Consider the following 227,999-nt stretch of genomic DNA (forward strand, 5'->3'; position numbering starts at 1 on the left):
CCGTCGCCGTTGCTTCCGCCGGCGGTGCGGCCGGTGAGTCCAGCAACGATTATGTCGGCGTCGTGGCGGATGAGCTCCAGATAGGTCGGGACCGGGCCGTCGGCGGTGGAGAGGGAGTCGACGTACAGGGTGCCGCCGAACGCGGCATCCGTCGCTTCGACGACCTGCCGCATGGCCCGGTCGGAGACGGTCGACTCGCAGAACACCGCCGGCACGTCATTGTCCTTCACAAACTCGATCACCGCGGCGATCTGCCGCGGCGTCGCCTGCTGCTCGGCGTTGACCGGCCAGATGTAGGCCTCGGTGAGTCCGGCATCCTGCGCGAGGTACGAGAACGCGCCCTCGCAGGTGACCAACGCCCGTTCATTCTGCGGAAGCTCGGCGAGCTCTGCGGCGAGATCGTCCTGCACCTGCTGCAGCTCGGACTTGTAGGTCTCGGCGTTCGCGGCGAAATCATCGGTGTGTGCGGGGGAGAGTTCACTGAACGCCTCGGCCATGTTGTCGACGTACAGCTGCACGTTTGACGGGCTCATCCAGGCGTGCGGGTTCGGGGCATCGGAAGAGTCGATCCCGATGACTTCCACCCCTTCGGAGACCACGATGTGGTCAACATCGACCGATTCGACGAACTGCTCGAACCACGCTTCGAGGTTGAGCCCGTTGTCGAGGATGAGGTCGGCCTCGGCTGCCTTGCGCACATCCCCGGGCGTGGGCTCATAGGCGTGGATTTCGGCGCCCGGTTTCGTGATCGATTCCACGCGCAGATGCTCGCCGGCAACATTCTGCGCGATATCTGCCAGGACGGTGAAGGTGGTCAGTACGACCGGACGGTCATCGTCATCGAGAGCGCCCGGCCCGGAGCATCCGACCAGTGCAGATCCGGCGGTGAACACCGCGAGAAAACTCGCCGCGATGCGTACATTTTTAGGCACACCGAAAACGTACCTTTTAGGTGCACCGAAAACAAGCTCTGTCCGCCCCGCGGGGCGGACAGATGGATGCACGGATGCACGGATGCAGGGCTGCACGGATGCAGGGATGCACGGATGCAGGGCGATCGAACGGATGCAGGGCGAAACGCCGGCGAATGGCCCGACATCCGTTCGATGGCCCTGCAAGTGTCCCGACACCTCTGCCCACAGCAGAGCCGCTCAGGGCGGATTCGGGCCCTGGCGATTGTCGCTCGTCGCACGCTGGAGGCATGAGCGAAGAAAACCCGACCCCACAGTTCAGCCCAGATGCCCGACGCGCGCTGTTTCATGAACGCATCCTGGTGCTCGACGGCGCCCTGGATGACGACAACGGCACGCTGCTAATGACGCAGTTGCTGAACCTGTCTGCGGAAGACCCCGTCGCCGACATCGCGCTGTGGATCCACTCACCCGGCGGCTCGGTGCCGTCGATGCTCGCGATCCGCGACATCATGAAGCTGATCCCCAACGACGTCGCGACGCTGGCGCTCGGCATGGCGGCCAGCGCGGGGCAGTTCCTGCTCTCCGGCGGCACGAAGGGCAAACGTCGCGCACTGCCGCACGCCAGGATCCTCATGCATCAGGGATCTGCCGGAATCGGCGGTTCCGCCGGGGAACTCGAAACGCAGGCAGACGACCTCCGGCACATGCGCGACACCGTACTCGGGCTCATCTCCGACGACACCGGCCAGTCACCCGAGCGCATCTTCGATGACTCGCTGCATGACCGCTGGTACACCGCAGCACAGGCGCAGGAGTACGGGTTCATCGACGAGATCGTCGACTCGATAGGGCAGGTATTGCCCCGCCGCAGAGCGCGAGTCGGGTTGGGAACGGATGCCGCGGTATCCGCCCCGGAAGGAGTGAAGTCATGACCAGTTACACGATCCCGAACGTCATCGCGCAGCATCCGCGGGGTGAGCGCGTCATGGACGTCTACTCGCACCTACTCGCCGAACGCGTCATCTACCTCGGCACGGGAATCGACGCGGGTGTCGCGAACGCACTGATCGCACAGCTCCTGCACCTCGATGCAGATAGTCCTGACGCCGGCGTCCAGCTCTACATCAACAGCGAGGGCGGCGACCCGGGAGCTGCCCTCGCGATCTACGACACGATGCAGCACATCCGTCCGGCTGTTGCGACGACGGTCGTCGGTCAGGCAATCGGTCCCGCGGCACTTCTCGCTGCTGCCGGTGCGCCGGGCCAGCGTGCGGCGCTCGAGCATGCGCGGATCGTGCTGCATCAGCCGGCCGGGCAGTCCCGCGGGGCGATCCCCGACCTGATCCTCGCCGCCGACGAGGTGGTGCGGGTGCGCGCCGACATGGAAGCGGTGCTCGCCAAGCACACCGGGCGCACCGTCGAGACGCTGCGCGCCGATACCGACCGGGATCGGGTGTTCACGGCATCCGCTGCTCTGGAATATGGACTGATCGACACAGTGCTGGGGGAGCGCTCGGCGGGGTGATGGCGGTGTTACAGGTGGCGGCCGGTGATACGGATCGCGGATGCTGTCACGTCTGTCGGACGAATTCGTCGAATCCCTCCGACATCTGCAACATGGTCCGACATCCGTAACACGGCGGATGACAGGCGCCACAGGCGGATGCCGGGAGGTCAGCCGGGCGCACCAGGCGGATGCCGGGAGCCGATCAAGCGGCGAGGCTGAATGCGCCGCGACCGGTCGACGCCAGAGCGGGTGCCGGAACCGCGGCCATGCGCAGCTCATCGGCCACAGCGCTGGTCAAGTCGATGAGATTCGTCTCCAGAGCCCCGGAGATCGCGGCGATCATCTCGCTGGACGGCTCCTTCAGCCCGCGTTCGACCTCGGAGAGGTACTGCGGTGAGACTCCGGCCCGATCGGCAGTCTCGGTGAGCGTCTCTTCGCGCTCGTGTCGTCGACGCCGCAGTTGGTCACCGAGCATCTGGCGCCAGAGCGGTTCCGGGTCGTTGTGATGACGACGCGGCGGGCGGGGAAAGGGGACGATCTCGGCCATGGTTCACGCTAACGCCGAAATCGGTCGCGGTGGCAGTTTTTCTGCTCAGGGCAGAACCCGCCCCCTCCGAAACCCCGAACACGAACCAAACGTCACCCGGCGAGCTGCTCGGCGAGGAACGCGGCCTGTTTCTCCCAGTGCAGGCCCTGTCCGCCTTCGTGCTCGTTGAAGGGGTAGTCGACGATCTCGCGGGAGCCGCCCCAGTGGTTGTAGGCGGCGAAGACTGTCGACGGCGGGCAAATGGGATCCAGCAGCGCCACAGAGAACAGGGTCGGAGAAGTCGCGCGCTTGGCGAAATTGACGCCGTCGAAGTACGACAGCGTTTCGAAGGCCGTGGCGGATGCTTCGCGCTGCACAGCCAGGTAGCGGACGATCTCCTCGTAGGGATCGCGTCCGGTCATGCCGACGGCCCGTTCGAAGTGGCACAGGAACGGCACCTCGGGCATCGCAGCGACCAGCCCGGTGGAAAGGCCAGCTGCGGCGATCGCGATGCCGCCGCCCTGGCTGATGCCGCTGATCGCGACGCGGGACGCGTCAACACGGTCGAGTGAGCGGATGGCGTCGATGGCGAGCACGGCATCGGTGAAGACCCGGCGGTAATAGTAGCTGTGCGGAGATTCGATTCCGCGCGTCAGATATCCGGGCACCGCGGGGCCCGAGCCGTGTGGGTCTGCCGTGACGCCACCGGTTCCCCAGTTGCTGCCCTGGCCGCGGGTGTCCATCAGGAAGTAGGCGTAACCGGATGCTGCCCACCCGAGCCGCTCGTGCGGCAGGCCCCGTCCACCGCCGTAGCCGACGTACTCGATCACGGCGGGGAGTGGTTCGTCACTGTCTGCTGGCAACAGCAACCAGCCGCCGACCGGGTCTCCGCCGAAGCCGCTGAATGTGACGTCATAAACTTCGACGGACTGCAGCGGAGAGTCGATTCGCCGGAGCTGAATCGGCTCAGCGAGGGCGCGGGACTCCGCAAGAGTCTGCTCCCAGAAGTCGTCGAAGTCAGCGGGCTCGGCGACGGCGGGGCGATAGGAGCGCAGCTCCTCGAGGGGCAGGTCAAAACGCGGCATTGCGGAATCCTTCAATCGGGGGTCGCACGGCAGTTTATCGGTGGGATGCCCTGTGAGATGCCTCGCGCGATCGCCGGAGAACAGGGCTGGTCGCCGATCCCCGGGCAAGTTAGTCTTATAAATGGAGTCTTGTGCTCCACTCTTCCCCCCACGCAGCGACCGCTCGTGCTTGCTTCGACGCCTCGGTGTTCGGTGTTCGGTGCTTGAGCGGTGCGCCCCGCCAGAAAGGTGTTCCTTCGTGAACGACTCCGCCGACAACAGCAACGACGAGCAGGGAGCCGATTTCTTCGATCAGCTCACGCAGGGACAGGCGCGCGAGCAGGGCACCTTCACGATCGGATTCCGCGGATATGACCGCGGCGAGGTGGATGCTGCGATCGCCGGCCTGCGGATGCAGGTGCAGCGTGCGGATGCTGAACTGGCCCAGGCGCGTTCGGGTGTGAGCCGCGACGTTGCGTCGGTGCGCTCCGAGGTGGAGGCCGCACGGATCGAGAGCGAAACGCGCATGGCGGAGCTCGAGGCTCAAGCGGCAGAGCGCACCACAGCGCTTGAGGCCGAACTGGCCGCAGCTCGTGCCCAGGCGGATGACGCTGAGCAGCAGGTCGTGACGCTCACCAGCGAGCTCGTCGACGCCCCGAAGAGCGAAGCCGACGCCGAGGGGTCGCGGTTGCAGTTCGAGGCAGTGCTGCGCGTCGCCGAGGAGCAGGCGTCGGTCCTGATTCAGAATGCTGCCGTGCAGGCCGAACGCCTGCTTGAGGCAACCCGCGCCGAAGCCGACACGCGCCGCGCCGAGCTCGACGTCGAGGTACAGCGGGTCACCAAGCAGGCGCAGAACGACGCCGATCAGGTCCGGTTGCGTATCGACACCGAGTACACCGCCCATGAGGCACGCATTCAGCGCGAAGCATCCCATGCCGCTGAGAAGGTCGTCCAGGCCGAGCAGGAGGCGGCAACCGTTCGCACCGAGGCCGAGAAGGGCTCGGCGGCGCTGCGTTCGATGGTTGCCCGCGAGACCAGCCAGCAGCGTGCGGATGCTGAGCGCGAGGTGCGCGAGATGAACGCGCGCGTGCTGGAGTTCGAAGAGACCCTGACCCGCCGGCAGGACGAGGCGCAGCAGGAGTTCCTGCTCCTGCACAACCAGGCGGTCGCTCATGCCGAGCGCATCACCAACGACGCGAACGAGCAGGTGGAGTCGGCGCTGGAGCACTCCAAGCGCATTTCAGCGAAGGCCGACGACTATGAGCGTCTGATGCGTTCGCAGGCGGGCGCCATCGAGGCTGACGCCCAGATGCGTGCTCGCGAGACGCTCGATCGGGCACGAGTGAAGGCGCAGAAGATCGTCAGCACCGTCATCGGGCACACCACGGATGTGCTGCGTGACTCTGAAGATCGCACGCGCCAGCTGCGCTGGCAGCAGCAGCAGCTGAACAGCTTCATGGCTGAGGTTCGTGAACTCATCCGTCCGGATGGTGTCTTCAATTCGGATTCTTCGGCTGAGGATGAATCAGACGAGGACGAGATCGAGGATGCTGAGACCGAGCTCGACGAGACCGAGGATGCTGACCGGGTCGAGGAGAAGGACAACGCCAAGGCCTGAGTGAATTCGGATTCTTCGGAGGGCGCCGCAGCAGATCAGCTGCGGCGCCCTTTCGTGTTTCGTCCCTCCGGCCCGGGAGCGCCGTAACCTGGGGGTATGTCACAGATGGTGAGCATGGCTGAGTTGGCCGAGCTGATGAGTTCCGACGTGCGCATTCTCGACGTGCGCTGGAGTATGGGTCAGCCGGATCGTAGAGCGGATTATCTCGAGGGACACATCCCCGGTGCGGTGTACGTCGACCTGGAATCTGAGTTGTCCCGGCCGGGCCGGCCCGACGAGGGACGACACCCGCTGCCGTCGACCGAGCAGGTTCAGGATGCTGCGCGGAGCTGGGGCATCAACGCCGGCGACGTCGTCGTCGCCTATGACGATGCGGGCGGTTTGCCGGCGGCTCGCGCCTGGTGGCTGCTGCGTCAGGGCGGCGTCGATGTGCGAGTGCTCGATGGTGGCTGGGCCGCCTGGTTGGCGGCCGGTGGTGATGTCGAGACAGGATCTGCCGAGTACACCCGCGGTTCGGTGACGTTACAGGATGTCGCAGGGCGCAGCCTCACGATCGATGAGGCGGCACAGTTCCCGGCATCCGGCGTGCTGCTCGATGTGCGTACGCCGGAGCGCTACCGGGGCGAGGTCGAACCGATGGACCCCATCGCCGGACACATCCCGGGTGCGGTGAATCTCCCCACCACGACGCACCTCGCTGAGGATGGAACGCTGCGTGACCTCGATGAGCTGCGCCGGAACTTCGCCGCTGTCGGTGTGCTCGATGGCACGCCCGTGGCCGCGTACTGCGGTTCGGGCATCACGGCCGCTCACACAGCGCTGGTGCTCGCTGAGGCCGGGATAGACGCGAAGCTCTTCCACGGCTCCTGGAGTCAGTGGTCGAACACGCCGGGGCGCCCGATCGCAACGGGAGAGTAGCCGCCGCTTTCCCCAGACCTGCAGATCTCACTCCCGCGCGTCGTACCCCCAGCGCAGGATGAGCATCCCGGGGCCCCACCCCTGGCGTACTTGATGGATCGCCGTTGCCCCATCGAGGCAGAGTGGCGTCACGGTCGTATCGTCTGGCGTCTCCTGGACCTCTTCCAGCCACGTCGGTAGCGCGTCAGGATGGAATTTTGTCCACAGCATCAGGTCGCGGCACCGCCTGGCCACGCCGTGACCGGTCTCGCTGGTGCCTGGGTAGCCGGGCGGGTACTCCAGCTTCCATTCGATCATCGCGGTCTGCGCCGGCCCCAGCGGACGCTCGAGTTCCATCATTGCTCCGTGTACCTCACCGCTCGGGTGCGAGTAGCGGCGCGAGATGCGTCCGCCCCCGAGCATGCTGAACAGCGGCGCGGGAGTGGGGGCCCCCGGGGTCATATCGATATAGGGCACGTCGGTGATGGTTCCGGAGGTTGACTGCAGCAGCGTGCGGGTGGTGCGGGATATCACGAAGCCGTCTGCTCCGACCTCGGTGACAGCAGTGGTGGAAACGTCGCGTGCGGGGTCGAGCACAGCTGCCCCCAGTCCGGTGAACGTTTCAGCCGTGAGCTGTTCCAGGCGATCGTGCGCCAGCGGGTACTGCACGCGTCCTATGGGCCCGACCCGGTGCGTGGGTCCGATCAACGACACCAGGGCGCCGCGTTCCAGCGCGAGCAGCGACTCGATCTCTTCGACTGCTGCGATCGACCGTGACCCTTCTGGCCGACGTGCGCCCGAGCGCCAATAGCTGAGCGTGGCCGCCGCGATCGGATTCCCCCCGTCTGCCAGACGCTCGCGAAGCCAGGTCATCGTGACCCCGCGCTCCACGATGGCCGCACGGAAAAGCGTGGCGAACTCCGGCCGGTGAACGCCGGTAACAACTTCTTCTTCGAACTTCACAGACGACCCCAGGTGTGTGAACGAGCAATCGGTATCTTTGAGCCTAAGACCAAGCGCAGACATCGGGGCCCGGTGTCAGGGGCGAGGTCATCGGCAGAACCCCCCTGCATATGGTGCGTGGTTCGGCGCTGCTCTGGGGGCAGCGCCGAACCCGCATGCTGCCGCTCGCGTCCGGCAGCCCGGTTGGAGTGCGTACTCTTTCGCGCGCGTAGACTGGACATATCATCCCGGAGAACCGAGGAATCGTCATGTCTGCCCCAGTTCGCACATTCACCGTGCGTCACGTTCAGTTGTTGCGCGCATTTTTCGCCGCCGTATCTGCCCTCATGATCACGTTCTCCTCCGACCACTCCGCTGTGGTCGGCTTCTCCGTCTTTGGCGGCTTCGTCGCAGCGAGCGGAATCGTTCTCGTTCTCGGCGCCTGGCTGGCCGTGCCCGCCGGGGCGCGTGGGTCGCTGATCCTGCTAGCCGTGATCAACCTGGCCGCCGCGGCCGTCAGCAGCGTGCCGGCCCTGCGGGTGGATGCGGCCTTCTTCATCGTCGTGATTGTGTGGGCCGCGGCATCCGGTCTGGTCGAACTTATCGCGGGCCTTCGCGCGCGTCGCACGGATGCGACGGCGAAAGATGCCATCACGGTCGGCGCGCTCGGGCTTCTGCTCGCGATCATCCTGCTCGTCATTCCGGTGGGTTATTCGCTGCAGTACAGCGTCGAGGGCGCCGGTGAGCTGACGTTGACGGGGATCATTCTCGCTGTGGGCATGCTCGGCGGGTACACCGCGATCGTCGCGGTCTTCCTCGCGATCGCCGGATTCTCGCCACTCCGTGCGGAAGAGACGCCCCGGGGCGAGACGACGAAGGATGCCGATTCCGCTGCCGCCGCAGGCGAGCGGATCGAGAGTGGAGGAGCCGCGTGAGCGAGAACAAGCCCAACCGCCGAGAGCTGCTGCGCCCGCTGCACCTGCTCGGAATCGCCCTCGTGTGCGGTGTCTTCGCAGCCGTGGTCACGCTGGTGTCGGCCGGTGCCTTCACTGATCGGGTGAACACGTTGATCGCCAGTGGCAACTACGACGGGCTGACCCCGGTCGTTCTGGGCCTGGTCGTCGGTGGTGGCGCGTTCATCGTCACCCTGCTGGTCATGTCGATGCTGATTCTTGCCGTGGACCCGCGTGAGTACGAAGGAAAGACGCTCGACCGGCCCGTCCTCTACGACGAAGAGCCTGACGACCAGCCGAGCACCGACTCGACCGGAACTGACTCCACGAAGTCCTAGCTCCGGGGGCTGCCCGCGTCTCGCGCCCGCGTCACACAAGTGGCGGGTTCGGCGCGGTTGCACCCGCCCTTTGTATGACGCGCGGCCGTTCCGTGTCACACAAGCGGTGACCTTGGCAGATCGCGACCCGCATCTTCTGTAACACGGCCCGCCCGCGGGCAACACGGGCCCACCCGCGGGCAGCACAAGCCCGCCCGCGGGCAGCACAAGCCCACCCGCGGGCAGCGCGCGAACTACTTGGCGAGGCGCTCCGCGATGCCGGTGTATCCCGCGGGAGTCAGCGCGAGCAGACGCTGCTTGGCAGCATCGCCGATCTCGAGACCCTCGACGAAGGATGCCAGCTCCGCCGCCCCCACACGGTGACCGCGGGTGAGCTCCTTCAGCAGTGCATATGGGTCCTGGATGCTTGAGCGTCCGGCGACGACCTCGGCACGGATGACGGTCTGGATCGCTTCAGCGAGAACTTCCCAGTTCACGTCGAGGTCGGCCAGCAGTACCTCGCGCGCCAGGGAGATCTCGTTCAGGCCGCGGCGCAGGTTGTCCAGCGCCAGCAGCGAGTGCCCGAAAGCGACGCCGATATTGCGCTGGGTCGTGGAATCGGTGAGGTCCCGCTGCATGCGCGAGGTCACCAGAGTCTGCGAAAGCGAGCCGAGCAGGGCCGCCGAAAGCTCGAGGTTCGCCTCGGCGTTCTCGAAGCGGATCGGATTGATCTTGTGCGGCATCGTCGACGAGCCGGTCGCGCCGGCAACCGGAATCTGCGTGAAATAGCCGATCGAGATGTAGGTCCAGATGTCGGTGGCGAGGTTGTGCAGGATGCCGCCGGCATGACGCATCCGGTCATAGAGCTCGACCTGCCAGTCGTGCGACTCGATCTGGGTGGTGAGGATGTTGAATCCGAGGCCGAGTCCCTCGACGTAGGAACGCGCAACCTGCGGCCAGTCGACGGAAGGATCGGCGGCGAGGTGTGCAGACCAGGTTCCGGTCGCCCCGGAGAACTTCGCCAGGTAATCGGATGCCGCGATCTGAGCGCGCACGCGCTCCAGACGCCACGCGAAGACAGCGAGCTCCTTGCCCATGGTTGAGGGCGTTGCGGGCTGCCCGTGCGTGCGGGAGAGCATCGCGGCATCCGCGTGTTCAATCGCCAGTTCGCGCAGCTTCGCGATCACGCCATCCAAAGCCGGCAGCCAGACGTTCTCGACCGCGCGCTTGACGGTCAGTGCGTACGAGACGGAGTTGATGTCCTCGCTGGTGCAGGCGAAGTGGGTGAGCTCGGCGATCGAGTCCAGCTCGAGCGTCGACAGCCGGTCGCGCACGAGGTACTCGATGGCCTTCACGTCGTGGCGGGTGACGGCTTCCTTCTCGGCGAGCCAGTCGATCTCAGCCTGGCCGAAGTCGCGGTACAAGCCGCGCAGGCGGTCCTTGTCAGCATCCGACAGCGGAGACGTCTCGAACAGCGAACGATCAGTGAGGGCGATCAGCCACTCGACTTCCACCTCGACCCGCGCACGGTTCAATCCCGCCTCGGAGAGGTAGTCGCCGAGGGCAGCGACAGCCGGACGGTAGCGTCCGTCGAGGGGGCTCAGTGGCTGGACAGGGAGAGCATTCGGGGAAGTCAGGGCAATCCTCCTGATCGGGCCCCACTCAGTTCTGGGGCGTGGTGCGGGGCGTCGTGCGGCTGGGACGCAGGGCGGGTTCGAGCTGACGAAACAAGCCGCGGGTCGCGGTCTCAATCATAGCCAGCACCGCATCGAACATCGCCGTGTCGGCGTAGTACGGATCGGGCACGTCCATGCCGTCGGCGTCGCGGTCGAAGGAGAGCAGCAGAATGACTTTGCCGACCTGGTCCTCGTCGCGCGCCCACTCGCGAAGAATGCGCTCGTGCGTGCGGTCGAGTGCGACGACGAGGTCGTTGTCGGCGAAGGATGCTGCGGTGAACTGCTTCGCGCGATGCTGCGAGCCGTCGTATCCGCGGCGCTGAAGCGTCTCGATCGTGCGATGATCGGCGCGCTCGCCGACATGCCACTCGCCGGTGCCAGCACTGCTCGACACGATTCGCGAGCCCAGCCCCTGGTGTTCAGCGAGGTCGCGAAACACCACCTCCGCCATGGGCGATCGGCAAATATTGCCCGTACACACGAAGATGACGCGGAAGCGGTCCGGCGATGTCACGGGATCCATTCTGCCGGTCGTGGCACCCCCTGCACAGCGATGACGTCCTATTTCACACAATCCGGCGTTGCAGCGGGCTGTGCACAGTTGCTGGGTTCTGCCCTCCGCGCCGCGGGTTGAACCAGGCAGGGTTGGCACATGTTCACCTACGACATGGCGGTAGCACCCGCCACGGGGACACTCTTGGAGTGGATCTCGGCAATCAGAGCAGTACAGAAGGCGATCAGTGCGCTCGAAGACGTCGGAGCGTCGCTGATCCCGCTCCTGTACGAGAGCGAGTGGCAGGCCGACGGTGTGCGCCGCCTGCATGAGCTGATCGTGCAGCTGAAGGCGGGCACGGCCGCGGAAGCGGGGGACTTGGGCATCCGCCTCTGGGAGATCCAGTCGAGGCCGACACCATGAGCGGCTCGGTCACCATCACGCACGGCGGCGCCATCGCGGTTGATCCGGAGGCGCTGCGGTCGGTGTCGCGCAGACTGCTCGCCATTGTCCCCACTCTCATCGAGGCGAGCTCCGCGGCGCGCACCGCTTACGGACATGTGCTGAACATGCCGGGTGTCAGGCCGCGAGTAAACATGGATGCCCTCTGGGCCAGTGCTGACCGTGCCGAGGCCATGAGTCAGCAGTGTCAGATGGCGGCCGAGAACACGCTGCTGATGGCTGACGTCTACGAACTGGTCGAGTTGAAGGCGGAGCTGGCAGCCCTCGAGATTCGAGAGGGTGCAGAAGCCGAGGCGATCATGGCGCGCATTGCCGAACTCGAAAGATCCGATCCGCGAGTCCCCGACATGGAGGCCTGGCTTCTCAAGGGATGGGACGAGGGGCGGTATGAGGGGCTACTCGAACAGCAGACCGGTCTTCCGTTTCTCGACGCCTCTCTGCTTTTCCTGCTCGCCTCGCGTATCGGCTCGAGCCGGATGGGTGTGCTTCGACCGGGCGCGACGCTTTCAGGCGATGCTGCGCCGGTAACGGTGACACCGGTCAACACCAGCTCTCCGATCGCGCCACCGACGAGTCTGGCGGAAGCATTCCGCCGCTTTCCCGAGACGAAAGAGGCGCAGTTCAAGGTCGAGAAGTACACGATGGTCGACGGCGAAGAGCGGTTCGTGCTGTACGCAGAGGGCACATCGGCCCTGATGGGCGGCAATCCGCTCGACATGAAATCGAACGTTGAGCTGTACTTCGGTAACGAGTCCGCGTCGCACCAGGCGAGTCTCGACGTGCTCGCCGCGGCCGGTGCGAAGGCAGGCGACCGTGTCGACGTGTACGCCCACTCGCAGGGTGCGATCAACGCCGCCTATCTGGCGACGCAGAGCGAATTCGATGTGCGGGTTCAGGTGACAGCGGGCAGTCCGGTGCATCCGGCGCTTGAGGAGAATCAGCTGCTGATCGAGCTGCGCCATACCGATGACCTCGTCAGTGCGCTGGCTGGCGGGGGCGGGCCGGGAGGGACAGGTTCCCCGGACAGCTTCGTCGCGAGCCGCATCGGCGACCCGGCCTATCACCCGCATGACCTGCTGATGAAGACGCACTACCTCGACACGTACATCGAGACGGCAGAGATGGTGGATGCCTCGGGAGACGTGCGACTCGACGCGATCAGGGAGAACTGGCGCGAACTCAACCAGGCCGTGTCGATTGAATCAACGGAGTACGTGACCAGCCGATAGCCGGCGTCAGCTCAGCGGCGCTTCTTCTTCTGCGGACGCAGGATTGCTCCGAAGACGGCGTTGATGACCGAGATGATGATCGCAGCCAGTACGCCCCACCAGAAGTCCCCGACCGTGAGGCCCCACCCGAAGCCCGAGGTGATGGCCGCGGTCAGCCACAGCAGGAACCCGTTGACGATGAAGGAGATCAGCCCGAACGTGAGCAGATAGAGCGGGAACGCGACGATCTTGATGACCGTGCCGATGATCGTGTTCACCAGGGCGAAGATCGCCGCCACTGCCAGCAGCGTGAGCACGAGCTGCAGTGTCTCACCAGGGGCGAACGCTCTGATCGACACCTGCAGGGCGGGGATCAGAGTCACCACCCAGAGGGCGAAGGCGTTGATGACGACTCGAATGATGAAGCGCATGGTGGAATCAGTCTCGCATGGTGATCGACTGTGCGCGCGGAGATTTGCGGGCCAACGCTCGTAGACTCAGAGCGTGACTGAGCCGATTCTTCCCCGCATCCGTCCTGAAATCGCGGCACTGGCGCCGTATAAGCAGGGCCGTCAGGCGGGTCCCGATGCGTTCAAACTGTCCAGCAATGAGAACCCCTTCGACCCGCTGCCATCGGTCGTGGCGGCACTGCAGAGCGCCACTCCGATCAACCGCTATCCGGATGCCGCAGCGACCCGCCTGCGCGAACGTCTGGCCAGCCGCTACGGCGTCGGCAGCGATCAGGTGCACGTCGCCAGCGGCAGCGTCGCGATCCTCTACCAGCTCGTGCAGGCCGTGGCATCCGTGGACGATGAGGTTATCTATGCCTGGCGCTCCTTCGAGGCCTACCCCGGCCTGCCGCTGGTCGCCGGTGCGACCGGCATCCCGGTCCCGCTGACCGAGGACTCCCGCCACGATCTGGACGCCATGGCGGATGCGGTCACCGAACGCACCCGCGCGATTCTCGTGTGCACCCCGAACAACCCCACCGGTCCGATCGTCACGAGCGCGGAGTTCGAGGCCTTCGTCGCCCGGGTCCCCGCCGATGTGCTGATCATTCTCGATGAGGCATATGCCGAGTTCGTCACCGCGGAAGACGCTGTCGATGGCCTCGCCGAGCGCGTCTACGAGCAGCATCCGAACGTCGTCGTGCTGCGCACCTTCTCCAAGGCATACGGCCTGGCTGGCCTGCGCGTCGGCTACGCGATCGGCCACACCGCGGTGCTCAATGCGGCGCGCGCGACCGGCATTCCGCTCTCGGTGACTGCGGCCGCCGAAACCGCGGCGCTGGCCAGCCTCGACGCGGAAGCAGAACTCCTCCAGCGCGTCGCCGTGCTCGTCGAGCGCCGCACAACGGTGATCGCGGCGCTGCGCGCACAGGGCTGGGATGTGCCCGACAGTCAGGCGAACTTCGTCTGGCTGCCCACGGGAGAGCGCACGGACGAGGTCGCCGCGGTCTTCCTCGACGCCGACATCGTGGTGCGGCCGTTCTCGGGCGACGGCATCCGTATATCCGTCGGAGAGCATGAATCCGTGGAGAAGGTCCTACAGGCTGCGCAATCCGTTGTGGAGCGCCGACAGTGATCCGTGCATCTGCTCGGCTAGCGTAGAACGGTGACCTCCTCAGAGACCGATATCGTCCGCGTCCTGGAGGCGGACGGCCGTTTTTCGCCCAGCCCTGCCGCCGAGAAGTACCTGCCGTTGATCGAGGCGATCAGCGACTCGGACCTCGAGCAGTTCTATCGAGACATGGTCGTCATCCGCGCGATCGATGACCAGGCGACCAACCTGCAGCGGCAGGGACAGCTGGCGCTGTGGCCGCCGAGCCGCGGTCAGGAAGCCGCCCAGGTCGGCTCCGCTCGCGCCGCGCGCACCCAGGACACCCTGTTCCCCTCCTACCGTGAGCACGCGGTCACCCGCATCCGCGGCGTCGACACCCTCGGCATCATCAAACTGATGCGCGGCGTCTCGCACGGCGGCTGGAACCCGATGGATCCGGTAAACGGGAACACCCGGCTGTACACGCTCGTGCTCGGCTCGCAGACACTGCACGCCACCGGCTACGCCATGGGCCTCACCTTCGACGGAAAGACCGGCACCGGAGACGTCGACCGTGACGAAGCCGTCATCGTCTACTACGGCGACGGCGCCTCCAGCCAGGGTGACGTGCACGAGGCGATGGTGTTCGCCGCCAGCTACCAGGCGCCGACCGTCTTCTTCCTGCAGAACAACCAGTGGGCGATCTCCGTGCCCGTCGCGACGCAGACACGGGTGCCGTTCACGCAGCGCAGCTCCGGCTACGGCATCGAAAGCATCCACGTCGATGGCAACGATGTTCTCGCCAGCTTCGCGGTCTCTCGGGTCGCGCTGGACGAAGCACGCGCAGGCAAGGGCCCCCGCGCGATCGAAGCCGAGACATACCGTCTCGGCGCGCACACGACCAGCGATGACCCGACGAAATACCGCGAAAGCTCCGAGGAGCAAGCCTGGGCTAAGCGGGACCCGATCACGCGCATGCGTGCCTTCCTCGAGGGCAAGGGCGCGGCCGCTTCGTTCTTCGAAGAGGTGGATGCCGAGGCATCCGCTGCCGCCGACGATCTGCGCGTTCGCACCCTGGAGCTCGGCACGCCCCCGGCGAATCTGATCTTCGACCACGTCTACAGTGAGCCGCACCCGCTGATGGATGAGCAGCAAGCGTGGCGTGAAAACTACGAAGCGTCGTTCGGCACCGAAGGAGGTCAGGCATGACGCTTGAGACGATGCCGTTCAGCAAGGCACTCAACGCAGGCCTTCGCAAGGCGATGGAAGACGACCCGAAGGTCCTGCTCATGGGCGAGGACATCGGAAAGCTCGGCGGGGTCTTCCGTATCACCGAGCACCTGCAGCGCGACTTCGGCGACAGGCGCGTGCTGGACACCCCGCTTGCGGAGTCAGCCATCGTCGGCACGGCGATCGGACTGGCGATGGGCGGCTTCCGTCCGGTGTGCGAGATCCAGTTCGACGGGTTCGTATTCCCCGCATTCGACCAGATCACGTCGCAGCTCGCGAAGATGACCAATCGGCACGAGGGCGCCCTGTCGATGCCGATCGTGATCCGCATTCCCTACGGGGGGCACATCGGCGCGGTCGAGCACCACCAGGAGAGCCCCGAGGCCTACTTCTCGCACACTCCGGGGCTGCGGGTGGTCTCGCCCTCGACGCCGAACGATGCGTACTGGATGATCCAGGAAGCCATCCACTCGAATGACCCGGTCGTCTTCCTCGAACCGAAGAGCCGCTACTGGCACAAGGGCGAGGTCGATGTTGCACAGTCAGCGGCGGGGCTGCACGCCTCGCGCGTGGTGCGCTCGGGCAGCGACGTGACCCTGGTCGGCCACGGTGCGATGGTCACGACGCTGTTGCAGGCGGCTGCGCTCGCCGAAGGCGAGGGAACCAGCTGTGAGGTAGTCGATGTGCGTTCGCTGTCGCCCGTCGACTACGGCCCGATCCTCGACTCTGCTCGCAAGACCGGGCGCATGATCTACGCCCAGGAAGCCCCGGGCTTCACCAGCGTCGGCAGTGAGATCGCAGCGACCGTGATGGAGCGCGCGTTCTACGCTCTGGAGGCACCCGTGCTGCGGGTGTCCGGGTACGACGCGCCGTTCCCGCCAGCGAAACTCGAGGGTACCTTCCTGCCCGATGCCGACCGCATCCTCGAGGCCGTCGACAGGTCGATGGCCTACTGATGTCGTTCACAACTCCTGAAGAATCGGCCCTGCGGCCGACCGGTGACGCCGTTTTTCCCGATTCCCGCGTATTTTTCAGGAGTTGTGAACGCGGCGGACGAGAGGACCAAGCATGAGCACCCAGAACTTCAACCTTCCAGACGTCGGCGAGGGCCTGACCGAAGCCGAGATCGTCAGCTGGAAGGTGGCCCCCGGAGACACGGTGGCGATCAACGACGTGATCGTCGAGATCGAAACGGCGAAGTCGCTGGTCGAGTTGCCTTCGCCGCATGCCGGCACCGTGGGGGAGCTGCTCGTCGAGGAGGGCAAGACCGTCGAGGTCGGATCTCCCATCATCACCTTCGTTTCGGATGCTGCGACACCTGCCGGCGCTGCCCCCGCCGCTCCTGCGGCTGAAGAGGCCGGCGGCTCGGTTCTGGTCGGATATGGCACCGGTGCGGGCGCGACCTCGCGCCGCACTCGCCCCGCCGTGCGCCCGGTGCGCTCGTCCGTCGGCGTGATCGCCAAGCCGCCGATCCGCAAGCTCGCCCGTGACCTCGACGTCGATCTGTCGTCGGTGACGGCGACCGGAGCCGACGGCGAAGTCACCCGGGATGACGTCATGAAGCACGCCTCGCAGGCCAGTGTCTTCCGCAATATCGAGACTCCGGAGTGGAGCACCGTGCGCGAAGAGACCGTTCCGGCACCCCAGAACGCCTCGGTGGGTCTGGCTCGCGGCATCGCCCCTGCGGGCCGGACCGAGTCGATTCCGGTCAAAGGCGTCCGCAAGGTCAGTGCTTCGGCGATGGTGCAGAGCGCGTACACCGCGCCGCACGTCACGGTGTGGAAAGAGGTCGATGCGACCCGCACCATGGAGCTCGTCAAGCGGCTCAAGGCCTCGCCGGACTACGCCGACATCAAGGTCTCACCGCTGCTGATCGTCGCTCGCGCCGTGATCTGGGCGGTCCGTCGCAACCCGATGGTCAACGCCGCATGGGTCGAGACCGAGGACGGCGCCGAGATCTCGGTGCGCCACTACGTCAATCTCGGCATCGCCGCGGCGACGCCGCGTGGGCTGCTGGTGCCGAACATCAAGGACGCGCAGGATCTCAGCATGAAGGATCTCGCCCGCGCGCTCAACCGACTCACGCTGACCGCGCGCGATGGCAAGACCCCGCCGGCCGATCAGCAGGGCGGCACGATCACGATCACCAACATCGGCGTGTTCGGGATGGATGCCGGAACCCCGATCATCAACCCGGGCGAGGCCGGGATCGTGGCGATGGGCACCATCAGCCAGAAGCCATGGGTCGTCGACGGTGAGGTGCGGCCGCGGTTCGTCACGACTGTCGCCGGCTCCTTCGATCACCGCGTCATCGATGGGGACAGCATGAGCCGTTTCATCGCCGATGTCGCCAGCATCCTGGAAGAGCCCGCCCTGCTCGTGGACTGACGGGCAAGCGCCCCGGCCGGGCATTCACAGCGCTCAGCTGGGGACCGCGGGATTCGCGATGCTCGGCAGGAGATCTGCGGCTATTCGGATCGCTTCCTGGCGGGTGGAACAGCCGAGCTTGCGGTAGAGCGAGCGCAATTGCGACTTGATCGTGTTCGGTGAGACATGGAGAGCTCGAGCGATCGCCGCCGTTGTTCCATGTGTCGTGATCGCTTCGAGAACACGTTTCTCACGGCCGGTCAGCTGCGGGCGCGATCGGAGCAGGACATGCTGCAGGTCAGAGATGTTTGCTGTCATGCTTTCGGACGACTGCGCAGGCACGCGCGCGGTGACGCGTTCGATCAATACGCTGGGAACCGATGCGAAGAGCCGGCGATGGTCAGGGTTGGCTCCCCACCGAGCCACTTTCGCCGCGGTGTACTCATCGAGGTCTCCGGCGCGAGCACACTGCAGCCAGGCTGCCAGCAGAGCGCACTCCACGCGTTGCCCTAAGCCCAGCGTCGGGTCGTTGCTCAGAATGCGAATCCCGTTTGCGGCGGAGCCGAAGTCATCCGTATGCAGCGCCAATCTCACCGCAGTGAGCTGGGTGAACAGCCCCTGATGGGCACCAGCTTGAGCCAAGATCTTACGCGCGGCTCCGAACTCCTCGGCTGCGGTAAGCGCGTCGACGGCAGCAGACGTCATGACATCGGAAGCGAAGGACCCGGGGCGTGCCGCATGCGTTTGGCTTGCGAGCTGCAAAGCCTCGAGAGCTTCGTGCGGGTGCTCGTGTGCCAGTAGAGCGCGCGTTCGTGCGAGGAGCGCAAACGGCCAGGTCACTTCGATGCTGTCGTAGGGCTCGAGCGCAGATATCTTCTCGTCGAGGTCGGCTGTCATTCGGTCGGCGCTGATGAGCGCGCTTGCAGCGACCAGGGTGGCGGTGCTGGATCTCACATGTGCCGGCGACGGAGGTGCCTGCATGAAGGCATCGGCCAGCGCGCTGTCGGCATTGTCCAGGGAACCGCGGACGGCGTGCGCGAGCGCGGTGCGGCTGAGCGTCAACCGGACGGCGTCATCCTGGATCGACAGCCGTGCCAGTTGCGTCGCACTCGAGAGCTCCAGGAGCGCACGGGCAGTGTCTCCCGCGCTCAGAAAAGTAGATCCGATCTGCAGGTGGTAGAACCAGAGCGGGCCATCGGTTCGGTCGCGCGAACAAGCACGGGTCTCGATGATTCGATGGGCGAACTGTCGGGCGTAATCCAGTGCTTGGGACTCATTGCCCTTCATACGATGCGCGATCATATGCCCGAGGATCAGGAGATCGAGCTGGTCGGGGCTCAGCGCACGCGCTGTATCGGGATGAATCGCCGGCAACGACCACGTGGCAATGCGCGACGACGTGTATGACATCGGGTCAGTGATCAGAAGAACGGGGTGTTCTTCAATGACATCTCGAGGCAGGGCGCTCACCGCGGCGCGCATGAGATCCCAATCGGTGTTGAACAACGGCCAGCAGTGGAACAGGATGCTGCGGGCGATGAGTTCGTGGTTGCCGGTGCTGAGCGCGCGCTCAACCTCGACCTTCGCGGCGATAGCGTCGTTGGGGTTCACCTGAGTGGCCCTCTTCTCGTCAAGAGTGCGGTGTCATCACCGGCCCGTCGGCAGCGCTCGGGGGAGACTGCCGACGAAAAAGATCCGGTTCGCGTCCACCATCCCATAAATACTGTCTGGCGTGTCTCACGGGGTAAAAGGAGACGGCCGCCCGGCGCCGGGCGGAAACGTGCTACTTCCGTCGTGGTCGGAACCAGGGGAAGAGCGAACCGATGACGACGCCGGCGAGCAGAACCGCGAGGAACCATCCCCAGGCGGGCATGGTGAACTGAAGAAAGAGAAAGCGCAATGTAGCGGGGCCGACATTCGAGAAAACAAACGAAAGCGCGGCAATTCCCAGAAGAATGGCGATGATCGCCTTAGTGCTGTTCACTGCGCGATCTTTGCCGGTTGCGCCCGACTCTGGCTGCTGGTTCGTCATGCGTACTCTTTCTTCACTCTGTCGGTGGAAAATGAGCGATTCCCGCGAAGGGGCCTCTCAGAACGGACATTACCCACATTTGCCGCGCACCCGCGAGAGGGTGAAGCGCGGGTGATGCTCTGATGAATTGAGGGGTGATGAAATTTCGGCATGGGGACGGCAGTAATGCCCCGATGAGGACAGAGATGTGGGTGGTTCCGTCCGGGGTCCCGGTGAGCGGTATGCTCACACCTGTGGCCGATGTTCCCTTTTCCCAGCGTGGGGAGTCCTGATGGCGAGCACTGTGGAAAATGACGAAAGTGTGAGCCGGTCGCAGACGACTCCGGCGAAACACCTGCCTGCCTTCTGGCGTCAGCATTGGAGGCTTTCGGACAGCGAATCCTTCGCCCTCATTCTGGCGGTTGGTGCTTTCGTCGTGAGCGGGCTGATCGCTGTTTCGGTTTTCTGGGGACGAGAACTCCCGATTTCTGGTCGTCAATCAGTGGGCGAATTCGCTGCGATCAGCGCTGCGATTGCGGCAGTGCTCTCTTTCGCCGGGTCGCGGTTGGCGGTGCGCTATCGATTGCGGTCGCGATCTGACCGGGCCACGCGGCTGCGTTTTCAATGGTTCGATCTGGTGGCTTTGTCGCTCGCTCATGGCGTGATCGCGCTCTTGGGCTCCCTCGGCCTCGCCACTGTTATGCAGCAGAGTTTTCTGGGAGCTACGCTCTACGCTAATCCTGCCGCGGCAATCGTCGCCGCGTTGACGGCGCTGAGCGCCTTCTGCGCCTACCTCAGCGGGACGGCCATGTCCCCTCGGCACCTGTCGCTGGTGCTCGCGGTATTCCTTGCGGTGGGAATGATCACGGCGATGTTGAGTTCCAGCGACCCGCGGTGGTGGCAGCTGAACCTCTCCGCACTCGGGATCACACACGATATCTCGTCGCTCACTTTCAACCTGACGCTGATCGTGTCGGGTGTCATCATCACCACGATCGCTCGCTTCGCAACAGCCGGCCTGCCGTCTTCCACCTCATCTGAGCTTCGTCGTCGCCGCATCGTTTGGGCGCTCTTCGTGCTCCTGGGCGTAATGCTGTCTTGCGTCGGACTGTTCCCGGTCAACCGATTCCTCGTCATGCACAACACGGTGGCAACAGGGATGACAGTCGCCTTCGCGGTACTGACGATCGCGCTTCCGTGGCTCGTTCCCAGCATGCCCCGGATCTTCCTCCTGCTGGGCTTCGTCTACGTCGCCATCATCATCGGGCTGGTGGTGCTGTTCGTGACGGGCGTCTACAACCTCACCGCCGTCGAACTTGTATCGTCCGTGCTCATCTTCAGCTGGATCATCCTCTTCCTGCGCAACGTCGAGCCGAGCGGACAGCACGTACCTGACGTCAGCGGACACGCGCGGGACCCCGAGGAGCGACGATGACCGACCCCGACGACGGCGCGACCCTCGCCCGCCGAGTGCGAGAGCTGGAAGCCGAGAACACCAGACTCAAGGGTGAGAGAGGCTCGTCGAGTCCCATCGCGGGCGGCCGCTGGCGCGCCGTGGTCTCGGCTGTGTGCATCGTGGTGGCGTCGGTCCTTGTTCCGGCATCGATTATCGGCGGATGGGCTCGGATGCAGCTGGTCAGCGAGGATGCGTTCGTCGAGACGCTCGCACCGCTCATCGATGATGACGCTGTACAGGACCTCATCATGGAGGAGACGATGTCAGCAGTGCGCGCACAGGTGGACTTCCACGCGCTGACAGACGAGGTCTTCGATGCGATCGCCGATCTGGGCGTGCCGTCCAGCGCAGCAACTGCCCTCGATATCCTTCGCCAACCAGCGGCGGAAGGTATGGCTGGGATCGTGGAATCGACTCTGGCGACCGCGGTGGCATCCGACGTCTTCTCTGACGTGTGGGCGACCAGTCTGCGGGGCGCGCATCGAGCATTCACTCTGGCATCCACGTCTGACGGCGGCGGCATTATCGTCCTGTCACACGACCGTGTGGGAATCGCCACGGGACCTCTCATCGCGGAGCTCAAAGAGATGCTCGTCGATCGCGGTGTCGGCGTCGCTGCGATCATCCCCGAGACTGATCGCATGATCGTGCTGGGCGACGGCGAGACGCTTCGTGCCATTCGTTCCACCCATGCGCTGATTGAGGCGATAGGGCAGTGGCTGCCGCTCGTGACGATCGGGCTCTTCGGCCTGGGGGTCGGGCTTGCTCGCCGCCGGAGCACGGCAGTCCTTGGCGCAGGGGTCGGTGCGACGATCGGAAGTGGGGCGCTCGGGGTGGTACTCCTGATCGGTTCCGCCGGCGTCCCCCTCGTCGCAGCGGAACTCGGTTTCGTGTCGCCCGGAGTCGAAGCGATCTACGGGCACCTCACTGATGGCATCGTGCGCGGCGTGTGGCTGATCGTGGTCATCGGCATCATCACCGCTATCGGTGGATGGTTCTTCGGGCGCTCCTCGAGCGCGCTGAGTTCCCGGAGCGCTGTCGCAGCCGCGACCACATCGATACGACAGAGACTGGAGGCGCGGCACTGATGCTTTCTCTGCTCGGAGACATCCTGACGCTCGGCATCGGCGTCGCGATCAGCCCCCTCGCAATCGTTGCGGTCATCCTCATGGCAACCTCGGGTAAAGGTCGCACAAACGGCACGGCTTTCGTGCTGGGCTGTTACACGCTTGCCGTGCTGTTGGTCGGCGCGCTCGTCCTCATCGGACGTGCATCTGGCTCAGATGAGGCAGACTCCGGCGCTAACATCACCGTGGATGTTCTCGAGATCCTGCTCGGCGTGGGCCTGCTCGCCCTGGCCGTGCATCAGTGGAGCAAACGTTCAGAAGTCGAGCCGCCGAAATGGCTCATGGGGCTCGATCAGCTGACCATCGGGAAGGCTTTCCTGCTTGGCGTACTGCTCTCCGGTCCGCTCTCACCGAAGGACGTGCCACTGCTGATTGCGGCGAGCGGAAGAATCTCGCAGGCACATCTTCCCGCTCAGGAAGTCATCCCGGTGATTCTCCTTTTCGGTCTCATCGGGATCAGCGCGGTTGCGGTTCCGTGGTTGATCAGCGTTGTCGCGCCGGGGTCGGTAGAGCGTCGCCTGACCGGTGCGCGGTCGTGGCTACTGGCGAACCATTCCGTGGTGATGACGGTGCTCTTCGTGATCCTCGGTTTCAAGTTGATCGGCTCAGGAATAGCCGACCTTGCGGGCTGACCGATGGAGTCCGCAGGAGAGCGCGATGCGCGCGTGAATAGTGGGTCAGGTATGACGAATCTGCGGCCTCAGTACGATGGCGGGGAGAGTGCACGGTGTCTGTAGAACTTTTGGTCGTCATTCTTGCCGGCGTGCTGGTGATCGTACTGGCGCATGTGCTCTCGAGTCGGATCGGTGTCGCTGGACCGTTGATCTTGGTGGCGATCGGTCTCGCCGTCGGCCAACTGCCGTGGGTTTCTGCCATCTCTGTGGCGCCGGAGCTGATCCTTGTCGGGGTGCTTCCTCCGCTGCTTTACTCGGCGGCGGTCTCGGCCCCGGCGATCGAGTTTCGTCGCGATCTGAGCACCATCAGCGGTCTCTCTGTGCTGCTTGTGATCATCAGCTCACTCGTCTTGGGGCTCTTCTTCTTCTTGATCATTCCGGAGATCGGCTTTCCGCTCGCCGTTGCGCTGGGAGCAATCCTGAGTCCAACGGATGCTGTTGCGACGTCAGTCGTTCGCAAACTCGGTGTGCCGAGGAGAGTCGTCACGGTACTCGAAGGCGAGAGTCTTCTCAATGACGCGACCGCTCTCGTCCTGCTGCGCACCGCGATCGTCGCGGTGGCATCGAGTTTCTCGCTGTTGGCGGCAGTCGGATCATTCATCTGGGCAGTTTTCGCGGCGCTCGTGGTCGGGGCATTCGTGGGGTTGCTGGCGCTGAGACTGCGCGCGTGGACCACCAGCGCGACCGCCAATACCGCGATCGGGCTCACTGTCCCCTACCTCGCCTATCTGCCCACCGAAGCTCTCGGAGGGTCCGGTTTGGTCGCGGCCGTGATCGCCGGAGTTGTCTGCGGACAGGGGGCGTTGAGGTGGCTGACCCCGGAGCAGCGCACATCGGACAAACTCAACTGGCGCACACTCGAGTTCTTGCTCGAGGGTGCGATCTTCCTCATCATGGGGTTGGAGCTGTACGGAATCGTTGAGGACAATCGTGCGGCCGGCGAGAGTCTGCTCCCCGGCCTCGGCATAGCGGCGCTGGCCTTTGTCATTCTGATGCTGGTGCGAACGCTCTACGTCATCCCGGTGCTGAGCCTGCATACCGCACGGGTGAGACGTGCAGTCCAGGGCCGCATAGATGCGAGCACAACCATCCCGCAGGACGACGACGAAGAAGGTCACTCCTCCCGCTGGCAGAAAGTCATCGGATCGCGTGCAGCACGCAATCCGAAGCACCTCGGAAAGCTGCGCGCAGATGTCAGCTATTTCGAATCGTCCCCGCTGACCTGGAAGCACAACACGATCATCGTGTGGGCGGGAATGCGCGGTGCGGTGACTCTTGCTGCCGCACAGACACTGCCCGAGAACACGCCGAAGCGTGACCTGATCATCTTCATCGCCTTCGTGGTTGCGGCAGGCAGCCTTCTGCTGCAGGGCCTTACTCTGCCGTATCTCGTTCGCATGCTCGGTCTGCTTCGGCCCACTGGCGGCGGCCCGCCCCGCGCCGAGATTCGCGAGATCAATCGGGAGCTGAGGAAGGCAGCCAGCACAGCTCGGGAGAATCACACGCTCGTCCGTGCGGATGAGACAGAGTTCCCCGATGGTGTTTTCGCTCTTCCCGGTTCCTGGTTCGTAACCGCGCGCGACCCCGCAGCGCAGCCCGACAGGGCGGAGGAGCTGGCCTTCGAACTCGCGCTCCTCGCAGTGATGCGGGTGCGTCTTCACGAGCTGGGGCGGTCGGGGCGGCACACGACGAGCGCGCTGCGATATGCCCTTGACGAGCTCGACGCCTACGAGATCAGCGTCAAGCTTCAGCTCGGAAGCGAGGAATAGCAGTGGAAACGCGCCAGGTCGGCATTGACTGCTGAGGCACGGCACAGCCCGTGGGTCCGTGCGCTGGTGCGCGTCACTCCGGCGCGGATCCAGTGGGAGCGCGTTGGGCTCGCGGCTGTCGGTGTCACCGTGCCCGTCGGACTCAGCCTGCTGATCGATCCGCGGGATGCGACAGTCATCGGGGCCGGAGCTTTAGCGTCCATGGGCGCGCTGGTGGGATCGGTGATGGATACCGGCGCCGCCGGCGCCGAACGAGTACGACGAATCACGCTGGTGACGGCCGCGGCATCCATCGGCTTCGCACTCGGTGTCCTGGTTTACGGTCATTCCGTCTTTACCCTCGTGGCAGTGATCCTTGCCACGCTCATCTCCGCACTGTCTGGAGCAATCGGCCCGGTAGCCTCCAAAGCGGGACTGTACTTTCTGGTCTATGCGGTCACCGCCGCCAACGCAGATTTCGGCCTTGATCCCGCGTGGCAGGCGCCGTTGATCTTCCTCGCAGGCGGGCTGTGGCGGCTGTGTCTGACGGCAGTGTCGGCCGCGCTTATCGGAGTGAGGCTTTCTCCTGAGCGACGAGCCATTGCGCAGGTGTACACGGCACTGGCCGCCCAGCTGGCGGCACAGTCGGAGGCGGCAGCCAGCACGGCAGGGCTGAAGCTGACGAACGCCCTCGACGATGCATACGACACGCTGGTTGCATCGCGAACGAACATCACCGAACGAGACATCCGCTGGCAGGAACTGGTCACCATCCTCAACGCCTCGGCTCCCGCGGTCGATGCGGCGATCGCCGTGGCAGCGAAACAGGTGGTCGCGCCGAAGGAGACGATTACCTATCTGCGCGGGGTCGCCGCGTGGATCGCTGATGCACGCCACCCACTTCCGGAGCTTCCAGTGGCGCGCTCGGCGGGTGCCGAGGTCGTCGCCCTCCGCACGGCCCTCGAACGCGTGGACCGAGCCGTCGCTCAATTCTCTGCCGCCGGATCGGGACGTACAGAGCAGCTCGTCGCCCCTGATCTTCCTGCGAGGCAGACATTCGCTGATCTGCTGCACCGGGTGGAAAGGCCGCTGTCAGCCGGAGCGGAGACGTGGCGCTTCGCTGGTCGGCTCGTTCTGTGCATGGCGATTGCGCAGGGAGTGTCCATCGCGCTGCATCTGGATCGCCCCTATCTGGTCATGCTCGCGGTCGCGCAGGCGATGAAACCAGACTTCGGGTCGATCTTCGCACGGGCAGTCCAGCGTGGGTTCGGCACGATGATCGGTGTTGCCATCGCCGCGCTGACGATTTCTCTGGTTCCGCACGGAGGCTGGCAGATCCTCGTGATTCTGCCGCTGGCAGCGCTGATTCCGATCGCGATGCCGCGAAACTTCGGACTGTTCTCTGCGATCATGACGTCGCTGGCAGTGCTGCTGGTGGAGCTTCATGCCGGAGCAAGTGCGGGGCTTGTCAGTTCACGACTGATGGACACGGTGCTGGGGTGTGCGATTGTCTTGCTGATCGGGTATCTGCCGTGGCCGGCGACGTGGCGGGCGCCCCGCAACCTGGCGAAGAACGTCGCCGGGCTGGCTCGATCCATCGCGCAGTATGCGGGAATCGCACTGGAGGATCAGGTGACTGACAGCGATGCGCAGCGTGTGGCCGCAGCTCGCCGCGCGCTCTACCGCCAGATCGCGGACATGCGCACGTTGGTGGCTCGATCCCTGTCCGAACCCAGAATTGCCGATGCGGCGTCCGCGTGGATGCTGGAGATCGCCGCTTTGGAGCGGGTCACGGATGCGATCACCGCGGCAGCGACGACGCAGATCGCTTCCTCGACCACCGTCGATCGGCAAGCCACGGAACGTGCTCAGGCTGCGCTGCGGGAACTGGCGGATGCGATCGAGGCCGGTCGCGCGCCGCAAACGGTAGAGCCTTCCGGCTCGGGGCCGCTCGCGCTGATGGATGACGAGATCTCATCAGCGCGAGCGGCGGCTTCTGCGTGGTCAACGCGCAATGCGAGATCACGCAAACCGGTTCACCTACGCCGCGAAGCGGGCACGGAGCAGTGAAAGCTCGTCGGCAGTGAGGCCGGCCGAGCGGAGATATCCAGCAGCATCGCCATGGTGATCATCCACCCAGGCGAGAGCCTGTTCGATCGCTTGCGGCGGGGTGCCGGTGATCAGCAAGCGAAGAGCGGGAGTGATTTCAACGCCGTAGCTCGAGACTGCGTGGATCATTCCATCGGCCCAGGCCCCCGCGAGGTTGTTCTGGGAAGCGGCATAATCATCGATCACTGCCGCGCGCTCGACGCCTCCGGCCTCGAGCATGAGGGCAGTCGAGAGACCGGTGCGGTCTTTGCCTGCTGTGCAATGCACCAGCACAGCGCTCGCAGATGACCCCTTCTCTGCGGCAATCAGGCGAGCGATCTGCACGAATGCGTCCGCGCTGCCGGCAAGCATCTGCGTATAGAGATCCCCCAGGGTGGGAACGTCAAAATGCGCTGGCGGCGTCTTCGCTGAGGAAGAGCCGTCGCCCAGCTGCATCGCCATATCTGCCATCGCACCCTGGAGAATCGGCAGCTCCACGACAGTGATCGGGCGCGAGTCGGGGATGCGGTCGGGGGCGACAGTGCGCTCTGCCTGCGTACGAAGATCGACGATCACGCCGACGGTGGTCGCAGCGAGAGCCTCCAGCCCCTTCGGCGTCAGTGACGCGAGAGCATCCGAGCGCAACAGCACGCCAGGGGGCGTTGCGCCACCGCCTCGGAGAGGCAGACCGGCGGTGTCACGGAAGTTGTACAGGCCCTCGATCGGGGATTCGGTCATGGTTCAGCCCTGCTTCCCGAATGTGAATGCACGCACGATGTTCATGATTCCCAGGACACAGAGCGAGATGCCGAGGATCCACCACAGCACGGCTGCGCCCCACATCGGGGAGAACATCAGCATGATTCCGGCGAGGATGCTGATGATTGCGAAGACGATCGACCACGCCTTGGAAGCGGAGCCGCCGAGTGCGGACAGCGCGACGACGCCCTCCACGATCCACATGACGCCGACCATCACTCCGAGCAAGACGGCCAGTGCAACGGTCGTCTGCGAAAGATTCGCGAAGGCCACGATGCCCGCTATGACGAACACCACGCCCAGGACGATATGGCCGACCCTCGACCACGCGCCCAGGCCCTTGCTGAACACGCCGAGGCATGCGTACACCAGGCCGGCAACAAGTGCGTAGATCGCGATGATCGCGGCGACGACGATCGCCGTCCTGCCGGGCCAGACCAGGATCAGAACGCCAACGATGAGGGCGAGGACGCCGCCCACACCCAGTGCCGTACGGATGCCAGTGAATGCGGGCTTGGGGGTAACAGCTTCTTTAGTCATTCCAGTTGCTCTCTCGTTGCATTTTCAACGACGATTCGAGGAATCGTTGGGCGATCATCTGCTCGCATAGTCAGCATTGCGAGCAATCCCGTAAGTTGCCATGACCGCTAGGAAAGTTCATCCCTGTGCTCACCCGATTCTTCACCCGTGCTCGCCCAGCGACCATGGTGAGAATGGTTATCATTAGCGTGTACAGTGGACGAATGCACAAGCCCTACCTCGCCACCGCATTCCTGGCAGCATCCGCCCTCGTCTTGGCTGGATGTTCGTCCGCTCCCGCCGCAGAGAGCGCGGATGACTCCGTTGTCCGCGTCGTCGCCACGACCAATGTCTACGGCGCACTGGCCGAGCAGATCGGCGGTGAGCGGGTCGAGGTGTCCTCGCTCATCACCTCCGCTGCGCAGGATCCGCACTCCTATGAGGCCTCCGCTCGCGATCGCCTCACTGTGCAGGATGCTGACCTCGTCATCGAGAACGGTGGCGGCTATGACTCCTTCATCGATGCGTTGATCGGCGATTCCGACGTGCATGTGCTCATGGCGGTCGGGTCCGCACACGGCTACCCGGGTAATGAGGGCCATGAGGACCACGCGGACGAAGAACACGGCCACGAGGGCGAAGAGCACGCGGACGAAGATGAACACGACGACCACGGCGATCATGACGACCACGCGGGCCACGGCCACATCGAGGGTTTCAATGAGCATGTCTGGTTCGATCCGCACACCATGATCCACGTGGTGGAAGCCATCGCCGTGGAGCTGAGCGAGCTCGACCCCGACGGCGCTGCCGAGTTCACGGCCGCGTCTGACGCGATCATCGAGGAGCTGGAGGGATTCGAAGCAGAACTCGAGACGCTCGGTGCCGAGTTCACTGGAGCGTCCGTCTTCATCACCGAACCGCTGCCCGGCTACATCGCCGCCGCTGCTGGGCTCACGAATGTGACTCCGGAGGGCTTCGCCGAGGCGGTGGAAGAGGGCAACGACGTGGCCCCTGCGGCACTGCTCGCCGCGCTCGACGTGATCGACAGCGGGGATGTGCACGTCGTCCTGACGAACGCGCAGACCGGAGGCAGCGAGACCCAGCGTGTCGAAGACGCGGCCGAGGCTGCCGGCATCCCCGTGGTGGCTTTCACGGAGCTCCTCGAGGATGGATCGTCGTACGCTGAGTGGATGCAAGATGCGATCCAGAACCTCGCCGACGCATTGCGGTCGTGAGTACGGGCGACACTGAGCGAGCTCCGATACTCGAGATCCGCGGCGCCGCCCTTCATCGCGGCAACCGCGAGCTGTGGTCCGGTCTCGACCTGAGCGTGGCGCCGGGGGAGTTCATCGCCGTGCTCGGACCCTCCGGCTCCGGCAAGACGACCCTCCTGCGGGCGATCCTCGGGCTGCAGTCGCTCAGCGAAGGCAACATCACGGTAGCGGGCGCTCCCGTGCGACGAGGCAACCCGCGCATCGGATATATCCCGCAGCAGCGGCCGCTGCCACCGGACACCAGCATGCGTGCCCGCGACGTGGTCGCACTCGGTGTCAGCGGAACGCGGTTCGGTCTTCCGGTTCCGCGCCGCGGCGATCGAGAGCGCGTGGATGCCCTGCTCGCAGGCGTCGGCGCCGCGCACTACGCCGAGCGTCCGGTCGGCTTGCTCTCCGGTGGAGAGCAGCAACGGCTGCGAGTCGCCCAGGCCCTCGCCGATGAACCCGCTCTCCTCCTGTGCGACGAGCCCCTGTCGAATCTTGATCTCGCGAACCAGCTCGGCGTCACGGAGATCATCGACCGGCACCGGCACGATCGCGCAGCCGCCGTGCTGTTCGTCACGCACGACGTCAACCCGATCCTGGGCCGCGTCGACCGCATCCTCTACATCGCGGGCGGACGCTTCGTGCTCGGCACGCCCGACGAGGTGCTGCAGAGCAGGGTGCTGACCGATCTGTACGGCACCCCGGTCTTCGTGCTCCGCGCTGGCGACCGTCTTGTCGTTGTCGGAGTCCCGGATGCCGAGCCGCATCACGATCACGGCGACATCGACGCTGGAGAGAACGCATGATCACCGCGCCCCTGCTCGACTGGAGCGATGTCTTCTCCTTCCAGGATTACGGCGCGCTCGTCGCGCTGCTGTCCAACTCGATCATCGCCGGTGCGGTGCTCGGCATCGTGGGCGGGTTGATCGGCGTCTTCGTCATGCAGCGCGACCTCGCGTTCGCGGTGCACGGCGTGAGCGAGCTGTCGTTCGCAGGTGCCGCCGGTGCCCTGCTGTTCGGCGGTAGCGTCGTGGCCGGTTCCCTCGGCGGTGCCCTCGTGGCGGCGATCCTGATCGGCATCCTCGGCGCCAGAGCCCGTGATCGCAACTCGATCGTCGGAGTGCTCATGCCGTTCGGCTTGGGCCTGGGCATCCTGTTCCTCTCGCTCTACGACGGACGCAGCGCCAACCGATTCGGCCTGCTCACCGGGCAGATCGTGTCGGTGTCGAGCCCCGATCTCGGCTGGCTGATCGGCATCAGCGCGTTCGTCCTGGTGAGCCTGCTGTTGATGTGGAACCCACTGCGGTTCGACTCGCTGGACGGTGTCGCCGCCGCCGCGCGGGGCATCCCGACCCGGGCGCTGAGCCTGGCGTTCATGGTGCTGCTCGGGCTCATCGTCGCCGTCGCCGTGCACATCATCGGTGCGCTGCTGGTGATGGCGCTGTTGGTCACCCCCGCCGCTGCGGCGATGCGCATCAGCGTCGGTCCTCTGGCGGTGCCGCTGCTGGCCGCGCTGTTCGGGTTCATCTCGGCCGTCGGCGGAATTCTTCTCGCCTTGGCCGGCACGCTGCCGGTGAGCCCGTACATCACCACCGTTTCGTTCCTGATCTACGCGGTGTGCTGGGTCGTGCATCGCCAGCGCGAGCGCGTGCGGAGGCATGCTCATGCGTAGTTCCGCTCTCAGCCGCACGCCATAAACCGCGGCCTAGACTCGAGACATGGCTCAGCGAAACACCTGGCAGCGTGAACGAGTGCGCGAAGCACTCGCGGATGCGCGCGGTTTTGTGAGCGCGCAGAGCCTGTTCGCCACGCTTCGCGGAGAGAACACCGGCATCGGTCTGGCCACCGTTTACCGTGCTCTGTCTGGGCTTGCGGCATCCGGAGACGCCGACTCGCTGCAGAGCCCTGAGGGCGAAGCTCTCTACCGTGCCTGCTCGACCGAAGGGCACCACCACCACCTGATCTGCCGGTCGTGCGGGTTGACGGTCGAGATCGAAGCGAAGGACGTCGAGGCCTGGGCCAAGCGCACGGCATCCCTGCACGGCTTCAGCGAAGCCGAGCACGTCGTCGACATCTTCGGGTTGTGCACCCCCTGCACCAAGCAGCGCGCGGCGGGGGCTGCGTGAGCACGCTCGCCGGAAAGCGCCCTTCGCCAGGCTCAGGGAGCGGAAAACCAGGCTCAGGGAGCGGAGCGACCGGGTTGCCGCGGCGGCGGACACCGCGCTCGCCATGGATGGGTGTCGGCATCGGCGCCATCATCATCGCCGCGCTGTTCCTGATCGACCGCTTCGCCCCGGCCCTGTTCCAGGATTCCCTGCCCACACGTGCCCAGGACGGACTCACGCTGGCGTTGAGCGTCCTCATCGAGGCGCTGCCGTTCATCGTGCTCGGCGTCGTCCTCTCGATCGTCGTGCAGGTGTGGCTGCCGCCCGATGCCATTCAGCGCTGGCTGCCTCGCCAGGGCTGGGCACGGCGTGCGGTGCTCTCGCTGCTCGGGATGCTGATCCCGGTGTGCGAGTGCGGAAACGTGCCCTTCGCCCGTGGCCTGATGATGCGCGGACTCGCGCCTGCCGAAGCGATGACCTTCCTGATCGCGGCGCCCATCGTCAACCCGATCGTCATCATCACCACGCACGCCGCGTTCGGTTGGGACGGCGGCATCCTCGTCGCGCGCCTCGTCGGCGGCTACCTCATCGCCAACCTCATCGGCTGGATCTACAGCCGCCACCCCTCGCCGGATGCCCTGCTCACGCAGCAGTTCACCGCCACCTGCGAGCGCGTCTCGCATGAGCACGGCACGCCCACCAAGCGCAGTCTCACGCAGTTCCTCGTCGAACTGCGTGCGGTCATGCCCGCGCTGGTGATCGGCTCGGCGCTCGCCGGAGCGGTGCAGGTGCTGATTCCGCGAGATGTTCTGCTGTCGATCGGATCGAACCCGGTGCTGTCGATCCTCGCGATGATGGCATTGGCGATGACGGTTGCGATCTGCTCGAACGTCGATGCCTTCTTCGCGCTGTCGTTCGCCTCGACGTTCTCGTCTGGCGCGCTGATCGCGTTCCTGCTGGTCGGACCGCTCGTCGACGTGAAGATGCTGGCGCTGTTGCGCACCACTTTCACCGCCCGGACGCTCGCCGGAGTCGTCGCGGTGGTGCTTGCCTGTTCCTTCGCGATCGGAATCGGGGTGAACGTCTTTGGCTGATTCACCTGCGCCGTCGCGATGGCGCGCCATCGGCTCGCGCTGGCTCGGTCTCGGCCTTGCCGTGGTCATCTCTATCGTGACCCTGGGTCTCGGTATTGCGGGCCAGCTCACGCTTTACATCAGCCCCGAGTCGATCTGGTTCGCCTGCGCCGGTGCCGTGGTGGTGCTCGCCGGCGCCGTGTGGTCCTGCGCGCTGCCGCTCGGTATGGAAACCGATCACGGTCACGATCATGGCGAGATGGATGCCGCGGATCCAGACGTACCCGCGACTTCACGACGCCGCTCGCTCAGCATCGTGGGCGCGGTGACCGGCGGGGTCGTGGCCTCCGGTGTCGTCATCGCAGCGCTCGTCCTTCCGCCGGCATCCCTGTCGGTGGAGCTTGCCATGTCGCGCTCGGATGCGGGCGGCGCGCTGTTCGCGGGTGCGGACACGCCGACACTCGGAGTCGCCGACACCACGGCCTTCGGGATCGGCGAGTGGTCGAGCGTGTTCGCCACCGCATCGCGCCCCGAGTCCTATGACGGCTCGACGGTCACGCTTACCGGCTTCGTCACGCCGAGCCAAGACGCGGATGCTGTCAACCTGACGCGCATGGTGATCACCCACTGCGTGATCGACGCTCAGCCGGCCGCGGTTCCGGTCAGTGTCGATGCGGCTGAGTACGGAACCGGGCAGTGGATCGAGGTCACCGGCACCGTCAAGGCCGCCGAGGACGGCTCGTTGCGCGTCATCCCGACCTCGGTCACCGAGATCGACGAGCCCGGGGATCCCTATGAGTACTGAGGATCATTCGCCGCAGTCATCCTCGCCGCCCCAGACTCGAGCTGAAGCACGCGCTGCGCGCGAGGCAGCTCAGCGTGCGGAGATCCCGCCGGTTCCGGTTGCTGAGGTTCCGGTCGTGGAGAGCGTCGGCGTGCCCGCGGAGGCTCTGCCGGTGCCGGATTCCCCTCCGCCGTCTCCGTCGTCTCCGCCGTCTCCGCCGTCGAGCGAACGGAGCGAGACCACGCGGCCCGACACGCGCCGCTTCCGCCTGGCGCTGTTCGGCGTCGTCGGCGTCCTCGCTGTCATCGTCGCCGGCCTGAGTGCGCTCAGCCTCGCCCAGGGGCCACGGCTCACCGAAGTGCAGGTCGAACCCGCCGAGGCGATCGAGCTCTCCGGCAGTCGGGTCGTGCTCACCGCCAACCAGGCGCTGGAGCCAATCGACGCCTCGCAGGTCACGGTTGATCCTGCCGTGCCGTTCACGGTGGATGCCGCCGGCCGGAGCATCGGGATCCGATTCACCGTTCCCCTCGACGACGCGACCGACTACACCGTCCGCGTCGCCGATGTCGTGGGAACCGGCGGTGGCCCGGCATCTGAGCTGACAGAGAGCTTCACGACGCCGGCATCCGAGATCTTCCTGCTCAACCGCACCGACGAGGACGACACGATCTTCCGCACCGACCTCACCGGCGAGAAGGCGATCCCGGTGTTCTCCCACCCGCGAATCAACGACTATCGGGCCACATCGACCGGCCTGGTCGTCGCGGTCGAGGACGACGGCGGTTCGCGCATCCTGATCATGAACCGCCAGGCCAAGAACGTGCGCGAGCTGACGCTGCCCGGAGACGGCTATGTCAGTTCGGTGCAGGTATCTGATCGGGGCGGGCTGGTCGGCTACATCTATTCGGACCGCACGATCAGCGAGGACAGCGGCCGCGCGAGCGTTCTGGTGACCCAGTCTCTCAGCGAAGACAGTGAACCGCAGATCGTGACGGTCGGCGACGACGAGGCCAGTATCGCGGAGTGGCAGTTCGTGCCGGATTCCGCTGCGGTGCTCTTCATCGACTTTGCCGGGACGCTCTCGCTGGATGATCGCTCGGGGGATGCCGGTGCGCAGAACCTGGGCATCGTAATGCGACTGCTCGGAGTCTCCCGCGGCACCTACACCGCCATCGTCGAGAAGATCGACGGCAGCACGGTCGAACTGAACCTGGCCGATGGCTCGGAGACGCCGCTGGCAGCATCCGATCCCGACTATGGCGCAGCCACCACGATCACTCCGTTCCCCGGTGGCACGCTGCGGCACATCGTGGCGCGCGACGAGACGGGGCTCCCGACCGGGCAGGCGATCATCCGCGTCGACGAGGCCGGTGCCGCCACACCGCTTCTCGAGGTGGCATCCGGCAGTGCGATCCTGCAGGCGTGCGCATCGCCCAGCGGGCAGTATGCGGCGGTGACCGTTGCGCCGAACCTGATCGACAACGCGTACGACGACATGGGTGTCGCGCTGCCGAAGGCGCTGGAAACCCACTTGATGGATCTGCGCTCGGGCGAGGAGCTGGTTGTTCTGACCGGCTTCGACGTCTCCTGGTGCCAGATGGCGCCGGCATTCTGAGGTCATGACGCTGCGCCTGGCGACACGAGCCGATCTCGAGGGCCTCCCGCTCGATATCGCGCCGAGACTGCTGGGCGCGCAGCTGCAGACCGTGGTCGATGGTGCCGAGGTTCACCTGCGTATCACCGAGGTCGAGGCCTATCACGGGCAGGGCACCGGCCCCACACCCGATCCCGGTTCCCATGCGCGCATGGGCCGCACGGCCCGTAACGACACGATGTGGGGCGAGCCCGGACACCTCTACGTTTACCTCAGCCACGGCATCCATTCGTGCGTCAACGTGGTGTGCGGACCCGACGGCCTCGCCGGCGGAGTGCTGCTGCGCGCCGGGTCAGTCATTGCAGGGGCGGATGCCGCGGCATCCCGATCCGGCAGAACCGGACGCGACCTCGCTCGCGGACCCGGACGGCTCGGGCAGGTCTCCGGACTCCGGCACGCTCTGCACGACGGCATCGACGCGATCACCGGCGCGACGCTCAATGGTGCTCGCGCGCAGTTGTGGCTAGGGGATCCGGTCACCGAGATTGCTGCCGGACCGCGCGTCGGCGTCGCGGGCATCGCGGGGACGAGCGCGTTCCCCTGGCGGTTCTGGATCGACGGTGACCCGTCGGTCTCGCCGTTCCGCTGGGGACGCGGCGCGGCGGATGCTCAGGCCATGCTAAACTGACTCTTTGTCTGCGCACACTCCTGTGTGCAGTTCGCGTGTCCTTCGTTCGCCGAGCTTTTGCAGAAGCGTCGGGGGCATGCAGACAAGGGATCTTGGGTGAGGCCGTCCGGCCTCACGGTAATGAAGGAGTAATTCACATGGCAGCAGTGTGCCAGGTGACAGGAGCTGTTCCCGGCTTCGGTCACAACATCTCGCACTCGCACCGCCGGACGAAGCGTCGCTTCGACCCGAACGTGCAGAAGAAGACCTATTTCGTGGCCTCGCTCGGCCGTAAGATCACCCTGAACGTGTCCGCCAAGGGTATCAAGGTGATCGACGTGCGTGGCATCGAGAACGTCGTCAAGGACCTCCAGGCGAAGGGTGTCAAGCTCTAATGGCTAAGAAGTCTCAGGACGTTCGTCCGATCATCAAGCTGCGTTCGACGGCAGGCACTGGTTACACCTACGTGACCAAGAAGAACCGTCGTAACACCCCCGACCGCCTCGTGCTGAAGAAGTACGACCCGGTCGTCCGCAAGCACGTCGATTTCCGCGAGGAGCGCTAAACATGGCGAAGAAGAGCAAGATCGCTCGTAACGAGCAGCGCAAGGTCATTGTCGAGCGTTACGCAGAGCGTCGCCTCGAGCTGAAGAAGACCCTGGTCGACCCGAATGCAACCGACGAGGCCCGCGAGGCCGCACGTATCGGTCTGCAGAAGCTTCCGCGCAACGCTTCGCCGGTGCGCGTGCGTTCGCGTGACGCCATCGACGGACGCCCCCGCGGAATGCTGACGAAGTTCGGCATCTCGCGTGTGCGCTTCCGCGACATGGCACACCGTGGCGAGCTGCCCGGTATCACCAAGTCGAGCTGGTAAGCATCGCTTTCTAGGGGCGAGGTTCTTCGGAACCTCGCCCCTTTTGCGTGCCCGGGGCGTACTTGGGTCCGCAGCGTGCCGGGGGTGTGCTTGGGCCCTTTGTGTGCCCGGGGCGTACTTGGGCCCGCAGCGTTGGGCGGAGTGGAGTTGGGCCCGCAGCGTTGGGCGGAGTTCGCAGCGTTGGGCGGAGAATCCGCGGCTGGGGCTCCGCCCAACGCTGCGTTCTCCTCCCGAGCGTGCGGATGCTGATGGCGATGATGATGGCATCGCTGTCGCAAGTCCTTCTGCACACTTCCGCGGCCGACGTGTTTCTCCACCGAACGTGCGATCTCCGGATGTGCTGGGGTGTTGGCAGCGTCATGATCGAGCGATGGATCCGATCCTCGAGCTTCAAGACCGCGGTGGCGTGGCGCGCGTGGACACCCTGCGCCGAGCCGGCGTCAGCACATATGCACTGCGCAGAGCGCGCGAACAGGGCTGGATACTTTCGGTGTGCCGGGGCTGGGTGGCGTTGGCCTCGGCCGACCCGATGCTGGTGACTGCTGCGCGACGAGGTGTGGTGCTCAGCTGCGTCACGCTCGCCGCGAGAAGAGGGCTGTGGGTGCTCGATGCCTCTGACCCGCACGTTGCGGCGCCGGCGAACTCGGGTCATGCGAAGGTGGAGCGCGGCGTCATCCACTGGAACGAGCCGTTGTTCCCGCGGGATCCCGACTCGTGCGAAGACTCGATCGAGAATGCGCTCGTCCTCGTGGCGCGATGCCAACCGCATGAGTCGGCGCTGTCGGTATGGGAGTCGGCGCTGAAGAAGGGCAAGCTCGACCATGCCCTTCTCAATCGCACCCCGCTGCCTCCGGTCGCGCGCCGTCTGCTCGCCGAGGCACGGCCCTTCGCGGATGCGGGGACCGAGACCATCTTCTTCACACGGTTGCGTTGGCTGAAGCTGCAGATCGTGCCGCAAGCCTGGCTGCTCGGGCATCCGGTAGATTTCCTCATCGGTGACAGGCTCGTGGTGCAGATCGACGGCGGTCACCATGTCGGCGCGCAGCGCACCAGCGACATCGCGCATGACGCACTCCTGAAGCTGCACGGGTATCACGTGATCAGGGTGAGCTACGCGCAACTCATGGATCACTGGCCGCGGGTTCAGGCACTGATCATGGCGGCCGTTGCCCAGCGTCTCCATCTGGCCCGCTGACCTGAGCATCAGCATCCCGATGCTCTTGCGCCTTCGGCCAGAGCGGAACGCGGCCACACGCATAGGCGGAGAACGCACGCATGGGCGGAGAATTTGCGGCTGAAGCTCCGCCCAACGCTGCGTTTTCCTCCCAACGCGGCGGGGCAACACCCCGGCGCGGCGGGTGCAGCATGGTGGTGCGGCGGTGCAGCATCCCGGCGCAGCGGTGGCGCAGCAGGCCCTCCGCGGCACCCAACAATGCGCCCGCAGCCACCCCAGACACCCGCAATTCTGTGACTGAAGTGGCAAAAGTGACGCGACACGCGCACAAAAACCCCAAAACCCGCGAAATGACGCGGAAATGTCGATGGTGGTTGATACATTCGAGGCGGTCACTCGACCAGGAGCATCCGCTCCGATAACCCAATCAATGCGACACTTCGTCGCTGGAGGATGACATGGCTGACAAGTCCATCACCAAGACCGAGCTCGTCGCGAGCATCGCTTCCGCCACTGGCCAGAGCCAGGCCACCGTCTCGGGCGTCCTCGACTCGCTCTTCGCCACGGTTTCTGACGCTGTTGCCAAGGGCAGCAAGGTCTCGATCCCGGGCTGGATCGCTTTCGAGCGTGTCGAGACCGCAGCTCGCACGGGCCGCAACCCCCAGACCGGCGCCGAGATCAAGATCCCCGCTGGCCAGCGCGTCAAGGTGACCGCTGGTTCCAAGCTGAAGGCAGCCGTCAAGTAAGACTGCTCCGCTCGTAAGGCCGTCCCTCCGGGGGCGGCCTTCGTGCATTCTCCGGGCCGAGCGAGCTTAGGCTGGAGGGGTGACTTCCCTCGGCTCCCGCACCGCGCAGTCCTCGGTGTACCGTGCGGGCGGCATCCTCATTCTTGCGATCGCCTCCGTTGTCGCCCTCATTGCCGGTCTCGCCTTCGGTGGCGGTGCCGCAGAGCAGCTGCTGCAGGACCCCGGTGCGCTCGTGCGCTGGGGGCTGCCGGTCGCTCGCACCGTGAATAATCTCAGCGCTGCGGTGATGATCGGCTCGATCGTTCTCGCACTGTTCGCCCTCAAGGCGGGGGACAAGCCCTTTGAAACCGCGATGGATGCCGCATCCATCGGCGCCGCCATCTTCACCGTTTCAGCGGGAGCGACCGGGTTCCTGACCTTCCGCAGCGCTTTCTCCGGCATCCAATTCAGCCTTGACGATCAGTTCGGCGAGCAGCTCGGGCGTTTCTTCTTCGAGCTGCCCCTCGGTCAGGCCTGGCTGATCACGATGCTCATGGGCGCGGTCGTCACGATCCTGCTGTTCGCTTGGCGCACCTGGACTTTCGTGCTGATCACCGCTGTCATCGCCGTGGGATCCCTGCTGCCGATGGCCACCCAGGGGCATTCGGGCGAGCTGTCCGGACACGTGCTCGCCGTCAACTCGATTCTGCTGCACACGATCGGCGCCGCGGTATGGCTGGGCGGTCTGATCCTGCTGGTCATCCTGCGTGGTGCGCCGGGTGTCAAACCCGTCGCGCTGGTGAGCCGGTACTCGAGCCTGGCGATCGCTGCGTTCTTCGTCGTCGCGGTCTCCGGCATCGTCCGCTCGATCGTCGGAGTCGGCGACTGGGCGGGGCTGTGGACGCCGTACGGCCTCATCATCGTCGCCAAGGTGGTGCTGCTGGGCGCCATGGGCCTTCTCGGCGCCTGGTACCGCGCGCGCCTGATTCCGCGGCTGGACGGCGAGCGGGCATCGCGCTGGTTCTGGATGCTGGTGCTGTGCGAAGTCGCACTCATGGGCCTGGCATCCGGTGCTGCCGCGGCGCTGGCGCGCACACCTCCGCCGACCGGCGATGTCGCCGCTATCCGCAAGACGCCGGCCGAAATCCTGAGCCGCGCGCCGCTGCCGCCGGAGTTCACCATCGACATGTGGTTCACCGGGTGGGACTTCGACATCCTCTGGGTCGTCGCCACAGCACTCGGGCTCTTCTTCTACCTGGCCGGAGTCTGGCGGATGCGCCGGCGCGGCGATCGCTGGCCGATCCACCGCACCGTGTTCTGGGTGCTGGGCCTGATCCTGCTGTTCTGGGTCACCAATGGTCCGCTGAACCTGTACCAGGAATACCTGTTCAGCGTGCACATGCTCGGGCACATGGTGCTGTCCATGGCGATCCCGCTGCTGCTCGTCTCGGGGGCGCCCATCACGCTGGCGCTGCGCAGCATCCACAAACGGGATGACGGCACCCGCGGCGCACGCGAATGGATCATGTGGGCGGTGCACTCACCGTTCTCGCGCATCATCACGCACCCGTTCGTTGCGGCCGGTATCTTCATGGGCTCGCTGTGGGCCTTTTACTTCACCGACCTCGTGCGCTGGGCGATGTACGAGCATCTGGGCCACGAGTGGATGATCATCCACTTCCTGATCTCGGGCTACCTGTTCGTGATGTCGCTGGTCGGCATCGACCCGGTCCCGTACCGCTTGCCGTACCCGGGCAGGCTCATCACCCTGATCGCCATCATGGCAATGCACGCCTTCTTCGGCGTCGCCATCATGATGCAGGAGGGGCTGATGGTCGCGGAATGGTTCGGATCGATGGGGCGCACCTGGGGCCCGACACCGATGGAAGACCAGTACATCGGTGGCGGCATCGCCTGGTCGGTCGGTGAGATTCCGACGTTGATCCTGGCGATCACAGTGGCGATCCAGTGGAGCCGGGATGACGTGAAGATCCAGCGCCGCAGTGATCGTCACGCCGACCGCACCGGTGAGGCCGAGCTCGAGGAGTACAACGCCCAGCTGGCGCAGCTCGCCGATCGTGATCAGCTCCGCGCGGAGCGCGAGAGCGGCTGAGTCCGGTACGCGGCTGGCTCGAGTCCGGCCGAATCCGGCCGAGTCCGGTGCCCTACTCGCCCGGCGAGCCGACCCGAATGGATGCTGAGCCGTCCGGCAGTATCACGATCGTGCCGTCCACCTGGAACGGCACATCTTCGGACACATGCTGGATCGAGCCATCGAAGAGCGAGCGGATGTCGACCTCGATGTGCGCGACGGCTTCTGCCGCGGGAATCCTCCAGTGCGCGCCGTCCGGTTCGACGGTCACGGTCGGCTGAGAGCTGATCGACCACTCCGGAAGGCTCGCGAGTCGGTTCTGCACCTCGAGCCCGAAGGGGCAAGCCGTGGGCAGCAGCACCTGTTGCGTCGTGCACTGGGTGAGGAACTCTTCCACACGCGTCTGCACGACCTCGAGGAAACCCTCGGTGGGGGTCGTCTGCAGATCGACCGGGGTCTGCATCAGTGGAGAGTCGGCGAGGATGCTGACGCCGCGCGATGCGGATATCGCGGTGTCCACGGTCACGGAGTACACACCAGGAGTGAACACCAGCAGCGAGAGGGGATCGAGAGGGTCAGCATCCGCGCCCGCCGGAGAGATCTGATGCCGATCGATCTGGAAGCCGTTGACCGCGAACTGGTCGGCACCCAGGACGCTCAGCGATATTGCGGCCAGCGGCGTGCGGGTGAAGCGCCAGTTCGGAGTGACGCCGACCCAGCCATCCTGCTCCACCTCGAAGGTGCTCGTTCCGGGGTGGGTGCCGGCGACATAAGACACCGTGACCGAGGTAACGCCGTCCGCAGCCTCTTGAGACACGACGGTGATGTCGCTGAGCGGAGCGAGCGCAGCACGGCGTAGCAGCGCCTCCGAGGAGACTGGATCGATGCCGGCCTCCTCGACGGTGAGGCGATCGATGGCGACGCCAGGAACAAGCAGTGCATCGGCGGCGCGGCCCTCGGAGAGCAGATCGAGGTACCGCGTGACAAAGGCCGCCGGACCGTAGAACTGGGTGTACAGCGCCAGCCCGCCGGCGCCGAAAGCAGCGAGAAGCAGGATGCCCACGAGGGTCAGAATCGTGAGGTCGGTACCCAGGCGGCGCACACGCGGCGTCCTCGTCCCGGGCTGATCCATGGCGCCAGTCTAGAAGCAGCCCGCTGTGACAGTGCCGAGCGCCGCCGGATGGCGACGTACGATTAGTGTCGTGTCCTTTCCCGCACTGTCCGATGAGCAGCAGGAGCTGTATCGACTGATCGAAGACACCAGGGAGCACGTTTTCATCACCGGACGGGCCGGCACCGGAAAATCGACGCTGCTGCAGTACTTCGCCTGGAACACCGAGAAGCAGATCGCCATTTGCGCCCCGACCGGTGTTGCGGCCCTCAATGTCGAGGGCCAGACGATCCACTCGCTGTTCCGCCTACCGATCGGGCTGATCGCCGAGAGCGAGATCGAGCAGAACGACGCCACCCGTCGCATCCTGAACGCCATCGATACCCTCGTGATCGACGAGATCTCGATGGTCAACGCGGATCTGATGGATGGCATGGATCGAGCTCTGCGCCAGGCGCGCGGACGTCGTGCCGAGCCGTTCGGTGGCGTGCAGGTCGTCATGTTCGGGGATCCGTACCAGCTCGCACCAGTGCCGCCGCGCGGCGACGAGTTGCGCTATGTGCAGGATCACTACCGCTCATTCTGGTTCTTCGACGCCAAGGTGTGGGCGGGGGCGACGATGGGCGAGGCGGATGGGCTCATCGACCTCGGCCGGTACGGCGCGCAGCTGCACGTGCGCGAACTCGTACAGATCCATCGACAGTCCGACGATGGCTTCAAATCGATGCTGAATGCGGTGCGCTACGGGCGAGTCACCGCCGAGATCGCCGAGGTGCTCAACACCCAGGGCACGCGCACGCCACCCGACCCGGAGCCGGGGGAGGTGCCGATGATCACGCTCGCCACCCGAAACGACATCGTCAACAACATCAATCGTCGTCACCTGGCAGCCCTCGCTGGTAAGGAGCAGACCGCCCGGGCTGAGATCAATGGAGATTTCGGGCGAGGGGATGCCTCGTACCCGGCGGATGCCGAGTTGAAGCTCAAGATCGGCGCGCAGGTGATGTTCCTGCGCAACGACGTGTCGATGACCGGCGAGCCGCCGCGCTGGGTGAACGGCACCATCGGCACGGTCAAGCGCATCCTCGGCGGCGCGGTACGAGTGGAGATCGACGGCGAGGACGTCGATGTCGAGCCGGCCGTCTGGGAGAGGTTCCGCTACTCCTACGATCCGAGCGCCAAGACCCTCAGCCGCGACGTGATCGCCGAGTTCATGCAGTTCCCGCTGCGATTGGCGTGGGCGGTGACGATCCACAAGTCGCAGGGCAAGACCTACGACCGGGCGATCATCGATCTCGGTGGCGGCGCATTCGCTCCGGGACAGACCTACGTGGCGCTGTCGCGGCTCACATCACTCGACGGGCTGTACCTGTCGCGACCGCTGCGTCCCAGCGACATCAAGGTCGATGAGGACGTGCGCCGTTTCATGCGCGAAGCGTGGGAGAAGGCATCCACTCCCGAGGTCGACGGCTCCTGACGCTCAGGCGGCCGCGCGCGCCCGATCGAGGTCTTCGAAAAGCTCGGTGTTGAAGCGGTACGCCAGCAGCACCTCGTCGATGACGCGTTCGCGTTCCGCATCATCCCATGGCGCAGCATCCAACTGCTCGCGGTAGACGTCCTTGAAAGACTTCGGGTCGGCGATGTCGTCGAACAGGTAGAAGCCGATCCCGTTCGTTTCGAACCCGAACCGGCGCTGCATGACCCGGCCGATGAACACGCCGCCGGACAGATCGCCGAGGTAGCGAGTGTAGTGGTGCGCGACGAACCCGCCAGGCCAGGTGGCACCGACCTCGCGGATGCGCTGCACGTAGCGCCGGGTGGTCGGCAGCGGTGTGATCTGCTCGCGCCAATCGGCGCCGACGAGGAACTCCAGGTCGGATTCCAGGGCAGGCAACCGGGTCAGCTTGTCGGTGATGAAGACGGCCGCCACCGGGTCGTTCTTCATCTGCTGACCCATCGACTCCAGCGCGTCGTAGATGAAGTAGTGCTGCGAGACCAGGGCGATGTAGTCCTCGCGGGAGCCCTCGCCCTTCAGTAGGTCGGACATGAAGCCCGCGTGCTCGCTTTGCGAGTGCGATGTCGAGGAGCGTTCGCGCAGGGCCGCTGAGAAGGAGATGAGTTCCGCCATGCGCTCAGTGTAAGGGTCGCCTAACTGAAACAGAAGGGTCGCGCTCGATCAGTCATGCGGACGCGGGGCCACGCCGAGTCGCGCGCACGCTTGGTCGTACAGTGCGACGATCTCGCGGCGCACGTCTGCGCGCTCCGTGATCGAGCCACCGAGCCACGGGATATCCAGCTGCTCCGGGATTCCGGCGCGCACGATCTGCCAGATGCCGCCGGTGCCGGTGAAGTCGATCATCTCGGCGCTCGTGATCTTCAGATCGGATGCCGCGGCGTTGGCCTGTGAGATGAGGAGGTTGTCTGCGGCATGGTCGTTATTCATGTGGTGGAGAACGGCTGAGACAACGTCGTCTTCGAAAATATGGGGCACCTGTTTACTGTACGTCTCCCCGAAGTGGACCGCTTCGGTGACGAGTTTGCAGGTGAGCGCTTTAGACTCGGGGCAGAAACCATCCCGGGAGCCATCTTCATGCACCTTCTTCCGTCGCGCCGCTGGCGTGCCGCCACCGCGGTTGCCGCAGCGCTCGCTCTTGTCCTGACTGGCTGTTCGGCGCCCGCGGAGAACTTCTCCTACACGCCCCCCGAGCAGGTTGACCAGGCATTGCCGGAGGGCACCGTCGCCCAGATGCAGGCGGCGGTCGAGAATGCGATTTCCGCAACAGGGTCAACCGGCGCGATCGTCGGCGTGTGGGTGCCATGGAGTGGCACCTGGGTCACGGCCCTGGGGACGCAGTCGGTTGAAGACCAGACCGAAGTCACCACGGATATGACGTTCCGCATCGCGGATACCACCCGGATGATGACCTGCGACGTCCTGTACGGCCTCGCCGATGACGGTGTTGTCGAGCTCGACGGGATCGTGCCGGACTATGTCTCCGGTGTTGCGCACCTCGAAGATGTCACCCTGCTTGACCTGTGCAACAGCACCAGCGGAGTGGGGTCGTCTGAGGCCGCCGTTTCCGGCATGTGGCTGAACACCCCGGAGCGGGTGTGGGCGCCGTTGGAGCTGGCATCCTTCGGTCTCGGGCAAGACCCGGCCACACCGCACACGACGTACCGCGATTCGGATGCCGGATACCTGCTGCTCGGGCTCGCCCTCGAGCGGGCATCCGGTAAGAGCGCTGCGCGGCTGATCTCTGAGTACGTCACCTCGCCGCTGGGCCTGGCAGGCACAGCGTTGCCCGCAGCGACCGCAGCCAAGCCCGGGAGTAACTCGCTGAGCGGAAACTACCTGCCGCCGATCGAGGGCGGCTACAACTGTGCGGCGCCGGTCGATATCACCACAGCGTCGTCGAGCATGGGATACACCGACTCGGGCGTCGTCTCCACGATCGACGACCTCGGAAGCTACGTTCAGGCCGCAGCGCGCCAGGCGTTGCGCCCGGAGGATGCCGAACCCGACCGGTTCGCGAACCCGCTTCCCACAGCTCCCGGGGCTCCATCCTGGTATCAGGTCACCGGTGGCGCGTACCTGGTTGGGTCGATGATCGGCCAGCACGGGTGGACACCGGGATACGCGAGCTCGGCATACTCCGACCCGACGACGGGCTTCACCGTGGCCGTGGTGCTCAACAACTCCAGCGCCGGATCCGCGCCTGCTGCCTACCTTGCATGGGAGCTTGCGGCGATCGCGTCGAAGGCTCCGGCCGCCAGCGGACAGACCGCGCCGGAGTTCGGTCTTCCGTTCACGGCCGAGCAGTACCACGACACCATCGCGAACCTCACGACCTGCGCCACGCCGCCGGCCGCGGAGTAGGAGCGGGCGGATCCCTTTACGCTGGGGGCATGAACCAGACGCAGCAGTCTGATCGCGCTCGCCGCATTGTCGTCGCCCTGGCGGTTGTCGGTGCTGTGGTCGCCGCGCTATTCGGGTCCGGGGTGTTCGGAGGCGTCAGCATTGCGGATGCTGCGGGCGGTGCGTTCGCTGCGGATGCCACGGTGCTCGCACCTGCCGGCTTCGCGTTCGTGATCTGGTCTGTGATCTATCTGGGACTCCTCGGATACGCGCTGTGGCAGTTGTTGCCGGGGCAGGCGGCGAAGCCGCTGCATCGCACGGTCGGGTACGGGGTTGCGGCATCCGCCGTGCTGAACGCCGCGTGGATCGCGTGCGTGCAGGCCTGGCGTATCGCCGAATCGTTCGTGCTCATCGTGATTCTGCTCGGCGTGCTGCTGGTGACGTTCGTGCGCGTATGCCGTCGGTCTCGACGGGGCACCCTGGCCGAACTGGTGCTCGTGGACGGGATGATCGGACTGTACCTCGGCTGGGTGACGGTGGCGTCCGCGGCGAATCTGGCGGCATGGTTGGCAGACATCGGACTGGGCGCGTGGGCCGGAGAGTCGAGCGTGCCCGGGGTGATCACGCTGATCGTTGTGGGACTCATCGCCGTGTTCGCGGCATGGCGTGGTGGCCGGTTGGCGCCGGCGATCGCGACCGGGTGGGGGCTGGTCTGGATCGCTGTCGGACGCTGGTCGGGGGAGCCAGAGGCGCCGGTGGTGGCGACAGTGGCGGTCTCGCTGGCGGTCGTCGTGCTCGCTGTTGCGGTGTCGCGATTGCGCGCACGCGTGACAGAGTCGCCGGGGCGAGAGCGTTTGTCAAGCCCGTCTGTCGGATGAGCTGAGCGCAATACGGTCGCCTCAGGAGGTCAACATGGCTACGAACAAGACACCCGCAAAGACCAACGCCCGAGGAGGCTCGGGGTCCAAGCGTACGAAGCGTCAGAATGCCGAGAAGGGATTCGTCGCGTCCAAGGAGCTCAGCGCGCACTTGCAGGCCGTGCTCGTCGATCTGATCGAGCTGTCGTCGCAGGGCAAACAGGCGCATTGGAATGTTGTCGGGCGCAATTTCCGTGACACGCATCGCCAACTGGACGAGATCATCGAGGCCGCGCGCATGTTCAGCGACACCGTAGCTGAGCGCATGCGAGCGATGCATGCGGTTCCGGATGGACGCAGCGATGTCGTTGCATCCACCACCACGCTTCCGGAGTATCCGCAGGGCGAGGTCGACACGGCAGAGACCGTCGACCTCATCACGGTGCGTCTTGAGGCCACCGTGGGCACCATGCGTGAGGTGCACGACGGTGTCGACTCCGAAGACCCCACGAGTGCCGACATCCTGCACGCCATCATCGAGAAGCTCGAGCAGTTCGCGTGGATGGTCAGCGCCGAGAACCGTAAGCCTGCGGCTGGCAGCTGACCACCACCGGGGAACTCAGCCCAGCGGCCAACCGGTGTATGCCTCGGCGAGGTAGGTGCGACCGGCTTCGGAATCGACGAGCGAGCGCAGCTCACCGATCTGGCGACGCTGGTCGAACTCGTTGTGCTCGGGCAGGCTGTGCAGCATGCTTGTCATCCACCACGAGAAGTTCTGCGCTTTCCAGATGCGGCGAAGGGCTGCCTCGGCGTAGCCGTCGATCAGCCGGGTGTCATTCTCGGTCAGGAGCGCGTTCAGCGCGTCGGCGAGGATGACGACGTCGGCGATCGCGAGGTTCATGCCCTTGGCGCCCGTCGGTGGCACCGTGTGTGCGGCATCGCCGACGAGGGCTGCGCGGCCGTGGCGCAGTTCTCGGGCAACGAAGCTGCGGAAGCGCAGGACGTCGCGCTGGAAGATTGTGCCCTCCTTCAGTGTCGTGCCCGGTACTCGCGACTGCAGCGTCTCCCAGATCTGCGCTTCACTCAGGGAGTTTGGATCGGCGTCGGGGTCGCATTGGAAATACATCCGCTGCACCTCGTGGCTGCGCTGGCTGATGAGGGCGAAGCCGTTCTCGGAGTTGCTGTAGATGAGCTCATCCGCGCTGGCCGGTGCTTCGCAGAGGATTCCGAACCACGCGAACGGGTACTCGCGGAAGTAGCCGTCCCGGGAGGTGCCGGCGATGGCAGGGCGGACCGCGGAGCGCGACCCGTCGGCCCCGACCACGAAGTCCGCCTCGATGACGAGTTCTGCGCCGTCAGCATCCGTTGCGATGACCCGGGGGTGATCGGTGGCAATGTCTTCGACGCGGGATGCCGTGACGCCGAAGCGCAGGTCCTGGCCTGCTTCCAGACGCAACGCCAGCATGTCCTTCAGCACCTCATGCTGCGGGTAGAGCCAGACGCTGCGTCCGACGAGTCCGGGGAAGTCGATGCGGTGGCCCTCGCCCTGGAAGCGCAACTCGATGCCGTCATGGCGATGACCGACGGTGTGCACGCGGGTGTTCGGGTCGATCCGCGTGAGCAGGTCGACGGTGCCCTGCTCGAGGATGCCGGCGCGGATGGTCTGCTCGATCTCTGCGCGGGAGCGCTGGTCGATGATGACGGATTCGATGCCGGCTTCGGCCAAGAGGTGCGAGAGGATCAGGCCCGCGGGGCCAGCCCCGACGATCGCGACTCGGGTGCGGATGCTGGTGCTCACGGTGTCTCCTTCGACGGTGCCTAATGGATGCTACGCACCAGTGTGCCGCGAAGCATCGAGTCACCTCGGCACAATCCCATTGAATGAAAGTCAGCGCGGCTGGCGCAGGTCCTGTTCGATTGCCCGGGCGGCGCCGATCAGCGCGTTGATCGCCGGCGTCGGTGCGGTGTCGCGGGGGAGGATAACTGACAGGGCGGCGATGACCTCGCCGTGATCGCGTACCGGCACGGCGACGCCGGTCGAGACGGCCTCGACGGAGCCGGGGGCAACGACGTAACCCCGCCGCCGGATCGAGGTGAGCTGCGCGCTGAGCGTCTCAGCATCCGTCACCGTCTCGGGCGAGACGGCGCGAAGGGGGCCGCTCAGCACGTGCATACGCACCTCGGGGTCGGCGTGCGCGAGCAGGACGAGGCCGGATGAGGAGGCATGCAGGGGCAGGCGCCCGGCGACGCGGGTGATGTTGGCGCCGGCATCCGGGTGGGAGAGGCGCTCGAGGAACAGCGCTTCCTCGTGCTCGAGCACGGCCAGTTGGGTGTGCTCGCGGATCAGGGCCTGCACCCGTTCCATGTGCGGGAGTGCAGCCTGGCGCAGACGAAGTGCGGTCGAGCCGCGCAGGGCGAGTTCCCACAGGCGCATTCCGAGGCGGATGCGCATCTCTTCGTCGCGCTCGAGCAGGCCTGCGGTGACGAGGTCTCCGACGATCCGGTGCGCGGTGGATGCGGGGAGGCCTGCGCGTTCGGCGATCTCGGTGGCGGTCTGTATGGTCCGCTCGGTGGTGAATGTGTCGAGGACGCGCACGATGCGCTCGGTCATCGAGTCGCCGGAGCGGGAGTTCGCCATGGGGCTAGCTTCGCACGCACGGCGCGTGTATAATCGTTGGCACCCCAACTATCCCGAATCCTCGGAAACTTTCTCCGGCCGGCCCGGAGTGATCAAAGGAGATCTGATGCAGTTCTACCGCGACGGCTACCGCCCCGGAGACCCCGACATCCAGCCCGCAGCTGCCCAGGTCGCGGCTCGCGGCGCCGGGTTCCCCGAGCGGGTCGACGTGCTCATCGTGGGCACCGGGCCCGCCGGCACGGTGCTTGCAGCCCAGCTGGCTGAGTTCCCCGACATCACCACGCGCATCGTCGAGCGCCGCGAACAACCGCTGCAGGTCGGGCATGCCGATGGTGTGGCGTGCCGCACGGTCGAGATGTTCCAGGCCTTCGGACTTGCCGACGCGCTCGTGCGCGAGGCGTACTGGGTGAACGAGGTGCGCTTCTGGGGGCCGTCCGAGCAGGATCGCTCGAAGATCGTCCGCACGGGCTGGGTGGAGGACACCCCCGAGGGGCTCAGCGAATTCCCGCACGTGATCGTCAACCAGGCGCGCATGCAGGAGTACCTGCTTGAGCACGCCGCGAACTCGGCGAGCAAGCTCGAAGCTGACTACGGCATCGAGTTCACGGGTTTTGAGATGAACGACTCCGAGTATCCGGTCACCGCCCGGCTGCGTCGGGCCGATGGCGACGAGTTCGTCGTGCAGGCGAAGTACGTGATCGGATGCGACGGAGCGCGCAGCAACGTGCGCCGCGCGCTCGGAATCGAGCTCCAGGGCGACGCCGCAAACCACGCCTGGGGCGTCATGGATGTTCTGGCAACCACCGATTTCCCGGACTGGCGCACCAAGAACGTCGTGCAGTCGGCCGGCAAGGGAAGCCTGCTCATGATCCCGCGCGAGGGCGGCAACATGGTGCGGTGCTACGTCGATCTCGGTGAGGTTGCCGCTGGTGACAGCGACATCCGCAACAAGACGGCCGAGGAGCTGCGCGAGGTCGCGAATGCGATCCTGCATCCGTACACGATCGACGTGCAGCAGGTCGCATGGTCCAGCGTTTACGAGGTCGGCCAGCGTCTCGCCGATCGCTTCGACAATCTGACAGCGGATGCTCCGGCCGATGCCGTTCCGCACCTCTTCGTCGCAGGCGACGCCTGCCACACGCACAGCGCGAAGGCTGGTCAGGGGATGAACGTCTCGATGCAGGACGCCTTCAACCTCGGGTGGAAGCTCGCCGCCGTCCTGCAGGGGCGAGCGGATGCCACGCTGCTGCGCACATACTCCGAGGAGCGCCAGACGATCGCCGCCGATCTCATCGCGTTCGACAAGTACTGGTCGACCTTCATCGCGCAGCCGGCGCTGGATCCCGAGCATCCGGAGCGCGGCGGTGTCTCGCCCGCCGACATGCAGGCGGAGTTCGCTCGCCAGGGCCGATACACCGCAGGACTCGCGACGAAGTACACGCCGTCGACACTCACCGGGGCATCCGACCATCAGCAGCTTGCGACCGGATTCGAAATCGGCACACGCTTCCACTCGGCACCCGCGCGGCGGGTCGCAGATGCGCGCCGGATGGAGCTCGGTCACTCGCACCGTGCCGATGGTCGCTGGCGCATCTACGCCTTCGGAGACTCCTCTGGGGCGGCACTGCGAGAGTTCGCCACGTGGCTGAGTGACGGAGCGGACTCGCCGGTGCGCGCGTTCACGGCAGCGGATGCCGATATCGACAGCGTCATCGACGTGCACGCCGTCTTCCGCGGCTCGCACCACGACATCGACGTCACGGCTCTGCCCGAGCTGCTGCTTCCGAAGTCCGGGCCGCTCGGCCTGCAGGACTGGGAGAAGGCGTGGGCCACCGACGCCAAGGACGACATCTTCGCCGCTCGCGGGATTGTGGCGGAGGGTGCGATCGTCGTGGTCCGTCCGGATCAGTACGTAGCCCACGTGCTTCCGCTGTCGGCGCGCGAGGAGCTGACCGAGTTCTTCGCGGGGTTCCTGCTGCCAGCGTGAAGCTGCGTCGCTGATCGAGATTGGTTGAGAGGATGGATGTCGTGATGACCATGGCCGACCTCCCCGAACCGCAGCGCCACGTCGGAAACCTCATCCGGCGCGCGCAGCAGCTGCACCTGGCGACCTGGGCGCGCGTGGCTTCGAGCGAGATCACGAGCGCGCAGTACAGCATCCTCGCGGTGCTGGACCGTCTCGGCGAGGCGAGCCAGCGTGAGCTGTGCGACGAGGTCGACCTCGACCGATCGACGATCGCCGACCTTGTGCGGCGTATGGAGAAGGCCGGGCTCATCGCGCGCCGCCGCGCCGAGGGGGATGCGCGCCGGAACGTCGTCACGCTCACCGAGCTCGGGGAAGCGGAGCGTGCGCGCCTCGTGCCCCTGGTGATCGAGGTGCAGCGCGAGCTCACCGCGAACCTGGGATCCAGTGAGGTCGACGGGCTCTTCCGCGGGCTCTGGCAGATGTTGGAGACCGCGCCGCGCTCGTGACTGCTCGGCATGGTTGCTGAGGTTCGAGCGGTAGCCTTCAAACATGCCATTCTCCGTGCTCGCCGCCGCAACTCCGTGGGTGCCGCTGACGCCGGAGCGCGCCGCCGCCCTGCTCGCGGGTAGCGAGGTGCGCTGGTGGCTGTCTGGTGGAGTCGCGCTGGATCGCTGGCTCGGCCAGCCGGTCCGCGAGCGTTCCAACATCGACGTGAGTGTCGTCGCATCCGACCTCGCGGCGCTCATCGCAAGCCTGCCTGCCGGATTCAGTGCCTGGGCGCCGGCCGAGGGCGAAGATGAGTACATTCCGTTCGCGGATGCCCCGACGGATGCTGACCTTCAGCCGGTGCTCGTGCGTGATGACGAGCGGGATGCTTGGGTGCTGCAGATCAACGCCGAGGACGGCGCTCCGCGCGCCTGGACGTACAAGCGTGACCCGCGACTAACCCTTCCGTGGGATCGTGCGGTGCTCGACATCGACGGCATCCCCACCGGTGCGCCTGAGGTGCAGCTGGTCTGGAAGGCGCTGCGCCCGCGCCCGGAAGACACGATCGACAAGGATGCGGTGCTGCCCAGTCTCTCGCCGGAGGCGGTCACGTTCTACGAGACGGCCCTGCTGCGCATCCACCCGCACTCGACGTGGGCGATCCACGTGCGCAGCCCCTTCGCGCCGGCGAAGGCAAGTTGGAACAAGAAGAAGCCGTAGCCTGCCCCGCGAGAAACGCCTTTCTGCATGAGAAAGGTGCTGCTGGCCCATGTCTCATGCTGAAAGCCATTTCTCGCGGACGGCTGGGCGACTTTGCGTGAATTGAAGCGACTCGTCAGTTGAATTCACGGTAAGTTGACACGTCGCTCGCGTCTAGGCCGGCGCGCGTCGATCGTCACAAGAAGAACCGCCCCGGAAACCGGGGATCACTGGATGACGCTCAGCTCCGAAACCGGCGTCTCGAGAACGGATCCCTTCGCCCCGACGGAGGTGAGATCGGTGCGCGGGGAAGCCTGAGCGGCGTGGCGTCCGGCGATCCGACCAGAGACCATCGCCCAGCCGATATGCAGACCGTGGTTCAGCAACTGCAGTCCGCCCTGCCCCGTGGAGCCGGCAGCGTACAGCCCGGGAATCGGAGCGCCCTCCGGCGTCGTGACCTTCAGCGTCGTGTCGACGGCGAGTCCGCCGTCGGCAAGAGTGATGTAAGACTGCATCGGACCGAGCGCGTAGTACGGGCCCTCGCTGATACCCGCGCCGAACGAGGTGCGTCCGAACTCCGGGTCCTCTCCTGCCGCCCCATACTCGCGAACCTTCTGGATCGTCGTGCGGAGCCGGGCCGGGTTGATCCCGGCCTTCGATGCGAGCTCCTCGATCGTGTCGGCCTTGTGGAACATGTCAGGACGGTAGCGTGCGTAGTCTCCGACGTAGGCGTAGGCGACACCGGGGAACGTCGAAACCGGGTTCGGCCACGCTGAGAACCGCTTTGAGAGCGCTTCGTCGAACACCATGTATCCCCGGTTGCTATCTGCCGCGACTCCGCGAGCAAGTAGCTTGTCGGAGTCTTCATTCGCGACGCGCTGTCCCTGCTCGTTGACGAGGATGGCGCCGGCGGCATACATGGTGTTGTTCGGCCCGACCCAGCTCGTGAGCGCTCCGCGCAGGAGCACTGCGAGGAGGCGCTTGGGTAGTCGCTCGGCGACCAGGCGCACCAGGCGCGAGACTGACGGATGCGACGGCAGCAGCTTGATCGGATCAGGGAAGCGCCCTGGCGGGAAGCGCAGCCCCTCATAGAGGCGGTCCATCTGCAGCATCACGCCGCCGACGTCGCTGCCCAGACGGAACCCGTCTCCCGTGTTGCTCTTGTTCACGGCGGGCACGCGCGCGGCGTCCTCGCCGACATACGCTGCCTTGAGATCGGTCGCGGCAGAGTAGTCGCCTGTCGCGAGCACGACAGCACGACGGCCGAAGTACTCCACGCCGTTCGCGCTCGCGCCGATGACCTCGCCATCGGCGTTGCGCAGCAGCCGGTCTACGCGGACGTTCGTGACGACCTGCACACCACGCTTGCGCGCCTCGCGCAGCAGTGCCGTCACATACGCGCCCGCGTTAGGCAGCACGTTGTGCATGCGGGGCTTCTCGTATGGAGGCTCGGGAGTCGGGCCGAGGAACTGCACGCCGATACTGGAGAGCCATTCGAGTGTTGCCCCGGCGTTCTCGGCCAGCACGCGCCTCAGTGCGACGTTCTCGCGCGCCTCGTCCTTGCCGTTGGCGACCTTCATGTCTTCGATGAACAGATCGATCGAATCGTTAACGCCGGCGCGGTATTGGTACGCGGTGTTCGCCGCGGTGAAGCTGCCCACCGACATTCCGGTGCTGCCACCGGGGCGGGCGCATTTCTCGAGGACGATGCTCTTCGCACCGCTGGTCGCGGCGGAGATCGCGGCCGTGAGACCAGATCCGCCGCCGCCGATGACCAATACGTCTGTCGTCACACTCATGCGTGCGTCCTTTCCAAGAGGGCGGCGTCAGCGGCACTGCTGCCAGCCCACCGTCCGGTGATGTAAGCGGGGGCCAATCCGCCCGCGTATCCGACGTTCGACAGTCCGCCGATATCTGCCCCTGCCGCATAGAGCCCGGGGATCGGTGCACCGTCCGGATCGAGCGCCTCCCCGCGCGTCGAGATCGACACACCCCCGAAGGTGAAAGTGATCGACGGCTGCACCATGAGCGCATGGAATGGTCCGGTCTGCGGAGCTCGGGCGCTCGCTGAGACGGGGACGCCCGATGCCCACCCAGCACCGGTATCGGCCGCGGAGCGATACGCATCAAGAGTGGAAGCGAGGGTCGTGGCATCCACACCCCAGGAGGCGATCTGCGCGATAAGACCATCGAGCGTGTCGGCGCTCGCCCACAGTCCGCCGGCCGCCTTCGCCGTCTCGAACCTGTCGGTGGCGCCGAGGCCGGGGAACGGTTCCTGCCGCGCTTCGGTGAGGTGCACGTGCTCGTCGAAGATCAGTACTCCGCGACTTTCCGGCTGGCCGAGCACGATCTGATTGATGATCTCGTCACCGAGCGTCTCGTCGACGAAGCGCTCGCCGCGGAGATTCACGAACAGGGTGGACCCTGAGTAGTACTGCGAGTACGGCAGGTAGTGCTCTGGTTCGAAGGTCTCCAGCGGCCAGGGAACGAGGTGGCCGTAGTACGACGCCATGGATCGGCTGCCGCCGGCGCCCGCCGCGCGGGCCATGCGCAGGCCGTCTCCCACATTCCCGACGTGCGAGCGCATCAGCAAGTTGTCGGCCTGCGGGCCGATGTAGCGGGTCAGCATCTCCGGGTCACGACCGAACCCGCCGGTCGCGAGTATGACACTCGCCGCGCGGTACTCGACCGGGCCGTCGGCGGTTGACGCGACGACACCCGTCACGCGGCCGCCGTCGATGAGGAGTTCCCGCACCGGAGCGTCGGCCACGATCACGCCGCCGGCAGTGGTGACGGCATCCCGGCACGCTGCGAGAATCGCGTGGATGTCGGTGGAGTACCCGATCCCGAAGGTCATGATGTCGCTCGTCGGCTCGTCGGCCACTCGTGCACCTGTTGCACGAACCTCTGCGATCGCATCCGGGAAGTCCGTCACCACGCGCTCGCCGAGAATCGCATCGCCCTGGGGGATACGGCGCTGATACGAATCCAGGTCCGGCGCTGTCCATAGCATCCCCGCCGACAGTGCCGCCGATCCACCGAACGTCGCTGACTTCTCCAGCACTGCGACTCGCGCGCCTGCGCGTGCGGCCGCTGCCGCGGCGGACGAACCGCCGATGCCCGAGCCGACCACGATGACGTCGAAGGAGTTCACGCCGCAGCTCCCGCGTCGGATGTCCCGGACCGCTCCGCAGCCTGACAGGCAACGTGCAGTCCGAAGATCGCGCCCTTCCCGAGCGAAGTGCCGGTCATGTACGCCGCACCGTGGAAGCCGCCGACGACTTCACCGATCGCGTAGAGCCCCGGGATGACCTCACCCTCGACATCGACGACCTCGGCATCCGGTGTGACCTTCACCCCGCAGTACGTCGTCGTCATGAGTGACTTCGCCGGGTAGGCGTAGAACGGCGCCTTCGTGATCGTGCGCAACTCGCCGATTCCGTTGCAGAGGCTCTCCCGGCCGAGTTCATCCGCTGTGCCATCGGTCACCGCGCGGTTGTAGCGCGCGACCGTCTGAACCAGCTGATTGCCATCGATGCCGACGATCTCCGCGAGCTCTTCGAGAGTGTCGGCGTGGTGCAGGTGACCGAGCGACTCGATCGCCTCCATATCTTTCAGCGGGATGCCGGGGTGCGACTTCGCGCGGACGTCGGCGTCGAAGATCTGCACTCCGAGACCGTCTTCCTCGTCGAGGACCGCGCGGCCCAGAGTCTTGTACGACTGCGACTCGTCGGTGAAGCGCTCGCCCGCCCGGTTCACGATGATCGCGCCCATGTAATAGGCGGTGAGCAGTTCATGCACATGGCCCGTCTCGGGGTGCGAGCCGTACGTTCCGCTCACGAAGGACATATCGGCCATGTCTGCGCCGAGCTTCCACGCCATCCGCAGGCCATCTCCGGTGTTGCCTTTGCCGCCGAAGGGGATCGCTGCAAGTTGCTCGGGTGCGAAGATTTCCATCAGTTCGTTGCCGCGGGTGAACCCACCGGTCGCGATGACCACGCCCTGGCGGGCGATCACGTCGATCTCGCCATCGGATGACGCAAGGGTCGCGCCCGTGACGCGGCCGGATGTGTCTGTGATCAGACGAACCGCGCGATGTTCGCGCAGCGTCGTGCCCCCGGCCGTGTCGAATTGCTCGTGCAGTCCTGCCATCACCTCGGTGATCGCCGTGTTGTGGCTCCGCTTCGCCGACTGGCCTGAGCTGATCTCGATCTCGCGGAACTGCACGCCGTGCTCCTTGAGCCAGTGATACGCCGCATCCTGACGATCCAGATACGCGTGCAGGAGGGCGGGGTCGTTGCGGAACTCACCGACCTCCTGCATGTCCTTGAGGAACAGCTCGGTGGAGTCCTCTTCACCCTCTTCGCGTTGCTCTTCGGTGTCACTGAAGGCGAACCAGCCGCCGCTCATCACGGTCGACCCGCCGAGGTCAGCGGTCTTTTCAGCGAGGATGACGTCAAGGCCGGCTTCTGCCGCGGCAGTGGCAGCGGTCTGCCCGGCGATGCCGCTGCCGAGGACGAGAAGATCTGCGGTGCGCGAGGTCATCGGTTCGTCCGTGCCGTTCGCTGGGGGGCGCGTGCCGTGTTCTGCGCAACGCCCAGCTCGTCGAGCGGCGTCTTGTAGGTCTCGCGGCCCGAAGCGATCGCGATCGCCGAGATCACACACGCGATGCTCGTGAACACGGCGGCCGGCCACCAGGCATCGCTGTTCGCGGTGGAGATGGCCTGGATGATGACGGGCGAGAATCCGGTCAGCACGAGTCCCAGCTGCAGACCGACGGCCATACCGGTCACGCGGTAGCGCACGTTGAACAGCTCGCTGAAGTACGCCGGGTACACCGAGTTCGTCGCCGCGAAGCCGATTGAGACGCACAGCAGCACGCCGACGAAGATCATCGGGATGTTCGCCTCGCCGACTGCCCAGAAGAACAGCCAGACAGCCGCGGCGCCGAAGAGGTTGCCGCCGATCAGTACGGGCTTGCGACCGATCTTGTCGCTGAGGCTGGCGAACAGGGGCTGCGTGACGAGCGCGACGACATAGCCGACGATCACGACCCACAGCATGGTGCCAGCTTCGATCCCGGCGATGTTGGTCGCGTACGTCAGTCCGTAAACCGGAACGGTGGTGCTGATCACGACGAGGAAAGCGGCGAAGATGACGCGGACCACGTCGGCAGGCTGATGGCGGAGCACCTCGCCGAGCGGGATCTTGGCGGTGGTTCCCATCTCCTTCTCGACGGTGAACGCTTCGGTGTCGCGCACCGTGCGACGGATGATGAGGCCGACGACAAGGATGAGTGCGCTCAGCCAGAACGGTACGCGCCAGCCCCACGAGAGCAGCTGGTCTTCGGGGAGGGCCGCGACGCCGATGAATGCGAGCGTGGCGAGGATGTAACCCACCCAGATGCCATTGATCGCCCATGAGGTGTAGAGCGCTCGGCGGTCCGCCGGAGCGTGCTCGAGGGTCAACGAGGATGCGCCGGAGAGCTCACCGCCCACGGACAGGCCCTGGCACAGGCGCAGCACGATGAGCAGCGTGGGGGCGAGGATGCCGACGCTGTCGTACGAGGGCAGGCAGCCGATGAGGAACGTCGCGATACCCATGACGAGCAGCGTCAGGATCATGATGTTCCGTCGGCCGAAGCGGTCGCCCAGGTGGCCTGCGAGGAAACCGCCGACCGGGCGCGCGATGTACGCCACGCCATACAGTCCGAGGGCGTAGAGCAGGCCCGTGGCGCCGGCATCCGGGAAGAAGACGCGTGCGAAGACGAGCGCCGACGCGGATGCGTAGATGTACATGTCGTAGTACTCGAGCGCGGAGCCGATGAAGCCCGCGAGCGAGGAGCGCTTGCTCTGGTTTCCCGGAGCGCGCATGCTCGCCGTTTCGGTGAGGATTTTTGTCTTCGTTGACATCGGGAGGTTCCTGATTCTGTGGTTGTTCGGTGGATGGGGAAGCGGGTCGCTCAGCAGGTGAGCATGCCGCCGTTGACGTCGAGGCTCGCGCCCGTGATGTACGAGGCGTTGTCGCTGATGAGGAACTCGATCGCGTCCGCGATCTCACTCGGCTGGGCGAAGCGTGCCATCGGAACCTGCCCGATCATCTGCTGCGCCTCGGCCGATGGCACCCCGCCAGTCATCTGCGTCTGTACGAATCCGGGCGCGACGCCGTTGACGCGGATGTGGAAGCTCGAGAGCTCACGCGACAGTGAGGCGGTCACGTTCTGCAGAGCGCCCTTCGAGGCGGCGTATGCGATGGATGACGGAAGGAAGGGGGGGAATGTGTCGCTCGGGAGACCGCCGGTGCCGAGGCGCGACGCGATCGAGAGGATATTGACGATGGATGCCGATCCGTCTGTTGGCATGTGCCGGAAGGCTTCTTGCACTAACAGCAGCGGCGCCTTCACATTGACGGCCATCACGAGATCCCATTCGTCGGGAGAGACGTCGTAGAACGGACGCTTGCGCCCTTCGTCCTTGGGAGAGATTCCGACCCCGTTGACGAGAACGCTCAGCGTCCCGAGTTCGCGGGCGGCTTCGACGGCGGCGCGGTTCGTTTCGGGGCTGGTGAGATCTCCGGTGACCACTCGGTGGCCACCGTTCGGTGTGGGAAGGGATGCTCCGACGGCTTCGGCCGAATCGGCGGAGGCGTCGGCGATGACGACCCGGTAACCGACCGAGGCGAGTCGCTCGGAGACGATGCGGCCAATGCCGCCGCCTCCGCCCGTGACGATCGCGCTGCGCGTGGTGGTGTTCATAAGTGCTCCTAGTACGTGGCCCGGCCACCGGAGGCGTCGAAGACGAAGCCCGTAGTGAACGAGGAATCGGGAGAGGCGATGTAGGCGACAAGGCCGGCGATCTCTTCGGCCGTGCCGAACCTGCCCATCGGAATGAGCGACTTCTGCACCTCGCGACGCTCTGCCGTCATCCCCTGGATAAGGGGGGTGTCGATGGATGCCGGGGCGATGGCGTTGACGGTCACGCCGCTTGCCGCGTACTCGCGGCCGATCGCCTTGACCATGCCGATGACTCCCGCCTTTGATGCGGAGTAGGCGGCCATCTGCGGGTTGCCCTCCTTGCCGGCGATCGAGGCGATGTGGATGATCCGGCCAAAGCCCTGTGGCACGAGGTGCGCAAGTGCGGCCCGCGTGACGGCGAACGCACCGCCGAGGTTCAGTCCGACGATCCGGGAGAAGGTTGCTTGATCGGTCTCGAGGGTGGGGGCGACCGGGCCGAGGATGCCGGCGCAGTTTACGACGATGTCGAGGTGCGCGAGGTGTGCGGATGCTTCGGCGATGGCACGCGCGACGCCTTCGGGGTCAGTGACGTCTATCGAGCTGGTGGTCGCACCGAGGTCAGCGGGCCATTGTGCGGTGGCGAGATCAAGGGCGACGACCTCGATGCCGTCTGCGACGAGTCGGCGCACGATGGCCGCGCCCATTCCGCTCGATGCGCCGACGACGATAGCGCCGCGGTCTGCGTCTGTTCTGATCGGCATTGAATCCTCAAACTTCATCGTTCGTTGGGGTACGGAGTTTTTCCCGGACGTTGCGATGATAGAGGGATATTGCGCGCTAAGCAATGCAAGGTAGTCTGTTTTGCGTGATACGCAAAGATGCTCCGCGAGTTGAGTCCGTCCACCGGGCGCTTGTCCTGCTGAAACTCCTGATCGAAGAAGGAAATCTGGGGGTGACGGAAGCGGCAGCGGCGCTCGATGTCAATGCCTCGACTGCGCAGCGTCTGCTCGCGACGCTCGTGCAGGACGGCTTTGCCGCGCAGGGGCGCGATCGTCGGTACTCGGTCGGGCCTGCTCTGCATAACCCCGGCCTTTCGACACGGATTCCGCAGCTGACCGATCGACTGCGTCCGGCGCTGGAAGGCCTCTTCGAGCGCACGGGGGAGACTGTGCATGTCGCCGCGCTCGTCGGCACGCGCATTCTGCACTTGGATGGTATTGAGGCGCGCACGCACATTCTGCGCTTCGGGCTGCGCGTAGGAGTGTGGCTCCCAGCGCACGTCACGTCCGGTGGAAAGGTTCTGCTGGCGGATCTGACCGACGAAGAGGTCGACGCGCGTTACAAAGTCGCCCTGGCGAGCCCAAGAGCGCAGCACGTCGGTGTCGACCTGGATTCGCTTCGGGAGCAGCTCGATGATGTGCGCCGATCGCGGATCGCATGGAACTTCGAAGAGAGCGAGCCGGGCGTCGCCGCGCTGTCGATCTCGGTCGGGGAATTCGGAGGTCAGCGCGTGGCCTTCAGTATTGCGCTGCCGATCGCCCGCTTCACCCGCGAACTCGGCGAGAGGTGGACGCAGGATCTCATCGAGGTGGCGGACGCCGTCGCCGGGCGGCGTTCCTAAGAAGAATCCGTCACGCGGGCCTGCGCCGGTACTCGCCGGCGGCGACGGCGTCGAGCACAATGTGACGGAACCACTTCTGGGCCGGTGACAGGCTTGCCTCGCGCCGGGTGTACAGCGAGACCGGCGTCGACTGCGCGGGCCACGGAAGATCGGTGATCCGCAGCCCTTGGAACCATCCGCTGAACACCTCGGCGACGTGCCTCGGCAGCAGTACGACGAGGTCGGTGGCCTGCAGCACGGCGGGCACGGTCGCGTACTCCTCGACCGTGAGCGCGACCTGCGACATGAGTGCGTGCTCGGTCAGCACCTGCAGCGGGAACACGTGCCCCCCGCGCGCTGAGACGCGCACGAAATGACGTCCGGCGAACATGTCCGCCCCGGTCAGGGGTAACGGATGTGCGACTGAGGTCAGCGCCACGTATTCGACGGCCCGCACGTGCGTGCGCCACAGCCGCGGACTGCCGATCATCGAAACGGTCATCGCCAGGTCGATCGTGCCGCGGATCAGTCCGTCCTCGACCTGATCAGAATCCAATCGCTGCACCTGCAGGTGCGGACTCGCCGCTTCCCGGGCGAGTGCCGCCATGATTGGCGGCAGGAACGTCTGCTCGCCGATCGAGGTGAGCCCGAGCGCCAGTTCGCCGCTGAAACCGGCAGGCTCGAACGCATCCGGATCGCTGACCGTTTCGTCGATCTGCGCGAGGGCTTCGTGCAGCGGGGCGAACAGTGCAGTGGCTTTCGCCGTCGGCACCATGTCCCGCCCCTCACGGCGGAACAGCTCATCGCCGAACTTCTCGCGCAGGCGCCGCAGGGTGTAGCTGACGGTCGGCTGCGTCACGTGCAGGCGTTCGGCAGCGGCTGTCACGCTGCGCAACTCGTAGAGCACGACGAAGGTGCGCAGCTGGTTGAGATCCGCCATGACCATGTATAGAGCATATCTATAGTTTGGGTGCAAAACATCTATTGGACTGTATGGAAACGGCGACCTAGAGTCGTGAGCAACAGCATCCGAGTGACAGCATCCGAGTGACAAGGACGACACACGTTGATCATTGACATCCACGGCCATTACACGACGGCTCCCGCGCAGGTCGGCGCTTGGCGTGAACAGCAGATCGCCTTCACGAAGGGCGAGGGCGACGCTCCTGACCCCGCCGCGCTCGAGGTCAGCGACGACGACATCCGCGAGAGCATCGAGAAGAATCAGCTCCGCCTGATGAACGAACGCGGCAGCGACCTCACCGTCTTCAGCCCGCGTGCATCGTTCATGGCGCACCACATCGGCGACCGTGAAGTCAGCGCGACCTGGGCACGCATGTGCAACGACCTCGTCGCACGCGTCAGCTCGCTGTTCCCCGACCGGTTCATGATGGGCGCTATGCTCCCGCAGTCCCCGGGCGAGGACCCGAAGACCACCGTCGCGGAGATCACTCGCGCCGTCGAGGAACTCGGGGCTGTCACGGTCAACATCAACCCCGACCCGTCGGCCGGCCGCTGGACGTCCCCGGCGATCACCGACCGGTCCTGGTACCCGATCTACGAGAAGCTCGTCGAGTACGAGCTCCCGGCCATGATCCACGTGAGCTCCACGTGCATGCCGGACGTGATGCACACCACCGGTGACCACTACCTCAACGCCGACACGACGGCCTTCATGCAGCTGATCCGCGGCGGCGACACCCTCTTCAAGGACTTCCCCGACCTGAAGCTCGTCATCCCGCACGGCGGCGGGGCGATCCCTTACCACTGGGGCCGCTTCCGCGGACTCGCGATGGCGCTCGGCAAGCCCGAGCTCGAGGAATACCTGCTCGACAACGTCTACGTCGACACCTGCGTCTATCACCAGCCCGGTATCGACCTGCTGACCGACGTCATCCCCACCGACAACATCCTGTTCGCGAGCGAGATGATCGGCGCGGTCCGCGACATTGACCCGCGCACCGGTCACTACTTCGACGACACCAAGAAGTACGTCGACGCCACCGCGAACCTCACCGACGCCCAGCGGGCCCAGGTCTTCGAGGGCAACGCCCGCCGCGTCTACCCGCGCCTTGACCGCGCCCTGACCGCTCGCGGTCTCTGAGAACGAGAGAAGAAAATGCGACTGAATAACCTCGGCATCGTCCACACGAACATCCAGCGCCCCGACCCCGATGACGTCGCGCGCCTGTCGAAGTTCGGCGTTGCGACCATCCACGAGGCGATGGGCCGCGTCGGCCTCATGCGCCCCTACATTCGTCCCGTCTACAAGGGTGCGGCGATGTGCGGTCCCGCCGTCACCGTTCTGCTGCAGCCCGGCGACAACTGGATGTTCCATGTCGCTGCCGAGCAGGTGCAGGAGGGCGACGTGATCGTCGCCGGCTGCACCACCGAGAGCGAAGACGGATTCTTCGGAGACCTGCTCGCCACCTCCCTCACCGCTCGTGGCTGCAAGGGCCTCGTAATCGACGGCGGCGTTCGCGATGTCGAGGACCTCGAGAAGATGGGCTTCCCGGTCTTCTCCCGCGCGATCAACTCCAAGGGCACGGTCAAGGCCACGCTCGGTTCCGTCAACGTGCCGGTCGTCGCAGCCAACGCCCTGGTCAACCCGGGAGACGTGATCGTCGCCGATGTCGACGGCGTCGTCGTGGTTCCGCGCGAGCTCGCAGGTTTGGTGGCGGATGCCAGCCAGAAGCGCGAAGACAACGAAGAGGAAAAGCGCCAGAAGTTCCGCGACGGTGTCCTCGGACTCGACCTGTACGGCATGCGCGAGCCGCTCGCCAAAGCCGGCCTGGAATATGTGGAGGACTGAGCATGGCTCACGGTGACACGACGGGTGACTTCACGAAGTCAGAAGGCTGGCTGGACTGGTACGACGGTCCCACGAAGCCGACGTTCACCCTGCCCGCAGGAGCCGTCGACGCGCACTGCCATGTCTTCGGCCCTGGCGCGGAATTCCCCTACGCCCCCGAGCGCAAGTACACCCCGTGCGATGCTTCGGCTGAGCAGCTGTTCGCACTGCGCGACCACCTCGGTTTCGACCGCAACGTCATAGTGCAGGCCACCTGCCACGGCGCAGACAACTCCGCACTCGTCGACGCGCTGAACCGCAGCGAGGGCCGTGCCCGTGGCGTCGCCACTGTCCGCCGCGACGTGACCGACGAGCAGCTCGCCGAGTTGCATCAGGCGGGCGTTCGCGGTGTGCGCTTCAACTTCGTCAAGCGTCTCGTCGACCGGGTCCCCACCGACTCGCTTGACGACATCGTTCAGAAGATCACGCCTCTCGGATGGCATGTGGTCATCTACTTCGAGGCAGAGGATCTTCCCGAGCTCTACGACTTCTTCTCCAGCATCCCGACGCCCGTCGTCGTCGACCACATGGGCAGGCCCGACGTCACGAAGGACGTCGACGGCGAAGAATTCGGACTGTTCTTGCGCTTCATGCGGGAGAACGACAACGTGTGGACCAAGGTGTCGTGCCCGGAGCGGCTGAGCGTCGCCGGTCCCCGCGCCCTTAATGGTGAGCAGCAGGCGTACAGTGACGTCGTGCCGTTCGCCCGTCGCGTGGTTGAGGAGTTCCCCGACCGCGTGCTGTGGGGCACCGATTGGCCCCACCCCAACCTGAAAGACCACATGCCTGACGACGGGCTGCTGGTCGATTACATCCCCCAGATCGCGACGACGCCCGAGCTGCAGAAGAAGCTGCTCGTGGACAATCCGCGCCGCCTCTATTGGCAAGAAGGAGAATGACCATGGCACTCGACAAGCCGTACAAGGACATTCCTGGCACCACGATTTATGATGCCGACCAGGCCCGCAAGGGCTACCACCTCAACCAGTTCTCGATGTCGCTGATGAAGCCCGAGAACCGTGCGCGCTTCCTCGCCGACCAGGAGGCCTACCTCGACGAGTGGCCGCTGAACCCGGTGCAGCGTCAGGCCGTGCTCGACATGGATATGAACACCATGATCGCTGAGGGCGGGAACATCTACTTCCTCAGCAAGATCGGCGCCACCCACGGGTTGAGCTTCCAGCAGATGGCCGGCTCCATGACCGGCATGAGCGAGGCCGCGTACCGCGACATGATGGTCGGCGGTGGGCGGCGCCCCGAGGGCAACCGTCTGAAGGATCTGGACGGCTGGACGCCTCCTGCGCCCGGCGAGAAGGCCGAGACCTTCCGCCCGAATGCGCCAGCGAAGTACACCTCCGCGTTATTCACCTCGCACGTGCCGGCTATCGGTGCCGCGATGGACCTCGGCAAGACCGAAGAGCCGTACTGGAAGAAGGTTTTCGACGGCTACCAGTGGACGCGCTCGTGGGTGAAGGACGAGAAGCCCGACGTCGTCATCCTGGTTTACAACGACCACGCCACCGCCTTCGACGCGTCGATCATTCCGACCTTCGTGCTCGGTACGGGCGCCGAGTATCCGGTTGCTGATGAGGGCTACGGCCCGCGTCCGGTTCCGGACGTCAAGGGTTACCCGGAGCTTGCTGCGCACATCGCCCAGTCGGTCATCCAGGATGACTTCGACCTCACCCTCGTCAACGAGATGGTCGTCGATCACGGCCTGACCGTTCCGCTGTCGCTCGTGTTCGGTGAGCTCAGCCCCGAGGAGCAGTGGCCCGTGCGGGTCATCCCGCTGGCGGTGAACGTCGTGCAGTACCCGGTGCCGTCCGGACGTCGTTGCTACGAGCTGGGCAAGGCACTGCGCCGAGCGCTGGACAAATGGGACGGCGAAGAGCTCAACGTGCAGATCTGGGGCACCGGCGGCATGAGCCACCAGCTGCAGGGCCCGCGCGCCGGCCTCATCAATGAGGAGTGGGACAACGCGTTCCTGGACCACCTCATCGAGGACCCGCTGGGGCTGACCGAATGGCAGCACATGGAGTACGTTGACGAGGCGGGCTCTGAGGGCATCGAACTCGTGGACTGGCTCATCGCCCGCGGTGCGATGGATGACCAGTTCGGTGGGGATGCTCCTGAGCTGAATCACCGGTTCTACCATGTGCCCGCGTCGAATACGGCGGTCGGACACCTGGTGCTAACCAACCCGTCCGCCCAGAAGGAGTAATGCATGACTGACAAGATTCGCGTTGCCGTCGTCGGCGCTAACGGGGCCTTCGGCATGAAGCATCTCGACGGCCTGAAGAATATCGAGGACGCCGAGGTGACTGTCGTCAGCGCCACCTCGCAGGAGAAGGCGGATGCCGTCGCCGCGCAGTACGGCGTCGCGAACGCCGTCGTCGGTCTCGAGGCCGTTCTCGAGCGCGACGACGTGGATGCTGTCATCCTCGCGACACCGACCGGGATGCACGCGGAGCAGACGCAGGCCGCGCTCGCCGCGGGTAAGCACGTGCAGGTCGAGATTCCGCTGGCCGATTCGTTGGCGGATGCCGAGGCTACTCTCGCTGCGGCCGAAGCGGCAGAAGCATCCGAGCTGGTCGCGATGGTCGGCCACACGCGCCGCTTCAACCCCTCGCATCAGCTCGTGCACAACCGGATCGACGCAGGTGAATTCGCCGTGCAGCAGATGGACGTGCAGACGTACTTCTTCCGCCGCACCAACACGAACGCCAAGGGCGAGGCGCGGTCGTGGACCGACCACCTGCTGTGGCATCACGCAGCGCACACGGTCGACCTGTTCGCGTACCAGGCGGGCAAGATCGTCGAGGCTCACGCTGTCCAGGGGCCGATTCACCCGGACCTCGGTATCGCCATGGACATGGGAATTCTGCTCAAGAGCGAGACCGGGGCGATCTGCACGCTGTCGCTGTCGTTCAACAACGATGGACCTTTCGGCACGTTCTTCCGCTATATCGGCGACACCGACACCTACATCGCCCGCTACGACGACCTCTTCAACGGCAAGGAAGAACAGATCGACGTGTCGAACGTCGCCGTCAGCATGAACGGCATTGAGCTGCAGGATCGCGAATTCATCTCGGCGATCCGTGAGGGACGTGAGCCCAACTCCTCGCTTCGTCAGGTCATCGACTGCTACCGGGTGCTCGGCCAGCTGGAGAAGCAGCTCGCGTGACTGTGCTTGAGGGTGGCGCGCGGGCGCTTCCGCGGATGGGGCTGGGCTGCATGAACCTGAGTCACGCGTATGGCGTGCCCCCATCCGAGGAAGAGGGGCTCGCGCTGCTGCGTGCTGCTCTCGATGACGGCGTGACGCACCTTGACACGGCCACGCTCTACGGCGCCGGTCGTAACGAGGAGCTCGTCGGTCGCGCTCTGCGTGGGCGCCGCCACGAGGTCGTGCTGGCCAGCAAGGGCGGCATGGCGATGGTGGATGGCGTCAAGGTCATCGATGGGCGGCCTTCGACCTTGGGTGCGCAGGTGGATGCTTCGCTCTCACGCTTGGGCGTGGACCACATCGACCTGTACTACCTGCACCGGTGGGACAAGACCGTACCGATCGGCGAGAGCGTCGGCGCCCTTTCCTCTCTCGTGGATGCCGGAAAGATCGGCGCGATCGGGCTTTCGGAGGTGTCTGTTGAGCGGCTGCGCGAAGCGCAGGCGGTCGCTCCCATCGCCGCCGTGCAGAACGAGTACTCGCTGTGGAGTCGGAACCCGGAACTCGGGATGCTCTCCGCGACGCATGATGCCGGGATCGCGCTGGTCGCGTTCTCCCCGGTCGCACGCGGGTTCCTCAGTGATTCGGTTGCTGATCCAGGTGAGTTGGCGGAGAAGGACATCCGTCGGGCGATGCCGCGGTTTTCTTCGGGCAACTGGCCCGCGAACGAAGCGCTGCTGCCCAGATGGCGTGCGCTCGCCGCAGAGGCTGCGTGCACGCCCGCGCAGCTTGCGCTCGCCTGGTTGCTGTCGCGGGGAGAGCATGTCGTGCCGATTCCGGGCACCACGAGCGTCGACCACATGCGCGAGGACTTCGCTGCCCTGTCGCTTTCGGTGGATGCCGCGCTGCTGGCGCGCGCCGGTGAGCTGATCTCCACTTCCACCGTTTCGGGTCCGCGCTATGCGCCCGGTCCGGCCGCCGAGGTGGATGCGGAAACTTTCGAGGACGCATCGTGAAGGCGATTTCCTCGATGGCGACCCGGCGGGTGTTGGCGGATCTGACAGCCGTCACAGCTGCGACCGGGCTCGCCCGTGTCGACATCGAGTCGGTCGGGGGAGTGGATGCTGCGGACCGTGTGGCGGCGGGCGAGGCCTTCGACCTCGTCTTCCTCGCGCAACCGGCGCTGTCTCGTCTGGCCGACGAAGGGCACGTGGATGCCGCCACCGTGGTGCCGCTTGTGCTCTCTCAGGTGGCGGTGGCCGTTCCTGCGGTGGGCGCGGGGCCCGCGGGGCTACCGGCGGGGGCGGCATTCGACTCTGCCGAGGGTGTGCGCGAGGCGCTGCGCGGCGCGAACCGCATCGGCTATTCGACGGGCCCCAGCGGCGCAGCGCTCGTGTCGATGATCGAGGAGTGGGGGCTTTCTTCGGAACTGGAGGGGCGTCTCGTGCAGGCGCGTCCGGGGATTCCTGTGGCCACTGCGCTGGCTGCGGGCGAGGCCGATCTCGGGTTCCAGCAGCTCAGTGAGCTCGTCGGACAGCGCGGCATCCGCATCCTCGGCGTCATGCCCTCCGATTGTGCAATCGACACCGTCTTCGCGGGTGCGGTGGCAACGGCATCCGTCGACCAGGAGCGCGCCGGTCGGGTGCTGAAATTCTTCGCGTCGCCGGCGGCTGCGCCGATCAAGGTGCAGAACGCGTTCGGGGTGCCGGGGCGCTGACGTCGCCCTCCCGTTCGGCCGGCACGCGTGTCGGTCGGCGCCCCTGTTTGCCCGGCACACGGTGGCGCGGCCCAGAGCCTCGCGCGTACACTTCCACTCACCGGAAGCGGTTCGTCACGAGGAGGTGGCCGATGGCTGGACGTACATCCGAGCCAGGGCAGAGCGTCGCAGGGCGAGTGCTCACGATTCTGGCGCTCTTCGAGAGGTCGCTCTCACCGCGAAGCCTGACCGAGATCAGCACCGAGACCGGACTGCCGTTGAGCACGACCCACCGCCTGGTCGCTGAACTGGAAGCTTGGGGCGCGCTGCAGCGGGACGACAACGGCCGCTACCAGATCGGGCTGCGGCTGTGGGAACTCGGCCAGCACGCGGGACGTCAGGTGCGCGAGATCGCCCGCCCGCTGCTGCAGGACCTCTTCACCCTCACTCAGGAGACGGTGCACATCGCAGTCAGGGAGAATGCCGAGGCGCTGTACATCGACCGTGTATACGGCACTAGGCGTGTACCGCAGGCTTCGCGCGTCGGTGGCCGACTGCCGTTGCATGCCACCGCAGTCGGCAAAGTGCTGCTCGCATTCGAGGAGCCATGGGTGCGCGAGGCGATTATCACGCAACCGCTCGAAAGACGCACAGCGCTGACGCACGTCGACCCGGATGCGCTGCGCGCTGAGCTCGCAACCGTGCGGTCGCAGAGCTTCGCCACGACCGTCGACGAAACCAGGCTCGGGGCAACATCGATCGCCGTACCGGTGTTCCAGCTGGGGGTGGTCGGCGCTGCCCTGGGGTTGGTCACCACGACAGATGCCGCGTCATCGATTGAGCGTCATCTTCCGGCGATGAGGGGGATCGCGCGACGCCTCGAAGCGAGTGTTGGCGGCTTCCCGTTGCAGACACTTCAACAAGCCGCTTCCACTGGGCGGAAGTCGACCACCCGGAAGCCTGATCCGAAGCGTTAGATGAACAGTAGTTCCGGCGGCCCACCTTTACTTCACGGAAGGTCGTCGGAATCCCAATGCATCAGGTGCTGACACGAAGGAGTCGTCATGGCGCTCTCGCCAACCGAAGCCCGAGCCGCAGCTGCAGCCGGCTGCCCCATTGATCACAGTGCAGCCGCTCAGGCTGAGGCCGCCCACGATCGTCACGGCTATGAGCCGTTCGATATGAAGAACCCGTTCCCGTCCTACGCCGAACTGCGTCGCAACGAGCCAGTCATGTACGACGAGCGCATCGACTGCTGGGTCGTCACCCGCTACGCCGATGTGAAGTCGACGTTCGAGAACTGGGAGACGTTCTCCAGTGAGAACGCGCAGGCACCGGTCCGTGAGCGCGGCCCGCAGGCCACGCAGATCATGAAGGACGGCGGCTTCACCGCCTACTCCGGACTCTCCGCTCGCATGCCTCCCGAGCACACCCGCATTCGAGCCATCGCACAGCGGGCGTTCACCCCACGCCGTTTCAAGGCACTCGAGCCCACGATCCGCGAGAACACCCGTGCCGCGCTCCAGGAGATGCTCGCGAACCCCGACCGCACCGGCGATTTCTTCGCCCAGGTCGCCTATGACATCCCCACGATCACGATTCTCACGCTGCTCGGCGTCGACCCTTCGCTCGTTCCCACCTACAAGCGCTGGTCGGATTCCCGGGCCGCGATGACCTGGGGAAACCTCGACGACGAGGATCAGATCCCGCACGCGCACAACCTCGTCGAGTACTGGCAAGAGTGCATTGCGCTAGTGACGGCCGCACACGCAGATGGCGGCGACAGTCTGATCGCCGACCTCGTCACGGCGCAGGACGGTGGAGCGGAGATCACCGATCACGAGATCGCCTCACTCTGCTACAGCCTGCTGTTCGCAGGGCACGAGACCACCACGACCCTGATCGCGAACTGCATTCGCGTGCTGCTGTCGCATCGCGATCAGTGGGAGCACCTCGTCGACGACCCCAGCCGCATCCCCAGTGCGGTCGACGAGGTGCTCCGCTTTAGTGGCTCGATTGTCGCCTGGCGCCGCCGTGCGCTGGCCGACACCGAGATCGGCGGCGTGGCGATCCCGAAGGGCGCGAACGTCCTGCTGGTCATGGGCTCCGCCAACCGCGACGCCGAGGTCTTTGAAAACCCCGACGCTTTCGACATTGACCGCAGCGACGCCCGCAACCACCTGTCCTTCGGCTTCGGCATCCACTACTGCCTCGGCAACATGCTCGCCAAACTCCAAGCGAAGATCGCCCTGGAGGAGACCATCGCCGCGGTCCCTGGCCTGCAACTGGCCGAGGATGCCGACATCGACTTCCGTGAGAACCTCTCGTTCCGCGTGCCGCTCTCCGTACCTGTCACCTGGGAGGCTTGACATGAACGACTACCTCTTCATCCGCTTCTTTGACGAGGCAGGTGCGACGACAATCGAAAATCTCGGTGGCAAGTGTGCATCGCTGGTGAATCTCACATCGGCGGGGATGCCGGTTCCTCCCGGCTTCGCCGTGACCACTGCTGCATATACGTCCTTCGTGGAACTCACCGGCCTCGCCGATGAGATCGATCATCTGCTCGAGGGCCTCAACGCCGACGACGTGTCCGAGGTCGACGCCGTGTCGGAGAAGATTCGCGCCGAATTCTCCACCCGTGAGATTCCGGATGCTATCGTCACCGAGTTCGATCGCGCCTACGCCGCACTGCAGCAACGCTTCAGTGAAGAGCAGCCAGTGGCGGTGCGCTCGTCGGCGACGGCTGAAGACCTGCCGGATGCGAGTTTCGCCGGACAGCAGGACACCTACCTGTGGCTACGCGGTCGGGATGCTGTCGCTGAGCATGTGCGCCAGTGCTGGGCCTCGCTCTACACCTCGCGTGCCATCGTCTACCGTCTGCGCAATGAGATCCCGGACGAGGGCCTATCTATGGCGGTCGCGGTGCAGAAGATGGTCGACGCGAAAGCGGCCGGAGTCGCCATGACCATCGACCCCTCCAACGGTGACCGCTCCACCATCGTCATCGATGCGGCCTGGGGCCTGGGCGAATCCGTGGTCTCCGGCACTGTCACTCCCGACAATCTGCACATCGACAAGGTCCTCCTGACGATCTCCGAGGAGCAGATCGGCGAGAAGCACATGGAGATGGTTCCGGATGCTGCATCCCGCGGCGTCGTCGAGCGCGAGGTGGAGGCAGAGCGCCGCAGCATCCGCTGTCTCACTGACGAAGAGGTCACCGCTGTTGCGGCGATCGCGAAGCGCGCGGAGAAGCACTTTGGCTCACCCCAAGACATCGAGTGGGCGATCGATCGCACACTGCCCGCCGGTGAGAACCTGCTGCTGCTGCAGTCCCGCCCCGAAACGGTGTGGTCGACGAAACAGCCAGATCGCGCGCCGACGAGTTCCGGTTTCGGAATCGCCAGTATCACCCAGTCTTTGATGACCCAGATCGGCCGCTGAGCCGCTTACCCGAAGTTTCCGAAGATCCCGCAGTCCCCGAAAGGACGCAGTCATGTCAGAGTCGACCGCTGTAGACACCACCACCACCGCACGCAACTCCTTCCCCAGCCCCTATGAGCAGGAGCCGCCTGCCGGCGCCGAGGGGTGGAAGGACCTCTACGCCTATAACCTCGTATTCCAAGACAACCTCCGCGAAGTGGAGGAGAACAAGTTCTGGTTCTGTGACAGCCAGCACTGGCCCACGGTGACCAAGCCCTTCGAGACGATCGGCTTCGAATTCGCCGTCGGCTGCCTCGGCCAGTACAACGCTCGTCAGCTACTCATTCCCACCGCGAACGGCATCGAATATCGCATCCACAACGGCTACGTCTTTATGTCGCCGGTTGCGGTTGATCCGCAGCACATCGAGGCGCGGGTTCCGGAATTCATGAAGCGTGCCGGGCACTATTTCGAGAATTGGGACAGCCTGCTCGAAAACTGGCACAAGAAGCTCCGTTCTACGATCGATGAAATCGAAGCACTCGACTTCACCGGACTGCCGGATGTCATCCCGATCGAGGACGTGCTGGCAGGCAAGGGTACGAGCCCCGCCACGGAGTTCCTGGAGAACTACGACCGCCTCATTTCCTTGGCCTACCGTGCCTGGCAGTACCACTTCGAGTTCCTGAACCTCGGCTACGTCGCCTACCTCGACCTGTTCATGTTCTGCAAGGAGCTGTTCCCGCGGATCCCCGACCTCGCCATCGCGACGATGGTGCAGGGCGTCGACATGGAGCTGTTCCGCCCGGACGACGAGCTGAAGAAGCTCGCCAAGATCGCCGTGCGTGACGGATTGAGCGATCTCTTCTCGGATGCCCCGGATGCCGAGGCGACACTGGCGGCGGTCGCCGCACATGCTTCCGGTTCAGCGTGGATGCAGGCGTGGAATGACGCACAGGACCCATGGTTCAACTTCACAACAGGCAACGGCTTCTACGCACACGACCAGTACTGGCGTGATGTGCCGGCGATCCCACTGGCGTTCATCAAGGGCTATATTGATCGACTGCAGGCCGGTGCGGACATCGACCGAAACGTGGATGCGCTCGTCGCAGAGCGCGACCGCATCACTGACGAGTACGCCGAGATGCTCTCGGGTGATCAGCTGGCGGCTTTCCAGGGCAAGCTGGGCCTGGCTCGGGTGGTTTATCCCTACGTCGAGAACCACAACTTCTACATCGAGCACTGGACCATGGGCGTCTTCTGGCGAAAGGCCCGCCAGCTCTCGAACGTGCTGCATGAGGCGGGTTTCTGGGCCGAGGCGAACGACATGTTCTACCTGCGCCGCGACGAGGTGCGCGAGGTGCTGTTTGACTATGTGAACGGGTGGATGGTCGGCGCTCCCGCGATCGGCCCCTCACGCTGGCCCGCAGAGATCGAGCGTCGCCGCGGCATCGTGGACGCACTCTCGACCGCACGACCGCAGCCTGCCCTGAACACGCCGCCGGCGGTCATCACCGAACCTTTCACTCTCATGCTCTGGGGAATCACCGATGACCAGATCCAGAACTGGCTGGGCAAGAGTGACGTCCCCGAGGGAACGCTGAAGGGCATGGCAGCCTCTCCCGGCATCGCCGAGGGCCCCGCGCGCGTCATCGGCTCCGCGGATCAACTCTCCGAGGTGCAGGACGGCGAGATCCTCGTTGCTCCCGTAACCGCTCCCAGCTGGGGGCCGATCTTTGGCAAGATCCGCGCCACCGTAACCGACATCGGCGGCATGATGAGTCACGCTGCGATCGTCTGCCGTGAGTACGGGATGCCCGCAGTCACCGGCACCGGTACCGCATCCGTGAAGATCAAGACCGGCCAGCGGCTGCGTGTGGACGGAAGCTCCGGCACCGTCACGCTGCTGGATGACTGAACGGCCCAGGAGCTGACATGACCGGTACATCGAATGCCCGCACCGTCGTCGTCACCGGCGCCGGTGGAGGCCTCGGAGCTCAGTTCGCTCGAGCCTTCGCCGAGTCAGGCGATCGAGTGATCCTCGCCGACATTGACGCGGATGCGGCCGCCAGAACCGCTACTGAGATTTCGCGCACAGCCGCCGTTCCTGCCGTCGCGGTGCACGTGGATGTCACCGACCGTGCGTCGACGGATGCCCTAGCCGCCGCGGCGATAGCCGTTGGGGGATCCGTCGACGTACTTATCAACAACGCAGCCATCTACGGGACGGTCACGCGCTCGCCGTTCGAGGACATCGACGAGGGCGAGTGGGATCGGGTGATGGCGGTGAATCTCAAAGGTCCGTGGCAGGTGGCCAGGGCCCTGTCGCCGCACCTCGTCAATGGCGGCCGGGTGATCAACATCTCATCGGCCACCGTCTTCAGTGGATCCGCGCAGTGGGCACACTACGTCGCATCCAAGGCCGGTGTTATCGGCCTCACCCGCGTGCTCGCCAAAGAGCTCGGCGTGCGTGACATCACCGTCAATACCGTCGCGCCCGGGTTCACTCTCACCGAGGCCAGCAACGCGCTGATCGAGAACGCCGCCGAGTACGGTGTCGACCGCGGGGCGATCCGCAGGCCGATCTCGCCCGAGGACATCGTCGGGACCGTGATGTACCTCGCTTCACCCGCCGGCGCATTCGTCACCGGGCAGACCATCGTCGTCGACGGTGGACGCCAGTTCATCTGAGCACCGATATCTGATCGAAGGAGACCAATCATGAGCACCGTCATCTACACCGCCGACAATGGCATCGTCACAGCGATTGACGGCCGCCCAGGGGATTCGATCATGGAAACCGCGGTCCGTAACGGCGTGCCGGGCATCGTCGGGGAATGCGGGGGGAGTCTCTCCTGCGCCACCTGTCATGTCTTCGTGGCCGCGGATACTCGCGATCTTGTCGGAGCACCGGGCGACCTCGAGGACGAGATGCTCGACGGCACCGCCGTCGATCGCCGAGAAGAGTCTCGTCTGTCCTGCCAGATCAAGCTGCAGGACGGCTGCGAATACCACGTCACCACACCGAGCGACCAGATCTGATTCGGAGCACACCATGAACGCGACACTCATCGTCGGGGCCTGTCAGGCCGGCGTGCAGATCGCATCGGTCATGCGCGACCGCGGCGACACCTCCCCGATCATCCTCGTTGGTGAAGAGGCACACCGTCCCTACCAGCGCCCGCCTCTGTCGAAGGGGTGGATCAAAGGCGAGCTGCAGCCAGACGACGTGATCCTGCGCACCCGGGAATGGTTCGCCGAGCGCGATATCGAACTCGTGACCGGCGACCGGGTCGTCACGGTGCACCGCACCGCCGACGGTACGGGCACCGCGGTGACCGAAGGTGGTCGCCGCATCGCCTTCGATCGCCTGGCGCTCACGACCGGAGCATCCGCTCGTCGTCTGCCCCTAGAAGGCACTGATTATCACGGCGTGCACTACCTGCGCGATGCGGATCATGCGATCAGCCTGCAGCCCGCGCTCGCCGACGCGTCGGCAAAGAATGTCGTCGTGATCGGTGGCGGCTTCATCGGCCTGGAGACTGCGGCTGTCGCCCGAGGGCTCGGCAAGAGCGTCACGGTGCTCGAAGCCGCACCTCGCCTCGTCGGACGCGTCGTCGCGGAGGAGACTAGCGCCTTCTATCTAGGCGCGCATCGGCGCCGCGGAGTGCAGGTCGTCCTGGACGCGCGCATCTCGCGCATCATCGGCGGAGATGCCCGCGTGGCCGGTGCCCAGGGATCCGTAACCGGAGTCGAGTTAGAGGACGGCACCGTCATCCCCGCCGACCTCGTTCTGATTGGCGTCGGCGTGATCCCGCGCACGGAGCTTGCCGAGCAACTGGGCCTGGACGTTGAGGGTGGCATCGTCGTGGATGCGGCGGCCAGGGCATCCGATGGTCTGACGGTTTCGGCAGGCGACTGCACCATGATGCCCAATCCCTACCCGCTCGGTATGGGCGGCAGCATCCGGCTGGAGAGCGTCAATAACGCGCTTGAGCAGGCAAAGATCGCGGCCGCTTCCCTTCTCGGTGAACCTGCGGAGTACCGCTCGGTGCCGTGGTTCTGGTCGGATCAGGGCGATCTGAAACTGCAGATCGCGGGCCTGTCGACCGGCTATGAGAGCGTCGTCGTGCGCGGCGATCCCGATACCGAGAAGTTCGCGGTGCTGTACTACCGCGAAGGGCGATTGATCGCCGCCGACGTCGTGAACCACCCGGCGGAGTTCCTGGCGATCAAGTCGGCCCTCATCAAGGGCGGGACGATCTCACCCGCCGCCGCGGCCGACGTCAGCACATCCCTGAAATCCGCCATCGTCCTGCCTGACGCAGTGAACGCCTGAAATCGGAGTCATCATGACCCTTCCCGATACTGTCCCCGTAGACATCAGCCCTATCGCCGCCGCGGCTGCGAACGACGACCTCGACCCGCTGTGGCGCGCCATTGTTGCTGAGTCGCGCTCGCGGCAGAACGACATCCATCTGCCCATCTCATTCGCTTTCGCCGAGCGCTTGTGCGCATCGCACCCCGAGGCAGACGCCCTGGTCGTCAGAGTCGCCATTGTGCTGCATGACACGGGTTGGTCGCGCGTTGACCAGGACCGCATCATCTCCGAGGGATTCTCCGGTGACTGGCGTCGGGCGGATGTTCGATACGAACATGAGCGGCACGGCTGCGACATCGCCCGCGAGGTGCTGCCGCCGCTGGGGTACGACGAGGCCTTTATCGAACGCGTGACTGCGATCATCGATGGTCACGACACCCGCCAGGTGTCGCACTCGATCGAGGACAGTCTCGTGCGCGACGCCGATCGACTCTGGCGGTTCACGCCCACCGGAATCGCGCTCGCTTCGTCGTGGTTTGGCATCACGCCCGCCGCGTACTGTGCACGACTGCGCGTAGAGATCGTGCCTGAGCTACTCACCGACGCCGCAGCGCGCATGGCCGAGGCCGAGCTCGGCCGCGCCGAAGTGCTTCTGAAGATCGAGCAATTGTCATGACGATGCTCGATGACGATTTCGTGGTGGCGATGCGTCATCGGCACCACGAAGCTGCCGCCGGATTGCCCTACACCCACGTCTCTGGACACCGCATCGGCGGAGCCGAGACGAACGGGTCCGGCGGTGGCGTCTCCCCGGTTGTGGACCCAGCCACGGGGGAGCGTTGGGGGTCTGTTCCGGATGCTGATGCGTCCGACATAGACGCGGCAGTTGCCGCAGCTCGCGCTGCCTATCCCCAGTGGGCGGCGCGGGCTCCCTCCGATCGTGCCGAGCTGTTGCGCCGCATGGCGGATGCGATCGAGAACAGGGCCGATGTGCTCAGCCTCACCAACACTCTGGAAAACGGATCACCGGTGGCCGAGACTGCCGGTGCCGCGGCAAATGCGGCATCCATCTTGCGAGTGTTCGCAAGCCTGGCCGGGCAACTCGAAGCGGGCGACGTGCGCGCCTTTCCGGATCGACGCAACGAGACCGTCGTCGCGCAGGACCCCATCGGCGTGTGTGCGCTCATCGCGCCCTGGAACTTTCCGATCAACCTCGTCGTGATCAAGCTCGCCCCTGCGCTCGTTGCCGGATGCACTGTCGTGATCAAACCCGCGGGGCCCACTCCGCTGTCCATACGGTTCCTCCTCGACGCCGCCGAAGAGGCCGGGATTCCGGCGGGGGTCATCAACCTCGTGACCGGTGACGGTGCGACGGGCGAGCTGCTCGTGCGCCATCCGGGCATCGACAAAGTGGCTTTCACGGGGTCGACCCCGGTCGGGCGTCGCATCGCTGCTGCGTGCGGCGAGCTGCTGCGTCCGGTGACCCTCGAACTCGGCGGTAAGTCGACGGCGATCGTGCTGCCGGATGCTGATTTGGATGCCATGTCGGCGGTGCTTCTGCGCAGCAGCATGCGCAATACCGGCCAGACCTGCTACATATCGACCCGCCTGGTCACCACTCCCGATCGGTATGACGAACTGGTCGACATGGTCACCGCGACGGTTGCGGCAGCGCCCGTCGGAGACCCGCTGGATCCTGCGACCGTGTTCGGCCCGGTCGCCACGTTCGCGCAGCGTGATCGGGTGCTCGGGTATATCCGCGCGGGTGTGGCAGAGGGCGCCAGGGCGACGGTCGGCGGAGACGTGCCCGAACCGCTGCGGGGTGGCGCGTTCGTCGCCCCGACCGTGTTCGCCGACGTCACGCCCGACATGACCATCGCCCGCGAGGAGATCTTCGGACCCGTCATCACGCTGCTCCGCGCGCCGTCGGTGGACGCGGCGGTCGAGATCGCCAACAACACGTCGTTCGGCCTCGGTGGGATCGTCTTCGGCGGAGATGAGGATGCCGCGTTCCGTGTGGCGCGACGCATGGACACGGGCTCCGTCGGCGTGAACATGTTCGCCTCGAACCACTACGCGCCCTTCGGCGGGCGACATGATTCCGGGCTCGGGGTCGAGTACGGGCTGGAGGGGCTCAAGGCGTATCTCACGCCGCAGTCTGTGCATCGACGCGTGCGCTGACTGTAGGCGCCGCTGCGTCGGGCTTCGTCGTCCGGTACACCTGTCGGTCGGAATCTACGGATGCATGTCCAGAACGGGCGGATGCCCCGGCATCCGTGGATCTCGACCGACATCCGTACCCGGAGACGGCGGACTACTGGTCGATGACACTACAAGGGCGTAGGCTCGTATCGCCAGGCGAACTCACGTTCGCACAGCGAACGCCATGGGAGAGTGCAGTGACCACTTACATCTACGACGCCGTGCGCACACCGTTCGGGCGTGCGGGCGGTGCGCTCGCTAGCATCCGTCCCGATGATCTGGCCGCCATTGTCATGCGGGCAAGCGCCGAGCGCACGGGACTTGACCCAGCACGCATCGACGACGTTATCTTCGGCGACGCGAACCAGGCCGGTGAGGACAACCGCAACGTCGCGCGCATAGGCGCGCTGCTGGCGGGCTTTCCGACTTCGGTGACCGGGGCGACGGTGAATCGGCTGTGCGCATCGAGCGTGGAAGCGGTGATCCAGGGGGCGCGGGCGATCGAATCCGGGGATGCCGAGATCATTCTCGCCGGCGGCGTCGAGTCGATGAGTCGGGCGCCGTACGTCGTGGAGAAGTCAGCGAAGCCGTACCCGGCGACCGGCAACCAGATGATGTGGAACACCGCGATCGGGTGGCGGATGACGAACAAGGCCCTTCCGACGCCCTGGACGATCTCCAACGGCGAAGCAGCGGAGAAGGCTGCGCGGGTGGCCGGCATCACTCGTGAGGAGCAGGATGCTTTCGCCGTCCGCTCGCACGAACTCGCCGCCCAGGCGTGGGCGGACGGTATCTATGGCGGTGAGATCGTGCAGGTTCCCGGTGCGGAGCTGGTGCGTGACGAGGGCATCCGCGACGGCTCGACGGTGGAAAAGCTCGCGGGGCTGCGACCGCTGTTCGCCGAGGATGGCACCGTGACCGCGGGCAACTCCTCGTCGATCAACGATGGGGCATCCGCCGTGCTGCTGGGCGCGGAGGGCGCTTTGCCGGACGAACCGCTCGCGCGCATCACCGGCCGCGCCGCGCACGGTGTCGATCCCGATGACTTTCCGATCGCGCCGATCGAAGCAGCGAACAAGGCGCTCGCCCGAGCAGGCCGCACCTGGGCGGACGTCGATTTCGTCGAGCTCAACGAAGCCTTCGCATCGCAGTCGCTCGCGTGCCTGCGCGGTTGGCCGGAGCTGGAGCCCGAGAAGCTGAATATTCACGGCGGGGCGCTGGCCATCGGGCATCCGCTCGGCGCATCCGGCGGCCGCATCATCGGCCACGCCGCCCATGAACTGCGCCGCCGCGGTCGTGGTGTCGCGGTTGTCGCGATCTGCATCGGTGTCGGGCAGGGCCTCGCCGTGGTCCTCGAACGGTAGGGCGGTTTTAGAGTGCTCCGGTGTGCTGCGGGATGCGATGACGGCACCGTGTTGGGCGGAGTTCGCACGGTTGGGCGGAGGTTCGATCCGCATTCCTCCGCCCCACGCTGCGTTCTCCGCCCCACACCGCGGCCTGATGCGGCCCGATGCGGCCCGATCAGTGCCCGTGTGCGTGAACGATAGGGTTTCGATGTGACTGAATCGGATGCCGCGCCCAGTGCAGATTTCGTGCAGTCGCTGGCTCGGGGGCTCGCTGTCATCCGCGCCTTCGATGGGGAACCGGCCGAGCTGTCGCTCGCCGAGGTCGCCCGTCGCGCAGACATTCCTCGGGCCGCGGCCCGCCGGTTCCTGCGCACTCTCGAGCAGCTCGGCTATGCGATCGCGACGTCGGATGCCCGATTCCGGCTGACCCCACGGGTGCTCGAGCTCGGCTACGGGTATCTCTCATCGCTGTCGCTGCCCGAGATCGTGCAGCCGCATCTGGATGCGCTCTCGCACCGAATCGGCGAGTCGGTCTCGGTGTCGGTACTCGACGGCGCAGACATCGTTTACGTTGCACGCGCGGCTGCACGGCGCATCATGAGTGTTCGCATCACCGTCGGCACCCGTTTCCCGGCGTTCGTGACGAGCATGGGGCGCGTGCTGATCGCGGGGGAAGCATCCGACAGGGCCGCTGAACTGCTGGCATCCGCGCCTCTCCTCTCCTACACCCCGATGACCACCGTGGACCCCGCTGCGATCCACCAGATTCTCGACGTCGTGTGCGATCAGGGCTGGGCGATGGTCGACGGCGAGCTCGAAGAAGGATTGCGTTCGATCGCCGTTCCGCTGCGCGGGCGCGACGGTGCAGTCGTCGCCGCACTGAACGTCTCGACAAGCACGGCCCGGGGATCGGCGGATCAGGTGCGGGCGGAGATGCTTCCGCCGTTGCTCGAGACTGCGGCCCGCATCGAAGGCGAATTGGGTGCAACCAACCGTTGAATGCAAAAGTAGGGGTATGAGCGAGAGAATTCGGATCGGTATCGCCGGCTACGGCAACCTGGGGCGCGGAGTGGAGGCCGCGATCGGCAAGAACCCGGACATGACGCTGGTGGGTGTCTTCACTCGTCGCGACCCGGCGCAGCTTACGCCGCTGAACCCCTCGACAGATGTCTTCAGCATGGATGATCTGTCCGCGAAGCGCGACGACATCGACGTGCTCATCCTCTGCGGCGGCTCCAAGGATGACCTGCCGGTTCAGGGACCCGAACTGGCCGCGCACTTCACCACCGTCGACAGTTTCGACACGCATGCGCGCATTCCGGAATACTTCGCGGCGATGGATGCTCCGGCTCAGGCCAGCGGCACGACGGCGTTGATCTCGGTCGGGTGGGATCCCGGACTCTTCTCCATCAATCGGCTCTACGGCGAAGCGCTCATTCCCGAGGGCGACACCTACACGTTCTGGGGTCGTGGACTCAGTCAGGGGCATTCGGATGCCGTTCGACGCGTCGACGGCGTCGCCGCCGGAGTGCAGTACACACTGCCCGCCGAAGCAGCGATCGACGCCGTGCGCAGCGGTACGCGCCCGCAGCTGAGCACGCGTGAGAAGCACACCAGGGAGTGCTTCGTCGTGCTGGAAGAGGGTGCGGATGCAGCATCCGTCGAGCAGGCGATCGTGACGATGCCGCACTACTTCGCCGATTACGACACGACCGTGCACTTCATCTCGGCCGAGGAGCTCGCCCGAGACCACCAGGCGATGCCGCACGGCGGATTCGTGATCCGGAGCGGCAACACCAGCGCTACGGCAGCGCAGGTCATCGAGTACCGCCTCGCTCTCGACAGCAACCCCGAGTTCACCGCCAGTGTTCTCGTGACCTACGCTCGTGCTGCTTTCCGGCTGAACAAGCTCGGCCAGCACGGCGCGGTAACGGTGCTGGATGTTCCGCCCGCGATGCTGTCACCCAAGAGCGGAGCAGAACTGCGCGCCGAGCTGCTCTGACATTTCGGGAGCATCCGAGGGCAGTGCTCCCGCGTTACGCGTGGGGGAACGTAGGATTTGAGCATGCAGCTGAATGAGACGCGCGCCTGGAACCGGTTCTACGCGCCCGGGACGCCCATCGACATCGAGCCGGTCACCGGGTCGCTGAGCGATCTGCTCGGCGATCGCGTCGCCCAGTGGTCAGACCGACCGGCGATCGCGTTCTTCGACCGGACGGTCAGCTACCGCGAACTCGGCGATCGCGTTTCCCGCGTCGCGAACGCGCTGCGCGAGATGGGCGTCACCGCCGGTGACCGCGTTGCGTTGATCATGCCGAATGCTCCTCAGCACGTCATCGCCTTCTACGCGGTGCTGCGCCTGGGCGCTGTCGTCGTCGAACACAATCCGCTGTACACCCGCGATGAGCTCGAGGTGCAGTTCCGCGACCACGGCGCGACCGTCGTCATCACCTGGGACAAGCTTGTGCCCACTCTGCGCGCACTGCCCGCCGAGCTCGGCATCCGTGACATCATCTCCGTCGACGTCACCCGCGCCATGCCGTTCGCGATGCGCCTCGCGCTGAAGCTGCCGATCGCGAAGGCCCGCGAATCGCGCGACAAGCTGACCGCGCCGGCTCCGGGCACCATTCCCTTCGCGAAGCTCGAGAAGAGCGCGCCGCTTTCTGCGTCGCATCCGCGCCCCGCGGCATCCGATCTGGCGTCTCTGCAGTACACCTCCGGCACCACCGGCACGCCCAAGGGGGCGATGATCACGCACGCGAACCTGTGGGCGAATGCCCGCCAGGGGGCAGCGTGGATGCCGGACTTCACGCGCGGCGACGGTCGCATTTACGGCCTGCTGCCGATGTTCCACTCTTTCGGGGTGCTGCTCTCGGTCATCTACTCCGTTGAGACCGGGTCGTGCGCTGTGCTCTTCCCAACGTTCGACCCGGCCCTGGTCGAGAAGGCGGCGAAGAAGTTCCCGCCGACGTTCGTGCCGGCCGTTCCGCCGATGTTCGACCGTCTCGCTCGTGTCGCGAAGGAGGGCAAGCTCGATCTCTCCGGTGTCGTCTACGCGATTTCGGGTGCCATGACGCTGACCCCGGCGATCGTGAAGCGCTGGGAGGACCAGGCCGGCAGCATGCTCAACGAGGGCTACGGGCTCACCGAGACCAGCCCGGTCGCGCTGGCGAACCCGTTCACGGATGCTCGTCGCATCGGCGCCATCGGCATCCCGTTCCCATCCACCGACATCAAGGTCGTCGACCCCGCCGACCCGACCCGCGAGGTCGAACTCGGCGAGGCGGGGGAGCTGCTGATTCATGGTCCGCAGGTCTTCCAGGGTTACTGGAACCGGCCGGAGGAGACGGCGGCCACACTGCTCGAGGGCGGCTGGCTGCGCACCGGTGACCTCGTTGTGCAGGACGACGACGGCTTCGTCACGGTCGTCGACCGCAAGAAAGAACTCATCATCACGGGCGGCTTCAACGTCTCACCCAGCGAGGTCGAGCAGGTGATCGTGACGGTTCCGGGTGTTGCGGCATCCGCTGTCGTGGGAATTCCGCGCGGAAGCGGTGCGGAGATCGTCACCGCCGTCGTCGTGCTGGAAGACGGCGCGACATTCGATGAGGATGCTGCGCGCGAAGCGGCTCGTGAGCGTCTGGCCGAGTACAAGCGCCCGAGCGCCTACGTCGTGTGGGAAGAGCTGCCGACGTCATTGATCGGCAAGGTGCTGCGCCGCAAGGTGCGCGACACGCTCATCGCTGACCGCAAGGCGACGCGCGCCGCGGAGGACTGATTCTTCCTCCGCTGCGGTCCATCCCATCTCCGCTCCGGTCGCACTTCGTGCTGCTAAAACGCGCGAATAGCAGCACGAAGTGCGACGGGAGCAGGGACGTAACCCGGCGCGGAGCGCGCCGCGCGGAGCGCGCCGCGTGGAACCTAGCGCGGGTCGAGCACGAACCGGTCGCGCGCGGCGAAGATGCCGAACAGTCCCTGCAGCGACATGGTCACCAGCAGGATGATCAGCGGAACGGTCCAGCTGCCGGTCAGAGCTTGTATGCCGCCGAACAGTGCGGGTCCGACAGCAGCAATCGCATAGCCGACCGACTGCGACATGCCTGACAGTGCGGACGAGGTGCTGTGGTCGCGGGCCCGATCTGCCATGAGCGTCAGCGAGACTCCGAGCGAGATGCCGGAGAACACTCCGAGCGGCACGACCCAGACGCCGATGGCATCCGGCCAGATCATGAGGCCGATGATGCTGAGAATGCCGAGTGCCGGGAGCGCCGCCGGAGTGATCCGTGCGCCGCGCCCACGCATGACGAACACGACGGTGAGTGAGCCGACCAGGGAGAAGATCTGGTAAACCATCACGTCGACACCGGCGAGGACGGCACCGCGGCCGGTGTCGACGGACATCGTCGCGAGCCACGTCACCAGTACGTAGAACGTCGTTGACTGCACACCCATGTATCCGGCCACTTGCCAGGCCACCGGGTCACGCCAGATACCCAGGCGAGTCGCCGGCACCGCGGACGCCGCGCGCATCGCGCGCATCTCGCGGCGACTGACCTGCCACCACATGACCAGGGCAAGCGGTGCGATGACCGCGCCGGTGATCAGTAGTGAGGTCCGCCACCCGGCGCCGGCATCGTCGCCGGTGAGGCCGGCGATCGGAACCGCCAGTCCGGATGCCACGGCGCCAGCACCGCCCAGAAGCGCTGAGTACACGCCCATCATGAGGGGCACCCGCAGCGGGAAGTCGCGTTTGATGACGGCCGGCAGCAGCACGTTTCCGATCGCCAGAGCGAGGCCGATCAATGCGGTTCCGATCCAAAGCCAGGCGGTGGATCCCGGCAAGGAACGCACGATCGCTCCGACCGCGAGCAGCCCCATCGCGGCCAGCACGGCGCCGCCGAGGCCGAGCCGGCGGCCGAAACCATGGGCGAATGGGGACACGATCGCCCACGTGATCAGCACGACAGTTGACAGCGAACCGAGTAATGCGAGCGGGATGCCGGTGTCTCCGGAGATCCGGTCGATGAGCGGCCCGACCGCCGACACGGCCGGACGCATCAGCGTCGCGACCAGGCACAGCGCGATGATCGCGAGGACCACGTGCTTTCGTCCGCGTTGTGTCATCTGTTCGGTCCTTTCACACACAGTTCAGGTCGCAGTTGCTGCTGCTAAAACACACGTTTAGCGGCAGCAACTGCGACCTGAACAGAGGGGTGGGGCGTGGATCAGGCGCTGGTCGCCTGCTCCTCGCCGCCGGCGTTGTTCTTGGCTCGTTGGATCTCACCGTAGATGTGATGACGCAGTTCCACGAACCGCGGGTCCGAGCGTGTCGTCAGCTGGTCACGCTCATCGGGCAGGTCGATCACGATGTCATCCTGCACGACCGTCGGCCGGTTCGACAGCACGATGACGCGCTGACCGAGATACACCGACTCATCGATGTCGTGCGTGACGAACAGCACGGTGACGCCGAGCTCCTTCCAGATCTTGCGGACGAGATCCTCAAGGTCGGCCCGAGTCTGCGCGTCGACGGCCGCGAACGGCTCGTCCATGAGCAGAACCTGCGGCCGGTAGGCCACCGCGCGGGCGATGGCGACGCGCTGCTGCATGCCTCCGGAAAGCTGCCACGGGTACTTGTCTGCCGCATCGGCGAGTCCGACCGCTGCAAGCGCTTCGCTCGTGCGCTGCTGGCGCTCAGCCTTGGCGATGCCGGCACTCTTCAGCGGCAGCTCGACGTTCGCCTGCACGCTCATCCAGGGGTAGAGACTGCGCCCATACTCCTGGAAGACGACCGCCATGGTCTTGGGTGGCCCGGTGATGGCCTTGCCCTCAAGTTCGAGGCGTCCGGCGGTGGGCGGCAGAAGACCGGCGATGCACTTGAGCAGCGTGGTTTTGCCGGCTCCAGACGGGCCGACGATGCAGACCAGCTGTCCCTGAGGGATGCTGAATGTCAGATCACGGATCGCTTCGACAGCCTCGCCACCGGGAGTCGGTGACGGATAGATCTTGCGCAGACCGTCGACGAGGAGGACAGGGGTGTTGGTGTCTTCAAGATTCACGTTGGACTTCTCTCAATCCGTGGTACCAGCGGAGGATGTAGCGCTCCGTGTAGCGGAACAGCACAGCAAGTCCGAGACCGATCAGGCCCAGCACGAGGATGCCGCTCCACATTTCCGGTATCGCAAAGTTGCGCTGGAATTGGACGATGGTGAAACCGAGACCGGCGGAGGTGTACCAGAGCTCGGAAATCACCATGAGGATCAGGGCGATCGACAGGCACTGGCGCACTCCGGCCAGAATCTGTGGCGCCGCTGCGGGAAGGATCAGATAGCGCAGGCGCGCCATCCGGCCCAGGCCATAGCTGCGGGCGGTGTCACGCTGAACTTCATCGGTGGCGCGAACGCCCTCAACGGTGTTCAGCAGCACGGGCCAGAGCGACCCGAAGATGATCACGAAGACCTGCATCCGCCAGTTGACGCCGATGATGATCATCAGCAGCGGAAGCAGCACGGGCGGCGGGATCGCCCGGAAGAACTCCAGCAGCGGTTCGAGCAGTTGGCGAAGCGGCTTGAATGAGCCGATCAGCAGGCCGAGACCCACGCCGATGATGATCGAGCCGGCGATCCCGAGGAACAGGCGGCCAATGCTCGGCAGCACATCCTCCGCGAGGCGTTCGCCGAACCAGGTGTCGAAGAACGTCGTGACCAGCTCGCCCGGCGTCGGCACGAAGAAGCTGGGATTGACGATCGTGGAGATCCACCACAGCAGCACCAGGACGATCGGCAGGGCGAGTAGGAAGAAGACAGACTTGAGGAGTTTCATCCGGCCACATCCATTCGCACTGAGGTGTGCCAGGCGAGCACGCGACGCTCGACGAACCGGGCCACCAGGTTGATCGCGACGCCGATGAGTCCGGTCGCGAGGATCAGGGCGTACATGCTCGTGATCGCTCCGCCCTCTCGCGTCTCGGCGATCTGCTTGCCGAGGCCAGGAGTTCCGATGATGAGTTCGGCGGTGATCGCGAGGATTAGTGCGACGGCGGCGGCCAAGCGGATGCCGGTCATCAGATACGGCAGCGCGGTCGGCCACATCACGTGCCGGACCCGCTGGAACCGGGTGAGGCCGTAGCTTCGTGCCGTGGCATCCGCGACCGGATCCACGTCCTTTGCCCCATAGATGACCTGCAGCAGAACCTGCCAGAACGCGGCGTAGACGATGAGCAGGAGCCCCGCTTGGATCTTGGTGCCGAACAGGAGCACAGCCAGCGGGATGAGCGCAACAGACGGAACAGGACGGAGGAACTCGATCGTCGAATGCGTCAGACGCTCGAGGAACCGGCTCGATCCGATGAGGAAACCGATCACGGTCGCCGCGACTACGGCGATGATCAGACCCAGCGACCAGCTGAGCATGGTGGAGCCGACATCGCGCCAGAAGGCCTTGTCGACGACGTACTCGCCGAAGCGGATGAGTACCTCGCTGGCCGGGGGAACGAATCGGGAATCGACCAGGTTCAGTCGCGAGACCGCTTCCCAGATAGCCAGGAATGCGATCACACCGACTGCGCCCAGCCAGGGACCGGCCCCAGGCGAGGGGCGACGGCGTAGCCGCCGCACCTCGCTCAGGGTGTTGATGACAGCTGTCACGGCAGCAGGTTATCGAAGTCCGGCTCGGCCTTCAGGACGCCATAGTTCTGGGCGGCAGCGGCGAGCTTCTCAACCGAGGCACGATCCATCTCCGTCGGGAACCTCGGCAGCGTGATCTCTGCGAGAACCTCCGGCGGAGTCTTCGTGTAGGTGCCCATGACCTCGCGCACGACATCCGGGTTGGAGTCAGCGAACTCCAGCGACTTGGTCATCGCGGACTGGAACTTCTCAAGCAGTTCCGGGTCGATGTCGCTGAGAGCGAAGTATGCGGCGATGTCGAGCTTGGGGTCGAAGTCAGCGTAGGCGTAGGTGACGACGTTCAAGCCAGCTTCCAGCGCAGAGGTGACGAACGGTTCCACGACGAATGCTGCGTCGACCTGGTCGTTCTCTACGGCCGCGATGGCGTCAGGGAACGGCACCTCGACGAAGTCGATCGTGGAGGAGTCGGCGCCGGCTTCATCGACGACCGAGCGAACGACGGTGTCGTTGATGTTTCCGACGCTGTTGCTCGACACGGTCTTTCCGGCGAGGTCGGCCGGACTGACGATGCCGGAGTCGGCCTTGGAGACGACCGCGCCCATGTCCTGGGTGGTGTCGCCAGTGCTGGAGACAGCAGCACTGACCATCGTGATGTTGAGGCCCTGATCGGCTGCGACCATCAGTGACAGCTGGTTGCTGAAGCCGAATTCGTAGTCGCCGGAGACGACGGCCGGAACGATCGCTGCCCCACCGGTAGCGGTCTCGATGGTGAGGTCCAGGCCCTCGTCTTCGAAGAAGCCCTGGGCATCGCCGACGTAGAGCGGTGCCGTGTCGGCGATCGGAATCACGCCGACCGTGATCGGAGTCAGGTCAGCAGCAGAGCTACTGGTGTCGGCACCGTCGGTGCCTCCTGCGGGGGCATCGGAGTCGGTGCAACCGCTCAAAACCAGAGCGGTGATCGCCGCGAGGGCGAAAAAGCCTGCCTTTTTCATGTCACTCCATTGTGTGAAAGGGGTATGGATTTCGGGTGGCTGCTGTGCCACTCGATTCGACGACCGTACCCGCGCTTTGACAGCGTTGTCAATTCTGTTTACGAGATTGATAACAATCCGCGTTCGACCTTCAGTGGACGGGTGTCGCCTCGGCGAACTGCGTCAGGGTGGCGATGACGCTGCCGACATGGGTCTCCATCGCGGCGCGGGCGCGGTGCGGGTCGCGCGTGCACACGCCCTCAATGATGTCGAGGTGCTCGGGAAATGAGGTGTTCGGTCGACCGGGCACCAGGAAAAGCTGGAACTGGTGGCGCACCATTTGGCCGTTGAGTTGCTCAAGTACCCGGTTTGCGGCGGCATGCTCGGCGATGTTGCGGATGGTGCCGTGCAACAGGGAGTTGAGTTCCGAATACCGCATCAGCTCATGGTTCTCGATGGCCTCGCGCATGTCCTCGCCGACCTGGCGGAGAAAGATGATCTGCTCCTCGGTGACTCGTTCGGCCGCTCGGGCGGCGACTAGGCCCTCGACCGACTGGCGGATCTCGGTGATCTCGACCGCTTCCGCCGGCGTGATCTCGCGGACGCGCGCGCCGCGGTTCGGTGTCAGTTCGACGAGCCCCTCCGCTTCGAGTTGGATCAGCGCATTGCGGAGGACAAAGCGGCTTGCACCGTACTCCTCAGCGAGGTCGGCTTCGATGAGGCGCTGGCGTGGTGCATAAGCTCCGCGCAGGATGGCGGAACGCAATTTGCTGCGGACATCGGGATTCTCGGGCACCGGACGTGCTCCTCTCAGGTCTGCAAGATTGTTGACAATCTAGCGCATGGCGACCCGCGGTGATCACGTTTGTGCTCACCGAGTCAGGATGCCGGCGTGCGAGGTTTCCGTTTCAGCCCATCGATCACGCGTCCGACCGCAGAACTGCGGCGTGACGTTTTGTCCCACTGCGACAGGGCGACCGCGAGCAAGAGCGACAGGCCGTAGAACAGGTCGTTCACCCAGCGCGGCGACCCGGCCAACTGCAGTCCCTTGATGCCGACGGCCAGCACGTACATCGCCACGATCGTGCCGAGTACGTTGAATCGTCCGCCCTTGAACTGCGTCGACCCGAGGAACACCGCGGTCAGTGCCGGCAGTAAGAAGCTCGGACCCACGGTGGGGTCGCCGGCGTTCAGGCGACTGGTGAGCAGTGCTCCGGCGAGAGCGGCCAGTGCTCCGCCGGCCACGAGGCTGCCGATCTGCAGACGCTCGACGCCGATTCCTGCGAGCCGCGCGGACTCCGAGTTGAAACCAACTGCGTACAGGCGCCTGCCCGCCGGCGTGCGCTCAAGCACATACCAACTGACGATGGCGACGGCGAGCAACACCCACACCGGAACGGTGATGCCGAGGAACTGTGCGGCCGCTATTTCACGGTAGGCCGGGTCAAGACCCAGGATCTGCTGGCTGTTCGATATCCACGCCATGCCGGCGAGCAGAATCGAGCTCATGCCGAGAGTCGCGATGATCGGCTCCACCTTGAGCCGCGTGATAATGACAGCCGTGATCAGCCCGATCAGCCCGCCCACGACGATGACGGCGGGCAGCTGCAGGGCGATCGGCATGTGAATCTTGCCCAGCAGGAATGCCGACAATATGGCGCAGAACCCGACCTGTGCGCCGATGGCGAGGTTCAGCGCGCCGGCAGTCAGAGGGATGAGCGCAGCGAGCGCGGCGATGCCGGTCAGCGCCTCCGCATCCAGGAGTGAGCGCCAGACCCCCGGCTGCAAAAACTTCTCGGGGATCCACAGCGAGAACACGATGAAGAGAATCGCGAAGATATAGAGAGCGCTGATATTTCGGAATGACAGCGCGTGAGTGATGTCGGCTCGGGTGATCGACACGAGAGCTCCTTTGGGTCTGGCAGACGTCGGGTGGGTGGTCGCCCCTTCGACAGGCTCAGGGGTCGGTCGAAGGGGAGGGGCTCAGGGCAGCCCGTAGGCCTCGGCGACGAGGCGTCGCTCGGTGAGGTCGTCGCCGCTGAGTTCGGCTCCGATGAGCCCGTTTCGCATGACGAGTACGCGGTCGCAGAGCGCTGCGAGCTCTTTGGCGTCGGAGGAGCTGACCAGCACCGCTGTTCCCGCGGCCGCGCCCCGTTCGATCGCGGCATAGATGGCGGCTTTGGCGCCGACATCGACGCCCTGCGTGGGCTCATCGAGCAGCAGCACCTTCGGGTGATGGTGCAACACTTTCGCCATCACGATCTTCTGCTGGTTGCCTCCGCTGAACAGCGAGATCCGCTGCTCCGTTCGGGGTGGACGCACGTCGTAGTCGACAAATGCCGCCGCCGCCTCGACGCGCTCACCGGCGACCTGGATCGGAGCGAACGCACGTGTCGTGCGGTCCAGGTGCGGCAGCGTGAAGTTTTCCCGGCCGCTCATGTCGCGAATGATCGCGAGGCGGCCGCGGTCCGCGGGCGCGAATGTCATACCCCGCTTCAGGCTCTGGGCGGGGGAGCGCTGGTCGTGGCGGGCGCCGGCGAGCGTGAACTCGGATGCCTCGGCATCCACAGCCCCGTAAAGCAGCGCGGGTACTGCTTCGCGACCCGATCCGAGAGTGCCGGCTACGCCGACGATCTCGCCTGCGTGAAGCGTGAGGTCGAATGACTCGACAGAGCCACCGCGTAGCTCGCGGACCTGCAGGGCAGGTGCTCCGTATTTACGATGCACGCGCTCGACAGCATCCGTCTTCTCCACACCGGTGACGATCTCGATGAGCTGCGACTCATCGATCTCCGAGACCGGGCGGTCAGCGACCTTCACGCCATCGCGTAGCCCCACGATGCGGTGTGCCAGCGAACGCACCTCGTCGAGGCGGTGCGAGACGAAGACGATTCCCGCACCTTCAGCGGCGAGTCGTCGCACCGCCTCGAACAGCACTTCGACCTCGTCTCGATGGAGCGACTCGGTCGGCTCATCCAGAAAGAGCACATTGCGTGAGTGCGACCAGCCGTCCATGGCTCGGCTGATTGCGACGACCGCCCGCTGGGCAGGAGCGAGTCGACTCAGCGCACACGTTACGTCGAAGACCGGGCCGAAGCGTGAGATCAGCTCGAGCGCACGCTCCCGTGTCTCGCGGGCCCCGTACGGTGCGAGGGATGCTGCCCCTACGCCGCGGTGCAGCGCAAGATTCTCGGCTGCGGACAACTGTTCGATGAGCGCGAGATCCTGGTGGATGAAATGTAGCTCCGTGCCCGGTGCGGTCTCGAATGTGCCGTCATCCGCGGTGTACACGCCAGCAAGGATCTTCATCAGCGTCGACTTACCAGACCCATTGTGTCCGACGATCGCGACGATCTCGCCGGGATGAACGTCCAGGTCGAGCCGATCAAGCGCGACCAGACCAGGAAATGACTTCAGCAGACCGGCGACGTGCAGAAGAGGTGCCGTCATGGGGAGAGCCTTTCGGATGGGGAGAGCCTTTCGGATGGGGCAGAGCCGAGGTGGGGGAGAGCACCTCCCCCACCGTGATCAGTCGACGAGCCAGTTGGCTGCGAAGCGGTCCTGATAGTCGTCGATTCCCACGTAGCCGAGTACGGGGTCCTCGGGAGCGTTCGACTGCTCGGTGATGCGCGTCAGCGTGGACGCGCGGGTGAGGGCGTCAGGCCACTCGTACGCCTGTCCGTTCATCTCACGCAGCAGCTGGTCAAGCACCGTCCACATCATCAGGTTGAGATCCACTGCAAGCGTGGCGTCCTGGTCGCCAGCGGCGATCTGTTCGTAGTTCGGTGGTGCTGGCCACATGGCGATGCCGTCGACGTCAAGGCCTGCGAGCGACAGCTTCTGCGGCAGGCCGATCTGCACCTCATCGACTGCCGCGATGAAATACTCCGTCTGCGGGTTCGCTTGCAGATCGCTGACAACACGATCGGATGCCGTCGACCCTAGCTCGGCGATCGGAATGTCGACCACACGCAGCGTGCACTCGGGGCAGAGCTCGGCGATGCGGCTCTTCGCCCCATCGAGCTCGTACGACGAGAACGGGAACTCAGGGACGTTGTAGAACACGAAATCGCTTGCGCCGCCGGAGCGTGAGATCGCTGCGGCGCCCAGAACCTCGCCGTTCAGGATCATCCAGTCCGGCCCGTTGAACGCCTCAGGCAGGCCGAACTCGACAGTATTCATCACCGACCCACTGGCCATCGGAATGCCGAGCTCCGCAAGCTGATCGATCTGGCCCTCGAAGAAGATCGGATCGAGCGTGATGTTGATCACGCCGTCGGGTGCGAGCTCGACGACGGTGTTCATCGCCGCGTTGATGCTCTGAGCGTCGCGGCCGGTTTCGACACGTTCGAGCTCGATGCCGAGAAGCTCTGCCGGTGCTTGCAGGTTGTTCCACATCACCGCGCTGACCGGAGTGCCGACATCCAGGTACACGATGTGCGTGCCTGGCGCGATCGCCGCGCTCAGCGGCTCATCGATCAACAGATCTTTCGCTGTGCCGCCCAGCCAGGGCTCGAGAAACTCGCCTGCGGCATCGACGGCCGCGCTGGTATCAGCGCCAGCGGCGGTGTCGGGAGCATCTGGTTCGGTGTCGTCGAGCGTGCTCGAGCAGGACGTCAGGAGCAATAATCCTGCGGTGGCTGCAGCCGCGGAGCGCAGGATCGTTCGGGTTGGACGGTGCATCTTCGCACTTCCTCTCATTAGTGGTGCTGTGATCGGGATCAGAACGGGTAGGGCTGGATGTGGGACTGCATGGTCACCCACTGGGTGTCGGTGAAGGCCTCGATGTTTGCGGCGTGCCCGCCGAAGCGTGCTCCGGTTCCGGAGTTTCGAGTGCCTCCGAACGGCGCTTGTGCCTCGTCATCGACGGTCTGGTCGTTGATGTGCAGGATGCCGGCGTCGATGCGATCCGCTAGTTCGTAGGCGAGCAGCGCATCACCGGCGAGGATCGCGACGGACAGGCCGTACTCGCTGGCATTCACCAGATCGATGGCTTCATCCAGGTCTTCAAAACGCAGCAGCGGAGCCACCGGTCCGAACACTTCGTCGGTGTAGGCAGCATGATCGGTCTGCACCTCGGAGAGCACCGTGGGCTGGTAGAACAGGTCGGTGTACTCGCCGCCGGCCAGCACCGTGGCGCCGGCATCCACTGTCTTCGTAACCAGCGAATGGATGCGATCGCGCTGCCCTGCATCGATGATCGGGCCCAATGGTGCGCCGGTCAGCGGGTCCGCGGCGGTGAGCGCACGCGCTTTCTCAGCGAGTCGCTCGGCATACTCGTCGTAGACATCGGCGTGCACGAGGTGGCGGCCGGTCGTCATGCAGATCTGGCCCTGATGCAGGAACGATCCCCAGGCTCCGGCCGAGGCCGCCGCTGCCAGATCCACATCGGGCATCACGATCATGGCGTTGTTGCCGCCGAGTTCCAGGTGTGCGCGTTTGAGGTTGCGTCCGGCGCGCTCGCCGATTGCGCGTCCGGCCTGCGTCGATCCGGTGAACGAGATCACCGGGACTGCGGGGTGATCGATCAGAGCGGATGCTGTGTCCACACCGCCCGGAATGACGGCGAAAACTCCGGCCGGGAGTCCTGCCTCTTCGAGGAGAGCTGCCAGGAACAGGCCGCCGCAGACCGCGGTGCGGGGATCGGGTTTGAGCACAACAGCGTTGCCGAGGGCGAGCGCCGGGAACACCGAGCGTGCGGCGAGGATCGCCGGGAAGTTGAACGGTGAGATGACGCCGACGGTGCCCACAGGCCGCCGACGCGCCAGACTCAGGCGCGGAAGCGAGGAGGTGAGCAGTTCGCCGTACGGCATCATGGCGGTGGCGGCGGCGAGATGAAGTTCGGCGGTGACGAGGCCCACCTCGAATGCGGCCTTGCCCTGGGCGGAGCCTGCTTCAGCGATCAGCCAGTCCGCGAGGATGCTACCGTGCTTCTCGAGCAGGGTAGCCGCGCGACGCATCACGTCAGCACGACGCTCGGCTGTGAGGGCGCCCCAATCGCGTTGCGCAGCATCCGCTCGCTCGATCGCCTCGGTCATCTCTGCCGGATTGCCGCTGCCGACCTCGGCGAGGACCTCGCCGGTGGATGGTGACGTGACCGTCGTCGTTTGGTCGAACTGGACCCAGCCGCCTAGATAGCCGCGGCCCTGCCAAGTGTCCTGTGTGAAGAACGACATCTTTCTCCCGTCGCCGTTGGTGATGCTCCCAACACTGGCTGCGGGACAGGGAGAATCTCCGGCGTTGTGCGCACCTCGGTAGGCGTTGTGTGCACTCTTCGAATCGGCGTTTTGTGCAGCGTGGAAGGTATGCCTCGCTCCTGCGGTCAGGCCGGGGTATGCTCCAAGTCCTGGGAGGCGAACGTGGTTGTTCTCGAAGTGGAGAGCGCCGACGAATGGGAAACCATCGTCAGCGGATGCTTTGTGCCATTGCAATGTGAGGGATTCGAATCCCAGTTCCAAGGGCGTATGGAACACACGGGGCTGGACGAGCGTGTTTCCGTCGCGCTCGTCACGACGAGCGGGACGAGCGCCGATCGCACCGAGAGCCTCGCTCATCGTGCCTACAGTGATGATCTGCATCTGTCGCTGCAGCGATCGTCATCAGGCACGGTGGTCGCCGGCGGCGGGTCGTCCGCCGTGCGTCCGGGGTCCGTGACGATCTATGCCACCGACCGTCCGTATTACCTGGACTACTCACCGCCCGAACAGCAGCAGCTGATCGTGCAGGTGTCGCGCAGTTCACTGGCGCTACCGAGGACGATGGTGGAGGATGCCATGCGGCGGCTCGCGCTGCCCGGTGGATGGCGGGGGCCCGCAGCGCGCAACCTGTTCTCCTACGTTGACGCGTTACCGGATGGAGTGACCGAAGAAGTCGGCAACACTGTTCGGGATCTGGCGGCCGTCATGATCCGTTCGTCGTTTGGCGAGGGCAGCAGTGTTCCCCGCACGTCGCGAGGACTCCGTCACGCCGTCCAGGAGTATTTGCGTGCGAATGCGACCGTGCGCGGACTCGACATGGATGCTGTCGCCCGAGATCACTTCGTCTCACGGCGTCGGCTGTACCAGGTATTCGAGATGGTGGGGCTGTCGCCAGCGTCTGTGTTGCGTTCTGAGCGCCTCGGGATTGCTGAGCGGCTGCTGCAGGATGTTCCCGATCGCACGATCGAATGGGTCGCGTACGAGTCGGGCTTCAGCGATCTGACGACTTTCACGCGGGCATTCCGACGTGCCAACGGGATGACTCCGCGGGAGTGGCGCAGTCGCGCACCGTACGCGCGGCGCGCCGCCTGAACGTACTCCTACGGTCCTCGGACCGCTCCATCGCTGTTCCGGTCGCACTTGACGTTGCTAAACCGTGGGGATAGCAGCACAAAGTGCGACCGGAACAGGCGCAGCTGAGCGACCGACTGCGCCCGGCGCTCGACGCGCTGTTCGACCGCGTCGGGGAGACCGTGCACCTTTCGACGCTCGTCGGTACTCGCATCCTCCATCTCGATGGGATCGAGGCGCGGGCGCATTCGATCCGATTCGGCCTTCGCGTCGGCGTGTGGTTGCCAGCGCACATCACCTCCGGCGGCAGAGCGCTGCTCGCCGACCTGTCCGAGGACGAGGTGGAGTCGCGTTACAGCGACATGGTCACCGCTTCGCGCGGACAGTCGGACGCCATCGACATGGCGTCGCTGCGGACACAGCTCGCCGACGTGCGTGCCTCACGGATCGCATGGAACCTCGAGGAGAGCGAGCCGGGCATCGCGGCGATGTCCATCTCGATCGGTGAGTTCGGAAGTCAGCGGATCGCGATGAGTATCGCGCTGCCAATCTCGCGATTCACCGCCGAACGCGGTGAAAAATGGTCACACGATCTCATCGACATCGCCGATGCGATCGCCCAGGGGCGCAGTTGACGGGGCCCTACGCTCCGCCAGCGCCGAGGCGATCCGCTTGATCGCCTCGGCCATCAGCGGCCGCGGCATCGCGAACACGAAGCGGGTGAAGCCGACGGCGGCTTCACCGCATGCGGCCCCATCGGTCATCGCGACCCCGGCGTGCTCCCGGAACCAGGCGCCGAGATCACCGGTGAGGCCGGTGTTCCGGAAATCGAGCAACGCGATATAGGTGCCCTCTGGCATTGTCACGCGCACATCGGGCAGGTGCTCGGCGACGAGTGCGGTGAGCGTGCGCCGGTTCCCGTCCAGATACTCGACGACCTCGGCCAGCCACCCCTCGCCCTGGGTGTACGCCGCGACGTTCGCCACCGCGCCGATGGTCGATGTACCGTGGCCGGCCCAGCCGCCGGCGCGCTCCCAGAGCGCAGCATCCGCCTCGTTGGAAATGATGATCTGCGCGCACTTGAGGCCAGCGAGATTCCAGGCCTTCGACGCGGATGCTGCGGTAATTGCGTGATTTGCGGCAACGTCGGAGATTGAGGCATACGGGATGTGCTCGGCAGGTGCGTAAACGAGCGGCGCGTGGATCTCGTCCGAGAACACGCGTCCGCCGGCGGCTGCCACTGTTTCGGCGACCTGCTCCAGCTCTGCACGCGTGGCCACCGTGCCGAGCGGATTGTGCGGATTGCACAGCACGAACAGCTCGCCGCCATCGGCGAAGGCTGCGGCGACGGCGGTGTGATCGATGTGCCAGCGGCCGTCGACCTCGATGCTCGGGACCTCGATGATCCGGCGCCCGTGCATCTGCGGAACCATCAAGAACGGCATGTACGCCGGAGTCGGAACGATGACCGCGGCCCCGGGCTGCGTGAAGTGCTCGATCGCGAACTCGAAGGCGGCGATGACGTCGGGGAGCGCGTGCACCTGCGCTGGATCGATCTGCCATCCGTGCGCACGGGCATAGCGATCCGCCGTCGCCTCGGCGAGCGCATCCGAGAGGTGGGTGGGGAGGTAACCGGTGAGCCCGCGTTCCATCGCTGCACTGACGGCCTGCGTGACCGCTGGGGCCTGCCCGAAGTCCATCTCTGCGACGAAAGCCCCGATCATGCCGGGAAAGGCCGTCCACTTCATGCTGCCCGCATCACGCAGGTCATCTTCGGTGAGCGCGTCGAATTCCTGGGACATGATCGCTTCCTCTCGCAGGTCGCGGAGAACTCCGGGTGAGAGTCCTCCGTGACGAGCGTAACCACGATCTGCGTCGAGGAGGCGCGCAGTAGCCGACTACGCGCAGCAGCCGACTATGGCTGCGGCAGTGCCGCCGACCGCTCGACGCGACGCGCCTTGCGAGTGATGCCGAGCCCGCGCGCGCCGATCTGGCTGAGCTGCTCCTCGCGGAAGCGGTTCGCCCACTCCACCTCGTAGTCCTCCTTCGGGAAGTCCGCCGGGCTCTCGCCGCGACGGAACCGATCGGCGACGTCCTGGGCGTAGGCGGCGTTCTTCGCGCACATGGGGGCGGCGGGAATGTAGATGACGTTGCCCCAGCCCTCCTGCTGCTCAACCGAGGCGACGCCGTGAATCACATCGGAATGCCACCACACCGAGTCGCCGGGCTGCACGGTGGGGATGCCGGCGCGGGCGCGCATGAGCAGTGGATGCCACTCCTCGCTGATGCCGAGTGCCATGCCCTGCGCCGCGCCGCAGAGGGAGTCCTCCGGCACGTCGTCGAGCAATGGGCGGATGAGGATGTACGCCATCGCCTCGGGGATCGGGACGGTCCAGAGCACACCCTGGCCATCCTGCATCTCGCTCATCGCAAGCCACCCCTGGAAGCTGCGGAACACGCTGCACATCGTGGATGACGGGTACTCGTCGACCTCGGTGCGGAAGGCGCCGTCCCACGGGTCGTACGATTCGATGTCGCCGTGGAAGATCGACTCGAACACCTGCTGATAGGCCGGCGTGAACCAGCGCTCGATCGATCCGGAGTCGGTGTGCGCACCCAGGCCCTTCGACGTCGTCCCCGGTGGGCGGCGACGGATGCGATCGGGGTACATCGAGTCCTGATCCGGGTCGAACCAGGTCACCCCGCGCGATTCGCTCTTCCACAGTCGGTTGAGGAAACTCTGCGTCTTCGCAGTGTGCTCGTGCTGGCGCGCCTCCATCTGCGACGGTGACCAGTAGATCGGATAGATCTCCGGCTTCGAAGCATCCAGCGTCCCGAAGAAGTTGTCCGCAGGGCCGCGGTACTGCGTCATGAAATCGTTGCTGTCGACGTAGTTCACCAGGGACTGATCCCACTCGGTCGCCTGGTCGGGGGAGACCTGACCGCGTACGACGGCGCAGCCGCGACGGTGGATGAGGTCGATGGTCTCCTGCGGGACTGTGCCGGCCTCGATATCGGCGTACTGCACGATCGGCCAGACGTTCTCGCCGCGGGCGTGCGCGGCTTCGATCTCGAGAACCTTCGGCTCGATGAGCGCTTCGATTCGTTTGAAGTAGGCGTCCACGTCGCCGATCTGCTCACGCAGCATCCGTTTGATGGTCCGTACCGCGGCCGGGAAGTCTTCGGGCGGGGATGTCCAGCTCGTCTGCTCTGACATGATGTCTCCTGATGATTCGGTATTCAGTAAGGTATCATTACTGAATGCGTTGGACCCACCATAGGAGATGCGGATGACGACGTCAACAGGCCCGGGTGTCGACCGCACCGTGCCGCGGCCGGAGCTTTTGGCATCCATTACTGACGCCAGCGTCCTTGCGGCGATCCGCAACGCCGACGAGCCGGCATCGCGTGCGGAGATCGCGCAGGCGACCGGACTCTCCAAGCCGGCCGTCTCCACAGCGGTCGCTCGCCTGGCAGCGCGCGGAGTGCTGCAGGAAGTTGGTATCCGACAAGGGCGCCGCGGCGGAGTCGCCACCCTGTTCCGCATCGATCCGGACCACGGCCGCTCGCTCGCGATCGTCATTCAGAATGATCAGATCAGCGTCGTCTCGCGCGATCTCGCCGCCGTTGTGCGCGCCGAGCATCGCGCCGTGGTCGCCCCCGACAGTGATCCGGCCCGCATCGTCGCGCAGACCAACGCTCTGATCGCGGATGCTGCGCGTGAACACGCCGCCCGGGTGCTCGCCGTGACCGTGTCGATCGCCGACCCGGTGGATGCCCGCACCGACAAGCCGGCCGTGCTGGAGCGCTCGGTCTTCCCCGCGGCGCTCATCGACCCGCGCCGGGATCTACAACTGCCGGGCGGTGCCGATGTGGTCATCGACAACGACGTGAACTGGGCGGCTCTCGGCGAACTGCGCGAGGGCGCGCTGCGGGAGTGCGCGAACTTTCTCTACGTGTACGCGGGGGAGGGGCTCGGCGCCGGTCTCGTGCTGGATGGGCGCCTGTTCCGCGGCAGTTCCGGACTCGCCGGTGAAATCGGATACCTGCGCGCCAACGAGACCCAGGACATCACCCAGCACCTCGCCCGTCTGGGGCTGGGGACTGCCGAGCGCTACGGCCTGGACCCGTCTCGGTTCCCCGGACTCGATGACGAGAGCCTCACCGCGGTTGTGGATGCCCTCGCCCGAGCGGTCGCGAACGCGGTCATCATCGTTAACCCCGAGGCTGTCGCGCTGGGTGGGCCGCTCAGCCGGATCCCCGATTTCGCCGAACGCCTCGGCGACGGCATCCGTTCGCTGAGCATCGATCCGCCACGGGTCATCGTCAGCGAATCGACGCCACTGCGCGGTGCCGCGATCGAGGCGCATCGGCTTGCGCTCGCGCAGATCGGACTTCCGAAGGAGATGACGGCATGAGCGCCCTGCGCCCCGCGTGGTTGCGCGAATTCGACCTGTCGCTGCCGATCACCGCGCAGTACCTCGTCACCGGAAATGTGCACGATCTGCATCTCGATGGGGATGACGGGCACTTCCTCACGACCGTCGATGCGCTGCTGCGCTGCCTCGTGGAGAACGCGTACGACCTCGTCTACCGCTTCGATCCACTCGAGGGCATTCTGCTCGATCATGCGGGAGCCGGCGTCGTCAGCAACGACTTCTTCCCCGATGCCCATCTGGGCCGCGCAACCGTTGGTGCCATTGCGAAGGTCGCCGATCTCGCGCTGCAGGCGACGGCCGTTTCGCATCTTCGCGTCGCGCTGATCATCGACGGGGCGTCGGCTCTCTGGGCCGACGACATCAGCGTTGAAGTCTCCCGTCTGATGCTCGTGGCTCGCCGGCTTGCCGCGCGGGATTTCGTGGTGGATGCGGTGGATCCTCTTGCTGTGCGTGTCGCAACCAGCGGCAGCGGGCGGGGCGTTTCGCCGCGAAATGCCGTCATCTGGGTCGGTGATGCCGAGGCGGATGCACCCGGATGGCTCCGTGAAGCCGACAGTACTCGTGCGCTGCGGGTGCCGCTGCCGACTCTCGGTGCGAGGCGTCAGGCTGCGATGGAGCTTCTTCCCGCGCTGGACGGCTTTGCCGATTCGGATGCTGATGTGCGCGGTGCCGCGATCGATCTGCTCGCGGCGACCACGCAGGGGGTGACGTTCCGAGGCATCCGAAACATCGTCGCGCTTGCGCGCGATCAGGGAACAGCGCCGGGGAACATCGACGAAGCCGTCCGCAGCCATCTGCTTGGTGTGGTCGACAGTCCGTGGCATGATCCGCATCTGCTGGCGCGCGTGCAGGGGGCTCGCGAAAGCGTGCAGCAGCGCGTTCTCGGACAGGCGCGCGCCGTCGAGCGGTCGTTGGATGTGCTGTTGCGGTCTGCGCTCGGGCTTACCGGTGCCCACCAGGGGCGTCGACGTGGCGGTCCGCAGGGGATCCTGTTCTTCGCCGGCCCGACCGGGGTTGGCAAGACCGAGCTTGCGAAGGCGCTCGCCGAGGTGCTGTTCGGTGCCGAAGACGCCTACATCCGCTTCGATATGAGTGAGTTCTCCGCCGAGCACAGCGAGGCACGTCTGATCGGCGCTCCTCCCGGGTATATCGGGCACTCAGCGGGAGGAGAGCTGACAAATGCCGTGCGCGAGCGGCCGTTCTCCGTGCTGCTGTTCGACGAGATCGAGAAGGCGCATCCGCGGATCCTCGACAAGTTCCTGCAGATTCTCGACGAGGGTCGTCTCACCGACGGCAGCGGCAGCACCGTGCACTTCAGCGAATCGCTGATCGTGTTCACCTCGAACCTGGGTGCGGTGGATGCTTTTGTCGAGTCCGATCGAGATGCGCGTCAGCGTCGCATCCTGAACGAGATTCACCGTCACTTCACCACCGAGCTCCAGCGCCCGGAGCTGCTCAGCCGCATCGGCGACAACATCGTCGTGTTCGACGCGATCTCTGCCGCGACGGGAGCGCAGCTGGCCGAGCGTTATCTGGATGCCGTGATCGACACCGTGCGGTTGCGGCGCGGTGTCGCGTTGCAGCTTCAGCCTCAGGTGCGCGCCGATCTGGTCGCGGCAGCACTGGAGCGGCTGGAGTTCGGCGGGCGCGGCGTTGCGAGTGTGATCGAAGCGGCACTGGTCAATCCGCTGGCGAGAGTGCTGGCGGAATCGGGCGATGTTCGTGAGATTTCGGTGACGGGCGCCGAGCGAGTGCAGGATGCGTGGGTGTTGAGCGTGGCGTAGCCCGGGGCACTCCGATGGAAGTGCTTGGCAGAAGATTACTGTGGAGGGACTGACGGGAATCGAACCCGCGCTATCTGCTTGGGAAGCAGAAGTTCTACCATTGAACTACAGTCCCACGGCCTTTCGGCGTTCGGCCAGCATAACAAATGTGGCGACTGTCACGCGCTCACCGCAGCGGATCGAATGCCGCGATAGCCGGATCCACCCGACCGGTCGTGATCTGCTCGGCGAGCAGTTTGCCTGTGGCGGGCCCCAGCACGATGCCCCACATCCCGTGGCCGCCGGCGACGTACACACCGGGCGCTCGTGTTGCCCCGACCAGCGGCAGCCCGTCCGGAGTCACCGGCCTCGAGCCGACCCACTCGTCCTGGCGGTCATCCAGGTCGACGCCCCGCAGCAGCACCCGCGACTGGTTGACGATCGCCTGCACGCGGCGCGCCTGAAACGGCTCGTCAGGCCCGCGGAACTCCATCGTTCCGGCCACGCGCAGCCGGCCCTGATACGGAGTGCAGGCGATCCGCTGGAACGGCAGGTAGATCGGATGCTCCGCCGGCTGCTCGGTCGCCACCGTGAAGGAGTATCCGCGACCGGCCTGTACCCGCGTCTTCACTCCGAGCTCGCGCGCGAGCCGCGGCATCCACGCGCCCGTCGCCACGACTACCGAGTCGGCATCCAATCGCTCGCCGGATGCCAGCACCACCGCAGGTCGCGCGCCACCAGTGACAACCGCGGTCACCTCTGCGTCGGTACGCACAGCGCCGCCCCGAGCGACGACCGCGCCTGCCAGCGCCTCGACGAACGGTGCCGGCTCGAGAAACCGCTGCCCCTCCAGCCTGTATGCGACCTTCACCGCATCCGACAGCATCGGAGCAAGTGATCGCGGATCGTCCAGCGGTTCGAATGGCACATCCTGCCCGTGCCGGATCACTCCGGCGATCTCCTTGAGGAAGCCCTTCGAATGCGACCGATCAGCGAAGCCGATGACGAACGGGCCCTCGCGCGTCCACGAGTCGACCCCGCCGTCGGTCAACTCGTCGAAGCATTCCAATGCGATGCGGTCTATCGGCGTGAGTGCCGCCATCGTGCGATCCCACGCTCTGCTGGTGCCGTGCGAGGCGAAGCGTGCGAGAAAGCTCCACAGCGCGGCATCGACGCGGAACGGGACGTGCAACGCAGCATCCCGATCGAGCAGAGCCCGGGGACCGTACGTCCACAGACTCGGGTCCGCCAGCGGAATCGCCTTGCCCGGCGTCAGCCAGCCCGCATTGCCCCACGAAGCACCGGCCGCGATGCCGGTGCGATCGAGCACCGTGACTTCGACGCCGCGTTCCTGTAGATGCCACGCGGTCGCCAACCCGACCATTCCCGCCCCGATGATGATCGAGCGCGCCATTGCAACCTCCCGAGTACGACAGTCCTGCCCAGGATGTCAGAGTCCCGCGGCTACGGCACCTGGTGCAAGCCCATTAGGCTGATCCCGTGCTTCTCAGTGACCGCGATATCAGAGCAGAACTCGCCGCCGGCCGCATCGGGCTGTCGCCGCACGAGCCGGAGATGATTCAGCCTTCCAGCATCGACGTGCGGCTGGATCGGTATTTCCGGCTCTTCGATAACCACAAGTACCCGTATATCGATCCCGCCGAGGACCAGCCGGAGCTCACCCGGCTCATCGAGGTCAAACCCGACGAGCCGTTCATTCTGCACCCCGGCGAGTTCGCCCTCGGCGCCACATTCGAGCAGGTCACGCTGTCGGATGACATCGCTGCGCGGCTGGAGGGCAAGAGCTCGCTCGGACGCCTCGGTCTCATCACCCACTCCACGGCCGGTTTTATCGACCCGGGCTTCACAGGCCACGTCACCCTCGAACTCGCGAACGTTGCGACCCTGCCGATCAAGCTCTGGCCAGGCATGAAGATCGGCCAGCTCTGCTTCTTCCGCCTGACCTCGCCCGCGGAGAACCCGTACGGCTCAGGCCCGTACGGCAACCGCTATCAGGGGCAGCGCGGACCGACCGCATCCCGTTCGTTCCAGAACTTCCACCGCACGGATGTCAGTAACACCGATCTGGGGTCACTCGGCGGCTGACCGGGCGCGTATCGCCGCACCCACACGTAGTATCGAGAGCGTGAGCGGCGAAAACACGGAAAACCCGCAAGATCCCGGCGCGGATGCCACGACTGATGTGCCCGTGCCCGGTGGTGAGCCGCCGGCATCCCCCGTTGCTCCGAGCGTGGAAGCCTTCGACGTCCCGCCGCCGGAGACGGTCGCCACTCCCGATGCTGAAGCGGCTATCGAAGGTTTCGAGGTGCCGCCGCCGCCCACATTCGGTGCAGCGCCGCCACCTCCCAGCGCGGAGCCGGTCATCCCGCCGGCGCCATCGGAGAATGGCGGAGCTGCCGCAGCGGATGCTCCGGCGCTCCGCAAGCGCAGCACGTGGGCGCCCAACGACACGTGGACGTCGGCATCCGCTCACAAGCAGGAGGCGGTGCCGCCGACCGCTGCGCAGAAGGCCGAATCTCGCGCGGCCGCGTCACGTGCCGCGACGGCGCGCGATGAAGCGACGCGGAACTACGTCAGCCCGGCCGCAGGCGGAACGGACGGTCAGAGCTACCGCGGCTGGACGATCGTGATCTACACAGGTCTCACCGTGCTGCTCTTCGGCGCCGTCGGGCTCATGCTGTTCCTGGGGGCACAGGGCTGACATCCGCGGCGTCGGCCTCCGTGTCGATAGAAAAGGAAAGCGCCGGGCATGAGTGTTCATGACCGACGCGTGCCATCCATCCTGCGTGACGCAGGTCAGCGGTCGTTGCGACCGCGGCTGAAGCCGGAGTCGAAGCCCCGCTCGTAGGCGCCCTGCGCGAAGTGGGCGAAGTGCGCGCAGCGGTGGCCGTGGCCGCGCTGTCCGTATCCGTGCCCTTCCGCGAAGTCGTGCCCGTGCCCGTGCCCGTGTCCGAAGTCGTGCCCATGGCGGTGTCCGAAGCGGCGGTGCCGTCCGTGTCCGCGGGGGAGTGGTGTCTCTTCGTCCCAGCCGAATGCGCGAGCAAGCTGTTCGAGCGTGGCCAGGGTGGTCGCAAGATCTTCGGCGGGCACCGCGTCAGTGACCTTCGCGCGGATTCCGTCGACGATGCTGCCGAGGCGATCCTTGGCCGTGCGCCCTTCTTCGGTCAGGGCCCAGCTGCCGTCGGCATCCGTCACCCAACCGCGGTCGATGAGTAGGCCGAGTTTGTGTTCGGGCAACGGGCGCTCGCTCTTGCGGCGACCGACCGGAACCGTGCCGTCGACGATGTTCAGCAGTCGCCATTCACGACGCGTGATGCCCTCTGACTCGAAGGCTCTGGCGAACTCGGCTGCCACGAGGCGATCGACGGCCTTGAGCCAGAACCCGAATGGGCGGGAGTTTTCATCAGTGTTCATGGTGTCCATGAGTAAATCCTTTTGTTTGTAATATGACATGTGTATGTATTGTGACATGCAGTGGGGATGCATGTCAAGTGGCATGTAAGGTCGAGGTGTGAGCAACCAGGATCCCGACCCCGCCGAAGCTATCGCCCAGGCGCTGTCTCGCTTGCGAGGGCGACGTGCGCACGGCAAAGCGCCGCATGGCATGCGCGATCACGGCGGCCCCCACGACCAGCGCACGCACGACGAGCATGCCGAGCATGCCGGGCACGGGCACGGACATCGCGGTGGCCGTGGATTCGGCCCGCCGCCGTGGGCGGGTGGTCACGGACCGCGCTTCGGTGGCCCCGCACTCGTGCGAATGCTGGATGCGCTCTCCGCAGCATCCGCGCCGCTCAGTGTCAGCGCGCTGGGCGAGGCGATCGGCGTCGACCAGCCGCGTGCATCCCGGCTCGTCCAACAGGGTGTGCAACGCGGACTCGTGCTGCGCGAGGCCGATCCCGATGACGCGAGACGCACACGGATCGCGCTCACCGATGAAGGGCGACGCATCGCGCGTGGCGTGCGGGGCGAGAGGCGTGAGGCGCTGGGTCGTGCCCTGGAGACCTTTTCCGACGAGGAGAGCCGACAACTCGCGCGTCTGCTCAACAAGCTCGCCGACAACTGGTCGGTATGAAGGAGGCGGCCCGATGACTACACCCCAGACGCGCCCGCATCGTCCCCAGCGTCCGCAGATCGTGCTCGAGGTGATCGAGCGGATCCAGCTCACCCCGCATATGGTCCGTATCGTCGCGGGCGGGCCCGGGATCGCTGTGGTGGAGGATGCTGGATACACCGACGCCTACTCGAAGATGCTCTTCGCCCACCCGGAGACCGACCTCACGCCGCCCTACGACCTTGCGGCGCTGCGCGCCGAGCTGCCGATCGAGCGGATGCCTTCGCAGCGCACGTACACGATCCGCCGGTTCGACCTGACTGGCGGCCGGCTCTGGATCGACTTCGTCGTGCACGGCGCTGACGGTGTGGCCGGGCCATGGGCTGATGCGGCACAGCCGGGCGATGTGGTTGTTCTCGGCGGGATCGGTGGCGGATATGCCCCCGACCCCGATGCTGACTGGCACCTGCTGGCCGGTGATGACGCTGCGCTGCCGGCGATCGCTGCCGCGCTGGAAGCCATGCCTGCGCAAGCCGAGGGCGTCGTGCTACTGGAGGTAGACAGCGCTGCCGATCAACTCGAACTCACCGCACCCGCCGGCTTTGAAATCGTGTGGTTGCACCGCGAAGGGCAGCAGGCCGGAACGACCACGCTGCTCGCCGACGCGGTGCGCGAAGTGGAGTGGCGCAGCGGACGCGTGCAGGTGTTCGCACACGGAGAACGCGGCGCCATGGAATCGCTGCGGCCCTATCTGACCGACGAGCGCGGACTCGACCGCACCCAGCTGTCACTCTCGGCCTACTGGGCATATGGGCGCCAGGAGGAAGCCTTCCAAGCGGAGAAGCGCGAGGCCGTCGGGCAGATCTGAACCGTTTGGACCTCAGCTGACCCGGCTCGCCTTGACCGGAAGCAGCAGCAGGAACCCGGCCAGCAGCACGAGCATGATGCCGAGGATTCCGAACGCGGTCGACCCGGTCAGCACGATCAGCAGTGCCCACGCTCCCGACGCCATCCAGCTAGCTGCGCGCCCGGTCGTGGCGTAGAGGCCGAAGATCTCTCCTTCGCGTCCGGCCGGAGTCACACGCGCCAGGAACGACCGCGACGCAGCCTGGGCGGGGCCGACGAACGCGCAGAGGATGAGTCCGCCGATCCAGAAAACGATGGTGCCAGCATCCACCAGGAAGAACACTGCCAGACCAGCGACGATCATCGACGCGAGCGCGAACAGGATGATGCGCTTTGGGCCGTACCGGTCATCGAGGCGGCCGGCGAGGATCGTCGAAATCCCGGCGATGAGATTCGCGGCGATGCCGAAGATCACGAGTTCAAGGAACTCGAAGCCGAACACCAGGTTGGCGATCACCGCGCCGAAGGCGAAGACGCCGCCCAATCCGTCGCGGAACACGGCGCTGGAGAGCAGGAACCAGAACGTGGTCCGCGTCTCCGTGTTGCGGTACAGGCCGATGACGTCTTTCACCAGCAGCACGTACGACTGGAAGAATCCGACCTTGCGCTCCGGGCGTCCGAGTGACGGCTCCGGCACGTTCAGGAAGATCGGGATGCTGAAGATGATCGCCCAGATGGCGCAGCCTACGGCGATCAGACGGAACGGCAGACCGTTCTCGGTAGCGAGGCCGAACCAGTCCGCCATGAAGAACACCACGACGAGCACGAGCGCGATGATTCCGCCGATGTACCCGAATCCCCAGCCGAGACCCGAGACCTTGCCGACCGTCTTCGGGTTAGCGATCCCGATCAGCATTGCGTTGGAGTTCACCGCGGCGATCTCGCCGAACACCGACCCGGCCGAGATCAGTGCGACGCCCAGCCAGAACAGTGTCGGGGTCGGTTCGACGAACCACAGTCCGAACATGCAGAGGATGAGGGCGCCCGTGCCGATTCCGAGCCACAGCTTCTGGCGGCCCGCAGCATCCGCTCGCTGTCCGAGAACGGGTGCGACCAGGAGGATGGCGAGGCCGGCGATGGTCGAACCGAGCCCGAGGCCGGAGGCGAGGCCTGCTTCGGCGGCGGTGCGGATCGGGTCGCCCGTGTCGAGGGCTGCGATGTCCGCCGGCAGGAAGGCGTCGGTGGTCAGATAGAGCGCCGTGAAGATGAACGTCAGGATTACGGTGTTGAACGGCTGCGTCGCCCAATCCCACAGCGCCCACGAGTAGACCTGTTTCTTCGGGGCGGGCGTGTCGCCGCGCAGGTTCAGACCGATCACGGCGACAGCGCCCGTATTGGCGGTCGCCTCGGGGGTGGCGACGTCGTCATTGTCAGAAGCACTCATGATCGCAGTCTGGCCAATGCCGGTGAACGGAGGGTAGCGGCGCGCCGTAGCGGCGCCGCGTCAGCGCTCGTCGTCATCGCGTACGGGGATGTCGTTGTCCTCCGCATCCTTCAGTCGACCCGCCGTGTAGTGATCTCCCTCGCGGAGTGCCGCCAGCAGTGACTGCGGGATCTCGCGGAACGCCGGAACGGAGACCGCGTCGCCGGATGCTTTCCGCTTCAGAACATGGTGGAAGAGGATGTTCAGTGCCAGAGCGGCGATCGTCGTCGAACTGATCGCCGAGTTGAAGATCACCGTGAACCAATCCGGGAAGCCGGAGTAGATATCGGGCTTCACCAGCGGCAGCAGGCCGAAGCCCAGCGCGACAGCAACGATGATGAGGTTCAGGCTGTCGCGGTAGTCGACCTTCGCGAGCGTCGCGATACCGCTGGCCGCCACCGAACCGAACAGGACGATGCCGACGCCGCCCAGCACGGGTGTCGGGATGGCGGCGACGACGCGGCCGAGCACGGGCAACAGGCCGAGGATGACCAGGATCACACCGCCCGCGGCGACCACGAACCGGCTCTTGACCTTCGTGATCGCGACCAGGCCGATGTTCTGCGCGAATGCGGTCTGCGTGAACGAGTTGAAAATCGGCGAGACGGCGCTTGCGAGCATGTCGGCCCGCAGCCCCGCCGCGATGCGCTTCGAGTTGACCTTCGTGCCGACGACCTCACTGACCGCCAGCAGGTCCGCGGTCGTCTCCGTGAACGTCACCAGCACGACGATGAGCATCGAGATGATGGCGGCGATATCGAACGTCGGCATCCCGAATGCGAATGGCGTCGGCAGGGCAACGATCGGTCCCTCCGCGACGGTCGAGAAATCGGCGACGCCGATCACAGTGGCAAAGATGGTGCCGAGTACGAGGGCGATCAGGATGCTCAGACGCGAGATCGTCGCCGAACCGAACTTCGACAGCACAATGACCAGCAGCAGGGTGAGAGCGGCGAGCCCGATGTTTCCCACCGAGCCGTAGTCGGCCGCGGTGTCATCGCCGCCCATCGCCCACCCTGCCGCGACCGGCAGCAGCGACAGGCCCACAGCGGCGATGACGGACCCGGTGACCACGGGCGGGAAGAACCGCACGATCATCGCGAACGCCGGAGCCAGCACCAGTCCGATCACGGAGGAGACGAGCACAGCGCCCATAACCGCCGGCATCCCGCCCTCGCCCATGATCGCGATCATCGTCGCGACGCCCGAGAATGACACGCCCTGCACGAGCGGCAGCTTCGAACCGAAGAACGGCACGCCCAGCGTCTGCAGCAGCGTCGCGAGTCCGCCGATGAACAGGGCGCAGGCGACCAGCATCCCGATCTCAGCCTGATTCATGCCGCCGGCCTGCCCCATCACGAGCGGCGGTGCGATGATTCCGCCGTACATGGTCAGCACATGCTGCAACCCGTAGGCGAAGCTCGGGCCGATGCCCAGCTTCTCGTCTTCGGGGCGGGTGGCGGTGGTCTTCGAGCTGTTCTTCGAACTGGTCATCGGGGGGAGAGCGCCTTCGGAAGGGGACGGATCGACATCTGAGAGTATCGCGAGCGCGGGAGCGGCCACGTGCCGGGTCATCCGAATGATGCCGCCATTAGTTCGGCGAACAGGTATTCGGCGTCGCACTCCACCCGATGCCGGGCGAACCAGTCGCAGATGTTCACGCAGTCCCGGTGCAGCAGATCGAGTCCCTGTGGGTTTGCGATGACGTCGACGATCTGCGGCACATCGATCGCCCAGACCCTGCCGTCGTGAACGAGCAGGTTGTAGGCGGACAGGTCGCCGTGCGCGAACCCGGCCCTGGCGAACAGGTGCATGATCTCGACGATCTGGTTGAAGTAGTCCGTCAGAGCGCGCCGGTCGCCGCGCACCTGGGCCAGTCTGGGCGCTGCGGTGGCGCCGGATCCGATGAACTCCATCAGCACCTCGGTGCCGTTCACCTGCACGGGATACGGAACCGGAGCACCGAGCTGCCACATGCGGCTCAGCGCGCTGAACTCGGCGAACGACCATTGCGCCGCGGCGATTTCCCGGCCGAAGGTCGATTTCTTCGCCATCGCACGCGAATCGCGTGAGCTCTGCACGCGTCGCCCCTCGGTGTAGACGGTCGATCGGTGGAAGGAGCGATGCTCCTCGCCGCGGTAGCGCTTCGCGACCAACAGGGTGCGCTGCGACAGGTCACCGGGGACGGCGCGCTCCAACAGATACGCGTCGGCCTCCTTGCCGGTCTTGAGGATGCCGAGTTCCGTGTCGAGCGCGCCCGCGCTCGTCACGACCCATGCGGGCCTCGGGTCGGGTCCGCGTTCGGATGGGGTGACAGCCGGCCAGGTCGACCAGCGCTGGTTCTCACCGGGTTCGACATCGGCGAAGGCGAGATTCTGGGAAAAGGGGGATACGTCGAATGACGCGGAGGGATCAGTCACGGTGGTTGCTCCGGGAAAGGAGGCCACGCGCGGATCAGGAGCGGGTGGCCTCGAAGGGAAGAGTATCGGCGAGAAGCGCGACAGAGACAGTGGACATCTCGTGCTCCTTCCGCTCGGCTCTTCCGGGGCGTTCCCGGTGTGATGAAAAAACACTAGCAGTGTCATGCGCTCCTGTTGAACACCTCTGTCGCGGCTACGCCGGACGATCGGTCGGATGCTGCGGACGCGTGGTCGGGTGAGGCATCCGCGTTGCTGACAACGTTGAATCATGACCGTCACCGCTCCTGTCCCCATCCCCGCCGCCGAGCGCATCAGATACGGTGCGCTCATCGTGGTGATGCTGCTGAGCTTCCTGCTGGTCACGGCCGAGTTCCTGCCCAGCGGCATGCTCATAGAGATTGCGGACGGGCTCGGCATCACGCCAGGGCAAGCCGGACAGATGGTCACCATCACGGCACTCGTCGGTCTCTTCGTGGCACCCACCGTCGGGATGGTGTTTCCCCGGGTGGATCGACGCACACTTCTGGTCTGGATGGCGCTCGCCGCGGCCGCATCCAATCTCATCGTCGCCGTATCGCCGAACCTGCTCATCATCCTTCTCGCACGCTTCCTGCTCGGCGCAGCCCTGAGCACGTTCTGGTCGATGTCGATCACGGTCGCCGTGCGCATCGCCGGGCCGGAACGGCTGGGACGCGCGGTGATGTTCACCTCTGCGGGCACGTCGCTGGCGACTGTTGCTGGTGTGCCCGTCGGCGTCATGCTGGGCGAGATGATGGACTGGCGCGCAGTGTTCGCGCTCACCGGAATCGTCACGGGTCTGCTCGCGATCGCGCTCGGCACAATGCTTCCGCCGGTTCCTCCCGCGCAGGTGTCAAGCTTCGGGCTGCTTCTGGACACGATCCGTCGCCCGGGCGTGGCTCTGGGGCTGACCGGACACATCTTCGTCGTGCTGGGGCATTTTCTCGCCTACACCTACATCCGTCTTGCTCTGGAGCGGGTACCGGAGGCCGACGGCGGAACGATCGTGATGTTGCTCGCCGTCTTCGGTATCGGCGGCCTGATCGGCAACGTCGCCATCGGCGTGATCATCGACCGGACATTCCGAACGCTCGCGGTGGTGGCGCCAGCTGTGATCGCGGTGGCGGTCGGCGCGACCATCGTGCTGTCGGACTCCGTGCTCGGCGTCGGGATCGCTGTGTTCATCTGGGGCTTCTTCCTCGCCTCCTGGCTGCTCGTGGTCAACACCTGGGTCGGGCATCGGATGCCGGATCGCCTAGAAGCGGGCGGAAGCCTCGTCGTCGTTGGATTCCAGGCGGCGATCATGGTCGCGGCCGGGGTCGGCGGGATCCTCGTCGACAGTGTCGGTGTGGAGCCGTCGTATGCGCTGGGCGTTATAGCCCTGGTGATTGGTGCGGTGCTGTTCGGGCTCTCGAACCGCGCGCGTGGGTGATGTGTGGGAGCGCTACGGGTCAGTTGCGGTTCAGCCGCGGCTCACAACTCCTGAAGAACTGCGCGCTGCGCGTCGGATTCGGCCCGTTTCGGGAGACCTGGGCCGATTCTTCAGGAGTTGTGCGCGCCGGACCCGGCCCGGTGGGCTCCGAACATTCCCCGGGCTAGGGAAGGCTACGCCGAAACCAGATCGCGGCTGACGCGCCAGGCGGACGGGGTCATCCCCGTCGCACGCCGGAACGCGCGGCTGAATCCTTCGTCCGAACCGTAACCGAGGCTCCGTGATGTCTCCGAAACGGAGTGGCCAGCCTCCAGCATCCGCTTCGCCGACTGCATGCGCACCTCGGTGACATAGCTCACCGGCGAGCGGCCGAGCGCTGTGTGAAAGCGTTCGGCGAAGACCGACCGTGACATCGCGCCGATGCCGGCTAGGGCCTCGACCGTCCACTCGCGTCCTGGCTGGTCATGGATGGCGTCGATCACGCGGTCGAGGAACGGATCGTTCGAGCGGGACGGCCAGCCCGTGGGGGCGCAGCCGTTTTCGGCCCAGGCGCGGATGACCGACAGGAGCACCGTCGTTGTCATCAGGCGGCAGATGACGGGGTCGCCCGAGCGCAGCGGGCAATCGTCCGACTCGGCGGGACCGAGATTTCGCGCGAGCGCTGCCGCAGCCGGTTCGAGGCCGGCGAAGTCGGTGACGGTGACGAACTCGGGCAGTACGGTGCTCAGTGTGCTTGCTGTTTCGGACAACTGCAGCTCCGCAATCATCAGGGACGCGCCGTGCTCGGACTGCAGGGCAACCGATCGGCGTCCCAGGGTGAGGAAGGCGTCGCCTTCTCCGAGTACCTCGCGCTCGCGACCGGGTGAGAGCGCGACGGCTGATGATGCGCGGTCGACATCGAATGAGCATGCCTGCGCCAGCGGCGGTTGCCCGGAGACACTGCCTGCGGACACGAACACGAGCCAGATCGCTCCGGATGCCAGCGGCGCGATGCCTCCTGCATCCAACTGCACCCGTCGTGCCGCGCCCAGGCGCACGTCAATCGACGAGAGCACCCTCTCAAGAGCATCCGCGTCGATTGTCGTCATACTCAGAGGCAACCGTGCGGTGTTGGCGGCTATTCCTCACTGTTCGGAGGAACGAGGTTCACAGCCGGCACCATCCGCTGTGCTTGGTGGCAGCTGCAGGAATGTAGCGTGGAGGGACACCCCAACATAAGGAGCGCGATGTTCCGCACGCCTGCCAGTCTTTACCGCGTCCTCGCGATCGCCGAGGCGATCACCTGGACCATTCTCATCTCGGCGTTGATCGCCCGTGCCGTCGGGGCTCCGGGCATCGTGGTCACGATCGGTGGGGGCATCCACGGTTTCGTATTCCTCGCCTACGGTGCGACGGCGATTCTCGTGGCCTTCAACCAGCGGTGGTCGATCGGCCTCGGTGTGCTCGCCGTCGTCAGTGCCGTCGTGCCCTACGCGACGATCCCGATGGAGATCTGGCTGCACCGCAAGGGTCGGTTGCAGGGGGATTGGCGTCTTGAGGCGAGCGACCACCCGCAGGACCGCACCTGGTACGACCGGACGATGCGCTGGTTCCTGCGCCACGCGTGGGTGCTCGTGGCGCTCATCGCCGTCGCTGTAGTTGCGCTGTACGTGATCCTGCTGACGATCGGTCCTCCCGGCGGGAAGTAAGCGCCTGAAGCGGACTTGAGTCGCCTCGTATCAACTTCGCTTTGACAGTATCCGCCGTCGGGAGTACAGTTGAGCCATCGCGACTCAGGTTTGCTGATTCGCTCACAGAACTTCACTAACGAACTTCAACTCAGAAGGAGAAAACACATGGCACGTGCTGTTGGAATCGACCTCGGAACGACGAACTCCGTCGTCAGCGTCCTCGAGGGTGGCGAGCCGAAGGTCATCGCCAACGCCGAGGGTTTCCGCACCACCCCGTCGGTGGTCGCGTACACGAAGGACGGCGAGATTCTCGTCGGCGAGACCGCGAAGCGTCAGGCTGTCACGAACGTTGACCGCACCGTTGCATCCGTCAAGCGTCACATGGGCACCGACTGGGGCTTCGACGTCGACGGCAAGAAGTGGACGCCGCAGGAGATCTCCGCTCGCATCCTCATGAAGCTCAAGCGCGACGCCGAGTCCTACCTCGGCGACACAGTGACGGATGCTGTGGTCACTGTTCCCGCGTACTTCAACGACGCCGAGCGTCAGGCTACGAAGGAAGCCGGCGAGATCGCCGGACTCAACGTCCTGCGCATCATCAACGAGCCCACCGCTGCGGCCCTCGCCTACGGCCTCGACCGTGGCAAGGAGGACGAGCTCATCCTCGTCTTCGACCTCGGTGGCGGAACCTTCGACGTCTCGCTGCTCGAAGTGGGCAAGGACGACGACTTCTCCACCATTCAGGTGCGCTCCACCTCCGGTGACAATCGCCTCGGCGGTGACGACTGGGACCAGCGCCTGGTCGACCACCTCATCAAGCAGTTCAAGGACACCAGCGGTGTCGACGTATCGGGTGACAAGATCGCGCTGCAGCGTCTGAAGGAAGCAGCCGAGCAGGCCAAGAAGGAGCTGTCGAGCTCGACCAGCACCTCCATCAACTTGCCGTACCTGTCGCTGACTGACTCCGGCCCCGTGTCGCTGTCCGAGACGATCACGCGCGCTAAGTTCGAGGACCTCACCAAGGACCTCCTCGACCGCACGAAGAAGCCGTTCGAAGACGTCATCCGCGAGGCGAACATCAAGGTCAGCGAGATCGACCACATTGTGCTCGTCGGTGGATCGACCCGTATGCCTGCTGTTGCTGAGCTCGTCAAGCGCGAAACCGGCAAGGAAGCGAACAAGGGCGTGAACCCGGATGAGGTCGTCGCCGTCGGCGCCGCGCTCCAGGCCGGTGTCCTCAAGGGCGAGCGCAAGGACGTTCTCCTCATCGACGTCACCCCGCTGAGCCTCGGCATCGAGACCAAGGGCGGACGCATGACCAAGCTCATCGACCGCAACACCGCGATCCCGACCAAGCGCAGCGAGACCTTCACCACGGCAGATGACAACCAGCCGTCTGTGGCGATCCAGGTCTTCCAGGGCGAGCGCGAGTTCACCCGCGACAACAAGCCGCTCGGCACGTTCGAACTCACCGGAATCGCTCCGGCTCCGCGGGGCATCCCGCAGGTCGAGGTCACGTTCGACATCGACGCCAACGGCATCGTGCACGTGTCCGCGAAGGACAAGGGCACCGGCAAGGAGCAGTCGATGACGATCACCGGCGGCTCGTCGCTGTCGAAGGAAGACATCGAGCGCATGGTCCGCGAGGCCGAGGAGAACGCCGCCGAGGACAAGAAGCGCGCGGAAGCTCTCGAGCAGCGCAACCAGGCCGAGACGCTCTCGTACTCGATCGAGAAGCTCATCAAGGAGAACGAGGACAAGCTTCCCGCCGATGTTAAGGACGAAGTCCAGGCCGACGTCGACGCTCTGAAGACGGCTTTGGCCGGCGAAGACGATGACGCCGTCAAGGTGGCCTTCGACAAGCTGAACGAGTCGCAGGGCAAGCTCGGCGAAGCGATCTACGCGCAGTCGCAGGCGGATGCCGCGGCCGGCGAGTCCGCTGACGGCGAGGCCGGTGAGTCTGACGCCTCCGCCGAGGAGGATGTCGTCGACGCCGAGGTCATCGACGACGAGGACGAGGAAAAGAAGTAACCATGAAGGATAAGAACTTCGACGAGAACGGCGAGGTTCGTCCTGAGGACGAGGGGTCGGATGCTGCGGCATCCGGCCCCGCGTCGCAGGAGAACCCGGACTCCGCTGACGCGGCTGCCGCTGAGGGTTCGGATGATTCGATCATCGACTCGGACGACGAACTGACGGTCGACGACATCCTCGGTGCCGATCAGACCGGCGAGGCTGCTGCGGAAGACGCGGTTCTGGCAGATCTGGAAACAACTCTGCTGAACGACCTCAAGCGGCTGCAGGCTGAGTACGCCAACTATCGTCGGCGTACGGAAGAGCAGCGTCAGGTCGAGATCGAGCGCGCGAAGGGGGAGGCCGCCAAGGGTCTGCTCCCGGTGCTCGACGATTTCGATCGCGCAGCGCAGCACGGTGATCTGGTGGAGGGCACCCCCTTTGCTGTGATCGGCGAGAAGATTCGCGCGGTCGTCGAGCGGCTGGGCGTGGTTGCCTACGGTGCGAAGGGCGAGGAGTTCGACCCCCAGCACCACGAGGCGATCTTCCAGCAGCCGACTCCGGGTGCCGAGTCATCTACGATCCTCGAGGTCGTCGAGGTGGGCTACCGCCTCGGTGATGTCGAGTTGCGCCCGGCGAAGGTCGTCGTCGCCGTCCCCGCGGAGTAGGAGACCTATGGCCAGCCAGGATTGGTTCGATAAGGACTTCTATAAGACGCTCGGCGTCGCCAAAGACGTCAGCGATGCGGAACTGAAGAAGACGTATCGCAAGCTCGCGCGCAAGCATCACCCGGACTCCAATCAGGGTGATGCCAAAGCCGAGGCGAAGTTCAAGGAGGTCAGCGAGGCGTACTCGGTGCTCTCCGACGCGGAGCAGCGCAAGGAGTACGACGAGATCCGGGCGATGGGCTCGGGCGCCCGTTTCACTTCAGGCGGCGCGGGCGCCGGCGGCGGCTTCGAGGACGTGTTCAGCCGATTCGGCCAGGGCGGCCGCGGTCAGAGCAACGCTGACTTTGAGGACATCTTCGCGATGTTCAATCAGGGTCAGCCGCAGGGCGGATCGTTCGGAAACGGACGCTTCGGCCAGACCAGTGGCGGGTTCCGCGGCTTCGGGGGGCCTCAGAAGGGTTCCGATGTCACGGCGCGCACGACGCTCGACTTCGCCACCGCTGTGCAGGGTGAGACCATCTCGCTGCAGGGCGAGGACGGCAAGCCGTTCAAGGTGAAGATCCCTGCCGGTGTCGCTGACGGACAGAAGATTCGTCTGCGCGGTCGGGGTCGACCCTCGCCGGACGGCGGGGAAACCGGTGACATCGTCGTGACGATCAAGGTGCGCTCGCATCCGGTCTTCACGCGTGACGGCCTAAACCTGCGAGTGACTGTCCCGGTGACCTTCACCGAGGCGACGCTTGGGGCGACGATCGAGGTGCCTACTCTGGGCGGCGACATCGTCAAGCTCCGGGTGGCACCGGGCACGCCGTCCGGTCGTGTGTTGCGTGTCAAGGGACGCGGAGTCAAGACCTCGAAAGGCACCGGTGACCTGCTCGCCGAGCTGCAGGTCGCCGTCCCGACCCACCTCGACGACGCAGCCAAGGAAGCGCTGCTCGCCTTCCAAGCGGCGGAGCCGAAAGAGAACCCGCGCGCGGAGATGATGGCAAAGGCCCAGGCCTGATGATGACGAGTTCGAACTGCGGAGGTGATCATGATGGTCGAGGATGAAGACGCCCCGATCTTCGCGATCGCCGTCGCAGCCGAACTCGCCGCGATGCATCCGCAGACGTTGCGCCAGTACGACCGCATCGGACTGGTCATTCCCGGGCGCACCCGTGGCGGCTCGCGTCGTTATTCTGCACGCAACATCCAGCAGCTGCGTGAGGTTGCGCGCCTCAGTGCCGAGGGCATGAGCCTTCCGGCGATCGCACGCCTGCTCGATCTCGAGGATGAGGTGCGGATGCTGCGCAGCCGAGTCGTCGAGCTCGAGACGTCGCTGCGGGCGGAACGCGAGAACCGTCCGGGTGTGCGAGTCTTCGCTGCGGGGGCCGGCGGTGTCATTCCGGTTCTCAGCGGTCGCCGCATCCGCCGGTCCACCGATGTGGTGCTGTGGCGCCCCGGCGGGCGCACCGAGAGCTGAGGCTGCGGGGGCGTCGGCGCGCCACCCGTTTCCTGTTCAACAAGCGCAAATGGCTGCATTCTCCTCTGAGATGCAGCCATTTGCGCTTGTCGGAGCGCGCGAGGACGCGGGCGACGTGCCTTTTCCCATACGCAGGGCATAGTGCGGTAGCCTGATCGCGACAATGTTAACTGTAGACATTCATGTCGACGGGGCGGGAGCAGCATGGCCACCAGACTTCAACCGGTGAAGGTCGTCCGTGAAGCGCTCGGCACCCAGGTCGCTAATCATATTCGTGACGCGATCGTCCGAGGAGACCTGGGCGCTGGCGAGCGTCTGGTCGAAACGGAGTTCGCTGACTCCCTGAACGTCAGCCGTGGCCCGGTGCGTGATGGTTTCCGTATCCTCGAGTCGGAGGGCCTGATCGCCAAACAGGGTCAGGGTTATCTCGTCCAGAGCCTCGATGAGCGTGACATTCGCGAGCTTTATTCTCTGCGCGGGGCGCTGGAGTCCTTAGCGACGTCGATGACCATGGCGTTGGAGAAGACTCCCGATCTGGACGCCATGCGTGCCGTTGTCGAGGCGATGGGCAGGGCCGCGGATGATCGCGATTCGGACGAGTTCGCCCGGGTCGATGTCATCTTCCACAGCATGCTGTGCGATCTCTCCGGGCACCGCAGGCTTGCCGCCGTGTGGCGCCAGTACGAACCGATCACCATGGCGCTGCTTCGCGTAACCGTGCTCGTGGACGATGACCTGCACGTCACGACTGCGCGCCATGCGCTGCTGATTGATCTGATCGAGGCCGGCGACAGCGCCGCCGTGCTGGCCGAGTTGGAAGATCACCTCGACGGTTCACGCGAGCGCATGCTCGAGGCATGGCGGACCTCTGCCGCGCGGAGGTCGCCGGCGTGACCGTTCTCGATGTCACCGGGCCAAGCGTCCGCAGATTCCGAGAGCGGCTCAGCGAACGAAGCCCGATGAGTGGTGCCTGGGTGTTCCTCGATGACGCCGTTACTGCCCAAGTGATGGCGCGTGCAGGGTTCGACTTCATCACGATCGATCTTCAGCACAGCTATTCGACGATGAGCTCTGCGGATGCCCTGGTCGAGGCAGTGCGGCAGGGGGGAGCGCCAGCGATTGTGCGCGTCCCCTGGAACACCCCCGACCTGATCATGCGGTCACTCGACCTCGGTGCCGATGGAGTGATTGTGCCAATGGTCAACAGCGCGGCCGAGGCCGAAGCTGCCGCCAGCGCGTGTCACTATGCGCCGCGTGGCACGCGTAGCTGGGGTCCGCTGTGGCAGGGAGTGCACGAGAGCTTCCCCGATCACGAAGAAGGCGACCGCACGGCAGCCTGCATTGTCATGATTGAGACCGCCGCGGCGTACGCCGACATCGATGCGATCGCCGCAGTGCCGGATGTCGACGCCGTGTATATCGGGCAGAACGATCTCTCGCTTAGTGCCGGACTCGGCCGACAGACATATGCGGAGTCTCCGCAGATGCACGCGATGATCGAGCACATCATCGAGCGCAGTCATGCTGCAGGGACCGCAGTGGGTCTGGACTGCAGCGGCGCCGACGCGGCCCGCTACTGGCGTGAGCGCGGGGTCGACTTCGTCATCGCGGCGAACGATGTCGCGTTGCTGGGGCAAGCAGCGGCGGCGGCCGCCGCAGATCTCCACCGGGGCTGAGTCCCCCCGCATCCGCATCCGCATCCGTCTTCGCATCCGCATCCGCGTGTGCGTCTCCAGCGTGCGGCGACGTCTCCGTTCACTGTTGACTGTCAACAGTGAACACTGCTACGCTCGGCCCCGTCAGTCCTATCTGCACTCACGACAACTCGCACTCAAAGAGGAGCAAAGATGCCTATCAAGCGCATGAACCGCGTGCTGGCAGCCGCCGCGGTCTTCACATCAGCAGCACTGGTTATGTCCGGATGTACGAAGGTCGACGAGGGAGGCGACGCCGCATCGTCCTTCCCCGAGAAGGACATCCGCCTGATTATCCAGGCCAACCCCGGGGGTGGCTCTGACCTGTCGTCCCGCGCGCTCGCCACCCAGCTCGAGGGTATTCTCGACGTCAGCGTGATCCCGGAGAACATGCCTGGCGCTGCCGGCGCGCTTGCGATGGAGTACGTCGCGGAGCAGGATCCCGACGGCTATGTCATCGGCTTCGGTCCCGTCGAGATTGCGATGCTCAACACCACGCAGGACGCGAACGTCCTTCCGGAGAACTACGACCTGCTCGGGCAGATCATGCTCGCGCCGGGCGTCATCACCGTCTCCGCCGCCAGCGATGTGCAGACACTGGAAGACCTCGTCGCCAAGGCGAAGGCCACTCCCATTACCATCGCCAACTCCGGCGCCGGCTCGATCTGGGAAGCCGCCAGCATCGCCTTCGGCACCGAGACCGGCGGCCAGGTCACCCCTGTTCCGTACGATGGCGGCGCGCCCGCAGTCGCTGCAGCGGCATCCGGAGAAGCGGATGCAGCAGTCTCCGGGCTTGGCGAAGCGCTTTCACAGGGAGATGCCGTCCGCATCCTCGCCGTGCTGAACGATGAGCGCCACCCCGACGCGCCTGACGTCGAGACTGCAGAGGAGGCCATCGGCGCCGATCTCGTCTTCGGTGGCTGGGGTGGAATCTACGCGCCCGCCGGTCTCCCGGAAGACGTGCACGCCACGCTCGAGGCAGCGATCAAGGAAGCTGTCGAGTCCGACGCCTACACGAAGTTCCAGGAAGACGCCGGAAACCTCGTCGTCTACCGTGACTCGGCCGAGTTCACCGAGTTCGTCGACGACCAGTTCACTCTGTTCCAGGACCTGCTGGGTTGACACCATTGACGGAGGCCGGGAGAAAATTCCCGGCCTCCGTCCCCCGTCCTCGTCGAAGGAAGCACATGTCATCTTCTGAAGTCGCAGACAGCGACGAGTATCAAAGCGCGCGGCCATCGCGGGCGCTTGAGATTGCGTTCGCCGTCGCCGCGGTCGCCTTCACCGCCGGGTATCTCGCCTTGTCGACGCAGATCCACCTGCGTCGTGAAGTGGCGGCCGGGCAGATCGACGCCCGCTTCTGGCCCATGCTGCTCGGCGTGACGGGCGTCGTCATCGCCATTGTCATTCTGGTTTTCGCGATCACTCGACCGGCTCCGGGCCGTGACGACGTCGAACGCATTCAGCCCGGTGGCGTGACCCGCGTGATCTTGACGCTGGTGATCTCGACCGTCTTCGTGGCGCTGTGGTCACTCGGCTCGATCATCGTGTTCGGCTACCGCATCGAAGTGTTCCCGATCGCTGCCTCACTGCTCATGGCCGCGCTGATGCTCGTCTACGGGCACCGGCGCTGGCTGAGCCTCATCATCTACACCGCTTCTCTCACCGCGTTCATCTACGTCGTGTTCGGAATGCTCTTGAGGATCCCGCTATGACCCCGTTCCTGGAGGGGCTCGACTCGCTCCTCGACATCTCGATCCTGCTCTACATGCTCGTGGGCCTGCTGCTCGGCTTCATGGTTGGCGCCTTCCCCGGAATCACGGCCACGATGGCGGTCGCGCTCGCTGCAGGCTTCACGATGACGCTCGAGCCGGTGCAGGGCCTGGCCGTTCTGCTCACGATCTATGTCGCCGCGAACTTCGGAGACCGGGTCCCGTCGATTCTCATCAATACGCCGGGGACACCGGCATCAATCGCGACGACACTCGATGGCTACCCGATGGCCAAACAGGGCAGGGCAGGCCTCGCGCTGACGATGTCCGCACTGGTGTCGGCAGTCGGTATCCTCGCCTCGCTCGTGCTGTTCGCCGTCGCGGCCGTGCCGATCGCGAGCTTCGCTCGTGACTACTTCAAATCACCTGAGCTGTTCGCCCTTGTGATCTTCGGCATCGCGATCATGATCGGTATCTCGTCGAAGTCGATGCTCAAGGGCATCCTCGCCGGGCTGTTCGGTCTCATGCTCGGCACGGTAGGCACATATGCCGCTACCGCGGACAAACGCTTCACGTTCGGCTCGCTGGATCTCGTCGAAGGCCTGAACTTCATCGCGGTCATCATCGGCCTGTTCGGCATCGCTGAGCTGTTTGATCAGCTGCTCACCTATCGCAAGAACAATGTGCGTCCGATCTCGAGCCTGGGTCGCTGGTGGCCGAACAAAGCGGAGTTCAAACAGAGCGGTCGCGCCACTGCGGTCGCCGGAACAGTCGGCCTCGGCGTCGGTCTCATCCCGGCAGCAGGCGGAGACATCGCCGGACTCATCGGTTGGGACCGTGCGCGCAAAGTGTCGAAGCATCCAGAGGAGTTCGGCAAGGGATCGATCGAGGGTGTCGCGGCATCCGACACGGCTTCCAGCGCGACGCTCGGCGGATCGCTCACGACCACGATGGCGCTGGGAATCCCTGGCGACTCGGTGATGGCGGTGATGATCGGCTCGATGATCATCTGGGGGATCACACCCGGCCCGTCGCTTTTCACCGAGCGACCGGATCTGGTTGTCTCGATCGTCGGCATCATGCTGATCGCCACCCTGCTCTCGCTGGGGCTGAGCCTCGTGCGTATGAAGGGCATGGTGAAGCTCCTCGATGTGCCGCAGCCATACCTGTGGAGTGGCATCCTGATCTTCTGCATCATCGGCACCTACGCCACCTCGAACAGCCTCGCCACGGTCGTCACGATGCTCGTGTTCGGTGTCGTCGGCGTGCTGCTCAAGCGGATGCAGGTGCCCGCCGGGCCCGTGGTGCTGGGCCTGCTGCTCGGTCCGCTCGCCGAGGAGAACCTTGCCCGCACGCTTGCGATCCTTCCGACGAAGCCGTTCTTCGAGGTGGTCAGTCCGATCGCGATCGTGTTGCTGGCGCTCGCCGTGCTCTCGATCGTGATGCCCGCCATCCGGGCCGCGCGCAAGCCGCGTGCCGAGCGTGCTTCGTTCGCCGACTCGGTTCTGGACACCGAGAGCCTGACGCAGATCGCGAAGGCACATGACGAACTTGCCGCTGATCCCGACCTGCTCACGTCGACGGTGCGCACCCCCGATTCATCCACGCGGCGCGGCTTGCGCCGAAAGTCTAAGGAGAACAAGAAGTGACCCGCTATGACATCCTGACCGCCGTCCCCACTGCGTTTCACCGCGATGGGACTCTTGACCTCGACGGCTCGCGGGCCATCTTCGAGTTCGTCGGGAAGTCCGGCAACGAGGGCGCGTTCATCCTCGGCACCACGGGGGAGTTCCCTGCAGTAGATGCCGCGGAGTTCAGCTCGCTGGTCGAGGCGGCGCTCGAAGAGCTCGCAGACAAGATGCGCGTGGTCGTGCACGTCGGCCAGCCCAGCGCGTTCGAGGCAGTGCGCCTCACGCGCGTTGCCCGGGAGCTCGGTGCGACGGAGTTCGCGGCCCTCACCCCCTACTACCTGCGTTCGACCGACGACTCGATCTTCGACTATTACCAGGCAGTTTCGGATGCTGTCGGCGACGGTCGTCTGTACGTCTACATTTACCCGGCGCGCAGCGGAAACCCCGTCTCGCCCGAGCTGCTGGTACGACTTTCGGCGCTGCCGAATGTGGTCGGTGCGAAGATCAGCGAGCTGTCACTGGATGAGATTGCTGCCTACCGCGCGGCCGTTCCCGCTGACTTCGACCTGTACACCGGAGCCGATCGCGACCTGATCGCTGCCGTCGCGGTGGGGGCGCAAGGTGTGGTGTCCGGCGTTTCGTCGGTAACTCCGAAGCCGTTCCGTGCGCTGGCGGACGCCGGACGCTCCGGCGATGCTTCGGCGATCGCCGAGGCCCAGAACTCCGTCGACGATGTTGTCTCGCTCATCGGCGGCGACATGGCTCGTATGAAGGAGGGCTACCGCGTGCTCGGCGTGACCGACACGCACTGCCGTATGGCCATCGCCGAGCCGACGGACGCCGAGCGCACCGATGTGCGCCGGGTTGTTGAGTTGTATCGCTGACGCATCACGTCGAGAACCCGAAAACCGTCCTTCCCCAGCCACGGGAAGGACGGTTTGTGCGTTCTGGAATCAGACGAACCGGACCCAGTTCGCGCCGCGGCCGGTCTCAGCCTGCTGGAGAAGTTCGAGGTCATCGCCGTGGACGGCGTAGAGCGAGACGGTGGTGGATTGCTCGCCGGTGGCCACGAGATACCTGCCATCGGGGCTGCCAGCGAATCCGCGCGGCTGGGGCTCGGTCACAGTGAAGCGCTCCGGAGCTGAAACGGATCCATCGTCGGACACCGTCACCGCGCCCAGCGTGCTTTCCGTGCGCTCCGTCGCCCACAGGTGGCTGTCGCCGGCAAAGTGGATGTCGGCGCCCCAGATGTAGTGGTTCGCCACCGGGTCGGCGCCGAACACGCTGTGCCCGAGCTCCTTCGTCGTGTCGTAGGCGGTGCTCGCGCCGTGAAGCTCGAGTCGGCCGGTCTCGATGTCACGCGTGAAGTGGAGCACCTCGCCGGAGAATTCGGTGAGCACGTACACGGCATCTTGCGCGTCGTTCAGCACGAGATGCCGCGGTCCGCTGCCGTCCGGAGCCGCCACCGTCTCCGGCGTGAGAGGTGCAAGCCGGGCATCGTCGGCCACCGCGTACTGCGCGACGACATCTGCGCCCAGCGACACGAAGTACGCGAAGCGGCCGTCTGCGCTCGGCAGCACCGAATGCAGATTCGGGAACTCCACCTTCGATACCGGATCGCCCACGACGCCATCCGCGATCGAGCAGCTGATGCCGTAGCCACCGCCGTAAGACGCGCCGAGCAGGCCGGTGCCGTTGCGCGTGAGCGCAAGGTAGTTCATGCCTCCGTTGGGGAGGTCGAGCCGCGACTGCGGTGTGAGCTGTCCGCTCGCACGGTCGAGGGACAGCGTCAGGATGCCAGCGGGTTCACCTTTCACCCCGGCATAGACGAGGTCGCGGGCAGCGTCGACCGCGAAGGTCGAGCATCCGATGATCCCCTCGGTGACGGCCAGGCGTTCGAGTCGTTCGTCAGCGAGCTGGAAGGTGCTGATGGAGTTGTCGCCCGCATTGGCGACCAGGACGAGCGCGGAGTCGGTCATACCTTGATCGTAGGGCGCGTCGGCCTCAGCGGGTGCAGAATGACGGGGCAGCAATCGGTTTCAAGAATGACGCTCAGCGCGCGTTGCCAGGCGATACTGTTCACACACGAAGAGTGAGGGAACACCTTGGGAGGTGCTCGTGTCCACGATCTACGACGTCGCGAAGCTCGCGCAGGTCTCGCCGGCGACGGTGTCGCGCGTGTTCAACGGCACGAGCGTCTCGGCCCAGAAGGTCGAGGCGGTGCGTGCCGCCGCGAAGCAGCTGAAGTTCACGCCGAATCGCACAGCGCGTTCCCTGCGCCGACAGAGCTCCGAAGTGATCGGCTTGGTAATTCCGGACATCGAGAACCCGTACTTCACCGAGATGGCGCGCGGAGTCGAAGATGTCGCCTCCGAGGCGGGATACTCCGTCGTGCTCTGCAACTCCGACTCGGTGCTCGAGAAGGAAGCGACCTACCTCGGCATCGCGATCGCAGAACACATGTCGGGAGTGATCATCGCGACAGCATCCGATGAATCAAGCCTCGACACGATTTTGGCCACCGGGCGACCTGTTGTCGCCGTCGACCGCGACACCGGGTACGAGATCGACAGTGTCGTGATGGCCAACCGGGCAGCAGGAGCAAGCGCCACGCAGGACCTCATCGATGCGGGTTACGAACGCATCGCCTACATCGGCGGCCCGCAAGAGATCGATACCGCCGCAGAGCGCGCCGACGGATGGCGCGATGCCCGGACCAAGGCGGGGCGCCGGGCTGACGATGACCTCATGCGGTTCGCAACCTTCCGCGTCGATGGTGGACGGGCTGCGATGGAAGAACTGCTCGCGCTTCCCGAACCGCCCGATGCCGTCGTCGCGGGCAACAACCTCATCGGAGTCGGCGCGATTCAGGTGCTCACCGAGCACGGACTCACACCGCCGAAAGTCGGCGTCGCTGTCATCGGATCGCTGCCGTTCACCACGCTCTCGCCAACCGCGGTCACGGTGGTGCGCCTCCCCGCGCGGCACATGGGCGTGACTGCCGCCCGGATGCTGCTGGAGCGGATCTCCGGCGACACGCAGCCCGCGCGCACCGTTGTGCTGCGCAATGAACTCCAGGCCGCCAGCGCGACGCGCTAGCCCGGCGCGCCGGCACCCCGCCCGCACCCGTATCGCACACCGCACCCGGCCCCCGCATCCCAACTGCTCCGGTCGCATTTGGTGCTGCTCTGAATGCGGAATAGCGACATCAAATGCGACCGGAGCAAGGGGCAGCGAAACCATTGCGAGCTGAAATCGATTTCAGGTAGACTCGCCACACGCGCGATCAAGCACACACGATCAAACGCGCGATCAAGCACACGATCGAACACGCGATCAAGCACCGCGATCAAGGAGGACCCATGCGCTGCACGCTCGGCGTCGACGTCGGCACGTCCAGCACCAAGGGCGTGCTCGCAGCCGAAGACGGCGCGATCCTTGCAACGGTCACCCGCGCACACGATGTGAGTCGTCCACACACCGGTTGGGTCGAGATGGACGCGCACATCTGGTGGGACGAGTTCGTCGGCATTGCCGGTGAACTGATCACGACCCTTCGGCAGGCCCAGAGTCCGGAAGCCGTCGAGATCACCGCGGTCGGAGTCAGCGGAATGGGGCCCTGCGTGCTGCTCACCGATGAGGCCGATGAGCCGGTGCGCCCCGCGATCCTGTACGGCGTCGACACGCGCTCCGGCGCCCAGATCACGCGCATGACCGAGGAACTTGGCATCGACGAGATCACCCGCATCGGCGGCTCGACGCTCACCTCCCAGGCGGGCGGAGCGAAGATCGCCTGGGTCGCCGACGAGGAACCGGATGCCTTCGCCAGGGCGGCTCGCCTGTTCATGCCGGCATCGTTCCTCGCTCGAAAACTCACCGGCGCCTATGTGCTCGATCACCAGTCCGCGAGCCAGACCTCACCGCTCTACGACATCGAGAACGAGACCTGGTACGAGCCGTGGTGGCAGCAGTACGCCAGTACGATCGAGCCGCCTCAGCTCACCTGGGCGGGTGAGATCGCCGGCACTGTCGCCAGCGAAGCGGCTGAAGCAACCGGCATCCCGGCCGGCACTCCCGTCATCACGGGCACCATCGACGCGTGGACAGAAGCGGTCAGCGTCGGCGCACACGGGGTCGGCGACCTCATGCTGATGTACGGCACGACGATGTTCCTCGTGGCGACCGGCGAGCAGACGCTGCGTACCCCCTCGATGTGGACGACCGCCGGGGCCTTCCCGGGCACCCGTAATCTCGCCGGCGGCATGTCGACGTCGGGCGCCCTGACCGCCTGGCTGAAGGACCTCACGGGTTCCGACTACCCGGAGCTGCTTGCCGAGGCGGAGGCATCCGGTCCCGGCGCCAACGGCCTGCTCATGTTGCCGTACTTTGCGGGTGAGCGCACGCCGATTCAAGATCCGGATGCCCGCGGCATCATCGCAGGCCTCACACTGCAGCACAACCGTGGCGACCTGTACCGCGCAGCTCTCGAGGCGACAGCCCTGGGAGTTCGCCACAACGTCGAGACCATGCGCGCGGCCGGTGCGGATATCCGCCGAATCGTCGCCGTCGGCGGAGGAACGCAGGGCCAACTCTGGCTGCAGGTCGTCTCCGACGTCACCGGGCTGGTGCAAGAGGTCCCCGCCACCACGATCGGCGCAAGCTACGGGGCGGCGTTCCTGGCAGCATCCGCCATCGCCGGCGAAAACCACGCGGACAAACCGGTCATCACCGACTGGAACCCGGTCACGCAGACAATCACACCGAATCCCGACCTTCGCGACTTCTACGACACCCTGTTCGACCGTTATGTGCGGCTGTACGAGGGCTCGAAGGACGTCATCCACGAACTGGCCGTCGACCAACGCGACGCCTGAACCGCCACCACCAATGGAGAGCAGCATGAGCTACACCCTTCCCGCGCCGGCTACGCGTCCGGCATCCGTCCCGAAGACCGCGTACCTGATCACCTCTGGCGATCTGCGCGAGGCCGCCAACGTCGGTGGCTGGCCGACCCAGGTTGCGCTCGAAGCCGGCGTCACCGGCGTCTTCAACGAGCTCGGCTGGAACGTCATCCGCGCCTTCGATGTCGACCCCGCCACCGGCCACGGTTTCATCTCCAGCCAGCGCATGGGCCTTGAGGTCTTCAAGAACATCCCGGCGGATGCCCCGCTGATCGTCGCCATCGCCAACTGGCAGTACTCGCACCACGTGCTCGCGGGCCTCCGCACCCACGAGGGTCCGATCCTCACCGTCGCGAACTTTGCCGGCGACTGGCCCGGACTCGTCGGCCTGCTCGGCCTGAACGCGGGCCTGACGAAGATGGACAAGCCGTACTCGTCGACCTGGTCAGTCGACTTCACCGACGACTGGTTCACGGCCACCCTCAGGGAGTGGACCGAGACCGGAACGATCACGCACGACTACTCGCACGTCCGCGCTCTTCCCGCGCTGCCGGACAGCCCGGAGAAGGAGCTCGGCCAGGCGCTTGCCGCGCAGCTGCGCGACGAGAAGGCCATCATCGGCGTCTTCGACGAGGGCTGCATGGGCATGTACAACGCCATCTTCGATGACGAGATGCTCAACCACACCGGCATCTACAAGGAGCGCCTGTCGCAGTCGGCCCTGTACGCCGAGATGCTCAACGTCGCTGAGGAAGAGGCGGATGCCGCCTTCGACTGGCTCGTCGAACGGGGGATGACGTTCCACTTCGGTGAGGATGGTGCCACCGAGCTCACCCGCGAGCAGGTGCAGTGGCAGATGAAGATGTACATCGCTGCTCTGCGCATCTCCGATGACTTCGGATTGGATGCTGTCGGCATCCAGTACCAGCAGGGGTTGAAGGACCTCGTTCCGGCATCCGACCTTGCCGAGGGCATCCTGAACTCCACTGAGCGCCCGCCGGTCACCTCGCGTGATGGCAAGCGTGTGCTGCACGAGGGTCGCGCGTTCCCGCACTTCAACGAGGCGGATGAGGGTGTCGCGGTCGACGCTCTGGTCACCGACCGTGTCTGGCGCGCGATGGGTCTCGTGCCCGACAACACGCTGCACGACGTGCGCTGGGGCGAGGACTACAACGGCGAGTTCGTCTGGGCGTACGAGATCTCCGGTTCCGTGCCGGCATCGCACCTCGGCGGCTGGGACAAGGCCGAGGGCTGGCGCCAGGGCCATGTCTTCTTCCCCGCCGGCGGTGCCACGCTCAACGGCGTCTCCAAGCCCGGCGAGATCGTGCTGTCACGCGTGTTCATCGCTGACGGCATTCTGCAGGCGGACATCTTCCGTGCATCCGTCGTCGAATTGCCGGAAGAGGAGACTCAGCGCCGCAAGGCCGCGACGAACGAGGAATGGCCGCTCGCGAACGTCGTGCTGCACGGCGTCTCGCGCGACCAGTTCATGGCCCGCCACAAGGCAAACCACGCGCAGCTCGTCTATGCACCGGATGCTGACACCGCTGACCGTGCCCTGATCGCGAAGGCAGCGATGTTCGACGGCATGGGCATCAAGGTCAACCTGATCGGCGACGTCAAGATCTGACCGGCTGCTGGGAGGACTCCCGCGCGAGAATTGCTTTCCCGCATGAGACAGGGCGTAGTACGGCCTGTCTCATGCGGGAAACTGTTTTTCGTGGATGCTGCGCCCAGGCTGCGCAGTGCGAGCAGGTAGTCTTGCGACCGATGAGAGTCACGCGTCGCGAGCTGCTGATTGGCGCCGGAGCCGGCGCCCTCAGTGTGCTGCTTGCATCCTGCACCCCGACGCCGTCGCCCACCCCGACGCCGACGCGTTCGCCGATTCCGCTGCCGACCACGAGCGTTCCCGCTCCCGCGGCGCTGATCCGCAGCCGCTGGGGAACCGATCCGTTCTCGCGCGGCGCCGCCAGCTTCACCCGCATCGGCGTGCAGCAGGCGACGCGTGACACATTGGCGGCGCCCGTGGACGGGCGGCTGTTCTTTGCCGGCGAGGCGACGGACACCCAAAACCCCGGCACGCTCCTGGGGGCGATCCACTCCGGTGAAAGTGCCGCCATGCGCGTCCGCGCGACAGCTGCACCGGGCGAGCGGATCGCGGTAATCGGTGCGGGACTTGCCGGTGCCGCCGTCGCCGCGAAACTCGCCGATGCTGACATCGAGGTCACCGTTTTCGAAGCACGCGACCGTGTCGGGGGACGGGCGCACTCAGACCTCCACGATGACTGGCCGCTTCCGGTTCAGCTCGGCGGCTGGCTGCTGCCCGCCCCGCCCGCCACCGCAGACGGCACAGACACAGACAACGGTGACGGCGAAGACCGCGCCGACGCGATCGGCAACGCCGCAGCCACGACCTTCGCGGATCTGAAAACAGTGGATCTGGCATCCTCGCTCTGGCGCTCGCCGGATCAGGACACCGAGCACATCGGAAACGCCGCACTGGAGACGGCGATCGCTGCCGCGCAGTCGCTGCCAGCAGATGTCTCGCTCACCGAGGCGCTCGCAGAAACCGGCGCCGACCCTGATCAGCCGGAACTCGCGGCGCTGTTGGCATACCTCACCACGACCTCGGGTGCGGATGCCGATACGGTGTCCAGCTGGTTCCCTCCGGCTCTTCCGGCCCCGGCACGAACCGGCATTCTCGGAGACCTCGGAGAGTACGTCAAACAGCAGCTGGAGGGGACGCAGCTGACACTCGCCTCCCCGGTGACCCGTATCGCCTACGACGATGCGGGCGTCAGCCTGCGACTCGGCACCGGCGAATCCACCTCGTTCGATCGCGTCGTGATCACCGTGCCGCTGGGCGTGCTGCAACGCGAGGGTATCGAGTTCGCACCGGCACTGCCGTTCCCGCATCGCGGCGCAATCAATGCCCTCGGCATGGGGCACATTGAAACCGTGTGGCTGCGTTACGACGAGCCGTTCTGGGACACCCAGGCGACGCTCTGGCACGCGGTCGACTCAGACCAGCTCGTGCGCACCTGGATCAACCTGCTCCCGGCTACCGGGGAGAACGTGCTGGTCGGAATCCTCGGCGGCACGGCAGCCGAGAAATTCGCTGAGCTGGAAGATGAACCCGCAGTCCTTGCGGTGCTCACATCGCTCGAGCTCTTTGCACCTTCCGCCGCGCCGGAGTGATTCTGCTGATCACGGCCAGGATCATCGCGATGAGCGCGAAGATCGCCAATGCGATGCCACTGGTGATCAGGAACTCGTCGATGCCGCTGACCTGGCGCAGGTCCAGGAAGTAGTACGGGTACCAGCCGATCCTGGGGCCGCGCCACATCGTCACGCCGCCCCAGACCAGGGGAAATGCCAGGCTGCCCGGAATGATCCACCATGGCACGGAACGGTGACCGGGAGTCAGCGTCCACGCGATCGCGGTAAACGCGGGCAACCAGAAATGAAGTACCTGATCTGACCAGGGAACGTCCACCCGGATGCCACGGAGCCCTGCCTGCCAGACGATCAGGGCGAAGGCAAGACCCGCAGTGATCGTCCAGGTCAGTACCAGCGAGAGCGCGATGCTGAACCAGCGCGGATCCTCGTCGCGTCGGAACGCCAGGACGCCGCCGACCACGAGCAGCGCAACCAGCGCGCAGTTCGACTCAACGGTGAGGTAGGCGAAGAAGTTGCGACCGGCGATGGTCTGCGAGCTCAGCCCCCAGAACAGTCGGTGCACGAGCGCGATCAGGCACACGGCTGCTGTGACAAAACGAAGCACGCCGAACGTGAATCGTGCCCTCACTGTCGCCAGCCTCCACATCGACGCGATCGTACGCCGTCCGGCGATTCTACTTAAATGCCCAGGATGGCACGGGCGATGACGAAGTAGATCACCAGTCCCGTGGCATCCACGAAGGTCGTGATGAACGGGTTCGAGAACACCGCGGGGTCGACGCGGATCATTCGCGCGACCAGGGGCATAACCCCGCCGATCGTCGCCGCCACGGTGCACACGGCGAGCAGTGTGCAGCCGATCACGAGGCCGATATGCCAGTCGTAGACCAGCGCCGTGATCGCGAATCCCAGCAAGCCCAGCAGAATTCCGAGCGATACTCCGACGCGCAGCTCACGGGTCAGCACGCGCAGCAGATCGCGCGGTCGCACCTCGCCCAGAGCGAGAGCTCGAGTCACGGTGGTCGCTGCTTGGTTCCCGGTGTTGCCGCCGGTGCCGATCAGCAGTGGCACGAACAGCGCCAGCACCGTCATCTGCTCCAGTGTCGCCTCGAACACCGACAGCACCTGCACGGTGAGCGTGGCCCCGATGGCGAGCACGAACAGCCACACGATGCGTGAGCGCACGATCTTGCGGATCGGCGTCGACAGGTACGGACGGCCGAGCGGCTCGACGCCACCCTGACGCGCAGCATCCTCATTCTCTTCACGCTTGAGAATGCGAACGGCATCATCGATCGTGAGGATGCCGACCAACCGGTTCTCGCTGTCCACGACGGGAACCGCCAGCAGCCCGAGGTCCGTGCACTCGCGGGCGGCGATCTCGGCGTCTGTTTCGGCCAGCGTGGTGCGAGCGTCGCGCATCAGAGCGTCGATCGTCGCGTCATCATTCGCCGCGAGCAGATCGCGCAGGCTCACCACACCGATGACCCGTCGGGCGTGGTCGGTGACGGGGAGCGTATAGATGGTCTCGGCATCATCGAGTCGCGCGCGCAGCCGTGCCATCGTCTCGCCGACGGTCAGATCTGGGTGCGTCGTGACGTACTCGGGGCTCATCCGACGGCCGATCGAGTTCTGCGGATAGCCAAGAACAGCAGCCGTGAGTTCGCGCTCGCGGACGGGCAGTCCACGTAGCAGTCGGGGCGCGACGGATGCCGGAAGCTCCTCCAGCAGCCAGACGCGGTCGTCCGGGTCCATCTCGGCGAACAGTGTCGCGACCTCGGCATCCTGCAGGCCGTGCACGAGCTCGCCCTGCAGTTCGGGCTCCAGCGCCTCGAAGACCTCGAGCGCCCGCTGCTTCGACAGCAGCCGGTAGACAATGGCGCACTGGCGCGGGTTCAGCCGATCGAGGATCTGCACCAGCTGATAGATGGAAGCCGGCGTGAGGGCAGCGGATGCTGCGGCGAGATCGCGTTGGGAAAGCGTCTGTTCGATTGTGTCGATCAGGTCGGTGATCTCGACGGCGGGGACGGGGATGCGCTCCGTGTTCATATGCGTGCTTCCTGGGCAGGCCGACGAGCGCGAACGAATACGCGAACGATCGATCATCGGCTCGGATGGACAGGTCGAAGCCGGGCGCCGCAGGAGGAGTCTGAGTTGTATGGGGCGACGCGACTAGGCGGGGTCCGGATGGTGAGGGCGACTATCACCGCTCATGGCGTCACCACCCCGCTTTCCGTCTCTCAGCGATCCTGCGCGAACTGTCGCGCAACGCACCCGTCAATCTAGCTCATGTCACGTGGGCGGGGTCTGAATGCAAAGCGCCCTGCCGGGGCAGCTCAGGCCGGATCGATCCGCAGCACGTCGGGTGTCTCGCCGCGGGCCAGATCGTCAGCGATGCGGATGCTTCGGGCCAGATCGTCGAGCGCGGGAATCAGGGTGCCGAAGCGTTCGCGATCACTGCAGATCGCGTTCAGAGTCACGAGATGTGTGCCGGTGTCCCAGCTGTAGCTCGCGAAAGGAGAACCGGCCGGGTCTGACGGAGTGGCGATGACCAGTTTCTCGCCGACACCCAGCGGTGTGGCAAACGACTCGGTGTCGTCGTACTCGATCGGCCGGGTCGCACGGGCGATGCGCACCTGTGGGGTGAGCTCCTGCACCGTGGCCAGTGCGACGACGAGATCGGGCTCCGCCTTCCACGTCCACGCGAGGACGCGGCCGTCGAAGCGGCGCATCATCATTGGGGCCGCCTGGCTCATCATCCACGCACCGACACGCGAGCCCTGCTTCTCGCCGCGACCGAGCGCCTGGTTAGCCTGGCCCAGCAGCATCCGCAACGCCGCCTTGCGGTGACGACGGCCACGAAAGCCGAGCGAATCGGTCACGGGGATCCAACGACTCAGGTCTGCGGAAGCTGTCAGGCGCATCCTGTCACGGTACCGGGGTCAACTGCAGGAGTGCCGGGAGCACCGGGGCTGCTGGGAGCGCCGGGAGCGCCTGGGGCGCCGGGAGGGCGGCCTGCCGGGAGTGCGGCTGGCCTGATCAGTGCGCGCGGGCCCCTCCGGTAGAGTTGCCTGCGCCCCGATCCGGGCCTCCCACACTGTAAGGCTCCCATCCGTGACCTCCTCCGACACTCCGCTGAAGATCCTTATCGGTGGCGATACCTTCTCGCCCGACATCAACGGTGCTGCCCGCTTTGCCGAACGCCTGGCCGCCGGGCTCGTGCAGCGCGGTCATGACGTGCATGTTGTCGCGCCGAACCGGAAGTACCGTCGCGCTGCCCCCGCTACCGAGGTCATCGAGGGCGAGCCGATGACCCTGCACCGGCTGCCGTCGGTGCGCTGGGCCCCGCATGACTGGCTGCGGTTTGTGTGGCCGTGGCGCTCCAAGCACTATGCCCGCAAGGTGCTCGACGCAGTTCAGCCGGATATCGTGCACATCCAGTCGCACATCATCATCGGACGCGGTTTGGCACGCGTCGCCGCCGAGCGTGGCATCCCCGTCATCGCCACAAATCACGTGATGGCCGAAAACATCCTCGATCACAGCACGTTCCCGAAGTTCATCGACGAGATCGTGTTGAAGTTCGCCTGGGCTGATGCCAAGCGCACTTTCGACCTCACGCGCGCCATCACCACGCCGACCCGTCGTGCGGCCGACTTCCTGGAGCGAACCGTCGGGGTCGAGGGCGTCATCCCGGTCAGCTGCGGAATCGATCGCACTCAGTACACCCCGGTCATCGCCCCGCGCGAGAAGAATCGCATCATCTTCGTCGGGCGACTGACGGCTGAGAAGCAGGTCGAGGTCATCCTCGAGGCGATGACGAAGCTCGACCCGGCACTGGGAACAACATTCGACATCGTCGGCGGCGGTGACCAGCGCAAGAACCTTGAGCGGCTTACCGCCGAGCTCGGGCTCTCTGACCGCGTCATCTTCCATGGGCGCACGACCGATGAGCAGCTGCGCGCGCTCCTGTCGCGGGCGAGTCTGTTCGTGATCGCATCCATCGCCGAATTGCAGTCGATCGCAACCATGGAAGCGATGGCGTCGGCGTTGCCGATCGTCGCGGCGGATGCTGTGGCGCTGCCGCACCTGGTCGACAACGGCGGCAACGGCTACCTGTTCGAGCCGGGCAACGCCGACGAGCTTGCCGCGCGTCTGACCGATGTGCTCACCGCCGAACCGGAGGAGTACGCGCGGATGCAGCAGGCATCACTCGACGGTGTGCTCGTGCACGACATCAACCGCACCCTCGACACCTTCGAGGCGCTCTACCGCGACGAACCGCTCCCGGAGTAAGCGATGCACATCGCGCTGTTCGCGGATCAGCACCTGGCATCTCTCGGCGGAGCGCAGGTGTCGATGAGGTTGCAGAAGCAGTACCTCGAGCGCGCAGGACACACCGTCACGGCGGTCGCACCGAAGATGCACGCGGCCAGCTACTTCGGCGGCGATGACGCGCTGATCGATCTGCCCTCTCTGCCGATCACGCTGGACCGCGAATACTCCATGTCGTGGCCGGGCCGGCGCACCGACCGCTTTATCGACCGTGCTTTCACCCGGCGCCCTCCGGTCGACGTTGTACACGTGCAAGCAGACTTCTGGGGCGCGTTCATAGGCCACCGCTTCGCACATCGCCACGGCATCCCGGTCGTGCACACGATGCATAATCGCGTCGATGTCGGCATGGCCGCGGTCACCCCGCTGCACCGCCAGGTGCTCGCGGTGCTGAACCTCTGGCGTCGCTGGTCGATGCGTGGAATCGGCTCTGCCGTCGGCGGCAGCGATGGCTGGGCGTTTTTGCGAGGGATCGCACAGGGATCGGCCGCGGTGACGGCGCCATCCGGGCATTTCGCGCGCCGGCTCGAGCAGCACGGGGTGTTCCCGAGCGTCGACGTCGTCTGGAATGGCATCGATGATGCTCTGCTCGCCGAGGTGCTTGGTGCTGAGGTGCTTGGTGATGGGTCGCTTGGTGATGGGTCGCTTGGTGATGGGTCGCTCAGCGATGGGTCGTCATTTGCTGCGCGAGACACCACGTCCGAAGTGCTGATTCGTGGCGGAAGTGCTGATTCAGCCACGCACCGCCCGCGCTTCGTCTGGCTCGGACGGATGAGCCCTGAAAAGCGCCTGCTTCCGTTCCTGGAAGCGGTTGTCTCTTCCCAGGTGGATGCTGACATCGAGGTGATCGGCGGCGGTGGGCAGTTGCGTGCCGCCGAAAAGATCGCTCGCGGGCACGACAGCGTCCGTTTTGCGGGGCGGCTGTCCTATGCCGAGACTCTCGCGCGAATCGCCGCGGCGGATGCTGTCGTGCAGACGTCCATCGGGTTCGAGACGCAGGGGATGACCCCGTTCGAAGCCGCAGCACTCGGAACGCCCACGGTCATCAGCGACCCCGATATCGCGGGCGAGCTGCGGGGCGGTCTGTGGCAGGTGCCCGGCCCCAGCGTCACCGAACTTGCAGCGACGCTGCAGCGCGCAGCATCCGATATCGCAGCCGGAACCGCCCCGAAGCCCGATCCTGAGGTCGCTGCGGCGTTCCGCCAGTCATCGCGCACCGCCGCGATGATCGAGGTCTACGAGCGCGTGCTGCGTTCTTCTTCGTAGCTCAGTCGGTCGGCTGGTCAATAGCGCTGGTTCTGTAGAGCCGAATCAGTAGAACAGCGGGATGATCGCCGAGGCGAGTGTCCCGATCGCAACGCCGGCGACGCCCGCGATGCCGAGGCCGACGGCGATCCCCGACTGACCATGCGGTACTCCGACGCGCTTCATCCCGACGATGCCCAGCACGAGTGCGAGTGCTGCGGTGATGAAGGCCAGCAGTGAGCCGAACGCCGAGACGAGCGAGGCTACCCCGTAACCGAGGCTGCCGAAGGTCGCCTGGATGAAGATCGTCGAGAGCAGGCCGATCGCGAGACCGATAAGGCCGAAGATGAGTCCGATCCGGCCTGGAGCGTTGACCGTGCTGGGCGCTTGCTGCTGCTGTGGATGTGTCACGGCATAGTGCGCGTAGCCCGCAGCCGGTTTCTGTAGCGGGGCTCCGGGTCGCGGATGCTGGCCGGCGTACGGCGGGAGCTGAGGCTGTTGCTGATCGCTCATGGCGTTGAGCTTACGTGCCAGTGCCCCGGCTCAGGGAGCGATGTCTCGTGCGCTTCGACGCCTTCATGACTGACGTCGGCGACGCAGTACAGCAGTGACTGCGTTGGATATCCGTGCGGGCGATTGTCGCGGATGATCGCCGCGTCATCCGTGGGGTCGAGTGCAGCGGATGCCGCGAGCAGGTCGATCCACTCATCGACCCAGTCGTCCGTGCGCGCGGCGTGGGCGCGGAACTCGGGCAGCCACCGGGCGATGCGCGGGGTCTCCGGATCGTCGAGGTCGTCGTGGGCGATCATGTGGACCCCGGACGGCAGTGGAGTCTCCCGCAGAGTCTTGCCGTCCCAGGACAGCATGCGTGCGGCATCCGGGGTGACTTCCAGCAGGTTGAAGCCGTGCATCGGCAGGGGTGCTGTTGGAGCCCGGCCGGCGACGGATTCCAATGCAAGGCTGCCGCGGGTGAGTACCTGATCCTCCGGCAGATCCAGCGTGTCGGCGCGGTTGAGCAGCACCGCGAGGCGGCGATGTTCCGTGTCGTAGGCGAGCCAGGCGCCGCCGGCGCGGCGATCCCGGATGCCGATGACGCCGGGATACTGCTGCGGCCACCAGGCGCCGAGCGAATCCCACTCGCGCGCGGGGTCCTCGTCGCGGATCGCCAGCAGCCGCGACCCTCCGGGCTCTGCGACATCGATCACGACAGTGCACACGCGGCCAGTCTAAGTGCGTCCGTGTTGCCGCGGGGCGGCGCACGCTGGGGCGGAGAACGCACTGTTGGGAGGAGCTGCGGCCCGAGATCCTCCGCCCATCGTTGCGTTCTCCTCCCCTCAGTGCGGGCCACTCCCATCGGCGCAGGCCGTCTCATCGGCGCGGGCCGTCGCATGCTTGGGCGGAGAACGCGCTGTTGGGAGGAGCTACAGCCCGAGAATCTCCTCCCATCGCTGTGTTCTCCTCCCATCAGCGCGGGCCGCTCCCCTCCGCGCGGGCCAGATTCGGGCAAACCGGCGACAGGCGAGTGCTGCTCCGGCAGAATCGAGGCATGAACATCGTCGTCGGAGTCACGGGCGGCATCGCCGCGTACAAGAGCGTTCACCTCGTACGGCTGCTGATCAAGGCCGGCCATGACGTCACGGTGATTCCGACTGAGGATGCGCTGCGCTTCGTCGGGCAGCCGACGTGGGAGGCGATCAGCCGCAACACCGTCACCACCAGCGTGCATGACGATGTGGCACAGGTACGCCACGTCGCACTCGGACAGGCGGCAGAGCTGGTGATCGTGGCGCCTGCCACCGCGAACACAATCGCGAAAATGACCGCCGGTCTCGCTGACGACCTGCTCGGCACCACGCTGCTCGCGACCACCGCTCCGGTCGCGATTGCTCCGGCGATGCACACCGAGATGTGGCAGCATCCGGCGACGCAGGCGAACATCGCCACCCTGCGTGAGCGTGGGGTGCACGTGCTCGGCCCCGGTGACGGTGAGTTGACCGGCGGTGATTCCGGGCCGGGGCGGATGCTCGAACCTGAGCAGATCGTCGACGCGGCCCTCGCGCTGCTCATGCCCCAGGATCTCGAAGGCGTCCGGGTGGTCGTATCGGCCGGGGGAACCCGCGAGCCGATCGATCCGGTGCGCTTTCTCGGCAATCGATCAAGCGGCAGGCAGGGTGTCGCGCTCGCCGCGGAGGCCGCCGACCGAGGTGCCGACGTCGAGTTGGTCGCCGCGAACATCGCAGCCGATGTGCTGGCCGCCGCCGGGCATCCGCGCATCCGGGTGCGCTCCGTGCAGACCGCCGCGGAACTGGGCGAGGCGATGCGGGATGCCGCGGCATCCGCCGACGTCGTGATCATGGCCGCCGCGGTCGCGGATTATCGACCGACCGAGGCGGCCGAGCACAAGCTCACCAAGGAGAGCGGGACTCTGGAGCGGATCGAGCTGGTGCAGAACGAGGACATCGTCGCTGGGCTCGCGCAGTCCGCTTCCGAGAAGCAGTTGATCGTGGCGTTCGCCGCCGAGACCCTGACCGATCCGGATGCGCGGCGGGAGCGCGCTCGGCGCAAACGGGAACGCAAGGGCGTCGATCTGCTCGCCGTGAACCTCGCCGATGCCGAGCACGGCTTCGAGCGGGCGGACAACGCTGTCGAGATCATCGGCACCGGCGGTGCGGTCGTGGCATCCGTCGCCGGTTCCAAGCGTGAGGTCGCCCGCGAAATCTGGAATGCCGTGCAGAACGTCCGCGCGTGAGGTAAAGTTGAGTCAACACCACTCAACTTTGCAAGGAGACCTCCAGGAGGAAAGATGACCAACCCCGTACAAGATGACCAGCAGTCCGCGCTCGAACAGTTCGGCATCAACCTGACCGACCGTGCCCGCCAGGGCAAGCTCGATCCGGTGATCGGCCGTGACAGCGAGATCCGACGCGTGAGTCAGGTGCTCACCCGACGCACGAAGAACAACCCGGTTCTCATCGGTGAGCCGGGCGTCGGCAAGACCGCCGTCGTCGAAGGGCTCGCGCAGCGCATCGTGGCGGGAGACGTCGCCGAATCGCTCAAGGACAAGGAGCTGATCACTCTCGATATCTCCGCTCTCGTCGCCGGTGCCATGTACCGCGGCCAGTTCGAAGAGCGGCTGAAGCAGGTCCTCAAGGAGATCACCGAATCCGACGGACAGGTCATCACGTTCATCGACGAACTGCACACGCTGATGGGCGCGGGCGGCGGTGAGGGTTCGGTCGCAGCATCCAACATGCTCAAGCCCATGCTCGCCCGCGGCGAGCTGCGTCTGATCGGTGCGACCACGCTCAACGAGTACCGCGAGTTCATCGAGAAGGATGCTGCACTCGAGCGTCGTTTCCAGCAGGTCTACGTCGGCGAGCCGACGGTTGAAGACACCATCGCTATCCTCCGCGGACTCAAGGAGCGCTACGAGGCACACCACAAGGTCGCCATCTCGGACAGTGCACTGGTTGCCGCAGCATCCCTTTCCAATCGCTATATTCCGAGTCGGCAGTTGCCGGACAAGGCCATCGACCTGATCGACGAGGCGGCATCCCGGCTGCGCATGGAGATCGATTCTGCCCCTGTCGAGATTGACGAGCTGCGGCGCTATGTGGATCGGCTGAAGCTCGAAGAGCTCGCGCTAAAGAAAGAGAAGGACGACGCTTCCAAAGAGCGGCTCGCGGCCCTCCGCGAAGACCTCGCCGGTCAGCAGACGCGACTGAGCGAGCTGCAGGAGCGCTGGGAACGTGAGCGCGCATCTCTGAATCGCGTCGGCGATCTCAAGACGAAATTGGATGCTGCGCGCGGCGACGCCGAGCGCGCCCAGCGCGAAGGCAACCTCGAGAAGGCCTCGCGCCTGCTGTATGCCGAGATCCCGGCACTGGAACGCGAGGTCGTCGAGGCCGAGCGCTCCGAGGTCGAGAGCGACGGCGAAGGCCGGATGGTGAACGACCAGGTCACCGAAGAAGACATCGCCGGAGTCATCGCTGCATGGACCGGCATCCCGGTCGGTCGTCTGCTGCAGGGAGAGACAGAGAAGCTGCTGCACCTCGAGGGTGAACTGGGCAAGCGGCTCATCGGTCAGAAGGAAGCGGTGGCCGCGGTATCGGATGCCGTCCGCCGCTCGCGTGCGGGCATCAGCGACCCCGGGCGCCCAACCGGATCCTTCCTGTTCCTCGGACCGACCGGTGTCGGAAAGACCGAGCTCGCCAAGTCGCTCGCCGACTTCCTCTTCGATGACGAACACGCCATGGTTCGCATCGACATGTCGGAGTACGGGGAGAAGCATTCGGTGTCGCGGCTGGTCGGGGCTCCTCCCGGATACGTCGGCTACGAACAGGGCGGTCAGCTGACCGAGGCCGTGCGGCGCCGTCCCTACAGCGTCGTACTGCTCGATGAGGTGGAGAAGGCGCATCCCGAGGTCTTCGACGTGCTGTTGCAGGTGATGGATGATGGGCGCCTGACCGATGGGCAGGGACGGACGGTCGACTTCTCGAACGTCATCCTGATTCTCACCTCCAACCTCGGCTCGCCTCTTCTCATCGACCCGATGCTCTCGCTCGAGGAGAAGCGCGAGGGTGTGCAGGCGCTGGTGCGTCAGTCGTTCAAGCCGGAGTTCGTGAACCGTCTCGACGACATCGTCATCTTCCAGGCGCTCACCGAAGATGATCTCGCGCAGATTGTCGAACTGACAATCGATCATCTACAGGCGCGGTTGCGCGAGCGTCGGCTCACGCTCGCGGTCACTCCGGATGCCCGGTCATGGCTCGCCGAGCGTGGCTACGACCCGGTATACGGTGCTCGCCCACTGCGCCGTCTCATCACCAATCAGGTGCAGAACAAGCTCGCGACGGCGCTGCTGTCCGGGCGGGTCCGGGATGGCGACACCGTGAAGGTGGATGTTTCGGCCGACGGGTCGGGGCTGGCGCTGACCTCGGCCTGAGAGCGGATGGCCTGATCGAGAACGCACAAACCGTCCTTCCTGAAGTTCGGCACGGACGGTTTGTGCGTTGTGGATCTTCGCGGTGCGGCAAGAACTATGGTTCTTTCGGGGCGAAGGAGTGAAATTTTCCCCTGTGCTTAGTCGGCCGGTCGATAGAGTCTCGTCTCATGTGCCTACGACGGGCTGTCTGGTCACGTCGTAGACGAGAGACCAGGAGTAGTGGATGACGCGTATCGGTATCGTGCAGGAACAGGTCGGCGAGACGAGGGTTGCCGCAACCCCACAGACAGTGAAGTCGCTACGCGCGCTCGGATATGACATCGCGATCGAGCGGGGTGCGGGCGCGGCGTCCGCTTATCCGGACACCGCCTATGCGGAAGCCGGCGCACAGGTCGTGGGCGCCGATGAGGCGTGGTCGTCACCGATCCTGCTCAAGGTGAACGCCCCGACGGATGCTGAGATCACGCGGATCGCGGACCGGGCAACGCTGATAGCGCAGCTCAGCCCGAACCTGCGGCCCGAACTGCGCGAGGCACTCGCCACCCGCGGCATCACGGCGCTCGCGCTGGATGCCGTCCCGCGCATCTCGCGCGCGCAGTCGATGGACGTGCTCAGCTCCATGTCGAACATCTCCGGCTATCGCGCGGTCATCGAGGCGGCGAACGAGTTCGGGCGATTCTTCACCGGGCAGGTGACCGCGGCGGGCAAGGTTCCCCCGGCGAAGGTGCTCGTCGCCGGCGCCGGCGTTGCAGGGCTCGCGGCGATCGGCGCAGCATCCAGTCTCGGCGCGATTGTGCGCGCCACCGATCCGCGCCCGGAAGTCGCTGATCAGGTGCGCTCGATCGGTGGTGAGTACCTCGAGGTCATCGTTCCTGATGAGCAGAAGGAGGTTTCCTCCGACGGGTATGCCAAGGCGACCAGCGAGGCCTACGACCGCCGCGCCGCCGAGCTGTACTCGGAGCAGGCGGCCGATGTCGACATCATCATCACGACGGCGCTGATCCCGGGGCGCGCGGCTCCGGTCTTGATCACCGCGGCAGATGTGGCGTCCATGAAGCCGGGCAGCGTGATCGTCGACATGGCGGCCGCGCTGGGCGGCAACGTTGAGGGAACCCGTGCCGGTGAGCGGTTCGTCACGGACAACGGCGTGATCATCCTCGGATACACCGACCTCGCCGGACGCCTTCCCACGCAGGCCTCACAGCTGTACGGAACGAACCTGGTCAATCTGCTGAAGCTGCTGACCCCCGGCAAAGACGGGCAGCTCGTGCTCGATTTCGACGACATCGTGCAGCGTTCCGTCACCGTCGTCAGAGACGGCACGGAGACCTGGCCACCGCCGCCAGTGCAGGTGTCGGCAGCGCCGAAGGCTGCGGCTGTCGCCGAAGCGGCGGTGGTTGCGCCGAAGCGCACCCTCGGTGTTCGCGGCAAGGCCGCGCTCATCGCGGTCGGCATCGCGGCCGTGTTCCTCGTGAACGCGGTTGCCCCGGCGCCACTGCCGCAGCACTTCACCGTACTGATGCTGTCGATCGTCGTCGGCTTCTACGTCATCGGCAAGGTTTCACACGCCCTGCACACACCCTTGATGAGCGTCACGAACGCCATCTCGGGCATCATCGTCGTGGGCGCGGTCGTGCAGATCACGAGCCCGAACCTGCTGGTGCAGATCCTGTCGGCGGTCGCTGTGCTCGTGGCATCCATCAATATATTCGGCGGGTTCGCCGTGACCAGAAGAATGCTGAAGATGTTCTCCAAGGGGCCAGACGCTGCAGCCGCTGACAAGGGGGCCCGCCGATGAGCGCCATCGAACTCGCCGCATCCGCCGCTGGCGCGGCGTATATCGTCGCCGCTCTGCTGTTCATCATGAGTCTCGCGGGACTCAGCCGCCACGAGTCGTCGCGTGCCGGCGTCACGTATGGAATGGTCGGCATGGCCATCGCACTTGTCGCCACGATCTGGGTCACCTTCCAGGGTGCGTGGGGTCAGCCGCAGGCGGTGGTCGGGCTCGTGCTACTTCTGATCGCGATGCTCGTCGGCGCCGTCGTCGGACTGTGGCGCGCTCGCCGCGTCGAGATGACCGGAATGCCCGAGCTCATCGCGCTGCTGCACAGCTTCGTCGGCCTGGCAGCGGTTCTTGTCGGCTGGAATGGGCACCTGCACAACCCCGGGCTCACCGGCGCACTCGCCGACATCCACCACGCCGAAGTGTTCATCGGCATCTTCATCGGTGGTGTGACGTTCACCGGTTCGATCGTTGCATTCTTGAAACTGTCCGGACGGACGTCGTCGAAACCGCTGATGCTGCCGGGCAAGAATGTGCTCAACCTCGGCGCGATCGTCGTGTTCATCGCGCTCACCGTCTGGTACGTGATCACGCCCGTCCTCTGGCTGCTGGTGCTCGTCACTGTGCTCGCGCTCGCGCTCGGCTGGCATCTGGTCGCTTCGATCGGCGGCGGGGACATGCCCGTGGTCGTCTCGATGCTCAACAGCTACTCCGGTTGGGCCGCTGCCGCTGCCGGCTTCCTGCTGAACAACGACCTGCTCATCGTCACCGGTGCACTGGTCGGCTCTTCCGGTGCCTACCTGTCGTACATCATGTGCAAGGCGATGAACCGCTCCTTCATCTCGGTGATCGCCGGAGGATTCGGCATCGCCGCGCCCCAAAGCGACGACGTCGACCACGGAGAACACCGCGAGATCGACGCCGAATCCGTCGCCGACATGCTTGGCGGCGCATCAACCGTGGTGATCACGCCCGGTTACGGCATGGCCGTTGCGCAGGCGCAGTATCCGGTTGCGGAGCTCACCCAGAAGTTGCGCGATCGTGGGGTGGATGTGCGCTTCGGCATCCATCCGGTCGCCGGTCGCCTCCCGGGTCACATGAATGTTCTACTGGCCGAAGCCAAGGTGCCGTATGACATCGTGCTCGAGATGGACGAGGTCAACGACGATTTGGCAGCGACCGCGGTCGTCCTCGTGATCGGCGCGAACGACACGGTCAACCCCGCCGCGACCGAAGACCCGTCGAGCCCCATCGCCGGCATGCCGGTGCTGCGGGTGTGGGAAGCGGAGAACGTCATCGTGTTCAAACGGTCGATGGCCGCAGGCTACGCCGGTGTGCAGAATCCGCTGTTCTTCCGTGAAAATACGCAGATGCTCTTCGGCGATGCGAAGGATCGGGTCGACGACATCCTCCGCGCGCTCTGACCACGGGGAGCTGAGCTCCAGCTCCGCAACCTAGCGTGCACAACTCCTGAAGAACCGCCGCTTCCGCTCCTATCCGGGCCGGATGCGGCGGTTCGGCCGTGATTCTTCAGGAGTTGTGAGCGCCGGAGGGTGGAGCGGATACCGCTATTCTCGGCCGTATGAGACTCACCACTCGCTTTGTGCGCATCTTCCAGTGGATCGCTCCGGTACTGCTTCCTGGGTTTGTACTCTTCGGGCGAGGCCTGCTCGGTGCGCCACTGGGGTGGATGGCAGCCATCGGGCTGTTCGTCGCGCCCGTGGTCATCATCGCGATGTACGCGTCAGCGATCGTCTTCGTCTTCGACCGAGACGCTGCGGTAGCGAAGACGAGCCGGTTAGCTTATGACATCCCCAGTTATGTTCTCTGGATCGCCTTGATCGCGATGGGCTTCACCCTCCAGGATGGCGGGGACACCGGGGACTACGGTTCAGTGCTGTCGGAGTGGGGAGTGCTGAGCGACGACGCCACGGTGGCGGCATTCACCGTCGCTGCCGCGATCGCCGCCGTGTCGTGGGTCGGTACACTCGTCGCGGCGATCGTATGCGTCGTGCATTCGCGCGTCGGGATAAAGGTCAGCGCCCGGTGAACTCCGGCTTGCGCTTCTGCTGGAACGCGGCGAACCCCTCGCGGTAGTCCGCGGTGGCGCGCAGCGACACCTGGTTCGCGTTCTCCTCGGCGACGGCATCCCACAGGGCCATGCGCTCGTCACGCAACCGGCCGATAAGTCGTTTGCTGGCCAGGAACGCGCGAGTCGCACCAGTGGCGGCACCGGATGCTGCCAGCACGGTGGCGGAGATGACATCGGCAGCGGGTAGCACCTGTGAAAACAGCCCCGCCTCGACGGCTTCCGTGCCGCTCATGAGCCGCCCGGTGTAGATGAGATCGAGGGTCTTGTGCGCGCCGAGGCGTTCATAGAACAGGGCATGCCCGCCGGAATCCAACGTCGCACCGAGGGCGGCGAACGGAGAGCCGATCTTCGCTGAGTCGGCGACGTACACGACATCCGTGGCGATCAGCAACCCGAGCCCGACGCCGAGGCACGCACCGTGCGCCGCGGCGAACGTCGGGGCCGGGAACTGAGACATCCGCTTGAGTAACGGGGTCACCAGGCCATCGAGGTATCCGGACACATCGTCTGTCGCGGGGTCGACGCCGGCGATGTCCCGACCCGCGCAGAACCCTGCACCCTCGCCGCGCAGCACGAGCGCGCGCACACCTGCGGCTTCGGCCTCTGCATACGCTGCAGAAAGCTCGACGAGGGCGCCCTCATCGAGCGCATTGCGCTTCTCCGGCGCATTGAGCATGACGTGAGCGACGTCGTCGGTGATGGTCAGATCGATCATGATGCACTCCTTCGGCTTCATTCACGCGTCGTAGTCCACGACGACGTGCTCGGTGATCGGATGCGACTGGCAGGTCAGCACGTATCCGCGCTCGATCTCGTCGGGCTCGAGCGCGAAGTTCTGCGTCATCCGCACTTCGCCTTCGATCAGACGCGCGCGACAAGTGCCGCAGACCCCACCAGCGCAGGCGAACGGCACGTCCCTTCGCACGCGGAGTGCAGCATCCAGAATTGCCTCGTTCGCCGGTGCCGGGCTCTCGACGGTTGATGAAAGCCCGTCGAGGGTGAACTCGATACGCCGCATCTCATCACCGGCGCCGATGGCGACCGGGCGTCCGCGGTCGACGCGCGGACCGTCAGCATCGCTGGTGAAGAGTTCGAAACGGATGCTCTCAGCCGGCACGCCGCGACGCTCGAGCGTCTCCCGGCAGAGCGTGACGAGGTCGAACGGACCGCACAGAAACCACTCGGTCACCGTGTCCGGCGGCAGCAGTGAGTCGAGGATCGTGTTCAGCCGCTCAGCGTCGATCCGGCCGGACAGTACGGGCGCGGTGCGCTGCTCGCGTGAGAGCACATGGTGCAGCGCGAGCCGGCCCGGGTAACGGTCCTTCAGATCCGCGAGCTCATCGAGGAACATCACATCCTGGGTGGCGCGATTCGTGTAGAGGAGACTGAACCGCGCTGTCGGAGAGGATGCCAGAACGTGAGCGGCGAGCGCCATCATCGGGGTGACGCCTGATCCGGCAGCGATCCCGGCCAGATGCGCGTGGTCGAGATCGGGGAGCTGTGAGGTGAATGTCCCTTCCGGGCTCATCACGTCGATGCGATCGCCTGGCCTGAGGTTCTCGTACGCCCAGACGGAGAACAGTCCGCCCAGGTCGCGCTTTATGCCGACGCTGATGGTTGCGGGTTCTGACGGCGTCGACGGGATGGGCGCTCGGCAGATCGAGTAGCTGCGGCGCACCTCGCGGCCGTCAACGTGCGCCCGCAGCGCCACGTACTGGCCTGGGAGGTAGTCGTAGTCGCCCTGGAGTTCCGGTGGCACGGTGAAGGTGACTTCGATGCTCTCGTCCGTCAGTGGGCGCACACCGCTGATCTCGAGTTGATGGAAGCGCCCGCGGCGGCGCACGGCGGTATTCACAGCACCTTGAAGTGGTCGAAGGGCTCGAGGCACGCGCGGCACTCGTAGAGGGCCTTGCACGAGGTCGATCCGAAATGAGAGACCTCCCGGGTATCGAGTGATCTGCAGCGCGGACACTTCACCGCGAGGCGGAGCCGGATGGTGCTCGGCGGTCCTGACCGCGCGGTCTCCGCCCGCCCGGACGGTGGGGCAATGCCGTAGTCGCGCAGCTTCTGCTTGCCGGCATCCGTCATCCAATCCGTCGTCCATGCCGGTGACAGCGTGGTGCGCACCTCGACGTCGGTGAAGCCGGCAGCGGTGAGCGCGAGGATGACATCGTCGCGCATGGCATCGATGGCGGGGCATCCGCTGTATGTCGGGGTGAGCGTGACGGTGACGCGCTCGCCGCCGGATTCGGGATCGAGCTCGACGGCGCGCAGCACGCCGAGGTCTTCGATCGTGAGCACGGGGATCTCCGGGTCGGTCACGGATGCCGTGACCCGCCAGGCCTCATCGTGGCGCGTCACCATGATGCCCCCGGATGTTGCCTTGCCAGCACCTGCATCTCGGCGAGCAGGTTCCCCATCTCAGAGAAATGGCGTCCGTGGCGCCCGCCCCCCGCAGAAGCCTTCGCCTCGGGGATGTCGAGCTCCGCCTCGTCGAAAACGCTTCTGATGGTCTCGTCGAAGCCCGCGCGCAGCAGCGAGGGCCGCGCGGCGATGCCCTCGAGCTCGTCGATCAGCGGTTCGTCCCGGAACAGCTCATCAATATAGGGCCAGACATCGTGCAGTGCGCGCACCATCCGGCGGCGCGACTCATCGGTGCCGCCGGCGAGGCGCAGCGTCCACTGCACGGCATGGTCGCGGTGATAGTCGACCTCCTTCAGCGACTTCTCGGCGATGGCAGCGAGCGTCGGATCTGCGGAGGAGCGCAGTTGCGAATACAGCTCGAACAGATAGACGGATGCGGCGAGCTGCCGCGCGATCGTCTGAGCGAAGTCGCCGTTTGGCTGCTCGAACAACCAGGCGCTGCGAAACTCCGGCTCATCACGGAAGTAGGCCAGATCGTCTTCGCTCCGACCGTCGGCGGTGCCGGCGTAGTGCAGGAGTGAGCGGGCGTGGCCGAGCAGATCGAGGCCGATGTTCCCGAGGGCGACGTCTTCTTCGAGCTCGGGCGCATGAGCGATCCATGCGCCGAGCTGCTGGGTGAGGATCAGAGCGTCATCGCCCAGCCACAGCGCGTACTCGGCGACGGCCGTTGAGGCGACGGCGTTCTCGGCCCCGGTCAGCTCGGCGGCGAGATCGAGCTCGTCCACGGTGACCGAGCCGTGCGAGGAGTGCGGTGTCGGGACGGAGGCGGGTGCCGGTGAGGAGGCGGGTGCCGGTGGGGAGGCGGGTGCCGGTGAGGAGGCGGGTGCCGGTGCGGAGGTGTCGCGTTGTGTCGCTTCGCCCGCGCCTGTGCGGCCACTTGCGCCACCTGCCGCCGGATGGCTAGACGCCGCGGGTGGGGAGGTGTCGCGTTGTGCCGGTTCGCCTTCGCTCGCGCGGCCGTTTGCGGCACCTGGCGCTGGGCGGGTGTCTGGCGCTGGGCGGGTACCTGGCGCTGGGCGGGTACCTGGCGCTGGGCGGGTGCCTGGCGCTGGGCGGGCGCCTCCCGACGGGGCGTCCGGCACCGGATTGACGCTGCTCACAGGTGCGGCACCCCCTCGGAGGCGGTGTAATACACCGCATGGCGGTAGTTCTTGCCGGCGGGGCTCTCGAAGAACGACCCCTTGGCGTCGGGGTCGCTCGTGGTGATGGCATCTGATGGCACGACCCAGATCGATGTGCCCTCACCGCGGCGCGTGTACAGGTCGCGGGCGTTGCGGATGGCGAGTTCGGCATCCGGCGCGTGCAACGACCCGGCATGTACGTGGCTCATGCCGCGGTTCGCGCGGACGAACACCTCCCACAGCGGCCAGAGCTCTGCGGTTTCGGTTCCTGGTGTCGTCATCATGCGGCTGCCTCCGTGTGACGCTCGGCCTGCTTGCGGGCATACGCCGAAGCGGCCTCCCGCACCCACGCGCCCTCCTCATGCGCTTCGCGTCGAGCGCGCAGTCGCTCGGCGTTCATCGGACCGTTCCCACCGAGCACCTCGAAGAACTCGGCCCAGTCGATCTCGCCGCCGACGTACTGCTGCGCCTCCTCGTCGAAGCGCAGTTCCGGATCTGGAAGCGTGATGCCGAGGATCTCGGCCTGGGGGACCAGCATCCCGATGAAGCGCTGGCGCAGTTCGTCATTCGAAAAGCGCTTGATGTTCCACGCCATCGACTGCGCAGAGTTGGGAGAGTCCCCATCGGGAGGTCCGAACATCATCAGGCTCGGCCAGTACCAGCGGTCGACAGCATCCTGCGCCATCCTCTGCTGCGCCGGGGAGCCCTTCATTAGGGTCAGCAGAATCTCGAAACCCTGTCGCTGGTGGAACGATTCCTCCTTGCAGATGCGGATCATCGCTCGACCGTATGGTCCGTAGGATGCCCGGCATAGCGGCACCTGGTTGCAGATCGCCGCGCCGTCGACGAGCCAGCCGATCGCCCCCATGTCTGCCCAGGTGGGGGTCGGGTAGTTGAATATCGAGGAGTACTTGGCGCGGCCGGTGATGAGCTGGTCGGTCATCTCCTCGCGCGTGATTCCGAGGGTCTGCGCCGCCGAGTAGAGGTATAGGCCGTGCCCCGCCTCGTCCTGCACCTTCGCCATCAGGATCGCCTTGCGCTTCAGGCTCGGCGCGCGGGTGATCCAGTTTCCCTCGGGCTGCATGCCGATGATCTCGGAGTGCGCGTGCTGCGAGATCTGGCGGATGAGCGAGCGCCGGTAGGCCTCCGGCATCCAATCACGCGGCTCGATGCGAGAGTCGGCGGCGATGATCTCATCGAAGCGGCGCTGCTCTGCGGTGATCTCAGCGGCGACCTCCCCTGCGACCTCAGACGTGGTCATCATGACTCCTTCGTCTTCTTTACTGACCGATCGTTTAGTTATTATCGCATGATGGATGCTGGAGCGCAAAGGGTGCCGGCGATGTCCGATGCCTCGGGCAGAGTGGGAGTATGACACCCGACGCCGCATCCACCGCTACGCATGAGGCTGCGCTCGCCGCGCTGCGTGAACTGGTCGGGCGCGACGACGCCGTGTTCCATGACGGGCAGTTCGAGGCGATCGAGGCGCTGGTGAGTGGCCGCCGTCGAGCGTTGGTCGTGCAGCGCACCGGATGGGGAAAATCCGCCGTGTACTTTGTGGCGACGCTGCTGCTGCGCCAGCAGGGGGCGGGGCCCACCGTGCTCGTCTCGCCGCTTCTGGCGCTGATGCGTGATCAAATCAACGCGGCAGAGCGCGCCGGCGTCCGCGCTGTGGCGATCAACTCGACCAATGCGCACGAGTGGACGGATGTGCTCGCGCAACTCGACCGCGATGAGGTCGACGTTCTGCTGGTGTCGCCGGAACGGCTCAACAACCCCGCGTTCCGTGAACAGCAGCTGCCGGCGCTGGTGCGCCGCATCGGAATGCTCGTCGTCGACGAGGCGCACTGCATCAGCGACTGGGGGCATGACTTCCGTCCTGATTACCGGCGACTGCGCGATCTCATCGCCCAGATGCCCGCGCAGGTGCCGGTGCTGGCCACGACCGCGACGGCGAACAGTCGAGTCGTCGCCGATGTCGAGGAGCAGCTCGGCGCCGGTCCGACCGGCGGGGGCGAAGTGCTCACCATCCGCGGGCCGCTCGCACGAGCGTCGCTGCGGCTGGGAGTGCTGCGATTGCCGGATGCCGCGAGCCGGCTGGCGTGGCTGCTCAGCCATCTTGATGACCTGCCCGGGTCCGGCATCATCTACACGCTGACCGTTGCCGCCGCCGTCGATACGGCCCGGCTTCTGCGTGAGCGCGGTCACGAGGTGCGCGCCTATACCGGTCAGACCGACTCGGATGAACGCGCAGAGTCCGAGGGCATGCTGAAGCGCAACGAGGTGAAGGCGCTGGTCGCGACCAGTGCGCTCGGGATGGGATTCGACAAGCCCGACCTGGGATTCGTGCTGCACCTCGGCGCCCCCTCGTCGCCGGTGGCGTATTACCAGCAGGTTGGCCGTGCCGGGCGTGCGAGTGACAGCGCCGATGTGCTGCTGCTGCCCGGGGTGGAAGATCGCGACATCTGGCACTATTTCGCCACCGCGTCCATGCCGGATCAGGAGCGCGCCGAACGCGTGATCGCCGCGCTCGGCGATGCGCCGGTGTCGACCCCGGCGCTGGAGGCGATGGTTGACATCCGCCGCACCCCGCTCGAGCTGCTTTTGAAGGTTCTTGATGTCGACGGCGCTGTGCGCCGTGTGCAGGGCGGGTGGATATCCACCGGCCAGAGCTGGGTCTACGACCGCGAGCGCTATGAGCGGATCGCCGGCGAGCGCTTGGCCGAGCAGCGCAGCATGATCGAGTACGAGCAGACGGACGGATGCCGGATGGAGTTCCTCCAGCGCTCGCTCGATGACGAAACCGCTGTGCCGTGCGGACGCTGCGACAACTGCGCGGGTGCCTGGTTTCCGACCGAGATCGGCACGACCGCCACAGCCGCCGCGTCCGAGTCCCTGGACCGCGTCGGCGTCGTCATCGAGCCGCGGCGCATGTGGCCGACCGGGGCTGATCGGCTGGGTGTCCCGGCAAAGGGGCGCATCGCCCCCGGAGACCAGGCTGGCGAAGGGCGCGCGCTCGCCCGCCTCACCGACCTCGGTTGGGGTGGGAGCCTGCGTACGCTGTTCGCGGCCGGGGTGCCCGATGCGCCGATCTCATCGGAGCTGCTCGGCGCCTGCGTGCGGGTTCTCGCGGGTTGGGGCTGGTCCGAACGTCCGGTCGCCGTTATCGCGATGCCGTCGCGTTCGCATCCGCTGCTTGTCGATTCCCTGGCACGCGGGATCGCCGAGATCGGCAAGCTGCCATACATCGGTGCGCTGACACTCGTCGATGGTGGGCCCACAGGGCAGCCCGGAGGCAACAGTGCCTTCCGGCTCGCGGGCCTCTGGGACCGCTTCAGTGCTGAGGGGATCGAGATCCCGGCAGGTCCGGTGTTGCTCGTCGATGATCAGGTCGACAGCAGGTGGACGCTCACGGTCGCGGCTCGCGTGCTGCGGCAGACAGGGGTGACCAGCGTGCTGCCGTTCGCTCTCGCGCTGCGTGGCTGAAGAAGAAGTACGTGCTCAGGCCGACGCCTTCTCCACCAGCGTCAGCACGTCGTACGTCGCGGCGATTTCGTCGTTCTGATTCAGGATGACAGCATCCCAGCGCACCTCGCCGTACTCATCCGTCTCGCGCGGGGTGATCTGCTTCGCGGTGAGCGTGACCCGGATGCTGTCGCCCGGCGAGACCGGGGTCACGAAGCGCAGGTTCTCCAAGCCGTAGTTCGCGAGCACCGGCCCCGGCTCCGGGTCGACGAACAGGCCGGCGGCCCAGGATACCAGCAGGTACCCGTGTGCGACGCGTCCCGGAAAGAAGGGGTTGGCGGCCGCTGATTCCTCATCCATGTGCGCGTAGAACGTGTCACCCGTGAAGTGCGCGAACGTCTCGATGTCGTCGAGGGTCACCTCACGAGAGACCGAGGCGATCTGATCCCCGATGCGCAGGTGCGTGAGTGGCTTGCGGAAGGGGTGGATGCCGTCATCGTTCGCGGCAGCACCCGTATGCCACACGCCGGTGATCGCGGTGAGCATATCGGGGGAGCCCTGGATGGCTGTCCGCTGCATGTGGTGCAGCACTGCGCGGATGCCGCCGAGCTCTTCGCCGCCGCCGGCACGGCCGGGACCGCCGTGCACGAGGCCGGGCAAAGGGGATCCGTGTCCGGTGGAGGAGCGCGCATCGTCGCGGTCGAGGAACAGCACCCGGCCGTTCGAAGCCGCGATCGCGCTCATGATCCCGGCTGCGAAGTCGGCGTCGTGCGTTGCGACGCTGGTCACGAGCGATCCGCCGCCGCGGACGACGATGTCGGATGCCTCGGCGAGAGTGTCATACGTGATCAGTGAGGACACCGGACCGAATGCTTCGATGCTGTGCACGGCCTCCGCGTGCGCATCGTCGAAGCGCAGCAGTGTGGGCGCGACGAATGCCCCGTGCGCGTGCTCCGAACCGTCGACCGCACGGTCAGCCGCACTATCGGGCGCTCCCGGATCCTCCGGACCGATCACGATTCGCCCGCCGCCGGCGACCAGCGCCTGCACCTGCCGCACGACCTCATCACGCTGCGCGAGCGAGACGAGCGGACCCATCGTCACGCCCTCGGTGCGCGGGTCGCCGATGACGATCTTGTCTTCGATGCGCGCGCGGACGGCATCGATCACGGCATCCGCGTGAGCTGCGGGCACAACCGCTCGCCGGATCGCCGTGCACTTCTGACCGGCTTTCGACGTCATCTCGGTGACGAGCTGACGAATGTACGCGTCGAACTCCGGTGTACCGGGGGTCGCATCGGGGCCGAGCGCGGAGGCATTGATCGAGTCCGTCTCGGCGGTGAACCGCACGCCGCCGGTCTGCACAGCCGGATGCCGGCGCAGCAGCGCCGCCGTCGACGCACTGCCGGTGAATCCGACGATGTCGCCCAGTCGTAGGTGGTCGAAAAGCGTCGGTACGCTGCCGCTGACCAGCTGCAGCGATCCCTCCGGCAGGAGGTCGGACTCGACGAGGATCCGCACGAAAGCCTCGGTCAGATATCCGGTGGGGGTTGCTGGCTTCACGAGCGTCGGCATTCCGGCGAGAAAGGCGGGTGCGAACTTCTCCAGCGGTCCCCAGACCGGAAAGTTGAATGCGTTGATCTGCACGGCGACTCCCGGCAGACGCGTATAGATGTGACGCCCCAGAAAGGAGCCGTCCTTCGACAGGGGTTCGACGGGACCGTCGACGTACACCTGCGCGTTCGGCAGCTCACGGCGGCCCTTGCCCGAGTATGCGAACAGCACGCCGATGCCGCCGTCGATATCGACCCACGAGTCGGCCTTCGTCGCGCCCGTGCGGGCAGACAGGGCGTAGAGCTCCTCTTTGCGTTCGGTCAGGGCCAGGGCGAACTTCTTCAGCAGCACCGCTCGCTGGTGGAAGGTCAGTGCGCCCAGGCTCGCCTGTCCGGTGGTGCGCGCGTAGTCCAGGGCGCCCGCCAGATCCAGACCCGCGGTGCTGACGTGCGCGATCTCGTCTCCGGTCGAGGCATCCCGCACCGTCGTCATCTCGGTCATCGCAACAGAGGTGGTATCCACCGGCGCAGCGGGGGTCCACCACGAACCCTGCACGTAGCTGGGCAGCACATCAGTCATCAGTCGTCCCATCTGTAGAAGCCTTCGCCGCTTTTGCGGCCGAGTTTGCCGTCCGCGATCAGCTGGCGCAGCAGGTCCGGTGGCGCGAAGCGCTCGCCGAGGGCGGCCTGCAGCTCTTCTGCAATGGCGAGGCGCACGTCGAGTCCGACGACGTCGGTCGTGCGCAGTGGCCCGAGCGGATGCCGGTACCCGCGCTCCATGGCTGTGTCGATGTCTTCGGCTGTGGCGACGCCGTCCTCCAGCATCCGAATCGCTTCGAGCGCGAGCACAAGGCCGAGCCGGCTGGACGCGAAGCCGGGAGAATCGCGGACCGTGATCGGCGTCTTGCCGAGCGCCTCGACCCACCCGCGCGCGTCTGCGATGACGACGGGGTCGGTGGCCGTGCCGGTCACGATCTCGACGAGCGCGGATGCAGGCACCGGGTTGAAGAAGTGCAGCCCGAGGAACCTGTTCGGACGCGCCAAGCCGGCAGCCAGGGCATCGATAGAGATGGACGACGTGTTCGATGCGAGCGCGGCATCCGCGCTGAGCACCCGCTCGATTCGATGAAGCGCCTCAGCCTTGAGTGCGCGGTCTTCTGGAACCGCCTCGATCACGAGATCGCAGTCGCTGAATGCCGAGATATCGACGCCCACCTCCAGGGCACCGGCGAAGTCGTCGATGCTTCCTGTGGCTCCGCGCTGGATGGAGCGGGATAGGTTGTCGCGGATGCGGCCGGCCGCGGCATCCGCTGTTTCCTCGTCACGCTCCACGACTGTCACCGAGGTTCCGGTGATCACGAACGCGTGCGCGATCCCGCTGCCCATGCGCCCGCCGCCCAGCACGCCCACCCTCATCGGTGGCCGCGTTTCTCGAGAAACTCAGTCATGCGACGCATCTTCTCCGAGCTCTCGAACAGCTCGGCCTGCAGTTCGCCGTCGATCTGCGGGTGGGCATCGCGCGGTGCGCGCAGCGCTGTCTTCGTGTGCCGTATGGCAAGCGGGTCGCTCTGCGTGATGCGGTCAGCGATTTCATGTGCGGCCCCGAGGAGTTCCTCGGGCGGATGGATGCTGGACACCAGGCCCGCCGAGAGCGCCTCATCCGCCCCGAGCAGTCGGCCGGTGAGCAACATTTCGCTGGCCAGACCATCGCCCACGATCTCGCGCAGGCGCCAGGTTGCGCCGGCAGCGGCGATGATGCCGAGGCTCGGTTCCGGGTTGCCGATCTTCAGCGTCGGCGTTGCAATGCGGATGTCTGCGGCATAGGCGAGTTCGGCACCGCCACCGAGCGCGAAGCCTTCCAGCGCGGCGATCGCCGGCATCGGCAGCTCGCGAATCCGGATGAACGCGGTCGCATTGATGCCGCGGCGGGCATCTGCCGCGCGGCGGGCGCGCAACTGACTGATGTCGGCACCGGCGGCGAAGACACCCGCAGCGCCGGTGAGGATAAGCACGCGCGGCGTGTGCTCAAGGTCTGTGCAGAGCGCGTGCAGAGCGTCGATCATCTCGCGGTCGATGGCGTTGCGCTTGTCCGGGCGGTTCAATCGGGCGATGACGCGGTCGGATTGGGAATCGATGATGAGGGGTGTCTCGCTCATCATCACGCTCCTGACTGCCTCGTCGCCTCGGTCGGGCACAGATTCCTGACCATTCGTTCAGTATTTGATTATTGCAGGGGAGCAGTGGCTCGGCAATGGTGCGAGACTGGAGCGCGTGTCAGAATCTGAAAAGTCGAATGCGGCCGAGAGCGCGCGACGAGGGCGCCCCGGTTACGACCAGCGCCAGGTGCTCGACATCGCCGTGCAGGTCTTCATCGAGCAGGGGTACGACGCCACATCGGTGGCGACGCTGGCCACGAGGCTCGGGTTGACGAAGTCCGCGCTGTACCACCACTTCGACTCCAAAGAGGCGCTGCTGGAGGTCGCGCTCGAAGAGGCGATCGGCTCGTTGGAGGGCGTTCTTCGCGAGCCTGGAGCGCAGGCCGGTTCCGCGCGCGAGCGGCTGGAGTATGTGCTGCGCGGTGCGGTGCGGGTGCTCGTCGACAAGATCGCATTCGTCACGCTTCTGCTGCGAGTGCGGGGCAACAGTAATGTCGAGCGGGCAGCGCTGGAGCGTCGGCGAGCGTTCGACCGTCAGGTGACGGTGCTTGTGCGCATGGCTCAGGCCGAGGGCGCGGTCCGAGAAGACGTCGACGCTTCGGTGGCCACGCGCCTGCTGTTCGGCATGGTCAACTCGATCGTCGAGTGGTACCAGCCGGCCGGCGCCGAAGGGGCAGATGGGCTCGCTCGCGACGTGCTGGCCGTGGCTTTGGATGGGCTGCGCAGGGGCTGACCTGCATTCCCGAAGCCGTTTCAGGCGCTCGCGATCACCGTTTCAGCGAGCGAACGGCGCACGCGCGGGGTGGACTCGCGCTGCTGCAGCTTCTCCGACAGCGTCGACGGGTCGCCCAGCGCGCCGAGCGCGATGACCGAGGTGGGGGTGAAGCGATCTTCGACCCCCGGCAGCGCCCGCAGGCTTTCGCGGTCGACGCCACCCATCTGGTGCACGTAGAGGCCATCGGCATGAGCTTGCACCGACAGGTGAGCCACCGCCTGGCCGAGGTCGTACTGTGCCCACGGACGCGGATTTCCCTCGGCATCCGCGTCTTCCGAGAGCGCGACGATCAGCACCTGGGCGGTACCGGCCCACTCCCGGTTGAAGCCCATCAGAGCCTCATCGATCTTCACGTGCAGATCGGTGCCCCGACGCGCGACGATGAAGCGCCACGGCTGCGTGTTGCTCGCGGACGGCGACCAGCGAGCGGCCTCCAGTGCAGCGACGAGCTTGTTCTCATCGATCGGCGTCGCCATCTCGAATGCGCGGGGACTCCAGCGCTGGGCGAGAACATCGAGAACGGGAACAGAGGTCTCGGCGGTGCGATCGAGAAGCGGAGTGCTCATGGTGCCTTTCAGGTCGTATCTGGGCCGCTGACCCCGTCGTCCGCGTTTGGTCCACGATAGAACATCCGGATGCATGCACCGGATTCGCGCATACAGAAAAGGTGTCCTCCGGAATGGAGGACACCTTTCCCGAGGCGCGCTCAGCCGCGCAGGGCCTCGCGGAACTTCACGCGGGCGCCCATCTTCAGCAGGGCGTTCTCGTAGATCTTCGCGCCGAGCATGATCACCAGGGCGCACGCGCCGAGCATGATCGCCATCGACAGCAGCGGCTCCCACCAGGCGGCCTCATTGAAGAACAGCCGGATCGGCATCGCCACGGGAGCGGAGAACGGCACGTAGGAGAGCACCGTCATCACCGTCGGGTTGTCGCCGAAGAAGATCACCAGGAAATACGGGATCATTGTCAGGTACATCACCGGTGTCATCGTCGCGCCGACATCCTCCTGGCGGGAGACCATCGAACCCGCGGCGGCGAACATGGCGGCGAGCAAAATGAAGCCGAAGAAGAAGAACACCGCGAACCAAGCGATCGGCCCTCCGATTCCCTGCAGGACAGCCGTCTGCCCCGACACGATCAACCCGATCGTGCCGACCACGACCAGCATGAGGATCTGCGAGATCGCGAGCAGTGTGTTGCCGATCACCTTGCCGGCCAGCAGTACCCGTGCCGGAATCGCCGAGAGCAGGATCTCGATCACGCGCGTCTGCTTCTCCTCGACCACACTCGTCGCGATGGGGGAGCCGAACGTGATCGCAGCCATCATGAACACCAGCCCGAACGCGATGCCGAGGATGTAGCGTATCGCGCCACCGGCCTCATCCGGATTGAGCAGCTCAACCGACGGCGGCGATGACAGCAGCATCATCAGACTCTGCGGTGCCTGCTTGTCCGCGATGACCAGCAGCCCGGTCGCGGACGAAGCGTCTTCGACGATGGCCGCTTCAGCGTCGCCGGAGCGCACCAGCTCTTCTGCGGCATCCCGGTCGGCGACCTCGGTCACCTCGTAGCCGTCGATGTTTTCCAACGCGGATGCTGCGCTGCTTGTTGCCGCGATCTGCGTCGCGCTCGGGTTCGCGCTGGAGACGCCAGCCCAGATGACCCCAGCCAGCGCGATCAGCAGCAGGATGGCGGTCGAGATGAGATAGGCCTTGCTGCGCAGCTTCGTGCTCAGCTCGCGCTCGGCGACGAGCCAGACGCCCTGACCGGCGCTGAGAGTTCTGGTCGCGGTTCGGGTCGAGGCGTTCACTGGATGACCTCCTTGAAGATCTGAGAGAGCGAGGGATGCTGCGGGGCGAAGCGGGAAACATCGCCGCCGTCGAGAGCACGGCGCAGAACCTGCTGAGCGATGGCGGGGTCCTCAGCGTCGAATACAGCGTTGCCGCCCTCGAAGTCGACGACGGTGATCCCCGTCTCCTCGCGCAGCCAGCCGACGTCACCGGTGCTCTCCAACTCCCAGCGCGGAGCGGAGTGCTCTGCGCGCAACTGCTCGCGAGGACCGGCGGCGCGGATGGTGCCACCGGCGATGATGACGAGGTCATCGCACAGGCGCTCGACGACATCGAGCTGATGGGAGGAGAACAGGACGGAGACGCCGCGTGCCGCGCGCTCCTGAAGCACGCCAGCGACAGTCTCGACCGCGAGCGGGTCCAGACCCGAGAACGGCTCATCGAGGATGAGGACACCGGGGTCGTGCACGAGGGATGCCGCGATCTGCGCTCGCTGCTGGTTCCCGAGCGAGAGCGCCTCGAGGTTGTCGTTCAGTCGTTCGCCGAGTCCGAGTTCTGTGAGGAGGGCGGTCGCCTTCTCGGTGGCATCCGATTTGTTGAAGCCATGCAGTCGCGCGAGGTACACCACCTGCTCGAGCACCTTCATCTTCGGGTACAGGCCGCGTTCTTCGGGCATGTACCCGAACTGGCGGCGTGCCTCGGAGGTGAGGTCCGCTCCGCCGAGGGTGACCGTGCCGCCGTCCGAGGCGAGCAGGCCCAGCACGATTCGCATGGTCGTTGTCTTGCCCGCGCCGTTGCCGCCGACGAAGCCGGTGAGGTGGCCGGGAGCGACCGAGAAGGTGATGTCATCGAGTACCCGGCGGGTGCCGTAGCTCTTTGTGATTCCTGCCAGTTGCAGGCTTCCTGAAGTCATACCTCCAGGCTAGGAGCGCGTGCACGCACCCGGCATCCCCCGCAGGGCGGATATTAAGAGTCCGTCGTCCAGGGGAGGTGTCGCGTTTGGTCGCTTCGCTCGCGTTGAAGCGGCCATCTGCGACACCTGTGACGGGGTGGGACGCGGATGCTTCTGCAGGGGAGCGCGGCAGGTGTCGCGTTTGGCCGCATCGCGTGCGTTGAAGCGGCAACTTGCGGCACCTGCGGTGCGGGTGGCGCGGAACCCGCAACACGGACTCAGCCGAGGTCGAGCAGACGAGAAGGGTTCGCGGCCAGGAGGCGGTCGACGACCTCACTGCCGATGCGTTCGCGCAGCCGCGGCAGGTACCGCTCGCCGAGGTAGCCCAGCCCGGGCATGCCGCCATAGGAGATGTACCGGGCGCTTCGGGCTACGTCGCCGCCGAGGACGATGCGATCGCCGGCGCCGCGTTCGACGGCCGCGGCGGTCAGCTCGAGCAGTTCAGCGTCGCTGCGGGTACGCGGCCGGGCGAACCCGTCATAGCCGAGGTAAGCGCCGCGTTCGGCGAGCGATGCGTGCAGACCCGGATCCGGGTCACGGTCGGCGTGGGCGAGCACGATGCGATCGGATGCCACGCCCGAAGCCGCCAGCAGGTCGAGGACCTCATGCGCTGCCGTGCAGAATTCCAGGTGCACCATCACCGGTGCGTTCGTGGCCCGGTGCGCGATGGCCAGGGCTTCGAGCGTGGTGCGCTCGAAGTCGCTGATCCGCCAATAGTCGATACCGCCCTTGAGCATGCCTGCCCGCACGCGGGTGCCGGTTTCGGTGCGTGCCGCCGGGACGATCGCCATCTCGAACACGGCGTCGTCTTCTCGCGCCATGCCCACGGTGAGGTCGGCGATGAACAGCTCTGCCAGTTGTTCGACGCTCCACACCTGCATCGGATGGTCTTCTCCGTAGTGCGCTTCGCGGTGACGGCCGGTGGTGGCAACGATGTGCATTCCGGTCGCCGTGCTGATGCGGGCGAGCGCCTCGGGGTTTCGTCCGAGACCGAAGGGCGTGGCATCCACCATCGCGGCGAAGCCGCTGGCCTTCAGCAGCGCTGCCTCGGCGCCCGAGGCATCCTCGTCATCGAGCTCGTCTCCGGGCAGCAGCGGGCTGACCTGGAAAAGGTGCTCGTGGTAGTTCGTCGGCCCGAGCAGTGCCGGGTCGATGTCACCGAGGACAGTGCGAATCATCAGCGCACCCCCTCGGCGGCCTCCGCAAGCTGTTCGACGATGTCGGCGGTCAGCTCCAGCTCGAACACATCGGCGACCACCTGCGACCAGCCGTGGATGAAGTAGCGCCAGCCGTCGACGACATGGAGGTTCTGGGACTGCTCCTGACCGCGTGCCTGGTGCAGGAACTCCAGCGTGCCGCGGTAGTTGAACTCCCAGACATACGCGCCCTCGGGGAAGACGACGTCGTCGGGCAAGGGGGATCCGGGGCGATCCTTGCCGAGGCCGGTGGCGTTGACGATCAGCGACCCGCGGGGTGCTGCGGCAACGAGCGCGGCGGCATCCTCGACAGAATCGGTGCGCACGTACTTGATGAGCCCGTCACGGGTGCCGTGCTGGCGGTGCACCTCGCGCAGGTGCTCGAGCTTGTCGTCGCTGCGTGCGGTGACGGTGACCTTCTGCGGGGCATCCTCGCGCTCGGCCAGGGCCCAGCTGAGTGCGGTGCCAGACCCGCCCGCGCCGAGGATGATGACCTCAGCACCCGTGGTGGTGAAGTAATCCGCCGGCAGGAAGTCGTTCAGAGCGAGGTCGACCGTGATCGGGTCCTTCGCGCGGCCGGAGAGCTTGTCACCGCGCTTGGCGATGCTGGAGATCTCCGAGCATGAGATCGCGAACGGGTCGAGCTCGTCGAAGAGTTCGGATGCCGCGGCGAACACGTTCATCTTGTGCGTGGTGACGAGGGCGCCGCGGTGATGCGGGTCGTCGCGGATCTGCTCGACGAGCGCGCGGTACTGCTCAGGGGCGGCATCCATCGGCAGGTCGTGGCCGATCAGCGTGCGCGTGGGCAGGCCCAGGATGTCGGCCCACAGGGGGAACACCTTCATGATCGACGATGACCCGGTGGTCACGCCAACGAAGCCCATGTAGTCGCTCGCGGGTGGTGTGCTCATGTTGCGGAGCCTTTCATCTGTTCCGGTCGCACTTCGTGCGGTTAAAAAGTGGGTTTAGCAGCGTCAAGTGCGACCGGAGCCGCGGTGGGGGCGGGGTGAGATCCGGAGACCGGATGCTGCGGGGCATCGCCCGAGAGGACGGCGAGGACGTCAGCCAGTGACATCGAGCCCATATTGTCGACGGCCTGGGTCGTCTGCGCTCCGAGGTGCGGGGTCACGATCACGCGGTTGGCGAGATCGTCGACCAGTAGGGGACTGGCGGATGCTGCCGTGTCGCCGTCGAGCGTGTCAGCGGCGTAGCCGGCGAGGCGGCCGTCGTGCAGCGCCGCAGCAACCGCCTGCTCGTCGACGAGGTCGGGCCGGGCGGTGTTCACGATGATGCCGCCGATGCGCATGCTCCGCAGTCGTGCGGCGTCGACGAGACGCTGCCCGCCGGGAGCATGCAGGGTGATGAGATCGGCGGTCTGGAAGAGCTCGTCCAATTCCATCGGCTCGGCGCCGAGATCGCGGATGCGGTCAGCGGGGAAATACGGATCGGCGGCGATCACGCGACTGCCGAAGCCCCCGAGGCGCCGGGCGACGCCCTGGCCGATGCGGCCGAATCCGACGATGCCGACGGTGGCGGCACCCAGCTCTCGGCCTCGGCGGACGCTCCAGTCGCCCTGGCGCACGCGCCGGTCGCCGTCCGGGATGGTTCGCAGGGTCGCGAGCATGAGGCCCACGGCATGGTCGGCGACGGCCTCGGCGTTTGCGCCGGGAGTGTTGGTGACCGGGATGCCCCTGGCCTCGGCCGCGGCGATGTCGACCGCCTCCGTGCCGACGCCGTAGCGCGCGATGATCTTCAGGTTCGGCGCTGCATCCAGGTGAGCTGCGGTGACCGGGCCGGTGCCGGCGATCCAGGCGTCGGCCCCGGCGAGCAGCGGAGCGAGCTCGTGGAGATCGTGGTGCGCTGGTCCGCGAACGATGTCGTGTCCTGCATCCGCTGCGCGCGCGACGAGGTCGATATCACCGTCGGAGAACGAACGGCTGGTGGCGAGAATGATGCCCATCAGTGAGCTCCTTCGGTTTCGTCCGCTGGGACAGATGCCGGCGCAGAACCACGAATGTCGGTCGATTCGGCCGATTTCGGCATACGTTCGTTCCCGTCGGCAGACATCTGTACCGCGGGTCCTGATGCGAACCACGGTGCCAGTGCCGCATAGGCCGAGGTGAAGCGGTCATGGCGGGTGGCGTAGATGCTGTGGCGCGAAGCATCCGGGGTGAACTCTGCCGTCACTTCACTCAGTGCGCGGGCCGCCGAGAAGTCGGCGAGGCCGAGTCCAACCGCGCCGGTGACCGCAGCACCGAGGCTGTTCGCCTCTTCGACGATCGTGCGCCGGCGCACCGGCATCCCCCAGACGTCCGCGAGGATCTGCAGGAGGGCATCGCTCTGCGCGCCCCCGCCGACGGCGTCGATGCTCTCGAGCACGGTGCCCGATTCGCGGAACGCGTGGATGCTGGTGAGCAGATTGAATCCGATGCCCTCGAGCACGGCACGAACCAGGTGCTCGCGGCTGTGGTGGCGGCCGATGCCGATGAAGGCCCCGCGGGCATTCGGGTCCCAGATGGGGGAGCGCTCGCCGAGGAGGTAGGGGAGGAAGTAGAGGTCCTCGGTATCGAGGTCGCCGCCGGCTTCGGAGGTGAGGCGGGCTGTCTCGGGCTTTGCGGGGTCGGGCGAGAGCGCCTCAGAGATCCACTGGATCGAGCCGCCGCCGGCCTGCATCGTCGCTGTCGGCACGAAGGATCCGGGCACAACGTTGTCGAAGGTGAACGTGCCCATCCCCGGGTCATGCAGCGGAGCGTGCGAAGCGAAGGAAATCCAGGATGAGGTGCCCAAGCACACGTACGCGCCATCTTCCGGAGCGACGATGCCGGAGCCGACGGCGGCCATCGGTCCGTCTCCGCCGCCCATCACGACGCGGACGCCGGTGTGCAATCCCAAAGCAGCGGCGGCATCGGCGGTCAGCGAACCGGCGATCGCGGTCGACTCGAGAATCTCGGGGAACAGTGCGCGGTCCAGGCGTGCCGCCTTCAGCACCTCATCCGACCAGTCGCCGGTGCGCTGGTCGTAGGCGTTCGTGCCGGACGCGTCGGAGCGATCGGTCGCCAGGCGACCGGTGAGACCGAGGACGATGTAGTCCTTGGCAACGCAGAAGCGCCGCACGCGTGCCCAGACTTCTGGCTCGTTGTCACGCACCCACATGACCTTCTCGACCGAGTAGGTAGGGTTCAGGCGGTGTCCGAGCACGGTGTAGGCGTGTTCGGCGCCGAGTGTCTGCTCGAGTTCCCGCTGCTGCTTGCTCGCGCGGGTGTCGGCCCAGATGATGGCCGGGCGGACGGGCGTGCCCTCGCCGTCGAGGAGGACGGCACCCATCATCTGGCCACTGACAACGAGTCCCTGCACGTCTGTGGCTGCAGTATCGGTGCGGGCGAGGAGTTCGCGGGTTGCCGAGACGACGGCATCCCACCAATCCTGTGGATTCTGCTCGGCGATGCCGCCGGCGGCGAAGTGGGCGGGGTAACTGACGGTGGTCGCTGCCACGAGACGGCCATCGTCGTGGTGCAGCGAGGCCTTGTTTCCCGTCGTGCCGAGGTCGTGGGCGATGATCACGGTTCGTGCCTGCTTCGTTGGTTGCGGTTCCGGATTGTGCTGTTTTGGAGTATACCTGTAATTACATGTCTTGTAGTTACAAGTTGTGGCAACATCGACTGCGCTGTTTAGAGCGCCCATCATCATCAGGAGAGCACCGTGAGCAACCACCCCGTCGTGGACCTTCCCACCCTGCTGGACATCTCGCCCCAGGGCGGCATCGAGGGACGGTCCCGTCGTTACGAAAAATACCTCGGTGACATGGACGGCGTCTACCGTGATGACGCGGCCTGGCAGGACGCCGTCGGCGAGCGCGGTGTCGAAGAACTCGTCTACTGGGTCGATGACCATCGCTACCAGGAGGGGCCCGGCGCGCTGATCGTCGGTACGAGCACACTGCTGCCCGGACGCTACGGGGAGGAGTTCGCCGTCACCCGCGGGCACCTGCACGCGATCGCCGACCGAGCCGAGCTGTACTACTGCCTGAGCGGCCGCGGCGTCATGCTCCTGGAGACCCTCGACGGTCAGACTTCGGCTGTCGAGCTCACGCCCGGCAAGGCTGTCGACGTGCCCGGTCACTGGATCCACCGCAGCGTCAATGTCGGCGACGAGCCCTTCGTCACCCTGTTCTGCTACGCCGCAGATGCCGGGCAGGACTACGCCGTGATCGCCGACGCGGGCGGGATGAAGAATCTTGTTGTCGCTGATGGTGATGGCTGGGCGCTCAAGCCGAACCCCGATCACACCGGGTACCGGGCGTACGCGGAGGACTGAGGCACAGTTCTGCGTCAGCCTTGAGCACCGCAGGCGTCGGGTCGCCCGCGGGGCGCGCCAGCACCGCTACTGTCGGTGATCATGACGACTTCGCCGGATGACACGCCCGCGCGGTCAGGGCTGCGGCTCGGGCTCCCGCTGGCGATCGGCGCGGCGTTGGCGTTCGGGATGTCCGGCGCCTGGGCGCGCGGCCTCATCGATGCGGGATGGACGCCGGGCGCGGCAGTCACGGTGCGCATCTGGGTGGCGGCGCTCGTCCTGCTCGTGCCCGCCATCATCGCGCTGCGCGGCCGCTGGCGACTACTGCGCCGGAACGTCGGGATCATCGTCGCCTACGGTCTGCTGGCCGTCGCGGCGACGCAGCTGTTCTACTTCCAAGCCGTTGCGGTGATGGATGTCGGCCTCGCCCTGCTCATCGAGTACACGGCCCCGATCGCTGTCGTGCTCTGGCTCTGGGTGCGTCGAGGAGAGCGGCCAACGCTGCGCAGTATCCTCGGCGCTGCGGTCGCGTTCCTCGGCCTCGTGCTCATGCTCGATGTCCTCTCCGGCCGCAGTGTCGAGATCGGCGGCGTCCTGTGGGCGTTCGGTGCGATGGTCGGGGCTGCGGCATACTTCTTGCTCTCCGGGAAGAGCGACACCGGGCTTCCGCCGATCGTGCTCGCGGGATCGGGCCTCGTCGTGGGTGCCGTCGGGCTGAGCGCGGCCGGGCTCATCGGCATCCTTCCGATGGCATGGAACACCGGCGACGTCGCCTACCGCTTCGGGACGGTACCGTGGTTCGTTCCCGTGCTCGCCATCGGCCTCATCGCGACGGCGCTCGCGTACGTGCTTGGCATCACATCCACGCGGATGCTCGGCTCACGCCTGGCATCGTTCCTCGCACTGGCCGAGGTGATCGCGGCCCTGCTGTTCGGCTGGCTGCTGCTCGGGCAGCTGCCGAACGTGCTTCAGTCGGTCGGCGCGGGACTCGTGCTGGTAGGAGTGGTGCTCGTCAAACTCGGGGAGCCGGTGGCGGCAACGTCTTCGGACCCTCTCGTGCCGCCGATTCCGGAAACCCCTTGAACTCGTCGGCCAGCGGGATGAGACTGGCCGCACTGGTGTCCGATCGGCGCCGGCGACACGTCAGAGAGGACAGGGTCATGGCCCACGGAGACATCACGCACATCGACATCCCGGTGACCGATATGGCCCGGGCGCAGGCGTTCTACTCGGGGTTGTTCGGGTGGAAGATTGCCGAGATTCCCGGGTTCGAGGGGTACCCGATGTGGCAGGCGCCTAATCAGATCAGCGGGGGAGGGTTGGCGCCGCGCAGTGCGGATTTCGATCAGCCGCGCTCGTACGTGGAGGTCGACTCGATCGATGAAACCGTCGCCGCGGCCGTCGAGGCCGGCGCGACGATCGCGATGGAGAAGCAGCCGATCAGCGAGACGAGCTGGTGGGCCGTCATCGTCGATCCTGACGGCAACTCGATTGGTCTGTATGAAGGGGTGACTGACGCCGGCTGAGCTCGCGGATGCTCGGACGCACTCGGTCCACGCAGCAGGGGCTACGTTTCTCGGCTAGCGTCGAGAAACGCAGTCAACGGTGCGCGAATCGAGGAGCAATACATGGCCGAGCACGAGACCGTGGTCCGCTGGCAGGACACGGATGCCGGGATGGCGGCGCTGCCGCAACTCGATGGAATCGAGTACCTGCGCCGGATGCAGCGAGGCGAGCTACCCGGTGCTCCGATCGCTGCGCACATCGCCATGGAACTGCAAGAAGTGGATGTCGGCACCGTGACGTTCATTGCACGCCCGGACGAGTCGCACTACAACCCGATCGGCGCCGTGCACGGCGGGTTCGTCTGCACACTGCTTGACTCAGCGCTCGGATGCGCCGCGCACACACTGCTGCCCGCGGGGACCGGCTACACCTCGATCGAGATCAAGGTGAATTATCTGCGTCCGGTCATGAAGGGGAGTGGTCCGCTGACCTGTGTTGGCCGCGTCACGAAGCCCGGCAGGCGGGTGAGCTTCGCGGAGGGCGAGGTCGTCGACGCGCAGGGGCGTGTGGTGGCGACGGCGTCCGGATCGTTGCTCGTGTTTCCGCTGGAGACGACGGGGTAGCCTGCGAGCATCTGTATACGTTCAGCAGGGAGTGAATGCCCAAACGGGCCTTTCTGTGCCATTTGTGTATACACTAGCCATGTGAGCACCACAGTCGAGCGAACCCGGGCAAGCGATCGCGCCTATGCGACGCTGCTGGAGGAGATCCAATCTGGCGAGCTTGCGCCCGGCACTGTTTTGGCAGAAGTCGAGCAGGCTGCTCGCCTCGGCGTCAGCCGCACTCCGCTGCGCGAAGCCCTGCAACAACTGAGCGCCGCCGGCCTCGTCGAGCAGCAATCTCCGCGTGTGACCGTCGTCACCGGGATCGATGCCGACGACATCCGCGCGCTGTTCGAGATTCGTCGTGCGCTGGAAGAGTCCGCTGCTCGCCTGGCCGCCGTGCGCGGGGATGCGGCGCTCTTCGCCGCGCTGGCATCCGAATTCGCCGAAGCCGGGGCATCCCTCGACATCGAGGCCGGCCGCGACAACTACTACGCGCTCATCGCGCGCTTCGATCGCGCCGTTGATGCGGCCGTCGATAACGGATACATTGCTGCGGCCCTGCGCACTGTCCGCACGCACCTCGTGCGCGTGCGCCGCCTGTCGCGCGATAATCCGACCAGACTCATTGCCTCGGTGTCCGAGCACCGTCTCATCGCCGAGGCCCTCGCCGAGCGTGATGGCGATCTCGCCGCGCACGCGACGCACGTGCATCTGCGAAACGCCCTCACCAGCATCTTGGAATCCCTCCCCTCCGACAGTGAAGGACAGTCATGACCGTCAACCACCACGTCCGCGTTTACAAGAGTGAAGAAGACCTGCCGCGCGAAGGGCAGCTCGCCTGGAAGATCGCCGAGGTCGCGACCGACGCCGTTGAGGTCGACGCGGATGTCGTCGACATGATCATCAACCGGATCATCGACAACGCCTCGGTTGCTGCGGCATCCCTCACGCGCGCTCCGATCACGTCTGCTCGCGATCAGGCTTTCAGCCACCCGGCATCCACCGGCGGAAATGGCGCGACCGTATTCGGCGCCCCGCTGGATAAGCGCACCAGCCCCGAGTGGGCGGCATGGGCGAATGGCGTGGCCGTGCGCGAGCTCGACTACCACGACACATTCCTCGCCGCTGACTACTCGCACCCCGGTGACAACATCCCGCCGATCCTCGCCGTCGCACAGCACGTCGGCAGCGACGGCCGTGCGCTGGTGCGCGGACTGGCTACGGGATACGAGATCCAGGTCGATCTTGTGAAGGCGATCTGCCTGCACAAGCACAAGATCGACCATGTCGCCCACCTCGGCCCCTCGGCCGCGGCCGGTATTGGCACGCTGCTCGGCCTCGACGCGGCCACGATCTATCAGGCCGTTTCGCAGGCGCTGCACACCACCACCGCCACACGCCAGAGCCGCAAGGGCGAGATCTCGACGTGGAAGGCGCACGCTCCGGCGTTCGCCGGCAAGATGGCCGTCGAGGCGGTCGACCGTGCGATGCGCGGGCAGACGAGCCCGTCACCGATCTACGAGGGTGAAGACGGCGTCATCGCCTGGATGCTGGACGGCCCGGATGCCGCATACGAGGTGCCGCTGCCCGCCGCTGGCGAGGCCAAACGCGCGATCCTCGACACGTACACGAAGGAGCACTCGGCCGAGTACCAGGCGCAGGCCTGGATCGACCTGGCGCGCAAGCTGCACAATGACGGCATCGACACCGCTGCGATTGAATCTGTGGTTCTGCACACCAGCCACCACACCCACTATGTGATCGGCTCCGGGGCGAACGACCCGCAGAAGTACGACCCGACCGCATCGCGCGAAACACTCGACCACTCGATTCCGTACATCTTCACGGTCGCGCTGCAGGATGGCTCGTGGCATCACGTCGACTCCTATGCTCCCGAGCGTGCCGGCCGTGCCGACACCGTGGAGCTGTGGAACAAGGTCACCACGCTCGAAGATGCCGAGTGGACCCGTCGCTACCACTCGAACGACATCAGCGAGAAGGCCTTCGGCGGACGAGTGGAGATCACTCTCAAGGATGCCTCGAAGGTGATCGAGGAGATCGCTGTGGCTGATGCTCACCCGCTGGGTGCGCGGCCGTTCGTGCGCGAGAACTACATCGCGAAGTTCCGTCTGCTGGCTTCTCCTGTTCTGGAAGAGGCCGAGATCGAGCGGTTCCTCGAGCTCGTTCAGCGCCTGCCCGAGCTGACCGCGGCAGAGGTCGCAGAGCTTTCGATCATCGCGAAGCCGGGTGTCGTGGAGGACGAGCCGACGACCACGGGGCTGTTCTGATGCGCAGCCTCTCGCCTGCCGCGCGCACAACTCCTGAAAAATTTGGTGCCGGCGCGCGAGCGCCGCGTGTTTCGGGGGGCGCCCCCGGGGGTGCCGGCAACTTCTCAGGAGTTATGCGCGCCGAAACGGAAGGAGTTCGCTGATGCTGTACTCCCACACCACTCCGGCGGAGAAGCGGCGGCTGTTCCGCGAGCGGCTCGCTTCCGGTGAGCTGCTGCGCTTCCCCGGTGCATTCAACCCGCTTTCGGCGCGGCTCATCGAGCAGAAGGGCTTCGAGGGTGTCTATATCTCGGGCGCTGTGCTCTCCGCCGACCTGGGACTGCCCGACATCGGGCTGACGACACTCACCGAGGTTGCCGGGCGCGGCAAGCAGATCGCGCGGATGACCGATCTTCCGGCGATCATCGATGCCGACACTGGTTTCGGCGAGCCAATGAACGTGGCTCGTACGATCCAGGAACTTGAGGATGCAGGCCTTGCCGGCGCCCACATCGAGGACCAGATCAATCCCAAGCGGTGTGGCCACCTCGATGGTAAGGCCGTGGTCGACTCCGATACGGCGGTCAAGCGCATCCGGGCCGCTGTCGATGCGCGACGGGACGAGAACTTCCTGATCATGGCGCGCACCGATATCGCCGCGGTCGATGGTCTGGAGGCGGCGAAAGACCGCGCCAAGGCGCTGGTGGATGCTGGTGCCGACGCGATTTTCCCCGAGGCGATGCGGTCGCTGGAGGAGTTCGCGGCGATCCGCGCTGCGGTTGATGTGCCGATCCTGGCGAACATGACAGAGTTCGGGAAATCCGACTTGTTCAGCGTCGACGAGCTGCGTGATGTCGGTGTGAACATCGTCATTTGGCCGGTGTCGATGCTGCGCATCGCGATGGGCGCGACCGGCCGTGCACTCGATACGCTTCTGGACGAGGGGCACCTGACCTCGAAGCTCGGCGAGATGCAGCACCGCGCCGATCTCTACGACCTGATCGACTACGAGTCGTACAATCACTTCGACTCGGGCGTCTTCAACTTCACCATCACGAAGGAGTGAACAATGGCTGACAACGACATCAAGAAGGGCCTCGCAGGGGTCGTCGCGGATGAGACGGCGATCAGCAAGGTCAATCCCGAGACGAACAGTCTGCTGTATCGGGGATACCCGGTGCAGGAGTTGGCGGCTACGCAGTCGTTTGAGGCGGTCGCGTACCTCCTCTGGCATGGTGAGCTACCCACGGCATCCGAGTTGGCAGATTTCCGCGCCACCGAGCGCGCGAATCGTGCGCTTGCTCCCGCGGTGAAAGAGGCGATCGACCGTCTGCCGATCGACTCGCACCCGATGGACGAGGTGCGCACCGCGGTCAGCGTGATCGGCGCGATTGAGACGGCCGGCATCAGCAATGTGCTGGATGCCGTCGGGACTCCTTCTGAGAATCTTGAACGGAGTCTTCAGCTGTTCGCCGCGCTGCCGGCGATCGTGTCGTACGGCCAGCGTCGTCGGCGTGGGCTGGATGCTGTCGAGTCGCGTGACGATCTTGACTACGCGGCGAACTTCCTGTGGCTGACCTTCGGCGAAGAGGCAGCTCCTGTCGTCGTCGACGCGTTCAATCGATCGATGATTCTGTATGCAGAGCACTCCTTCAATGCATCCACGTTCACCGCACGGGTCATCACCTCGACGCTGAGCGATCTGTACTCGGCTGTCGTCGGCGCGATCGGCGCATTGAAGGGGCCGCTGCACGGCGGCGCCAACGAAGCCGTGATGCACATCTTCGACGAGATCGGATCTGCTTCGGAGGTCTCGGGTTGGCTGGACACCGCACTCGCTGAGAAGCGCAAGATCATGGGCTTCGGCCACCGCGTGTACAAGCGCGGTGACTCGCGTGTGCCGACGATGAAGGCGGCCCTCGATACTTTGGTCGAGCACTATGACCGTCCGGATGTCGCCGAGCTGTACAGCACGCTCGAGAACGAGTTCGTCTCGCGCAAGGGCATCTACCCGAACCTCGACTACCCGTCGGGTCCGGCGTACAACCTGATCGGCTACGACACTCTGACCTTCACGCCGTTGTTCATCGCGGCGCGCATCACCGGCTGGACCGCGCACATCCTCGAGCAGCAGGCGTCGAACGCCCTGATCCGTCCGTTGTCTGCATACAGCGGGCCGGACGAGCGGCACATCGAGGAGTACGAGCCGGACACCGCGGCGCTCGAGGTGCAGGAACGGGCTGAGGAGGCGGTGGGCTGATGGCTACCTCTCGAGAGAAGATCGCGATCGTCGCCGGGGCACGTACCCCGGTCGGTCGCTTCGGCGGGGCATTCAAGGACACTCCGGCACATGAGCTTGGTGCTGCCGCCACAGTGGAGGCGCTGCGCCGCTCCGGCATTGCGCCCGACCGTGTCGGCGAGGTCGTGATCGGCAATATCGGCCAGGTCGCGGGCGACGCCTATATTTCTCGTCGGATCGCGCTCGCCGCGGGCCTTGATGTTAATACGCCGGCGTTCACCGTAAACCGGTTGTGTGGCTCTGGTCTGCAGGCGATCTGGTCGGCGGGTCAGGAACTGCTGTGGGGCGGGATCGACGTCGCCGTCGCTGGTGGCGCCGAGAACATGACGCGGATGCCGTTCTACGACTTCAACGCGCGGTTCAATGATCGGCTCGGGCATCGCTCGCTGCTGGACGGCACGATCGCGATGCTGACGGATCCCTTCACTGAGAAGCACATGGGCACCACGGCCGAGAATGTCGCGTCTCGCTTCGGTGTGACCCGGGAAGAGCAGGATGCGTTCGCGCTCGAGTCGCAGCGACGTGCGGCTGCGGATGCTGCGCAGGCGGCGCTCGCGGAGGAAATCGTGTCGGTGACGACTTCTGGGCGCAAGCCGGTAGAGGTGTCGCGAGATGAACACCCACGCCCGGAGACGACGCTGGAGACGCTGGCCGGCTTGCCCGCCGCGTTCGCCAAGGATGGCACGGTCACGGCCGGCAACGCTTCGGGCATCAACGACGGTGGTGCGGCGACGGTGCTGATGCGTGAAGCGGATGCTCGTGCCGAGGGCGCACCGGTGCTGGCCACGATCGAGGCTGTGACAACGGCCGCGCTGGAGCCCGAGATCATGGGCTACGCGCCGACGCTCGCGCTGAAGAAGCTCTTCAAGCAGACGGGGCTAACGCCGGCCGACATCGAGACGGTGGAACTGAACGAGGCGTTTGCTTCTCAGGCGATCGCGGTCATTCGTGACGCTGAACTCGACCCGGCTCGCGTGAATCCGTATGGAGGGGCGATCGCACTCGGGCATCCGGTCGGGGCGACCGGTGCGATTCTCACGGTACGTGCGGCGTTGACGTTGCAGCGCACCGGTGGCGAGTACGCGATCGTGACGATGTGCATCGGTGGCGGACAAGCGCTGGCTGCGCTGCTGAAGCGGGGGAACGCGTAAGTGTAGTGAGTATCACCGTGACGGTTGGCCAGGATGGCTTTGCAGGTGGCTGTCCTGGCCGGACGATCGCGTGAAGCTGTACTTCGTGGCGCTCACGGACCGTGAATCGCAGTTTCGATCCAGGAAGTTCCTGCACGTTCTCGCGCGACACCAAGCGTCCTCCTGTGCATGATCAAGAGCAAATTGCTCTCGACGCTCGTCGTGGTCGAACTGGCAGCGTACTTGAGATTTTCACCACGACTGAGCGATCACGATCACTAAGTCATGGTCGCTCTCAGCGGATCCTGCGTTGAGAGAATTTTCTGCGCCCTCAGGATCACCGGCCGGTCGACCATCGCGCTGTCGACCTCACCCGCGCCGTCGATACCGGCGGCGATTACACGCCTCGCCGACGCGACCTCCTCGTCACTCGGGAGAAACGCGTCGAACACGTGTGGAATCTGGCCGGGATGGATGCACAGCTGACCGCCGAACCCCAAGTCCCTGGCTGATCGTGCGCCGACGCGCACGACATCCACGTCGCGGAACTCCGGAACGGGAGAATCCAGAGCGGCAGCCAGCCCCGCAGCGCGGGAAGCGATGACGATCGTGCAGCGGGCGTGATCGAGCATGATCGGGCTGGTTGAACCGACATCGACGCCGAAATCGAGCGCGCCGAACGCGAGCCTGCACACGCCGGGCGCGTGAGCGAGCGCATCGATGACGCTAAGCCCCACAGCACTTTCGACCAGTGGGATAAGCGGCACTCCGGGGAGGATGGCGGCGACCTCTGCGATCTGATCCGGTGATTCGGCCTTGGGGATGACCACGGCCAGAAGATGCTGCCGGATGAAATCGTGGCGCGAGAGTGCAGCCGCATCCGCTGTTCCTTCGCTGGCGGCGTTTATCCTCACCGCAGCAGAGAAACCACCTTCGCCGAGTGCACTGATCGCCGCATCCCTTGCGGCGATCTTCTGATCGCTCGGCACAGCATCCTCAAGATCGATGATGACGAGGTCCGATCCGGATGTTGCCGCCTTAGCGAATCGGTCAGGGAGGTTGCCGGGTACGAAGAGCGGTGCTGTGGCGAGGACCGCGCGCGGCGGGGTGCTCGGGGGCGGATCGGGCATGCGGACCGACTTTCTCTTAGGGTCATCGGTAGCCCGCTCGGCGGGCCAATGGCCCTATTGGTAGTAATGATTGAGAAAGGTTGTGCGGTCATGAGAAGCGAAGGACCTTACTTCGACGAGCTCGAGATCGGCCAGGAATTCTCTGCGCCGTCGCATACGCTCACAGCAGGTCGCCAGGCAGTGCATCGATCCTCGGTGATCGTCTGCGCATCTCTCTGGACGACGAACTCGCCGCAACCGTGGCCGGTGCCCCCGTCGCGTATCCTGCGCTGTTCTGGGACATCGCAATCGGACAGTCGACAGTCGTCACCCACCATGTCAAAGCCAACCTGTTCTATCGAAATCTGACATTCCACCGATTCCCACTGATCGGTGCCACGCTCACGACGGCGACGACCGTCGTCTGTCTTCGTGAGAACTCTCGTCGCGAGGGACGTCCACCGACAGGTCTTGCGGCGCTGCGCATGCACACCGCCGATCAGCACGACCGCACCGTGCTCGACTTCTATCGCTGCGCCATGCTGCCGCTTCGAGGTGACCTCGAGACAGGACACGCTGACGATCTCTCCGCGATTGGAAGGGATCAGCTTCCCGACCCGCTTGAGGGCCTCGCAGGGTTGGACCTCGCCGCGTTCCCGAGCGGGGGACCGCTTCCCGCCGCAGGAACATCGATCGAGGTCATTGGTGGAGATGTCGTATCCAGTGCACCGGAACTCGCCCGGTTGACCCCGAATATCGCAGCCGTGCATCATGATGAGAGCGCGAATGCACAGGGGTGTCTCGTCTACGGAGGGCACACCATCGGGTTGGCGATGGCGATGGCGATGGCGCAGGTGACACGCGTGATCCCCGGACTTGTGACGGTTCTCGGCTGGGACAGCTGCGATCACACCGGCCCAGTGCGCGAGGGACAGCCGCTGCGGAGCATTCTCGAGGTCGAGCACGCCGAGCCCGGTCCGCAGGGAACGACACTGCTGCGCCTGCGCTCCCGCGTCACCGTGGACGGGGGTGGGGAGGTTCTCGACTGGCGGTTACTCGCGCTGGCAAAGTAGCCGTTGGCAGAGTGCTCATGACCCCGCCGCGCGGTCCACGAGAACTGTGCGGCGCTCGATCTGCCACCTGTCGTTCTCGAGCCGGACAGTGTCTTCATACACGGCGAACAGCTCCACGGTCGGAGTGGAGTCCGTCGAGCGATAGAACAGCAAATATGACCATGCGTGCCCCCGCTCGCCATCCACCTCGACGCGCATCGGCACGACGACGTGTCGCGAGGCCGTTCCTGGGCCGCTGATGCCGTCGGTGCGCCGGCGGTGCGTCGCTTCGATGATCGCGTCGATGCCCTCTTGCTGTACTGCGCCCATCTCCCACACGGCGTCTGCAGTATAGATCTCGGCGTACGATTCCGGCGCGGCGGTGTCCCCGTAGAACGCAGAGCGGGAGATGAGGGAGCGGATCGCGCTTTCCTGGTCTGTCATCGGAGCCTCAGCGACTCATCCGTGCCGACCTGGCCCTTTGGCTCAGCCCACAGGTCGAGGGCGAGCCTCGCTTCGGTCGCCCCAGGAGTCAGATACGGAGTGAAGTCCGTCACTCCCTCCGCCTCGAGCACGTCGTCGTCGATGAGAAACCGGCCGGTGCCGGTGTCGAACGACTTCGTGAGCACGGCGTAGGCGGCGTCGGCCATGATCTGCGGGGTACGCGAGTTCGTGTCGTGTCCACGGCCCACCAGCTCCGTGGCTGCGGTGCGGATCGTGGTCCGCGGCCAGAGCGAGTCGACGGCGATCCGATCGTCGCGGAGCTCTTCCGAAAGTCCCAGTGTCACCAGGCTCATCCCGAACTTCGCGATCGTGTAGCCGGTGAAGCGGCCCTGCCACTGGCGGTCGAGGTTCAGCGGCGGGGAGAGTGTGAGGATGTGCGCCGAAGACGATTTACGCAGGTGCGGAATGCACAGCTTCGAGAGCAGAAAGGTGCCGCGTGCATTGATGTCGTTCATCAGGTCGTACTTCTTCATCAGAAGATCTTCTGTACGTGACAGGTCGATGGCGCTGGCGTTGTTCACGACGATGTCGATGCCGCCGAACTCCTCGGCGGTGCGGGCCACAGCCTCCGCGACAAAATCGTCGTCGCGGATATCGCCGACCAGCGAGAGGGCCTGTCCTCCCGCATCCCGGATGCGCGCAGCCGCGGTATGGATCGTGCCAGGAAGCTTCGGATGAGGCGTATCGGTCTTCGCCAGCATCGCGACGTTTGCGCCGTCCGCCGCCGCGCGAACGGCGATCGCCTCGCCGATGCCCCGGCTACCGCCAGACATGATGATGGTTCGTCCTGCCAGGTTCATCGCTGTACTCCTTGTATGGTCATTCGCCGCGGAATTCGGCGGTTCGCTTCTGCGCGAAGGCGGCAACGCCCTCGCGAAAGTCGTCACTGTTGAGCAGCGTCGTCTGCGAACTACGTTCCAGCTCGAGCGTTCGACTCAGATAAGGGATGCTCGCCAGGTTGATGGCAGTCTTGGTGCGCGCCAGGGCGTTGGTTGGGCCGGCAGCCAGGCGCGTGACGACCTGTTCGACGGCATTCGAGAACCCCTCTTCTGGAAGGCACTGTGCGATCAGACCCCGCTGGAGGGCGTCTGCCGCAGTGAGTCTTTCGCCGCTCATTGCCAGCCACATCGCTTGGGAGCGTCCGATCGAGGCGGCCAGCAGCTCCGTTGCGCCGCCGTCTGGCATCAGCCCAACCCGGACGAACGCCTGCAGGAAGTATGCGCGTTCGGAAGCGATCACAATGTCGGACGCAAGGGCAATGGAGCATCCGATTCCGGCCGCGGGTCCATGCACCGCGGCGACGACCGGGTATGGTGCGGTGGTGATCGCCTGGATGAGCCGGGACGCGGCATCCAGGAACCCCGGGGTTGGACCACCATCGGAGAGTCTCGCTCCGGAACAGAATGCGGTACCGGCACCGGAGATCACCGCGACCCGCACGTTGTCGGCACGCATGATTTCGTCCGCCAGGGCGTGCACGAGCGCAGTGTCCACTGCGTTCAACTGCTCTGGCGCATTGATTGTGAGCCGCAGCACTCCGTCTGCTCGCTCGACTTCTAATTCGCTCATGGATAGCGCCTCCTGCACCTGGCGGGAACGTCTGCACTTTCGCCCGTAATAACAGTAATCTTAGTACTAGATGAGATGGATCGAGCGAGGGTATTTCCCTCAGAGGTGCGATCCGTCCTCTTTAGTGAACGCCTTGAGCTCGGCCTCACCAACCACAAAGTTCGCGACGTCAGTGCGGAGCTCCGGCAACATCCCGCATGGCGATGTGTCGTGGGCTTGTGGGGCGCGGGCGGCACCCGCGCGCGCAGAGAACGTTCCAGCGCTGGCGAACTATCATGTATATGATAAAACAATGAAATGGGACTCTAAGTGAGAACACGGGACGGAAGTGCCGATGCAATCGCGGCAAGTGTGGATTGGCCGATGGGTGCACGTCGCGGTCAAAACTTGGCTCATTGGAACTGGACGGCCAGTGCAGCCGTGTGCAATGCCCGCAACATGTTATACGGCGGATGGATCTTAGGCGCCCTTGCGGAGGCGGCGCAGTCGTTGAGTGAGTCCCGTCTTCGCGAGCTGGCAGTGGTGTACATCGCTGCCGTCGGCAAGGGTGAGGAGGTGACGGTGTCGGCCGAGTCCCTCCGGAATGAGGGACGGTTCCGCCATACGCGGCTCCACATTGAAGGTGCAGGTGGTCAGGTCGTTGCGGCACAGGCTATGACCGGACCGGAACTCGAGTCCGGGCAGTCTTCCGGTGTTCCCGACGTCGGCCGATGGCAGGACTGGGAGCCGGTCGAGTTCGGTTCCACTCTCGGTTCAGGTTCCTCACGGCTTCTCGAGGTCCGTGCAGTCACTGACGGTGACCCCTCCATCACGAAGCGGGTGCGTCGGTGGCTGAAGGTTCATGCGCCCGTGGATTCCACGGTGGCCGTTGCGGTCGTGAGTGACGCGGTCCCGAGCGCGCTACGGCTTGTCATGCCAGAGTCCATCTTTGTGCCAACTATGACGGCGCACCTCAAGATGCATGCCCGACCGGATGGTGACTGGATGTTAGTGGATGTCGTGGTCGGCCCGATCGACAGCCTCACGGCATCGGGGGAAGTGAAGGTCTGGTCGTCGACAGGAGTCCTGCTGGCTAGCGGCACCCAGACGTGCCGGCTCTTGTCTCGCCCGCCGATTTCTCCCAGGCTGGCGCGAAGGAAAGAGTAGGAATGAAGCTCGGCCTGATGTTTGACCTGCGCGTGGTGGGGGGAGACCGTGAGGCCTGGTCTCGTCGCTACCGATTCATTCTGGAGGCCTGCGAGGAGGCCGAACGCCTTGGCGCCGACTCCATCTGGCTGACTGAACACCATGGTTTTGACGACGGCTATCTTCCGCAACCGCTCGTCTACGCAGCAGCAATCGCTGCGCGCACGTCACGAATTCGGATCGGCACGGCCGTCGTCGTCGCACCGTTTCGGCATCCGCGCCACCTGATTGAAGAGGCTGCTGTGGTCGACTTGATCAGCGATGGTCGCCTTGATCTTGGGCTTGGCGCGGGCAATCGCGTCGCAGAGTACGAGATGTTTGGTGGGGATTTCTCACGACGTTTGCGCCGCACGATCGAAACCGCGGCCAACGTTCAGTCATCGTGGTCGGATCCGAGCATGACTCCACATGCAGTTCAGCGGACCGCACCACTCTGGATGGGTTTCGGAGGGCCCAAGGGGGCTCGTGCGGCGGGGCGTCTCGGGGCCGGGCTGCTGTCATTAGACCGCGGACTGCTCGAGCCGTATCGCGAAGGCTTGGCGGAGTCTGAGGCGGTCGCACGGATGTCGGGGTTGTTGTCAGCCTACCCGTCGACCGATCCCGAACGCGACTGGTCGCGCGTCGGCTCTCTCCACGCGGCTCAGTGGGACTCCTACGCAAAACATGCTCAAACGGGCTTGGCCGAAACGGCACACCGTCCGGTCGACAAAGAACGCGCGAGATTGGCGGGCCTCTCTCTACCCGGTATGGGGCTGGCGTATGGGACTCCCTTCGACGTCGCCCGAGCCATCCGTACACACGTTGCTGGTCTTCCGGTCGACACAGTGATGGTCTGGGGCGCATTACCCGGAGAATCGGAGGCCGACGTCGCCGAACACATCCGAGTCTGTGCCGAGGAACTCCGCCCCTTGCTCTCCATCGACGAGGATTCAACGGCCACCCAACCGGCAAGTCCGTGACGCGAGGTAGATTCCTTGACGAAGATGCGGAAGCAGCCCGGCTCGGTGCGGTGCTCCCTCGTGTTGACGTGATGATCGGTAAGATACAAAGATGTCAATATTGATTCAGCAACCAAAGGTGCGATGATGCAGTTGAAGCAGCCACGACTCGCTGAGATGGTCGCAGCGAGCCTTCGCAATGACATCCTCGCCGGCGAACTCAAGGAGGGCGATAGCCTGCCGCGGCAGGAGCATCTCATCGAGCGGTTCAGGGTCAGCCTGCCTGCGGTGCGCGAGGCGATGAGAATCCTTGAGACCGAGGGGCTCATCTCCGTCAGGCGGGGAAACGTGGGAGGCGCGATCGTCCATCTGCCATCGTCGTCGGCGGCTGCGCGGATGATCAGCATGGTTCTTCAGGTGCGAAAGACGACGCTGGATGATGTCAGCGGTGCGCTGCTGCACATGGAGCCAGTGTGCGCTGGCATGTGCGCGGCACGTGAAGATCGGGAGACTGAGGTTGTCCCGTTCCTCCGTGAGGCACTCGAAGCGCAGAAGGAAAGCTTTGACGATTGGGCGACATGGACACCGCTGGCGCGTCGTTTCCACGACGCGCTCATCGAACGCAGTGGCAATGAGACGATGAAAGTCCTCATCGGGTCGCTGGGGAGTATTTGGTCAGCGCATGAGTCAACGGTGTGGGCTGATGCGACCATGGTTAATCAGTACCTAGAAGACCCCACCCATTCTCCGATGGCTCGCAAAACCCGACAGGCGGCTTATCGGGACCATGAACGATTGCTAGCGGCGATCGAAACTGGGCAGGTGGATAAGGCCATACGGGTCGCTTCTGCACACCTGGCGGCGACACGATCCACGACGCTTGCGTCAAGTGCGACTGACTTCGTCAACGCGAACCTGATCAGCTCTGTAGATCTCTCTTAGTAGATCTCTCTTAGCGACAGCTGGTGGGCGCCTCGTGTGAGGAGACGCCCACCAGCTGCTGTCGGTCAGCGGGGGAGCCCGAGCACCTTCTCGCCGACGATGTTCCGCTGGATTTGCTGAGATCCGCCGTAGATTGACTGCGCCCGCGAGTGCAGGTACGCGAGGAACTCCTCGGCGTCATTGAGTAGTGCATCGGGCCCCGCGATATCGGCGGCAACGCGGTAGAGATCTTGCTCGACTCGCGTGGCGAGCAGCTTGTCGACGGACCCTGCCGTGCCAGGGCTGTCGGCCCTGTTCGCCAGAGATCTCGTGACGTGCCACTCCAGCACATCGAGCCCGACTTGCGCCGCAGTCAATCGCGTTCGTGCGGGGCCGGCGTCGTCGGCGAGGTCGGTCTTCGCCGCTTCTAGTCCCCGTCGATAGCGCCCAGTCCAGCCCATGTCGGCGGGCCCGCGCTCGAAGGCGAGCATGTGCATCGCGATCGCCCAGCCCTGCCCGCGTTCACCGATGAGATTCGCCGTCGGCACCTCGACGTTGTCGAAGAACACTTCCGCGAACTCGCCACTGCCTGTGGAGAGCATTATCTGGCGCCGGACGATTCCCGGCGAATCCATAGGTACAACGACCATTGAGAGCCCTTTGTGCTTGGGCAGGTCGGGTTCTGTCCGAAGGAAGAGCAGACACCACTGCGCCCACATCGCCCCGCTGGTCCAGATCTTCTGGCCGTTGATTCGGATGGTGTCGCCGTCGATCTGTCCGGTTGTCCTGATATCGGCCAGATCCGATCCCGCTCCCGGCTCGGAAAACCCCTGGCACCACGGTTCGGTGCACGTCAGCAGCCCCGGAAGTACGCGTGCTTTGAGCGCATCGGATGCGAAGTCGGCGATCGCGTGTGCGATGTGTGCGATTGGCGGCGGCGGAGGAGCGTCGGCGTCGGCGAGTTCGCGGTTAACCACGGCGTCGTAGATCGGCTCGAGCCCCTGCCCGCCGTATTCAACGGGAAAGGATGTTGCGACGAACCCGGCTGCTGCAAGATCACGGTGCCACCGGCGTACGCTCTCGAAATCCGCCGGGTCGAAGTTCAGGTCATGTGTCTGCTGGTAGTTGTCGAGCCACGCGCGTAGCCCAAGTCGAAACTGCGCGATGGCGTCATCATCGGTGTAGTCCATAACGATCTCCTCACTCCTGCACTGAAAGCGCGGCGTATTGCGCGAACTCGTCGCCGAACAGGCGTCGATCCATCTGAATGCGGCGCTGCCAGACGTGCGCGAATGATTCCCAAGTCATTCCGATCCCGCCCAGTGTTTGGATCGTCGCCTCGATCACCTCGACTGCGCCGACGGACGCGAATGCCTTGGTCGTCCGCGCTGCGGCCAGCGAGGCGTCCGGGTCGAGTGCGTCGACGGCCCAGGCCGAATACCACACGGCGCTTCGGCTCGCTTCGACGGTTACATGGGCTTCGGCCAGCAGATGCTTGATCGCCTGGAATGATCCGATGGGCTTGCCGAACTGCTCGCGCTCCTTGGCGTGGGCGACGGCACGGTCCAGCGCAGAGGACATGAGTCCGAGCAGATCGGCCGAGATTATCGTGAGGGCGAATGCGAGCTCGCGCTGGCGGATCTCGTCGGTCGTGTCGGCGATTGATAACGCGGAGGGCTCGCCGTTCGGTTTCGCGAAGCAGCGAGTGAGATCAGCGCTTGGGCGGCTTTCGCCCAGGGGGATGGATAGCGCCCTACTTCCGAGCAGCACGGCGGATCTGGCGCCGTTCGCTTCGAACGCGATGGCATCCTCGGGCGACCTTGCAAAACCGCTCAGGTCACGGGTGAGCGCGGCGGTGATGCGGTGCTCGCCGGCGACTATCGGTTCGACGATCTCTGCCGGTGCGCTGCGCAGGCGCAACTGCTCGGTGGCGAGAATCGCACCGATGACCGGAACAGGCAGAGCGTGTCTGCCGATCTGCTCGACCAGTACGCACACATCCATGCAGGACCCGCCAGCACCGCCCGACTCCTCATCGGCCCGGACAGCGAGAGAACCCAACTCCGCGATGTCGTTCCAGACGTCGTTGTCTCCGAGTGGATGCTGGCGCGAGTCCGGCCCGCGTCCCTGGTTCCACTTCCATGCCAACTGTTCGCAGAGCGCAGAGGAGGCCTTCGCGAATTCTTCCTGCTCAGGGCTAAGTCGAACTTCCATGTTTCTTCCTTCGGGTCAGACCGGATCTTGCCAGACCGGTTCGCGTCGTTCAACGAAGGCGCGTGGGCCCTCATCCTGATCCGGGTGCCCCCATATGCTCACCAGATGCTGCGAGCCGAGCCGGCATGCATCGGTGAGGCCGAGCTCGAGTGCCGACCAGAGCGCCTTTTTCGTTGCGCGCATTGCGGCGGGGGAGTTCTTAGCGATTTTCTCCGCCAGCGCCTGGGCCTCATCGCGAAGTTGCTCCGGTGGGTCCACGATCTGGCTGATCATTCCGAGCTCATACGCGCGCTGTGCAGATATCCGCTCATGTCGACCCAGGAGCGCCATGCGCATCACGGCCTCGAATGGGATCTGGCGTGCCAGTCCGATTGTTTCGACGGCCGTCACCTGTCCGACGGAGACGTGCGGATCCCCGAACTGGGCGTCGGATGCGGCGATGACGATGTCAGCGTCGGCCACGAAGTGGAGCCCGGCCCCCACGCACAGGCCGTTCACAGCGGTGATGACCGGTTTGCTAACGTTCTGATGCCAGGAGGAGAAATGCAAGTCGAAGCTCAGCATGTCGCGCTCGAATCTCTCCATCCCGGCATCTGCGACCTCGCTCACGTCGGCTCCAGCATGGAAGGCGCGACCATTTCCGGTATGCACGATGACGCGAACCTTCGGATCGCGGTCAAGTTCTAGCCAGGCATCCGCCATCTCATCCCGCTGTTTCGCGTTCTGTGCGTTCAGTACCTCCGGTCGGTTGTTGATCAACCACCCGACGTGGCCATGCCGCTCGATGATGAGAGTTTCGTACGTCATCCCGATTCCTCCTCGGTAATCGTGCTATTCCAGTTTGGACTCGACGAACGTCGAAAGGCATTCCACATGAGAGTCGGCCGACCCGAGCAGTTTCGCACTAGTCTTGGCGCGCTTGTAAAAGATGTGCGCATCATGTTCCCAGGTGAAGCCGATGCCCCCGTGGAGCTGGATCGTCTGTGCAGCCGCGAATTCGAATGCTTCGGATGCCGTGAGCGCGGCGATCCGCGCGACGGATGCGCTGTCGGCATCGCCATCGCTGACCGCGCGCAGAGCGGCGTACGCAGCAGACCGCGCGGACTCGACTTGGATCAGCATGTCGGCCAGACGCTGCTTGATCGCCTGGAAGGATCCGATCGCGCGGCCGAACTGGAATCGCGTCTTCACATACTCGACTGTCATGTCTAGGCAGCGCTGTGCACCACCGACTTGCTCGGCGGCCAATAGCGCGCGGGACACGGCCGTGGCTGCCTCGATCGCGGAGGAGCTGTCCCCGGTGCCGATCCGTCTCGCAACCGCGCCGTCGAGGGTGACGGTCGCCATTTTCCTGGTCTGATCGAGGGTGACGAGGGGCTCCGTGGTGGCTCCTGCGCCCTCATCGATGAGATAGACACCGAACCCGGAGGCGTCTCGTGCGACGACCAGCACAACATCTGCCGTAGCGCCGTCCACGACGAAGTTCTTTTGTCCCGACAGTCGCCACTTGTCACCATCGCGCACCGCGGTGGTCGCTACGGACGACAGTTCCCAAACGCCATCTGCTTCGGCGAGGGCGACGGTGGCCGTGCGCCTGCCGCTGATGAGGTCAGGGCCGAGCTCGCTGAGCACGTCTGCATCTTCGAGCGCCTGCAGGAGCGGGACGGAAAGCGCTGCTGTCGCGAATAGCGGTAAGCATGCCGCGGCGTACCCGGCCTCCTCTATCGCATAACCGAGTTCGTGGTGCGACAGCTCTGAGCCGCCGTAGTCGGCGGCGAGCGGGATGCCGACCAGCTCCAGATCACGCTCGATCTTGAGCCACTCCTCGCGGGAGAAGCCCTCTTGCGTGGCCATGAGATCGCGGACGTGTGCCAGCGATTTGCCCGAACCGGCGATTGCGGCTCTGATACTCGCTCGGAAGTCGGCGACGTCCGTTGCGGAAAGTTCTGTAATCACTCACGCTCTCCTATCTGTCAGTATTATCATTATACTACTAGCAGATCGGAAGGAGATAAACATGTCCGTGAACACGATCGAGTTGCATCGTGAGGGGCCGGTCGGCTGGCTCATCTTCAATCGGCCGGATGCGGGAAACGCGATGAATGCCGACATGATGACTGCGCTTCCACTCGCCTGGCGGGAGTTGGACGAGGATCCTGCGGTGCGTTGCATCGTCGTCACCGGTCGGGGGCGCGCCTTCCAAACAGGTCTTGATGTCGTCGCTCTCGCCCACGATCCGAAATCCCTGAGCGAGTCTGCACGGCGAACGCGCGCCGCGGCGCTGCAGCTTACCGGGTGGCATCTCGGGGTGAGGACCCCTGTCGTCACTGCCGTCAACGGTGTCTGCGCCGGTGGCGGACTTCACTTCGTTGTCGACTCAGATATCGCCATCGCCTCGGAGAAGGCGAGCTTCGTCGACCCGCATGTGTCGGTCGGTCAGGCCTCATCCTGGGAAGCGATCGGCCTGATGCGCAGGATCCCTGCCACGGTCGCTTCGAGGATGGCCCTTATCGGCGCCCACGAACGTGTCAGCGCGCAGCGCGCATATGAAAGCGGTCTCGTCAGCGAACTGGTCGTAGCCGAGCGACTGCAGGAACGAGCACAGGAGCTTGCCGAGCAGGTAGCCGATCAGCCACCATCTGAGGCGCAGGCAATAAAGGCCCGACTGTGGGCAACCATGGAATTAGGGCGACGATCCATCCATCCAACAGCGTCGTTTGGCGACGCTCACCTTGAGGAGAAACCATGACGAGTGCGCCACCACAACTTGCTGAGGCCTACGGTCCGGCAACGACACCAGAAGAGGCCGGGTTGGCTGCCCGTGAGTGGGTGCGAGCCTCTCTGCCCGCGGCTTGGCGCGAGGCGGGCGAGCGCGGTGGTCCCGCTGCGGTGCGCCAGTTGCGCACGCCCGATGAGTACCGCGCCTGGTACCCGAAGTTCAGCTCCTCCGGACTGGTCGCTCCGACTTGGGCCGTCGAACACGGCGGACTTGGCTGGTCCACGGCCGCCGCTCGTTCTGCCGAGCGCGAGCTCGCACCTTATCACCTGCCGCGCCTGAATCCCCTGGGGCTGAATCTTGCTGCCCCGGCACTGTTCGCCTACGGCTCGGAGGACCAGCGTCGTCGGTTCCTTCCCCCGATCGTGCAGGCGAGCGAAGTGTGGTGTCAATTGTTCAGCGAGCCGGGCGCGGGTAGTGATCTGGCGTCGTTGAGCACGCGTGCCGAACGCGACGGTGACGACTGGGTAATCACAGGTCAGAAGATCTGGACGACTTGGGCTGATCAGGCAGACTTCGCCGTACTATTAGCGCGCACCGACGCGGACGCTCCCAAACATCAGGGCATCACCTACTTCCTCATCGACATGCATCAGGATGCCGTCGAGGCGAGGCCTCTTCGCCATATGGGTGGGGAGACGGAGTTCTTTCAGGTGTTCATCGACGGCGCACGCGTTCCCGACTCCCAACGGGTCGGTGAGATTGGCAACGGCTGGCGAGTCGCCCAGGCAACGCTTGGCGGCGAGCGGCAGATGGTAGCCGGCACAGGATCCGGCGGGGTGGATCGCGTCGGCGGCGGAAGCGCACTGAATCTCGTGCGCCTGGCTCGGCGCAGGGATAAGAAGGGATTATCCGGCGGTTGGCAGGATCCGGTGGTGCGGTCGTCCATCGTTCGACTGTGGTGTGAGGAGCGCACCAGACAGTGGACGAACCAGCGTGTGCGTGAGCAGCTTGCGCAGAAGGTCTCGCCCGGCCCGGAAAGCTCCATCGGCAAGGTGCACGGGTCCGATTTGAACCAGCGGATCCAGAGCGCGGCCGCCGGGTTGCTCGGAATGGATGGCCTGGCCTGGGCAGGATCCCCTGACATTGACGCGGACTACGCAGCGACGATGCCCCGCGAGGTCATGGGGATGCTGCGCAGTCGGGCGAACACGATCGAGGGCGGAACGTCCGAGGTGAACAAGAACGTGCTGGCCGAACGAGTGCTCGGGCTTCCCAAGGAGCCGGATCCCTTCAAGGGCATGCCCTGGCGCGATTTGCCGCGAGGGTGACTTTGGGCGCAGCAGCGGTCAATCAGGTTCATCATTGGTATGATGAAGCTGATTGCCATCGAAGGAGGAGCATGATGTCCGGTCCAGAGTCGCTCGATGATGAGCAGGATCTCCGTTTGGTTGTGTCCGAGCGAACGGAGGTGGCCGCCGGCGTCATGGCACTGACCCTCCGATCGGCCGACGGAGCCGATCTGCCAATGTGGAATCCTGGGTCCCACATCGACGTGCACCTTGGTAAAGACCTTGTGCGACAGTACTCTCTGAGCGGAGACCCAACCGATCGTTCAGCGTGGCAGATTGCCGTACTCCGCGAGCCGCAGGGGCGCGGAGGGTCGGCTCATATGCACGATCAGGTGGAGGTTGGGACGATATTGGCCGCGCGGGGACCGAGAAATCACTTCACGCTCGAGCCAGCCGACTCCTATGTCTTCATCGCCGGAGGCATTGGCATCACGCCGATACTCCCAATGGTTCGTGAGGCTCAACAGCGCGGCGCGTCGTGGCGCCTCTACTACGGTGGACGAAACCTCGATTCGATGGGGTTCCGGAATGACCTGGAAGCCTATGGCGACCGAGTGAAAATCCTTCCCCAGGACACTACCGGGTTCCTAGATCTTCCGACGATCCTCGACTCCGCGAGCGGTGCCACCGTTTACTGTTGTGGTCCAACATCTCTGCTGACCGCGGTGGAGGAGCGGGCAGCTGAGCGCGATCTTGAGCTGCACACGGAGCACTTCCGGCCCAAAGAGATCGATGAATCGCCGAACACCTCGATCGAGGTGTATCTCGAGATGTCGGACATCACCCTCGTTGTTCCCCCGGACCGCTCGATCCTCGAACTAGTCGAAGAGGCCGGAATAGATGTCATCAGCTCGTGCCGAGAAGGCACGTGTGGTTCCTGCGAGACGCCCGTTCTCTCTGGCGCACCGGATCACCGTGACTCGCTGCTGTCTCCGAGCATCTGTGACGCGATGATGATCTGTGTTTCACGGTCGAAGACGCCTCGAATCGTCCTTGATCTTTGAGTGCAGGTGGAGCGACGAATAGAACCGTCCTCTAGCGATAAAAATGCATAGATATTAATGGTTGTTATCTATTAACTGATAGCCTATGCTTTAGTGCTAGGCCACAATGACGGGTCGCCCTCCTGTCGTTGGCGACGAGAGGAACGGTCATGAGAATGCCCACACACGATGCACGTCGACGAGGTATTGCTGGTATCGCCGCGACAGCGGCTGCAATGCTGCTTCTGACGAGTTGCAGTGGCGGAGAAGCGCCGGAGGCGATGCCTGTCGCCGATGGTTGGGATGCTGTGATCGCAGCAGCCGAGCAGGAGGGCTCTGTGATGCTGTATTCGAACATGGATCCGGCCGTGCTCGATCAGATCCAAGTCCTCTTCAACGAGAAGTACCCGAACGTCACGATGGAGTACAGCTTCGGCCTCACCAGCGCGGTCCAGCCGAAGATCGAGGCCGAAGCGCAGACGGGCAATGGTGTCGGGGACGTGCTCGTGCAGAGCGATCCGATCTGGGTGGGCAACAACCCTGATTACTTCGTTGAGGCAGTCGGCCCATCCTTCGACAACCCTGACTACGATCGCGAGGCATACTTCAGTGATGGGGTGAGTTTCGGTGTCGCCAACTCCATTGTGGGCTTCGCGTGGAATACGGATCAGATTCCTGAGGGACTCACCGACTACGACGATCTCATCGACCCGAAACTGCAAGGACGGATCGGGGTTATGCGCCCGACCGGCGCTGTCGTCTCCGACTACTACAAGTTCCTCCAAGACACCTATGGTGAGGACTATTTGGAGAAACTGGGCGAACTCGGCGCGCGCATCTACCCGACATCAATCGCCATCAGTCAGGCGATCGCATCCGGGGAGATCTGGGCGACGCCTTACTCGCAACCGCTGCAGGCCCAGAAGGCGGCAGGAGCGCCGATCGACTGGTCGACCGCCAACAATGCGTGGGGAGGCCAATACACGGGTCAGGTGCTGGCGAGCGCGCCTAACCCGAATGCGGCTCAGCTGCTAGCGGACTTCCTTGTGTCGCCGGAAGCACAGGCCGAGATCGTGATGTTCGCGCTCCCGGTACTCCCTGGTATCCCGGATGTCGCCGCGGACCCGGAGGAGATCCAGCTAGGCGATGCCAGCGCATGGACACCCGCGGAGGTTGAGGAATACATCAAGCGCTGGGACGGCTGGTTCTCCTGAGGATCGCCCTGAAGCACGAGCGGAGAAGACAAGTTGAGCGACGTACTTATCGAGAAGCTGGTCAAGCGATACGGCGGCAACGACAGCCCTGCGGTGGTGAACGCGCTCGACCTGCATGTGCGAGAAGGTGAGCTGCTGGTTCTGCTTGGACCCAGCGGCTGCGGGAAGACGACGACGTTGCGCTGCATCGCTGGGCTCGAAGAGCCCAGTAGCGGAGCGATCGAGTTCGAGGGTAGGCCACTCTTCGATCGCTCCGCGGGCATCGACATTCCTCCCGAGCGTCGGCGAATCGGCATGGTCTTCCAGAGTTATGCGCTCTGGCCACACCTGACCGTGGGTGGCAACATCGGTTATCCGCTCAAGATGCAGAAGGTCCCGCGCCAGCAGGCCAAACAGCAAATTCAAGACACTGCGGCACTCGTGGGATGCGAGCACCTACTTGATCGCTATCCAGCCCAGTTGAGTGGTGGACAGCAGCAGCGTATCGCCCTCGCGCGCGCCCTGGTGGCGCAGCCGCGCCTCATCCTTTTCGACGAGCCACTGAGCAACCTCGATGCGCGCCTGCGAGATCGCGTGCGTTCGGAGATCCACCAACTGCACAGCCGCCTGGGGTTCACCGGAGTTTTCGTGACGCATGATCAGTCGGAGGCCTTCGCCTTGGCTGACCGCATCGCGATCATGCGTGAAGGGCGCATCGAGCAGATCGATGATCCCCAAGTCGTGTTTAGTTCCCCGGCGTCAGAGTACGTCGCAGAGTTCATCGGAATGTCGAATCGACTCGAGCTGGAGGGAACCGAGGCCGGATGGATGGTGGGCGGAACGCGATTCGAGTTGCCCGTCGGGATTGATCCCCCGCGGGATTCCGTTCTGGTATGTCGTATGTGGCCAGAGGGCCTGCGGTTCGTGCCGCCTGATTCGCCTTCCCGATACGGCGAGGCCATCGTCGCCGGATCAGTGGCAGAAGTCGGGTTCGGGGGACATCACTACGACGTCGTCGTCCAGGTGGGTGCCACGCAGCTGCAGATTCGCACTCCTGCCGGTGGGATCATACCCACGCCCGGCGATGCTGTTATGGTCGGAATCGACCATGCATCAGCCCGGTACTTCGTTGGCGATGAGCCCATTGCTATACCGGTGCACGCATGAGGAGCATCGCCGTTCGTCTGGGGTCACGCAAAGCTCGGCAGTATGGGCTTGCGCTCGTTTTCCTCGCGGTGCTCGTCTATCTCGTGGTCGTTCCACTGTTCCACATACAGTCGCTTGCGTTGCGCGACGGGGCCGCCGGATACCGGTCGGCGCTCATGACCGATGGCTTCGGAGAGGTGATACTCAACACCATTTACCTCTCGGTGGGATCTGTCGTCATCGCGATGGTGCTCGGAACCGCGCTCGCACTTGCCGCCGATCGTTTGCCGAGTCGGGCGGCGTTCATTCGTGCGATCCCTGTTCTACCGCTGGTATTGCCAGCCATTGCAAATGTCATCGGGTGGCAGTTCCTCTTGTCGCCCGGCCCCGGGTACTTGAATGCCGTCCTTCGAATGCTTCCTTGGTGGTCCGGGCTGGAAGAAGGCCCCGTCAACGTCTACTCCGTCACCTGGATCGTCATTATCACGGGGTTCGGCCTTACATCGTTCGTCTACCTGTTCGTCTCCTCTGGGCTAAGCAATATCAACGCCGACCATCTCGAAGCGGCACGGATGAGCGGTAGCTCTCCCGGGTCAGTCTTCCTGCGCGTGACTTTGCCGCAACTGCGGCCGTCGCTCGTGTATGCCGCAGGAGTGACCTTTCTGTTGGGGATGGGCCAATTTACGGCACCGCTCATCCTCGGCACGAACTCGGGTGTTCGCGTCATTACGACCGAGATCTACCGACGCACAGCGGAGTCGCCCGTTGACTTTGCCGCCGCCGCTGCGCTCGGATCTCCGCTCGTGCTGATCGGCTTGCTGCTCGTCGTTGCGCAGCGCCGAGCTATCGGTGATGAATCTCGCTTCATCACACACGGAGGTAAGGGCTTCGTTGCCACCTCACGCCGCTCAGGGGGAGCGCGAGTGTTCATCCTCATCTACGGGATCGTTGCGCTTCTCATCCCATTGACCGGGTTGCTCTTTGTGTCGCTGTCTCCGTACTGGAGTGCCGACATCTCCGCAGTGAGGCTGAGCTTCGACAACTTCCTCGACGCGTTCTCGCGGCCCACCTTTCTCGACGCGATCTGGAATAGCATCGTGCTTTCTGCAGTCGCTATGCTTATCGCGACTGTAGGTGGCTATATCGCTGCCTGCATCATGCTGCAGTCTCGGATGCGCGTGATCCGCTGGATCACCGATGCCGTGATTTCGCTGCCACTGGGAATTCCGGCCGTGATTTTTGGCGTCGGGTTCCTTTTCACCTATACCCAGCCACCCTTCGTTCTCTACGGGACGCCCGTCGTGATCGTTCTTGTTTATGCGACGCTCATGTTCCCGTTCGCCGTACGGATGTTGTTGACTGGCATGATGGCGCTCGGTCCCGCCTACGCTGAGGCGTCCCGAATGAGCGGGGCGGGAGTGCTGCGCACCCACCTTAAGATCGTTATCCCCCTCATTCGGACGAGCCTGGCCGGTGCGGCGGTGCTGATGTTCATCCTTCTGACACACGAGTTCGCCGCGTCATTGCTGGTCCGATCCGCGAAGACGCAGGTGATGGGAACGATCCTCTACGACTACTGGGCGAGTGGTGCATACCCACTCGTTGCTGCCGTGGCGCTCATCATGACCGGTGTTACCGCACTTGGCGTCGTACTGGCACTTGCTGTCGGTGGCCGAAACGCGCTATCGCGACTTTAAGCGACCGTGCGGTGACCATCGCCGGACATGTTCGAGAAGTCATTTTTGCGACTTTGTCATATCAAGATCATGATAGTTATGATTACAATAATATTGTTAGGAACGGCAGGGTCGACGACGATCCTGCGGCCTCCCCAACGGAAGAAGGACGCCATGAACGTAGTGCGAGACCGATCGGTATGCGGTCGGTGGTGGAAGGCCGGTGCGCTGGCTGTGGCCGCTGCACTAGCGCTCACTGCATGCACCGGCACTGATCCAGTCGTAGACTCCCCCTCCGCGGAGGGACCTTCTGAGCCGGTTTCGGGGGGCACTCTGCGGTTCGTTCAGACCAATGAGGCGCGCTCTCTCGACCCCGCGGCGTTTAACAACGCGCAGTCGCTTCAGGGCGCGATCGGCAATGCGCTCTACGGCTCGCTCGTGACGAACGACCTCGAGACTTACGAGATCGAGTACTCGATGGCAGAGTCGATGGAGTCGGCGGATGGCGGTGCCACTTGGATCCTCAAGCTCCGCCCGGGTCTGGTCTTCTCCGATGGCACGCCACTCACCGCGGAAGACGTGAAGTTCAACTGGGAGCGCCTCGCCGATCCCGCTACCGGCGCTGTGCACAGTGACTTCGCGGAACAGATCGCCGACATCCAGGCAGCGGATGATCACACACTGACGTTCGGACTTACGACGCCGCAGGCGAACTTCCCCCAGTCGCTGACCTACTCGTCGTTGAACTGGATCGCCTCGCCCGACGCGCTGGAACTTGGCCCCGAAGAGTTCGACAAGAACCCGATCGGCGCCGGACCTTTCACGCTTGAGAGCTGGCAACGCGGCGGCACGATGGAGTTGGTGCGCAACGACCAATACTTCGACGACCCTCGCCCCTATCTCGACGGCATCACCATCACGACAGTGGGAGACGCCAACCAGCGGATCGACACTCTCATCGCGGGTGGCGCAGACTTGATCCTTGCGTCCAACGCGGTCACCAACGCCCAAGCAGTGGCTGCAGGCATGGTCCTTACCGAGGTGCCACTCGCTGGCGGGCGCACGCTCATGCTCAACTCCGACCAGGCGCCGTTCGACGACCCGCGGGCGCGTGAAGCACTCGCTAAGGCAATCGACGTCAACGTCGTGAATGAGGCTATCAACGAGGGGCTCGGCCAGCCCGTCACCTCTCTGTTCCAGGAGACGTCCCCGTTGTACACGGGCCAGACGCTCACGGAATACGACCCGGAGCGAGCACAAGAACTCTTCGACGAGCTCGCCGCCGACGGCAAGCCCACTTCGTTCGCGATCAGCGCAGGGGCCACAAACGGCATGTGGTCAGAAGCAGTGCAGATGCAGCTGGCTACCTATGACAACGTCGATGTTTCAATGGCCGTGGCCGACGCGACGACAACCTATATGTCTATGCTCAAGGGTGACTACCAGGCTGTGACGTCGGGAGTGATCTTCGGAGAACCCACGAGCCAAACGTGGCGGTGGTTGCACTCTGCATCGACCTGGTATCAGGGTGGTGTCGACGATGCTGAGATGGACGCCGCGCTCGACGCCTCGCTCGCGACGGATGATCCTGATGAGCGCAGAGCTGCTTTTGAAATCATCCAAGAGCGTCTGGCGGCTGTGAACTCCATTATCTTTATCGATCGACAGGTCTACGATCTGATTGCGGCGCCTAACGTGGGTGGGGTGGATGCGTACGCACTAGGTTCTGCAATCATGGATGGGCTCTGGATCGCCCCTTAGATGGCGGAGCTGGGCTGAAGAAGAAGGGGACGTGATCTGCGCAGGCAGGCCACGTCCCCTTGCATCAGCTGGACTCATTCCTGCGCGCGACCTTGCCACTGCAGCGGGGACGCGTTCGCGTCGACATCGATCGCTGCATAGTAGGTCGGCGTGATCTGATCCCTTGCGATGATGTGAGACTTGAAGCCCGCACGTGCAGCGGGTGTCGTCTGCCGGACTTGACCGATGAGCTCCGTCGTCTTGTCCGCGAGTTCCGCGTGCGGCACCACGAAATTGACCAACCCCCAGCCCAGCGCCATTTCGGCGCTGACCATCTCGCCTGTATAGACGAGGTAGTTGATGTGTGCGCGCGAGATCCGTGGGGACAGGAATTCTGGGCCCCACGCCTCGAACGCGCCGGAGCGTGCTTCCGGGAGCCCGAACCGAGCCTGTTCCGACGCCACGACCAGATCCGTGCAGGCCATGATCGACATGGCGCCGCCCAGGCAGGTGCCGTTGACCATCGCGATCGTCGTCTTCGGGGACAGGCGGATCGTGTCGAATGGCAGGTTGTCTTCGTAGACATGAAGGCGGGAGCGATCCTGCGTGGCATAGATGCCCACGCTCTCGTTCAAGTCTCCCCCAACGGAGAAGTCCGGGTCGACCCCTGTCACGACGATCACGTCCACGTCGTCGTCGTAGCGCGCTATTCGGAAGGCCTGACGCAAATCCGAGTACATCCGGGTGGTCATCGCGTTGCGCTTCTCGGGGCGCATGATCGTGATCCATGCCGCGCCATCTCGTACTTCGTACTGGACGTGATCTTCTTCGAGTTCCACGGTGCCTCCACTTGTCAATTAGCTTTAACATTGTATAGTTAACCATTATCAGGCCGGGCGACGTTGCTCGAACTCGTCATCCGAACTGCAATGGCCGCAGCGATTTCGCAGTGGTCGTGACATCCGATCGTCAGAGGGGTACACGAGTTCAATGGCTGAGGAAATGATTGCTCCCGCACTGGATGGAATCCGCGTCATCGACCTCACGCAGTTCGAGTCCGGCACGTCATGCACCGAGACGCTCGCTTGGCTCGGCGCCGAGGTCATCAAAGTCGAGGCGCCCGTTACGGGTGAACAGGGTAGATTCGCTTCGGTCACGCAGGAGGGCGTCGATTCGTTCTACTTTCAGGTCCTCAATGCCAACAAGAAGAGCGTCACGCTGAACCTCAAGTCCGAACAAGGACGGGCTCTGCTCGAAGAACTGGTGCGAGACGCGGATGTCTTCGTGGAGAACTTCAAGCCCGGGGGTATCGAGCGGCTCGGCCTGGGCTATGAGAGCCTGCGTGAGATCAACCCGAGGCTCGTCTATGCACAGATCAAAGGCTTCACGCCAGAGGGGCGCTTCGGCGACTACCTTGCATTCGACACGATCGCTCAGGCGACCGGGGGCGCTATCGGCACGACCGGGAATCCGGATGGGCCGCCGGTTAAACCATCCACTACGGTCGGCGACACTGGGGCCGGTCTGCACATGGTGATCGGCATCCTCGCCGCACTCTTGCAGCGCCAGAGTACGGGCCTCGGTCAGCGGGTGCAGGTCTCGATGCAGGACGTAGTGATGAACTTCATCCGGGTCGCCTTCGCTCGGCAGGCAGAGACAGGCGAGGCCGCCGAACGGTTCGGCAACAGCAACCAGCTCGGCGGCTCGTCTGCACCGTGCGGGCTGTTCCCTTGTGCGCCCGGAGGTGATCATGATTACGTGTTCGTCTACACCAGTCGCGCGGGCAACCAGCAATGGCAGGCACTCCTGAGCGCCATCGGCCGTTCGGATCTGCGTGACGACCCGCGCTATGCAACGCCGGAGTTACGCGCGCAGCACGAGCAGGAGGTCAACGAGATGCTTTCCGCTTGGACGCGTGAACGAACCAAGCACGAGGCGATGGAGATCCTCGGTTCGGCGTCAGTGCCGGCTGGTGCAGTCATGAGCACGATGGATCTGTCCCAGGACCCTGACCTGCGACGCAGCGGTGCGATCGTCGATATCGAGCATCCGAAGAGCGGACGCCTGACCATGCCCGGGTGGCCGGTGCGGATGGAGCGATCCCATGTCCCGGTGACGCGTTCCCCTCTCCTCGGCGAGCATAATGCAGAGGTGCTTGGCACTCTGCTCGGTCTGTCCGAAAATGCACGCCGTGAACTTGAGCGTGACAATGTCACCTGAGCTCACCGCTGCTGCTACCGCTGCTCCCGTGCTCAGGGGGCGACGCTATGGTTCCCCACTGCTGCTAGCCATTCTCAAGCGCATCGGTCGAGCGATCCTGGTCATCCTTGGTGTGACTGTCTCCGTCGTGGTCCTGCTCGATATGCTGCCGGGTTCGGTCGTGGATGTGATCCTCGGCGACGGTGCGACACCTGAATCGGTGGCAGTGCTGGAAGAGCAACTCGGATTGAACCTGCCAATCTGGGACCGATACGGTCATTGGCTTGTCGCTGCAGTGCAGGGTGACCTCGGCTCCTCCATGCTGACCCATCAGCCTGTTCTTGATGCGATCGTCAGTCGGCTACCGGTGACGCTGGAACTCGCCGTCCTCGCCCTGCTCATTGCCCTGCTGCTGGCTGTGCCGATGGCGATCGTGTCGGCGTCACGGCAAGGAGGCCTGATCGATCGGGTCATGAACGCTACTGCGATGGGTGCGTTGTCGATTCCCGCTTTCGTGTCCGCCCCGATTCTGCTCTACTTCCTTGCGATGCAGCTCGGGTGGTTCCCTGTGACCGGATGGGAGCCGCTGTCGGCCGGCCTCGGTGCCAACCTGCAGACAGCGTTGCTTCCCGCCTTCGCGATTGCGCTGCCGGAGATGGCGGTGTTCTATCGGATGCTACGTTCAGACTTGGCCACCACGTTGCAGGAGGACTACATCGGAGCTGCTCGCGCGAAGGGCATGCCGGCTGCGTATGTGATGGTGCGGCACGCGTTGCGGCCGTCGTCCTTCTCCCTGATCACTGTGATCGGTGTGAATCTCGGACGGCTGTTGGGCGGAACGGTGATCGTGGAGACGCTGTTTGCCCTGCCGGGGTTGGGCAGCCTGGTGATATCAGCCATCAATTCGAGAGATGTCGTGACGGTCCAGGGGATCGTGGTCTTCGTTGCCGTTGCCTACGTCTTGATCAACACTCTGGTGGACCTCAGTTACGGCTTCCTGGACCCGCGAGTGCGAAAGGCGGCGCGTGCATGACTGTCACACAGGATGAACGGGCCCGGCAGAATTCTCCGGTACGTCTAGCGGGCGTGGGGACTGACTCTCCGTTGGTCGCACCGTTGCGACGTCGGCGGGAGTGGCTCGCATACGCTGCGATGACTTGGCTCCTGCTGATCATGCTCGCAGCGGTCCTGTTCCCACTGCTGCCGATCGCAGGGTACGAGACTGTCGTCGGCCCGCCTCGTACCCCGCCGAGCCTCACGCAGGGGATTGACCTCGTTCTCGGCACGGATGGTTTCGGCCGGTCAAATCTGTCTCGATGCCTCGCCGGCGCTCGTGTGTCCTTGCTCGTCGGGCTTGTGGCGGGCCTCGCCGGGTTCATCGTCGGTGGCCTGCTCGGCGCGATCGCCGCCTACTATCGGCGGGCGACTGACGCGGTGATCTCGTTGATTGCCGACATTATCCTCGCATTTCCTCCACTCATTCTGCTCCTCGCATTGTCGGCGATTCGGGAGCAGAGTTTGGACACCCTTCTGGTGGGTCTGTCCGTGATCTCCGTGCCAGCATTCTTGAGACTCGCGCGCGCCAATACGTTCGCGTGGTCGTCGCGGGAGTTCGTGTTGGCAGCCCGGAACATGGGCGCGTCGTCCTCCCGGATCCTTTTCCGTGAGATCAGCCCCAACGTCTTACCCTCGCTGGCCGTATACCTCCCCATCGTGATCGCGACTCTCATCGTCGCTGAAGGGTCGCTGAGCTTCCTGGGGCTTGGTGTCCCGCCACCCACACCCAGCTGGGGAGGGATGATCGCCGCAGGGAAGAGCTCGATCGCGACGGCTCCGTATCTGGTATTCGTGCCTGCCGTGTTCGTCTTTCTCACGGTGTTCTCTCTCAATCAGGCGGGGGACGCCCTGCGACGGAGGTTCGACCCGTCTGGCCGCCTGTGAACCACTGCCCGAACAGAAAGGACTGAACGTGACTGAGCAACCGTTACTTCACGTCGAGGACCTTCGCGTCCACATCGCGACATCTCACGGCGCGGTCCGTGCCGTGGAACGAGTTGGACTGACCATCGGTGCCAGCGAATCAATGGGAATCGTGGGGGAGTCAGGTTCCGGCAAATCCGTCATGGCGCGAGCGATCATGGGTATTCTGCCCCCGAACAGCGAAGTGGCCGGCTCGATACTCTTCCGCGGGCAGGATCTGGTCGGAATGCGCCGTCGGGAACTCGAAGCGCTGTGGGGACGTCAGATCTCGATGGTCTTCCAAGACCCGGGGCGCTCGCTGAATCCTGTCGTGCGGATCGAGAGGCAGTTGACGGAGGGGATGCGACGCCACCTCGGCTTCAGTCGTTCTCGGGCGCGGGAGCGGGCCGTGGAGCTGTTGAGTGAAGTCGGGGTGTCCGATCCCGAGCGCCGGCTCCGGGTCTACCCACACCAACTGTCGGGCGGAATGCGACAACGAGTGATGATCGCCATCGCCTTGGCGTGCGAACCTGATCTCCTCATCGCCGACGAGCCGACAACCGCGCTGGACGTCACCATCCAGCGCCAGATCCTCGATCTGCTGCGACGTATCCAACGCGAACGTCAGATGTCGCTCATGCTGATCAGCCACGATCTGGCCGTCGTTGCTGGCAGGACCGATCGCGTCGGCGTTATGTACGCGGGTCGATTGGCCGAGGCGGGAAGCACGCGCACTGTGTTCGCCGCGCCGCAGCATCGCTACACCGAGGCACTGTTGGAAGCGGTTCCCCGTACCGAAGACGCGCCTCACACACGTCTACGGGTCATTCCCGGGGGTTTGCCCGACCCGACGAACCCGCCACACGGATGCCGGTTCGCCGCGCGATGCCGTTATGCAGACGAGATTTGCCGAGAACCCGTTGAACTGGTCAGCGTCGGCAGGGATCATGAGGTCGCTTGCGTGCACCCTGCTCCGACGCCAACGTATGCAGAAGCTGAGGTGCGCAGTGCCTGATGAGATTCTGGACGAGCCGGTAGATCAGGCGACGGTGCAGGTGGATGATGTTCTCCTTAGCGTTCGCGACCTTGTCGTGGAGTACTCGACGCCGGGCGGTGTCGTGCAAGCGGTGTCCGGCGTCTCGTTCGACGTACATGCAGGGGAGACCCTCGGTGTGGTCGGAGAATCCGGTTGTGGCAAGTCGACCATGGGCCGTGCCGTGCTGAGACTGGAGGAGATCACGTCCGGATCCGTTAGGTTCGCTGGGGAATCGATCGACTCCGCGAGTCGATCGACGCTGCGGTCGCTGCGGAAGCGGATGCAGATGATCTTTCAAGACCCGATCGCTTCGCTGAACCCGAGGCGACAGGTTCGTGAGATCGTGGTAGAAGGCCTGAAAGTGTCTCGATCACCGGCCGGACACCACGCCGAAGTGGCCGCGCGCGTCCTCGCCGAAGTGGGGCTCGCAGACGAGCGCTACGCTTCCTCGCTTCCTCGCTCCTTGTCCGGAGGGCAGGCGCAACGTGTGGCGATCGCTCGAGCTCTGGCACTGCGTCCGCAGCTGCTGGTGTGCGATGAACCCGTCTCGGCACTCGATGTGTCCGTCCAGGCGCAGATCCTCAATCTTCTCGAAGACATCAAGGCTGAGCACAACCTCACCATGATCTTCATTGCCCACGACCTCGGCGTCGTGCGCAATGTGAGCGACCGAATTATGGTGATGTACCTCGGCACAATCTGCGAGGTCGGCGAACCCGAGGAACTATATGAGGCGCCTCTGCACCCGTACACGCGCGCTCTTCTTGACTCGGTGCCGCTTCCCGACCCCGACCAGGCCTTCGCAGGACCATCGCTCGCCGGTGACGTGCCCTCCCCTCTCGCCCCCCCGACAGGATGCCGCTTCCGCACGCGTTGCCCACATGCGCAAGCGCTGTGCGCACTGGAGCAGCCCGCGCTTCGCGAAGTGGCGTCTGGCCGCGCGGTGGCCTGTCATTTCCCCCTTGCTGCACTGGAAATCCCGGTTGCCGCGGGCGATCAGAAAGGTGCCACGACGTGATCGATGCCACGGTGGTCAGCGCCCTCGAGCTTTACAGCACTCCGACCATTCTCAACGGACTGAAGCGGCTGGGGGTCGACACTGCACAGCTGCGCACTCTGGACCGTCGAGCGGTGCAGTGCACGGCCCCCGATCTGGGGCCGCGCGCCGGGGTTGCGGTCACGAGAATTGTGTCCACACGCCGGAGCGGACCTGCCCCCGATGCCCAGCGTTCCGCGGAACTGGATGCGCGAAGCGCGGCCACTGCTCGTTCAATCGTGGCGCCGAAGTTCGCCGTGGTCCAGAATATCGGCGAGTGGCAGGGGCCGGTGTGCATTTGGGGCGAGGTCATGGCACATATCAATGTCGCGCTCGGCTACAGAGCGGGAGTCACTAACGGCCCCGTGCGTGATATCCCTGAGATGCGCGGCGCCGACTTCCTGACCTTTTCCGGAGGAATAGATGTCGGTGGAGGATACGTAGATAACGTCGACGTCGACGTCGACGTCGCAATTGGCGGTGTGATCATCTCGCCGGGAGACCTCCTGCACGGCGACATGCACGGCGTCGTGCGCATTCCTGCCGAGCACGCCCGTGATCTGCCGGCGGCGATCGCCGCCCATGGGGAACTGGAGGCGCGAGTGATGGCCGCCACCCGGACTGAGAGCTTCCGTCTGGAGGATGTCACGCGTGCATACGCGTCATCTCTACGGCCTGAGGCCGACCCCGATACCGTCTCGAAGGAGATCAGGACCACATGATATCGACCGATCACTCTCTCGAGGGCGCGACAGTTCAGACTGCGACGGGCAGCGTCCCCGCGGGTTCGCTGGGCTTCATCCTGCCGCATGAACATCTGCTCTGGGCCGACACTGGCTGGCAGTACGACACCTTCTCGTACTCGACAGCCGAGGAACGGCTGGAGACCATCGTCGGGGATCTGCGGGCGCTGGCCGCCGTCGGCGTGAAAACCATTGTGGATCCGACGCCGGCCGAGATGGGCCGGGACGTGAGCCTGATGGCCGAGGTGTCCGCACGCAGCGGCGTGAATGTCGTGTTCGCCACCGGGCTGTACTGTCGGCGCCCAACTGCCTACTTCTCGCAGCGCACCAGTGCGGAGCTCGCCGACTTCTTCGGCACCGAGCTGACGCACGGCGTGGGCCCGGGTGCCGCGAGACCCGGCATCATCAAGCTCGCGATCGAATCCACAGACTTCACGGACCATGAGCGAGCGTGCATGATCGCCGCCGCATCTGTGCACCGGCAGCTCGATGTCCCGATCCTCGTGCACTGCCAGCCATGGGTCGGCCCCGATGTACTCCGCCTGCTGGTGGATGAGCACGGCGTGGACGGATCGGCGATCGTCATTGGTCATGCGGAGGGAGTCTTTGACCTCAGCCATCACGTGCAGGTCGTCGAGGAGTACGGTGCTTCTCTGGGGTTCGACCGTTATGGTCTGACGGCCTTGGGGGTGCGAGACTCGATTCGAACGGCGCAGGTCGTCGCGCTGTGCGCGATGGGCTACGCCGGACGGATCCAACTCGCCCACGACTACGCGTTCGCCACCGTCGGCCACGGCGCCGAGAGACTGGCGGAACGGCGAGCAGAGGAGACCGCTTGGAAGCCGACACGGGTTCCGCTGGAGGTCGTGCCCGAGTTGTCCGCCGCTGGCGTGAGCACAGCGGACATTAATCTGATGACCAGGGTGGGGCCGGCCCGCTGGCTTGCCCGCAGGATGTGACGGACTCAGTGAACGCGTCGACGGCCAGAGGTGGCCGACTCACGGTGGCTGATCGCATGATCTCCTTCCGCGAATACGGCGACCCGGCCTCGCCCGGCATCGTCCTCGTACACGGAGGAGCAGCTCACGGAGGCTGGTGGCACGAGACCGCTGCCGTGCTGGCGGACGGTTTTCACGTCATCGTCCCGGATCTCAGCGGACACGGAGACAGCGAGCACAGCACTTCGTATGGGTTCGAAAACTGGGCTCGTGAGGTGCTGGCGTGCGCCCAACTCGTAACGGGCGGTGGTGCGGCCGTCCTCGTCGGTCACAGTCTCGGCGGTCTCATCTGTCTTCGTGCGGCCGCTCGGGACCCGCGGATTCGCAGCGTCGTGGTCGTCGAATCTGAGATCAGACCCTTCTCGGACGAGGAGCTCGCTCCCTGGCTGCGCAACGTCAATGCTCCCGCCCGCGCTTGGCCGAACTCGGACGATCTGCTGGCACGCTTCTCACTGTTCGACCAGGTTCTAGCGGTGGACCAGTCGATCGTGGAGACCATTGCGCGCCAGGCGATGGCGAACGGACCCCGAGGGTGGAGCTGGAAGGTCGATCGACGGACATTCGGCGCTGCCAGACTCGAACCGCATGAGGTACAGGCTCTATCCGTACCCGTCGCGATCATCCGGGGAGAATTTGGGCGGATGTCGTCCGATATTGCCGACGATGTGGCCAATCGTGTAGGCGGTGATGTTCGGATCGAGGTTGTCTCGGATGCCGGCCATCACGTAATGCTGGATCAGCCGGAGCAGATGGAGGCACTACTCCGGAGCCATCTTGCCCAAAATGGTTAAGATGGCTAACTTAGATATATACACAAGGAGACAGACAGGTATGTTATGTGCGACAGGGAAGACGCCATGAACATCGCGAGCGCGGTCGAGTTCTACCACCGGTGGCAGCCGGATGCTCCGGCGATCACCGGAGCACGGGGCTCGGTCACGTGGCGTGAGCTGAGCCGCCGCACGGGCGCAGCGGGGGAGGGCCTCCGCTTGCTCGGGATTGACCGCGGCGATCGCGTTGCGGTCCTGTCATCCAACTCCCTAGAGTGGTGCGTCATTGCGTTGGCCGCACTTCGCATCGGCGCCGTCGTCGTGCCCATCAACGTGCGCTCTCGCTCGCCCGAAGTCGCGTACATCATTGATAAGATCGACGCTCGGGCGATCGCCTTCGACAAGGGCGCGGCGGAACTGCTTGCGCCCGTCGCCTCGGAACGGCCCGCTCTGATCCGGGTCGGCCTCGATGAAGGCTTGGATGCCGACACTTCTCTGATACAGCTAAGCGGGACCTCCGGAGAGGCCGAGGTGTGTCCGGTCGAGGCGCATGATGCCGCCGTCATCCCGTTTACCTCGGGAACGACTGGCTTCCCGAAGGGTGTGATTCTCACCCACGCGAACGTACGCGCGATGACAGACGCATATGCGCACTTTGAGGGGTGGAATTCGTCGACCGTGACTCTGTGCTTCGCCCCCCTCGCGTTCAACGGCGGTGTGACCAACGCATTCCTCGGCACGCTCATGTCTGGTGGGCATTTCATCGTCGAGGATTTCGCCCCGCTCACTGCTCTCGATCGCATCGTGGAGAATCGGGTGTCCGTCATCACCGGTGTCCCGCTGATATACGAGGCGATCGCAGCCCTGCCCGAGTTCGCGGATGCTGATCTCTCATCGCTCGGACCCTGCACAACTGGCGGTTCCGTGGTCCCGATGGACCTCTTGGCGCGCTGGGCCGAGAAGGACGTTATCCTGCGGCCAGCATATGGCCTGACGGAAGCCACTGGGCCGATCACCGTGGTGCCGACCTGGGCAGTACAAGCCAAAGGGGCGACGGCGGGAGTCCCAGGGATGTGGGATCAGGTGCGGGTCGTTGATGACGCCGGGCAGTCGCTGCCCCCTGACGAGGTCGGCGAGATCATTATCTCCGGCCCTCAGGTCATGGCCGGGTACTGGGATGAGCCCGAGCAGACTGCGGACGCGCTCCGGGACGGCTGGCTCTACACCGGTGACATGGGTTCCCTCGATCGCGACGGCTACCTCCGCATCGTCGATCGTCGCAAGGACGTGATCATCTCCGGAGGAATCAACATCTATCCCGCAGAGATTGAGCGGGTGGTCGGGGCGTTCCCCGGCATCCTGGAGGCCGTCGCGTTCGGCGTTCCGCACGAGCGCTGGGGAGAGACAGTCGCGGTGCGCATCGTTGGCGATGTCGACCTCGAGCAACTGTATCTGCACGCACGTGATCACCTGTCGGCACACAAGGTGCCCAGATACGTTGCGCTCATCGATGAGCCTCTGCCACGCAGCGGTCTGGGGAAGGTCCTTCGTCGTGACATCGCTGCAGCGTTCAACGCCGAGACCGCGCACCGAACGCCCTCTACGTGACCGTGTTCTCGGTGTCGCGGCGCTCGCCCGTCACCATTTCGGAAGGAACTGCTTGATGTCGAACTCTCGAACCGTGTCTTGGCAGACCGCGTCGCGTCTGTCCCAGATACTCAACTTTGATGACGCTCGCGCGAGTGCGCGTCGACGTCTTCCGCGAGCGGTGTTCGAGTACGTCGACGGCGGGTCTAATCGCGAGGTAACGAGGGCACGTAACAGCGCACAGTTTGACGCGCTCGCGCTGCGCCAGCGGATCGGTGAGTGGGTGCAGCCTGACCTGCGCACGACCGTCCTCGGGAGGGAGCTCGCCATCCCGGTCCTGCCCGCGCCCTGTGGCGGCATGCGAGTGGTTCACCCTGACGGTGACATCGGAGTTGCTCAATCCGCAGAAACCGCTGGGACTGTGCACGTCGCCAGTTCCGCGTCGGGTTATACGATCGAGGACATCGCTGCTGCCGGCGACGGACCGAAGTGGTTCCAGCTCTATACGCTGGGAGGCCGTCCGATGATGGAGTCTCTCGTCGAGCGCGCCAAGCGCTCGGGGTATGAGGCGCTCGTGGTGACGGCCGACACTGCTGTCAACGGCAATCGGGAGCGCGATGTGCGCAATGGGTTCTCACTCGCTCTCAAGGTCAACCTCCAGACCGCCGTGCGGATGGCGCCGCAGATGGTGACGCGACCCGGATGGGTCGCCCGGTTCGCCGGGGACGGCTTCTCCTACAGCCTGGCGAACACCGCGGAACGTGCTGTGGACGGCAAGGCGCTTCCGCTGAGCGAGATGGCGCGCGCATTGCCCACCTCGCAGTCTCCGACGTGGGAGGACATCGCCTGGGTGCGCGAGAACTGGTCTGGTCCAATGCTGATCAAAGGCCTCTACACGCCGGAAGATGCTCGACGAGCCGTGGATGCCGGAGCGGACGGCGTCATCGTCTCCAACCACGGCGGACGCCAACTGGACGGTGCGCCATCGACCGTCAGCATGCTGCCGTCCGTCGTCGACGAGGTGGGCGATGAGGTCGATGTGCTCATGGACAGCGGCGTGCGCAGCGGTACAGACGTGATCAAGGCGATGGCTCTCGGCGCGAAAGCTGTTCTGATTGGACGGATGACGATGTGGGGATTGGCCGTGGGAGGCCGTCCGGGCGTCGACCGAATGTTCGAGCTCATTCGCAACGACATGATTAAGAGCATGCAGATCATGGGATGCCCTTCCGTGTCGGAACTGGACCGCAGCTGGCTGCTGCCGGCCTGACACCCACGAACCGCCCGCAATCTACGATCAAGGAGATCCTACGTGACCAGCATCCCCGACGTTCCTGTCGTGAACTACACTTTCCTCGAGGACGGATTCAATCAGGATCCGTACCCTGTTCTCGAATCGATCCGCGAGTTGGGACGCGTCGTCTATAACGAGGCGATCGACCGATACATGGTGACCGGTTATCGGGATTGTTCCATCGTGCTCGGCCAGACACGCATGTTCGACGCGCACCGATCGCACGAGCGCCTGCACAAACTCTTCGGTGGCCGGACGATGGAGACCATCGATGACAAGGAGCATCACGACCAGATGAGGGGTATCTGGGCTGAGGACTTCCGGCGTGAGACGTTGGAAAAGCACCACAAGATGATCCGCCAGAGCGTCGACACGTTCTTGACGCCTGTCGTCGAGCGGCTCCGTGCCGGTGAGACGGTCGACGTGGTGACCGACATGTGTCGCGGCATTCCCACGCTGGTCATCGCAAACTTTCTGGGCATAGACCTCGACATGTACGAGCAGTTCGCAAGCTGGAGCGATGCGATGGGGGCGCAGCTTGAGGCCACGCTCGCCGACACTGAGCGCTCGAAGCGCCTCGTGGAGGATGGGACCAGAGCGACGAAGGAACTGAACGCATACGTCGCGAGCATTCTGGACGAGCGTCGCGCCAATCCGGGTGATGACCTGGTGAGCGTTATGGTCACTTCCCCGTTCGCGCAGAATCACATGAGTGAGACCGAGATCGTCGCCAGTATTACCCAGCTCGTCTTCGCAGGCAATGAGACTACTGCGGGAATGATGGCAGCGACGGTGGCCACGCTCGCCGAACATCCGGATCAGCGTCGCCAGATCGTCGAGGACCCTTCGCTCATCCCGCAGGCCTTCGAAGAAGTCCACCGATGGCGGACCCTGTCGCAGGCGGGATCGCAGAGGTTCGCCTGCAGTCCGACCTCAAAAATCGGCGATGTCGTGATCCCCCAGGAGGCGGAGATCATGCCATTGGTGGGCGCGGCGAATCGGGACCCGAGCCGGTGGGACCGGCCCGCAGAGTTCGATATCCATCGAGAGCGGCGGTCGCATCTGGGTTTCGCGTTCGGTATGCACAGTTGCCTGGGGTTGAACCTGGCACGGTATGAGATTCAGATCTGGATGGAGAGGCTGCTCGCTGAACTCCCCTCCTACGAGATCGTCGGCGATGTGGACTACGGTCGAGGGTTCCTCGCACGTAAACCCGCACGCCTTGAGATCGCGCTTTCCGCGTGAGTGACCGAGGGGGAGAGGCCATGAGAATGACGACTGATTTCCGCGAGATCGGGGCACGCGTTTCCAACTGGGGGCGGTGGGGCGAGGATGACCAACGTGGCACCCTCAACCACATCACCCCGGACACGATCCAGGCGGCTTCGTCGTGCATCAAGAGGGGCGCTGTGTTCGAGTTGAGCATCCCGTTGGACGCCACCGGACCGATGTGGTCGACGAGCAGCACACGGGTGAGGCCGATGCACGTGATGACGGCGCTGCCCGATCAGTGGGGGCCAGAGATGCATGGCACCTTCGGTACCGATGACTGGCTGTTCCTTCCGTTGCAGTCAGGAACCCAGTGGGATTCGCTCGCGCACGTCGGCTACGACGAGTACTTCTACAACGGTGTCCCTATGTCGGAAGTCAACGCCGGTGGCGCCGCGCGCAATGCGGTGGCTTCAATCCTCCCGGGAGTCGTCGGGCGTGGCGTGCTGCTCGACATTCCGCGCTTGATGGGTGTCGATCGACTTGACGGCGGTCAGCCGATCACCCCTGCCGATCTTGAGGCTGCAGAACAGGCGCAGGGCGTGCGCCTGACCACCGGCGATGTACTGTTGCTGCGTACGGGGTGGCGAGCCAAAGCGCTCCAAGACGGGTGGCAGGGCTGGCACGACGTCGAACCGGGCCTCACGCTCGAGTGCGCTGAATGGCTTCACGAGCGCGAGGTCTCAGCGGTCGCATCGGACAACCACGGGATCGAAGTTCTTCCAACCACCGCGAGTGGCCCGGTCGGACATCCCCTGCACTTCGTGGTCATCCGTGACATGGGAATGCCGCTGGGCGAGATCTTCGACCTTGAGGCTCTGGCGGACGATTGCGCCGAGGATGGGCAGTACGAAGTGTTCTTCTCGGCTCCGCCTCTGCGGCTTCCGCGTGCAGTCGGTTCACCGATCAGCCCCATCGCGGTGAAATGATCATGGCGACGCGTGAGGTCGAGTGCCGCGCGTGCGGCGCTCTAGTCATCGCGGCCGATGATCCCGCGCTGATCCTGGCAGCTCAGGAGCACAGCATGAGTATCCACAGCCACCGGCTGCCACCCGAGCATGTGCTGGCGGATGCCGTCGATTCACCCGACACCAATCTGGGTCCGGATTGAATTCGGTGACGTCCCCGGGGAGGTATGGTTTCTCGGATTCCTGGTGTCGCCTCGTTGACGTGAGGAGCCACCGTGGGATGGGCTGAACCGCCTCAGGTTTGAGACCGCATTCTTTTGTGTTGAAAGGATGGCGCCATGCTAAGAAGATCGATTCCGCTCTGCGCGAGCGTGCAGTCCGGCTCGTGCGCGAGCACCGGGCCGAGTATCCGTCGAACGCGAAGACGATCACGGCCGTCGCTCGACAGGAAGGCGTGGGTGCTGAGTCGTTGCGCCGACGGGTTGTGCAGGCCGATATCGACGCCGGTGACAGTGAAGGCCAGAGTGGTGAAAAGCATGCCGAGATCCGTCATTTGAAGGCCGAGAATCGGTTGCTGCGCGAAGACGTCGCGATCCTGAAAGCGGCGACGACTTTCTTCGTGGGGGAACTCGGCCCCCGCAACCGATGATGATGGGCTTCATCGATAAGATGAGGTCTCAGGGGCACGCGGTCAAGTCGATCGTTCGTGTCCTGCGTGAGCAGGGCGTGAGCAGGGCGTGAAGATCGCTGCGCGCACCTATCGGGCATGGAAGCAAGGGGTCGTCACTTCTCGGACGGTGACCGACGCGATGGTCGTCGACGCCGTGCGTGACACCGTCTGGATCACCGTGACGCTGGCGGACGGGACTACTCGGCGGAAGATAACGCCTGAGGGCTTGTATGGGCGGCGGAAGATGACCCGCTGATCCGCCGCACCAGGATCGCTGACGCCTCCTGGGGTGCCGTGGACTCGGGTGTGACACGCGCAAAAGGGATCCGCACGACGATCCTCAGCAAGGTCGAGATCCGCGCCGGCGACCTGCTTCAGAATTCGAACGCCGTCGACATGGGCCTTTTCGGTTTACGCGCCGATGCCAATTGCCATCCCTGGATCGAGCCGGACGCCCCGTCAACGCGAGTTTGGTGCCCACATCGAAGCACGGCCGCCGTATTTGATTCCCCTTGCCATAGGTGAGGCAGCGCGGAGTATCTGAGTTTCAAGTCGCCAGTGCTGATCGCCTCCCGATCCGCACCCGCCCGCAGAACCGTAATGGTAACTCTCCGCGCTCGGATCCAGCAGAACCTCCTCGGTTGGTACCTTCTGATTCACTTTCCCGAGAACTTCGGTGGCCTGCGCTCAACGAATGCGCTGAGCCCTTCGCGAAAGTCGGGGCTGCGCGACGAGATCTCCATCCCGTAGCCCTCCTCCGCCAGGTGCGCGTCAAGGGGCTGGGACCATGACTTGTTGATGAGCATCCGGGTGAGTCCCAGTGCCACAGACGGACCCCGGGCAAGTTGCGTCGCGAGCTCGTCAGCTGCGGCGTCCACATCCTCATCGGGCAGGGCCCGGTGTGCGATGCCCCATTCCACTGCCTCGGCACCGCTGAGGCGCCGACCGAGCAGCAGGATCTCGCGGGCGCGAACCGGACCGACGGCACGCGGGAGCATCCAGGATGCTCCGCCGTCTGGCCCCATGCCGCGAGCAGCGAACGGCTCCCAGAAGGTTGCCGTCTCGCTCACGACCGCAAAATCACTCGCTAGAGCGAGCTGCATGCCCAGCCCGACGGCGAATCCGCGGACGGCTGCAACAACGGGCACCTGGATCGATGTCAGAAGCGGGATGAGCCGGTGTGCCTGGGATGGAAGCCTCCTGCTGATCGCACCGACCCGAGGGCGCTCAGCCTTTCCAGCATTCCGTGCCACGATATCCGCGCCGGCGCAGAAGTTTCCATTCGCGCCGGTGAGCAAAATCGCTCGGATCTGTTCGTCACTGTTCGCCAGCGCAAGCGCATCAATGATCGCGGCGACCGCGTCGTCACGCAGAGCATTGCGGCGCTTCTCGCTGTCGAGCGTGATTCGGAGAACGGCCGATTCCGCCTTGATTCGGACGCCGTCTACCTCTGGATACTTCATCTGCACCCTCCACGACGCTGTGCTTTCCTTATGCCTGCTGCTAGGGTCATTCCTATCATGGCAATGATTATACCTTGATCCAAGGCGACGGGCTCCAGAGTCTAAGTTCATCCCGTGCACGTGCACGTGCACGCAGCACCATTGATTGCCGCGGATTCAACGGTTTTCGTCGGCGGGCATTCGTCATCGCGATCAGCATTCTAGAATCGGAGAAATATGACTCAGGCCACATCTCAGGCTGCACCATGGCCGACCATCGACATCGTCGCGTTCTCGCACGTCGGCATTGTGGTCCCGAGCATCTCCGAGTTTCAGTCCACCTGGGGATCCCTGATGGGCATCGACGACTGGCTGGTGCGTGACGTGCCACAGCCCGCGGGTCGCTTGCAGCTCTTCGGCGAGACCGTCGACGAGCCCTCGGCCAACCTCATTGCCTTCGCGAAGGTCAAGGGTTTGTCCATTGAACTCATCGAGCCGCACGGCGGCCCGACGGCCTCCGGTCGATGGCTCGAAGAACACGGTCCCGGCATCAACCATCTCGGTGTGTGGGTGCGTGACTTGTCCGGCGCGCTAGAGCAACTCGCAGAGGTTACGCAGGTGACGTACTCGGCCGCTTCGTTGGTCTCGAACCTCGCCGACCGTCCGGCAACGGCGGTCATCGAGGACTCCTCGAAGTGGCGACCACCGTTCTGGGCCTATCTCGAACCGTGGTCGGGGTCGACCGGCTGGCAACTGGAGCTGCTCGACGTCGAGTTCGAGGGTGCCTACCGTGAGTACTACGGCGACTACGCCTTCTACCCCGGCGATTTGCCCGGCACCGATCGTTGACCTTTCGTCCGCGGCGCCAGATAGGCTAGATTCCATGCCTGAGGCTCCCCGAACCCTTCGCGTGCGCCAGAAGGAGATGGCCAGGCGGAACCTGGTCGCCGCTGCGACATCTCTTTTCGCCGACCGCGGGTACCGAGACACATCGATCGACGACATCGCCGCTGCTGCTGGAACATCCAGGGCGACCGTCTATTCCTACTTCGATTCGAAAGAACGCATCCTCGACCAGCTCCAGGACGAGATGTGGCAGGATATCCGTGCTTCGTACGCCAAATTCGGCGACCTGACCGAATGGACCGATGCGACGATCCGCGGCTGGGTCCGTCTGGCCGTCGAGGACTGGGAGCGTCACAATCAGCGCAACAGGGCCTGCGTCGCCGTCCAACAGGTCACGATCGACCAACGTCACGAGCGATACCACGCCGAGTTCGTCTCGACGCTCATGAGTAACGCGAAGCTCTGGCAGAGGTTCTCACCTGAACGGGCCGAGCGTCGTGCTTCGCTGTTGATCCGCATGACCGAGGCGTATCTGACCACGTGGTTGATCCGGGGGTGGGTCGTGGATCGTGAATCGAGCGTCGAAACGATGGCCGACGTGTGGGTCGATGTCCTGCACGCGGCGGGCACCTAGTCGCGATCTTAGATCGCGAGTCGGTCTCCGCCGACAATGTGCCGCGATCGCTGTCGATGTCTAGATCGCGCGCTCGAGAAGTGAGTAATCGTGCTGCACGCAGACCAGCGCATTTTGCGGATGACGTCAATCTCGATCTGCAGTCGCGCTTGGTCGACGTGTGACCTGCGGGCTTGCGCTCCTTTTGGTCGCAACGCTCACCGCTACGAGTGCCTCCGGCCGGGTGCGAAGGCGAGCGATATTCGTCTGTTCATCGGCGACCATCTCGCTCGTGGGGCCGTCGTTGTCTGCGGTGTCGAAGAGCGTGATACCGACACCTAGTGTCCCCTGAGCCGCGCGGACCCCTCACTGACGACCGACCGCAGGAGACCAAAATGCCACCGAGCGCGCTGAGCGATCATTTGCCGACCGCTGTCCACCCGCCGTCGACGGGGAGGCACTGCCCGATAACGTGAGTCGCTTCGGCGAGGAGCCAGACGATCGATTCAGCGATCTCCCGGGGCTGAGCGAGCTGCCCGCGCGGGGTGCGTTGCTCGACCGTGCTCAGGTCATACCCTTGCTGGCGCATGTCCTCAACCATCGGGGTGAGCGTATGCCCGGGCGCGACCGCGTTGACACGCACCCCCAGCGGCGCCCACTCGATAGCCAGATTCTCCATGAGCTTGCGTTCGGCGGCCTTCGCGGGCCCGTAGTCGCTCTGGTTGGCCCATCCACCATAAGCTGCCGTCGACGACAGCAGCACGATCGATCCGCGCGCACCTTCGAGTCGGCGCACAACGGCTCGTGAGACGACGAGCGCGCCGACGACGTGGATGTCGAACTGTCGTCGAAGCGCTTCCAGATCCATTTCGAGCGCGGGAACGAACGCGCCTCGGATACCGTGGCTCGCGACGAGACCGGTGACCTGCCCACGAGTCCCCGCGCGCTCGGTCGCTGCTTTCACCGCTGCTTCGTCACGCACATCGACGATCTCCGTCACGACCCCTTCGCGTGTGCTCTCCTGTAGGTCGAATACGGTCACGCTGATGCCTCGGGCGAGGAGGAGGTCGACGACGGCGGCGCCGATTCCGCTGGATCCTCCGGTGACGATAACGTGTGCGTCCTGAGCGAGCTGGGTCATATGTGCCTCCTTGACTCGATATCCAGGGATCGTGCTAGCCTGACATGATTAAGACCTATAAAATAGTATGAATAGAGCACGAAGGCAAGTCGAGAAGGGCGGAATACGATGCGGGCGAGAGGCCGGATTGTATTTGAACAGGTAGATCACGCCGGATGCCAAGAGTTCACGACGCACACATGCGTCTGCTCGCACACAAGGCGCCTGTCCCGACGGAAGGCCCGAGTGTGGTCATCCGCAAGCAGTGTGACGCCCTCGACTACGAGCGTTCGCCTCTCGAGGCGCTAGTGGCATTGCTCGGTGATGCCCATGTCGATCTCGGTGACGCCGTTTCACTCGATGCAGCGAAGGACGAGTCGCTCCATGGTGCGGGCCAGCCCCCAGCGGCCGTGGTTCGTCCCGTATCTGCCGCGGAGGTTGCCGCTGTGGTCAGCTTCGCCGCGCAGAGGTGATCAAATGGCCTTCGCAATCGGCAGCGACTGCATCGACGTGATGGACCGATCGTGCGTCACGGTCTGTCCCGTGGACTGCATCTACGAAGGCAAACGCCGACTTTACATCAACCCGATCGAGTGCATCGACTGCGGTGCCTGCGAACCTGTCTGTCCCGTTGAAGCGATTCGCTTCGACGAGGACATCGATGACAACGACCCCCGCCTCGAAGAAAACGCATCCTTCTTCCTCGAAACACTACCCGGCCGCGACACACCACTCGGACGAGCGGGCGGCGCACGCAAGACCGGCCCACTCGGCACCGACATCCCCCAAGTCGCCCCCATCGCAGGCCCAAAGTCCGCCGAGATCGCCTGGCAGAAGGCTTCGGTCGATATGGATCCCCACAAACAGGAGTCAGCATGCGTGTCGGAGTGATCGGGACGGGCTTCGGTACGACGGTGGCCAAGGTCTTCGATAGCACTGACGGATGCCACGTCATCGACGTGGTCTCCCCGCGTGACGATGCCGCCGTCTCGGCGCTTTGCGCACGGACGGACCTCGATCTCATCTCGGTGCATTCGCCACCTCACCTCCATCGGCGAGATGTCGAAAGGTCCCTCCAGCACGGTCATCACGTGGTCTGTGACAAGCCGTTCGGCCATACCCTCGCTGATGCGACAGCTATGCATGCTGCGGCCGGCCAATCATCCACACTTGCGTTGACGACATTCGAGCTTCGGTACGAACCGTGGCGCCGATCCATCGGCGCACTGCTCGGTCTTGACGGCATCGGACCCGCACGCTCGGTCCTGTGGTCTGAGAGTAGCGACGTGTGGTCCGTTCCACCGACCGGATGGCAGTCGGTGCGCTCCCAGGGGGGCGGATGGCTGGGTGCTTCTGCCTCCCACACAATCGACACGTTACGCCGCTGGCTCGGCGATCTGAGGGTTCAAGGTGCTGATGTTGTTCCGCTCCACGACGGGCCAGACAGTGCTGACGGTGGCGTGTCTATGCTCGCAACGGGCGACGTAGGCGCCCGCTGCACGATGGTCAGCGTCGGCACTGATGTCCGTGCTGCCGGGCGGCATATCGTCATCAAAACCGATGGTGGCATCATAACCAGCGATGGCCGGACACGGGTTGAACTCGACGGCGTTGAGATGCCCAGCGGGGTTCCCCAACCGTCTAGATCGTCGTTCGACTGGGCGTTGGCCGAGTGGTGCGGCCTCGTGCGCGACGCCGTACGGTCTGGACATCCGCGGGACGTAGCCACGTTCGATGATGCGCTGGCCACCGCGAAAGTCATCCACGATATTCGGGCCGAGGTGTCCGCCACCGACCCTTCCTGGGCTCGCTGAGCTGTGTACAACAGATCCACACTCTCGCGCGCTTGAGTCCGCGCATCGCCCGCCACCTCACTCGTGATGTTACTCTGGCCCAACACATGGCAAACGTCAGCGTTGCTGCTGAGAGCTCCTCTGATTGATTCGCCACCCGACAGGCATTCGGACCAATTTGTCGCTATAACGCCCTGCATAAACCTCAGACTCTCCGCCTTCACGAGTCAGAGTGTTGCGTTTGGCGACTCGCGCCGATGCGGTATCGCCGGTGATTTCAATGTCAAAATCAAGTGCACGGTGCCGCATGCTCACGACACCGTCATGGCTGTGACGCATCAGATCGATCAACAAGTCGAGACCGATAATCTGGTCTCCGGCGATGTCCGCGACGACGTCATGAGAAAACACTTCGCGCAGCAATTCGAAGCGTCGCTGATCGAGGGCACGCCCATAGGTTCGGTACAGATCAATAATTTTCCGACGGTCCGACCCTTCGGGATCGAGCGCTGGCGGGGCGGGCGGAGTCGGTAGTTGGGGACGCACGGCCGCGCTAAACCACTCCAGGTGCTCGAGGGCCGCAGACAATGAACCGCCCGGCACTTCGAGCGCGACCCAGTCGACCCCGATCTCGTGGAGCTGATGCACGCGCTCGATATAGCGATCCAGTTCCTCTCGCGGATCGATGTCCTGGATCATGAACTTGATCTCAGCTTTGCCAAGGCGACCAAGCCGTTCGCGTTCCTCCTGCAGTTCTTGAATTTGCGCGCCAAGCTTCTCTATCGATTCCAATTGGGCAGTCTTCCGACGGATCTGTTGCGCGGCGTTTGTCGGGATCGGCATCCAGCCATCACCGTATTGCGCGACACGACGTCGTGTCAGGCTCGAGTTACCTCCGATCCAGACAGGCGGACGCGGTGAACTGAGCGGCGTCGGGCGGCTAACCGTGCCAACCGCGCTGAAAGACGGCGCCGCGTAGTCAACTGGTTGACCACTCCACGCGAGACGAATGACTTCCATCGACTCGGCGAATAGTCTGTTCCGCTGACCGAAAGGGACGCCCAGCGCTTCAAACTCACCCTGCAGATAGCCTGTGCCGACGCCGAGGGTGAGTCGCCCTCCCGACAGACGGTCAAGCGACGCCGTCGTCTTCGCCAGGATGAACGGATGGTGATACGGCACGACGGCGAGAAAAGTGAGGAGCCGAATCCGTCTAGTCGCGGCCGCTGCGAACGACAGTCCGATGAACGGATCAAGTGCGTCGTGACCATTCTCATCGCGCCAGGAGTCGGGGGTAGCGGGGTGCTCGGTGAATGAGATCGCGCTGATACCGCTCAACTCAGCCTTCACTGCGATAGCGGCTACAGCTTCTTGGGTGATGATCTCTGCGGGTGGGTCAAGGTGACCGAGCGGATAGCCGATTGCGAACTGCACGGAGACCATTTCTCAATTGGGCAGGTGAGCTGACGCAGAATCAGTCGGTAGAGGACCGCATGGTGTCTGCGATCCGCTCGCCGATCATGATCGCGGTGAGGTTAGTCGGGGCGCTCACCAGAAGCGGCATGAGGGAGGCATCTGCGATGCGCAAGCCAGTTACCCCGTAAACACGGCCGTTCTGATCGGTCACCACGTCAGGACCGGGCGTAGCGCCCATGCGAGCTGTGCCGACTGGATGGAATCCGGTGCCACAGGTCGAGCGAGCGAAGGCGTCCAGTGCGTCATCGTCGTCGACGACGGCGGCGAGTGCCGGGGAAGGTTCTTTCAGTAGCGGTCGGAATTCTGGGCTCGTCAACACGGACCAGGCCTCTCGACAGCCGGCACGAATGGCCGCGCGGTCATCCGCGTTCTCTAAAAAGTTCAGGCGGATATCGGGCGCGGCCGTCGGGTCAGTGCTGGTAATCGAGACGGAGCCAGAGCCCTCCGGAAGGCCGAGGCCAACCGCCACTGCAATGAGGGGCTCCGAGTCGGGATCCCCGTAGAACGAGCCCAGCGATTTCTCGCTGTAGAGCGCTAGCAATGCCAAGTAGTGCGGCGTCTTGCCCCGCTTGTAGAAGGCGAAATAGTTGTCGGGGTCCTGCTCAATGCCCGGTTGCGCAACTGAAGTTGTAAAGACAGAAAGGTGGTCACGCAGGTGATGACCAACAGCTGGCGCGTCAACGCGAACGTCGATACCCAGCTCCTCAAGCTCGGAACGCCTTCCGATGCCCGATCGCTGTAGAATTCCCGGCGTACCGATGGCTCCAGCAGCCAAGGTGATGCGGTGGCCTTCGAACGTCTGACGTCCAGCTTCGGTCACGGTCTCGACACCCACGGCGCGATCGCCTGTAAACAAGACTCGATCGACAATGTGGCTGGCGAGCATTGTCAGGTTCGGCCTGGATCGCGCTGGCTCAAGGTATCCGAGCAACGTCGACTGGCGCACTCCATCGCTGATGTTGTGCGAGATTGGGCCGACGCCAACATGACGCGGATCATCGTGATCATCTACGATCTCTGTGCCGAGAACGTTCAGCGCCGCTGCGAAGGCGATGCTGATCTCTTGCCACGCCTCTCGCGGATAATGTTTGATCGCGATTGGCCCGTCGGTGCCATGCACCCCGGGGTCCCCACCCAGCCGATTCTCGAGTTTCTTGAAATATGGCAAAACCGAGTCGTAGTTCCACTCGGGGGCACCAGCCGCAACCCAGGAATCAAAATCCTCGACGGTCGGTCGCATCGCTACTGCCGCGTTGATCGACGTTGATCCACCCATCACCCGGCCGCGCGGATAGGGCAAGACGCGGTCTCCGTTCATGGTCGCCGAGTAGTCCCAGTCGTGTCCAGTGAACGAGACGAACGGATCTCGCAAGACGTCGGGCAACGCCGCGGCGGAGCCGTAGTCTCGCCCTGCTTCGAGGAGAAGCACTGTTCGATTTGAATCTTCACTCAGCCTCGCAGCAACGGCGGCACCCCCGGCGCCCGAGCCAACGACAATCTCGTCATAAATCATGTTTCATCACCCTTCGATCGATTCTCGTGGGTCTCGGGCGCGGGAGCGGGCCGAGCCTACAGCGGCAACCAGACGTTCTTCGGCTGCGTGAACTCCTGGATGCCGTAGCTCCCGCCGAGGCGGCCATTTCCGGACTGCTTCACACCGCCGAAGGGTGCGCCGACGGGAAGGTCGAAGAATCCGTTGACCCAAACCGTGCCCGCGTCGAGGTCGCGAGCGACCCGATGTACGCGGGTGAGATTCTGTGACTCGACCCAGGCAGCGAGACCATAATCCGAGTCGTTGGCCATGGCGACAGCCTCTTCCTCGGTTTCGAACTTGATGAAAGCTGAGACGGGGCCGAAGATTTCTTTCGTGGCGATCTCCGATTTGTCCGAAACGTCGGCGAAGATCGTCGGGGCCATGTAGTAGCCGTTGGCATACTCTCCCCCCAGTCGCCCACCGCCGGTCAGGATGCGACCAGCTCCCTCAGCCTGGGCTCGATCGATGAATCCCGTGATCCGGTCGACGGCGCCCTGGTTGATGACCGGACCCATGACGGTACCCGGATCACGTGGGTCACCGATCGGTACAGCCTCGATTGTCGCCTTGACCCGCTCAAGCACCTCCTCGTAGATCGACGCCTGCACAAGCACACGGGTTGCAGCAATGCATGCCTGACCCGAGAGTTGAGCCACGGTGTATGCCGCAGCCGAGGCGGCCTTGTCCAGGTCCGCGTCCTCGAAGATGAGGCGGGCGGACTTGCCGCCCAACTCGAAGCCGGTCGGCGTGAGGTACTTGGATGAGGCCTGGACGATCTTGCTGGCAGTCGCCCCGCTACCCGTGAAGAAGATCTTGTCGATACCACGGTGACTCGTCAGTGCCGTGCCTGCGACTGGCCCACCAGGTATGACATTAATGACACCGGGAGGGAACCCGACCTCTAGCGCGATCTCAGCGAGACGCAGGCACGTGTAGGGTGCAAGCTCCGGCGGCTTGATTACGACGGTGTTGCCTGAGGCCAGCGCTGGCGCGATGCACTGGCTGAAGGATATGAAAGGACCGTTCCAGGGCACAATGATCGCAACGACCCCGTAGGGCTCGTCCAGTGTGTAGTCGAAAGCCGGGCCGGGCGATGTTGGGATAACCTGTCCGCCGATTTTATCAGCCCACCCGGCGTTGTACTCCCAGAGTTCCGAGGTCCACTCCGTGTTGTAGGCCGTGGCAGCGTAAGGGGTGCCGTTCTCGGCAACCGTCAGTTGGCGCAACTCCTCATCCATGGTCCGGATCTTGGCCGCATAGTCGAGCATGAGGCGACGCTTCTGAGCAGGACTGGTGCGCCTCCACGAGTGGAACGCCTTGCGTGCCGCCGCAATCGCGGCGTCAACTTCTTTCTCCCCAGCGAGCGGGACTTCGTATGTGATCCCGCCAGTGGCTGCGTATCGGTGTTCGAAGATCTCACCTGAATGACGGGTGATCTTTTCGCCACCTATGAGAAACCCAGGTTCCGGAAGGGCGTCCCGGTTGACATCAAGAAAAGCCATGCTCGCTCCTAATTTGGAATGGATTAAACGGCGCTTCGTCCCGCCCCGCTTTTTTATCGAACTTATCTATCTCCGAGTACGTAGGACGCTCGTCTATAACCCGGCATTTTCAGGCTCTGTCGAACGCCCATTGCGCCTAGTCGGCTGCCAAATTGATGAGTTCGATCAACTCGTCGGTGCTATTCACCACAACTGGCCCCATATTCAGCGTTTCGACGGCCGCTGCCTGCATCGACGCCGAGTACGTGGCCGTCGCATCGTCAGCGACAAAACCCCAGTAACCGAAGTCCTGAGCCTGGTACGCGGCCGCTGTGATGCAGCCGTTGGTGACGACGCCACTCATAATCACATGAGTAATACCCATGTTGCGCAGTACGTTGCTCAAGTTGGACGAAACAAAGGCGCCAGCACCGCCCTTGAGGACCGTGGTCTCGTCATCGCGCGGCGCAAGTTCATCGATGACGTCGCAGGCTGGGGTGCCATCGAGCGCACCCTGGTAACGATAGAAATCGCGAACTCGAGGTAGCACGTCACCGAAGTCCGGGCGACTAGCCCCGACGCGAACGAAAACGACGGGCACGCCCTTGGCCCGGCAGGCTTCGATGAGGCGCTGGTTGTTGGGGATGGTCAAGCTCGCAAGCCGCGACACAAAGTACGGAGAATTGAGTGTCCCGTCGTTCGCATCTTGATCTGCAACCCGGGGGATCTGCCAATTAACCATGTCGATGACGACCAACGCCGTCGAATCTCGCCGCATGGGTGGATAGCTACGCAGAAGATCGTAGTCGTTCACGAGTGTTCGTGTATCTTCTTCAGTGCTCTTAGACATGAGTCCTCCTCCATCCGCCGCGGTTATGTCGCGGCACATCCATGATTTCGCCTGCGCTCGGACAAGAGTTGTGGCCGACCGGTCACTATGGTGATCGACGGACCGCGCTCCACGGGGGCGAGCTCACGCCTCGACGGCGAAGAACTCCTCCCATGCGTCCCAATCGAAAGGGAGATCACGGATCTCCACGATCTGCCCGTCGTCGTCCGCCGTAATCGTCGTCAGGACGTGCGTGTCAAGATCGCGGCCGTTGCGCCGTCCGTGCGCATGGGCAAGAGATATGACCATTTGGTCGTCGCCCTTGATCCAGACCAAATCGGATTGGAAGTGATCGCACGAGTCCTGGATCTTTTTCATGAGGGCGCCCATCGCGGCTTTGCCTCGGTGCGTGCCGGAGCGAAGATTTGCTCCGCCTTCGATCATGACCAGGTCGTCCGCCAGATAGCCAGCCGCCTCCGCAGCTCGCGGTGAACCCGTACCGCCGAACAGCGTCTCCACTACTTCGATGAGTTTCATCTGTCTGCCTCTCTGCAGAACGACGCTGGATCGCGACGCCCGTCCACTTCGACAGGCGAACGATCCCGCGTGGGTTGTCGGACCCTTAGCGATATCATAGCAATGATTGGGCAGAAGTCCCTGCGCACGACGACCCGGCGTGCTGCGCCGTTCACGGCGTCGGTGACGGGTGGTGCGGCGCCTCGTCTGTGCCGCGTACGATGTCAAAGACGCGGGGGTTCGATGCGAGCTCCTTCGACGGTCCGGAGATCACGATCGCACCTTGATCCATCACGTACGTGGTCGACGAATTGTCGAGGGCCCGCTGGATCCCCTGATCCACGAGAAGGATTCCCATCCCGTCGTCCTTGAGACGATGGAGCACCTCGAGGATCGACGCGATCACCGGTAGCGCCAGACCCGATGTCGGCTCGTCGAGCATCAGGATCCGGGGTCGCGCCATCAGAGCCTGGCCGATCGCGACCATCTGCTGTTGCCCTCCGCTGAGGAAGCCGGCGTCGCGCCCCGAGAACTCCTTGAGGATGGGAAAGAGGTCATAGACCCTGTCGATACCCTCCGTGGACTTCTTGGATGTCCTTCGATGAACCCAGGCGCCGAGCCGAAGGTTCTCCTCGACTGTCAGTTCCTTGAAAATCCGATGCCCTTCGGGCACATGAGAAAGCCCTGCTTTCACGATCTCCGGCGCGCTTGCTTTAGATACGTCCACGTCACCGAGCAGCACGGAGCCGCCGTTCGACCCCTGCCTCGACCCGGCGATCGCGAGCAGCGCGGTGGTCTTGCCTGCACCGTTGCGGCCGATCAACGACGTGATCTCCCCCAGTGGAACGTCTAGCTCGACCCCGGAGACCGCCTCCATCGACGAGTATCCCGCGCGAAGGCCACGCACTCGCAGTGTGAACGGATCACTCATTTCGTCCCCTCCATTTCAACATCGATGCCTAAGAATGCCTTGGCGACGCCAGCATCCGCACGCAGCTCGTCGGCTGTGCCCTGGAACATCGGCTTCCCCTGGTGCATGACGGTCACCCGGTCTGCGAGCTCCAGGACGAGCGGGACGTTGTGCTCGATGAGCAGAACCCCGACACCCGAGGCGGCCAGCGCCTGGACAGAATCCGCGAGAACCTCGACTTCGGCCGGGCTGAGCCCGGCCGCGGGTTCGTCAAGCAGCACGAACTTCGGACGTAGGGCGATCGCCCGCGCGATCTCGACCAGGCGCCGGGTGCCGTGGGGCAGTGAATCGGCTTCTTCGTCGATGAGGTGCGACAGCGTCAATCGAGCGAGGGCATCGGATGCTACGGATTCGGCCGCGCGACGCGTACGCTCGCCACGCGGCAGCATGAGCACGGATTCCAGTCCGGTGACGTTGATCGATTGGTCGGCCGCCACGAGGACATTGTCGAGGACACTCTCGAGCACCATGAGCTTCGGTGTCTGAAAGGTCCGAGCGATTCCCGCGCGCGCGATCGTGTCGACGCTTCTGCCGCTGATCCTCTCGTGACCGATGCTGATCGTGCCGGCGCTGAGACTGTAGTAGCCGCTGATCAGGTTGAGTAACGTGGTCTTGCCCGAACCGTTTGATCCGATGAGACCGTGGATCGTTCCCGGCTCAACCTCGAGGTCCACGCCGTCTACGGCCTTGACGCCCCCGAAGTACCGGGTCGCGCCGACGATGCTGAGCTGCTCCCGGTTTTCCTGAGACGGTAGCGGGATGTCGACGGGAGCGTTGTCCGCGGGCTGCGGCGATGCCGTTGCGGAGGACGGACCCGGTCGCCAGAACCGCCGCACGACCGGCTTCACTTTGTCGACCAGGCCGTTCGGGAAGTACAGCGTGCACAGCAGCAGGAAAATGCCAAAGATTATGCCAGTGTACTGTTCGAGGTCCGTCACAAAGGTGTCGAATGCGAAGACAGCGACCACTCCGATGAGTGTCCCGGTGATCGTGCGGAAGCCACCGATCATCATGGCCGCCAGGAGCAGGATCGCGTCGTGGGCATCCGCGACGGAATGCCCGAAGAACTGCTGGCTGTACACGTACAATCCCCCGGCGACGCCGGCCACCGTGGAGGCGACGGCGATGGCCAGTGCCTTGGTGCGGTGGGGGCTGATACCGATGGATGCCGCCAGCTGGTCGCTCGAGGACAGGGCCAAGAAGCGTCGCCCGACTGTACTTCGACGAAGGAGCACAGTGAAGAGGACGACTGCTGCGACGATCAGGATGAGCACGACGTAGAGCGGGTAGCCCTCGAGGTTCGCGGAGAACCCCGGCACTGTGAAGAGGAGGATGCCCGCTTCTCCTCCGAGCGCCTCGGTGTTCCGGGCGATCGACGGAACCACGACGGCGGCGTACAGGGTGACGAGGCCGAGATAGAAGTGCGAAACGCGCAGCGACGGCATCGCAAGGATCAGTCCCGTGACCGTCCCCAAGAGCGCACCGACGAGGCACATCAGTGGCAGGCTCATGATCTCGGGGAATTGTGTCGCCGCCCACGCAACTCCAAGCCCCGAGGCTGCGAAGACGGCGATGATGCCGAGCAAGAACTGGCCAGCCATGCCATACGCTATATTCAGACCCAGTCCGACGACCACGAGTACGAGGATGCCCTGCCACTGGAGCAGGATGTACGGCTTCGCACCGAGAAGGAGCGGAAGGACGATCGCGATGACGAACATCACGACCACCGCGCTCAGCTGGAGCATTGTGCTCCTGGAACTGACCTTCAATGAGATCATTTGGTCACACCTCTCGTAGGGCTGGACGACCGAAGATACCGGTCGGCCGGATCATGAGGACCACGATGAGCAGCACGAGTCCCGCGAGCACTTCGTAGTTTGAAGTCCAGTACAGGCTCAGCAGCTGCTCGGAGACGCCGAGCAGAAGCCCGCCGATGGCCGCGCCCTTCAGCGATCCGAAGCCGCCGATCGCCATCGCCACGAAGCCCTTGAGTGCGTAAATTAGGCCGACTGTAATATCCGCCGAGACGATAGGGGCGAGCACAAAGGCACCGAGGCCCGTGACGATTCCCGCGATAATAAAGGCGGTACGGGTAATCCGCTGAGGAGAGATCCCCCGCAGGTTGGCGACCTCGCGGTCCGCGGCGACCGCGCGCATCGCAACGCCCAGCAGAGAGCGCCGGTAAAAGACTTCGAGACCGGCCGTGACCACGATTAGCACCACCAGGGCCGCCACATACTTCGGCGAGATCACGAGGTCGCCGATCCTCCACGCTTCGGCACCGAATGCGCTGGCGATCGGCCTGACCGGCTGGGGGCCGTAGATGAGCAGCGCGATAGCCGACAGCACCAGGCCGAATGCGAGCGTGGAAATGAACCACGTGATGCCGCCGGGTTTCATGCGCTTCAATATTGGTCGCACCGCCACCCGCTCCTCAATCAAGCTGAGCGCGACGACGACGACGATGATCAGTAGCAGCACTACGATCGACGGGAGATTCCACACTTCCACCGCGAAGTAGGAGACCAGGATGCCGACGACGAGCAGGTCTCCTTGGGCCACATTGAAAACTCCGGATGATTGGTAAATCGTGCCGTAACTGATGGCAATCAGTCCGTAAACCGAGCCAACCGCGAGGCCAGATATTACGGCGATGAGAAACAGACTCACAAGAGCCGCCTTCCACTTCAAATCTCGGATCGACTCCGTAGGCCCGCCGAGCAGACTGTGCTCGACGGGCCTACGGTCGTGCGATCGCGGTCTACTTTGTGTCGGGTGAGGTGTACGGAATACCGAACGGACCGAGGTTCAGGGTGCAGAAGGAGAAGCTCGAGAGGGGGTAACCCGTGTGGTTGTCCTCACTGAAGGTGAGCTTCATGTCCGGCCATACGGAGGGCAGGTCCTCGATCTGTTTGATCGCCGCTGCTACATCGGCACCCGTCGTGGATCCGGATGCCTCGACGGCCGCCTTGATTACCAGCAACTGGTCGTAAAGACTGATCGCTTGGAGCACGGACGGGCTATCGCCGTACTCCGCCTCGCCTGCCTCCAAGACCGCCAGCGCGGCTTCACCCAGGCCCCCCAGGCCGTCAGGTGCTTGATCAGCCGGCAACGAGCGCGCACATCCTTCGACGAGCGTGTCAGGTAGGTTCTCCGGAGGAGTCAGGTACGCAAGGTATGCTCCCCAACTGATCAGGTTGGGATCCCAACCTGACTGCGTAATGCCGTCGACGGCGGCAGGGATCGCGGAAGCACCCGCGAGAATGAGGGTCTCTGCTCCCGCCGACTGCAACTGCTTGATCGGCGTGGTCATGTCGACAGCCGTCGGTGAGTATTCGACAATCTTGACGATCTCGACACCGGCATCCGCGAAGCCCTGTTCGAGGCCCGCCGTGTGCCCGTTACCCCAGGCCGTGTTGTCGTTGAGGATTCCGACCTTATCCCACCCCTGCGCGACACTCTGATCAACGACCGCCTGACTGTACTGAGCCTCGCTTGTGAGAACTGAGAAGAAATTGTCGTTCTCGAGCAGCGAAGACTTGCCAGTGTTGGCCACGATGACGGCGCCAGCGTCCATGAGGACGGGCACGAGCGCGTCCTCTGTCTCGTTCATTCCCGTGCTGGTGAAGATCTCCACACCCTCCGAGAGGAGCTTGCGCCCGAGGCTGATGGCGGTGGCGGGGTCGCCCTTGTCGTCCTCGCGGACGAGTTCGATCGGCTGCCCGCAGATGTCCTCTCGCTCGTTGAAGACCTTGACCGCGGTCAACACTGCGTTGTCGTTGAGTGCTCCGAGCGCTGCGGCCGGACCGGATAGGGGGGATATGGTCCCGACCCTTATCGGCTCCGTGATGTTCTCGCAGCCTTCACCACCGCTAACACGGTTGGCCTCGCCCCCCGGGCTCGTCTCGGCGGATGCACAGGCGGTCACGCCGGCGAGTGCAACGCCTGCCACTGCCACCGCCGCCAATGTGGAGCGCAATCCTCGTGTCCAGTGCCTCTTCATTTTGCCTCTCCATTGAGTCCAATCGCATGCACTGTGATCTGCACGCGACGCATCGGTTTTATGTAGCTTGCAGTACCGCCTGCAGAATAACAACTATCAGTCATAAATTAGCAATGAAATCCATCAATTTAATTGATGCTACTGATGGAAAGGCTTCCCGCGCAGGCACTACACGTCGGTGCCCGCGCGGGTACAACGCATCAGTCGCCTGGGTACACCCAAGGAGTTCGCTTCTCTTCGTCTACCGTCGGGTTGAGCTGGCCGTAAAGCGGGTTCACCTCGAACAGGAACGATCCGCTTCCCGTTGTCTTCTGGATCTTCCAGCCATCCTGGGTGCGAACGAGGTAGTTTTTACGCTTCGACAGCGAGAACCGTGGCTTGTCTCCGCGTGTCTGGAACAGACCGATCTGGTTCGTCTCCTGAATTGCAGTGTCTCCCGTAATCGTCACTGACTGGTCGACACCCGTTTGGAAGACGCGAGGCAGCGGGCCGTTGTCTCCGAAGTAATAGTTCCAGTACTCCGTGTACTGCTCTCGTCCCGTCGGGCCCTCGCCGGGCTTGTGCAGCTCCGCGATCTCGATCGTCGCGTCGTCGGTCAGCACTTCCAGGGCAGCGTGCCGCCCCGGCTGGAGGCCGTCGAATCCGCCGGTGCACTCGTTATGCCATCGGCGGAACAGTTCGTTGATCTCTCGCACGTCCTCGAGTTCCTGCACACGCTGTTCGAGCGTGCGCTCCGTCTTGTCCTCAATCATCGTTGATCCCTCCGTATTAGGCGGCTGCTAACTATCATTACAATGCTAACGCTAACAAAGAACGCAAGAGCCTGCACTTCGCCTCGCGGTTTGTTCGAGTCAACGTGTGTTTTTGACTAACCTCATAAAGAAACGTAAAATAGTATAAATAGTTCGCTGAGCAGGACGAGAACGGGGCTGGACACGATGCGGGTGCGAGACCAGGTTGTCTTTGAGCAGGCAGATCACGCGGGCTCCCAAAAGTTCACGACCGACAGGTGCGACTGCTCGCGCACGAGGCGGCTGCCTCGACGGAAGGGCCGAACGCGGCCACCCGCAAGCAGTGCGAAGCGCTCGACTACGAGCGTCCGACTCTTCAGGATCACGTGCAACGTGACCGGGGGGTGCTGACGCGGTGATGATCTCTTCCAAGCCGGAACTTGAGGCGCTCGTGGCATTGCTCGGTGATGCCCATGTCGATCTCGGTGACGCCATTTCACCCGATGCAGCGAAGGACGAGTCGCTCCATGGTGCGGGTCACGCGCCCGCGGCCGTGGTTCGTCCCGTGGACGCTGCGGAGGTCGCCGCTGTCGTTCGCTTCGCCGCGCAGAGCGGCATTCCGTTAGTGCCTCGCGGTGCAGCGACGGGGCTGTCAGGTGGCTGCAGGCCGGAGGAAGGCAGCGTCGTCCTGTCGACGGAGCGGATGAGCCGCATCCTCGAGGTCGATCCGCTCGGGCATACCGCGACTGTCGAGCCGGGAGTGACGCTGGCTGAGGTCAATGCTGCCGCCGCGCAACATGGACTCGTGTACCCGGTCTTCCCCGGCACGGATGCGGGAAGTATCGGAGGCACCATCGCCACGAATGCGGGCGGTATGCGGGCGGTAAGGTATGGCGTCACACGGCAGAACGTGCTCGGGGTCGAAATTGTGACCGGCACGGGGGACATCGTGCGCGCCGGAGGGCGACTGGCAAAGAACTCGTCAGGCTACGACTTGACGCAGCTCATTGTCGGGTCGGAAGGCACGCTCGGCATCGTCACGCAGGCGACATTGAAACTGCAGCCACTGTTAGATCACTCGATCACGATACTGGCGCCATTCGATAGCTTGGACGCGGTGGCGCGCATGGTGCCGCGCATCGTCGGGAGCGGAATGCAGCCATCCGTACTCGAGTACATCGATCGGTCTACGATGACGGCTCTACTCGCATACAAGGACCTCAGACTCGGAGTTCCGAGCGACGTGCTGAAGTCCTCGGAAGCCCACTTGGTCGTGGTCCTGGAGAACCGGGATCAGGAGACGCTCGATCGTGCTGTTGACGAGCTCGCCACGATGCTCGCCGACGGTGGCGCCCTGGATGTATACGTGCTCGAAGGCACTAAGGGCCTGACGTTGCTCGAGCTGCGAGAGAGCGCCTTCTGGATGGTCAAGGCCAACGGTGCTGACGATCTCATCGACATGGCCGTGCCGAGAGCGCTCATCCCGGAGTACCTCATGCAAGTCAAGGCGATCGCGAAGCAGCATGGGGCGCGTGTCTACGGCTGTGGTCACGCGGGTGACGGCAATATCCACTTCTCAGTCTATGAGAAGGACGATGCGCGTCGGCACGAGTTGCTCCTCGACATCTTCCGCGCAGGAATACTGCTCGGAGGTACTATCTCCGGCGAACACGGCATAGGACGAGATAAGCGCGTCTACTACGAGGCCCTGACCGATCCAGTGAAGCTTGCGCTCGAGCGCCGGATCAAGTCCGCTTTCGATCCGGCCGGCGTACTCAATCCAGGTGCCGTCTTCGTTCCCTGACGTTATAAACGTGGCGTCACGCTCGAAGGGCTGTCAATACCTTGCCGACAGTTCTTTGTGGGGAGCCGTGTGATATCTCAGGATAATAGTGACAGGCATCGTGTTTTTGGGGGTTGATCCTCGGGTCTGCCGTTGCCGAGATATCGAGTTCCGCGTTGTGCCCTGAGGTCTTCGATGAGGAGCGTGCCGTATTCATCGAAGACCATCGCCGGTTGCGTCGCGGTGAGTGGGCGCGTCGTGGTTCGGTTGCAGTGCCTGGTGCGGGCGATCGGTGTTGCGGATCAGGTCGAACTGATCCACGAGTCCTTCGAGTTCCTTGATCGTCTTGCGAAGGGATGCTTGTCTAACCTGAACCGCCTCAGGTTTGATGCCGCATTCTTTTGTGTTGAAAGGATGGGCTCATGCCTAAGAAGTTTGATCCTGCGCTCCGTGAGCGCGCTGTCCGGTTGGTGCTCGAGCATCGGAGTGAGTACCCGTCGAATATGAAGGCGATCGCGGCCGTTGCCCGGCAGGAGGGCGTCGGCCCGGAATCGTTGCGCCGGTGGGTGGTGCAGGCTGATATCGATGCGGGTGATCGTGAGGGTCAGACCAGCGAAGAGGCCGCCGAGGTCAAGCGCCTCAAGGCCGAGAACAAGCGTCTGCGCGAAGACGTCGCGATTCTGAAAGCAGCGACGACTTTCTTCGCGGGGGAACTCGACTCCCGCAACCGTTGATCATGGGCTTCATCGATCAGATGAGGTCCGAGGGGCATGCAGTCGAGTCGATCACCCGCGTTCTGCGCGAGCAGGGCATGGGGGTCGCTGCGCGCACCTATCGGGCCTGGCGGCAGGGCCTCGTCTCGGCGCGGACCGTGACGGACGCGATGATCGTTGACGCGGTCCGCGACACGGCGTGGACGACTGTCATGTTGGCGGACGGGACGACACGGCGGAAGATGACCCCGGAGGGCTTGTATGGTCGGCGGAAGATGACCGCGCTGATCCGCCGCACCCGGATCGCTGACGCCTCCTGGGGAGGCGTGGACCGGGCGATGCGGCTGCTGGGCCTGTCCGGTGTGACCCGTGCGAAGGGAATCCGGACGACGATCCCCGCGAAGGACGGTATTCGTGCCGGTGACCTGCTGAATCGGGATTTCACCGCGACCGCCCCGGACCGCGTCTGGGTGACCGATTTCACCTATGTCCGGACCTGGGCAGGCTGGGTATACGTCGCGTTCATCCTCGACGTGTTCTCACAACGCATCGTGGCCTGGCATGCGCAGACTAGCAAGCACACAGACCTCGTCATGATCCCGTTGCGGATGGCACTGTGGGAACGCGACCGGCAGGGCCACGCTGTTGCCGCGCGGCAGCTCATTCATCACTCCGATGCCGGGTCGCAAGGCGGATTCAACTGGTCGTCGCAACACCGCTTGTTTGCAACAAGTGTAGGCGCTCGTTGAGCGCCTCGGCCGGGGTGCGCCATCCG

At 64.9% G+C, this 227,999-nt stretch carries 217 protein-coding genes, 1 tRNA gene and 2 pseudogenes (2 of these 220 only partly in view); 134 read left to right on the forward strand and 86 right to left on the reverse strand.

All coding sequences use genetic code 11. From position 1 onward, the window contains the following. On the reverse strand, positions 1-932 hold the 5' portion of the coding sequence (locus ACW5CM_RS00850) for a metal ABC transporter substrate-binding protein (protein ID WP_457123831.1). The gene continues 7 nt to the left of window position 1, outside the view; 932 of the gene's 939 nt are visible here — the first part of the coding sequence; the start codon lies at positions 930-932; the stop codon falls past the left edge of the window. 269 nt (positions 933-1,201) lie between these two features. Between ACW5CM_RS00850 and ACW5CM_RS00855 the strand changes: the two genes are divergently transcribed. Then, positions 1,202-1,846, forward strand: coding sequence for a ClpP family protease (locus ACW5CM_RS00855; protein ID WP_457123832.1), 645 nt, complete (start codon positions 1,202-1,204; stop codon positions 1,844-1,846). Continuing rightward, on the forward strand, positions 1,843-2,439 hold the full coding sequence (locus ACW5CM_RS00860) for a ClpP family protease (RefSeq protein ID WP_457123833.1): 597 nt from the start codon (positions 1,843-1,845) through the stop codon (positions 2,437-2,439). The genes ACW5CM_RS00855 and ACW5CM_RS00860 overlap by 4 nt, the downstream gene beginning before the upstream one ends. A gap of 184 nt (positions 2,440-2,623) precedes the next feature. Here the strand turns inward: ACW5CM_RS00860 and ACW5CM_RS00865 are convergent, their stop codons facing one another. Together ACW5CM_RS00865 and ACW5CM_RS00870 are read right to left on the reverse strand one after the other, a co-directional pair. After that, complete coding sequence (locus ACW5CM_RS00865; RefSeq protein WP_438253770.1) at positions 2,624-2,968, reverse strand: helix-turn-helix domain-containing protein; 345 nt, start codon at positions 2,966-2,968, stop codon at positions 2,624-2,626. 92 nt (positions 2,969-3,060) lie between these two features. Beyond that, entirely contained in the window at positions 3,061-4,032 is a 972-nt protein-coding gene (locus ACW5CM_RS00870; RefSeq protein WP_457123834.1) for an acetylxylan esterase, read from the reverse strand. 238 nt (positions 4,033-4,270) lie between these two features. Here ACW5CM_RS00870 and ACW5CM_RS00875 point away from each other — a divergent pair, with 238 nt between their 5' ends. Both ACW5CM_RS00875 and ACW5CM_RS00880 read left to right on the forward strand, forming a co-directional pair. After that, entirely contained in the window at positions 4,271-5,629 is a 1,359-nt protein-coding gene (locus ACW5CM_RS00875; protein WP_457123835.1) for a coiled-coil domain-containing protein, read from the forward strand. Positions 5,630-5,725: 96 nt separating this feature from the next. After that, on the forward strand, positions 5,726-6,547 hold the full coding sequence (locus tag ACW5CM_RS00880; RefSeq protein ID WP_457123836.1) for a sulfurtransferase: 822 nt from the start codon (positions 5,726-5,728) through the stop codon (positions 6,545-6,547). 27 nt (positions 6,548-6,574) lie between these two features. Here ACW5CM_RS00880 and ACW5CM_RS00885 read toward each other — a convergent pair whose 3' ends face one another. Beyond that, entirely contained in the window at positions 6,575-7,489 is a 915-nt protein-coding gene (locus ACW5CM_RS00885) for a hypothetical protein (protein WP_457123837.1), read from the reverse strand. 248 nt (positions 7,490-7,737) lie between these two features. Here ACW5CM_RS00885 and ACW5CM_RS00890 point away from each other — a divergent pair, with 248 nt between their 5' ends. After that, positions 7,738-8,403 carry an acyl-CoA synthetase gene (locus ACW5CM_RS00890; protein ID WP_438253775.1) on the forward strand — a complete coding sequence of 222 codons (666 nt, stop codon included), beginning with the start codon at positions 7,738-7,740 and terminating at the stop codon, positions 8,401-8,403. Further along, the gene (locus ACW5CM_RS00895) at positions 8,400-8,759 is read left to right on the forward strand and encodes a hypothetical protein (RefSeq protein WP_438253776.1); all 360 of its coding nucleotides are present in this window, start codon (positions 8,400-8,402) and stop codon (positions 8,757-8,759) included. The genes ACW5CM_RS00890 and ACW5CM_RS00895 overlap by 4 nt, the downstream gene beginning before the upstream one ends. A gap of 233 nt (positions 8,760-8,992) precedes the next feature. Here the strand turns inward: ACW5CM_RS00895 and purB are convergent, their stop codons facing one another. Further along, a complete protein-coding gene (gene purB, locus ACW5CM_RS00900; protein WP_438254272.1) occupies positions 8,993-10,375 on the reverse strand; it encodes an adenylosuccinate lyase in 1,383 nt (460 codons plus the stop codon). A gap of 25 nt (positions 10,376-10,400) precedes the next feature. Continuing rightward, positions 10,401-10,937 carry a low molecular weight protein-tyrosine-phosphatase gene (locus ACW5CM_RS00905; protein WP_457123838.1) on the reverse strand — a complete coding sequence of 179 codons (537 nt, stop codon included), beginning with the start codon at positions 10,935-10,937 and terminating at the stop codon, positions 10,401-10,403. Between the two features lie 129 nt (positions 10,938-11,066). Between ACW5CM_RS00905 and ACW5CM_RS00910 the strand changes: the two genes are divergently transcribed. Both ACW5CM_RS00910 and ACW5CM_RS00915 read left to right on the forward strand, forming a co-directional pair. Next, positions 11,067-11,330 carry a hypothetical protein gene (locus ACW5CM_RS00910; protein WP_457123839.1) on the forward strand — a complete coding sequence of 88 codons (264 nt, stop codon included), beginning with the start codon at positions 11,067-11,069 and terminating at the stop codon, positions 11,328-11,330. Continuing rightward, positions 11,327-12,598 (forward strand): hypothetical protein, encoded by a 1,272-nt coding sequence (locus ACW5CM_RS00915; RefSeq protein WP_438253779.1) that lies wholly within the window; start codon positions 11,327-11,329, stop codon positions 12,596-12,598. Before ACW5CM_RS00910 ends, ACW5CM_RS00915 begins: the two co-directional genes overlap by 4 nt. An 11-nt stretch (positions 12,599-12,609) precedes the next feature. Here ACW5CM_RS00915 and ACW5CM_RS00920 read toward each other — a convergent pair whose 3' ends face one another. After that, positions 12,610-13,008 carry a phage holin family protein gene (locus ACW5CM_RS00920; RefSeq protein WP_438253780.1) on the reverse strand — a complete coding sequence of 133 codons (399 nt, stop codon included), beginning with the start codon at positions 13,006-13,008 and terminating at the stop codon, positions 12,610-12,612. 73 nt (positions 13,009-13,081) lie between these two features. Here ACW5CM_RS00920 and ACW5CM_RS00925 point away from each other — a divergent pair, with 73 nt between their 5' ends. The 4 genes from ACW5CM_RS00925 to ACW5CM_RS00940 all read left to right on the forward strand — a co-directional run bounded on the left by ACW5CM_RS00925 (position 13,082) and on the right by ACW5CM_RS00940 (position 17,734). Continuing rightward, the gene (locus tag ACW5CM_RS00925; RefSeq protein ID WP_457123840.1) at positions 13,082-14,161 is read left to right on the forward strand and encodes a histidinol-phosphate transaminase; all 1,080 of its coding nucleotides are present in this window, start codon (positions 13,082-13,084) and stop codon (positions 14,159-14,161) included. A 30-nt stretch (positions 14,162-14,191) separates the two neighbouring features. Next, the gene (locus tag ACW5CM_RS00930) at positions 14,192-15,325 is read left to right on the forward strand and encodes a thiamine pyrophosphate-dependent enzyme (protein WP_457123841.1); all 1,134 of its coding nucleotides are present in this window, start codon (positions 14,192-14,194) and stop codon (positions 15,323-15,325) included. After that, positions 15,322-16,302 carry an alpha-ketoacid dehydrogenase subunit beta gene (locus tag ACW5CM_RS00935; RefSeq protein WP_438253783.1) on the forward strand — a complete coding sequence of 327 codons (981 nt, stop codon included), beginning with the start codon at positions 15,322-15,324 and terminating at the stop codon, positions 16,300-16,302. The genes ACW5CM_RS00930 and ACW5CM_RS00935 overlap by 4 nt, the downstream gene beginning before the upstream one ends. 112 nt (positions 16,303-16,414) lie before the next feature. Beyond that, entirely contained in the window at positions 16,415-17,734 is a 1,320-nt protein-coding gene (locus ACW5CM_RS00940) for a dihydrolipoamide acetyltransferase family protein (RefSeq protein WP_438253784.1), read from the forward strand. Positions 17,735-17,767: 33 nt separating this feature from the next. Here ACW5CM_RS00940 and ACW5CM_RS00945 read toward each other — a convergent pair whose 3' ends face one another. Together ACW5CM_RS00945 and ACW5CM_RS00950 are read right to left on the reverse strand one after the other, a co-directional pair. After that, positions 17,768-19,324 (reverse strand): helix-turn-helix transcriptional regulator, encoded by a 1,557-nt coding sequence (locus ACW5CM_RS00945; RefSeq protein ID WP_457123842.1) that lies wholly within the window; start codon positions 19,322-19,324, stop codon positions 17,768-17,770. A 172-nt stretch (positions 19,325-19,496) separates the two neighbouring features. Then, complete coding sequence (locus ACW5CM_RS00950) at positions 19,497-19,745, reverse strand: LapA family protein (protein WP_438253786.1); 249 nt, start codon at positions 19,743-19,745, stop codon at positions 19,497-19,499. Positions 19,746-20,046: 301 nt separating this feature from the next. Between ACW5CM_RS00950 and ACW5CM_RS00955 the strand changes: the two genes are divergently transcribed. From ACW5CM_RS00955 to ACW5CM_RS00975, 5 genes are all read left to right on the forward strand, one after another. Further along, positions 20,047-21,159, forward strand: a complete 1,113-nt coding sequence (locus tag ACW5CM_RS00955; protein WP_457123843.1) for a DUF998 domain-containing protein — start codon at positions 20,047-20,049, stop codon at positions 21,157-21,159. Further along, entirely contained in the window at positions 21,156-22,268 is a 1,113-nt protein-coding gene (locus ACW5CM_RS00960; RefSeq protein WP_457123844.1) for a hypothetical protein, read from the forward strand. Before ACW5CM_RS00955 ends, ACW5CM_RS00960 begins: the two co-directional genes overlap by 4 nt. Beyond that, positions 22,268-22,939: a GAP family protein gene (locus ACW5CM_RS00965; RefSeq protein ID WP_457123845.1), complete on the forward strand. Its 672-nt coding sequence runs from the start codon at positions 22,268-22,270 to the stop codon at positions 22,937-22,939. Before ACW5CM_RS00960 ends, ACW5CM_RS00965 begins: the two co-directional genes overlap by 1 nt. 95 nt (positions 22,940-23,034) lie before the next feature. Beyond that, complete coding sequence (locus ACW5CM_RS00970) at positions 23,035-24,750, forward strand: cation:proton antiporter (RefSeq protein WP_457123846.1); 1,716 nt, start codon at positions 23,035-23,037, stop codon at positions 24,748-24,750. Between the two features lie 24 nt (positions 24,751-24,774). Further along, positions 24,775-26,799, forward strand: a complete 2,025-nt coding sequence (locus ACW5CM_RS00975) for an FUSC family protein (protein ID WP_457123847.1) — start codon at positions 24,775-24,777, stop codon at positions 26,797-26,799. Here ACW5CM_RS00975 and ACW5CM_RS00980 read toward each other — a convergent pair. Continuing rightward, positions 26,770-27,555 carry a tyrosine-protein phosphatase gene (locus tag ACW5CM_RS00980; RefSeq protein WP_457123848.1) on the reverse strand — a complete coding sequence of 262 codons (786 nt, stop codon included), beginning with the start codon at positions 27,553-27,555 and terminating at the stop codon, positions 26,770-26,772. The two genes, ACW5CM_RS00975 and ACW5CM_RS00980, sit on opposite strands and share 30 nt — an antisense overlap. A gap of 3 nt (positions 27,556-27,558) precedes the next feature. Beyond that, positions 27,559-28,116 (reverse strand): HdeD family acid-resistance protein, encoded by a 558-nt coding sequence (locus ACW5CM_RS00985; RefSeq protein ID WP_457123849.1) that lies wholly within the window; start codon positions 28,114-28,116, stop codon positions 27,559-27,561. 203 nt (positions 28,117-28,319) lie between these two features. Between ACW5CM_RS00985 and ACW5CM_RS00990 the strand changes: the two genes are divergently transcribed. The 14 genes from ACW5CM_RS00990 to ACW5CM_RS01055 all read left to right on the forward strand — a co-directional run bounded on the left by ACW5CM_RS00990 (position 28,320) and on the right by ACW5CM_RS01055 (position 40,465). Then, entirely contained in the window at positions 28,320-29,333 is a 1,014-nt protein-coding gene (locus ACW5CM_RS00990; protein WP_457123850.1) for a metal ABC transporter substrate-binding protein, read from the forward strand. Continuing rightward, positions 29,330-30,163, forward strand: a complete 834-nt coding sequence (locus ACW5CM_RS00995) for a metal ABC transporter ATP-binding protein (protein WP_438253795.1) — start codon at positions 29,330-29,332, stop codon at positions 30,161-30,163. The genes ACW5CM_RS00990 and ACW5CM_RS00995 overlap by 4 nt, the downstream gene beginning before the upstream one ends. Next, positions 30,160-31,029 (forward strand): metal ABC transporter permease, encoded by an 870-nt coding sequence (locus ACW5CM_RS01000; RefSeq protein ID WP_457123851.1) that lies wholly within the window; start codon positions 30,160-30,162, stop codon positions 31,027-31,029. The genes ACW5CM_RS00995 and ACW5CM_RS01000 overlap by 4 nt, the downstream gene beginning before the upstream one ends. Positions 31,030-31,075: 46 nt before the next feature. Further along, on the forward strand, positions 31,076-31,483 hold the full coding sequence (locus ACW5CM_RS01005) for a Fur family transcriptional regulator (RefSeq protein WP_438253797.1): 408 nt from the start codon (positions 31,076-31,078) through the stop codon (positions 31,481-31,483). Between the two features lie 107 nt (positions 31,484-31,590). After that, a complete protein-coding gene (locus tag ACW5CM_RS01010; RefSeq protein ID WP_457123852.1) occupies positions 31,591-32,556 on the forward strand; it encodes a permease in 966 nt (321 codons plus the stop codon). Further along, the gene (locus ACW5CM_RS01015; protein ID WP_457123853.1) at positions 32,549-33,340 is read left to right on the forward strand and encodes a TIGR03943 family putative permease subunit; all 792 of its coding nucleotides are present in this window, start codon (positions 32,549-32,551) and stop codon (positions 33,338-33,340) included. Before ACW5CM_RS01010 ends, ACW5CM_RS01015 begins: the two co-directional genes overlap by 8 nt. Next, positions 33,330-34,934, forward strand: coding sequence for an Ig-like domain-containing domain (locus ACW5CM_RS01020; protein ID WP_457123854.1), 1,605 nt, complete (start codon positions 33,330-33,332; stop codon positions 34,932-34,934). Before ACW5CM_RS01015 ends, ACW5CM_RS01020 begins: the two co-directional genes overlap by 11 nt. Before the next feature lie 4 nt (positions 34,935-34,938). Further along, positions 34,939-35,601 carry a DNA-3-methyladenine glycosylase gene (locus ACW5CM_RS01025; protein ID WP_457123855.1) on the forward strand — a complete coding sequence of 221 codons (663 nt, stop codon included), beginning with the start codon at positions 34,939-34,941 and terminating at the stop codon, positions 35,599-35,601. 137 nt (positions 35,602-35,738) lie between these two features. Continuing rightward, positions 35,739-35,975, forward strand: coding sequence for a 50S ribosomal protein L28 (gene rpmB / locus ACW5CM_RS01030; RefSeq protein ID WP_438253802.1), 237 nt, complete (start codon positions 35,739-35,741; stop codon positions 35,973-35,975). Continuing rightward, the gene (gene rpmG / locus ACW5CM_RS01035) at positions 35,975-36,145 is read left to right on the forward strand and encodes a 50S ribosomal protein L33 (RefSeq protein ID WP_438253803.1); all 171 of its coding nucleotides are present in this window, start codon (positions 35,975-35,977) and stop codon (positions 36,143-36,145) included. Before rpmB ends, rpmG begins: the two co-directional genes overlap by 1 nt. Before the next feature lie 2 nt (positions 36,146-36,147). After that, positions 36,148-36,453, forward strand: coding sequence for a 30S ribosomal protein S14 (rpsN, locus tag ACW5CM_RS01040; protein ID WP_438253804.1), 306 nt, complete (start codon positions 36,148-36,150; stop codon positions 36,451-36,453). 370 nt (positions 36,454-36,823) lie between these two features. After that, a complete protein-coding gene (locus ACW5CM_RS01045) occupies positions 36,824-37,648 on the forward strand; it encodes a type IV toxin-antitoxin system AbiEi family antitoxin domain-containing protein (protein WP_457123856.1) in 825 nt (274 codons plus the stop codon). A 437-nt stretch (positions 37,649-38,085) separates the two neighbouring features. Beyond that, on the forward strand, positions 38,086-38,373 hold the full coding sequence (locus tag ACW5CM_RS01050) for an HU family DNA-binding protein (RefSeq protein ID WP_438253806.1): 288 nt from the start codon (positions 38,086-38,088) through the stop codon (positions 38,371-38,373). Between the two features lie 79 nt (positions 38,374-38,452). After that, complete coding sequence (locus ACW5CM_RS01055) at positions 38,453-40,465, forward strand: bifunctional copper resistance protein CopD/cytochrome c oxidase assembly protein (protein WP_457123857.1); 2,013 nt, start codon at positions 38,453-38,455, stop codon at positions 40,463-40,465. Positions 40,466-40,517: 52 nt separating this feature from the next. Here the strand turns inward: ACW5CM_RS01055 and ACW5CM_RS01060 are convergent, their stop codons facing one another. After that, entirely contained in the window at positions 40,518-41,576 is a 1,059-nt protein-coding gene (locus ACW5CM_RS01060; RefSeq protein WP_457123858.1) for a hypothetical protein, read from the reverse strand. 70 nt (positions 41,577-41,646) lie between these two features. Here ACW5CM_RS01060 and ACW5CM_RS01065 point away from each other — a divergent pair, with 70 nt between their 5' ends. Continuing rightward, the gene (locus ACW5CM_RS01065) at positions 41,647-43,032 is read left to right on the forward strand and encodes an ATP-dependent DNA helicase (protein ID WP_438253809.1); all 1,386 of its coding nucleotides are present in this window, start codon (positions 41,647-41,649) and stop codon (positions 43,030-43,032) included. Between the two features lie 3 nt (positions 43,033-43,035). Here ACW5CM_RS01065 and ACW5CM_RS01070 read toward each other — a convergent pair whose 3' ends face one another. Continuing rightward, on the reverse strand, positions 43,036-43,683 hold the full coding sequence (locus ACW5CM_RS01070) for a biliverdin-producing heme oxygenase (RefSeq protein WP_457123859.1): 648 nt from the start codon (positions 43,681-43,683) through the stop codon (positions 43,036-43,038). Positions 43,684-43,731: 48 nt separating this feature from the next. Next, positions 43,732-44,046: a DUF2470 domain-containing protein gene (locus ACW5CM_RS01075; protein ID WP_457123860.1), complete on the reverse strand. Its 315-nt coding sequence runs from the start codon at positions 44,044-44,046 to the stop codon at positions 43,732-43,734. 99 nt (positions 44,047-44,145) lie between these two features. On the opposite strand from ACW5CM_RS01075, the gene ACW5CM_RS01080 reads away from it, so the two are divergent. From ACW5CM_RS01080 to ACW5CM_RS01090, 3 genes are read left to right on the forward strand one after another with little or no spacing between them, the layout of a single operon-like run. Beyond that, positions 44,146-45,432, forward strand: a complete 1,287-nt coding sequence (locus ACW5CM_RS01080) for a serine hydrolase domain-containing protein (protein WP_457123861.1) — start codon at positions 44,146-44,148, stop codon at positions 45,430-45,432. Positions 45,433-45,461: 29 nt separating this feature from the next. Further along, the gene (locus tag ACW5CM_RS01085; protein WP_457123862.1) at positions 45,462-46,289 is read left to right on the forward strand and encodes a TspO-related membrane protein; all 828 of its coding nucleotides are present in this window, start codon (positions 45,462-45,464) and stop codon (positions 46,287-46,289) included. Positions 46,290-46,323: 34 nt separating this feature from the next. Then, positions 46,324-46,872 carry a Dps family protein gene (locus tag ACW5CM_RS01090; RefSeq protein ID WP_439255294.1) on the forward strand — a complete coding sequence of 183 codons (549 nt, stop codon included), beginning with the start codon at positions 46,324-46,326 and terminating at the stop codon, positions 46,870-46,872. A 15-nt stretch (positions 46,873-46,887) separates the two neighbouring features. Here the strand turns inward: ACW5CM_RS01090 and ACW5CM_RS01095 are convergent, their stop codons facing one another. Next, on the reverse strand, positions 46,888-48,066 hold the full coding sequence (locus ACW5CM_RS01095) for a 4-hydroxybenzoate 3-monooxygenase (protein WP_457123863.1): 1,179 nt from the start codon (positions 48,064-48,066) through the stop codon (positions 46,888-46,890). A gap of 90 nt (positions 48,067-48,156) precedes the next feature. Further along, positions 48,157-48,906, reverse strand: a complete 750-nt coding sequence (locus ACW5CM_RS01100) for an IclR family transcriptional regulator (RefSeq protein WP_457123864.1) — start codon at positions 48,904-48,906, stop codon at positions 48,157-48,159. Positions 48,907-49,012: 106 nt separating this feature from the next. Here ACW5CM_RS01100 and ACW5CM_RS01105 point away from each other — a divergent pair, with 106 nt between their 5' ends. Genes ACW5CM_RS01105 through ACW5CM_RS01115 form a run of 3 tightly spaced genes read left to right on the forward strand, consistent with a single transcriptional unit; the run spans position 49,013 to position 52,078 of the window. Beyond that, positions 49,013-50,893: an FAD-dependent monooxygenase gene (locus ACW5CM_RS01105; RefSeq protein ID WP_457123865.1), complete on the forward strand. Its 1,881-nt coding sequence runs from the start codon at positions 49,013-49,015 to the stop codon at positions 50,891-50,893. A gap of 44 nt (positions 50,894-50,937) precedes the next feature. Further along, entirely contained in the window at positions 50,938-51,378 is a 441-nt protein-coding gene (locus tag ACW5CM_RS01110; protein WP_439255289.1) for a MarR family winged helix-turn-helix transcriptional regulator, read from the forward strand. Between the two features lie 43 nt (positions 51,379-51,421). Then, positions 51,422-52,078, forward strand: coding sequence for a nucleotidyltransferase domain-containing protein (locus ACW5CM_RS01115; RefSeq protein ID WP_457123866.1), 657 nt, complete (start codon positions 51,422-51,424; stop codon positions 52,076-52,078). A 206-nt stretch (positions 52,079-52,284) separates the two neighbouring features. Here the strand turns inward: ACW5CM_RS01115 and ACW5CM_RS01120 are convergent, their stop codons facing one another. Genes ACW5CM_RS01120 through ACW5CM_RS01145 form a run of 6 tightly spaced genes read right to left on the reverse strand, consistent with a single transcriptional unit; the run spans position 52,285 to position 59,551 of the window. Continuing rightward, entirely contained in the window at positions 52,285-53,856 is a 1,572-nt protein-coding gene (locus ACW5CM_RS01120; protein ID WP_457123867.1) for an FAD-dependent oxidoreductase, read from the reverse strand. Then, positions 53,853-55,211 (reverse strand): FAD-dependent oxidoreductase, encoded by a 1,359-nt coding sequence (locus ACW5CM_RS01125; RefSeq protein ID WP_457123868.1) that lies wholly within the window; start codon positions 55,209-55,211, stop codon positions 53,853-53,855. The genes ACW5CM_RS01120 and ACW5CM_RS01125 overlap by 4 nt, the downstream gene beginning before the upstream one ends. Then, on the reverse strand, positions 55,208-56,602 hold the full coding sequence (locus ACW5CM_RS01130) for an FAD-dependent oxidoreductase (protein ID WP_457123869.1): 1,395 nt from the start codon (positions 56,600-56,602) through the stop codon (positions 55,208-55,210). The genes ACW5CM_RS01125 and ACW5CM_RS01130 overlap by 4 nt, the downstream gene beginning before the upstream one ends. Next, entirely contained in the window at positions 56,599-57,969 is a 1,371-nt protein-coding gene (locus ACW5CM_RS01135; RefSeq protein WP_438253823.1) for an MFS transporter, read from the reverse strand. The genes ACW5CM_RS01130 and ACW5CM_RS01135 overlap by 4 nt, the downstream gene beginning before the upstream one ends. Before the next feature lie 50 nt (positions 57,970-58,019). Continuing rightward, entirely contained in the window at positions 58,020-58,811 is a 792-nt protein-coding gene (locus ACW5CM_RS01140) for an SDR family NAD(P)-dependent oxidoreductase (protein WP_439255284.1), read from the reverse strand. An 8-nt stretch (positions 58,812-58,819) separates the two neighbouring features. After that, the gene (locus tag ACW5CM_RS01145; protein WP_438253825.1) at positions 58,820-59,551 is read right to left on the reverse strand and encodes an SDR family NAD(P)-dependent oxidoreductase; all 732 of its coding nucleotides are present in this window, start codon (positions 59,549-59,551) and stop codon (positions 58,820-58,822) included. Between the two features lie 83 nt (positions 59,552-59,634). On the opposite strand from ACW5CM_RS01145, the gene ACW5CM_RS01150 reads away from it, so the two are divergent. Next, positions 59,635-60,411, forward strand: coding sequence for an IclR family transcriptional regulator (locus tag ACW5CM_RS01150; protein ID WP_457123870.1), 777 nt, complete (start codon positions 59,635-59,637; stop codon positions 60,409-60,411). 10 nt (positions 60,412-60,421) lie between these two features. Here the strand turns inward: ACW5CM_RS01150 and ACW5CM_RS01155 are convergent, their stop codons facing one another. Further along, the gene (locus tag ACW5CM_RS01155; protein WP_457123871.1) at positions 60,422-61,336 is read right to left on the reverse strand and encodes a LysR family transcriptional regulator; all 915 of its coding nucleotides are present in this window, start codon (positions 61,334-61,336) and stop codon (positions 60,422-60,424) included. A 120-nt stretch (positions 61,337-61,456) separates the two neighbouring features. On the opposite strand from ACW5CM_RS01155, the gene ACW5CM_RS01160 reads away from it, so the two are divergent. From ACW5CM_RS01160 to ACW5CM_RS01255, 20 genes are all read left to right on the forward strand, one after another. After that, a complete protein-coding gene (locus tag ACW5CM_RS01160) occupies positions 61,457-62,494 on the forward strand; it encodes an amidohydrolase family protein (RefSeq protein WP_457123872.1) in 1,038 nt (345 codons plus the stop codon). A gap of 15 nt (positions 62,495-62,509) precedes the next feature. Continuing rightward, positions 62,510-63,202, forward strand: a complete 693-nt coding sequence (gene ligK, locus ACW5CM_RS01165; RefSeq protein WP_457123873.1) for a 4-carboxy-4-hydroxy-2-oxoadipate aldolase/oxaloacetate decarboxylase — start codon at positions 62,510-62,512, stop codon at positions 63,200-63,202. 2 nt (positions 63,203-63,204) lie between these two features. Beyond that, complete coding sequence (locus ACW5CM_RS01170; protein WP_457123874.1) at positions 63,205-64,140, forward strand: amidohydrolase family protein; 936 nt, start codon at positions 63,205-63,207, stop codon at positions 64,138-64,140. 2 nt (positions 64,141-64,142) lie between these two features. Continuing rightward, on the forward strand, positions 64,143-65,462 hold the full coding sequence (locus tag ACW5CM_RS01175; RefSeq protein ID WP_438253831.1) for a protocatechuate 4,5-dioxygenase subunit alpha/beta: 1,320 nt from the start codon (positions 64,143-64,145) through the stop codon (positions 65,460-65,462). 3 nt (positions 65,463-65,465) lie between these two features. Beyond that, the gene (locus ACW5CM_RS01180) at positions 65,466-66,428 is read left to right on the forward strand and encodes a Gfo/Idh/MocA family oxidoreductase (protein WP_457123875.1); all 963 of its coding nucleotides are present in this window, start codon (positions 65,466-65,468) and stop codon (positions 66,426-66,428) included. Beyond that, positions 66,425-67,423, forward strand: a complete 999-nt coding sequence (locus tag ACW5CM_RS01185) for an aldo/keto reductase (protein ID WP_457123876.1) — start codon at positions 66,425-66,427, stop codon at positions 67,421-67,423. The genes ACW5CM_RS01180 and ACW5CM_RS01185 overlap by 4 nt, the downstream gene beginning before the upstream one ends. After that, a complete protein-coding gene (locus ACW5CM_RS01190; protein ID WP_438253834.1) occupies positions 67,420-68,124 on the forward strand; it encodes a substrate-binding domain-containing protein in 705 nt (234 codons plus the stop codon). The genes ACW5CM_RS01185 and ACW5CM_RS01190 overlap by 4 nt, the downstream gene beginning before the upstream one ends. 131 nt (positions 68,125-68,255) lie before the next feature. Then, a complete protein-coding gene (locus ACW5CM_RS01195; RefSeq protein WP_438253835.1) occupies positions 68,256-69,080 on the forward strand; it encodes an IclR family transcriptional regulator in 825 nt (274 codons plus the stop codon). Between the two features lie 87 nt (positions 69,081-69,167). Then, positions 69,168-70,472 (forward strand): cytochrome P450, encoded by a 1,305-nt coding sequence (locus tag ACW5CM_RS01200; RefSeq protein WP_439255276.1) that lies wholly within the window; start codon positions 69,168-69,170, stop codon positions 70,470-70,472. A 1-nt stretch (position 70,473) separates the two neighbouring features. Further along, on the forward strand, positions 70,474-71,547 hold the full coding sequence (locus tag ACW5CM_RS01205; protein WP_438253837.1) for a PEP/pyruvate-binding domain-containing protein: 1,074 nt from the start codon (positions 70,474-70,476) through the stop codon (positions 71,545-71,547). A 52-nt stretch (positions 71,548-71,599) separates the two neighbouring features. Then, positions 71,600-73,447, forward strand: coding sequence for a PEP-utilizing enzyme (locus ACW5CM_RS01210; RefSeq protein ID WP_438253838.1), 1,848 nt, complete (start codon positions 71,600-71,602; stop codon positions 73,445-73,447). 17 nt (positions 73,448-73,464) lie between these two features. Beyond that, positions 73,465-74,220: an SDR family NAD(P)-dependent oxidoreductase gene (locus ACW5CM_RS01215; RefSeq protein ID WP_457123877.1), complete on the forward strand. Its 756-nt coding sequence runs from the start codon at positions 73,465-73,467 to the stop codon at positions 74,218-74,220. Between the two features lie 30 nt (positions 74,221-74,250). Beyond that, positions 74,251-74,571 carry a 2Fe-2S iron-sulfur cluster-binding protein gene (locus ACW5CM_RS01220; protein ID WP_439255273.1) on the forward strand — a complete coding sequence of 107 codons (321 nt, stop codon included), beginning with the start codon at positions 74,251-74,253 and terminating at the stop codon, positions 74,569-74,571. Positions 74,572-74,584: 13 nt separating this feature from the next. Then, entirely contained in the window at positions 74,585-75,868 is a 1,284-nt protein-coding gene (locus tag ACW5CM_RS01225; RefSeq protein ID WP_457123878.1) for an NAD(P)/FAD-dependent oxidoreductase, read from the forward strand. A gap of 13 nt (positions 75,869-75,881) precedes the next feature. After that, positions 75,882-76,526, forward strand: a complete 645-nt coding sequence (locus tag ACW5CM_RS01230; protein WP_457123879.1) for an HD domain-containing protein — start codon at positions 75,882-75,884, stop codon at positions 76,524-76,526. Then, a complete protein-coding gene (locus ACW5CM_RS01235; RefSeq protein WP_438253843.1) occupies positions 76,523-78,031 on the forward strand; it encodes an aldehyde dehydrogenase family protein in 1,509 nt (502 codons plus the stop codon). Before ACW5CM_RS01230 ends, ACW5CM_RS01235 begins: the two co-directional genes overlap by 4 nt. Positions 78,032-78,249: 218 nt before the next feature. Beyond that, positions 78,250-79,416, forward strand: coding sequence for a thiolase family protein (locus tag ACW5CM_RS01240; RefSeq protein ID WP_457123880.1), 1,167 nt, complete (start codon positions 78,250-78,252; stop codon positions 79,414-79,416). A gap of 192 nt (positions 79,417-79,608) precedes the next feature. Further along, complete coding sequence (locus ACW5CM_RS01245) at positions 79,609-80,397, forward strand: IclR family transcriptional regulator domain-containing protein (protein WP_457123881.1); 789 nt, start codon at positions 79,609-79,611, stop codon at positions 80,395-80,397. A 16-nt stretch (positions 80,398-80,413) separates the two neighbouring features. Then, positions 80,414-81,400 carry a diaminopimelate dehydrogenase gene (locus tag ACW5CM_RS01250; protein WP_457123882.1) on the forward strand — a complete coding sequence of 329 codons (987 nt, stop codon included), beginning with the start codon at positions 80,414-80,416 and terminating at the stop codon, positions 81,398-81,400. Between the two features lie 63 nt (positions 81,401-81,463). Continuing rightward, positions 81,464-83,176: a long-chain-fatty-acid--CoA ligase gene (locus tag ACW5CM_RS01255; protein ID WP_457123883.1), complete on the forward strand. Its 1,713-nt coding sequence runs from the start codon at positions 81,464-81,466 to the stop codon at positions 83,174-83,176. A 143-nt stretch (positions 83,177-83,319) separates the two neighbouring features. Here ACW5CM_RS01255 and ACW5CM_RS01260 read toward each other — a convergent pair whose 3' ends face one another. The 10 genes from ACW5CM_RS01260 to ACW5CM_RS01305 all read right to left on the reverse strand — a co-directional run bounded on the left by ACW5CM_RS01260 (position 83,320) and on the right by ACW5CM_RS01305 (position 94,170). Next, positions 83,320-84,522 (reverse strand): MFS transporter, encoded by a 1,203-nt coding sequence (locus tag ACW5CM_RS01260; protein WP_457123884.1) that lies wholly within the window; start codon positions 84,520-84,522, stop codon positions 83,320-83,322. 101 nt (positions 84,523-84,623) lie between these two features. Continuing rightward, entirely contained in the window at positions 84,624-85,457 is an 834-nt protein-coding gene (locus ACW5CM_RS01265; RefSeq protein WP_438253849.1) for an ABC transporter ATP-binding protein, read from the reverse strand. Beyond that, the gene (locus ACW5CM_RS01270; RefSeq protein ID WP_438253850.1) at positions 85,447-86,220 is read right to left on the reverse strand and encodes an ABC transporter permease; all 774 of its coding nucleotides are present in this window, start codon (positions 86,218-86,220) and stop codon (positions 85,447-85,449) included. The genes ACW5CM_RS01265 and ACW5CM_RS01270 overlap by 11 nt, the downstream gene beginning before the upstream one ends. Beyond that, a complete protein-coding gene (locus ACW5CM_RS01275) occupies positions 86,217-87,044 on the reverse strand; it encodes an ABC transporter permease (RefSeq protein WP_457123885.1) in 828 nt (275 codons plus the stop codon). Before ACW5CM_RS01275 ends, ACW5CM_RS01270 begins: the two co-directional genes overlap by 4 nt. After that, complete coding sequence (locus ACW5CM_RS01280; protein WP_457123886.1) at positions 87,041-88,015, reverse strand: ABC transporter substrate-binding protein; 975 nt, start codon at positions 88,013-88,015, stop codon at positions 87,041-87,043. Before ACW5CM_RS01280 ends, ACW5CM_RS01275 begins: the two co-directional genes overlap by 4 nt. Positions 88,016-88,145: 130 nt before the next feature. Then, entirely contained in the window at positions 88,146-88,790 is a 645-nt protein-coding gene (locus tag ACW5CM_RS01285) for a GntR family transcriptional regulator (protein WP_439255264.1), read from the reverse strand. An 83-nt stretch (positions 88,791-88,873) separates the two neighbouring features. After that, a complete protein-coding gene (locus ACW5CM_RS01290; protein ID WP_457123887.1) occupies positions 88,874-89,896 on the reverse strand; it encodes an ABC transporter permease in 1,023 nt (340 codons plus the stop codon). Positions 89,897-89,977: 81 nt separating this feature from the next. Further along, positions 89,978-91,444, reverse strand: coding sequence for a sugar ABC transporter ATP-binding protein (locus tag ACW5CM_RS01295; protein WP_457123888.1), 1,467 nt, complete (start codon positions 91,442-91,444; stop codon positions 89,978-89,980). Between the two features lie 78 nt (positions 91,445-91,522). Then, positions 91,523-92,677: a sugar ABC transporter substrate-binding protein gene (locus ACW5CM_RS01300; protein ID WP_457123889.1), complete on the reverse strand. Its 1,155-nt coding sequence runs from the start codon at positions 92,675-92,677 to the stop codon at positions 91,523-91,525. Positions 92,678-92,715: 38 nt separating this feature from the next. Further along, complete coding sequence (locus ACW5CM_RS01305; RefSeq protein WP_457123890.1) at positions 92,716-94,170, reverse strand: aldehyde dehydrogenase family protein; 1,455 nt, start codon at positions 94,168-94,170, stop codon at positions 92,716-92,718. A gap of 183 nt (positions 94,171-94,353) precedes the next feature. Between ACW5CM_RS01305 and ACW5CM_RS01310 the strand changes: the two genes are divergently transcribed. Both ACW5CM_RS01310 and ACW5CM_RS01315 read left to right on the forward strand, forming a co-directional pair. Then, entirely contained in the window at positions 94,354-95,283 is a 930-nt protein-coding gene (locus ACW5CM_RS01310) for an AraC family transcriptional regulator (protein ID WP_457123891.1), read from the forward strand. Positions 95,284-95,366: 83 nt separating this feature from the next. Beyond that, complete coding sequence (locus ACW5CM_RS01315) at positions 95,367-95,897, forward strand: IclR family transcriptional regulator (RefSeq protein ID WP_457123892.1); 531 nt, start codon at positions 95,367-95,369, stop codon at positions 95,895-95,897. On the opposite strand, the gene ACW5CM_RS01320 is transcribed toward ACW5CM_RS01315, so the two are convergent. Together ACW5CM_RS01320 and ACW5CM_RS01325 are read right to left on the reverse strand one after the other, a co-directional pair. Continuing rightward, positions 95,847-97,064, reverse strand: a complete 1,218-nt coding sequence (locus ACW5CM_RS01320) for a MalY/PatB family protein (RefSeq protein ID WP_457123893.1) — start codon at positions 97,062-97,064, stop codon at positions 95,847-95,849. The genes ACW5CM_RS01315 and ACW5CM_RS01320 overlap by 51 nt on opposite strands. 113 nt (positions 97,065-97,177) lie before the next feature. Continuing rightward, positions 97,178-98,479 carry a DUF1479 domain-containing protein gene (locus tag ACW5CM_RS01325; RefSeq protein WP_457123894.1) on the reverse strand — a complete coding sequence of 434 codons (1,302 nt, stop codon included), beginning with the start codon at positions 98,477-98,479 and terminating at the stop codon, positions 97,178-97,180. Positions 98,480-98,552: 73 nt separating this feature from the next. Here ACW5CM_RS01325 and ACW5CM_RS01330 point away from each other — a divergent pair, with 73 nt between their 5' ends. Then, positions 98,553-99,680: an ROK family transcriptional regulator gene (locus ACW5CM_RS01330; protein WP_457123895.1), complete on the forward strand. Its 1,128-nt coding sequence runs from the start codon at positions 98,553-98,555 to the stop codon at positions 99,678-99,680. Next, positions 99,677-101,485, forward strand: coding sequence for an AAA family ATPase (locus ACW5CM_RS01335; protein WP_457123896.1), 1,809 nt, complete (start codon positions 99,677-99,679; stop codon positions 101,483-101,485). The genes ACW5CM_RS01330 and ACW5CM_RS01335 overlap by 4 nt, the downstream gene beginning before the upstream one ends. A gap of 41 nt (positions 101,486-101,526) precedes the next feature. Here the strand turns inward: ACW5CM_RS01335 and ACW5CM_RS01340 are convergent. Next, a tRNA-Gly gene (locus ACW5CM_RS01340) sits at positions 101,527-101,600 on the reverse strand. A 51-nt stretch (positions 101,601-101,651) separates the two neighbouring features. Next, positions 101,652-102,878, reverse strand: coding sequence for an NAD(P)/FAD-dependent oxidoreductase (locus tag ACW5CM_RS01345; RefSeq protein ID WP_457123897.1), 1,227 nt, complete (start codon positions 102,876-102,878; stop codon positions 101,652-101,654). A gap of 86 nt (positions 102,879-102,964) precedes the next feature. On the opposite strand from ACW5CM_RS01345, the gene dcd reads away from it, so the two are divergent. Next, positions 102,965-103,570 (forward strand): dCTP deaminase, encoded by a 606-nt coding sequence (gene dcd / locus ACW5CM_RS01350; RefSeq protein WP_439255248.1) that lies wholly within the window; start codon positions 102,965-102,967, stop codon positions 103,568-103,570. A 40-nt stretch (positions 103,571-103,610) separates the two neighbouring features. After that, a complete protein-coding gene (locus ACW5CM_RS01355) occupies positions 103,611-104,186 on the forward strand; it encodes a hypothetical protein (RefSeq protein ID WP_457123898.1) in 576 nt (191 codons plus the stop codon). A gap of 95 nt (positions 104,187-104,281) precedes the next feature. Here the strand turns inward: ACW5CM_RS01355 and ACW5CM_RS01360 are convergent, their stop codons facing one another. Further along, positions 104,282-104,908, reverse strand: coding sequence for a winged helix DNA-binding protein (locus ACW5CM_RS01360; protein ID WP_457123899.1), 627 nt, complete (start codon positions 104,906-104,908; stop codon positions 104,282-104,284). 88 nt (positions 104,909-104,996) lie between these two features. Here ACW5CM_RS01360 and ACW5CM_RS01365 point away from each other — a divergent pair, with 88 nt between their 5' ends. Continuing rightward, positions 104,997-105,560, forward strand: coding sequence for a MarR family winged helix-turn-helix transcriptional regulator (locus ACW5CM_RS01365; RefSeq protein ID WP_457123900.1), 564 nt, complete (start codon positions 104,997-104,999; stop codon positions 105,558-105,560). A gap of 13 nt (positions 105,561-105,573) precedes the next feature. Further along, positions 105,574-106,407 carry a siderophore-interacting protein gene (locus tag ACW5CM_RS01370; RefSeq protein WP_457123901.1) on the forward strand — a complete coding sequence of 278 codons (834 nt, stop codon included), beginning with the start codon at positions 105,574-105,576 and terminating at the stop codon, positions 106,405-106,407. 12 nt (positions 106,408-106,419) lie between these two features. Here ACW5CM_RS01370 and ACW5CM_RS01375 read toward each other — a convergent pair whose 3' ends face one another. The 3 genes from ACW5CM_RS01375 to ACW5CM_RS01385 form a co-directional block, all read right to left on the reverse strand. Beyond that, positions 106,420-107,829: an MFS transporter gene (locus tag ACW5CM_RS01375; RefSeq protein WP_439255243.1), complete on the reverse strand. Its 1,410-nt coding sequence runs from the start codon at positions 107,827-107,829 to the stop codon at positions 106,420-106,422. Positions 107,830-107,889: 60 nt separating this feature from the next. After that, entirely contained in the window at positions 107,890-109,362 is a 1,473-nt protein-coding gene (locus ACW5CM_RS01380; RefSeq protein WP_439255242.1) for a nucleobase:cation symporter-2 family protein, read from the reverse strand. Positions 109,363-109,439: 77 nt separating this feature from the next. After that, the gene (locus tag ACW5CM_RS01385) at positions 109,440-110,288 is read right to left on the reverse strand and encodes a serine protein kinase RIO (RefSeq protein ID WP_457123902.1); all 849 of its coding nucleotides are present in this window, start codon (positions 110,286-110,288) and stop codon (positions 109,440-109,442) included. 268 nt (positions 110,289-110,556) lie between these two features. Between ACW5CM_RS01385 and ACW5CM_RS01390 the strand changes: the two genes are divergently transcribed. Continuing rightward, positions 110,557-111,738: an MFS transporter gene (locus tag ACW5CM_RS01390; protein ID WP_457123903.1), complete on the forward strand. Its 1,182-nt coding sequence runs from the start codon at positions 110,557-110,559 to the stop codon at positions 111,736-111,738. A gap of 173 nt (positions 111,739-111,911) precedes the next feature. Here the strand turns inward: ACW5CM_RS01390 and ACW5CM_RS01395 are convergent, their stop codons facing one another. Further along, positions 111,912-112,826: a helix-turn-helix transcriptional regulator gene (locus tag ACW5CM_RS01395; RefSeq protein WP_457123904.1), complete on the reverse strand. Its 915-nt coding sequence runs from the start codon at positions 112,824-112,826 to the stop codon at positions 111,912-111,914. A gap of 138 nt (positions 112,827-112,964) precedes the next feature. Here ACW5CM_RS01395 and ACW5CM_RS01400 point away from each other — a divergent pair, with 138 nt between their 5' ends. The 11 genes from ACW5CM_RS01400 (at position 112,965) to ACW5CM_RS01450 (ending at position 123,472) form a co-directional block, all read left to right on the forward strand. Beyond that, entirely contained in the window at positions 112,965-113,426 is a 462-nt protein-coding gene (locus tag ACW5CM_RS01400) for a DUF3817 domain-containing protein (RefSeq protein WP_439255238.1), read from the forward strand. Between the two features lie 147 nt (positions 113,427-113,573). Further along, positions 113,574-115,439, forward strand: a complete 1,866-nt coding sequence (dnaK, locus tag ACW5CM_RS01405; protein WP_457123905.1) for a molecular chaperone DnaK — start codon at positions 113,574-113,576, stop codon at positions 115,437-115,439. A 2-nt stretch (positions 115,440-115,441) separates the two neighbouring features. Continuing rightward, positions 115,442-116,089: a nucleotide exchange factor GrpE gene (locus ACW5CM_RS01410; protein WP_438253914.1), complete on the forward strand. Its 648-nt coding sequence runs from the start codon at positions 115,442-115,444 to the stop codon at positions 116,087-116,089. A gap of 7 nt (positions 116,090-116,096) precedes the next feature. Continuing rightward, positions 116,097-117,092 carry a DnaJ C-terminal domain-containing protein gene (locus ACW5CM_RS01415; RefSeq protein ID WP_457123906.1) on the forward strand — a complete coding sequence of 332 codons (996 nt, stop codon included), beginning with the start codon at positions 116,097-116,099 and terminating at the stop codon, positions 117,090-117,092. Positions 117,093-117,122: 30 nt separating this feature from the next. Beyond that, positions 117,123-117,551, forward strand: a complete 429-nt coding sequence (locus ACW5CM_RS01420; protein ID WP_439255235.1) for a heat shock protein transcriptional repressor HspR — start codon at positions 117,123-117,125, stop codon at positions 117,549-117,551. 204 nt (positions 117,552-117,755) lie between these two features. Next, the gene (locus ACW5CM_RS01425) at positions 117,756-118,445 is read left to right on the forward strand and encodes a GntR family transcriptional regulator (RefSeq protein WP_457123907.1); all 690 of its coding nucleotides are present in this window, start codon (positions 117,756-117,758) and stop codon (positions 118,443-118,445) included. Next, positions 118,409-119,227 carry an HpcH/HpaI aldolase family protein gene (locus ACW5CM_RS01430; RefSeq protein ID WP_457123908.1) on the forward strand — a complete coding sequence of 273 codons (819 nt, stop codon included), beginning with the start codon at positions 118,409-118,411 and terminating at the stop codon, positions 119,225-119,227. The genes ACW5CM_RS01425 and ACW5CM_RS01430 overlap by 37 nt, the downstream gene beginning before the upstream one ends. A 171-nt stretch (positions 119,228-119,398) precedes the next feature. Beyond that, complete coding sequence (locus tag ACW5CM_RS01435; protein WP_457123909.1) at positions 119,399-120,367, forward strand: tripartite tricarboxylate transporter substrate binding protein; 969 nt, start codon at positions 119,399-119,401, stop codon at positions 120,365-120,367. 65 nt (positions 120,368-120,432) lie between these two features. Further along, on the forward strand, positions 120,433-120,960 hold the full coding sequence (locus ACW5CM_RS01440; protein ID WP_457123910.1) for a tripartite tricarboxylate transporter TctB family protein: 528 nt from the start codon (positions 120,433-120,435) through the stop codon (positions 120,958-120,960). After that, entirely contained in the window at positions 120,957-122,606 is a 1,650-nt protein-coding gene (locus ACW5CM_RS01445) for a tripartite tricarboxylate transporter permease (protein ID WP_457123911.1), read from the forward strand. The genes ACW5CM_RS01440 and ACW5CM_RS01445 overlap by 4 nt, the downstream gene beginning before the upstream one ends. Continuing rightward, positions 122,603-123,472: a dihydrodipicolinate synthase family protein gene (locus ACW5CM_RS01450; protein ID WP_457123912.1), complete on the forward strand. Its 870-nt coding sequence runs from the start codon at positions 122,603-122,605 to the stop codon at positions 123,470-123,472. The genes ACW5CM_RS01445 and ACW5CM_RS01450 overlap by 4 nt, the downstream gene beginning before the upstream one ends. A gap of 69 nt (positions 123,473-123,541) precedes the next feature. Here the strand turns inward: ACW5CM_RS01450 and ACW5CM_RS01455 are convergent, their stop codons facing one another. Then, a complete protein-coding gene (locus tag ACW5CM_RS01455) occupies positions 123,542-124,567 on the reverse strand; it encodes a lactonase family protein (protein ID WP_457123913.1) in 1,026 nt (341 codons plus the stop codon). A 139-nt stretch (positions 124,568-124,706) separates the two neighbouring features. Here ACW5CM_RS01455 and ACW5CM_RS01460 point away from each other — a divergent pair, with 139 nt between their 5' ends. The 4 genes from ACW5CM_RS01460 to ACW5CM_RS01475 all read left to right on the forward strand — a co-directional run bounded on the left by ACW5CM_RS01460 (position 124,707) and on the right by ACW5CM_RS01475 (position 130,687). Then, a complete protein-coding gene (locus ACW5CM_RS01460; RefSeq protein WP_438253925.1) occupies positions 124,707-125,687 on the forward strand; it encodes a LacI family DNA-binding transcriptional regulator in 981 nt (326 codons plus the stop codon). Between the two features lie 263 nt (positions 125,688-125,950). After that, positions 125,951-127,462: an FGGY-family carbohydrate kinase gene (locus ACW5CM_RS01465; RefSeq protein WP_457123914.1), complete on the forward strand. Its 1,512-nt coding sequence runs from the start codon at positions 125,951-125,953 to the stop codon at positions 127,460-127,462. 25 nt (positions 127,463-127,487) lie between these two features. Then, on the forward strand, positions 127,488-129,119 hold the full coding sequence (locus ACW5CM_RS01470) for a fucose isomerase (RefSeq protein ID WP_457123915.1): 1,632 nt from the start codon (positions 127,488-127,490) through the stop codon (positions 129,117-129,119). A gap of 140 nt (positions 129,120-129,259) precedes the next feature. Then, positions 129,260-130,687: a flavin monoamine oxidase family protein gene (locus ACW5CM_RS01475; RefSeq protein ID WP_457123916.1), complete on the forward strand. Its 1,428-nt coding sequence runs from the start codon at positions 129,260-129,262 to the stop codon at positions 130,685-130,687. Here ACW5CM_RS01475 and ACW5CM_RS01480 read toward each other — a convergent pair. From ACW5CM_RS01480 to ACW5CM_RS01490, 3 genes are all read right to left on the reverse strand, one after another. After that, on the reverse strand, positions 130,644-131,297 hold the full coding sequence (locus ACW5CM_RS01480) for a Pr6Pr family membrane protein (protein ID WP_457123917.1): 654 nt from the start codon (positions 131,295-131,297) through the stop codon (positions 130,644-130,646). The genes ACW5CM_RS01475 and ACW5CM_RS01480 overlap by 44 nt on opposite strands. A gap of 50 nt (positions 131,298-131,347) precedes the next feature. After that, entirely contained in the window at positions 131,348-132,718 is a 1,371-nt protein-coding gene (mgtE, locus tag ACW5CM_RS01485; protein WP_457123918.1) for a magnesium transporter, read from the reverse strand. A 287-nt stretch (positions 132,719-133,005) separates the two neighbouring features. Continuing rightward, positions 133,006-133,593 (reverse strand): hypothetical protein, encoded by a 588-nt coding sequence (locus ACW5CM_RS01490; protein WP_457123919.1) that lies wholly within the window; start codon positions 133,591-133,593, stop codon positions 133,006-133,008. Between the two features lie 190 nt (positions 133,594-133,783). On the opposite strand from ACW5CM_RS01490, the gene ACW5CM_RS01495 reads away from it, so the two are divergent. Together ACW5CM_RS01495 and ACW5CM_RS01500 are read left to right on the forward strand one after the other, a co-directional pair. Then, a complete protein-coding gene (locus tag ACW5CM_RS01495) occupies positions 133,784-134,965 on the forward strand; it encodes a glycosyltransferase (protein WP_438253932.1) in 1,182 nt (393 codons plus the stop codon). Positions 134,966-134,968: 3 nt separating this feature from the next. Further along, on the forward strand, positions 134,969-136,270 hold the full coding sequence (locus ACW5CM_RS01500) for a glycosyltransferase family 4 protein (protein WP_457123920.1): 1,302 nt from the start codon (positions 134,969-134,971) through the stop codon (positions 136,268-136,270). Positions 136,271-136,315: 45 nt separating this feature from the next. Here ACW5CM_RS01500 and ACW5CM_RS01505 read toward each other — a convergent pair whose 3' ends face one another. Together ACW5CM_RS01505 and ACW5CM_RS01510 are read right to left on the reverse strand one after the other, a co-directional pair. Next, positions 136,316-136,762, reverse strand: a complete 447-nt coding sequence (locus ACW5CM_RS01505) for a hypothetical protein (protein WP_438253934.1) — start codon at positions 136,760-136,762, stop codon at positions 136,316-136,318. Beyond that, a complete protein-coding gene (locus tag ACW5CM_RS01510; protein WP_457123921.1) occupies positions 136,759-137,466 on the reverse strand; it encodes an NRDE family protein in 708 nt (235 codons plus the stop codon). The genes ACW5CM_RS01505 and ACW5CM_RS01510 overlap by 4 nt, the downstream gene beginning before the upstream one ends. 329 nt (positions 137,467-137,795) lie before the next feature. Here ACW5CM_RS01510 and coaBC point away from each other — a divergent pair, with 329 nt between their 5' ends. The 5 genes from coaBC (at position 137,796) to ACW5CM_RS01535 (ending at position 145,027) form a co-directional block, all read left to right on the forward strand. Continuing rightward, positions 137,796-138,998, forward strand: a complete 1,203-nt coding sequence (gene coaBC, locus ACW5CM_RS01515; protein ID WP_457123922.1) for a bifunctional phosphopantothenoylcysteine decarboxylase/phosphopantothenate--cysteine ligase CoaBC — start codon at positions 137,796-137,798, stop codon at positions 138,996-138,998. A gap of 54 nt (positions 138,999-139,052) precedes the next feature. After that, positions 139,053-141,194 (forward strand): ATP-dependent Clp protease ATP-binding subunit, encoded by a 2,142-nt coding sequence (locus tag ACW5CM_RS01520; protein ID WP_439255211.1) that lies wholly within the window; start codon positions 139,053-139,055, stop codon positions 141,192-141,194. A gap of 223 nt (positions 141,195-141,417) precedes the next feature. Continuing rightward, a complete protein-coding gene (locus tag ACW5CM_RS01525) occupies positions 141,418-142,992 on the forward strand; it encodes a Re/Si-specific NAD(P)(+) transhydrogenase subunit alpha (protein ID WP_439255210.1) in 1,575 nt (524 codons plus the stop codon). Further along, positions 142,989-144,401, forward strand: coding sequence for a Re/Si-specific NAD(P)(+) transhydrogenase subunit beta (gene pntB / locus ACW5CM_RS01530; RefSeq protein WP_457123923.1), 1,413 nt, complete (start codon positions 142,989-142,991; stop codon positions 144,399-144,401). Before ACW5CM_RS01525 ends, pntB begins: the two co-directional genes overlap by 4 nt. 158 nt (positions 144,402-144,559) lie before the next feature. Then, a complete protein-coding gene (locus tag ACW5CM_RS01535) occupies positions 144,560-145,027 on the forward strand; it encodes a hypothetical protein (RefSeq protein ID WP_457123924.1) in 468 nt (155 codons plus the stop codon). Here ACW5CM_RS01535 and ACW5CM_RS01540 read toward each other — a convergent pair. From ACW5CM_RS01540 to paaC, 4 genes are read right to left on the reverse strand one after another with little or no spacing between them, the layout of a single operon-like run. Then, a complete protein-coding gene (locus ACW5CM_RS01540) occupies positions 145,014-145,784 on the reverse strand; it encodes an enoyl-CoA hydratase/isomerase family protein (RefSeq protein WP_457123925.1) in 771 nt (256 codons plus the stop codon). The genes ACW5CM_RS01535 and ACW5CM_RS01540 overlap by 14 nt on opposite strands. 21 nt (positions 145,785-145,805) lie before the next feature. Further along, on the reverse strand, positions 145,806-146,924 hold the full coding sequence (gene paaE / locus ACW5CM_RS01545; RefSeq protein ID WP_457123926.1) for a 1,2-phenylacetyl-CoA epoxidase subunit PaaE: 1,119 nt from the start codon (positions 146,922-146,924) through the stop codon (positions 145,806-145,808). After that, on the reverse strand, positions 146,921-147,433 hold the full coding sequence (gene paaD / locus ACW5CM_RS01550) for a 1,2-phenylacetyl-CoA epoxidase subunit PaaD (RefSeq protein WP_457123927.1): 513 nt from the start codon (positions 147,431-147,433) through the stop codon (positions 146,921-146,923). Before paaD ends, paaE begins: the two co-directional genes overlap by 4 nt. Beyond that, positions 147,427-148,218 carry a 1,2-phenylacetyl-CoA epoxidase subunit PaaC gene (paaC, locus tag ACW5CM_RS01555; RefSeq protein ID WP_457123928.1) on the reverse strand — a complete coding sequence of 264 codons (792 nt, stop codon included), beginning with the start codon at positions 148,216-148,218 and terminating at the stop codon, positions 147,427-147,429. Before paaC ends, paaD begins: the two co-directional genes overlap by 7 nt. A 206-nt stretch (positions 148,219-148,424) precedes the next feature. On the opposite strand from paaC, the gene ACW5CM_RS01560 reads away from it, so the two are divergent. After that, positions 148,425-148,583 carry a hypothetical protein gene (locus tag ACW5CM_RS01560; RefSeq protein ID WP_457123929.1) on the forward strand — a complete coding sequence of 53 codons (159 nt, stop codon included), beginning with the start codon at positions 148,425-148,427 and terminating at the stop codon, positions 148,581-148,583. A 6-nt stretch (positions 148,584-148,589) separates the two neighbouring features. On the opposite strand, the gene paaB is transcribed toward ACW5CM_RS01560, so the two are convergent. Both paaB and paaA read right to left on the reverse strand, forming a co-directional pair. Continuing rightward, the gene (paaB, locus tag ACW5CM_RS01565; RefSeq protein WP_457124107.1) at positions 148,590-148,895 is read right to left on the reverse strand and encodes a 1,2-phenylacetyl-CoA epoxidase subunit PaaB; all 306 of its coding nucleotides are present in this window, start codon (positions 148,893-148,895) and stop codon (positions 148,590-148,592) included. Then, positions 148,895-149,878, reverse strand: coding sequence for a 1,2-phenylacetyl-CoA epoxidase subunit PaaA (gene paaA, locus ACW5CM_RS01570; RefSeq protein WP_457123930.1), 984 nt, complete (start codon positions 149,876-149,878; stop codon positions 148,895-148,897). Before paaA ends, paaB begins: the two co-directional genes overlap by 1 nt. Positions 149,879-149,985: 107 nt before the next feature. On the opposite strand from paaA, the gene ACW5CM_RS01575 reads away from it, so the two are divergent. After that, complete coding sequence (locus ACW5CM_RS01575) at positions 149,986-152,100, forward strand: RecQ family ATP-dependent DNA helicase (protein ID WP_457123931.1); 2,115 nt, start codon at positions 149,986-149,988, stop codon at positions 152,098-152,100. A gap of 15 nt (positions 152,101-152,115) precedes the next feature. Here ACW5CM_RS01575 and paaZ read toward each other — a convergent pair whose 3' ends face one another. Genes paaZ through ACW5CM_RS01590 form a run of 3 tightly spaced genes read right to left on the reverse strand, consistent with a single transcriptional unit; the run spans position 152,116 to position 155,788 of the window. Continuing rightward, positions 152,116-154,212, reverse strand: coding sequence for a phenylacetic acid degradation bifunctional protein PaaZ (paaZ, locus tag ACW5CM_RS01580; protein ID WP_457124108.1), 2,097 nt, complete (start codon positions 154,210-154,212; stop codon positions 152,116-152,118). Then, positions 154,212-155,048, reverse strand: coding sequence for a 3-hydroxyacyl-CoA dehydrogenase family protein (locus ACW5CM_RS01585; RefSeq protein ID WP_457123932.1), 837 nt, complete (start codon positions 155,046-155,048; stop codon positions 154,212-154,214). Before ACW5CM_RS01585 ends, paaZ begins: the two co-directional genes overlap by 1 nt. After that, entirely contained in the window at positions 155,045-155,788 is a 744-nt protein-coding gene (locus ACW5CM_RS01590) for an enoyl-CoA hydratase/isomerase family protein (RefSeq protein WP_457123933.1), read from the reverse strand. The genes ACW5CM_RS01585 and ACW5CM_RS01590 overlap by 4 nt, the downstream gene beginning before the upstream one ends. A gap of 115 nt (positions 155,789-155,903) precedes the next feature. Between ACW5CM_RS01590 and ACW5CM_RS01595 the strand changes: the two genes are divergently transcribed. Further along, a complete protein-coding gene (locus ACW5CM_RS01595; RefSeq protein WP_438253949.1) occupies positions 155,904-156,521 on the forward strand; it encodes a TetR/AcrR family transcriptional regulator in 618 nt (205 codons plus the stop codon). A gap of 20 nt (positions 156,522-156,541) precedes the next feature. On the opposite strand, the gene ACW5CM_RS01600 is transcribed toward ACW5CM_RS01595, so the two are convergent. The 7 genes from ACW5CM_RS01600 to xylB form a co-directional block, all read right to left on the reverse strand. After that, positions 156,542-157,129, reverse strand: coding sequence for a nitroreductase family protein (locus tag ACW5CM_RS01600; RefSeq protein WP_439255199.1), 588 nt, complete (start codon positions 157,127-157,129; stop codon positions 156,542-156,544). Between the two features lie 140 nt (positions 157,130-157,269). Then, the gene (locus tag ACW5CM_RS01605; RefSeq protein WP_457123934.1) at positions 157,270-158,376 is read right to left on the reverse strand and encodes an ABC transporter permease; all 1,107 of its coding nucleotides are present in this window, start codon (positions 158,374-158,376) and stop codon (positions 157,270-157,272) included. Beyond that, positions 158,373-159,269, reverse strand: coding sequence for an ABC transporter ATP-binding protein (locus ACW5CM_RS01610; RefSeq protein ID WP_457123935.1), 897 nt, complete (start codon positions 159,267-159,269; stop codon positions 158,373-158,375). Before ACW5CM_RS01610 ends, ACW5CM_RS01605 begins: the two co-directional genes overlap by 4 nt. Positions 159,270-159,526: 257 nt before the next feature. Beyond that, positions 159,527-160,486, reverse strand: a complete 960-nt coding sequence (locus tag ACW5CM_RS01615) for a phosphotriesterase family protein (protein WP_457123936.1) — start codon at positions 160,484-160,486, stop codon at positions 159,527-159,529. After that, positions 160,486-161,415 carry a shikimate dehydrogenase family protein gene (locus ACW5CM_RS01620; protein WP_457123937.1) on the reverse strand — a complete coding sequence of 310 codons (930 nt, stop codon included), beginning with the start codon at positions 161,413-161,415 and terminating at the stop codon, positions 160,486-160,488. The genes ACW5CM_RS01615 and ACW5CM_RS01620 overlap by 1 nt, the downstream gene beginning before the upstream one ends. 41 nt (positions 161,416-161,456) lie before the next feature. After that, positions 161,457-162,464, reverse strand: a complete 1,008-nt coding sequence (locus ACW5CM_RS01625; protein WP_457123938.1) for a phosphoglycerate dehydrogenase — start codon at positions 162,462-162,464, stop codon at positions 161,457-161,459. Continuing rightward, complete coding sequence (gene xylB / locus ACW5CM_RS01630) at positions 162,464-164,065, reverse strand: xylulokinase (RefSeq protein ID WP_457123939.1); 1,602 nt, start codon at positions 164,063-164,065, stop codon at positions 162,464-162,466. The genes ACW5CM_RS01625 and xylB overlap by 1 nt, the downstream gene beginning before the upstream one ends. Positions 164,066-164,203: 138 nt before the next feature. On the opposite strand from xylB, the gene ACW5CM_RS01635 reads away from it, so the two are divergent. The 9 genes from ACW5CM_RS01635 (at position 164,204) to ACW5CM_RS01675 (ending at position 172,625) form a co-directional block, all read left to right on the forward strand. Beyond that, positions 164,204-164,818, forward strand: a complete 615-nt coding sequence (locus tag ACW5CM_RS01635; RefSeq protein WP_438253957.1) for a glucose-6-phosphate isomerase family protein — start codon at positions 164,204-164,206, stop codon at positions 164,816-164,818. 81 nt (positions 164,819-164,899) lie between these two features. Then, positions 164,900-165,880 carry an EamA family transporter gene (locus ACW5CM_RS01640; RefSeq protein ID WP_457123940.1) on the forward strand — a complete coding sequence of 327 codons (981 nt, stop codon included), beginning with the start codon at positions 164,900-164,902 and terminating at the stop codon, positions 165,878-165,880. A gap of 77 nt (positions 165,881-165,957) precedes the next feature. Next, positions 165,958-166,323, forward strand: coding sequence for a VOC family protein (locus ACW5CM_RS01645; protein WP_457123941.1), 366 nt, complete (start codon positions 165,958-165,960; stop codon positions 166,321-166,323). 102 nt (positions 166,324-166,425) lie between these two features. Next, positions 166,426-166,926 (forward strand): PaaI family thioesterase, encoded by a 501-nt coding sequence (locus ACW5CM_RS01650; RefSeq protein WP_457123942.1) that lies wholly within the window; start codon positions 166,426-166,428, stop codon positions 166,924-166,926. An 81-nt stretch (positions 166,927-167,007) separates the two neighbouring features. Continuing rightward, positions 167,008-167,682 carry a GntR family transcriptional regulator gene (locus tag ACW5CM_RS01655; protein ID WP_439255154.1) on the forward strand — a complete coding sequence of 225 codons (675 nt, stop codon included), beginning with the start codon at positions 167,008-167,010 and terminating at the stop codon, positions 167,680-167,682. Continuing rightward, positions 167,679-169,196, forward strand: a complete 1,518-nt coding sequence (locus ACW5CM_RS01660; protein WP_457123943.1) for an MmgE/PrpD family protein — start codon at positions 167,679-167,681, stop codon at positions 169,194-169,196. Before ACW5CM_RS01655 ends, ACW5CM_RS01660 begins: the two co-directional genes overlap by 4 nt. Before the next feature lie 142 nt (positions 169,197-169,338). After that, positions 169,339-170,241 carry a methylisocitrate lyase gene (gene prpB / locus ACW5CM_RS01665; protein WP_438253963.1) on the forward strand — a complete coding sequence of 301 codons (903 nt, stop codon included), beginning with the start codon at positions 169,339-169,341 and terminating at the stop codon, positions 170,239-170,241. 3 nt (positions 170,242-170,244) lie between these two features. Next, positions 170,245-171,435 carry a bifunctional 2-methylcitrate synthase/citrate synthase gene (locus ACW5CM_RS01670; RefSeq protein ID WP_457123944.1) on the forward strand — a complete coding sequence of 397 codons (1,191 nt, stop codon included), beginning with the start codon at positions 170,245-170,247 and terminating at the stop codon, positions 171,433-171,435. Next, positions 171,435-172,625, forward strand: a complete 1,191-nt coding sequence (locus tag ACW5CM_RS01675) for a thiolase family protein (protein WP_457123945.1) — start codon at positions 171,435-171,437, stop codon at positions 172,623-172,625. The genes ACW5CM_RS01670 and ACW5CM_RS01675 overlap by 1 nt, the downstream gene beginning before the upstream one ends. A gap of 257 nt (positions 172,626-172,882) precedes the next feature. Here ACW5CM_RS01675 and ACW5CM_RS01680 read toward each other — a convergent pair whose 3' ends face one another. Further along, positions 172,883-173,734 carry an HpcH/HpaI aldolase/citrate lyase family protein gene (locus tag ACW5CM_RS01680; RefSeq protein WP_457123946.1) on the reverse strand — a complete coding sequence of 284 codons (852 nt, stop codon included), beginning with the start codon at positions 173,732-173,734 and terminating at the stop codon, positions 172,883-172,885. A gap of 239 nt (positions 173,735-173,973) precedes the next feature. Between ACW5CM_RS01680 and ACW5CM_RS01685 the strand changes: the two genes are divergently transcribed. Further along, the gene (locus tag ACW5CM_RS01685; RefSeq protein WP_457123947.1) at positions 173,974-174,786 is read left to right on the forward strand and encodes a hotdog family protein; all 813 of its coding nucleotides are present in this window, start codon (positions 173,974-173,976) and stop codon (positions 174,784-174,786) included. A gap of 15 nt (positions 174,787-174,801) precedes the next feature. On the opposite strand, the gene ACW5CM_RS01690 is transcribed toward ACW5CM_RS01685, so the two are convergent. Genes ACW5CM_RS01690 through ACW5CM_RS01700 form a run of 3 tightly spaced genes read right to left on the reverse strand, consistent with a single transcriptional unit; the run spans position 174,802 to position 176,838 of the window. Then, the gene (locus tag ACW5CM_RS01690) at positions 174,802-175,209 is read right to left on the reverse strand and encodes a nuclear transport factor 2 family protein (RefSeq protein ID WP_457123948.1); all 408 of its coding nucleotides are present in this window, start codon (positions 175,207-175,209) and stop codon (positions 174,802-174,804) included. Beyond that, the gene (locus ACW5CM_RS01695; RefSeq protein ID WP_439289803.1) at positions 175,206-176,069 is read right to left on the reverse strand and encodes an SDR family oxidoreductase; all 864 of its coding nucleotides are present in this window, start codon (positions 176,067-176,069) and stop codon (positions 175,206-175,208) included. The genes ACW5CM_RS01690 and ACW5CM_RS01695 overlap by 4 nt, the downstream gene beginning before the upstream one ends. A gap of 19 nt (positions 176,070-176,088) precedes the next feature. Further along, positions 176,089-176,838, reverse strand: a complete 750-nt coding sequence (locus tag ACW5CM_RS01700; protein WP_457123949.1) for an enoyl-CoA hydratase-related protein — start codon at positions 176,836-176,838, stop codon at positions 176,089-176,091. Positions 176,839-177,276: 438 nt separating this feature from the next. On the opposite strand from ACW5CM_RS01700, the gene ACW5CM_RS01705 reads away from it, so the two are divergent. The 3 genes from ACW5CM_RS01705 to ACW5CM_RS01715 all read left to right on the forward strand — a co-directional run bounded on the left by ACW5CM_RS01705 (position 177,277) and on the right by ACW5CM_RS01715 (position 179,903). Beyond that, positions 177,277-177,984: an acyl-CoA thioesterase domain-containing protein gene (locus ACW5CM_RS01705; RefSeq protein WP_457123950.1), complete on the forward strand. Its 708-nt coding sequence runs from the start codon at positions 177,277-177,279 to the stop codon at positions 177,982-177,984. Between the two features lie 2 nt (positions 177,985-177,986). Beyond that, positions 177,987-178,982 (forward strand): LLM class flavin-dependent oxidoreductase, encoded by a 996-nt coding sequence (locus ACW5CM_RS01710; protein ID WP_457123951.1) that lies wholly within the window; start codon positions 177,987-177,989, stop codon positions 178,980-178,982. 126 nt (positions 178,983-179,108) lie between these two features. Continuing rightward, on the forward strand, positions 179,109-179,903 hold the full coding sequence (locus tag ACW5CM_RS01715) for a FadR/GntR family transcriptional regulator (protein ID WP_457123952.1): 795 nt from the start codon (positions 179,109-179,111) through the stop codon (positions 179,901-179,903). Positions 179,904-179,968: 65 nt separating this feature from the next. On the opposite strand, the gene ACW5CM_RS01720 is transcribed toward ACW5CM_RS01715, so the two are convergent. The 4 genes from ACW5CM_RS01720 to ACW5CM_RS01735 are packed head-to-tail and all read right to left on the reverse strand — an operon-like array spanning position 179,969 to position 184,052. Further along, positions 179,969-181,072, reverse strand: coding sequence for an acyl-CoA dehydrogenase family protein (locus ACW5CM_RS01720; protein WP_439289798.1), 1,104 nt, complete (start codon positions 181,070-181,072; stop codon positions 179,969-179,971). A 10-nt stretch (positions 181,073-181,082) separates the two neighbouring features. Then, a complete protein-coding gene (locus ACW5CM_RS01725; protein ID WP_457123953.1) occupies positions 181,083-182,096 on the reverse strand; it encodes an acyl-CoA dehydrogenase family protein in 1,014 nt (337 codons plus the stop codon). 15 nt (positions 182,097-182,111) lie between these two features. Beyond that, positions 182,112-182,903, reverse strand: coding sequence for an enoyl-CoA hydratase/isomerase family protein (locus ACW5CM_RS01730; protein ID WP_457123954.1), 792 nt, complete (start codon positions 182,901-182,903; stop codon positions 182,112-182,114). A 24-nt stretch (positions 182,904-182,927) separates the two neighbouring features. Further along, positions 182,928-184,052 (reverse strand): acyl-CoA dehydrogenase family protein, encoded by a 1,125-nt coding sequence (locus ACW5CM_RS01735; protein WP_457123955.1) that lies wholly within the window; start codon positions 184,050-184,052, stop codon positions 182,928-182,930. A 61-nt stretch (positions 184,053-184,113) separates the two neighbouring features. On the opposite strand from ACW5CM_RS01735, the gene ACW5CM_RS01740 reads away from it, so the two are divergent. From ACW5CM_RS01740 to ACW5CM_RS01770, 7 genes are all read left to right on the forward strand, one after another. After that, entirely contained in the window at positions 184,114-184,845 is a 732-nt protein-coding gene (locus tag ACW5CM_RS01740) for an enoyl-CoA hydratase/isomerase family protein (RefSeq protein WP_457123956.1), read from the forward strand. Further along, positions 184,842-186,143, forward strand: a complete 1,302-nt coding sequence (locus tag ACW5CM_RS01745; RefSeq protein WP_457123957.1) for an acyl-CoA dehydrogenase family protein — start codon at positions 184,842-184,844, stop codon at positions 186,141-186,143. Before ACW5CM_RS01740 ends, ACW5CM_RS01745 begins: the two co-directional genes overlap by 4 nt. Positions 186,144-186,217: 74 nt before the next feature. Continuing rightward, positions 186,218-187,168, forward strand: a complete 951-nt coding sequence (locus tag ACW5CM_RS01750) for a PDR/VanB family oxidoreductase (RefSeq protein ID WP_457123958.1) — start codon at positions 186,218-186,220, stop codon at positions 187,166-187,168. A gap of 149 nt (positions 187,169-187,317) precedes the next feature. After that, positions 187,318-188,361 (forward strand): ABC transporter substrate-binding protein, encoded by a 1,044-nt coding sequence (locus tag ACW5CM_RS01755; RefSeq protein ID WP_457123959.1) that lies wholly within the window; start codon positions 187,318-187,320, stop codon positions 188,359-188,361. Between the two features lie 33 nt (positions 188,362-188,394). Beyond that, positions 188,395-189,507 carry an ABC transporter ATP-binding protein gene (locus ACW5CM_RS01760; RefSeq protein WP_457123960.1) on the forward strand — a complete coding sequence of 371 codons (1,113 nt, stop codon included), beginning with the start codon at positions 188,395-188,397 and terminating at the stop codon, positions 189,505-189,507. Further along, positions 189,504-191,183 (forward strand): ABC transporter permease, encoded by a 1,680-nt coding sequence (locus ACW5CM_RS01765; protein ID WP_457123961.1) that lies wholly within the window; start codon positions 189,504-189,506, stop codon positions 191,181-191,183. Before ACW5CM_RS01760 ends, ACW5CM_RS01765 begins: the two co-directional genes overlap by 4 nt. 153 nt (positions 191,184-191,336) lie before the next feature. After that, positions 191,337-192,923, forward strand: a complete 1,587-nt coding sequence (locus ACW5CM_RS01770) for an ABC transporter substrate-binding protein (protein ID WP_457123962.1) — start codon at positions 191,337-191,339, stop codon at positions 192,921-192,923. Positions 192,924-192,997: 74 nt separating this feature from the next. Here the strand turns inward: ACW5CM_RS01770 and ACW5CM_RS01775 are convergent, their stop codons facing one another. Beyond that, entirely contained in the window at positions 192,998-193,741 is a 744-nt protein-coding gene (locus ACW5CM_RS01775) for an enoyl-CoA hydratase/isomerase family protein (RefSeq protein WP_457123963.1), read from the reverse strand. A gap of 151 nt (positions 193,742-193,892) precedes the next feature. Between ACW5CM_RS01775 and ACW5CM_RS01780 the strand changes: the two genes are divergently transcribed. The 14 genes and pseudogenes from ACW5CM_RS01780 to ACW5CM_RS01845 form a co-directional block, all read left to right on the forward strand. Further along, on the forward strand, positions 193,893-195,122 hold the full coding sequence (locus ACW5CM_RS01780; RefSeq protein WP_457123964.1) for a CaiB/BaiF CoA transferase family protein: 1,230 nt from the start codon (positions 193,893-193,895) through the stop codon (positions 195,120-195,122). Continuing rightward, positions 195,112-196,134, forward strand: coding sequence for an ABC transporter permease (locus tag ACW5CM_RS01785; RefSeq protein ID WP_457124109.1), 1,023 nt, complete (start codon positions 195,112-195,114; stop codon positions 196,132-196,134). The genes ACW5CM_RS01780 and ACW5CM_RS01785 overlap by 11 nt, the downstream gene beginning before the upstream one ends. After that, positions 196,131-197,042, forward strand: a complete 912-nt coding sequence (locus tag ACW5CM_RS01790) for an ABC transporter permease (protein ID WP_457123965.1) — start codon at positions 196,131-196,133, stop codon at positions 197,040-197,042. The genes ACW5CM_RS01785 and ACW5CM_RS01790 overlap by 4 nt, the downstream gene beginning before the upstream one ends. Before the next feature lie 28 nt (positions 197,043-197,070). Continuing rightward, the gene (locus ACW5CM_RS01795; protein ID WP_457123966.1) at positions 197,071-198,075 is read left to right on the forward strand and encodes an ABC transporter ATP-binding protein; all 1,005 of its coding nucleotides are present in this window, start codon (positions 197,071-197,073) and stop codon (positions 198,073-198,075) included. Further along, on the forward strand, positions 198,068-199,114 hold the full coding sequence (locus ACW5CM_RS01800) for an ABC transporter ATP-binding protein (protein WP_457123967.1): 1,047 nt from the start codon (positions 198,068-198,070) through the stop codon (positions 199,112-199,114). The genes ACW5CM_RS01795 and ACW5CM_RS01800 overlap by 8 nt, the downstream gene beginning before the upstream one ends. Beyond that, the gene (locus ACW5CM_RS01805; RefSeq protein WP_457123968.1) at positions 199,111-199,854 is read left to right on the forward strand and encodes an RraA family protein; all 744 of its coding nucleotides are present in this window, start codon (positions 199,111-199,113) and stop codon (positions 199,852-199,854) included. The genes ACW5CM_RS01800 and ACW5CM_RS01805 overlap by 4 nt, the downstream gene beginning before the upstream one ends. Beyond that, complete coding sequence (locus ACW5CM_RS01810; RefSeq protein ID WP_457123969.1) at positions 199,851-200,834, forward strand: phosphotriesterase family protein; 984 nt, start codon at positions 199,851-199,853, stop codon at positions 200,832-200,834. Before ACW5CM_RS01805 ends, ACW5CM_RS01810 begins: the two co-directional genes overlap by 4 nt. Before the next feature lie 44 nt (positions 200,835-200,878). After that, entirely contained in the window at positions 200,879-201,664 is a 786-nt protein-coding gene (locus tag ACW5CM_RS01815) for an alpha/beta fold hydrolase (protein ID WP_457123970.1), read from the forward strand. A 66-nt stretch (positions 201,665-201,730) separates the two neighbouring features. Beyond that, positions 201,731-203,251, forward strand: a complete 1,521-nt coding sequence (locus ACW5CM_RS01820; protein ID WP_457123971.1) for a class I adenylate-forming enzyme family protein — start codon at positions 201,731-201,733, stop codon at positions 203,249-203,251. Positions 203,252-203,306: 55 nt separating this feature from the next. Further along, positions 203,307-204,500, forward strand: a complete 1,194-nt coding sequence (locus ACW5CM_RS01825) for an alpha-hydroxy acid oxidase (protein WP_457123972.1) — start codon at positions 203,307-203,309, stop codon at positions 204,498-204,500. A gap of 42 nt (positions 204,501-204,542) precedes the next feature. Then, a complete protein-coding gene (locus ACW5CM_RS01830) occupies positions 204,543-205,769 on the forward strand; it encodes a cytochrome P450 (RefSeq protein WP_457123973.1) in 1,227 nt (408 codons plus the stop codon). A gap of 26 nt (positions 205,770-205,795) precedes the next feature. Next, the gene (locus ACW5CM_RS01835; RefSeq protein ID WP_457123974.1) at positions 205,796-206,722 is read left to right on the forward strand and encodes a cyclase family protein; all 927 of its coding nucleotides are present in this window, start codon (positions 205,796-205,798) and stop codon (positions 206,720-206,722) included. A 2-nt stretch (positions 206,723-206,724) separates the two neighbouring features. Continuing rightward, a complete protein-coding gene (locus tag ACW5CM_RS01840; protein WP_457123975.1) occupies positions 206,725-206,904 on the forward strand; it encodes a hypothetical protein in 180 nt (59 codons plus the stop codon). A 119-nt stretch (positions 206,905-207,023) separates the two neighbouring features. Next, positions 207,024-207,750 (forward strand): annotated as a pseudogene (locus tag ACW5CM_RS01845) (IS3-like element ISPfr13 family transposase); the annotation flags it as partial. Between the two features lie 277 nt (positions 207,751-208,027). Here the strand turns inward: ACW5CM_RS01845 and ACW5CM_RS01850 are convergent. Beyond that, positions 208,028-208,834, reverse strand: coding sequence for an enoyl-CoA hydratase/isomerase family protein (locus ACW5CM_RS01850; protein ID WP_457123976.1), 807 nt, complete (start codon positions 208,832-208,834; stop codon positions 208,028-208,030). Positions 208,835-209,050: 216 nt separating this feature from the next. Between ACW5CM_RS01850 and ACW5CM_RS01855 the strand changes: the two genes are divergently transcribed. Beyond that, positions 209,051-209,662 (forward strand): VOC family protein, encoded by a 612-nt coding sequence (locus ACW5CM_RS01855; RefSeq protein WP_439289786.1) that lies wholly within the window; start codon positions 209,051-209,053, stop codon positions 209,660-209,662. Between the two features lie 34 nt (positions 209,663-209,696). Beyond that, a complete protein-coding gene (locus ACW5CM_RS01860; RefSeq protein WP_439289785.1) occupies positions 209,697-210,293 on the forward strand; it encodes a TetR/AcrR family transcriptional regulator in 597 nt (198 codons plus the stop codon). A gap of 397 nt (positions 210,294-210,690) precedes the next feature. On the opposite strand, the gene ACW5CM_RS01865 is transcribed toward ACW5CM_RS01860, so the two are convergent. After that, positions 210,691-211,413 (reverse strand): SDR family NAD(P)-dependent oxidoreductase, encoded by a 723-nt coding sequence (locus ACW5CM_RS01865; RefSeq protein WP_457123977.1) that lies wholly within the window; start codon positions 211,411-211,413, stop codon positions 210,691-210,693. Positions 211,414-211,592: 179 nt separating this feature from the next. Here ACW5CM_RS01865 and ACW5CM_RS01870 point away from each other — a divergent pair, with 179 nt between their 5' ends. Genes ACW5CM_RS01870 through ACW5CM_RS01880 form a run of 3 tightly spaced genes read left to right on the forward strand, consistent with a single transcriptional unit; the run spans position 211,593 to position 213,206 of the window. Then, positions 211,593-211,865 carry a hypothetical protein gene (locus ACW5CM_RS01870; protein ID WP_457123978.1) on the forward strand — a complete coding sequence of 91 codons (273 nt, stop codon included), beginning with the start codon at positions 211,593-211,595 and terminating at the stop codon, positions 211,863-211,865. Positions 211,866-211,869: 4 nt separating this feature from the next. Beyond that, positions 211,870-212,283: a ferredoxin gene (gene fdxA / locus ACW5CM_RS01875; RefSeq protein WP_457123979.1), complete on the forward strand. Its 414-nt coding sequence runs from the start codon at positions 211,870-211,872 to the stop codon at positions 212,281-212,283. Continuing rightward, complete coding sequence (locus ACW5CM_RS01880; RefSeq protein ID WP_457123980.1) at positions 212,268-213,206, forward strand: Gfo/Idh/MocA family protein; 939 nt, start codon at positions 212,268-212,270, stop codon at positions 213,204-213,206. Before fdxA ends, ACW5CM_RS01880 begins: the two co-directional genes overlap by 16 nt. A 96-nt stretch (positions 213,207-213,302) precedes the next feature. Here ACW5CM_RS01880 and ACW5CM_RS01885 read toward each other — a convergent pair whose 3' ends face one another. From ACW5CM_RS01885 to ACW5CM_RS01930, 10 genes are all read right to left on the reverse strand, one after another. Next, positions 213,303-214,619, reverse strand: a complete 1,317-nt coding sequence (locus ACW5CM_RS01885) for a TIGR03619 family F420-dependent LLM class oxidoreductase (RefSeq protein ID WP_457123981.1) — start codon at positions 214,617-214,619, stop codon at positions 213,303-213,305. A gap of 40 nt (positions 214,620-214,659) precedes the next feature. Further along, positions 214,660-216,174, reverse strand: coding sequence for a GMC family oxidoreductase (locus tag ACW5CM_RS01890; RefSeq protein ID WP_457123982.1), 1,515 nt, complete (start codon positions 216,172-216,174; stop codon positions 214,660-214,662). 56 nt (positions 216,175-216,230) lie between these two features. Beyond that, positions 216,231-217,697: an aldehyde dehydrogenase family protein gene (locus ACW5CM_RS01895; protein ID WP_457123983.1), complete on the reverse strand. Its 1,467-nt coding sequence runs from the start codon at positions 217,695-217,697 to the stop codon at positions 216,231-216,233. Positions 217,698-217,833: 136 nt separating this feature from the next. Further along, positions 217,834-218,526, reverse strand: coding sequence for a cysteine hydrolase family protein (locus ACW5CM_RS01900; RefSeq protein ID WP_457123984.1), 693 nt, complete (start codon positions 218,524-218,526; stop codon positions 217,834-217,836). Positions 218,527-218,649: 123 nt separating this feature from the next. After that, entirely contained in the window at positions 218,650-219,042 is a 393-nt protein-coding gene (locus ACW5CM_RS01905; protein ID WP_457123985.1) for a nuclear transport factor 2 family protein, read from the reverse strand. Between the two features lie 151 nt (positions 219,043-219,193). After that, positions 219,194-219,952: an ABC transporter ATP-binding protein gene (locus tag ACW5CM_RS01910; protein WP_457123986.1), complete on the reverse strand. Its 759-nt coding sequence runs from the start codon at positions 219,950-219,952 to the stop codon at positions 219,194-219,196. Further along, a complete protein-coding gene (locus ACW5CM_RS01915; protein ID WP_457123987.1) occupies positions 219,949-221,739 on the reverse strand; it encodes a branched-chain amino acid ABC transporter ATP-binding protein/permease in 1,791 nt (596 codons plus the stop codon). Before ACW5CM_RS01915 ends, ACW5CM_RS01910 begins: the two co-directional genes overlap by 4 nt. 37 nt (positions 221,740-221,776) lie before the next feature. Then, positions 221,777-222,664 carry a branched-chain amino acid ABC transporter permease gene (locus tag ACW5CM_RS01920; RefSeq protein WP_457123988.1) on the reverse strand — a complete coding sequence of 296 codons (888 nt, stop codon included), beginning with the start codon at positions 222,662-222,664 and terminating at the stop codon, positions 221,777-221,779. Between the two features lie 91 nt (positions 222,665-222,755). Further along, positions 222,756-223,997, reverse strand: a complete 1,242-nt coding sequence (locus tag ACW5CM_RS01925) for an ABC transporter substrate-binding protein (RefSeq protein WP_457123989.1) — start codon at positions 223,995-223,997, stop codon at positions 222,756-222,758. A 200-nt stretch (positions 223,998-224,197) separates the two neighbouring features. Next, entirely contained in the window at positions 224,198-224,749 is a 552-nt protein-coding gene (locus ACW5CM_RS01930) for a nuclear transport factor 2 family protein (RefSeq protein WP_457123990.1), read from the reverse strand. Between the two features lie 397 nt (positions 224,750-225,146). On the opposite strand from ACW5CM_RS01930, the gene ACW5CM_RS01935 reads away from it, so the two are divergent. Both ACW5CM_RS01935 and ACW5CM_RS01940 read left to right on the forward strand, forming a co-directional pair. Then, positions 225,147-226,532 (forward strand): FAD-binding oxidoreductase, encoded by a 1,386-nt coding sequence (locus ACW5CM_RS01935; protein WP_457123991.1) that lies wholly within the window; start codon positions 225,147-225,149, stop codon positions 226,530-226,532. A 401-nt stretch (positions 226,533-226,933) separates the two neighbouring features. Continuing rightward, positions 226,934-227,919 (forward strand): annotated as a pseudogene (locus ACW5CM_RS01940) (IS3 family transposase); the annotation flags it as partial. Between the two features lies 1 nt (position 227,920). Here ACW5CM_RS01940 and ACW5CM_RS01945 read toward each other — a convergent pair. Then, positions 227,921-227,999, reverse strand: partial view of an IS30 family transposase gene (locus ACW5CM_RS01945; RefSeq protein WP_457123992.1) — the end only. Its footprint extends 1,298 nt past the window's final position; only the last 79 of its 1,377 coding nucleotides appear in the window; the start codon falls outside the window, past its right edge; the stop codon is at positions 227,921-227,923.

The sequence above is a fragment of the Microbacterium wangyouchuni genome (genome assembly GCF_054072595.1).

Coding starts and splice junctions, on each gene's coding strand:
- ACW5CM_RS01135 (WP_438253823.1), bottom strand. CDS start 57,969: ATGTCAACGAAGACAAAAATCCTCACCGAAACGGCGAGCATGCGCGCT.
- ACW5CM_RS01865 (WP_457123977.1), bottom strand. CDS start 211,413: ATGACCCAGCTCGCTCAGGACGCACACGTTATCGTCACCGGAGGATCC.
- ACW5CM_RS01575 (WP_457123931.1), top strand. CDS start 149,986: ATGACACCCGACGCCGCATCCACCGCTACGCATGAGGCTGCGCTCGCC.
- ACW5CM_RS01470 (WP_457123915.1), top strand. CDS start 127,488: ATGAGCTACACCCTTCCCGCGCCGGCTACGCGTCCGGCATCCGTCCCG.
- ACW5CM_RS01050 (WP_438253806.1), top strand. CDS start 38,086: ATGGCTGACAAGTCCATCACCAAGACCGAGCTCGTCGCGAGCATCGCT.
- ACW5CM_RS01750 (WP_457123958.1), top strand. CDS start 186,218: ATGTCCGGTCCAGAGTCGCTCGATGATGAGCAGGATCTCCGTTTGGTT.
- ACW5CM_RS01280 (WP_457123886.1), bottom strand. CDS start 88,015: ATGAAAAAGGCAGGCTTTTTCGCCCTCGCGGCGATCACCGCTCTGGTT.
- ACW5CM_RS01850 (WP_457123976.1), bottom strand. CDS start 208,834: ATGAAGTATCCAGAGGTAGACGGCGTCCGAATCAAGGCGGAATCGGCC.
- ACW5CM_RS01730 (WP_457123954.1), bottom strand. CDS start 182,903: ATGACGTACGAAACTCTCATCATCGAGCGGCATGGCCACGTCGGGTGG.
- ACW5CM_RS01080 (WP_457123861.1), top strand. CDS start 44,146: ATGCACCTTCTTCCGTCGCGCCGCTGGCGTGCCGCCACCGCGGTTGCC.
- ACW5CM_RS01130 (WP_457123869.1), bottom strand. CDS start 56,602: ATGACCTCGCGCACCGCAGATCTTCTCGTCCTCGGCAGCGGCATCGCC.
- ACW5CM_RS00880 (WP_457123836.1), top strand. CDS start 5,726: ATGTCACAGATGGTGAGCATGGCTGAGTTGGCCGAGCTGATGAGTTCC.
- ACW5CM_RS01930 (WP_457123990.1), bottom strand. CDS start 224,749: ATGATTGAGGACAAGACGGAGCGCACGCTCGAACAGCGTGTGCAGGAA.
- ACW5CM_RS01785 (WP_457124109.1), top strand. CDS start 195,112: ATGTCACCTGAGCTCACCGCTGCTGCTACCGCTGCTCCCGTGCTCAGG.
- ACW5CM_RS01835 (WP_457123974.1), top strand. CDS start 205,796: ATGACGACTGATTTCCGCGAGATCGGGGCACGCGTTTCCAACTGGGGG.
- prpB (WP_438253963.1), top strand. CDS start 169,339: ATGCTGTACTCCCACACCACTCCGGCGGAGAAGCGGCGGCTGTTCCGC.
- ACW5CM_RS01505 (WP_438253934.1), bottom strand. CDS start 136,762: ATGAGCGATCAGCAACAGCCTCAGCTCCCGCCGTACGCCGGCCAGCAT.
- ACW5CM_RS01660 (WP_457123943.1), top strand. CDS start 167,679: ATGACCGTCAACCACCACGTCCGCGTTTACAAGAGTGAAGAAGACCTG.
- mgtE (WP_457123918.1), bottom strand. CDS start 132,718: ATGAACACGGAGCGCATCCCCGTCCCCGCCGTCGAGATCACCGACCTG.
- ACW5CM_RS01455 (WP_457123913.1), bottom strand. CDS start 124,567: ATGACCGACTCCGCGCTCGTCCTGGTCGCCAATGCGGGCGACAACTCC.
- ACW5CM_RS01255 (WP_457123883.1), top strand. CDS start 81,464: ATGCAGCTGAATGAGACGCGCGCCTGGAACCGGTTCTACGCGCCCGGG.
- ACW5CM_RS01140 (WP_439255284.1), bottom strand. CDS start 58,811: ATGAACACCACCACGCGCAGCGCGATCGTCACGGGCGGAGGCGGCGGC.
- ACW5CM_RS01465 (WP_457123914.1), top strand. CDS start 125,951: ATGCGCTGCACGCTCGGCGTCGACGTCGGCACGTCCAGCACCAAGGGC.
- ACW5CM_RS01020 (WP_457123854.1), top strand. CDS start 33,330: ATGAGTACTGAGGATCATTCGCCGCAGTCATCCTCGCCGCCCCAGACT.
- ACW5CM_RS01225 (WP_457123878.1), top strand. CDS start 74,585: ATGAACGCGACACTCATCGTCGGGGCCTGTCAGGCCGGCGTGCAGATC.
- ACW5CM_RS01100 (WP_457123864.1), bottom strand. CDS start 48,906: ATGGCGAACTCCCGCTCCGGCGACTCGATGACCGAGCGCATCGTGCGC.
- ACW5CM_RS00985 (WP_457123849.1), bottom strand. CDS start 28,116: ATGACTAAAGAAGCTGTTACCCCCAAGCCCGCATTCACTGGCATCCGT.
- ACW5CM_RS01710 (WP_457123951.1), top strand. CDS start 177,987: ATGAAGCTCGGCCTGATGTTTGACCTGCGCGTGGTGGGGGGAGACCGT.
- ACW5CM_RS01070 (WP_457123859.1), bottom strand. CDS start 43,683: ATGGCGGAACTCATCTCCTTCTCAGCGGCCCTGCGCGAACGCTCCTCG.
- ACW5CM_RS01435 (WP_457123909.1), top strand. CDS start 119,399: ATGCCTATCAAGCGCATGAACCGCGTGCTGGCAGCCGCCGCGGTCTTC.
- ACW5CM_RS01005 (WP_438253797.1), top strand. CDS start 31,076: ATGGCTCAGCGAAACACCTGGCAGCGTGAACGAGTGCGCGAAGCACTC.
- paaD (WP_457123927.1), bottom strand. CDS start 147,433: ATGGTGACGCGCCACGATGAGGCCTGGCGGGTCACGGCATCCGTGACC.
- ACW5CM_RS01430 (WP_457123908.1), top strand. CDS start 118,409: ATGGCGGACCTCTGCCGCGCGGAGGTCGCCGGCGTGACCGTTCTCGAT.
- ACW5CM_RS01210 (WP_438253838.1), top strand. CDS start 71,600: ATGTCAGAGTCGACCGCTGTAGACACCACCACCACCGCACGCAACTCC.
- ACW5CM_RS01320 (WP_457123893.1), bottom strand. CDS start 97,064: ATGTCCCAGGAATTCGACGCGCTCACCGAAGATGACCTGCGTGATGCG.
- ACW5CM_RS01420 (WP_439255235.1), top strand. CDS start 117,123: ATGATGGTCGAGGATGAAGACGCCCCGATCTTCGCGATCGCCGTCGCA.
- ACW5CM_RS01900 (WP_457123984.1), bottom strand. CDS start 218,526: ATGTCTAAGAGCACTGAAGAAGATACACGAACACTCGTGAACGACTAC.
- ACW5CM_RS00865 (WP_438253770.1), bottom strand. CDS start 2,968: ATGGCCGAGATCGTCCCCTTTCCCCGCCCGCCGCGTCGTCATCACAAC.
- ACW5CM_RS01755 (WP_457123959.1), top strand. CDS start 187,318: ATGAGAATGCCCACACACGATGCACGTCGACGAGGTATTGCTGGTATC.
- ACW5CM_RS01060 (WP_457123858.1), bottom strand. CDS start 41,576: ATGGATCAGCCCGGGACGAGGACGCCGCGTGTGCGCCGCCTGGGTACC.
- ACW5CM_RS01690 (WP_457123948.1), bottom strand. CDS start 175,209: ATGACAGACCAGGAAAGCGCGATCCGCTCCCTCATCTCCCGCTCTGCG.
- ACW5CM_RS01370 (WP_457123901.1), top strand. CDS start 105,574: ATGACTACACCCCAGACGCGCCCGCATCGTCCCCAGCGTCCGCAGATC.
- ACW5CM_RS01540 (WP_457123925.1), bottom strand. CDS start 145,784: ATGATCGATCTGACCATCACCGACGACGTCGCTCACGTCATGCTCAAT.
- ACW5CM_RS01380 (WP_439255242.1), bottom strand. CDS start 109,362: ATGACCAGTTCGAAGAACAGCTCGAAGACCACCGCCACCCGCCCCGAA.
- ACW5CM_RS01810 (WP_457123969.1), top strand. CDS start 199,851: ATGATATCGACCGATCACTCTCTCGAGGGCGCGACAGTTCAGACTGCG.
- ACW5CM_RS01390 (WP_457123903.1), top strand. CDS start 110,557: ATGACCGTCACCGCTCCTGTCCCCATCCCCGCCGCCGAGCGCATCAGA.
- paaZ (WP_457124108.1), bottom strand. CDS start 154,212: ATGACTGATGTGCTGCCCAGCTACGTGCAGGGTTCGTGGTGGACCCCC.
- ACW5CM_RS01705 (WP_457123950.1), top strand. CDS start 177,277: ATGTTATACGGCGGATGGATCTTAGGCGCCCTTGCGGAGGCGGCGCAG.
- ACW5CM_RS00905 (WP_457123838.1), bottom strand. CDS start 10,937: ATGGATCCCGTGACATCGCCGGACCGCTTCCGCGTCATCTTCGTGTGT.
- ACW5CM_RS01200 (WP_439255276.1), top strand. CDS start 69,168: ATGGCGCTCTCGCCAACCGAAGCCCGAGCCGCAGCTGCAGCCGGCTGC.
- ACW5CM_RS01625 (WP_457123938.1), bottom strand. CDS start 162,464: ATGGGCATCATTCTCGCCACCAGCCGTTCGTTCTCCGACGGTGATATC.
- ACW5CM_RS00890 (WP_438253775.1), top strand. CDS start 7,738: ATGTCTGCCCCAGTTCGCACATTCACCGTGCGTCACGTTCAGTTGTTG.
- ACW5CM_RS01905 (WP_457123985.1), bottom strand. CDS start 219,042: ATGAAACTCATCGAAGTAGTGGAGACGCTGTTCGGCGGTACGGGTTCA.
- ACW5CM_RS01640 (WP_457123940.1), top strand. CDS start 164,900: ATGACGACTTCGCCGGATGACACGCCCGCGCGGTCAGGGCTGCGGCTC.
- ACW5CM_RS01825 (WP_457123972.1), top strand. CDS start 203,307: ATGTCGAACTCTCGAACCGTGTCTTGGCAGACCGCGTCGCGTCTGTCC.
- ACW5CM_RS01880 (WP_457123980.1), top strand. CDS start 212,268: ATGCGTGTCGGAGTGATCGGGACGGGCTTCGGTACGACGGTGGCCAAG.
- ACW5CM_RS01610 (WP_457123935.1), bottom strand. CDS start 159,269: ATGACTTCAGGAAGCCTGCAACTGGCAGGAATCACAAAGAGCTACGGC.
- ACW5CM_RS01325 (WP_457123894.1), bottom strand. CDS start 98,479: ATGTCAGAGCAGACGAGCTGGACATCCCCGCCCGAAGACTTCCCGGCC.
- ACW5CM_RS01895 (WP_457123983.1), bottom strand. CDS start 217,697: ATGGCTTTTCTTGATGTCAACCGGGACGCCCTTCCGGAACCTGGGTTT.
- ACW5CM_RS01305 (WP_457123890.1), bottom strand. CDS start 94,170: ATGTCGTTCTTCACACAGGACACTTGGCAGGGCCGCGGCTATCTAGGC.
- ACW5CM_RS01535 (WP_457123924.1), top strand. CDS start 144,560: ATGAGACTCACCACTCGCTTTGTGCGCATCTTCCAGTGGATCGCTCCG.
- pntB (WP_457123923.1), top strand. CDS start 142,989: ATGAGCGCCATCGAACTCGCCGCATCCGCCGCTGGCGCGGCGTATATC.
- ACW5CM_RS00960 (WP_457123844.1), top strand. CDS start 21,156: ATGACCGACCCCGACGACGGCGCGACCCTCGCCCGCCGAGTGCGAGAG.
- rpsN (WP_438253804.1), top strand. CDS start 36,148: ATGGCGAAGAAGAGCAAGATCGCTCGTAACGAGCAGCGCAAGGTCATT.
- ACW5CM_RS01155 (WP_457123871.1), bottom strand. CDS start 61,336: ATGGTCATGGCGGATCTCAACCAGCTGCGCACCTTCGTCGTGCTCTAC.
- coaBC (WP_457123922.1), top strand. CDS start 137,796: ATGAACATCGTCGTCGGAGTCACGGGCGGCATCGCCGCGTACAAGAGC.
- ACW5CM_RS01770 (WP_457123962.1), top strand. CDS start 191,337: ATGAACGTAGTGCGAGACCGATCGGTATGCGGTCGGTGGTGGAAGGCC.
- ACW5CM_RS01715 (WP_457123952.1), top strand. CDS start 179,109: ATGCAGTTGAAGCAGCCACGACTCGCTGAGATGGTCGCAGCGAGCCTT.
- ACW5CM_RS01235 (WP_438253843.1), top strand. CDS start 76,523: ATGACGATGCTCGATGACGATTTCGTGGTGGCGATGCGTCATCGGCAC.
- ACW5CM_RS01410 (WP_438253914.1), top strand. CDS start 115,442: ATGAAGGATAAGAACTTCGACGAGAACGGCGAGGTTCGTCCTGAGGAC.
- ACW5CM_RS01090 (WP_439255294.1), top strand. CDS start 46,324: ATGGCTACGAACAAGACACCCGCAAAGACCAACGCCCGAGGAGGCTCG.
- ACW5CM_RS01615 (WP_457123936.1), bottom strand. CDS start 160,486: ATGATTCGCACTGTCCTCGGTGACATCGACCCGGCACTGCTCGGGCCG.
- ACW5CM_RS01860 (WP_439289785.1), top strand. CDS start 209,697: ATGCCTGAGGCTCCCCGAACCCTTCGCGTGCGCCAGAAGGAGATGGCC.
- ACW5CM_RS00990 (WP_457123850.1), top strand. CDS start 28,320: ATGCACAAGCCCTACCTCGCCACCGCATTCCTGGCAGCATCCGCCCTC.
- paaB (WP_457124107.1), bottom strand. CDS start 148,895: ATGACGACACCAGGAACCGAAACCGCAGAGCTCTGGCCGCTGTGGGAG.
- ACW5CM_RS00920 (WP_438253780.1), bottom strand. CDS start 13,008: ATGCGCTTCATCATTCGAGTCGTCATCAACGCCTTCGCCCTCTGGGTG.
- ACW5CM_RS01250 (WP_457123882.1), top strand. CDS start 80,414: ATGAGCGAGAGAATTCGGATCGGTATCGCCGGCTACGGCAACCTGGGG.
- fdxA (WP_457123979.1), top strand. CDS start 211,870: ATGGCCTTCGCAATCGGCAGCGACTGCATCGACGTGATGGACCGATCG.
- ACW5CM_RS01820 (WP_457123971.1), top strand. CDS start 201,731: ATGAACATCGCGAGCGCGGTCGAGTTCTACCACCGGTGGCAGCCGGAT.
- ACW5CM_RS01585 (WP_457123932.1), bottom strand. CDS start 155,048: ATGAGGGTGGGCGTGCTGGGCGGCGGGCGCATGGGCAGCGGGATCGCG.
- ACW5CM_RS01045 (WP_457123856.1), top strand. CDS start 36,824: ATGGATCCGATCCTCGAGCTTCAAGACCGCGGTGGCGTGGCGCGCGTG.
- ACW5CM_RS00915 (WP_438253779.1), top strand. CDS start 11,327: ATGAGCGGCTCGGTCACCATCACGCACGGCGGCGCCATCGCGGTTGAT.
- ACW5CM_RS01840 (WP_457123975.1), top strand. CDS start 206,725: ATGGCGACGCGTGAGGTCGAGTGCCGCGCGTGCGGCGCTCTAGTCATC.
- ACW5CM_RS01695 (WP_439289803.1), bottom strand. CDS start 176,069: ATGAACCTGGCAGGACGAACCATCATCATGTCTGGCGGTAGCCGGGGC.
- ACW5CM_RS01670 (WP_457123944.1), top strand. CDS start 170,245: ATGGCTGACAACGACATCAAGAAGGGCCTCGCAGGGGTCGTCGCGGAT.
- ACW5CM_RS01790 (WP_457123965.1), top strand. CDS start 196,131: ATGACTGTCACACAGGATGAACGGGCCCGGCAGAATTCTCCGGTACGT.
- ACW5CM_RS01915 (WP_457123987.1), bottom strand. CDS start 221,739: ATGCTCCAGCTGAGCGCGGTGGTCGTGATGTTCGTCATCGCGATCGTC.
- ACW5CM_RS01720 (WP_439289798.1), bottom strand. CDS start 181,072: ATGGACTACACCGATGATGACGCCATCGCGCAGTTTCGACTTGGGCTA.
- ACW5CM_RS01475 (WP_457123916.1), top strand. CDS start 129,260: ATGAGAGTCACGCGTCGCGAGCTGCTGATTGGCGCCGGAGCCGGCGCC.
- ACW5CM_RS01360 (WP_457123899.1), bottom strand. CDS start 104,908: ATGGACACCATGAACACTGATGAAAACTCCCGCCCATTCGGGTTCTGG.
- ACW5CM_RS01440 (WP_457123910.1), top strand. CDS start 120,433: ATGTCATCTTCTGAAGTCGCAGACAGCGACGAGTATCAAAGCGCGCGG.
- ACW5CM_RS00860 (WP_457123833.1), top strand. CDS start 1,843: ATGACCAGTTACACGATCCCGAACGTCATCGCGCAGCATCCGCGGGGT.
- ACW5CM_RS01000 (WP_457123851.1), top strand. CDS start 30,160: ATGATCACCGCGCCCCTGCTCGACTGGAGCGATGTCTTCTCCTTCCAG.
- dnaK (WP_457123905.1), top strand. CDS start 113,574: ATGGCACGTGCTGTTGGAATCGACCTCGGAACGACGAACTCCGTCGTC.
- ACW5CM_RS01590 (WP_457123933.1), bottom strand. CDS start 155,788: ATGAGCGAGACACCCCTCATCATCGATTCCCAATCCGACCGCGTCATC.
- ACW5CM_RS01270 (WP_438253850.1), bottom strand. CDS start 86,220: ATGAAACTCCTCAAGTCTGTCTTCTTCCTACTCGCCCTGCCGATCGTC.
- ACW5CM_RS01105 (WP_457123865.1), top strand. CDS start 49,013: ATGCAGTTCTACCGCGACGGCTACCGCCCCGGAGACCCCGACATCCAG.
- ACW5CM_RS01415 (WP_457123906.1), top strand. CDS start 116,097: ATGGCCAGCCAGGATTGGTTCGATAAGGACTTCTATAAGACGCTCGGC.
- ACW5CM_RS00980 (WP_457123848.1), bottom strand. CDS start 27,555: ATGACCGAATCCCCGATCGAGGGCCTGTACAACTTCCGTGACACCGCC.
- ACW5CM_RS01085 (WP_457123862.1), top strand. CDS start 45,462: ATGAACCAGACGCAGCAGTCTGATCGCGCTCGCCGCATTGTCGTCGCC.
- ACW5CM_RS01675 (WP_457123945.1), top strand. CDS start 171,435: ATGGCTACCTCTCGAGAGAAGATCGCGATCGTCGCCGGGGCACGTACC.
- ACW5CM_RS00910 (WP_457123839.1), top strand. CDS start 11,067: ATGTTCACCTACGACATGGCGGTAGCACCCGCCACGGGGACACTCTTG.
- ACW5CM_RS01680 (WP_457123946.1), bottom strand. CDS start 173,734: ATGCCCGATCCGCCCCCGAGCACCCCGCCGCGCGCGGTCCTCGCCACA.
- ACW5CM_RS00870 (WP_457123834.1), bottom strand. CDS start 4,032: ATGCCGCGTTTTGACCTGCCCCTCGAGGAGCTGCGCTCCTATCGCCCC.
- ACW5CM_RS01145 (WP_438253825.1), bottom strand. CDS start 59,551: ATGCCGATCAGAACAGACGCAGACCGCGGCGCTATCGTCGTCGGCGCA.
- ACW5CM_RS01910 (WP_457123986.1), bottom strand. CDS start 219,952: ATGAGTGATCCGTTCACACTGCGAGTGCGTGGCCTTCGCGCGGGATAC.
- ACW5CM_RS01525 (WP_439255210.1), top strand. CDS start 141,418: ATGACGCGTATCGGTATCGTGCAGGAACAGGTCGGCGAGACGAGGGTT.
- ACW5CM_RS01780 (WP_457123964.1), top strand. CDS start 193,893: ATGGCTGAGGAAATGATTGCTCCCGCACTGGATGGAATCCGCGTCATC.
- ACW5CM_RS00940 (WP_438253784.1), top strand. CDS start 16,415: ATGAGCACCCAGAACTTCAACCTTCCAGACGTCGGCGAGGGCCTGACC.
- ACW5CM_RS01765 (WP_457123961.1), top strand. CDS start 189,504: ATGAGGAGCATCGCCGTTCGTCTGGGGTCACGCAAAGCTCGGCAGTAT.
- ACW5CM_RS01220 (WP_439255273.1), top strand. CDS start 74,251: ATGAGCACCGTCATCTACACCGCCGACAATGGCATCGTCACAGCGATT.
- ACW5CM_RS01740 (WP_457123956.1), top strand. CDS start 184,114: ATGTCCGTGAACACGATCGAGTTGCATCGTGAGGGGCCGGTCGGCTGG.
- ACW5CM_RS01335 (WP_457123896.1), top strand. CDS start 99,677: ATGAGCGCCCTGCGCCCCGCGTGGTTGCGCGAATTCGACCTGTCGCTG.
- ACW5CM_RS01120 (WP_457123867.1), bottom strand. CDS start 53,856: ATGAGTGTGACGACAGACGTATTGGTCATCGGCGGCGGCGGATCTGGT.
- ACW5CM_RS01650 (WP_457123942.1), top strand. CDS start 166,426: ATGGCCGAGCACGAGACCGTGGTCCGCTGGCAGGACACGGATGCCGGG.
- ACW5CM_RS01110 (WP_439255289.1), top strand. CDS start 50,938: ATGACCATGGCCGACCTCCCCGAACCGCAGCGCCACGTCGGAAACCTC.
- ACW5CM_RS01375 (WP_439255243.1), bottom strand. CDS start 107,829: ATGAGTGCTTCTGACAATGACGACGTCGCCACCCCCGAGGCGACCGCC.
- ACW5CM_RS01230 (WP_457123879.1), top strand. CDS start 75,882: ATGACCCTTCCCGATACTGTCCCCGTAGACATCAGCCCTATCGCCGCC.
- ACW5CM_RS01520 (WP_439255211.1), top strand. CDS start 139,053: ATGACCAACCCCGTACAAGATGACCAGCAGTCCGCGCTCGAACAGTTC.
- ACW5CM_RS01025 (WP_457123855.1), top strand. CDS start 34,939: ATGACGCTGCGCCTGGCGACACGAGCCGATCTCGAGGGCCTCCCGCTC.
- ACW5CM_RS01260 (WP_457123884.1), bottom strand. CDS start 84,522: ATGACACAACGCGGACGAAAGCACGTGGTCCTCGCGATCATCGCGCTG.
- ACW5CM_RS01400 (WP_439255238.1), top strand. CDS start 112,965: ATGTTCCGCACGCCTGCCAGTCTTTACCGCGTCCTCGCGATCGCCGAG.
- ACW5CM_RS01115 (WP_457123866.1), top strand. CDS start 51,422: ATGCCATTCTCCGTGCTCGCCGCCGCAACTCCGTGGGTGCCGCTGACG.
- ACW5CM_RS01215 (WP_457123877.1), top strand. CDS start 73,465: ATGACCGGTACATCGAATGCCCGCACCGTCGTCGTCACCGGCGCCGGT.
- ACW5CM_RS01645 (WP_457123941.1), top strand. CDS start 165,958: ATGGCCCACGGAGACATCACGCACATCGACATCCCGGTGACCGATATG.
- ACW5CM_RS01180 (WP_457123875.1), top strand. CDS start 65,466: ATGACTGACAAGATTCGCGTTGCCGTCGTCGGCGCTAACGGGGCCTTC.
- ACW5CM_RS01395 (WP_457123904.1), bottom strand. CDS start 112,826: ATGACGACAATCGACGCGGATGCTCTTGAGAGGGTGCTCTCGTCGATT.
- ACW5CM_RS00935 (WP_438253783.1), top strand. CDS start 15,322: ATGACGCTTGAGACGATGCCGTTCAGCAAGGCACTCAACGCAGGCCTT.
- ACW5CM_RS01010 (WP_457123852.1), top strand. CDS start 31,591: ATGGGTGTCGGCATCGGCGCCATCATCATCGCCGCGCTGTTCCTGATC.
- ACW5CM_RS01620 (WP_457123937.1), bottom strand. CDS start 161,415: ATGAGCACACCACCCGCGAGCGACTACATGGGCTTCGTTGGCGTGACC.
- ligK (WP_457123873.1), top strand. CDS start 62,510: ATGCGACTGAATAACCTCGGCATCGTCCACACGAACATCCAGCGCCCC.
- ACW5CM_RS01890 (WP_457123982.1), bottom strand. CDS start 216,174: ATGATTTATGACGAGATTGTCGTTGGCTCGGGCGCCGGGGGTGCCGCC.
- ACW5CM_RS01170 (WP_457123874.1), top strand. CDS start 63,205: ATGGCTCACGGTGACACGACGGGTGACTTCACGAAGTCAGAAGGCTGG.
- ACW5CM_RS01935 (WP_457123991.1), top strand. CDS start 225,147: ATGATCTCTTCCAAGCCGGAACTTGAGGCGCTCGTGGCATTGCTCGGT.
- paaA (WP_457123930.1), bottom strand. CDS start 149,878: ATGATGACCACGTCTGAGGTCGCAGGGGAGGTCGCCGCTGAGATCACC.
- ACW5CM_RS00855 (WP_457123832.1), top strand. CDS start 1,202: ATGAGCGAAGAAAACCCGACCCCACAGTTCAGCCCAGATGCCCGACGC.
- ACW5CM_RS01345 (WP_457123897.1), bottom strand. CDS start 102,878: ATGGCGCGCTCGATCATCATCGGGGCGGGAATGGTCGGGTTGGCGACC.
- ACW5CM_RS01500 (WP_457123920.1), top strand. CDS start 134,969: ATGCACATCGCGCTGTTCGCGGATCAGCACCTGGCATCTCTCGGCGGA.
- ACW5CM_RS01330 (WP_457123895.1), top strand. CDS start 98,553: ATGACGACGTCAACAGGCCCGGGTGTCGACCGCACCGTGCCGCGGCCG.
- ACW5CM_RS00950 (WP_438253786.1), bottom strand. CDS start 19,745: ATGACGAACCAGCAGCCAGAGTCGGGCGCAACCGGCAAAGATCGCGCA.
- ACW5CM_RS01490 (WP_457123919.1), bottom strand. CDS start 133,593: ATGCGCCTGACAGCTTCCGCAGACCTGAGTCGTTGGATCCCCGTGACC.
- ACW5CM_RS01700 (WP_457123949.1), bottom strand. CDS start 176,838: ATGAGCGAATTAGAAGTCGAGCGAGCAGACGGAGTGCTGCGGCTCACA.
- ACW5CM_RS00965 (WP_457123845.1), top strand. CDS start 22,268: ATGCTTTCTCTGCTCGGAGACATCCTGACGCTCGGCATCGGCGTCGCG.
- ACW5CM_RS01870 (WP_457123978.1), top strand. CDS start 211,593: ATGCGTCTGCTCGCACACAAGGCGCCTGTCCCGACGGAAGGCCCGAGT.
- ACW5CM_RS01600 (WP_439255199.1), bottom strand. CDS start 157,129: ATGAGCACTCCGCTTCTCGATCGCACCGCCGAGACCTCTGTTCCCGTT.
- ACW5CM_RS01175 (WP_438253831.1), top strand. CDS start 64,143: ATGGCACTCGACAAGCCGTACAAGGACATTCCTGGCACCACGATTTAT.
- rpmG (WP_438253803.1), top strand. CDS start 35,975: ATGGCTAAGAAGTCTCAGGACGTTCGTCCGATCATCAAGCTGCGTTCG.
- ACW5CM_RS01725 (WP_457123953.1), bottom strand. CDS start 182,096: ATGGAAGTTCGACTTAGCCCTGAGCAGGAAGAATTCGCGAAGGCCTCC.
- ACW5CM_RS01855 (WP_439289786.1), top strand. CDS start 209,051: ATGACTCAGGCCACATCTCAGGCTGCACCATGGCCGACCATCGACATC.
- ACW5CM_RS01425 (WP_457123907.1), top strand. CDS start 117,756: ATGGCCACCAGACTTCAACCGGTGAAGGTCGTCCGTGAAGCGCTCGGC.
- ACW5CM_RS01195 (WP_438253835.1), top strand. CDS start 68,256: ATGGCTGGACGTACATCCGAGCCAGGGCAGAGCGTCGCAGGGCGAGTG.
- ACW5CM_RS01925 (WP_457123989.1), bottom strand. CDS start 223,997: ATGAAGAGGCACTGGACACGAGGATTGCGCTCCACATTGGCGGCGGTG.
- ACW5CM_RS01745 (WP_457123957.1), top strand. CDS start 184,842: ATGACGAGTGCGCCACCACAACTTGCTGAGGCCTACGGTCCGGCAACG.
- ACW5CM_RS01205 (WP_438253837.1), top strand. CDS start 70,474: ATGAACGACTACCTCTTCATCCGCTTCTTTGACGAGGCAGGTGCGACG.
- ACW5CM_RS01445 (WP_457123911.1), top strand. CDS start 120,957: ATGACCCCGTTCCTGGAGGGGCTCGACTCGCTCCTCGACATCTCGATC.
- ACW5CM_RS01295 (WP_457123888.1), bottom strand. CDS start 91,444: ATGACGGCACCTCTTCTGCACGTCGCCGGTCTGCTGAAGTCATTTCCT.
- rpmB (WP_438253802.1), top strand. CDS start 35,739: ATGGCAGCAGTGTGCCAGGTGACAGGAGCTGTTCCCGGCTTCGGTCAC.
- ACW5CM_RS01150 (WP_457123870.1), top strand. CDS start 59,635: ATGCAAGGTAGTCTGTTTTGCGTGATACGCAAAGATGCTCCGCGAGTT.
- ACW5CM_RS01300 (WP_457123889.1), bottom strand. CDS start 92,677: ATGCACCGTCCAACCCGAACGATCCTGCGCTCCGCGGCTGCAGCCACC.